This window comes from Vibrio sp. Isolate25, assembly GCF_022398025.1.
GTDB classification, from domain to species: Bacteria; Pseudomonadota; Gammaproteobacteria; order Enterobacterales; family Vibrionaceae; genus Vibrio; species Vibrio coralliilyticus_A.
On sequence record NZ_JAKEUT010000003.1, the window covers coordinates 57,672 to 285,736 of the forward strand.

At 45.5% G+C, this 228,065-nt stretch carries 237 protein-coding genes, 15 tRNA genes, 3 pseudogenes and 1 riboswitch (1 of these 256 only partly in view); of the genes and pseudogenes, 96 read left to right on the forward strand and 159 right to left on the reverse strand.

Annotated features, from left to right (window positions below):
• The 16 genes from L1D15_RS22100 to L1D15_RS09915 all read right to left on the reverse strand — a co-directional run.
• Window positions 1–328, reverse strand: the 5' end (the start) of a protein-coding gene (locus L1D15_RS22100) for a tyrosine-type recombinase/integrase (RefSeq protein WP_239875467.1). Its footprint begins 839 nt before the window's first position; the window shows 328 of its 1,167 coding nt (coding positions 1–328); it begins with the start codon at window positions 326–328; its stop codon lies beyond the left edge, outside the window.
• Window positions 329–345: 17 nt separating this feature from the next.
• On the reverse strand, window positions 346–540 hold the full coding sequence (locus tag L1D15_RS09840; RefSeq protein WP_124940013.1) for a hypothetical protein: 195 nt from the start codon (window positions 538–540) through the stop codon (window positions 346–348).
• A gap of 177 nt (window positions 541–717) precedes the next feature.
• On the reverse strand, window positions 718–1,221 hold the full coding sequence (locus tag L1D15_RS09845; RefSeq protein WP_239875468.1) for a PadR family transcriptional regulator: 504 nt from the start codon (window positions 1,219–1,221) through the stop codon (window positions 718–720).
• A 10-nt stretch (window positions 1,222–1,231) separates the two neighbouring features.
• Complete coding sequence (locus L1D15_RS09850; protein ID WP_239875469.1) at window positions 1,232–1,858, reverse strand: HNH endonuclease signature motif containing protein; 627 nt, start codon at window positions 1,856–1,858, stop codon at window positions 1,232–1,234.
• Window positions 1,851–2,087, reverse strand: a complete 237-nt coding sequence (locus L1D15_RS09855) for a hypothetical protein (RefSeq protein ID WP_239875470.1) — start codon at window positions 2,085–2,087, stop codon at window positions 1,851–1,853. Before L1D15_RS09855 ends, L1D15_RS09850 begins: the two co-directional genes overlap by 8 nt.
• A 29-nt stretch (window positions 2,088–2,116) precedes the next feature.
• On the reverse strand, window positions 2,117–2,362 hold the full coding sequence (locus tag L1D15_RS09860; protein ID WP_239875471.1) for a hypothetical protein: 246 nt from the start codon (window positions 2,360–2,362) through the stop codon (window positions 2,117–2,119).
• Window positions 2,349–2,606: a hypothetical protein gene (locus tag L1D15_RS09865; RefSeq protein WP_124940017.1), complete on the reverse strand. Its 258-nt coding sequence runs from the start codon at window positions 2,604–2,606 to the stop codon at window positions 2,349–2,351. Before L1D15_RS09865 ends, L1D15_RS09860 begins: the two co-directional genes overlap by 14 nt.
• Window positions 2,607–2,783: 177 nt before the next feature.
• A complete protein-coding gene (locus tag L1D15_RS09875; RefSeq protein WP_239875472.1) occupies window positions 2,784–5,546 on the reverse strand; it encodes a toprim domain-containing protein in 2,763 nt (920 codons plus the stop codon).
• The gene (locus L1D15_RS09880; protein ID WP_239875473.1) at window positions 5,512–5,817 is read right to left on the reverse strand and encodes a hypothetical protein; all 306 of its coding nucleotides are present in this window, start codon (window positions 5,815–5,817) and stop codon (window positions 5,512–5,514) included. Before L1D15_RS09880 ends, L1D15_RS09875 begins: the two co-directional genes overlap by 35 nt.
• Window positions 5,801–6,100, reverse strand: a complete 300-nt coding sequence (locus L1D15_RS09885; RefSeq protein ID WP_239875474.1) for a hypothetical protein — start codon at window positions 6,098–6,100, stop codon at window positions 5,801–5,803. Before L1D15_RS09885 ends, L1D15_RS09880 begins: the two co-directional genes overlap by 17 nt.
• Window positions 6,093–6,404, reverse strand: a complete 312-nt coding sequence (locus tag L1D15_RS09890) for a hypothetical protein (RefSeq protein WP_239875475.1) — start codon at window positions 6,402–6,404, stop codon at window positions 6,093–6,095. The genes L1D15_RS09885 and L1D15_RS09890 overlap by 8 nt, the downstream gene beginning before the upstream one ends.
• Window positions 6,405–6,416: 12 nt before the next feature.
• Window positions 6,417–6,632 carry a hypothetical protein gene (locus L1D15_RS09895; protein WP_239875476.1) on the reverse strand — a complete coding sequence of 72 codons (216 nt, stop codon included), beginning with the start codon at window positions 6,630–6,632 and terminating at the stop codon, window positions 6,417–6,419.
• On the reverse strand, window positions 6,620–7,321 hold the full coding sequence (locus L1D15_RS09900; protein WP_239875477.1) for a tyrosine-type recombinase/integrase: 702 nt from the start codon (window positions 7,319–7,321) through the stop codon (window positions 6,620–6,622). Before L1D15_RS09900 ends, L1D15_RS09895 begins: the two co-directional genes overlap by 13 nt.
• A gap of 28 nt (window positions 7,322–7,349) precedes the next feature.
• Window positions 7,350–7,823 carry a phage regulatory CII family protein gene (locus L1D15_RS09905; RefSeq protein WP_239875478.1) on the reverse strand — a complete coding sequence of 158 codons (474 nt, stop codon included), beginning with the start codon at window positions 7,821–7,823 and terminating at the stop codon, window positions 7,350–7,352.
• 190 nt (window positions 7,824–8,013) lie between these two features.
• On the reverse strand, window positions 8,014–8,541 hold the full coding sequence (locus L1D15_RS09910) for an antA/AntB antirepressor family protein (protein ID WP_239875479.1): 528 nt from the start codon (window positions 8,539–8,541) through the stop codon (window positions 8,014–8,016).
• A gap of 169 nt (window positions 8,542–8,710) precedes the next feature.
• The gene (locus L1D15_RS09915; RefSeq protein WP_239875480.1) at window positions 8,711–8,899 is read right to left on the reverse strand and encodes a hypothetical protein; all 189 of its coding nucleotides are present in this window, start codon (window positions 8,897–8,899) and stop codon (window positions 8,711–8,713) included.
• Between the two features lie 203 nt (window positions 8,900–9,102).
• On the opposite strand from L1D15_RS09915, the gene L1D15_RS09920 reads away from it, so the two are divergent.
• Both L1D15_RS09920 and L1D15_RS09925 read left to right on the forward strand, forming a co-directional pair.
• Entirely contained in the window at window positions 9,103–9,918 is an 816-nt protein-coding gene (locus L1D15_RS09920) for a transcriptional regulator (protein ID WP_239875481.1), read from the forward strand.
• A gap of 250 nt (window positions 9,919–10,168) precedes the next feature.
• Window positions 10,169–10,480 (forward strand): helix-turn-helix domain-containing protein, encoded by a 312-nt coding sequence (locus L1D15_RS09925; RefSeq protein ID WP_239875482.1) that lies wholly within the window; start codon window positions 10,169–10,171, stop codon window positions 10,478–10,480.
• A gap of 256 nt (window positions 10,481–10,736) precedes the next feature.
• On the opposite strand, the gene L1D15_RS09930 is transcribed toward L1D15_RS09925, so the two are convergent.
• The 26 genes from L1D15_RS09930 to L1D15_RS10055 form a co-directional block, all read right to left on the reverse strand.
• Window positions 10,737–11,744: a contractile injection system protein, VgrG/Pvc8 family gene (locus tag L1D15_RS09930; RefSeq protein WP_239875483.1), complete on the reverse strand. Its 1,008-nt coding sequence runs from the start codon at window positions 11,742–11,744 to the stop codon at window positions 10,737–10,739.
• Window positions 11,735–11,941, reverse strand: a complete 207-nt coding sequence (locus tag L1D15_RS09935) for a tail protein X (protein WP_124940031.1) — start codon at window positions 11,939–11,941, stop codon at window positions 11,735–11,737. Before L1D15_RS09935 ends, L1D15_RS09930 begins: the two co-directional genes overlap by 10 nt.
• Window positions 11,942–11,943: 2 nt before the next feature.
• Window positions 11,944–12,336 carry a phage tail protein gene (locus L1D15_RS09940; protein WP_124940032.1) on the reverse strand — a complete coding sequence of 131 codons (393 nt, stop codon included), beginning with the start codon at window positions 12,334–12,336 and terminating at the stop codon, window positions 11,944–11,946.
• 9 nt (window positions 12,337–12,345) lie between these two features.
• Window positions 12,346–14,484 (reverse strand): hypothetical protein, encoded by a 2,139-nt coding sequence (locus L1D15_RS09945; RefSeq protein WP_239875484.1) that lies wholly within the window; start codon window positions 14,482–14,484, stop codon window positions 12,346–12,348.
• 85 nt (window positions 14,485–14,569) lie between these two features.
• Window positions 14,570–14,932 carry a phage tail assembly protein gene (locus tag L1D15_RS09950; protein WP_239875485.1) on the reverse strand — a complete coding sequence of 121 codons (363 nt, stop codon included), beginning with the start codon at window positions 14,930–14,932 and terminating at the stop codon, window positions 14,570–14,572.
• Window positions 14,933–14,941: 9 nt separating this feature from the next.
• Window positions 14,942–15,454, reverse strand: coding sequence for a phage major tail tube protein (locus tag L1D15_RS09955; protein WP_124940035.1), 513 nt, complete (start codon window positions 15,452–15,454; stop codon window positions 14,942–14,944).
• Window positions 15,455–15,463: 9 nt separating this feature from the next.
• The gene (locus tag L1D15_RS09960; RefSeq protein WP_124940036.1) at window positions 15,464–16,630 is read right to left on the reverse strand and encodes a phage tail sheath C-terminal domain-containing protein; all 1,167 of its coding nucleotides are present in this window, start codon (window positions 16,628–16,630) and stop codon (window positions 15,464–15,466) included.
• 82 nt (window positions 16,631–16,712) lie between these two features.
• Window positions 16,713–17,330 (reverse strand): hypothetical protein, encoded by a 618-nt coding sequence (locus L1D15_RS09965; protein WP_239875486.1) that lies wholly within the window; start codon window positions 17,328–17,330, stop codon window positions 16,713–16,715.
• Window positions 17,330–18,961 (reverse strand): phage tail protein, encoded by a 1,632-nt coding sequence (locus L1D15_RS09970; protein WP_239875487.1) that lies wholly within the window; start codon window positions 18,959–18,961, stop codon window positions 17,330–17,332. The genes L1D15_RS09965 and L1D15_RS09970 overlap by 1 nt, the downstream gene beginning before the upstream one ends.
• Window positions 18,958–19,386, reverse strand: a complete 429-nt coding sequence (locus tag L1D15_RS09975; protein WP_345779255.1) for a phage tail protein I — start codon at window positions 19,384–19,386, stop codon at window positions 18,958–18,960. The genes L1D15_RS09970 and L1D15_RS09975 overlap by 4 nt, the downstream gene beginning before the upstream one ends.
• On the reverse strand, window positions 19,299–19,613 hold the full coding sequence (locus tag L1D15_RS09980) for a phage tail protein I (protein ID WP_239875488.1): 315 nt from the start codon (window positions 19,611–19,613) through the stop codon (window positions 19,299–19,301). The genes L1D15_RS09975 and L1D15_RS09980 overlap by 88 nt, the downstream gene beginning before the upstream one ends.
• Complete coding sequence (locus L1D15_RS09985; RefSeq protein WP_239875489.1) at window positions 19,600–20,481, reverse strand: baseplate J/gp47 family protein; 882 nt, start codon at window positions 20,479–20,481, stop codon at window positions 19,600–19,602. The genes L1D15_RS09980 and L1D15_RS09985 overlap by 14 nt, the downstream gene beginning before the upstream one ends.
• On the reverse strand, window positions 20,478–20,825 hold the full coding sequence (locus tag L1D15_RS09990) for a dTDP-glucose pyrophosphorylase (protein ID WP_124940040.1): 348 nt from the start codon (window positions 20,823–20,825) through the stop codon (window positions 20,478–20,480). The genes L1D15_RS09985 and L1D15_RS09990 overlap by 4 nt, the downstream gene beginning before the upstream one ends.
• 1 nt (window position 20,826) lies before the next feature.
• Window positions 20,827–21,120, reverse strand: a complete 294-nt coding sequence (locus tag L1D15_RS09995; RefSeq protein WP_124940041.1) for a PAAR domain-containing protein — start codon at window positions 21,118–21,120, stop codon at window positions 20,827–20,829.
• 8 nt (window positions 21,121–21,128) lie between these two features.
• Complete coding sequence (locus L1D15_RS10000) at window positions 21,129–21,635, reverse strand: phage baseplate assembly protein V (RefSeq protein WP_124940042.1); 507 nt, start codon at window positions 21,633–21,635, stop codon at window positions 21,129–21,131.
• The gene (locus tag L1D15_RS10005; RefSeq protein WP_239875490.1) at window positions 21,628–22,173 is read right to left on the reverse strand and encodes a hypothetical protein; all 546 of its coding nucleotides are present in this window, start codon (window positions 22,171–22,173) and stop codon (window positions 21,628–21,630) included. The genes L1D15_RS10000 and L1D15_RS10005 overlap by 8 nt, the downstream gene beginning before the upstream one ends.
• A gap of 9 nt (window positions 22,174–22,182) precedes the next feature.
• Window positions 22,183–22,680: a hypothetical protein gene (locus L1D15_RS10010; RefSeq protein WP_239875491.1), complete on the reverse strand. Its 498-nt coding sequence runs from the start codon at window positions 22,678–22,680 to the stop codon at window positions 22,183–22,185.
• Window positions 22,673–23,278 (reverse strand): hypothetical protein, encoded by a 606-nt coding sequence (locus tag L1D15_RS10015; protein ID WP_239875492.1) that lies wholly within the window; start codon window positions 23,276–23,278, stop codon window positions 22,673–22,675. Before L1D15_RS10015 ends, L1D15_RS10010 begins: the two co-directional genes overlap by 8 nt.
• A complete protein-coding gene (locus L1D15_RS10020; protein ID WP_124940045.1) occupies window positions 23,275–23,577 on the reverse strand; it encodes a chromosome partitioning protein ParA in 303 nt (100 codons plus the stop codon). The genes L1D15_RS10015 and L1D15_RS10020 overlap by 4 nt, the downstream gene beginning before the upstream one ends.
• Window positions 23,567–24,163 carry a 3TM-type holin gene (locus tag L1D15_RS10025; protein WP_239875493.1) on the reverse strand — a complete coding sequence of 199 codons (597 nt, stop codon included), beginning with the start codon at window positions 24,161–24,163 and terminating at the stop codon, window positions 23,567–23,569. The genes L1D15_RS10020 and L1D15_RS10025 overlap by 11 nt, the downstream gene beginning before the upstream one ends.
• Before the next feature lie 49 nt (window positions 24,164–24,212).
• Complete coding sequence (locus L1D15_RS10030) at window positions 24,213–24,803, reverse strand: ABC transporter ATPase (RefSeq protein ID WP_239875494.1); 591 nt, start codon at window positions 24,801–24,803, stop codon at window positions 24,213–24,215.
• Between the two features lie 71 nt (window positions 24,804–24,874).
• Complete coding sequence (locus L1D15_RS10035) at window positions 24,875–27,445, reverse strand: phage protease (protein ID WP_239875495.1); 2,571 nt, start codon at window positions 27,443–27,445, stop codon at window positions 24,875–24,877.
• A 106-nt stretch (window positions 27,446–27,551) separates the two neighbouring features.
• Window positions 27,552–28,013 carry a hypothetical protein gene (locus tag L1D15_RS10040; protein ID WP_239875496.1) on the reverse strand — a complete coding sequence of 154 codons (462 nt, stop codon included), beginning with the start codon at window positions 28,011–28,013 and terminating at the stop codon, window positions 27,552–27,554.
• Window positions 28,014–28,297: 284 nt separating this feature from the next.
• Complete coding sequence (locus L1D15_RS10045) at window positions 28,298–28,651, reverse strand: type II toxin-antitoxin system RelE/ParE family toxin (protein ID WP_239875497.1); 354 nt, start codon at window positions 28,649–28,651, stop codon at window positions 28,298–28,300.
• Window positions 28,635–28,925: a type II toxin-antitoxin system Phd/YefM family antitoxin gene (locus tag L1D15_RS10050; RefSeq protein ID WP_239875498.1), complete on the reverse strand. Its 291-nt coding sequence runs from the start codon at window positions 28,923–28,925 to the stop codon at window positions 28,635–28,637. The genes L1D15_RS10045 and L1D15_RS10050 overlap by 17 nt, the downstream gene beginning before the upstream one ends.
• 503 nt (window positions 28,926–29,428) lie before the next feature.
• A complete protein-coding gene (locus L1D15_RS10055; protein ID WP_239875499.1) occupies window positions 29,429–29,626 on the reverse strand; it encodes a hypothetical protein in 198 nt (65 codons plus the stop codon).
• Window positions 29,627–30,005: 379 nt separating this feature from the next.
• On the opposite strand from L1D15_RS10055, the gene L1D15_RS10060 reads away from it, so the two are divergent.
• Window positions 30,006–30,188: a hypothetical protein gene (locus tag L1D15_RS10060; protein ID WP_239875500.1), complete on the forward strand. Its 183-nt coding sequence runs from the start codon at window positions 30,006–30,008 to the stop codon at window positions 30,186–30,188.
• A gap of 31 nt (window positions 30,189–30,219) precedes the next feature.
• Here the strand turns inward: L1D15_RS10060 and L1D15_RS10065 are convergent, their stop codons facing one another.
• The 6 genes from L1D15_RS10065 to L1D15_RS10090 form a co-directional block, all read right to left on the reverse strand.
• Entirely contained in the window at window positions 30,220–30,414 is a 195-nt protein-coding gene (locus tag L1D15_RS10065) for a hypothetical protein (protein WP_239875501.1), read from the reverse strand.
• Window positions 30,415–30,508: 94 nt separating this feature from the next.
• Window positions 30,509–31,597 carry a hypothetical protein gene (locus L1D15_RS10070; protein WP_239875502.1) on the reverse strand — a complete coding sequence of 363 codons (1,089 nt, stop codon included), beginning with the start codon at window positions 31,595–31,597 and terminating at the stop codon, window positions 30,509–30,511.
• Window positions 31,598–31,602: 5 nt separating this feature from the next.
• Window positions 31,603–32,985 (reverse strand): hypothetical protein, encoded by a 1,383-nt coding sequence (locus L1D15_RS10075; RefSeq protein ID WP_239875503.1) that lies wholly within the window; start codon window positions 32,983–32,985, stop codon window positions 31,603–31,605.
• Window positions 32,982–34,580 carry a hypothetical protein gene (locus tag L1D15_RS10080; RefSeq protein WP_239875504.1) on the reverse strand — a complete coding sequence of 533 codons (1,599 nt, stop codon included), beginning with the start codon at window positions 34,578–34,580 and terminating at the stop codon, window positions 32,982–32,984. Before L1D15_RS10080 ends, L1D15_RS10075 begins: the two co-directional genes overlap by 4 nt.
• Window positions 34,580–35,539 carry a hypothetical protein gene (locus L1D15_RS10085; protein WP_124940054.1) on the reverse strand — a complete coding sequence of 320 codons (960 nt, stop codon included), beginning with the start codon at window positions 35,537–35,539 and terminating at the stop codon, window positions 34,580–34,582. Before L1D15_RS10085 ends, L1D15_RS10080 begins: the two co-directional genes overlap by 1 nt.
• Complete coding sequence (locus L1D15_RS10090) at window positions 35,536–36,231, reverse strand: hypothetical protein (RefSeq protein ID WP_239875505.1); 696 nt, start codon at window positions 36,229–36,231, stop codon at window positions 35,536–35,538. The genes L1D15_RS10085 and L1D15_RS10090 overlap by 4 nt, the downstream gene beginning before the upstream one ends.
• 285 nt (window positions 36,232–36,516) lie before the next feature.
• On the opposite strand from L1D15_RS10090, the gene L1D15_RS10095 reads away from it, so the two are divergent.
• Window positions 36,517–37,008: a hypothetical protein gene (locus L1D15_RS10095; RefSeq protein ID WP_239875506.1), complete on the forward strand. Its 492-nt coding sequence runs from the start codon at window positions 36,517–36,519 to the stop codon at window positions 37,006–37,008.
• Here L1D15_RS10095 and L1D15_RS10100 read toward each other — a convergent pair.
• Window positions 36,985–37,224, reverse strand: coding sequence for a co-chaperone GroES (locus L1D15_RS10100; protein WP_239875507.1), 240 nt, complete (start codon window positions 37,222–37,224; stop codon window positions 36,985–36,987). The genes L1D15_RS10095 and L1D15_RS10100 overlap by 24 nt on opposite strands.
• Window positions 37,221–38,267 carry a tyrosine-type recombinase/integrase gene (locus L1D15_RS10105; RefSeq protein WP_239875508.1) on the reverse strand — a complete coding sequence of 349 codons (1,047 nt, stop codon included), beginning with the start codon at window positions 38,265–38,267 and terminating at the stop codon, window positions 37,221–37,223. Before L1D15_RS10105 ends, L1D15_RS10100 begins: the two co-directional genes overlap by 4 nt.
• A 630-nt stretch (window positions 38,268–38,897) precedes the next feature.
• Between L1D15_RS10105 and L1D15_RS10110 the strand changes: the two genes are divergently transcribed.
• From L1D15_RS10110 to L1D15_RS10120, 3 genes are all read left to right on the forward strand, one after another.
• Window positions 38,898–39,464: a putative peptidoglycan-binding domain-containing protein gene (locus L1D15_RS10110; protein ID WP_124940058.1), complete on the forward strand. Its 567-nt coding sequence runs from the start codon at window positions 38,898–38,900 to the stop codon at window positions 39,462–39,464.
• 378 nt (window positions 39,465–39,842) lie between these two features.
• Window positions 39,843–40,592, forward strand: coding sequence for an antibiotic biosynthesis monooxygenase (locus tag L1D15_RS10115; RefSeq protein ID WP_239875509.1), 750 nt, complete (start codon window positions 39,843–39,845; stop codon window positions 40,590–40,592).
• Between the two features lie 158 nt (window positions 40,593–40,750).
• Window positions 40,751–40,841 (forward strand) — tRNA-Ser (locus L1D15_RS10120).
• Between the two features lie 80 nt (window positions 40,842–40,921).
• On the opposite strand, the gene L1D15_RS10125 is transcribed toward L1D15_RS10120, so the two are convergent.
• Both L1D15_RS10125 and L1D15_RS10130 read right to left on the reverse strand, forming a co-directional pair.
• Window positions 40,922–41,404 (reverse strand): NUDIX domain-containing protein, encoded by a 483-nt coding sequence (locus L1D15_RS10125; protein ID WP_239865648.1) that lies wholly within the window; start codon window positions 41,402–41,404, stop codon window positions 40,922–40,924.
• Between the two features lie 8 nt (window positions 41,405–41,412).
• Window positions 41,413–42,339 carry a histone deacetylase gene (locus L1D15_RS10130; protein ID WP_239875510.1) on the reverse strand — a complete coding sequence of 309 codons (927 nt, stop codon included), beginning with the start codon at window positions 42,337–42,339 and terminating at the stop codon, window positions 41,413–41,415.
• Window positions 42,340–42,488: 149 nt separating this feature from the next.
• Between L1D15_RS10130 and L1D15_RS10135 the strand changes: the two genes are divergently transcribed.
• From L1D15_RS10135 to L1D15_RS10145, 3 genes are all read left to right on the forward strand, one after another.
• Window positions 42,489–43,169 carry an SDR family oxidoreductase gene (locus L1D15_RS10135; protein ID WP_239875511.1) on the forward strand — a complete coding sequence of 227 codons (681 nt, stop codon included), beginning with the start codon at window positions 42,489–42,491 and terminating at the stop codon, window positions 43,167–43,169.
• A 121-nt stretch (window positions 43,170–43,290) separates the two neighbouring features.
• Entirely contained in the window at window positions 43,291–43,824 is a 534-nt protein-coding gene (locus L1D15_RS10140) for a YbhB/YbcL family Raf kinase inhibitor-like protein (RefSeq protein WP_239875512.1), read from the forward strand.
• 14 nt (window positions 43,825–43,838) lie between these two features.
• Entirely contained in the window at window positions 43,839–44,624 is a 786-nt protein-coding gene (locus L1D15_RS10145) for an AraC family transcriptional regulator (RefSeq protein ID WP_239875513.1), read from the forward strand.
• On the opposite strand, the gene L1D15_RS10150 is transcribed toward L1D15_RS10145, so the two are convergent.
• On the reverse strand, window positions 44,621–46,585 hold the full coding sequence (locus tag L1D15_RS10150; RefSeq protein WP_239875514.1) for a DNA topoisomerase III: 1,965 nt from the start codon (window positions 46,583–46,585) through the stop codon (window positions 44,621–44,623). The genes L1D15_RS10145 and L1D15_RS10150 overlap by 4 nt on opposite strands.
• A 93-nt stretch (window positions 46,586–46,678) precedes the next feature.
• A complete protein-coding gene (locus L1D15_RS10155; protein ID WP_045974984.1) occupies window positions 46,679–47,014 on the reverse strand; it encodes a Grx4 family monothiol glutaredoxin in 336 nt (111 codons plus the stop codon).
• 268 nt (window positions 47,015–47,282) lie between these two features.
• On the opposite strand from L1D15_RS10155, the gene sodB reads away from it, so the two are divergent.
• The 3 genes from sodB (at window position 47,283) to L1D15_RS10170 (ending at window position 49,369) form a co-directional block, all read left to right on the forward strand.
• Window positions 47,283–47,867, forward strand: a complete 585-nt coding sequence (gene sodB / locus L1D15_RS10160; RefSeq protein ID WP_239875515.1) for a superoxide dismutase [Fe] — start codon at window positions 47,283–47,285, stop codon at window positions 47,865–47,867.
• A 131-nt stretch (window positions 47,868–47,998) separates the two neighbouring features.
• Window positions 47,999–48,508, forward strand: coding sequence for a VC2046/SO_2500 family protein (locus L1D15_RS10165; RefSeq protein ID WP_239865629.1), 510 nt, complete (start codon window positions 47,999–48,001; stop codon window positions 48,506–48,508).
• Between the two features lie 198 nt (window positions 48,509–48,706).
• On the forward strand, window positions 48,707–49,369 hold the full coding sequence (locus L1D15_RS10170) for an SDR family oxidoreductase (protein WP_239875516.1): 663 nt from the start codon (window positions 48,707–48,709) through the stop codon (window positions 49,367–49,369).
• Between the two features lies 1 nt (window position 49,370).
• On the opposite strand, the gene L1D15_RS10175 is transcribed toward L1D15_RS10170, so the two are convergent.
• Window positions 49,371–49,823: a low molecular weight protein-tyrosine-phosphatase gene (locus tag L1D15_RS10175; protein WP_239875517.1), complete on the reverse strand. Its 453-nt coding sequence runs from the start codon at window positions 49,821–49,823 to the stop codon at window positions 49,371–49,373.
• Window positions 49,824–49,921: 98 nt separating this feature from the next.
• On the opposite strand from L1D15_RS10175, the gene cobO reads away from it, so the two are divergent.
• Entirely contained in the window at window positions 49,922–50,527 is a 606-nt protein-coding gene (gene cobO / locus L1D15_RS10180; RefSeq protein WP_239865622.1) for a cob(I)yrinic acid a,c-diamide adenosyltransferase, read from the forward strand.
• Window positions 50,528–50,840: 313 nt separating this feature from the next.
• On the forward strand, window positions 50,841–52,868 hold the full coding sequence (locus tag L1D15_RS10185; protein WP_239875518.1) for a family 10 glycosylhydrolase: 2,028 nt from the start codon (window positions 50,841–50,843) through the stop codon (window positions 52,866–52,868).
• Between the two features lie 88 nt (window positions 52,869–52,956).
• On the opposite strand, the gene L1D15_RS10190 is transcribed toward L1D15_RS10185, so the two are convergent.
• From L1D15_RS10190 to L1D15_RS10230, 9 genes are all read right to left on the reverse strand, one after another.
• A complete protein-coding gene (locus tag L1D15_RS10190; protein ID WP_239875519.1) occupies window positions 52,957–53,706 on the reverse strand; it encodes a MurR/RpiR family transcriptional regulator in 750 nt (249 codons plus the stop codon).
• Window positions 53,699–55,213 (reverse strand): DUF4127 family protein, encoded by a 1,515-nt coding sequence (locus L1D15_RS10195; RefSeq protein ID WP_239875520.1) that lies wholly within the window; start codon window positions 55,211–55,213, stop codon window positions 53,699–53,701. Before L1D15_RS10195 ends, L1D15_RS10190 begins: the two co-directional genes overlap by 8 nt.
• 1 nt (window position 55,214) lies before the next feature.
• On the reverse strand, window positions 55,215–56,555 hold the full coding sequence (locus L1D15_RS10200; protein WP_239875521.1) for an FAD-dependent oxidoreductase: 1,341 nt from the start codon (window positions 56,553–56,555) through the stop codon (window positions 55,215–55,217).
• The gene (locus L1D15_RS10205) at window positions 56,542–57,126 is read right to left on the reverse strand and encodes a hypothetical protein (protein ID WP_239875522.1); all 585 of its coding nucleotides are present in this window, start codon (window positions 57,124–57,126) and stop codon (window positions 56,542–56,544) included. The genes L1D15_RS10200 and L1D15_RS10205 overlap by 14 nt, the downstream gene beginning before the upstream one ends.
• 13 nt (window positions 57,127–57,139) lie before the next feature.
• Complete coding sequence (locus L1D15_RS10210) at window positions 57,140–59,266, reverse strand: hydantoinase/oxoprolinase family protein (protein WP_239875523.1); 2,127 nt, start codon at window positions 59,264–59,266, stop codon at window positions 57,140–57,142.
• A 57-nt stretch (window positions 59,267–59,323) separates the two neighbouring features.
• Window positions 59,324–60,694 (reverse strand): transporter, encoded by a 1,371-nt coding sequence (locus L1D15_RS10215; RefSeq protein WP_239865608.1) that lies wholly within the window; start codon window positions 60,692–60,694, stop codon window positions 59,324–59,326.
• Window positions 60,695–60,770: 76 nt separating this feature from the next.
• Window positions 60,771–63,299: a glycoside hydrolase family 38 C-terminal domain-containing protein gene (locus L1D15_RS10220; protein ID WP_239875524.1), complete on the reverse strand. Its 2,529-nt coding sequence runs from the start codon at window positions 63,297–63,299 to the stop codon at window positions 60,771–60,773.
• Between the two features lie 29 nt (window positions 63,300–63,328).
• Window positions 63,329–64,264, reverse strand: a complete 936-nt coding sequence (locus L1D15_RS10225; protein ID WP_239865603.1) for an ROK family protein — start codon at window positions 64,262–64,264, stop codon at window positions 63,329–63,331.
• A complete protein-coding gene (locus L1D15_RS10230; protein ID WP_239875525.1) occupies window positions 64,264–64,998 on the reverse strand; it encodes an N-acetylmannosamine-6-phosphate 2-epimerase in 735 nt (244 codons plus the stop codon). Before L1D15_RS10230 ends, L1D15_RS10225 begins: the two co-directional genes overlap by 1 nt.
• Window positions 64,999–65,474: 476 nt before the next feature.
• On the opposite strand from L1D15_RS10230, the gene L1D15_RS10235 reads away from it, so the two are divergent.
• Window positions 65,475–66,485 carry a hypothetical protein gene (locus tag L1D15_RS10235; protein WP_239875526.1) on the forward strand — a complete coding sequence of 337 codons (1,011 nt, stop codon included), beginning with the start codon at window positions 65,475–65,477 and terminating at the stop codon, window positions 66,483–66,485.
• 10 nt (window positions 66,486–66,495) lie between these two features.
• Window positions 66,496–67,410: an ROK family protein gene (locus L1D15_RS10240; RefSeq protein ID WP_239875527.1), complete on the forward strand. Its 915-nt coding sequence runs from the start codon at window positions 66,496–66,498 to the stop codon at window positions 67,408–67,410.
• A 97-nt stretch (window positions 67,411–67,507) separates the two neighbouring features.
• Here the strand turns inward: L1D15_RS10240 and L1D15_RS10245 are convergent, their stop codons facing one another.
• From L1D15_RS10245 to apbC, 3 genes are all read right to left on the reverse strand, one after another.
• On the reverse strand, window positions 67,508–69,673 hold the full coding sequence (locus L1D15_RS10245) for an AsmA family protein (RefSeq protein ID WP_239875528.1): 2,166 nt from the start codon (window positions 69,671–69,673) through the stop codon (window positions 67,508–67,510).
• Between the two features lie 157 nt (window positions 69,674–69,830).
• Complete coding sequence (gene udk, locus L1D15_RS10250; RefSeq protein ID WP_239838185.1) at window positions 69,831–70,472, reverse strand: uridine kinase; 642 nt, start codon at window positions 70,470–70,472, stop codon at window positions 69,831–69,833.
• A 233-nt stretch (window positions 70,473–70,705) separates the two neighbouring features.
• Entirely contained in the window at window positions 70,706–71,779 is a 1,074-nt protein-coding gene (gene apbC, locus L1D15_RS10255; RefSeq protein ID WP_239875529.1) for an iron-sulfur cluster carrier protein ApbC, read from the reverse strand.
• A 157-nt stretch (window positions 71,780–71,936) separates the two neighbouring features.
• Here apbC and metG point away from each other — a divergent pair, with 157 nt between their 5' ends.
• The 3 genes from metG (at window position 71,937) to L1D15_RS10270 (ending at window position 76,532) form a co-directional block, all read left to right on the forward strand.
• On the forward strand, window positions 71,937–73,997 hold the full coding sequence (gene metG / locus L1D15_RS10260) for a methionine--tRNA ligase (protein ID WP_239875530.1): 2,061 nt from the start codon (window positions 71,937–71,939) through the stop codon (window positions 73,995–73,997).
• A 207-nt stretch (window positions 73,998–74,204) separates the two neighbouring features.
• Window positions 74,205–75,017 carry a hypothetical protein gene (locus tag L1D15_RS10265; protein ID WP_239875531.1) on the forward strand — a complete coding sequence of 271 codons (813 nt, stop codon included), beginning with the start codon at window positions 74,205–74,207 and terminating at the stop codon, window positions 75,015–75,017.
• A 315-nt stretch (window positions 75,018–75,332) separates the two neighbouring features.
• Window positions 75,333–76,532: a type III PLP-dependent enzyme gene (locus L1D15_RS10270; RefSeq protein WP_239875532.1), complete on the forward strand. Its 1,200-nt coding sequence runs from the start codon at window positions 75,333–75,335 to the stop codon at window positions 76,530–76,532.
• A gap of 80 nt (window positions 76,533–76,612) precedes the next feature.
• Here L1D15_RS10270 and udp read toward each other — a convergent pair whose 3' ends face one another.
• From udp to nrtS, 5 genes are all read right to left on the reverse strand, one after another.
• Complete coding sequence (udp, locus tag L1D15_RS10275; RefSeq protein WP_239865588.1) at window positions 76,613–77,371, reverse strand: uridine phosphorylase; 759 nt, start codon at window positions 77,369–77,371, stop codon at window positions 76,613–76,615.
• Between the two features lie 268 nt (window positions 77,372–77,639).
• Window positions 77,640–79,946, reverse strand: coding sequence for a zinc/cadmium/mercury/lead-transporting ATPase (locus L1D15_RS10280; RefSeq protein WP_239875533.1), 2,307 nt, complete (start codon window positions 79,944–79,946; stop codon window positions 77,640–77,642).
• A gap of 57 nt (window positions 79,947–80,003) precedes the next feature.
• Entirely contained in the window at window positions 80,004–81,470 is a 1,467-nt protein-coding gene (locus L1D15_RS10285) for an MATE family efflux transporter (protein ID WP_239875534.1), read from the reverse strand.
• 80 nt (window positions 81,471–81,550) lie between these two features.
• Complete coding sequence (locus L1D15_RS10290; protein ID WP_239838177.1) at window positions 81,551–81,967, reverse strand: CBS domain-containing protein; 417 nt, start codon at window positions 81,965–81,967, stop codon at window positions 81,551–81,553.
• Between the two features lie 114 nt (window positions 81,968–82,081).
• A complete protein-coding gene (gene nrtS, locus L1D15_RS10295; RefSeq protein ID WP_239875616.1) occupies window positions 82,082–82,291 on the reverse strand; it encodes a nitrate/nitrite transporter NrtS in 210 nt (69 codons plus the stop codon).
• An 85-nt stretch (window positions 82,292–82,376) separates the two neighbouring features.
• Between nrtS and L1D15_RS10300 the strand changes: the two genes are divergently transcribed.
• A complete protein-coding gene (locus L1D15_RS10300; RefSeq protein ID WP_239875535.1) occupies window positions 82,377–83,330 on the forward strand; it encodes a sensor domain-containing diguanylate cyclase in 954 nt (317 codons plus the stop codon).
• A 46-nt stretch (window positions 83,331–83,376) separates the two neighbouring features.
• Here the strand turns inward: L1D15_RS10300 and moaE are convergent, their stop codons facing one another.
• The 5 genes from moaE to moaA all read right to left on the reverse strand — a co-directional run bounded on the left by moaE (window position 83,377) and on the right by moaA (window position 86,153).
• Window positions 83,377–83,829: a molybdopterin synthase catalytic subunit MoaE gene (moaE, locus tag L1D15_RS10305; RefSeq protein WP_239875617.1), complete on the reverse strand. Its 453-nt coding sequence runs from the start codon at window positions 83,827–83,829 to the stop codon at window positions 83,377–83,379.
• Window positions 83,829–84,074 (reverse strand): molybdopterin synthase sulfur carrier subunit, encoded by a 246-nt coding sequence (moaD, locus tag L1D15_RS10310; protein ID WP_239838175.1) that lies wholly within the window; start codon window positions 84,072–84,074, stop codon window positions 83,829–83,831. The genes moaE and moaD overlap by 1 nt, the downstream gene beginning before the upstream one ends.
• On the reverse strand, window positions 84,071–84,550 hold the full coding sequence (gene moaC, locus L1D15_RS10315) for a cyclic pyranopterin monophosphate synthase MoaC (protein WP_239875536.1): 480 nt from the start codon (window positions 84,548–84,550) through the stop codon (window positions 84,071–84,073). Before moaC ends, moaD begins: the two co-directional genes overlap by 4 nt.
• An 11-nt stretch (window positions 84,551–84,561) precedes the next feature.
• A complete protein-coding gene (moaB, locus tag L1D15_RS10320; RefSeq protein ID WP_239865573.1) occupies window positions 84,562–85,074 on the reverse strand; it encodes a molybdenum cofactor biosynthesis protein B in 513 nt (170 codons plus the stop codon).
• Window positions 85,075–85,163: 89 nt separating this feature from the next.
• Window positions 85,164–86,153 carry a GTP 3',8-cyclase MoaA gene (moaA, locus tag L1D15_RS10325; RefSeq protein ID WP_239838172.1) on the reverse strand — a complete coding sequence of 330 codons (990 nt, stop codon included), beginning with the start codon at window positions 86,151–86,153 and terminating at the stop codon, window positions 85,164–85,166.
• Window positions 86,142–86,279, reverse strand: a riboswitch (molybdenum cofactor riboswitch). (Overlaps the previous gene by 12 nt.)
• Window positions 86,280–86,457: 178 nt before the next feature.
• Here moaA and yvcK point away from each other — a divergent pair.
• On the forward strand, window positions 86,458–87,345 hold the full coding sequence (gene yvcK / locus L1D15_RS10330; RefSeq protein ID WP_239875537.1) for a uridine diphosphate-N-acetylglucosamine-binding protein YvcK: 888 nt from the start codon (window positions 86,458–86,460) through the stop codon (window positions 87,343–87,345).
• Here yvcK and luxU read toward each other — a convergent pair.
• The 3 genes from luxU to uvrB all read right to left on the reverse strand — a co-directional run bounded on the left by luxU (window position 87,331) and on the right by uvrB (window position 91,361).
• Entirely contained in the window at window positions 87,331–87,675 is a 345-nt protein-coding gene (gene luxU / locus L1D15_RS10335) for a quorum-sensing phosphorelay protein LuxU (RefSeq protein ID WP_239875619.1), read from the reverse strand. The two genes, yvcK and luxU, sit on opposite strands and share 15 nt — an antisense overlap.
• A 3-nt stretch (window positions 87,676–87,678) precedes the next feature.
• Entirely contained in the window at window positions 87,679–89,073 is a 1,395-nt protein-coding gene (luxO, locus tag L1D15_RS10340) for a quorum-sensing sigma-54 dependent transcriptional regulator LuxO (RefSeq protein WP_239838170.1), read from the reverse strand.
• 257 nt (window positions 89,074–89,330) lie between these two features.
• Window positions 89,331–91,361, reverse strand: coding sequence for an excinuclease ABC subunit UvrB (gene uvrB / locus L1D15_RS10345; RefSeq protein ID WP_239875538.1), 2,031 nt, complete (start codon window positions 91,359–91,361; stop codon window positions 89,331–89,333).
• A gap of 551 nt (window positions 91,362–91,912) precedes the next feature.
• Here uvrB and L1D15_RS10350 point away from each other — a divergent pair.
• Both L1D15_RS10350 and L1D15_RS10355 read left to right on the forward strand, forming a co-directional pair.
• Window positions 91,913–91,988, forward strand: a tRNA-Asn gene (locus L1D15_RS10350).
• Between the two features lie 269 nt (window positions 91,989–92,257).
• Window positions 92,258–92,527, forward strand: a pseudogene (locus tag L1D15_RS10355) (Arm DNA-binding domain-containing protein); the annotation flags it as partial.
• Window positions 92,528–93,007: 480 nt separating this feature from the next.
• On the opposite strand, the pseudogene L1D15_RS10360 reads toward L1D15_RS10355, so the two are convergent.
• The 13 genes and pseudogenes from L1D15_RS10360 to L1D15_RS10420 all read right to left on the reverse strand — a co-directional run bounded on the left by L1D15_RS10360 (window position 93,008) and on the right by L1D15_RS10420 (window position 107,154).
• Window positions 93,008–95,559: pseudogene (locus tag L1D15_RS10360) on the reverse strand (LysM peptidoglycan-binding domain-containing protein).
• A gap of 353 nt (window positions 95,560–95,912) precedes the next feature.
• Window positions 95,913–96,155 (reverse strand): annotated as a pseudogene (locus tag L1D15_RS10365) (inovirus-type Gp2 protein); the annotation flags it as partial.
• 188 nt (window positions 96,156–96,343) lie between these two features.
• Window positions 96,344–96,784 (reverse strand): polymer-forming cytoskeletal protein, encoded by a 441-nt coding sequence (locus tag L1D15_RS10370; protein ID WP_239838163.1) that lies wholly within the window; start codon window positions 96,782–96,784, stop codon window positions 96,344–96,346.
• The gene (locus tag L1D15_RS10375) at window positions 96,670–97,638 is read right to left on the reverse strand and encodes a M23 family metallopeptidase (RefSeq protein ID WP_239838162.1); all 969 of its coding nucleotides are present in this window, start codon (window positions 97,636–97,638) and stop codon (window positions 96,670–96,672) included. Before L1D15_RS10375 ends, L1D15_RS10370 begins: the two co-directional genes overlap by 115 nt.
• A 179-nt stretch (window positions 97,639–97,817) precedes the next feature.
• Window positions 97,818–99,188, reverse strand: coding sequence for a hypothetical protein (locus L1D15_RS10380; RefSeq protein ID WP_239875540.1), 1,371 nt, complete (start codon window positions 99,186–99,188; stop codon window positions 97,818–97,820).
• A 77-nt stretch (window positions 99,189–99,265) separates the two neighbouring features.
• Entirely contained in the window at window positions 99,266–99,706 is a 441-nt protein-coding gene (locus tag L1D15_RS10385; RefSeq protein ID WP_239875541.1) for a flagellar export protein FliJ, read from the reverse strand.
• 10 nt (window positions 99,707–99,716) lie between these two features.
• Window positions 99,717–101,063, reverse strand: a complete 1,347-nt coding sequence (locus L1D15_RS10390) for a FliI/YscN family ATPase (protein ID WP_239875542.1) — start codon at window positions 101,061–101,063, stop codon at window positions 99,717–99,719.
• Window positions 101,056–101,805 (reverse strand): flagellar assembly protein FliH, encoded by a 750-nt coding sequence (fliH, locus tag L1D15_RS10395; protein WP_239875543.1) that lies wholly within the window; start codon window positions 101,803–101,805, stop codon window positions 101,056–101,058. Before fliH ends, L1D15_RS10390 begins: the two co-directional genes overlap by 8 nt.
• Window positions 101,806–101,808: 3 nt before the next feature.
• Window positions 101,809–102,828 carry a flagellar motor switch protein FliG gene (locus tag L1D15_RS10400; RefSeq protein WP_239838157.1) on the reverse strand — a complete coding sequence of 340 codons (1,020 nt, stop codon included), beginning with the start codon at window positions 102,826–102,828 and terminating at the stop codon, window positions 101,809–101,811.
• The gene (fliF, locus tag L1D15_RS10405) at window positions 102,791–104,539 is read right to left on the reverse strand and encodes a flagellar basal-body MS-ring/collar protein FliF (protein ID WP_239875544.1); all 1,749 of its coding nucleotides are present in this window, start codon (window positions 104,537–104,539) and stop codon (window positions 102,791–102,793) included. The genes L1D15_RS10400 and fliF overlap by 38 nt, the downstream gene beginning before the upstream one ends.
• 3 nt (window positions 104,540–104,542) lie before the next feature.
• Complete coding sequence (gene fliE / locus L1D15_RS10410; RefSeq protein WP_239838155.1) at window positions 104,543–104,899, reverse strand: flagellar hook-basal body complex protein FliE; 357 nt, start codon at window positions 104,897–104,899, stop codon at window positions 104,543–104,545.
• A 12-nt stretch (window positions 104,900–104,911) separates the two neighbouring features.
• On the reverse strand, window positions 104,912–106,243 hold the full coding sequence (locus L1D15_RS10415; RefSeq protein ID WP_239865543.1) for a sigma-54 dependent transcriptional regulator: 1,332 nt from the start codon (window positions 106,241–106,243) through the stop codon (window positions 104,912–104,914).
• 2 nt (window positions 106,244–106,245) lie between these two features.
• On the reverse strand, window positions 106,246–107,154 hold the full coding sequence (locus tag L1D15_RS10420; protein ID WP_239875545.1) for an OmpA family protein: 909 nt from the start codon (window positions 107,152–107,154) through the stop codon (window positions 106,246–106,248).
• A 413-nt stretch (window positions 107,155–107,567) separates the two neighbouring features.
• Between L1D15_RS10420 and L1D15_RS10425 the strand changes: the two genes are divergently transcribed.
• From L1D15_RS10425 to L1D15_RS10510, 18 genes are all read left to right on the forward strand, one after another.
• Window positions 107,568–108,383, forward strand: coding sequence for a FliM/FliN family flagellar motor C-terminal domain-containing protein (locus tag L1D15_RS10425; protein WP_239875546.1), 816 nt, complete (start codon window positions 107,568–107,570; stop codon window positions 108,381–108,383).
• On the forward strand, window positions 108,383–108,751 hold the full coding sequence (gene fliN / locus L1D15_RS10430) for a flagellar motor switch protein FliN (RefSeq protein ID WP_239875547.1): 369 nt from the start codon (window positions 108,383–108,385) through the stop codon (window positions 108,749–108,751). Before L1D15_RS10425 ends, fliN begins: the two co-directional genes overlap by 1 nt.
• 14 nt (window positions 108,752–108,765) lie before the next feature.
• Window positions 108,766–109,524: a flagellar type III secretion system pore protein FliP gene (fliP, locus tag L1D15_RS10435; RefSeq protein WP_239838150.1), complete on the forward strand. Its 759-nt coding sequence runs from the start codon at window positions 108,766–108,768 to the stop codon at window positions 109,522–109,524.
• A 12-nt stretch (window positions 109,525–109,536) separates the two neighbouring features.
• Window positions 109,537–109,806 carry a flagellar biosynthesis protein FliQ gene (gene fliQ, locus L1D15_RS10440; protein WP_006963035.1) on the forward strand — a complete coding sequence of 90 codons (270 nt, stop codon included), beginning with the start codon at window positions 109,537–109,539 and terminating at the stop codon, window positions 109,804–109,806.
• Window positions 109,806–110,582, forward strand: a complete 777-nt coding sequence (gene fliR / locus L1D15_RS10445) for a flagellar biosynthetic protein FliR (RefSeq protein WP_239875548.1) — start codon at window positions 109,806–109,808, stop codon at window positions 110,580–110,582. Before fliQ ends, fliR begins: the two co-directional genes overlap by 1 nt.
• Entirely contained in the window at window positions 110,579–111,706 is a 1,128-nt protein-coding gene (flhB, locus tag L1D15_RS10450) for a flagellar biosynthesis protein FlhB (RefSeq protein WP_239875549.1), read from the forward strand. The genes fliR and flhB overlap by 4 nt, the downstream gene beginning before the upstream one ends.
• Window positions 111,707–111,736: 30 nt before the next feature.
• Window positions 111,737–113,827, forward strand: a complete 2,091-nt coding sequence (gene flhA, locus L1D15_RS10455) for a flagellar biosynthesis protein FlhA (RefSeq protein ID WP_239875550.1) — start codon at window positions 111,737–111,739, stop codon at window positions 113,825–113,827.
• Window positions 113,820–114,626, forward strand: a complete 807-nt coding sequence (locus L1D15_RS10460) for a diguanylate phosphodiesterase (protein ID WP_239875551.1) — start codon at window positions 113,820–113,822, stop codon at window positions 114,624–114,626. The genes flhA and L1D15_RS10460 overlap by 8 nt, the downstream gene beginning before the upstream one ends.
• Window positions 114,627–114,818: 192 nt before the next feature.
• Complete coding sequence (lafA, locus tag L1D15_RS10465; RefSeq protein WP_239838145.1) at window positions 114,819–115,646, forward strand: lateral flagellin LafA; 828 nt, start codon at window positions 114,819–114,821, stop codon at window positions 115,644–115,646.
• A 343-nt stretch (window positions 115,647–115,989) separates the two neighbouring features.
• The gene (fliD, locus tag L1D15_RS10470; RefSeq protein ID WP_239875553.1) at window positions 115,990–117,327 is read left to right on the forward strand and encodes a flagellar filament capping protein FliD; all 1,338 of its coding nucleotides are present in this window, start codon (window positions 115,990–115,992) and stop codon (window positions 117,325–117,327) included.
• A 21-nt stretch (window positions 117,328–117,348) separates the two neighbouring features.
• Window positions 117,349–117,735: a flagellar export chaperone FliS gene (gene fliS / locus L1D15_RS10475; RefSeq protein WP_239838143.1), complete on the forward strand. Its 387-nt coding sequence runs from the start codon at window positions 117,349–117,351 to the stop codon at window positions 117,733–117,735.
• On the forward strand, window positions 117,719–118,033 hold the full coding sequence (locus tag L1D15_RS10480; RefSeq protein WP_239838142.1) for a LafD: 315 nt from the start codon (window positions 117,719–117,721) through the stop codon (window positions 118,031–118,033). Before fliS ends, L1D15_RS10480 begins: the two co-directional genes overlap by 17 nt.
• Window positions 118,034–118,035: 2 nt before the next feature.
• Complete coding sequence (locus tag L1D15_RS10485; protein WP_239875555.1) at window positions 118,036–119,034, forward strand: flagellar hook-length control protein FliK; 999 nt, start codon at window positions 118,036–118,038, stop codon at window positions 119,032–119,034.
• 14 nt (window positions 119,035–119,048) lie between these two features.
• Entirely contained in the window at window positions 119,049–119,546 is a 498-nt protein-coding gene (locus L1D15_RS10490; RefSeq protein WP_239838140.1) for a flagellar basal body-associated FliL family protein, read from the forward strand.
• A gap of 12 nt (window positions 119,547–119,558) precedes the next feature.
• Window positions 119,559–120,287, forward strand: coding sequence for a FliA/WhiG family RNA polymerase sigma factor (locus L1D15_RS10495; protein WP_239865512.1), 729 nt, complete (start codon window positions 119,559–119,561; stop codon window positions 120,285–120,287).
• 9 nt (window positions 120,288–120,296) lie between these two features.
• The gene (gene motA / locus L1D15_RS10500; protein ID WP_239865511.1) at window positions 120,297–121,154 is read left to right on the forward strand and encodes a flagellar motor stator protein MotA; all 858 of its coding nucleotides are present in this window, start codon (window positions 120,297–120,299) and stop codon (window positions 121,152–121,154) included.
• Window positions 121,154–122,146 carry a flagellar motor protein MotB gene (locus L1D15_RS10505; protein WP_239838137.1) on the forward strand — a complete coding sequence of 331 codons (993 nt, stop codon included), beginning with the start codon at window positions 121,154–121,156 and terminating at the stop codon, window positions 122,144–122,146. Before motA ends, L1D15_RS10505 begins: the two co-directional genes overlap by 1 nt.
• Window positions 122,147–122,194: 48 nt before the next feature.
• Window positions 122,195–122,482 (forward strand): hypothetical protein, encoded by a 288-nt coding sequence (locus L1D15_RS10510; protein WP_239875556.1) that lies wholly within the window; start codon window positions 122,195–122,197, stop codon window positions 122,480–122,482.
• 94 nt (window positions 122,483–122,576) lie between these two features.
• On the opposite strand, the gene L1D15_RS10515 is transcribed toward L1D15_RS10510, so the two are convergent.
• The 12 genes from L1D15_RS10515 to flgB (L1D15_RS10570) form a co-directional block, all read right to left on the reverse strand.
• Window positions 122,577–123,620, reverse strand: a complete 1,044-nt coding sequence (locus L1D15_RS10515; protein ID WP_239875558.1) for a flagellin — start codon at window positions 123,618–123,620, stop codon at window positions 122,577–122,579.
• A gap of 17 nt (window positions 123,621–123,637) precedes the next feature.
• On the reverse strand, window positions 123,638–124,534 hold the full coding sequence (flgL, locus tag L1D15_RS10520; protein WP_239865509.1) for a flagellar hook-associated protein FlgL: 897 nt from the start codon (window positions 124,532–124,534) through the stop codon (window positions 123,638–123,640).
• Window positions 124,535–124,549: 15 nt separating this feature from the next.
• Entirely contained in the window at window positions 124,550–125,923 is a 1,374-nt protein-coding gene (gene flgK, locus L1D15_RS10525; RefSeq protein ID WP_239875559.1) for a flagellar hook-associated protein FlgK, read from the reverse strand.
• Window positions 125,924–126,469: a rod-binding protein gene (locus L1D15_RS10530; RefSeq protein ID WP_239838132.1), complete on the reverse strand. Its 546-nt coding sequence runs from the start codon at window positions 126,467–126,469 to the stop codon at window positions 125,924–125,926. It lies immediately after the preceding gene.
• Window positions 126,470–126,478: 9 nt separating this feature from the next.
• The gene (locus L1D15_RS10535) at window positions 126,479–127,576 is read right to left on the reverse strand and encodes a flagellar basal body P-ring protein FlgI (protein ID WP_275658366.1); all 1,098 of its coding nucleotides are present in this window, start codon (window positions 127,574–127,576) and stop codon (window positions 126,479–126,481) included.
• Between the two features lie 104 nt (window positions 127,577–127,680).
• On the reverse strand, window positions 127,681–128,352 hold the full coding sequence (gene flgH, locus L1D15_RS10540) for a flagellar basal body L-ring protein FlgH (protein WP_239838131.1): 672 nt from the start codon (window positions 128,350–128,352) through the stop codon (window positions 127,681–127,683).
• 25 nt (window positions 128,353–128,377) lie between these two features.
• Entirely contained in the window at window positions 128,378–129,163 is a 786-nt protein-coding gene (gene flgG / locus L1D15_RS10545; protein ID WP_239838130.1) for a flagellar basal-body rod protein FlgG, read from the reverse strand.
• A gap of 21 nt (window positions 129,164–129,184) precedes the next feature.
• Window positions 129,185–129,916 (reverse strand): flagellar basal body rod protein FlgF, encoded by a 732-nt coding sequence (locus tag L1D15_RS10550; RefSeq protein ID WP_239875560.1) that lies wholly within the window; start codon window positions 129,914–129,916, stop codon window positions 129,185–129,187.
• Between the two features lie 11 nt (window positions 129,917–129,927).
• The gene (flgE, locus tag L1D15_RS10555; protein WP_239875561.1) at window positions 129,928–131,124 is read right to left on the reverse strand and encodes a flagellar hook protein FlgE; all 1,197 of its coding nucleotides are present in this window, start codon (window positions 131,122–131,124) and stop codon (window positions 129,928–129,930) included.
• 26 nt (window positions 131,125–131,150) lie between these two features.
• Window positions 131,151–131,831, reverse strand: a complete 681-nt coding sequence (flgD, locus tag L1D15_RS10560) for a flagellar hook assembly protein FlgD (RefSeq protein ID WP_239875562.1) — start codon at window positions 131,829–131,831, stop codon at window positions 131,151–131,153.
• Window positions 131,831–132,265 (reverse strand): flagellar basal body rod protein FlgC, encoded by a 435-nt coding sequence (gene flgC / locus L1D15_RS10565; RefSeq protein ID WP_239838126.1) that lies wholly within the window; start codon window positions 132,263–132,265, stop codon window positions 131,831–131,833. The genes flgD (L1D15_RS10560) and flgC (L1D15_RS10565) overlap by 1 nt, the downstream gene beginning before the upstream one ends.
• A gap of 2 nt (window positions 132,266–132,267) precedes the next feature.
• Window positions 132,268–132,630, reverse strand: coding sequence for a flagellar basal body rod protein FlgB (flgB, locus tag L1D15_RS10570; protein WP_239838125.1), 363 nt, complete (start codon window positions 132,628–132,630; stop codon window positions 132,268–132,270).
• 78 nt (window positions 132,631–132,708) lie between these two features.
• On the opposite strand from flgB (L1D15_RS10570), the gene flgA (L1D15_RS10575) reads away from it, so the two are divergent.
• The 13 genes from flgA (L1D15_RS10575) to L1D15_RS10635 all read left to right on the forward strand — a co-directional run bounded on the left by flgA (L1D15_RS10575) (window position 132,709) and on the right by L1D15_RS10635 (window position 142,997).
• Complete coding sequence (flgA, locus tag L1D15_RS10575; protein WP_239875564.1) at window positions 132,709–133,506, forward strand: flagellar basal body P-ring formation chaperone FlgA; 798 nt, start codon at window positions 132,709–132,711, stop codon at window positions 133,504–133,506.
• Between the two features lie 150 nt (window positions 133,507–133,656).
• Window positions 133,657–133,938 carry a flagellar biosynthesis anti-sigma factor FlgM gene (gene flgM / locus L1D15_RS10580; RefSeq protein ID WP_239875566.1) on the forward strand — a complete coding sequence of 94 codons (282 nt, stop codon included), beginning with the start codon at window positions 133,657–133,659 and terminating at the stop codon, window positions 133,936–133,938.
• Window positions 133,939–133,956: 18 nt separating this feature from the next.
• On the forward strand, window positions 133,957–134,400 hold the full coding sequence (locus L1D15_RS10585; RefSeq protein WP_239875568.1) for a flagellar protein FlgN: 444 nt from the start codon (window positions 133,957–133,959) through the stop codon (window positions 134,398–134,400).
• On the forward strand, window positions 134,397–135,089 hold the full coding sequence (locus L1D15_RS10590; protein ID WP_239875569.1) for a lytic transglycosylase domain-containing protein: 693 nt from the start codon (window positions 134,397–134,399) through the stop codon (window positions 135,087–135,089). The genes L1D15_RS10585 and L1D15_RS10590 overlap by 4 nt, the downstream gene beginning before the upstream one ends.
• 267 nt (window positions 135,090–135,356) lie before the next feature.
• Window positions 135,357–135,938, forward strand: coding sequence for an electron transport complex subunit RsxA (gene rsxA / locus L1D15_RS10595; protein ID WP_006963066.1), 582 nt, complete (start codon window positions 135,357–135,359; stop codon window positions 135,936–135,938).
• Window positions 135,938–136,522 carry an electron transport complex subunit RsxB gene (gene rsxB / locus L1D15_RS10600; protein WP_239865472.1) on the forward strand — a complete coding sequence of 195 codons (585 nt, stop codon included), beginning with the start codon at window positions 135,938–135,940 and terminating at the stop codon, window positions 136,520–136,522. The genes rsxA and rsxB overlap by 1 nt, the downstream gene beginning before the upstream one ends.
• An 8-nt stretch (window positions 136,523–136,530) precedes the next feature.
• A complete protein-coding gene (gene rsxC, locus L1D15_RS10605; RefSeq protein WP_239875571.1) occupies window positions 136,531–138,963 on the forward strand; it encodes an electron transport complex subunit RsxC in 2,433 nt (810 codons plus the stop codon).
• Entirely contained in the window at window positions 138,963–140,009 is a 1,047-nt protein-coding gene (gene rsxD / locus L1D15_RS10610) for an electron transport complex subunit RsxD (RefSeq protein ID WP_239875572.1), read from the forward strand. The genes rsxC and rsxD overlap by 1 nt, the downstream gene beginning before the upstream one ends.
• An 8-nt stretch (window positions 140,010–140,017) precedes the next feature.
• A complete protein-coding gene (rsxG, locus tag L1D15_RS10615; protein ID WP_239875573.1) occupies window positions 140,018–140,653 on the forward strand; it encodes an electron transport complex subunit RsxG in 636 nt (211 codons plus the stop codon).
• Entirely contained in the window at window positions 140,646–141,338 is a 693-nt protein-coding gene (locus L1D15_RS10620) for an electron transport complex subunit E (RefSeq protein ID WP_239838116.1), read from the forward strand. Before rsxG ends, L1D15_RS10620 begins: the two co-directional genes overlap by 8 nt.
• Before the next feature lie 33 nt (window positions 141,339–141,371).
• A complete protein-coding gene (gene nth, locus L1D15_RS10625; protein WP_239865463.1) occupies window positions 141,372–142,013 on the forward strand; it encodes an endonuclease III in 642 nt (213 codons plus the stop codon).
• 12 nt (window positions 142,014–142,025) lie between these two features.
• Window positions 142,026–142,442 carry a lactoylglutathione lyase gene (gene gloA / locus L1D15_RS10630; protein WP_239838114.1) on the forward strand — a complete coding sequence of 139 codons (417 nt, stop codon included), beginning with the start codon at window positions 142,026–142,028 and terminating at the stop codon, window positions 142,440–142,442.
• Window positions 142,443–142,559: 117 nt separating this feature from the next.
• Window positions 142,560–142,997, forward strand: coding sequence for a DUF2753 domain-containing protein (locus L1D15_RS10635; protein ID WP_239865461.1), 438 nt, complete (start codon window positions 142,560–142,562; stop codon window positions 142,995–142,997).
• On the opposite strand, the gene L1D15_RS10640 is transcribed toward L1D15_RS10635, so the two are convergent.
• A complete protein-coding gene (locus L1D15_RS10640; RefSeq protein ID WP_239865459.1) occupies window positions 142,994–143,875 on the reverse strand; it encodes an OmpA family protein in 882 nt (293 codons plus the stop codon). The two genes, L1D15_RS10635 and L1D15_RS10640, sit on opposite strands and share 4 nt — an antisense overlap.
• Before the next feature lie 205 nt (window positions 143,876–144,080).
• Here L1D15_RS10640 and rnt point away from each other — a divergent pair, with 205 nt between their 5' ends.
• Window positions 144,081–144,740: a ribonuclease T gene (gene rnt, locus L1D15_RS10645; RefSeq protein ID WP_239875575.1), complete on the forward strand. Its 660-nt coding sequence runs from the start codon at window positions 144,081–144,083 to the stop codon at window positions 144,738–144,740.
• A 28-nt stretch (window positions 144,741–144,768) separates the two neighbouring features.
• Window positions 144,769–146,094, forward strand: coding sequence for a Na+/H+ antiporter family protein (locus tag L1D15_RS10650; RefSeq protein ID WP_239838111.1), 1,326 nt, complete (start codon window positions 144,769–144,771; stop codon window positions 146,092–146,094).
• Window positions 146,095–146,172: 78 nt separating this feature from the next.
• Here L1D15_RS10650 and bamC read toward each other — a convergent pair whose 3' ends face one another.
• Together bamC and dapA are read right to left on the reverse strand one after the other, a co-directional pair.
• Entirely contained in the window at window positions 146,173–147,198 is a 1,026-nt protein-coding gene (gene bamC / locus L1D15_RS10655) for an outer membrane protein assembly factor BamC (protein WP_239875577.1), read from the reverse strand.
• 55 nt (window positions 147,199–147,253) lie between these two features.
• On the reverse strand, window positions 147,254–148,132 hold the full coding sequence (dapA, locus tag L1D15_RS10660) for a 4-hydroxy-tetrahydrodipicolinate synthase (RefSeq protein ID WP_239865454.1): 879 nt from the start codon (window positions 148,130–148,132) through the stop codon (window positions 147,254–147,256).
• Window positions 148,133–148,432: 300 nt separating this feature from the next.
• Between dapA and L1D15_RS10665 the strand changes: the two genes are divergently transcribed.
• Window positions 148,433–148,975, forward strand: coding sequence for a glycine cleavage system protein R (locus tag L1D15_RS10665; RefSeq protein WP_239865453.1), 543 nt, complete (start codon window positions 148,433–148,435; stop codon window positions 148,973–148,975).
• Between the two features lie 12 nt (window positions 148,976–148,987).
• Window positions 148,988–149,458 (forward strand): thioredoxin-dependent thiol peroxidase, encoded by a 471-nt coding sequence (bcp, locus tag L1D15_RS10670; protein ID WP_239875578.1) that lies wholly within the window; start codon window positions 148,988–148,990, stop codon window positions 149,456–149,458.
• Between the two features lie 51 nt (window positions 149,459–149,509).
• Here bcp and L1D15_RS10675 read toward each other — a convergent pair whose 3' ends face one another.
• The 3 genes from L1D15_RS10675 to L1D15_RS10685 all read right to left on the reverse strand — a co-directional run bounded on the left by L1D15_RS10675 (window position 149,510) and on the right by L1D15_RS10685 (window position 152,890).
• Complete coding sequence (locus L1D15_RS10675) at window positions 149,510–151,381, reverse strand: methyl-accepting chemotaxis protein (protein WP_239875580.1); 1,872 nt, start codon at window positions 151,379–151,381, stop codon at window positions 149,510–149,512.
• A gap of 206 nt (window positions 151,382–151,587) precedes the next feature.
• Complete coding sequence (locus tag L1D15_RS10680; RefSeq protein ID WP_239838105.1) at window positions 151,588–152,661, reverse strand: AI-2E family transporter; 1,074 nt, start codon at window positions 152,659–152,661, stop codon at window positions 151,588–151,590.
• Window positions 152,654–152,890, reverse strand: coding sequence for a sulfurtransferase TusA family protein (locus tag L1D15_RS10685; protein WP_239838104.1), 237 nt, complete (start codon window positions 152,888–152,890; stop codon window positions 152,654–152,656). Before L1D15_RS10685 ends, L1D15_RS10680 begins: the two co-directional genes overlap by 8 nt.
• 302 nt (window positions 152,891–153,192) lie before the next feature.
• Between L1D15_RS10685 and L1D15_RS10690 the strand changes: the two genes are divergently transcribed.
• Genes L1D15_RS10690 through L1D15_RS10705 form a run of 4 tightly spaced genes read left to right on the forward strand, consistent with a single transcriptional unit; the run spans window position 153,193 to window position 156,031 of the window.
• A complete protein-coding gene (locus tag L1D15_RS10690; protein WP_239875582.1) occupies window positions 153,193–154,647 on the forward strand; it encodes a M48 family metallopeptidase in 1,455 nt (484 codons plus the stop codon).
• A gap of 50 nt (window positions 154,648–154,697) precedes the next feature.
• Window positions 154,698–155,042: an arsenate reductase (glutaredoxin) gene (gene arsC / locus L1D15_RS10695; protein WP_239838102.1), complete on the forward strand. Its 345-nt coding sequence runs from the start codon at window positions 154,698–154,700 to the stop codon at window positions 155,040–155,042.
• A complete protein-coding gene (gene wrbA / locus L1D15_RS10700; protein ID WP_239838101.1) occupies window positions 155,039–155,608 on the forward strand; it encodes an NAD(P)H:quinone oxidoreductase in 570 nt (189 codons plus the stop codon). The genes arsC and wrbA overlap by 4 nt, the downstream gene beginning before the upstream one ends.
• Before the next feature lie 3 nt (window positions 155,609–155,611).
• Window positions 155,612–156,031, forward strand: coding sequence for a DUF2069 domain-containing protein (locus L1D15_RS10705; RefSeq protein WP_239875584.1), 420 nt, complete (start codon window positions 155,612–155,614; stop codon window positions 156,029–156,031).
• 29 nt (window positions 156,032–156,060) lie between these two features.
• Here the strand turns inward: L1D15_RS10705 and L1D15_RS10710 are convergent, their stop codons facing one another.
• Window positions 156,061–157,284: a DUF2066 domain-containing protein gene (locus L1D15_RS10710; protein WP_239875586.1), complete on the reverse strand. Its 1,224-nt coding sequence runs from the start codon at window positions 157,282–157,284 to the stop codon at window positions 156,061–156,063.
• Window positions 157,285–157,528: 244 nt separating this feature from the next.
• Here L1D15_RS10710 and L1D15_RS10715 point away from each other — a divergent pair, with 244 nt between their 5' ends.
• Window positions 157,529–158,776, forward strand: a complete 1,248-nt coding sequence (locus L1D15_RS10715; protein ID WP_239838098.1) for a uracil-xanthine permease family protein — start codon at window positions 157,529–157,531, stop codon at window positions 158,774–158,776.
• A 61-nt stretch (window positions 158,777–158,837) separates the two neighbouring features.
• On the opposite strand, the gene ybaK is transcribed toward L1D15_RS10715, so the two are convergent.
• From ybaK to hemA, 8 genes are all read right to left on the reverse strand, one after another.
• Window positions 158,838–159,311: a Cys-tRNA(Pro) deacylase gene (gene ybaK / locus L1D15_RS10720; RefSeq protein WP_239838097.1), complete on the reverse strand. Its 474-nt coding sequence runs from the start codon at window positions 159,309–159,311 to the stop codon at window positions 158,838–158,840.
• Window positions 159,312–159,397: 86 nt separating this feature from the next.
• Window positions 159,398–161,059 (reverse strand): bifunctional UDP-sugar hydrolase/5'-nucleotidase UshA, encoded by a 1,662-nt coding sequence (ushA, locus tag L1D15_RS10725; RefSeq protein WP_239864862.1) that lies wholly within the window; start codon window positions 161,057–161,059, stop codon window positions 159,398–159,400.
• Between the two features lie 400 nt (window positions 161,060–161,459).
• Window positions 161,460–162,311 carry a 3-deoxy-8-phosphooctulonate synthase gene (gene kdsA / locus L1D15_RS10730; protein ID WP_239864864.1) on the reverse strand — a complete coding sequence of 284 codons (852 nt, stop codon included), beginning with the start codon at window positions 162,309–162,311 and terminating at the stop codon, window positions 161,460–161,462.
• Window positions 162,312–162,354: 43 nt separating this feature from the next.
• Window positions 162,355–163,164 carry a SirB1 family protein gene (locus tag L1D15_RS10735; RefSeq protein ID WP_239838094.1) on the reverse strand — a complete coding sequence of 270 codons (810 nt, stop codon included), beginning with the start codon at window positions 163,162–163,164 and terminating at the stop codon, window positions 162,355–162,357.
• Between the two features lie 19 nt (window positions 163,165–163,183).
• The gene (locus L1D15_RS10740; RefSeq protein WP_239864866.1) at window positions 163,184–163,567 is read right to left on the reverse strand and encodes a SirB2 family protein; all 384 of its coding nucleotides are present in this window, start codon (window positions 163,565–163,567) and stop codon (window positions 163,184–163,186) included.
• A gap of 2 nt (window positions 163,568–163,569) precedes the next feature.
• Complete coding sequence (gene prmC / locus L1D15_RS10745; protein ID WP_239875587.1) at window positions 163,570–164,439, reverse strand: peptide chain release factor N(5)-glutamine methyltransferase; 870 nt, start codon at window positions 164,437–164,439, stop codon at window positions 163,570–163,572.
• Window positions 164,440–164,442: 3 nt separating this feature from the next.
• Entirely contained in the window at window positions 164,443–165,531 is a 1,089-nt protein-coding gene (gene prfA / locus L1D15_RS10750) for a peptide chain release factor 1 (RefSeq protein ID WP_239838091.1), read from the reverse strand.
• 53 nt (window positions 165,532–165,584) lie between these two features.
• The gene (hemA, locus tag L1D15_RS10755) at window positions 165,585–166,841 is read right to left on the reverse strand and encodes a glutamyl-tRNA reductase (protein ID WP_239838090.1); all 1,257 of its coding nucleotides are present in this window, start codon (window positions 166,839–166,841) and stop codon (window positions 165,585–165,587) included.
• 162 nt (window positions 166,842–167,003) lie between these two features.
• Here hemA and lolB point away from each other — a divergent pair, with 162 nt between their 5' ends.
• The 17 genes from lolB (at window position 167,004) to L1D15_RS10840 (ending at window position 172,995) form a co-directional block, all read left to right on the forward strand.
• A complete protein-coding gene (lolB, locus tag L1D15_RS10760; protein ID WP_239875588.1) occupies window positions 167,004–167,621 on the forward strand; it encodes a lipoprotein insertase outer membrane protein LolB in 618 nt (205 codons plus the stop codon).
• Window positions 167,618–168,490, forward strand: coding sequence for a 4-(cytidine 5'-diphospho)-2-C-methyl-D-erythritol kinase (gene ispE, locus L1D15_RS10765; protein ID WP_239875590.1), 873 nt, complete (start codon window positions 167,618–167,620; stop codon window positions 168,488–168,490). The genes lolB and ispE overlap by 4 nt, the downstream gene beginning before the upstream one ends.
• A gap of 29 nt (window positions 168,491–168,519) precedes the next feature.
• Entirely contained in the window at window positions 168,520–169,464 is a 945-nt protein-coding gene (locus L1D15_RS10770; RefSeq protein ID WP_239838087.1) for a ribose-phosphate pyrophosphokinase, read from the forward strand.
• Between the two features lie 144 nt (window positions 169,465–169,608).
• Window positions 169,609–170,199 carry an aminoacyl-tRNA hydrolase gene (gene pth, locus L1D15_RS10775; protein ID WP_239875592.1) on the forward strand — a complete coding sequence of 197 codons (591 nt, stop codon included), beginning with the start codon at window positions 169,609–169,611 and terminating at the stop codon, window positions 170,197–170,199.
• 10 nt (window positions 170,200–170,209) lie between these two features.
• Window positions 170,210–171,301 (forward strand): redox-regulated ATPase YchF, encoded by a 1,092-nt coding sequence (gene ychF / locus L1D15_RS10780; protein ID WP_239838085.1) that lies wholly within the window; start codon window positions 170,210–170,212, stop codon window positions 171,299–171,301.
• Window positions 171,302–171,569: 268 nt separating this feature from the next.
• A tRNA-Met gene (locus tag L1D15_RS10785) sits at window positions 171,570–171,646 on the forward strand.
• Window positions 171,647–171,685: 39 nt separating this feature from the next.
• Window positions 171,686–171,770, forward strand: a tRNA-Leu gene (locus L1D15_RS10790).
• Window positions 171,771–171,800: 30 nt separating this feature from the next.
• Window positions 171,801–171,875: transfer RNA gene (locus L1D15_RS10795), tRNA-Gln, on the forward strand.
• 78 nt (window positions 171,876–171,953) lie between these two features.
• A tRNA-Met gene (locus L1D15_RS10800) sits at window positions 171,954–172,030 on the forward strand.
• Between the two features lie 48 nt (window positions 172,031–172,078).
• Window positions 172,079–172,163, forward strand: a tRNA-Leu gene (locus L1D15_RS10805).
• Window positions 172,164–172,193: 30 nt separating this feature from the next.
• Window positions 172,194–172,278: transfer RNA gene (locus L1D15_RS10810), tRNA-Leu, on the forward strand.
• Between the two features lie 30 nt (window positions 172,279–172,308).
• Window positions 172,309–172,383 (forward strand) — tRNA-Gln (locus L1D15_RS10815).
• A 53-nt stretch (window positions 172,384–172,436) separates the two neighbouring features.
• Window positions 172,437–172,521: transfer RNA gene (locus L1D15_RS10820), tRNA-Leu, on the forward strand.
• Window positions 172,522–172,554: 33 nt separating this feature from the next.
• Window positions 172,555–172,629, forward strand: a tRNA-Gln gene (locus L1D15_RS10825).
• A 53-nt stretch (window positions 172,630–172,682) separates the two neighbouring features.
• Window positions 172,683–172,767 (forward strand) — tRNA-Leu (locus L1D15_RS10830).
• 12 nt (window positions 172,768–172,779) lie between these two features.
• Window positions 172,780–172,856: transfer RNA gene (locus L1D15_RS10835), tRNA-Met, on the forward strand.
• Window positions 172,857–172,910: 54 nt separating this feature from the next.
• A tRNA-Leu gene (locus L1D15_RS10840) sits at window positions 172,911–172,995 on the forward strand.
• Window positions 172,996–173,124: 129 nt separating this feature from the next.
• On the opposite strand, the gene L1D15_RS10845 is transcribed toward L1D15_RS10840, so the two are convergent.
• The 15 genes from L1D15_RS10845 to L1D15_RS10915 form a co-directional block, all read right to left on the reverse strand.
• Complete coding sequence (locus L1D15_RS10845) at window positions 173,125–174,258, reverse strand: flagellin (RefSeq protein WP_239838279.1); 1,134 nt, start codon at window positions 174,256–174,258, stop codon at window positions 173,125–173,127.
• 475 nt (window positions 174,259–174,733) lie between these two features.
• A complete protein-coding gene (locus tag L1D15_RS10850; protein ID WP_239838280.1) occupies window positions 174,734–175,879 on the reverse strand; it encodes a flagellin in 1,146 nt (381 codons plus the stop codon).
• Window positions 175,880–176,250: 371 nt separating this feature from the next.
• Window positions 176,251–177,444 (reverse strand): flagellar hook-associated protein FlgL, encoded by a 1,194-nt coding sequence (flgL, locus tag L1D15_RS10855; protein ID WP_239864885.1) that lies wholly within the window; start codon window positions 177,442–177,444, stop codon window positions 176,251–176,253.
• Between the two features lie 12 nt (window positions 177,445–177,456).
• On the reverse strand, window positions 177,457–179,331 hold the full coding sequence (gene flgK / locus L1D15_RS10860; protein WP_239864887.1) for a flagellar hook-associated protein FlgK: 1,875 nt from the start codon (window positions 179,329–179,331) through the stop codon (window positions 177,457–177,459).
• A 237-nt stretch (window positions 179,332–179,568) separates the two neighbouring features.
• The gene (gene flgJ / locus L1D15_RS10865; protein WP_239875593.1) at window positions 179,569–180,483 is read right to left on the reverse strand and encodes a flagellar assembly peptidoglycan hydrolase FlgJ; all 915 of its coding nucleotides are present in this window, start codon (window positions 180,481–180,483) and stop codon (window positions 179,569–179,571) included.
• Window positions 180,484–180,492: 9 nt separating this feature from the next.
• Window positions 180,493–181,584: a flagellar basal body P-ring protein FlgI gene (locus tag L1D15_RS10870; protein ID WP_239864889.1), complete on the reverse strand. Its 1,092-nt coding sequence runs from the start codon at window positions 181,582–181,584 to the stop codon at window positions 180,493–180,495.
• Between the two features lie 51 nt (window positions 181,585–181,635).
• On the reverse strand, window positions 181,636–182,415 hold the full coding sequence (flgH, locus tag L1D15_RS10875) for a flagellar basal body L-ring protein FlgH (protein ID WP_239838285.1): 780 nt from the start codon (window positions 182,413–182,415) through the stop codon (window positions 181,636–181,638).
• A gap of 23 nt (window positions 182,416–182,438) precedes the next feature.
• Window positions 182,439–183,227, reverse strand: a complete 789-nt coding sequence (gene flgG, locus L1D15_RS10880; protein WP_239838286.1) for a flagellar basal-body rod protein FlgG — start codon at window positions 183,225–183,227, stop codon at window positions 182,439–182,441.
• A gap of 21 nt (window positions 183,228–183,248) precedes the next feature.
• Window positions 183,249–183,998, reverse strand: a complete 750-nt coding sequence (locus L1D15_RS10885) for a flagellar basal body rod protein FlgF (protein ID WP_239838287.1) — start codon at window positions 183,996–183,998, stop codon at window positions 183,249–183,251.
• Between the two features lie 213 nt (window positions 183,999–184,211).
• Window positions 184,212–185,516, reverse strand: a complete 1,305-nt coding sequence (gene flgE / locus L1D15_RS10890) for a flagellar hook protein FlgE (protein WP_239838288.1) — start codon at window positions 185,514–185,516, stop codon at window positions 184,212–184,214.
• A 27-nt stretch (window positions 185,517–185,543) separates the two neighbouring features.
• Window positions 185,544–186,257, reverse strand: a complete 714-nt coding sequence (gene flgD, locus L1D15_RS10895; protein WP_239838289.1) for a flagellar hook assembly protein FlgD — start codon at window positions 186,255–186,257, stop codon at window positions 185,544–185,546.
• 16 nt (window positions 186,258–186,273) lie between these two features.
• On the reverse strand, window positions 186,274–186,690 hold the full coding sequence (gene flgC, locus L1D15_RS10900; protein ID WP_239864891.1) for a flagellar basal body rod protein FlgC: 417 nt from the start codon (window positions 186,688–186,690) through the stop codon (window positions 186,274–186,276).
• A complete protein-coding gene (gene flgB / locus L1D15_RS10905) occupies window positions 186,691–187,089 on the reverse strand; it encodes a flagellar basal body rod protein FlgB (protein ID WP_239838291.1) in 399 nt (132 codons plus the stop codon).
• Window positions 187,090–187,309: 220 nt separating this feature from the next.
• On the reverse strand, window positions 187,310–188,137 hold the full coding sequence (locus L1D15_RS10910; RefSeq protein WP_006957416.1) for a protein-glutamate O-methyltransferase: 828 nt from the start codon (window positions 188,135–188,137) through the stop codon (window positions 187,310–187,312).
• Window positions 188,138–188,147: 10 nt separating this feature from the next.
• Window positions 188,148–189,074, reverse strand: coding sequence for a chemotaxis protein CheV (locus L1D15_RS10915; protein WP_239838292.1), 927 nt, complete (start codon window positions 189,072–189,074; stop codon window positions 188,148–188,150).
• Window positions 189,075–189,154: 80 nt separating this feature from the next.
• Between L1D15_RS10915 and flgA (L1D15_RS10920) the strand changes: the two genes are divergently transcribed.
• From flgA (L1D15_RS10920) to flgN, 3 genes are all read left to right on the forward strand, one after another.
• Complete coding sequence (gene flgA / locus L1D15_RS10920) at window positions 189,155–189,901, forward strand: flagellar basal body P-ring formation chaperone FlgA (RefSeq protein ID WP_239864893.1); 747 nt, start codon at window positions 189,155–189,157, stop codon at window positions 189,899–189,901.
• A gap of 82 nt (window positions 189,902–189,983) precedes the next feature.
• Entirely contained in the window at window positions 189,984–190,301 is a 318-nt protein-coding gene (gene flgM / locus L1D15_RS10925) for a flagellar biosynthesis anti-sigma factor FlgM (RefSeq protein ID WP_239875595.1), read from the forward strand.
• A 12-nt stretch (window positions 190,302–190,313) separates the two neighbouring features.
• Window positions 190,314–190,739 (forward strand): flagellar export chaperone FlgN, encoded by a 426-nt coding sequence (gene flgN, locus L1D15_RS10930; RefSeq protein WP_239864895.1) that lies wholly within the window; start codon window positions 190,314–190,316, stop codon window positions 190,737–190,739.
• Between the two features lie 62 nt (window positions 190,740–190,801).
• Here the strand turns inward: flgN and flgP are convergent, their stop codons facing one another.
• Window positions 190,802–191,233, reverse strand: a complete 432-nt coding sequence (gene flgP / locus L1D15_RS10935) for a flagellar assembly lipoprotein FlgP (protein WP_239838296.1) — start codon at window positions 191,231–191,233, stop codon at window positions 190,802–190,804.
• 9 nt (window positions 191,234–191,242) lie between these two features.
• The gene (locus L1D15_RS10940; RefSeq protein WP_239838297.1) at window positions 191,243–191,878 is read right to left on the reverse strand and encodes a FlgO family outer membrane protein; all 636 of its coding nucleotides are present in this window, start codon (window positions 191,876–191,878) and stop codon (window positions 191,243–191,245) included.
• Between the two features lie 164 nt (window positions 191,879–192,042).
• On the opposite strand from L1D15_RS10940, the gene L1D15_RS10945 reads away from it, so the two are divergent.
• Window positions 192,043–193,176: a flagellar assembly protein FlgT gene (locus L1D15_RS10945; protein ID WP_239838298.1), complete on the forward strand. Its 1,134-nt coding sequence runs from the start codon at window positions 192,043–192,045 to the stop codon at window positions 193,174–193,176.
• Between the two features lie 52 nt (window positions 193,177–193,228).
• Window positions 193,229–193,305, forward strand: a tRNA-Arg gene (locus L1D15_RS10950).
• A 216-nt stretch (window positions 193,306–193,521) separates the two neighbouring features.
• Here L1D15_RS10950 and L1D15_RS10955 read toward each other — a convergent pair.
• Window positions 193,522–194,295 carry a methyltransferase domain-containing protein gene (locus L1D15_RS10955; protein WP_239875596.1) on the reverse strand — a complete coding sequence of 258 codons (774 nt, stop codon included), beginning with the start codon at window positions 194,293–194,295 and terminating at the stop codon, window positions 193,522–193,524.
• Between the two features lie 284 nt (window positions 194,296–194,579).
• On the opposite strand from L1D15_RS10955, the gene L1D15_RS10960 reads away from it, so the two are divergent.
• Window positions 194,580–195,086, forward strand: coding sequence for a Fe3+-citrate ABC transporter substrate-binding protein (locus L1D15_RS10960; RefSeq protein ID WP_239864897.1), 507 nt, complete (start codon window positions 194,580–194,582; stop codon window positions 195,084–195,086).
• A 50-nt stretch (window positions 195,087–195,136) separates the two neighbouring features.
• Here L1D15_RS10960 and L1D15_RS10965 read toward each other — a convergent pair whose 3' ends face one another.
• The 3 genes from L1D15_RS10965 to gltX all read right to left on the reverse strand — a co-directional run bounded on the left by L1D15_RS10965 (window position 195,137) and on the right by gltX (window position 199,040).
• Window positions 195,137–196,099 (reverse strand): OmpA family protein, encoded by a 963-nt coding sequence (locus tag L1D15_RS10965; protein WP_239875598.1) that lies wholly within the window; start codon window positions 196,097–196,099, stop codon window positions 195,137–195,139.
• 230 nt (window positions 196,100–196,329) lie between these two features.
• The gene (locus L1D15_RS10970) at window positions 196,330–197,295 is read right to left on the reverse strand and encodes an OmpA family protein (RefSeq protein ID WP_239875600.1); all 966 of its coding nucleotides are present in this window, start codon (window positions 197,293–197,295) and stop codon (window positions 196,330–196,332) included.
• 317 nt (window positions 197,296–197,612) lie between these two features.
• Window positions 197,613–199,040 (reverse strand): glutamate--tRNA ligase, encoded by a 1,428-nt coding sequence (gene gltX, locus L1D15_RS10975; protein ID WP_239875601.1) that lies wholly within the window; start codon window positions 199,038–199,040, stop codon window positions 197,613–197,615.
• A 323-nt stretch (window positions 199,041–199,363) separates the two neighbouring features.
• Between gltX and L1D15_RS10980 the strand changes: the two genes are divergently transcribed.
• Together L1D15_RS10980 and L1D15_RS10985 are read left to right on the forward strand one after the other, a co-directional pair.
• Window positions 199,364–202,060, forward strand: a complete 2,697-nt coding sequence (locus L1D15_RS10980; RefSeq protein WP_239875603.1) for a copper-translocating P-type ATPase — start codon at window positions 199,364–199,366, stop codon at window positions 202,058–202,060.
• Between the two features lie 8 nt (window positions 202,061–202,068).
• Entirely contained in the window at window positions 202,069–202,512 is a 444-nt protein-coding gene (locus L1D15_RS10985; protein WP_239875605.1) for a DUF411 domain-containing protein, read from the forward strand.
• A gap of 142 nt (window positions 202,513–202,654) precedes the next feature.
• Here the strand turns inward: L1D15_RS10985 and rlmM are convergent, their stop codons facing one another.
• The 7 genes from rlmM to pomA all read right to left on the reverse strand — a co-directional run bounded on the left by rlmM (window position 202,655) and on the right by pomA (window position 209,371).
• Window positions 202,655–203,746, reverse strand: a complete 1,092-nt coding sequence (rlmM, locus tag L1D15_RS10990) for a 23S rRNA (cytidine(2498)-2'-O)-methyltransferase RlmM (RefSeq protein WP_239864905.1) — start codon at window positions 203,744–203,746, stop codon at window positions 202,655–202,657.
• The gene (locus L1D15_RS10995; protein WP_239875623.1) at window positions 203,743–204,141 is read right to left on the reverse strand and encodes a DUF423 domain-containing protein; all 399 of its coding nucleotides are present in this window, start codon (window positions 204,139–204,141) and stop codon (window positions 203,743–203,745) included. Before L1D15_RS10995 ends, rlmM begins: the two co-directional genes overlap by 4 nt.
• On the reverse strand, window positions 204,131–204,754 hold the full coding sequence (locus L1D15_RS11000; protein ID WP_239864906.1) for an alpha/beta fold hydrolase: 624 nt from the start codon (window positions 204,752–204,754) through the stop codon (window positions 204,131–204,133). The genes L1D15_RS10995 and L1D15_RS11000 overlap by 11 nt, the downstream gene beginning before the upstream one ends.
• Window positions 204,747–205,655 (reverse strand): transcriptional regulator GcvA, encoded by a 909-nt coding sequence (locus L1D15_RS11005; RefSeq protein ID WP_239864907.1) that lies wholly within the window; start codon window positions 205,653–205,655, stop codon window positions 204,747–204,749. Before L1D15_RS11005 ends, L1D15_RS11000 begins: the two co-directional genes overlap by 8 nt.
• Window positions 205,656–206,050: 395 nt before the next feature.
• Window positions 206,051–207,499: a tRNA uracil 4-sulfurtransferase ThiI gene (gene thiI, locus L1D15_RS11010; RefSeq protein ID WP_239875607.1), complete on the reverse strand. Its 1,449-nt coding sequence runs from the start codon at window positions 207,497–207,499 to the stop codon at window positions 206,051–206,053.
• A gap of 146 nt (window positions 207,500–207,645) precedes the next feature.
• Window positions 207,646–208,596, reverse strand: a complete 951-nt coding sequence (locus L1D15_RS11015; RefSeq protein ID WP_239838312.1) for a flagellar motor protein MotB — start codon at window positions 208,594–208,596, stop codon at window positions 207,646–207,648.
• A gap of 10 nt (window positions 208,597–208,606) precedes the next feature.
• Window positions 208,607–209,371: a flagellar motor protein PomA gene (pomA, locus tag L1D15_RS11020; RefSeq protein ID WP_045974729.1), complete on the reverse strand. Its 765-nt coding sequence runs from the start codon at window positions 209,369–209,371 to the stop codon at window positions 208,607–208,609.
• Window positions 209,372–209,633: 262 nt separating this feature from the next.
• Between pomA and xseB the strand changes: the two genes are divergently transcribed.
• From xseB to dxs, 3 genes are read left to right on the forward strand one after another with little or no spacing between them, the layout of a single operon-like run.
• Window positions 209,634–209,876, forward strand: coding sequence for an exodeoxyribonuclease VII small subunit (gene xseB, locus L1D15_RS11025; RefSeq protein ID WP_239838313.1), 243 nt, complete (start codon window positions 209,634–209,636; stop codon window positions 209,874–209,876).
• Window positions 209,877–209,898: 22 nt separating this feature from the next.
• The gene (gene ispA / locus L1D15_RS11030) at window positions 209,899–210,783 is read left to right on the forward strand and encodes a (2E,6E)-farnesyl diphosphate synthase (protein ID WP_239838314.1); all 885 of its coding nucleotides are present in this window, start codon (window positions 209,899–209,901) and stop codon (window positions 210,781–210,783) included.
• 19 nt (window positions 210,784–210,802) lie between these two features.
• On the forward strand, window positions 210,803–212,668 hold the full coding sequence (dxs, locus tag L1D15_RS11035; RefSeq protein WP_239864910.1) for a 1-deoxy-D-xylulose-5-phosphate synthase: 1,866 nt from the start codon (window positions 210,803–210,805) through the stop codon (window positions 212,666–212,668).
• Between the two features lie 76 nt (window positions 212,669–212,744).
• Here the strand turns inward: dxs and truC are convergent, their stop codons facing one another.
• Together truC and L1D15_RS11045 are read right to left on the reverse strand one after the other, a co-directional pair.
• Window positions 212,745–213,467 (reverse strand): tRNA pseudouridine(65) synthase TruC, encoded by a 723-nt coding sequence (gene truC, locus L1D15_RS11040; RefSeq protein WP_239864911.1) that lies wholly within the window; start codon window positions 213,465–213,467, stop codon window positions 212,745–212,747.
• Window positions 213,467–213,781: a YqcC family protein gene (locus L1D15_RS11045; RefSeq protein WP_239838317.1), complete on the reverse strand. Its 315-nt coding sequence runs from the start codon at window positions 213,779–213,781 to the stop codon at window positions 213,467–213,469. The genes truC and L1D15_RS11045 overlap by 1 nt, the downstream gene beginning before the upstream one ends.
• A 75-nt stretch (window positions 213,782–213,856) precedes the next feature.
• Here L1D15_RS11045 and L1D15_RS11050 point away from each other — a divergent pair, with 75 nt between their 5' ends.
• Both L1D15_RS11050 and L1D15_RS11055 read left to right on the forward strand, forming a co-directional pair.
• Complete coding sequence (locus L1D15_RS11050; RefSeq protein ID WP_239875609.1) at window positions 213,857–214,894, forward strand: DUF3549 family protein; 1,038 nt, start codon at window positions 213,857–213,859, stop codon at window positions 214,892–214,894.
• Window positions 214,895–214,897: 3 nt separating this feature from the next.
• Entirely contained in the window at window positions 214,898–215,197 is a 300-nt protein-coding gene (locus L1D15_RS11055) for a DUF3301 domain-containing protein (RefSeq protein ID WP_239838319.1), read from the forward strand.
• Here the strand turns inward: L1D15_RS11055 and L1D15_RS11060 are convergent.
• Window positions 215,145–215,663, reverse strand: a complete 519-nt coding sequence (locus L1D15_RS11060; protein ID WP_239838320.1) for a GNAT family N-acetyltransferase — start codon at window positions 215,661–215,663, stop codon at window positions 215,145–215,147. The two genes, L1D15_RS11055 and L1D15_RS11060, sit on opposite strands and share 53 nt — an antisense overlap.
• A gap of 554 nt (window positions 215,664–216,217) precedes the next feature.
• On the opposite strand from L1D15_RS11060, the gene L1D15_RS11065 reads away from it, so the two are divergent.
• On the forward strand, window positions 216,218–216,508 hold the full coding sequence (locus L1D15_RS11065) for a hypothetical protein (RefSeq protein WP_239864914.1): 291 nt from the start codon (window positions 216,218–216,220) through the stop codon (window positions 216,506–216,508).
• Window positions 216,509–216,583: 75 nt separating this feature from the next.
• On the opposite strand, the gene sucD is transcribed toward L1D15_RS11065, so the two are convergent.
• From sucD to sdhC, 8 genes are all read right to left on the reverse strand, one after another.
• Window positions 216,584–217,456 (reverse strand): succinate--CoA ligase subunit alpha, encoded by an 873-nt coding sequence (sucD, locus tag L1D15_RS11070; protein WP_006881309.1) that lies wholly within the window; start codon window positions 217,454–217,456, stop codon window positions 216,584–216,586.
• Window positions 217,456–218,622 (reverse strand): ADP-forming succinate--CoA ligase subunit beta, encoded by a 1,167-nt coding sequence (sucC, locus tag L1D15_RS11075; RefSeq protein ID WP_006959569.1) that lies wholly within the window; start codon window positions 218,620–218,622, stop codon window positions 217,456–217,458. The genes sucD and sucC overlap by 1 nt, the downstream gene beginning before the upstream one ends.
• A 209-nt stretch (window positions 218,623–218,831) precedes the next feature.
• Complete coding sequence (odhB, locus tag L1D15_RS11080; protein WP_239875611.1) at window positions 218,832–220,040, reverse strand: 2-oxoglutarate dehydrogenase complex dihydrolipoyllysine-residue succinyltransferase; 1,209 nt, start codon at window positions 220,038–220,040, stop codon at window positions 218,832–218,834.
• 28 nt (window positions 220,041–220,068) lie between these two features.
• Window positions 220,069–222,909, reverse strand: a complete 2,841-nt coding sequence (gene sucA, locus L1D15_RS11085) for a 2-oxoglutarate dehydrogenase E1 component (protein ID WP_239864916.1) — start codon at window positions 222,907–222,909, stop codon at window positions 220,069–220,071.
• 94 nt (window positions 222,910–223,003) lie between these two features.
• Entirely contained in the window at window positions 223,004–223,714 is a 711-nt protein-coding gene (locus tag L1D15_RS11090; protein WP_239838324.1) for a succinate dehydrogenase iron-sulfur subunit, read from the reverse strand.
• Window positions 223,715–223,728: 14 nt separating this feature from the next.
• Entirely contained in the window at window positions 223,729–225,495 is a 1,767-nt protein-coding gene (sdhA, locus tag L1D15_RS11095; RefSeq protein ID WP_239838325.1) for a succinate dehydrogenase flavoprotein subunit, read from the reverse strand.
• Entirely contained in the window at window positions 225,496–225,840 is a 345-nt protein-coding gene (gene sdhD / locus L1D15_RS11100; protein WP_239838326.1) for a succinate dehydrogenase, hydrophobic membrane anchor protein, read from the reverse strand.
• Window positions 225,834–226,226, reverse strand: a complete 393-nt coding sequence (gene sdhC / locus L1D15_RS11105) for a succinate dehydrogenase cytochrome b556 subunit (RefSeq protein WP_006959581.1) — start codon at window positions 226,224–226,226, stop codon at window positions 225,834–225,836. Before sdhC ends, sdhD begins: the two co-directional genes overlap by 7 nt.
• Before the next feature lie 396 nt (window positions 226,227–226,622).
• Here sdhC and L1D15_RS11110 point away from each other — a divergent pair, with 396 nt between their 5' ends.
• Window positions 226,623–227,912, forward strand: a complete 1,290-nt coding sequence (locus L1D15_RS11110) for a citrate synthase (protein ID WP_239838327.1) — start codon at window positions 226,623–226,625, stop codon at window positions 227,910–227,912.
• The last annotated feature ends 153 nt before the right edge of the window (window positions 227,913–228,065 follow it).

Here is a 228,065-nt window from a genome sequence, read left to right on the forward strand (position 1 = left end):
CCAAACGACTTTCAAACATAGCCAACGTATCTTTGCTCGGTTTCTCCTCTGCAGCATAGCGCTCAGATACTCGAGAAAAAAAAGAAGAAAGCCTCTCTATTGATTTGCGACGATGTGGCTTGATTAGATCTAGGTTTACTGGATGAGAAATTTCAGGGTCAACTCTATAAGTAGCGTTGTATCTTCGCGCTAAAGCAATTGCTCGACTCTTATCATGGCCAAGGGATTTACAGCTATTATCAATACGCCGAAATACATAGCCTTTCTTGCCTTTAAAATAGAGACCTTCTGGAAGGTCTCTGTACTTTTTACTTCTTGGACGTGGCACGGTCACCTCTATACTAGCTAATGAGAAAGCAGCTCATCCAAAAATGGATCACCGCTAGAACTCTTTTCTTTTTCTAAATCTACGTAGTATGAACGTCCTATTCGCTTTCCTGGCAACGTACCTAAATCGATTTCTCTACGACAGATGCGTACATCAGGAGCCCCGCCTTGAGGAAAACGTAGCTTTCGCCAAAGGCTGAGTTTTACTAACATAAAAGATCCTCACACACAGGAACTCTAAAAAACCTGTGAACCTATGGAATAGATGGTTAACCTTCTGATCTATAAGAAAGTGGCTTCCATAACTTGCCGGTTACAGAGGCCGATAACTCATGGGGTAATCCATGGAACCCCATGAGTTTGTTGGAGCCATAAGCATAGTTTTGCCGCCTATGCTGCTTTTTCATCCTCCTGAGGTGCAAGTCCTCGTAATACAAGAACGGTCCAATCACACTCAATTTCCAAATGTAGAAGCTCTCTTGTGAGCGCCAATGCAGACAAAGGATCCTCTTTTCCCACTTGTTCACGTAAAGTTTTAAGGCGCTCTCTTAATAGGCACTCTAACTGTTCGAAGTAATAAGTATTAGCAAGGAACAAATGAACTAGGGCTTCATCTTGAATGCGTGAAATTGAAGGTTCAGTATCTAAGGCATTAGTCAGCTGCTCTTGGCCATCTGGCGTTAGTAAGTACAACTTCTTATCTGGTTTGCCCGATTGCGGTACATATTCCAAAGAGACCAAGCCCAACTTCTCTAGCTTTGCCATATCACGATAGATTTGTTGGTGTGATGCCTTCCAACCTTTATCTAGAAGTAGTTTAGTTAAATCGTAACCCGTTGATTGCTGCTGGTTCACTTCAGACATCATGATGAGTTGTAAATTAGATAAATACATATTGCTTCCTCTATGCTTGGTTATTGCTGTTACCTGCTTCAAAAGCAGCGACTTCTAGCTTTGATAACAAGCGACCTGTTTCCATGAGTTCATCAGGCAGCTCATTAACTCGGTTTTGATTCATTCTCAGATTTACTGACTGCGAGACACATTCAAGATTAGATAATTGGCAATTCAATTTGTCCCCATCAATGAAACGCAAGATCATCCCTTTGGGTACAGAACCGTTCTCTTTTTCCCAAATAACATAGTGCTTAGGTCGATAACGAGTATCCGCGCCGGTATATGGATTGCGTTCAGCAACATTAATTAGGATGTAACCATCTTTTGAACAAATACGTTCATGACCAACAGGCTTTTTGTTGTGTGGTATCTGACCTGATTGGAAGCTTCCTGAGTTTGGTTTACATAATCCTTTGGTTCCGCTGTTCCAGGGCAATTCACCTTTTTCAAAGCACCCTGTGCGGCCAGTCAACCAACCATGGCGCTTACAATAAGCAGATATGGCTTTTTGACTTTGTTCAAGACCAAACTTAGAGTTGAACTGTGCTGTAAGTTCTTTTCGAGGAAGCAGAGAATTGGCTTTTAAAAAACTCTTCTGCTCTTCAGTATATTGATGACAAATTCCTTTAGGCATGACGTTTATCCTCCATCATTGGGACTTCATACTTACCAGCGAATTCAGCTTTAAACTTTGCGCCTTCCAACGCCAACGATGCATTATCAATAATCTGCCTTGATATGTTGGTCATTGCTTTTGTTCGCTCGAGTTCTTTCTCTAACTCAGCACCTTTTAAGTCCTCATCACTCAATCGTTCCATCTGAGCAAACAAGTGGTTATTTAAATCTACGAGTTGGTTTTTCATCGGTTTACCTTCTTCGGTTTCTACTGCAGCTAACAATGATGATTTAACACTTTCACCGTCACATCTAAGTGCAATGAGGTGATACCTAGCTTTGTGGCAAGGCGCTTACGATTGCCTGCATCGAGGTTAATGGCGCTGGCCAACGTCTCGTATTTGTTTTCATGGCTGCTCATATCATGCTTTTTGCCATTGATATAAGGCTTATCAAGTCCCGCTTCTTCATAGACTTCTACAATCATTTTTGCGATATGATTAAGTGGTTTACTTTTTGGCATCTTTTGTCACCTCTTTTAGTTGCTCAAACTCTGGTTCATTACAGATTAGGAATCCCCCAAAACCAGTCTCTCTATGCAGTACTCCCTGACCTATTATTCGCCCCTCCAATACATCACACGCGTGTTCCACGGCTTGTTCAAAGGTCGGAAATGATCCAAGTGGCATGCTAACGATCTCTTGTGTTTTGGAATTCACCGATACGGCGCCATTGTCATTCAAATAAGCAGCGATGTAGTTATTCAATTTAGCCTCCTAAACTCGCCAACACTCATGGGTAACACACCGCTCTCGCCTAATAACTTTCCTCCACTTATCCAGTCGAAGGCTCGAAAAAACAAGCTCCAATTGAAACGATCGCAGCATTGCTGCTATTGCCCATAGTTTCCAAATCAATCATTAAGTTTTTCATTAGTTATTTCCTTATTGGTTAGTTTCTTTCTCACGAACATCGTCTGGGACAGCTGGGAACAAACCAAATTCACGCAAGTTCTCGACTCCTAGAGCGACAAAGTTAGCGACGCGCTTACCATTAATTGACTTTTCGTGGCCATCTTTCAGAACCACTTTTGCTTCCTTCAGTTGCTTTTTAAGAATGCGATCAGATTTAACCGGCAAACTGTCGAATTTCGCTTTGAGTGCAGGACTTTGGCTGATGTGCTGCATAATATGGCTAGTGCGAACCAGCAAACATAGCTCACCCTCAATCCAATCGAATGCGTACGGATGGCGGAAATGTCCTGCATCCATCTCACCAAGAATTAACTCTAGGATCCAAACCCATGGCTCACGTTCAGCCTCGGTTTCTCGAATGTGCGCGTTCATCTCCGTTACTAAGTCCTGCACAAAATGACCGTAGTTACTCGCAACGCCTGTAAACTCGCACAATAGACGCCAAGCCAGCATTAAACAGGCGTAATTGTCACGCATACGGTTGGCACCGTTATCATCTGGCTTGGCCATGCAACGTTTGGATAAGTAATCCACACACTCTCGATAAGCGCGTTTCATTTGAGGTCGAGAGTAAGATGTCAGATATAAAATCCAGTTTTTGACTGGGAAGCGAGGCAGGTCATCAGGAATCATGTCACCCTTGCGCCCGGTCAAATCAGAACGGACAAGCTTTCCAAGCAAAGACTGTACAGGCACGTCTTCACCAGCTAGCAGAACAGGCGCAATACTAAGAAACTCAGTCATGTCAGTACCGCGGCGAGTAATGGTGTATTGATAGCTCTCTTGAAGCATCGCTACCGCTTTATCAATCACGCCTTGCCCTTGTGCGGATAACTCTTCCCACCCGACTGGATGAGAGGTATGTGAGATTGATGTCAGCAAACGGAACTCGGTTTTCAAACTTTGGCCGGAGAACATCGTGAACGCTAACGTACGCTCTAGCGATTTAACCAGCGTTGACTTACCAGCGCCCTTTCCAGCATTCAGCATGTAGTGAGGCCAAAAGCCCAAAAATGTTTTGATATGACAGCCAAGCCCCCAAACCAAAAGCATCAGAGCGGCATTATTTTTAAAAGTGGCATGATAAGCCTCTAATACTCTAAGACCTTGTTCTGGTGTTCCTGATGGGAACTGTAGATTGTGATAAGGGCACTGCTGTGTTGGGTCAGTAAAGAACGAGTCAGGACCTTCATTCAAAATTGCTTGACCGTTATGCCAAGCTAAGCCAACGAAATTCACTGCGCTGCGCTCACCAATATGAGTCGCACGCTCGAGGATAGAGATCATTCGGGTAAACTTACCTGGGTTAAAAATCCCGCCGCCAACTCTACGCCATACGTCTACGTTATATAGCTGCTCACGCTTCATAACAAAGCGTGTCAACTCTGTTGGAGAGTCTGGCGTTTGAATTGTTGATGAATAGACTTTTGTCGGCTGTAAATCTGGCTCCCCCGTCATTGCGGAGTTAGCCGATGAAATAGTTACTTTCGATAAGCCAGCGATGCGAAAAGAACAAACATCTTGCGGTATCTTCTGTTCACCTTCTTCGTTGGTTACGATTTTTAAATAGCTTGTAAAGTCAGGCTTTACTCTAAACAGCCAATAAAGACTTTGGTCGTGATGTGGAAGTGGCAGACGCTTAAATTGAGCATTCTCAAACTCACCTTCCTGACCTGCGACCAACCACTGTTCCAAGTTGTTTTCTAGCGTGCACTTGGTTAAAAATGTGCCGTGTTTCTTGAGAAAGTCGTTCAAATCATTCAAACCTTCCCACTTGCCATTTTTTTGATCAACAAGGAAGCAAGGAATATTTAGAGCGGTGCATTTCTCGTGAACAATCCAAGCAGCCTCAGGTCCTGGTCTATGTCCTTTTCTAGGTCCTTCAGCTATGGGTTCATCATTGTCGAAACAACAAATCACACGTTTACCTGCTAAGAATCTCCAGTCAATTTCATCAACAGCAAGGCCACGAGTAGCAACAGCGGTTGTCAGAGATTTACCTTTACCCTTTGGATCAAATCCCGCTATAGCCGAAATCGCGTTGATGGCAGATTCAACTACAATCACCGTTTTGGCACGCTTCAAAGCAACCTTGTCTGGAATGTATGGATACCCACGCTTTTCGCCCATGGCTTTAGTCTTGTTATCACCGTTTAGAGCCGGGTCAAAAAATCGTATATCGATACCCATGATCTCATTGGTAAACAAGCATCGACTTGGGAACGTAATAGCCGGTCCACCGTACCCAAGTTCGCCTGCGTTCTTGCTAGGGTTTGTCCAGTCGCTATAGCCGAATGCTCCGCGCCTTTGCAACATATCAACCACTTCAGCAGGAATGCCACGTTCGTCAATAAGGTAAGCCCTTGCATCAGATGCCATTGATAACTGCTTGTCAGCCACCCATGCCAGCTGGCTTTGTGGCTTGTTTGGCTGCGGCGCGACTTCATCAGTTGGAATATTAAATTCCTCATGTAGCCACTTCATTGCCTCACTGGTATCAGTTGCCTGGCCACAATAAATAACGAGGTCAATACATGAGCCCTTTTCACCAGAGGTGTGATCTTTCCACATCTCATATCCAGCTTTACCTGCATTAAAAATGCTGACACTTGGATGTTTGTCAGGTCTATCTGGTGCTCGATAGTTCCCATTTGGATCTGGTCGTTCCATTCCCAAACGGTCAGCCAACTCATGTAAATCAATGATCTGTTTTAGTTGTTCTGCGGACGCCATACAGCGTGCCTCCAATTCTATGTAGTTCTACCCCAACGGATACAGGGCCAAAAAGACGTTCTAAATTTTGCTTTACCTGCTGAAACTCTTGAGACTTCAGCAGGTCTGCCATCGGTGGATACTCTTGTTGAATGCGACCCCACACGGCCTTTTTCTTGTCAGGAGCGAGTTCACTCAGAGTGACCGATGGCATAGCACTGCGAGTTAAAACCGGCTCGGAAAACCAGAGAGGGCAAGTCCAGCCTTTATAGGGTTTACAGGTCATAGGCATAAAGCCGCCTTAAACATGCCGCGGTTATCCATAGCTCATGACTCATATGGCAACTGTGTGTGAGTTGTAGATTCATCACCTCTTCTTGATCGAGGTGGTGTATCTCTTGCTCATCAAGCTCTATATGTCCTGCCTGTTGCCACTCTTTAAACACCGAATCTTGTTCATCAACAAAAGCTTCACGATTAATAAACCCCTTTTGACGAACCATTTGCTGCTCAAGCTTAAATAGGCACGCTCGCTCAGGAGCAGTAAGTCTCGTAGCCATTAGCGCTTCAGACATAAGCCGCCTCCATGTAATTTGTAGCTAAACGTTTGGAGGGTAAAATTTGATGACGACGCCAAACAGAATTCTCGTTAAGCACTTCAAGAAGTTGTTCAGCGTATTGCTCAGGAACCCCTCCACTTGTCAGCCATAAGCGAATATCGGTAGGCCTCACGTTTAAGCGCTCTGCTACGTATTCCGCCATTCGCATTGCGCTCGCCCTGCCGTTAAATACATGCAAATTGATATTGCGCATAGCAGCGGCTAATGCATTTCTGCGCATCTGCTGTACCATTTCTTCAATACTTTGCACTGTTTCCATACCTAAACTTCCTTATTGAGATGAATGAGAAAACACCGAAACACGACGATCTTTACTAACTAACACGGGAGACTCTCCAATCAGTTTCACAACAACATTTGGCCCTTGCTCCTCACACGACTCGACAATCGCTGCAGTTCTTGGGCTACCGTCGATACTGATCACGTTGCCACGAACCACTTCATCGACAGAGATATGCTTTAAATTCTGTTGGCCTATCGAAAACATGTACTTGCCTCCTGCATTGCTTGCTCTAGAGACTCGCGATTAGGCTTGGTATAAACCGCTGTCGTTGAAGGGCTAGAATGACCAAGCACCGCCTGAACTCGACGCAATGCATTGGGATCCGTTGTGCGCTCAAGAAACCGGATAGCCCAACAATGGCGCAACCAGTGTGGCGTTCCCTCAGGCACCTCAGCCAAACGACACCATTGAGAGAAACGAGCTTGAAAACTACGGCGACTCATCGCCTGGCGATTACGGCTAAGAAAAAGAGGACGCTCTAATCGAGAGGTATCCCACTCAATGCCCTTACTCATATCTTTGTGGATCTTCAGAAGTTCTTTAAGTGCCGCTATTGCTGACTTGTTCAGCGCAATTGGATGCTTCTTTTGGTTCTTAGCATTGGCGGTTTCATACACTAAGTACCCTTCAGCTAAACTGGCTTCAGCATCACCAACGGTTAAACCTATCATTGGCAAATTCTTCTCTTTTGCCTTTTTCGCATCTGGCCCTGCAAGAACGCCTAAACGCACCGCAGTTTCGCGCATTAGCAACATCCAGTAATAGTCGCGCTTGGCATAGATGCCATATGTCTGCTTGACGGTTTTGAATAGTCTTTTCTCTTCCTGCTCAGAAAAGTAATGAAGAAACACGCCTGAATCAGAGACTTCATTGTTGTGGAATACTGGGGTCATGGCCTACCTCCTTTGGCTTCGCCTGTGATTAAGCTTTGACTAGTGAGCGCAAGCGCTCTAGCAACTCAAGAGCTGCAGCAAACACTTCTTGCAACTCGCGTTCTATGCGTTCGAACTCATGCTGCTCTATGTCACCATCTTCTAACGCATCTGAAATAGCACGGTTCATGTCACCAATTTCAGCGTGTAAAGTGCTGTAGCAGTTAAGTAGCTCAACGTCAGAAACAGAGCGGTAATCACCAAGGAAATAAACGGAGTAATTCAGCTCGCTGGCCATGGCTCGCAACGGGCCAACGTCTCCGGTAAGCTGCATAGTTTGAAGGGTGTCAAATAAGCCAAGTTTGTGGCTAGTTTGATTAGGGTTGATTTCGTTAAACAAGACACCTGGTCTTTTGTTTAGGTGTTGTTCAACTTTAGATATGTCACCAAATGCCTTTAGCATTTGATGTAAAGCGTGCACCACTTGCGGGTAACGTGGTGCAGCAATAGATAGATCGGTCATGTGACCTCCTAAAAAATTGATACGTTTCCAATTCTTAGAAGCCTGCGCTACAATCTACCGTAAGGATGAAATGGTGTTGGAGCCGTGAGCATAGAGGTTGCCGCCTCGCTCTAAGTCCCTACAGGTAGATTGCGGTTGCGCAGACTTCTTGGCCGCTTACTGATTGCCGTTAGTAAGCGGTTTTTCCTTTCTATTCATCATCATTTTTCTTTTGACCTAGCCAAGATAATGGTGGTTGAGGGAGCTTCATCTTTAAGCAGAGACGTTCAATCACTTCTTTCTGAATCTCAACTTCAAATTTATCACCAGTCGTTTTTAGTTCTTTCATCGCTCTTTGGAGATCTTTGTAAAGCGTGGAAAATTGATTGACCGATAATTCATTCACTTCAATAAGCTTTTGTTCACAAGCAATAAAGTATTCTCGCATCTGATACCCAATGTCAGACTTCTCTAACATGCAAAGGTGTTTAGCCATCTCGACTGTAATTGTGTACTCCGTAGATGGTCGACCTTTCTCATCATTTTTTTTCAAATTTGAAAAAAAATCCTTCTTTTCCACAAAGCCAATATCTTCTATTTTGCGAGTCATCCAAAGCGTAAAAGCGGTAGCATTACCCAAATTAGAGTGTAGATTGCGCGCATCGACACATCGTTTAACAACTCCATCAATCGTTGATTCAAAAACTTCAATTTGAATTGGTGATTTTTTAGTGTTCATTTTGCAATTCCTGATTTAATTTCGGCTGATTGTTCAGCCCTAAATAGTAGTTAACCCCGTACCAATCGATATTTTTGAGGGGCCTAGGCCCTCCTAAATAAGCAGTAGAACTACACTTCGACAGGTGTGAGGTACGTAATTTTGACTATTTAGGAACAGCTAGCTATTCCTAAGCCGCCTGCTCATCAATTGGCGGTAAACCTAGTTCCTCCTCTTTTTCTTCTACACAACGGCGAATCATCAGTCGTGCTAGTTGCGCGACATTACGTTCATCTAATTTAGCTAAGCGTTCCAAGCGCACCTTCAAGTCTGGGTCTCTTGTGCTTATCACACCGTAATAGGTTTTGCCTTTGCTCATAGCTAACTTGCTCCTTTCTACGTCGTTCTATTTAACCCGAAAATCTATACTTAAAAATCACTATTTAGGGCGTACAGTATCGTGATAAGCTAATACATACGTGCGGATATCGCACACTTTGCCCTAAAATTATGTTTTTGTATTCAGAATACGAAGATTATTGATCACTTTTTGGTTTATTACAACAGGAAAAAACTAATTTTATGTCTTCCAGCTTTGTATCACGTCTAAACCTCGTACTTAATGGTCGAAAACAAACTCCTTGGGGGAAGTCACTTGGCTTAACCGGAGGTGCAATTTCTTCTATTTTCGGAGGTAGGATTCCCGGTTCAGAAATACTCAACGTGATCCATCGTGCAGAAAACGTAAATCTGAACTGGCTACTCACTGGTGAAGGCTCACCTTTTATCGTTGAATACTTCCAAACCGCTGATGCACTGTCTGATTACGTTTGCGCCATGCTCCATGATGAACCATGGGTTGTTTACGTTTGCTCGCATGTAGACACTGCTTGCCTCGTTCTCACTCAGCCGGGCGCCTATGAATTCAAAGGTAAATTTGTTGATTACAACATGATCCATGTATTGGTTGGCCCGGGTGATGATGTATTGGCAAACGTGCTTAACGACCATAATTCAGATGGCGGTGCGGTATTTGTTCCTTTAATGACGGACAACGAACGTAAAGATTTGATAGCGGGTAAAATTGGTACATATGAGCTGCTTGGTGGTTTAGAGCCTTTGTTGAATCCGCACAAAGTAGGATCACATATCAGTGACATTGAGTTTACAGGGGCAAGTTCAAGTAACGCATCGGTTGATGTGTCTATCATGCGAACCATTATAAACTTGGTTAGTGAAAAAGAAGCCGAGCTGCAAGCTGATCTCACTACGGAACAAAGGGCACGTATTATCGCTGCGGTATACAAACAGTTAAGCCGCGTTGATTTACCGGCCCCAATACCCGAGCAAGCTTTTTCAGCCGCGGTTGAAGCTGCATTTGATGTGCTGATTGACTGAGTTTTATCAAACTCAAGTTTGAAGAACGCCAGAGCCAACACCTGTTGCTCTGGCGTTTTATTATTGATTTTCCTAGCCATATTCATTCCGAATTTATTTTTCTTGTTTTAGATACAGCTTATCGTTTTTTGCAACGTAAGTTGCTGTGCCACCCATCACATAGCGAATCTGTATCCATTGACCTAAATATCAGAGACAGAATGTATACCTTCATAGCATAGGGATTATTTCTCTGTATTATGCTCGGCAAATGAAAAACCAAAGATTAAGACAGGCAAGGAAAGCAGCAGGACTTTCACGTAACCAGCTGGCGAAACTCATGCACAAATCGCCACATACGATTAAGTCTTGGGAAACAACTGCTCGTCAACCACGCACTCTGCGCGAGGTTGAACGCTTGTGTGATTTTTTGGGAATTACTGTAGCCTGGTACCTGACTGGGCAACCACCCATGAGGCCAATTTTACCCAGTGATAAAGAGAAGGAACTGCTAACCCTGTTTTCAGAGCTAACAGATGAACAGAAGGAAGCGGTTTTAGCCGTTATGAGGGTGATGAACTAAAGGGAGTCGTTATTACCGACTCCCTTTACCAGATATGACTTTTCTTCAAAGCTGAAGAAAAGTTCGGATTGATACTTTCGGTCATTTTTGCTCAAAAGTTCACTCTAACCTCGGCACTTCACTAAAGGGTGTCCTGTATTAGTGGGCACCCTTGGCTTCATTTTTTGCCAATTTTGGCAATAAATCCAAACCAAGACTTTTAAACATTTCTGTCTGAAAGTAAAAGGGCGTCACTAATAGTTACACCCTTCGAAACTCAGCTCAATCTCGGCATATCGGCAACATTCTGTTTGGGAATAACAAACTCGCCACTTAGTGTATGCCCATCCGTTCCCAACACTTCAGACACTTTGCTGCACATCCATTCGGTATTAAACTCCTTTCGCGCATGGCCAGAGACTAAAATATTGCGCTCAGCTTGAACCCCGGGGATGAATGGGAAGTCATCTAAGGTCAACACATAGTCGCTGCGTTGCTCTTGATAAAGAACCGCTTCAGCAGCTGCTCGAGCAGCCTCTTCGTTAGGGAATATTTTACTCAGTTTCTTAACCTTACCCGCTTCTTCTCCGACTCTGACCATCTGCTTTTGCCCTTGCTCCACGGTTTGCCAGAACGCCTCTACCGCTTTGACGTTGCCAGAGCCTTTTAACTCTATCTCTGCTTCTGTTTCATCGGTGATATGGACGGGGACAGGAGGCAAGGTTTTCCCGCTAACGCTTTGGTTATCGCCTCGCTCAAAGAACACCAATTTTTTATCTGCGATTTTCATGGTTGCACCATGTTCTTTCGCCAGCTCCGTAACTAAGTCAGCATCACTTTGCCCTGCTTGTACATAGTGACCAATAGTAATATTTGCATACTTGCCGCTCACTGCAGGGGTAAAACCGTTTCGGCTAGCGATGGTCTCAACCAAGGTTTTTAGATTGGTACTTTGCCAGGTAAAATCCCGCTGTGTTTTAAAGCTTCCCCCTAGGTTTGCCGCATCACCAGAGATCACTATTTGTTTATCTGGATTCCTGAGTTTTACTGAATTCACCGTAAAACTGCCTCTAAACACTAAGTGCTCTATATCTTTACCCGTATAGATTTGCATGTTCGCATCAGCTTTAGGAAACGCGACCTTACCATCATCAGCTAAGACTAACTCAAAGTTGTCACTTTCAAGCCCTGCTTCATCATTGATCGTCAGACTCACAAAGAATTCCCTGATGATTGGCGTAATGTCTTTGCCGTTTACCACGGTCTTAAATGGCGCTAATCCCATAGACTTATCTCTTCTTCATCTGCAGGCGTTTCAAGTTCTGGCAGGTGTATTTTTACCCCTGCTTTAAGTGGGTGTGGCAAAGCAGAAAGCCCCCGATTAGCTTTGAGTACCGCTTCATAGGCACCGGGTAAACCGTTGTAGTATCGGTAGGCAATATCATCAATCTGATCACCATCTTTTGATATGTAAGTCGTCATGGCTACACCTCGTCTGGATACTCTTTAATCTCTATGGTGAACTCAATTTTACGCGCTACGCCTTTGGTAAACAGATTGGTTTTATCGACTTCCAAAGAGCGAATAGTCCATAAAGCGAGGTCATGGCCAAGACCATCAATCAGACGCAGCGGCTTCCCTTTATCACCTTCTGCTTTCATTTTGTCGGTCTGCCCTAGCCCTCCACGAAAATGCGGATAGATAGTGCCTTGAAAACGAAGGGTCGATAACTCTCCACCAATAAACTGCGAACGTGGCTTACGCCCGGTAAGATTATGATCCGACCATCGCCAAGCGTGAACCTCTCGAATGCTTTGTAGCGCAGCGGTATCGATACTGAACCGATAGTCCCCTAACGCCATCATTACATCTGCCATTCTATTTCCTTAATCTGCAAAGCTAACGTTGCGCCCACCTGGCTTCATTTTTTCCATCTGTTTCGCAACACGAAGCACCATTTTTTCGAGCTTATTCAGTTGCTCATCACTGGCATTGCCTTGAACATGGAAAACAGGATTAAAGTTGACCTGAGGCGGCGCCACCTGATTGGTCGACTGGCTGACTTGTTTAGCTGTACTGGCAATTTGAGTATGCTGAACTGCGGTTTGCTGACTGGATTTCTTAACACTATCACCAGGTTTAGGAGTCTCTGAACCAAAGAAACCACCTACCCAACCACCCAATGCTTCACCGCCCATTCCACCAAGTAACGCACCGGCTAAACCACCTATCGCGGTACCAATAACAGGCACAACAGAACCTATCGCCGCTCCTGCCGCTGCGCCAGCCATTGCGCCCCCCATGTTGCCAACTGTACCGCCAATTTGCGTCGATTTTTCTTTACCTGATAACGAATCATCCATCATTGTTGAACCAAGACTCAAAGCACCAAGAGCCGCACCGACATATGGTAATCGACGAGTCAATCCACCCAACTTGCTAGCAGACGACAAAGCCCGCCCAGGCATGGAACGAGGGCGAGCTTTTCCACGTCTACGCTTTCTCCTGGCCCCTACATCACCACCGAATCCATCGGCTGGCATATTTGTCACGTAAACCTTAGACACATCGCCAGAAGGCAACCCGGGTAAACCTGCACCTCCACCACTGCTTTTGGGGCCTCGAACGAAGTCCATAACCCCTTTACCCATGGTGTAAGCTTTTCGGCCAGCCCAAACTGCACCCAATGTACCGGCTAATGCAGTAGCACCGGTTAATGCCTTATTGAGGTTTTCTGGCTCGATGCTGTTGATTGCATCGGCAAGGTCTGCGATAGGCTCTGCCAGTTTTTCATCAGCGAAACTCATCCATGCGGTTTTCAATGTCATCATGGCTGCGTTCGCGGTTTGAGCCATTCGAGCTGATTTTTCGAGTACTGCCGTTCCATTCCCGTCAACATTTAGCAGTTCATCAAATTTAGCTCTATCAGTTTCACTGGCTAGCTTGTTGATCATTCTAATGGCCTCATCACCAAACAGTTGACTGTATTGAGTGATGTCAGAATTGGTCGCTGCCATTATATCTTTAAGTAGAACTGGGATTGCTCTAAACTTCTTCTCTCCCCTTGCTAGAGCTTCTTCATCAAAGACCTGAACACCTAAAGCTTCTATCTTTTCATAGTTGGAAGTAATGTCTGCTAAAACAGATTCCATCGCACTCGCTGCTTCAGCTGCAGAACCAGAACCCATCATTGACATTTGGAGCATTGCACCCATTTCTCGAACAGCTTCTTTTCCTGTTCTTCCCATAGCCGCATAAGCCGCAGACACGGCTGCACCTTCTGCCGCTAGGTTATTCAGAGTGAAAGCACCTTTGTCACCTTGTACGACTAGAGAGTCAACTGCTGCTAATACTTCTTCCGAGTTCTTCAATCCAAACTTCTCGGACATATCAGCAAACATGGCCCCGACATCCATCCCTGCCGCACCTGTTGCTTGAATTACTCGACCAATGTTGGCCATGTTCTCTTGAGCAAACTTAAGATCACCGGTTTTCTCAACAATCTTTTCAACGGCTGAGAGCATTTCACCCTGATCAACACGAATATCTGATTGCTGGGAAGTAGCGAACATCTCTTTGCGCAGAGTAGCCATCTCACCTTTGGTTTTTCCTGCCTGTATTCCCAGACGTTCATAGCGTTCTTCTAACCCCATAACAGCAACAGCGGAGCCAGCCCCTGCAGCACCTGTTGCTAACGCAGTCCATTGATTACCCAGACTATCAATACCTTCGCCAACCTTATCGACACTACGACGCATTAGATCGGTTTTCTTAATAGCAGCGCCCATATCTTGGGTGTACTTACGAACGTTCTTACGAACATTAGCCAAGCGTTGACCCATACGACTGGTCGAGCGGCCAGCTCGCTGGTTCTCTCTACCTAATCGACTTGTTTCGTTTTTTAAACGCTGAGAACTTTTACCCAGTCGCTGATTCTGCCGCTCTAGATCGTCAAAAGCTCGAGAGACAGACCTGTCAACCCGAGCTTCTACACCAATCCCGACAGATGCCTTGTTATTAGCCATATCGGTTCTCTGTCTTATGAATTATCACTTTCTTCGTTCAATTGGCTGAGGTTTTGACACTCCTCTAGCCATTCGAACAGCTCCGCTATGCTGAGTCGTCTGAGCTCTTCGAGGGAGATGCCTCCACAGAACTTGGAAATAGCAAGGCAGACCTGGCGGCAAACTGCGGGATCGGCAACAAAAAACAGTCATACGCTTTTTGCAATTGAAGGTAATCATATTGAGCTAAACTGCCTATAAACTCACGAGTGGTGTTAGTCAGATTGGCAAACAGGTGCGCTTCATGTTCAGCGTTGTCGTCTACCAAGTTACCTTCGGCAATAATTCGACTTTGCTTCTGAGCCAGGATGACATCATTCGTCTCAGGAGGTCGCATTGTTAAATTCGCTTGTGGTGAACCATCAAGCTCTTTAGGTACCTGCAATGAAATTTTAATTGGTTGATACATGTTTCTTCCTTAAATGCCTAGCGCTGAGTTGATGCCTTCACGCAAGTTCACACCACCCACGCGGTTTATGCCTGATAGCAAGTCGATGTAAACCAGTTCTGATCCACCTTGCTCGATGCTGTATGTCGTCCAAGTGATCTTACATGGCATCTCTGCGACTTTTTTACGCTCGAGCTCACCCATATCAAGACCAATAACTCGGCCAGTCACTTTAACGACAAATTTCTCAACACCCATTGAGCTTTGAAGAGCAGAACGAAAGACAAACTGTTTCTCCTGTCCGTTTGTTAGGCCGAACAGTTTAATGGTCTCAGCGTTTGGCTCTGCAATGGTCACTTCAAGATCTTCAGTCTCAACAACACCCATATCGAGTTTAATCGCGCCAACCATACCGCCGGCAATATACTCTTCGACCACTTGATTCAGTGGAGGTAATTTTACTTTGGGCACCAAGCCCAACATTCCGCGGCCATCTTGGTACCAGACGTAATCCGCGAGAACTTTTGGAGGTCTACGTTCCATGATTGTTCCTTACTCAAAGATTACGTCAGCGTAATCATTAACGAAGTGGCTCGTCACAGTAATGTTTTGTGCGATACCAGGAGGGGTAAAGTCGTAATCGACATAAAAGTTACCCGCAATGATTGATTCCGGTGGGTTCAAATCCGGGTCAGCCCAAGCGCCACCGCCATATAGGTGACCTGCACGAACTTCGGCATTTAAGCCGTTCTGGATTGAATCCGTAACATCTTCAACAAATGTGGCGAGAATCTTACGGTCACGCGCCCATTTCAGGCTTGAGGTGATCATGTCCAGAATCATGTCATTGACGCGGACATGCGAGTTGAATTGCCATTTAGGATCATCGCTGCAGCTTAAGTTGCCCCAACTGCGATAACCATCATCAAGGATAACCGTAGTAATCTGGTTCTCGTTCAGCAGGTGCGCCATGCAGTTGGTATCCCCATCTACATAATCGATAGGAATTTCAGTTCCTAACGTGCCGTTAACTTTTCGGTTAGAGATTGAAGCGCTGTACCCATCATTTGGATCTTGGTCTTTCTGAATCTCCAAACCGAGCATGAAGGCACTCATAGGAACAAGACGACCATGCGCATTTTTCATGCGTGGCCAGAAAAGTTCTAATCGCTTATCACCCCATAGCTGGCGATAGGCAACAGCTTCTTCGTAAGTAGTACCCGGGCACTCTCCAAATACCTTACAACGCAATCGCGTAGCAATCGGTAGCAGTTTGGTCAGTACCGATTGATTGCTTAAATAACCAGGCACAGAAAGTAAACGAGGGCGTTTCCCTGTCACCGCCTGAACATCCAAAATGGCTTCAATACCCGACTTCTCACCGGTTACTGGATCTACGCCACCAATGATATTTGCGATAGTTGCCGCTTCATCGGCACCTTCTTCCACTCGAATAACACAGATAGCACAGCGCTTTTGATCATAAACCGCGGTCAATGCATCGAATAATGTCCCTTTGGCATCTCCGACCATATCAAGCTTGGCAAGTTTGTGGACATTGCCAGCAATCAATACTGGTTTTTTATATGGATAGGTTGCTGGGTCAGCATCAGGGGCAGTACCAACAACCACAGCAAAGGATGTGTCCGCCATTTGCATTGGACGAACGCCACTGTTGTCAGTATTTCCAAAGATGCCATGTTTAAATTGTGATGACATGGTGTGTTCCTTTGTTAATAGAACTCACCTTCAGCGGCATCGTTTAAATCAGTTTATGGGTTTAGAGCAAGAAAAACAGGGGCTAGTTTATATGTTGGATAGTCTGAGATAAAACAGGCCTCTCACCAAAAGGGAACTCCATAGTGTTCGGATAATCGCTTAACTCTTTACGGTCATTCAGCAACAATAAAAAATCATCGTGAGACTTTATCGGAGATGTTCGATATTCCTCTGGGTAACTTTGGTCCTTTTCGTATTGGTCAATTCGGCTAAGAACCTTGGTTAGCTCCCCATCTCGCCAAAGCCTTTCTTGCATTTCTTTTGTTGGCCTCTCTTTTTCCTGACTGTATTCCCAACACTTTGACGCTTCATTCCAAACATCATACTTGTTCGGTTTTAGCAACGTATGTGTTTGTGGTAACTCTCCAACATCAATAACCGTATAGTTCTCAGAAATAACACCAGATATCGCATACGCTTCTTGCCCTCTAAAATCTGGCTTTATTAACCACTCTTCATTAACAGCATCATAAACAACAACATGACTGTCATCCGTAACAGGTGGTTTTTCAGTAGTAGAACAAGCGGGCAAACCCGTATTTGCTTCTATCAGCAACTCTTCAGATCGAACATAAACACGATTGTCATCAAAATGATGAACCGTAATATTTCGGTCTTCCGATGAAAATTCAAACGCCATTATGCAGCCCTCACAATATACATATATGCTTTGTTTCTTGGTCGATTTTCCTCTGCAACAGGTACAACTCTGGAGGCATCAAACCACCTGTCTCCATTGTATGAGCCAGTACCAAGTCTTTGCACATCAAACTCAGTGTCTGAATTTTTAATATAAAATGCACCTGTATTGGCTGAGTCGTCTCCAAGGTTGATGTTAGTTGACATCTGACCTTGAATATTTCGTATCGCATCACCCTGACTTGAAAGAATTTCACGGTCTGGGTCAATACCACGACCACCATCCCAACCACGGATAAACTCAGCTCTTAAATCATCTATCACACCACTTGGATATGCTTTGGCTAGTTCTGGGTAAGCTGATTTATCAAAAGCTTGACCTCGGCACTGTAAGTAACCAGTTGGTGGTGTGGAAGATGGCCAAGGCAAAGGAACTCCTGCAGGACAAATCGCCAATAAGGCTTCGGCGATGTTGTTATTACTAAAAACACGGTGTAAACCTTCGTAAAGAGCTCTACTACGAACGGGAGTGACGAACGACCTATCTCCTCTGTAGTAATGACCTTTTTCGCTACGTGTCCAATCACCATTAACACCAAAGTCGATAGACTTCTCTATGTTCGAAGTCTCCCCACGAATAACAGAACCATCTAGGTCGAATACTGGGTACTTTGATGAATTATGAGTGAAACCATCAGGGTATGCGACTGGCACATAGCCTTGACTTAATAACACGTTATATTGATTCCCGCCTCGTACATAAATCACAATACTTCTGGAGTCTGTACCACCAAAGTAAATCGCCGAAAACGCATTTTCGTTGTCGTCGTAATGGCTTTTAAACACATCAGCAATATCACGAATATCACTCCAGCCACCATTAACTGTCAGCCCTTTAACCATATTCCAGTTCAAAGGATCAATACTGCTAGATGTTGGGCTTTGAATGAAGAACTCACAGATTCCACTGAGCGATAGGACAAGTGGTATCCATTCATCTTCACTACCGCCAACATTCACCTGATACCCAACGAAGTTATCTGTTCTCAGTTTAGAAAGATCGATATCAGTGTCTAATTTTAAAGAGTATTGAGGATGAGGATGAGGATGATTTATGTGTTTGGCATCCTCTTCTTCAACAAACTTACGAGTAGCCGTAACGATCGCTGGATCAATCATCACAATTGGCTCCAACGATGTAACCGCAAATGTCATCTCAATAAAGATGTCGTTGACTTCACCGCCATTGTTGCTGCCTGACAAAATCGGAATACGAACCGTGTTTCCTACTGCATGAAGGTAACTATTGCCATCAAAAGTAGCGACCGCTGCAAATTCTCGTACGGCAATATCTACAATATTGTCTGGAATCTTGGCCCACACTTTTAGCTGAGGGACACCATCTGGCTCTGACGGGGTAATTTTCTCCATACCAGTGACTGGTATGCGAGTTATCTCATTAACAAGCGTTGTTTGTGTTCTCGAAGGCTGAACATAAACATCATTCGCATCACCAATTGCGATATGAGTGAAGTTGATCGGTTTATTATTCAGCTTACCGTTAATCTCGGCATTCTCACCTGTAAGGGTCAGAATGGAACCGTAACTGAGTTCAGATTCTGGAATACTCATGTTATCTCCAAAGGTAATGCTCCAGAGCGAATAATCATACCAAGTCGCATAAAGCACACATTGTTGCTATTCACTGAGCTCGTAATATTCTCTGTTTGCCAAGGGCCACTGCGAACTATCATACCCATTCGGCTGAGTACGCTATTTTTTACAGGATTATTGACCTGGCTTGTGATTGAAATGCTCTCAAGATGAGAGCGTGTATTCTTCGCGTTGTTGACCGCTTTGTATATCTGGGGAACCGTGTTCTCATCGATATCTGAATTGCGTGCCTGTAAATTAACTCGGAAAAAGCCGGGGCGAAGTTTTACTTTATCTTCAAACCATTCTGTGACACTTAGACCATCTTGACGAATCGACTCAATACTCTTATCCAGTGCGTATCGAGTTCCTTTGTAAATGTGGATCTCGATCGCTGCTGCAATACAATAACATCACGCTTCGTTTTCTCGTCCCAGCTTTCATCCCAATCATCAACGCTCATCTCCCAAGCCAGATATGGCAGCAAGTCCGCTCGACATTTGTATGGGTCCAAAAAGTCTTTGATATCCCGCTCAATGAGAGCGATTTCTTCAAAGAAAATCTGTTCCATAACCCGTTCTAGTGGAGATGCAGAAGGTGGTAATTTGCTAACGAACTCAGGCTGACTCAACGGGAACCCCTTTTTGACGAACCACTATTCCGGTGCAATATGGCGCCTCTGATATCCCACATACGATCTTGGCTGAAGGAGATACGATATCCACATCTTCAACTGGCTGAAAACTCACTGCATTCTCGCTGTCGTCTTTCTGTACATGAGCAGCGGCATCAATCAATGACAACGATACATTGCGAGCTAATCGGTGCGTTTCATCCGCCAAGCTTCTCAAGCGCTTGGTAGCTACTGCCAACGTTTCACTTTCACCTGGTCCGTTAGGTAGGTCTAGTTCCACTTCAATGCTGTATTCTTTTATGGCCGCTGAAAGTACCGACAACTCGTCATTAAGCGGACGTTTAGTTTTAGTGCTGACATACTGGAAAACTTTCTGGCGAAGCGCATCTGATGCGACACCATTGCCTGTCCTGCTTAAGATGTACAACTCGACCTTAAAACCATCAGGGCTGTGAACTTTAGCATCAAGAACATCTTCATCTGCAGCAAGCGCATGAAAGATATAAGCACCGTCAGGCCCCGCCGTAGAAAAACCTTCAGGTGCCATCTGAACCCGACGGCGAAACTCTTCTTCCGTTTCGTTTTTAAACTTTTCAACTGGTCGCCAATCTGCGAGACGCTGCAGGTTGGTTCCGGTCGCATAGGCAACCATGTTCTCTAGTGAGATATCTTGAAATTCTTGTCTAGCCCGGGTGACTTCTTCAGACATGGAAGAAAAAGCATTGTAGATAGGATCGCCTACTTTCGGCACAGAGACTTGGGATAGCTCTGCATAACGCTTTAACATCCGCTCACGAATAAAACGCGCATCGAGCAACTTAACCACTTCAGGAGGTGGTAGCTGCGAAATCTCTATTTGGCTCATAAACTCAACCCTGAGATTTCAACCACAGAGCCATCAAATAACAGCTCAACTTCCATCGATAAAGTCACTTGATTTTCTCCATGTACTAACCACGATTTCACCAGTTTTAACTCGTCATTGAATCCGTTTGGAGGGTGAGACAAAGCGTCCGCGACATCGGCATAGATGTCGATCTCTAGCTCAGGTGTTACCTTTTTATCCACCCGGCTTGGTAGGTTCGAGCCGTATGGTCTATCCAGCGGCAAAGATCCTCTACGAGTTTTGAAGCAGCGTTGAATACGTTGCGTCAGTTCTTCAACACCCTCAATAATCTTGCCTGTTTTCTCATGTATGCCTGTTGCCATGCTAACCACCTGCAAACACGTCAGCTGAACCAGTTGCTACAGAAGAACCACATACAACAGGGTCACCTATACGCCCCAAAGCTTTTCCATTGACAAAGACAGAGCTACTTCCATTTGCGAGTACACTTGCATGTGTTTCTGGAATAGATGGGCAAGTGTGAGGAGCCCAACCATCCCCCTGCCGATGCACTGCAATTCCATTACAAAAAACATCAGGACTTCCTGCCACGGACGGTCTCGGAGGCCAACATCCGTGACCTGTACATTGATCCCCTACTCTTGCTACAGCTGACATGTTTCTTCCTAGTTCCAATCAATTCGAGGTGCGGCAAACGACATATTACCGCCTGCGGTGAAATCCATCGTTCCACCACTCGTCACTGATAAATTCCCATCAGTATGAACCATGGCATTACCTGTAATATGAACTTGAACATCTCCTGCAAACTTTGCGGAAAAGCGACTATTGAGCATGTCGTATTCCAACCATGTACCGTCGGGAAACTCTCGGAAAAACAGATTAATGTCGTCTTTCGGTTGGTCACGACTCATCTGGTTGAGACTCGCCACAATAACACCACCTTGAGTATTGAATTCCTTCACAACCAGCACGAGTTCACCCTCTTGATGAGGAGCAAAATCCTTCACCGCACCGGCATGACCAACATCCGATGGAATCCAATTTGTTGTTAAGTCAGAAGTGAACTGCACTTTATAGCGCAGCGGCTTGGCCTGAACCTCAACAATGGTACCAATTTGGATCATCTGAGAGATTAACCGTACTAGCTGCGCCTGAGTAAACTCACTCATTGTTTTCGCCATCCAAATCAGAGATAGCTAAATAATCATCTTTATGCGCTTCACCAATATTTGGTGGTTGGCTGACATGAATTTCAGTGGGCACTTCAGAAGGTCCTTCAGGCAACCAATCAACCTCACCACCGAAATCATAAGGGCCAGCCACGCATTCACAGATAAACCAGCCGTCTGGTACCTCTTGCTGTTGAGAAGTGAACACCTTCTGAATGGAGATGTTGCCTGCGGCAGACGAGGAACAAAACAAACGCCAATCTTTTAGAAATGTGAGTTCAGCGTTCTCGACGTCAATGCCTTTCGATTGTTGGCCACAATAAATACGACCAATAGCCATAAAGTTCATGCGTGTGTTGTAGACATCACCTAGAGGACTTTCGCCGGTGTATACCAGGGTCAAAACCCCTGGACGTAATTCTTCACTTAGGTATGCAGCACGCTCTTGCCAATTACGAGTAACTGTTCGTTCTGGGCTGTGTTTTTTAAATGCAGCCTCAATACTATTCATGATGTCACTAGGGGTAGGTTGAGTCATACCAAGCTCCTACATTTTAAAGCCCGCAGCTTTCATTCCAGCAGCGACAGAGCGCTGTAAAATCTGCGCAACCTTATCTTGAGTTTGTTCTGCAGCACGATCGTAAAAATCATTAGCAGCAGTGCCGTTTCTAGCGATTGAACGTGCAATCATAAAGGCCAGGTCTCGTTGATCATGTTTGGGATTATTCGGTTGAATCCTTTTGACTCTCACCCAATCCAAAACTGACTGAATCGGTGGAATACCTTGAGGACCAGTTTCACCAACAACAAAAGCGTTGTACCGCAAAGAACTGGTTACCATTCTCTGCAGCTCTCCAACCTGATTAGAGCGTATAGAATGAGTTAATGTGGATTCGGCTTCCGGTGCCTCTTCTCTTGCTGCTCGAGAGACCAATGAACCCGCGGTTCTAATTCCTGCCTTTAAATGCTTGTTCAACGCATCTGGAGCAGTTCTGAATGCTTCATCCAATGCGGACGTATGAAGTTCAACACTTAACTCACGCATTATTTATCTGCCTTTCGAAGAGCGTCATCAATTGCTCATGTACAGCTGCTGGCGTTCCGTTTTTCGCTTCACCACCAATACTATTGCGTACAGAAACCGTTTTGCTGAGTTGATGAATGGCTATGTATTTCACTGCTTCTGCCATGCAGCGGAGCAACAATAAAGGTTCGTCTTGCACATCGATGTTTATCGTTTCGTTCACTATTTTCCGACAAGCATAGTAGGTGTAAGAGAAGTCCCGGCCACAGCTCATAACAACAGAATCAGCAGGGAAATGTGAGAGCTGAATCAACTTCGTATCACTGTCATCATCAATAACCGATAGCCTAGGCAAATTTCGTGGGTAACCAACTTCCCAAGGCTGTTTTGTTCGTTGGCTTTGTCCATAGAGCACGTTGCGAACACGAATCAAACCAACCGGTGCTTTGTATAGCAGTTGGTTGGGCATAAGAGTAAAAGTGGCTATTTTGGTTTGGGGACGATAACGGCTGAAGTCCGCCAGAGCGATCTCTATGATTTGCAGTTCGAGACCTTCAAGCAATTCTGCGCTGTCTTTCAATGCCTTCTGCAACTTGGTGGTTAAATCGGTTACGTTCACATTCCACCTCTTACTTTCCAAGAAGCTATCCCGACGACAAACAGCAAAATTACCCAGATAAGATCACGGTTATATTGAGACTTCACTGAGGCGCCAGAAATAGCCTGCTCCAAAGGAATAAGGCGTTTAAGCGTTTCGTCAGATACCTTTTGTATCCGGCGAACAGTGCTTTCTAAATTGTTGTGTTTGGTCTGCAGTTCTACCATTTGCCTCATCAGCTCGGTTTGCTGCTGCATGCATTCACGCATCTCACTACGAAATGCGTGAAACTCTGTTTGAGAGACAGGGCTACCGGACATCTGCCCCTCCACGTAGTTTAGAGGCGACACTGCCTAAAACTCCTGCAGGCATTACACCCGAGGAAACTTGTTTATCCTGGGAGCGCTTATGGATATTTAGGCCAAGTACAGTCAAAGCAACAGAGAATAAGCCAGTTAGTTTTGCCGCCCCTGTAAACGCTGCTTCTGTATGCTCGGGGTGAATGAGCATTAACAATGCGATACCAAAAAACAAAGATGTCCACGCAGCACAAACGGCATACCCAAAGGTCGGACGCCAACGACGAACGTATGAATCTTCACTATCCAGTTCCGCTTTCATGAGTTTGTGTTGCTCAGTGAGAACCAGTTTTCGTTCCGCACTTTCTAGCTCGGCATGTTGATAGGCAAGTTCACGCAAGCGAATACGCTCATCACTTTCCATCTGCTTAATTTTCAACAATGCATCTGGGTTGTTTTTTAGCTCGGCCTCAATCGCGTCTGGTGTATTTTCAACACCCAGCGTATGCGCTACAAGCGCTCCAACACTGCCGCCTACAGGTCCACCAATTAACCCACCTACCAATGGCGCTGCGCTAGCGATCATGGACTTAACTTTATCCCACATAGTGGCTCCTTAGTTGGTACCGTCATCAATGACGGCACCAACCATTAACTTATTGTTCAGCAATAGCTTTTAACTTAGCTAGCGCATCTTGAATCGCTTTCAGTTTTAACTCGTTGTCGCCAGCGGCCAAAAGCTCAACTTGCAGTTCGCTTTCGTCTTTACCTTCCAAAGACTGCGCATACTTCTGAGGGTCAAATTCGCGATCTTCTTTACGCGCTGCGAGCGTGTCAGTGATCTCTTTGAGCAGTGTTTTACGTTTGCCGTCTGATTGTTCCAGCTCTGCTAAACGTTCAAGTTCGTCGTCTTCGAACGAGGAAAAGAAAGGCTTGATGTCTTCGACTTTTTTCTCTAGCAACTCAGAGAACACGGCATCTTGAAATGCACCAGCATCGGCTTTGTTTGGATTTTCAAAATGAATGATTGGTAAGCGTGCTGCAGTATTTGGCTGCACGACCGTTGTACCGAAATATTTCGGCGTAATGCCAAAGTTTATGTACAGAACTATGATTTGACGGTTGGTTTCTGGTGCTGCCGAAACAAAGCGAGCATCGACTTCACGCGTCTCACCAGGTTGAACAGAGCGGCCACCAATGTTGACGGTTTGTTTTTCGTTGTTTGTAAACGCAGTCATGACAGGCATGATAATTCACCTTCTTAAGTTAGGAAAAAGCCCCCATGACTCAATTCAAAGTAAGGGGGCAAGGGCTCGCACTATCGGCCAGTGGCTGAATAGAACAGTACGCTGGTAAAGCGGTTACGAATTGGTTTAGGACAGTGAATTGCGTTGTACTCTTCACCATAGGCTTCTTTGCCACCTTTGAGCTGGCCATTTGCATCACGCGCTTCTTGCATTTCGCTAAGGGTGAATGGCTTAACCACGGTGTATGTCAATGCGCCTTTCTGTCCCATGATGATGCGCTCATCACCCAGGTGTGTTGCCGGTGCATTGGTTGAGAACGCTGGCAATGACTTGACCATTTCCAGATCACCTTGAGATGTGGTGTCGGTACCACTGCGCTTCATAGAGGCAACAAACGTTTCTGCGTTGGTACAGGTATCGTTCAGAGTGTTCGACATCAGTAGGAAGTCTGGAGTCACAAAGCGGTCATCTTTCATAATCGCTTTACGACGGCCAATTGCCTGCAGCAGCTTGTTGTAGTGTTTCTCTGGTGCCATGCCATCTGGAATATCACTGTCTACTTTGACAATGTTGGTTGCGTAGCTATAGGTAATTGAAGCATTGGTAGCTGTTACTGACTTCAATTCGCCAGCCTCATCAACGAGAACCAACTTACCTAGGTTGTACGACTGAACCACGTAATAAGTACCTGCCGGTTGCTTACCAGAGCCGTCGAACGGCTGAACCTGTTGCTCATCAATTGTTAGCGTAATTGGGTTCTCTGGCGCACCAACAGTATTGCCTTGCAAGTCGTATTGTTGATGCGGCGCCACAATCGGGAATTGAGCCGTTTTGATGATGTACGCGCCCTGCAACTGTGCAGCGATGTCTTCATCATTTGCCTTTGCAGCTAGGTGTGAATCGGCTACGCGCTGCATGGTGTTGACGATGCGACGAGCAACCAGCTCTTTAATGATGCGGCTAGCCGTAGCAACATTACGCCCCCAAGCGTCCCAGTTAATGGTAGAAGACTTGGAAAAATGCATGAGCTCGTTCGAGACTTCAAACGCCACTTTCATTGGCAGAACGTAAGCCAAGTCCATACGCTGTGAGTTTTTCACTTTCGGAATAGTGTTGTGCTCAAACACAATACCATCCCCCATGATCGCCGACACATCACGGTTCTCATATGGAATATTAGTAGTTGCCGAGGCGCTAAAGTCGGTTAGCGTTTGCACCAGTTGAAGGACATTAAGATCAGACAGTGCTTCACGAATCACTTCACGTTGAACCGATACGGGTAACTCAGTATCTGAAATGACGTTTGCCCCACCCTGACCTGTCAGCGCTAAACGCTCTGCATGAATTTGGCGGTGGTGAAGGCGATCAAACTCCGCTAGGACCTGGCGAGCAAAGACTGGCAATTCTTTTTCTTCCGTTAGGTTGAGTTGGCCTAAGGAATAGGTATTGGTGTTACGCAGAGCAGAGTGAATTTGTGATTGCAGTTGTAGACTTTCGCGCTGTTGGTCTGGCGTTTGTGTCACAGAGCCAGCGACATGGCCAAAGCCCATCTCACCCAGCTGCACTGATACCATCTTCTGATTGCCGTGGCTGATTTGGTTTTCAGCAAGTTTGGTTACTTGCTCTTCGGTCATCTCAGTGGTGATCAGGTCTTTGGCTTCTTTCAGCTCTTTTTTGATGTCGTCGCTTAGCCCTTCGGCGTTATCGATCGCATCAGTGAAGATTTTCACTCTCGCTTCAAGCTTTTGTTGTTGCTCGGCTTGTACCGTTGCCGTTTTAGTCGCTTGCTCACCAAGAATACGAACTACGTCTTCTTCAGTCAGTGAGCCGCCAGTTAAGTTGATAACAGGAGTGTCGGTAGTGCCAGATGCTGACAGCAACTTAGCTGTATCAAGTACCTGGTCGCTTAACGATTTAGCTTTATCTTCTTCACTGACACCATTTAGAGAATCGGTTAGAAGTTTGACCATTGCAGTGTGTTGCTCTGCTGTCAGTTTTAAACCTTTTAGCTGCTTTTCAAACAGCGCTATAAGTTGTTTCCACATGGTTTGACGTTCCTCGGAAAATTTATTAGCTAAAGACTCGGAAAGATAAGTTGGGCAATCGTGAAGACTGGCTTCACTGAGTTCGATTTTGTCTAAGTTCTTGATGCACGGTCTGGTGACTAGACCTGCTCCAAGTAGCGTTGGACCAAACTGTTGGTATTGGCCATCTTGTCCGGCCTCATTGCTGACATAGTTAGGATGAATTTCAGCAGATAAGTATTTAAAGCCATCTTTAATGACCTTATTAATGCCGAGTTCGTACCACTCCACCTCTGCTCGTAAACGACCGCGGTCGGTAAACAGGCGTCTTACCACCGCCCCAGCCCCATCTTCAGGTTTATGGGCAATATCAATATTGATCTCCTGACCAAACACTCCTTCATTGAAGTTCTTGATCATGGAATCAAACATCTGCTGGGTCAGTTCAAACTCGCCATAGCGCGGATCATAAAATGTGCCGGTTCGGGTAATGGTGACGATGCTACGTTTATTTGAGGTATCCACCTTTACGGCATCGGAAAGCAGGTGAATCACACCTTGAGGTGTTGAAGAGGAAAGCGCTAGTACAACACTAGCTGCGAGGTGAGATTTAAACATGAGATTTCCTTTGCCTATAAACGAAAAAAGCCCCTGATGAATCAGGGGCTCGGTCGCCAATTACAGGCAGTGTGGCGCTTTGTTGTGACCGTTTGGAGGGGTGTATTTAATCCAAATATCTGTACCACAACTTATGAATTGCTAGGTGGAAGAACTGGCCTCCCACCGCAATAAACAAGCTGATTAACACTTTCCAATACCACAATGAATACCAAGCTGGTTCAGTGTCAAAAAGGAATTTCTTTTTCTCAATTAAGAACCCTGTGTATTGAACAGTTCCTGCTTGATCGATAACCGATATACATGCCCAATAAATCAATGTTAAGGCCAGAGGCCAAATTCTCGGAAGTCTCCCAGGTCTGCACCACCCATAAGGAGAATAGTCTTTCACGTAAAACAAAAACGCGTATGCGCCATATAGGACGCTAACAAATATCACCTCAAACGAGCTAATCATTGTAACTTTAAAAGGCGCTTTTAATGTCATTGATAAATAAAGAATCCCGCCCACAATTACCACAGCGATTAATCCGGCAAGACCAGATATCGGGTCACTTCTTCTACTCATAAGAAACTCTCTCTATACTGTTTATACATACATGCAACTTACTAGTACTTTAGTGCTAAATCACCATTAAACATTTGAATCTGTTATGTAATACTCAAAATTATATGCAACGAATATGTTCTAGCATTGGATAAAACTGCTAAAAATAAAAAGCCCCCGATTATTCGGGGGCTCAGCTATCAATCAATAGCAGTTAGAGGCATGTGCATTACCTTTTGGAAGGTGCTACAAACAGCTTTTGAACATCATCTGAAATGCAGTTTTCTACTTAAAACGTCAGATGACTATAAATTCTGATATAAACAGTAGTCTACAAGTTGTTTTTCGACACTTTGCTTTGTACTTAGAAATAACAACAAATCAACACGTATCTCATTTTCGGTCTCGTTCACTTCATATAGTAAACGAAAACCTTTGGAATTTGCGTTGCGAACTGAGTTGACACCTAGACTCACTAACTCTGGGTTACGAGAATACGAATAAGGCTGACCGCTTACCTGCTGCTCAAACTCTTCTAACACCTCCTCCACTCGCTCGATAACTACGGCCTCGTCATTCCACTGACTATAGTGGGCAATGACATTATCGAGCGTTTTATCAAATGTATCTGTAAGTTGAATATTAACCTGTTTGTCCATCGTTATTATTCTCTCTATTCAATCTATTTTTTCGTTCTGACAAACGAGCCTTTAGATTGCCGAGAGTACTTACACGCTGATTAGCCACGTCTTGCTTAGCAAAAGTGGTTAGTTTCATCATAGCGATTGCCTCATCACGTTGCTTTTTATCTGCGTACGATTCAACAACATACTTGGGCACACCATTTTGTGTAATGACTAACGGCTCATCGACTGGCAAGTCTGCCGCGTTTTTCTTTAAGAAACTTACCGTTTCTGTGTTACTAGCTTCCATTAAGATCTCCTGGCGGTTGCTCCCATTTCAATGCCACATAGGTTGGGGAATTTACTCTTAAATATCTGTGTTTGGGAGTGTGTTACGACTTCAGCAGCTAACAAATGCATTAAGTTTGATAGCGTTGCTGTTACATCTCTTCGATAAATATCCTCCACATCTTTCATGATCTTAATTTAGACTAAATATGAACCAATTACAAGAGGGAGACTAAAAAAAGTCTAAATTAAAACTCATTATTCAAAGGACACAAAAAAGCCCGAAATATGTTTCTATCGGGCTCGATTTCAACTAGTGAGGTAAGGTTGGTACCTTCACCCATTTCTTACACCGGCACAAAGCTCTTCCAGTTCTGACATCTACACACCGTGAACGAATCATGCCTTTATGAGTGAAAATACAGTGGCCACATTCACAAACCACCGCTCGGTATGGCTCGTTCATTAACTGGTGTAATGCGGCTTGATAGTTAGTCTGGTCTTGTTGTTGAGATAAGAGTCCCATTACTCTGCCTCCATCTTAGCCAACGCGACATCAAGCTCTTCGCCAAACGAGGAAAGTAAGAAATACAGTTGTTCTCCGGTGATGTTTTCAATTTTTCCATCATTACCCGCAGCCATAGTTGCTAGACAGCCGATACTTTGACGGGTCGCATAAACCAGAGAATGGGGATCTTTTGTGATATGAGAAGTTGCAGACATAGTGATGTCTCCTGTGTATTAGCTTGGTTGCTACCACGTAGAGAACGCTAATACTCAAAAGGGTGGTAGCTCGGACAAGGTTAGCGTTACCAGCTACACAGGTACTGGCGAGACCGAAGTCTCCCCTGCCCGAGCCACCATAGAATACTGCTTTTTTAGGTGTGCGCGAACACCGCCCACAAAAAAAGATGCTGAGCGCATCTTATTTGGGCTCTGTGTAATTTTTCTGGACGCTAACCCAGTTAACAGATTTTGCTGTTATGAAATTAAGAGTAACTGCGCATTTCCTGTAAGTCAACACTATGCACTTAATGGGGTATGTGTAATATCGAAATGCAGAGATTGTATTTAACGACCAGCTAGAATGAGGAATACATAAATGAGTAAATTTTTGACATTTAAGTCATTACACACCGAGGAACCAATCACAATCAACTTAAGCCACATAGTCAGTATCGAGCCAGCTGATGAAGGGGAATGCTTTGTCCGTTTATCAACAGACAAAATCATTACAGTCGAAGCCGACTATGAAGCACTATCCGTAACCTTAGAGCACCTCTAACAAAATTTGATGTAATAAGCCTGATGCTACATCAGGCTTTATTATGAATCGGCACTTTTACCCAGCGTTTGCAGCGACACAACGCCTCACCTTCGATTAGTTTCACACAACGTGAACGGATAATTCCTTCACTATCACAGATTCTATGACCACAGATGCAGGTAACCTCACTGACTTTCTGGCTTTGGATGTTAGCTTGTGACTGATAAGCGGTAGCAGTATTCATTGTAGTTGGCTCCTAGCTATTGGCATTTTGCCTTGTAATATCACTGACGTAGCCATTATATCGATTTATACGTGGAAAACAGGGGGCAAGTTATTCACAGGCTTGCAGTATCAACCCCTTTACGCTTTAGTGCAGGCTCCAAGTGTTTCCATGGAGTTGCGATCATACCCTTAGTTAAATGCCCCTGATGAAGAGCCGAAACTTTCTTATCGTGACCAAGTACTGCTTTCTGTAGCTCTTTACTCTGGCTCTTAAGCCAATCTAAGTGATTGGTTTGCCCGGCTCTATCCTCATCTGACACCTCATCAACAAACACTACTTGTTCGTAGCTAAGTGTATTGGGATGTGCTGGCCATGGACTTTTACCCTGAGGATAAACCCCTTCTCCTAACCCATATAAATTTGCTTTGGCGTGCATATCGCAGATATCTCTTTTCGGATGATTGGGGCTAAGTTTGAACTTGGTACCAACAACAAACTCATCTTCAAATGCCGAGTTCTGGAACGCCACTCCATGAGCACGGTTTATTTCAGTGCGCATTACTCGCTTAATTTGATGGTATGGGGCGCCTTGATCATCGATCAGTGCATCTTTCATTTTTTTGTTTATCGCAGACCCACTCGCCATATTCATTTGTTGTGTGATATTGAGTGGTACCGCTTCCGCCCTTTGTTGGAACTCTTGCGCGGCATCAGCTGCGGAGTTACCCAAAATGACCGCACGTTCTACCGCTTGAATTAGCTGCTCTTTTGCATTTCGGTGTACGCGCCAAAGGCGATCACTAAGTTGTAAACCATCTTTCAGTTTCATCGTCCGCACCGCTAACACCGCAGAGTCAATGGACTGCGATACCCTCTCAACAGGAATACTGGTAGAGAACGTATTGCCACCGTTCTTAGCGGCTTCAACAATATATCCCTCAATCATATGCGATTGAGTTTGATTGATTTGGTTAAGAATCTCTTCAATTTGCCTAGTTAGCACTTGCAACTGAGAAAGACGAACTGTCCCCATTTCATTGGCAGAATTAGTGACTAGCTGCTGAATTTCTGCCAGCGCAGAACGATACAATGCTGTCAGCTCTCTCATAGCCTGAGAATCAAGCTCATTCGTCGCGCTTTGTGCAGATTGCATAGCACGACGAATCGTTGCCTTAATTTGAGTCCGTTGGTTATCGGCCATTACATTTATCCGTTGCTGATAGAGGTGGCGCTTTCGCCTTTCGGCTGATTATTTGGGGTAATGCTAACTTTCGGCTTTTGATTTTCGTCGTCTTCGTCGTCCAGCTCGTTATGCTCAGGATATGGGTCTTTGCTGTTAGCTTCTTCTTCTCGCATCGCTTCGGCACGTTGCACGTCTACTCCTGCAGATTCCCAAGCAAGTTTACGTGGCATGCCAAGCGCCTGATATTTCAATGCCAGGTCTGCGCGTTGGTTCTTACTGTCTGTCATGCGTTCCACAAACTGAATTTGGAACTGGAAAGAATCGGGGTTTAAGCCGGCCAGTAAAAGCTGCAACTTAAAACCGTCTTCATAGGCATAAGCCAAGGCGTCTTGAAGAGCGTCGATTTCTTCGTAGTAGTCGCGTTTTAAATCTTCCAGCACATCCCGAGCTAAACCATCAACGTAACCAAATAATCCTTTTGGTGCAGGAGCTCCAGAAAAGAACGCATCGACCAGCAAAGTGATATCCGCTATTTGCTCCATGTTTGCATCACCGCCAACCGCACTCACCGTTAGCTTATTCCCATAAAAATCTGTCGCAATTTCTCCCGATTGTCCTTCGACACGCTCTCTATATTCATCCAGTGCTTTTTGATCTGCACCATCGAGAGAGTGAGCTAATTTCTGCGGCGCTCGAGTACGACGCCTAATGACAAGATCCTCTTCTGTCATAATAAGCTTTTGCCAGATGCTTCGTGACGCATCTAGATAGGGCCTGCCCATACATCCCATGTCATCATAATTGTCCGGGTCTAATCGACTAACGGTAAGTTGCCATAGCGGGAATGTACACAGCTCCTGATAAGTGAGCGGATCCACCTGACGGAATGCTTGTTTCACGTTCTTGAACCGACCCGACTGGTCAACGATAGGTATAATCGTTTCTGTTGGCATGCGGATAGAACTAGTGACCTGGCTGAGTTCGTTCACCACCCATTGCAATGGTAAATTTCCTTCTTTGGCCAAGCCCGAAGCATCGCTCATTAGTTTGCTGCGATTGTTAAGTTGCAGTCTTAACATAAACTGCTGCCAAAGCTTGTTTACTCTGGCGCTTTCTTTGCCTATCCAGTGCAGTTTCAGCCCACCTTTAGTCGCATCCCTAGCAATGCGACGATGAATTTTTTTTACCCTAGGGTCGATACGGTCCATATGACGAAGCATAACAATTGAAGCTCTAAGGTTTGGGTCTATCTGCATTTGTTCATACAAATACTGTACCGAGCGTTCAGGGTCCGCAATATGACCTTTCTCTGAGGTTTTCTCACCCTGGTGATTCCCTGAGGTATTAGGCGCAGAAGGAAGAGGTCTACCTCTAATTGCTAGCCATGCGTTTTTAATTCGGCTCATGTTAAGTTCCTTAATAAATCTAAGCTACTTGGTGCGCCCAAGAGTTGATCGCGGGTCTTATGATTTATGGTGATAATACTTGGCACGGGCGCTGCTCCTTGTGTAACGAGAGCCCAATGACTTGCCATGTGCGCATCAAAAAGGTCATCTCCAATCGATTTTTTCACCATTTGATAACTGCTATAACTCCCCGCTTTCACCGGGGACGGTTTGATATTTTTGATTTGCCTAGGTAAGTTGACGTAGTCCTCTACGGCAGGGTCGGCTTCCCTATCGTCAACATAAGGCAACACCATTTGACGATTGTGATAGGCGCTTCGAAGTGATTGCGCCATTTGGTGTTTGGCCATGCCTTCAAATCGTAATGGTGAAAAAGCCCATTCAGGCCAGGTGGAAGCCATACTTTCACCATCACCAATTGCACGACGGTCTATTTGCGTTAAACCCTCAGCAAATAGATCATCGTTAACCTGGGTTATTAAACCTATTCCAAAGGCGTCGCCTATTGCATAGTCGGGTCTGAAATAACGCCAAAATCCCACGATATCTTTTCTAATAACGCTCTCGTCGGTGCTTGGGTGCCAAGTTTTAGCGAAGATGACTATAGAAAAATTACCTACTTGTTCTTCGACAACTAGCGAGGAACGAGAAGAGGCTAGGTTTTCACCGTGACCAGTGTGGTCATATCCAAATGCAAGAACGCCGCGTTTTTTGTAAAAAGTGAATGGGTCTGGTTCAGAGGGCTCTAATCCAATCTTGGCGCCCACTTGAATTGCATAACGGATGTACTTTTCCCAAATGAGGTTCTTGGCTGCTACGTTAATACACAGTAACTGACGGATATATTCATCTTCTGGGAGCTGCTTGCGCATCGACATGATGAACTCTTCATTTAGAATCCCAAGTTCTATTCCTAAATAACAGTCCACAGTTGGCAAACAGTGGTACTCGCCAGAATCAATCATTCCGCTAAGTACATCGGCACCTTTAAACACACCTGTAATTCGAATTTGGGGATTATTGATTGCTGATTTGCTCGCGCCAAGTCGCCTGCTTGAACCCATCATTAGCAGGAAACGTCCATACAGTCGATCCGAGTCGAGGTCATCGACTTCCTCTAAGGATGCCCAAGTCAAATCACCACCATCAACGTTGGCCATGATACCGTAAGCTCGAGCTTTTGAACGATTGGCAAACTCGTAATAGGTATCAGCCAGCTGTTTTCGACCTTGCTTGTAAGCTACATAACCACTCAAGATGTCAGAGCGGCGAATCGCATCAAGGTGATAACTAAGGTTGACGAGAGACTGCGCTTCTCGCGGGGCAACGATACCGCCTTCTTGGTCGCAATGAATAGCATTGTGCTCGAGTAAGTACATTTCTTTAACGGCGGTTTTACCCGTTCGGCGACAGCTGTTATCGACGGTATTGAGATTTTGGTCCATCTCCTCCATTTTGAGCAGTTGCATTGGATCCAGCTCAACATTATGAACGTGCTTATGCCACATCCCATGGTTGCCTGCATAACGCTGAATCTCCCGTTCGGCTCGGCTTTGAATTTCAACCCGCTCCTTCGCAGATATACGGTCAGCCATTATTCGACTTCTCCATCGATATAATCAGCGTCTTCCGCCATATGCTCTTGATTGTGTTCTATCAAAATTTCGTCATTTCGAATTCGCTTACGGGAGTTGGCTATCATCTCTCGCAAACCTGACATCTGTTCTTTCATCTGACGTTGATACTCAAGGGCAGACTCTCTTTCATCTTCATTTTCTAAAGTTCGTCCCATCTCTAAACCTTGATCAACCTGAACTTTAGGAGTCATGTTTAGATCCGACATCGACAGGTTGTTTTTGCTCAACATCTCTAGCATTGGCTTCAACAATGGGTGCGCTTTTACTTCTTCAATCGTCTCAAGGTTTCCTTGCTCATTTTTGTACTGACCAATATGGAAGCCACCATCTTTATCGAAGTCATAAACAGGGTTCCTCAGCGCAACACCATCAGAGACTATGGTTTGCATCATGTCCTGAAATATTGCTGCCATGTTCGCTTGGTTGATGGCGTGCATTTCAGTGAGTTTACTGGGGTCATTCGATTGAAAGGCTATCAAATGCTGCATCATTAATTCAGTTCGCTTTATACAAGCAGGCTGAGTCGCGCAGTAAGCATGGTCGACATCACAGGTCGCACATTGAGGGTACTTACCTGGTCGAGCTGGGAAAAACAAAGCGGTTTTTGCGTTTGCACCATGTTTTAAAGCGTTGAAGCGACTAACGCCTCTATCGCTAACGGCCTGCAAATTTGCAGAGGACTTGGCTTTACCTTCGGGAGTTTTAGGGCCTGTTGCTGAGAGAACCGCGCAGAACTGACCAACCTCCCAGGGAACTTGCTGAACTTCTTTTTGGCATCCATCACAAATCGCATAATAACGAAATGGGTGAGCGCGAGTGGGCTCATCTTCAACGCGAGAAGGTTCACTCCTGAAAGTGTAGTTACAAGAGCTGCACTTAAATGTGACCATGGCTTTAGGTTGTTTATGCTCATTCATAGCTGTATTTCGCACGCTTTTTCGCGCAAAAAGGAGGGACCATATTCGTTGAGCAATTTAACGGCCAAGTTGATCCGCGTTTGAGAAGCTGTCTGGCCTGTCCATATCAACAGATGATGGGAAATTTTATCTTTAGGTACGCCGGCATGAAGAAGGTTAAACATTAGCATTCGCTTAAGGTGGTTGTTCCAAAAGTTAAAACTTGGAACATAAATACGAAGTGTTTTCCTTTGAGGGGTATAGGCGGCGTTATATAGCGTTTGCCATATATAACGATATTGTTCAGAACTTGATGCGTAATAAATCTCAAACCAGGGTTTAGATAGACGTTGAGCATCAAGCCAATGCTCAAACTCTTCGGCACTCATCTTATTGTGTTTCTCAGACATTCGTGCAACGTTTATTCGCAATCGATGTCCAGTTCGTAAAGACTCCAACCCCCGCCACAACTCCAAAAACTTTAAAGCCCCAACTTCTCGCTGAATCTCAGACCAATGCGCAGGAAGCTCCAAACACTCAAACGCAGCTTCAAGTTCATGAGCGCTTAATGAAAGTTCTAATTTGGTGTAGTTATCTAGGTACCGTCCCCCCTCTCTGAGGGTGTGCGTTTCTCTATGCCGAGCCCCCACCCCTTGGTGAGTTACCTGATGATCACTGAGTACATGTAGATATTTTGAGATTAAGCTGCGCATTCTCTAATCCTTTATGAAAACTGGTTCCAGTAAACACAAAGGCTCGAGCACCACAGTAAGCTGATGAGCTGCGCATTCTGTTAGTATGTGCAGCTAGTGATAGGTATCACATTGACGGGTTTGGTCGTTTCGATTGTGAGTTCTCATAGCTCCCACAATCGTCCGTCAACATCCAGTATAACTGAGTTTAGAAATAAAGTTAAAGACGGGTTATATGTGTTCTAAGACTTAAAGCTTAGGTGTAAAGTGACCCTAGTTGATTATAATTTACAAGGAGCCTCTTATATGACAGATATATTGTTAGTCATATTTACTGCAGTGCTAGCTTTTGTTGGCTGGCAACAACTTCTCTCATCACGTACACAGGTTCATTTGGGATTGTTCGAAAAGCGCTTTGGCTCATATCAGGCCTGCATGAAGTTTTTAAACGTGGCCCTTACAAATACTATTCCCCAAGAAAACATTGATGAGTTCAAAATAAGCACTCAACACATACCGTTCTTGTTTGATGAAGACGTAAACTCTTATAGGCAAGAGTTACTTAACAAAGTGTTAAAACTTAAATTATTAACGGGAAGGCAATTAGTTGGCGGGGCTCAAGACGGTGACGCTGAAGAGGTACTATCAATAAATGAATGGATTACCAAACAACTCACAGAAGGTGGTTGTCATGAAAAATTCGACAAGTATTTAACGTTCATACACTGGAACCCTACTCCCGAGTCGGACGTAATAGCAAAGCTAAAAAAGTTGCTATCTAATAAATATAACTTCTAACTCATTGATAAAAAGAAACGTTTCCCCTTGCATCGATACTTCTAGTCCAGCGTAAGGATTGAATTGAATCTTATCTCCGACCGAAAGTTCTACCACTTTCGGTCCTATCGCAATTACTTCTCCTTTGTTTGATACCTGTTCAGGCAACCAAAATCTTTCGGATATAACTTTGTTTCTAGATACTACTACCCAATCATGAAGCGGCTTCAATATCATAGTAATTTACCCTTCTTCATTTCTTGTAATAGTGCCGTAACCGGGGTGTCCATTTTACTCAAAGGGTTTCCTTTATCGAGAACATGAGTCATCTTGCGCATCGATATATGAGTATATATCTCTGAAGTTTTAGGATCTGCATGCCCCATCAAAGCTTGAATTTGTAAGGTTGAAGAGTCGGACTCAGCTAATTCGGTACCAAATAAATGGCGCATTGCATGAGCGTGTGCCTGGTCTTCAGGAACTCCGGCAGCAATAGCATATCTCTTAATCATCCTATCAACTGCCCGACAAGATAGTCGACGTAGCTCTCCTCTATGCTCCCACTCAGGGACATGCCTGTTCCTGAGGTTAACAAACAACACCGAGTCTCCGTTCTCAAGCACACGATCAATATCTTTAAGGTCAGGATGTCCCAAGTATGCTTGGACCAGAAGCATCGCCTCTAAAGGAACAGGAACCAATCTCTCTCTTTCTCCTTTTTCCAACGTTTTAATGGCCAAACGCTCTACTTCTCCATATTGATACCAAATCAATTGTGATTCGTTTAATCCACAAAGACCAGCGACCCTGAAACCACATCCAATGAGTAAAGCAAGCATCGCACTATCTCTCAAACCCGACAGAGAATCTAAATCAGGCTGCAACAACAGCGTTTCAGCACTCTTTAGTCCCATAAATCTAGGTAGTTTTCGTCCAATCTTCGGATAAACCAGTTCAACTGCAGGATTTTTATCGATGAGGTGTCGCTTAGCGAGAAAAGAATAAAAGCCTCGTAAAGCGGCAACTGCCACTTTCCTGGATGCGGCCGAGTAACCAGCTCGGTGTAGCCACCCGCCAGAAAACTGTTCCAACGTTTTTAGCTCAGCAGCACCAAAATCGTTATCTATGTACCCACCAAATTGCTTTAGTAGGCCGCGATACTTGCTAATAGTTCTAGTGCTGCAGTTTTCGTTTTCCTGCTTCCATGTAAGAAACAGATCAACCAGATCAGGTTCAGCAGTGTTTTGTTTTATTTCTTGGTCAGGGGCAGATAAATCCATGGAACTATGGGCTTGCTGGTTGAGAACTCAATAAAACCAGTATCTATAAGGCTTTAAGCAATGTGGAGGGCTTTAAATTATCCATGGAAAAAACCATGGAGACTAAAAAAACCTATGGGATAAAAAATACACACCAAAATTAACTCATGGATACCAATTTGCGCTCATTTCCTTCTTTCTTGTTCTCTATCTCTCTCTTTTTATTAAATAAAGAAAGAAAAGAAAGAAGAACGCACCAAATTTGAGAAAAAACGCAACTCATGGAGAAAATGCGCAGACTCATGGAAAAAACCGTGCAACTTGTGGAGGAATTTTTATTACAAATCAAGGCTGAATAAGGGATGGAGAACTCATCCCCATGTATTCACAGGTTTTGATTAAGTATGCATGACAATAGAATTGACCAAACACCCTCAAGCCGCCATCCTATTTTTCATGTTCAGGACTCTATCTTGGCGCCCATATCTCTTTAGGGGGTGCGGGGGAGAAGACAACATCGAAAGAAAGCCGCCCATTATGTTGAGCGTTCTGAAGAACTTAGGGGGATAACAGTAAGCAATGCTCCCAGAACGCCCTCTAAGAAGTTTTTCAACAAGGTAAAAATGCACATATCAACCAAAGGAGGCAACTATGTGCAAATTACCCGTAGCTAGAACTATCGATGAAATCATCTATGAGATCATGGAAAAAGAAGGGTTTCGTTCAAACAACCAAGATGACCTGGGCGGAGATACCACATATGGAATTACCGAAAAAACAGCTCGTAACCTTGGTTACAAAGGACTTATGAATGACCTTACACCTGATATAGCAAAATCTTTGTACTTAGGTGAATACGTCCAGCGCGTTCGTTTTGATGAGATTCATAAGATCAGCGCAATTATCGGTGAAGAGGTTATCGATACTGGTGTGAATATGGGACAAGGTGTCGCTGCTAAGTTCCTGCAACGTTGGCTCAACGTGTATAACAACAAACAAGCCTATTATTCAGACTTGACGGTCGATGGCCATATAGGACCAGCCACTATCAAAGCATTAACAGCGTTCTTATCGAAGCGTGGCCATGAAGGGGAAGTAGTACTTTGGAAATCACTGAACTCATCCCAGGGGGCGCGTTATTTAGACATCACCGAAGCTAGAGAAAAGAATGAAACCTTTGTTTATGGTTGGATGAAAAATCGAGTTGGATTATCTTAATTCGGTTCCAAAACCCTATGGTAACTCATTGATTTAATTGAAGCACGGTGTATCAAAATGTCCTACATACACAGAGATAAAAAACCATCAAAGCCAATGCATTCAATTAGTTAGATGTTTTAAGTAACCGTCATGGGGTGTCGGGGGTCGCTGGTTCAAATCCAGTCAGTCCGACCATTACACCTAGAAAAAGAGAGCTTCGGCTCTCTTTTTTGTTTTCACCCTCACCCGTCCTAAATAAGGTAGACAAAGGCAATCATGCCCCCTTTTTTGTCCTATTAAATAGAACTATAAGTCCGAATAAGCGCTATTTATCCTAAAAATCAGAAAAGTATACTTTGCTTCAAACCAAACTACTCATATGAAGAGGTATACAAGATGTTAAAAATCATAAGCCCAATCTCGCGCGTGTGCTCCATTTTCTCTATTTTTGCTATCGCAATGGGCGCTAATGCAGAACCAACCGAGCAAGCTCTCAAGAGAGCCAGTGTGATTAAAATTACAGCACAGAAAGGCCAAAGCACCGAGCTAAGCAATTTTCTTTCCATTGGCGCGCAACTCGTTCAAGAAAACGAACCCGACACTCTGTTCTGGTCGGCACTTCAGAATAAGGATAAAAACACTTTTGTCATATTTGATGCTTTCGGCTCTCAAGCGGCTCAGGACACCCACTTCTCTGGACTTGTTCCTCAAGCGCTTAGTGAGAATGCAAAGACTCTGGTTCAAGGTGGCTGGGCTGAAGGCGTACTACCCAACATTCATAATGCCGACATTATTGCCTCTAAAGTCAATGAAAATGCCAATAACTCTGTCAACATCGCCACTTACATTCCTCTTGCCGCAAAAAGCGGACAAGAGCAAGCACTGAGTGAATTACTCAGACAAGGCGCCGAGATAGTATCGACTCAAGAACCCGGTACTCTCCACTGGTTTGCTGTACATTTCGGTGGTAATCAATTCGGTATCGTTGATTTCTTCTCGGATAAATCCGCAGTGGATGCTCACTTTAATGGTGACGTGGCCGCCGCATTGAAACTAAAGGCAGAAACCCTAGTTGAAGGTGGTTGGGAGCAAGGTGTTCTTGCTGGTATTCAAACCTATCAAGTCATTGAGCTCTTACAACATTGATCAACTCATTACGACCAAATACCTCTGTTATGCGATGTATTAGGTCTAAAAGTACGCACTTGAACTCATTTTCTGCACTAAGTGTTCACAATTAAAGCAATCAGTAAAATTAGGGGTTTACAAGAAAAACCAACCTCTATATCATTCGCGTCAACAAAGGAGAGATGGCTGAGTGGTTGAAAGCACCGGTCTTGAAAACCGGCATACGTTAATAGCGTATCTAGGGTTCAAATCCCTATCTCTCCGCCAATTTAAGAACCCTAGCCTTAAGGCTGGGGTTTTCTTGTTTTGGACGCCTATAATAATCACTGCTGAGCACGATCCCTATTCTACAATCGATTAAGATCTTCCTTATCACCTTGTGTATAACTACCTAAATGGATAGAAAAGCACTCGGTATCAATCAGTTCTAATACCTTATCTTTAAGCTCTTTCGGATATATACGCTTACCACTCACATCCCCCAAAGCCACCCACTCCACAGACTGAATATAATCTTCGTCATTGAGCCCAAGCAGGTTCTCAATATGAGGCTCACCGTCATAGTGAGAAACACGATAAAAGAATTCTGAGTGATAGCGATTTCTATGCGTTTCAAAAAACTCACGAACACAAATCAGCTCTCCGGCTTCAATATCTAGCCCCGCTTCCTCTTTAAACTCTCTCACGACACAATCTTTTGAACTTCTATCCCCCTCTTCCATGCCGCCACCCGGTGGGATCCAATACTCTCCTGAAAAGTCTTTAACTTTCAAAAGCAAAATTGCGTCATTATCGATAAGTATGCCCGCCGCGCGAATTCTATGCTCCATTGTTCACCTTAATGATTTCCATAAACTTGCAAAGCTGCATTCAGCAATTGCATGTGGATTGGCACCAAATCACTGTGATCAGTGCGATAACCTCCTCCGACAACACAGCCTATCGGTAATGCATTCGTTTTTGCCAATTGAAACATAGCAACATCTCTTTGATAAATCGCCTGAGTAGAGACATTGAAGTAGCCCAGCTCATCGTCTTCATGAATATCGACACCCGCATCATAAAGAATCAAATCCGGTTGATGCAGATTAATCGCCATCTCGACAACCGAAGTAAATGTGCTAAGAAACTCTTCATCACTGGTTTCACGTGGTAAAGCGACATCCATATCCGAATCTGGCTTACGCGCGGGAAAGTTTTTATCGCAATGAAAGGACAGCGTCACGATGTCATCCTGATCAACACATAACGTTGCCGTCCCATCACCATGATGAACATCACTATCAACAATCAGCACTTTTTCGATGCCGTCATGTGTTAGTGCACGTTTTGCCGCCAAAACCAAATCATTAAGCAAACAAAACCCACTGCCAAAATCATAATGTGCATGGTGGTATCCGCCACTCAGGTGGATAGCCACACCATGCTCAATCGCTTTTTCAACTGTCAGACAAGTTCCACCAGCGGATGTCAACGTGCGCTCAATAAGACACTCACTCCATGGGAAACCAATACGTCGCATCCGCGCCGCAGGCAAACGACCAGAAAACAGTTCAGAGACATATTGCTTACAGTGCGTCATCATCACTTCATCAGGTGTCAAAGCTTGTGGCTCACAATAATGAAACAACGCTTGCCATTGTTTGTCGCGATAGCGCACTTTTTCAATTTCATTGAATAACAGACGATACTTATGGATCGGATACCGGTGGCCTTGAGGTAACGGCAGCTCTGAATAGATGGAGTGATAAATCAGCGGGATCATTGATTAACTATCGATATTTGTGTTTTGAGTATGGTAACAAGTTGCATCACGGTTGTAACTCTCAACAAATAGTAATAATTATCATTTATTAAGTTGATTTTACATTAACCACTGAGCAAAATAGCTACAACACTTTACTGGGGACCACTATGACAACTGTTCTAATCACCGGAGCTAACCGTGGTATCGGGCTAAGCTTAGTCAAAAACTATCTTGCTCAAGGCTGGCAGGTTCACGCAACCTATCGCTCAGAGAAAAGCTCGCAGGAGCTCCTTGATCTGGAAGGCGACAAGCTGACGTGTCATCCATTTGATGTCACTGATTATCAAGGGCTAAATGAGCTCGCCAATGCACTGCCTGCCATTGATTTGCTGATCAATAATGCTGGCTACTACGGACCAAAAGGTAACGGCTTTGGTAACACTGATATCGAAGAGTGGCGAAAAGTTTTTGAAATCAACACCATTGCACCGCTTAAGCTCGTTGAATCACTCTTTCCAAACCTAGCAAAAGGCAATTTGAAGAAAGTTGTCTGTCTCTCTTCCAAGGTCGGTAGCATGACAGAGAACACATCTGGTGGCGGTTATATTTATCGTTCATCGAAAGCCGCACTTAACTCGGTAGTGAAAAGCCTGAGTAACGACCTTACCAGTCAAGGATTCACCATTTTGGCGCTCCACCCTGGATGGGTACAAACTGAAATGGGTGGGCCAAATGCGTTAATTGATACGCAAACATCCGCAGCGGGACTTGTTGACGTGATCGAGAGTGCCGATATCAGCCGCTCTGGTGAATTTATCAACTATGATGGCAGTGCACTTCCTTGGTAATATCAAAACCAACAAAAAGTATCACTTTTAACTAAAATTAGATTAAATATGATACTTTTAGATCCATAAAAACAGATTGAGCTCGTTAAACTGATACTAAATCAGACACAAGGAGCTCAACATGAAAGCCACCACATTAGCACTAATGACAGCAGGCCTAATACTGTCAGGCAAAACATTTGCCTTTGATCTGACGAGTCAGGATATTCAGGAAGGTCATCCAATGGAGAAGACCTTCGAGTTTGCTGGCTGGGGATGCTCAGGCGATAATTTGTCGCCGCAGTTAAGCTGGGACAACGCACCAAAGGGAACCAAGAGTTTTGCCATTACAGCTTACGATCCAGACGCGCCGACCGAAAGTGGCTTCTGGCATTGGATTGCACTCGATATTCCTGCTGGCATCAGTCAGCTACCTAGAGGGGCAGATATCAGCAAGCTGGGTGGCTTCGAAACCCGCATAGACTATGGCACCAAAGGCTTTGGTGGCGCTTGTCCGCCCGTGGGTGATGGTATGCATCGTTATCAGTTCACGGTTTGGGCACTACCAAAAGCCAAGCTGGAGTTGGGTGAGGATACACCGGCGGCTGTGGTTGGCTTTACCCTTAACAGCCTCGCATTAGCGAAAGCAACCCTAACAGCAACCTATACCCGCTAATTGAAGGAGGAGTGATGGCCCACCAATTTCAGATCACTGAGTTTCGTGCCCAGCACTTGCAAGCTTTGAGAAATGTGACGATTCACTCCCCTAGTATCATCCAGATTTTATCCGGCAACAAAAGACTGTTCTGGCAGGAAGAGTCTGTCACGCTAACGCCTGACTCGCTCATATTGTGCAGCGCAGCCAGCTCATGGAACTTTGCCAATCTTCCAGAAAAAGGGCCATTCCTGTCACGAGTGTTTAGCTTCCACTATTTACCTAGTCAGGAAATGCTCGATTTGAGCGAAAATGCCGCTCACTCATCGAGTCCCTCTTACTACTTAGTCGACAAAGCAATCAGAGACACACTCAATACACTTGCAACAGTTAACTTAAAGGCGATGAGCCCCCGCACTCAACAGTATTGGATAATGCCGCTTTATCAGCAGTTGGCAGAACAAGGCGCTCTGCATAAGATTTTTCGCTCTTCCAAAGCATCACTGACACAAACTATCACCCAGTACCTTTCCATCGCACCAGCGGACGAACACTCTCTTGAAGACGTCGCCGATCATTTCGGCATGAGCCGGGCAACGCTGATCAGGAAGCTTAAACAAGAAGGCAGTCAGTATCGGCAATTATTGGCGCAGGTGCGCCTTAGCCATGCATTGCAATTGATGCAAAAACATCAATATGATGGCTACCAGTTAGCGCAAATGTGCGGTTATCAGTCGGAAGAACGCTTTCGTCAGCGTTTTAGAGAAAGGTTTGGCGTCACGCCAAGAGAGTATCAACGAACTATTGGCAATGAACATTAACTGCTCTTACGGCGCGTGGTCGCACGTTTCTGACCACCAGTTTTCGCACTGCTTCTCCGCTTACGCTTAAAGGCAGGACGTTCCACCTTAGGTAGATGACGCAGCGACTCAGGTACTTCGCCGCCTTTGACTTGATGCATTAAATCATCAATACGCGTCTGCAGCGCTTGCATAAACGGTCCGTAGGCTTGATTTCGTTCAGCCATTCCCTGAAGTTGATGCTCCCAATGCGCGGTCATATCAGGATAAGTCGATTCAGAAGGCAACGCATGCACTAGCCCTCTTCCCGCTGGTGAACTGAGGATTGTTTTGCCCTGCCGTTGCAGCAGTTGACGCTTAAACAGCGTATCCAAAATACCTGCACGAGTCGCTTCGGTACCTAGCCCATCAGTTTCTTTTAGGATCTTTTTCAGCTCTTTGTCTTCAACAAAACGTGCGATGCCTGTCATCGCTTGCAGTAAAGTCGCTTCAGTAAAGTGCTTAGGTGGCTCAGTCTTACGGTCTTTGATCTCGCCTTCGCGACAAGTCAGCACTGTGCCTTCATCAAGTGGGGGAACTGCATCAACGCCCGCGTTGTCATCGTCCACTTTTCCCATCAGCGCTTTCCAGCCGGCCGATACTAGCTGGCGACCTTTAGCAATAAAAGTCCCGCCAGCGATGTCAAACACCAGCTTCGCTTCTGCATAAACTGCGGCTGGATAAAACTGCATTAGATACTGACGAGCAATTTGCTGATAGATTTTCATCTCATTGCCTGACAGCGCATTTACGGAAGCCTTTTTAGGCGTAGGAATGATCGCGTGGTGTGCATCCACTTTTTTATCATTCCATGCTTTGGATTTGAGACTGAAATCAGCGCCATGAACAGCCTGACCTAACTCGTTACAGTTATTCGATATCGCATCGCAAACACTTTTGGCCTGTCCATAATGTTCCATCGGCAGGTATCGGCAATCCGACCTAGGGTAAGTGATGAGCTTGTGCTTTTCATACAAAGATTGGCAGGTATCCAACACCTGTTGAGCGCTCATACCAAAGCGTTTGGCCGCATCAATCTGTAACGCAGAGAGAGAATAAGGTAAAGGAGCTGATTGCTTAGTTTGTTTTTGCTCCGACTCGACAACCTTGGCCGGTTGATTCGTAATTCGATTGGCAACGTTCTCGACCAGTTTACGATTGAGAACCCGCCCTTCTTCGTCTTGCCAAGGCTTGCATGCTTCGCTCGGTTTCCAGCGGGCGCGAATATCAAACGCACTATTGCCATCCTGATAAGGAATCAAGGCATGTAAGGTAAAATAGTCACGAGGGATGAAGTTCTCGATCTCTTCATCACGACGGACTACCAGCCCAAGCACGGGCGTCTGAACTCTACCGACAGACAGCACTCCTTGATAGCCAGCCTTTTGCCCTAGCAGCGTATAAGCGCGGGACATATTCATGCCATACAGCCAATCAGCTCGGGAGCGAGCAAGAGCAGAAACCGAAAGAGGAATAAACTCGCGGTTACTGCGCATCTGATTTAGCGCGCGCTTGACCGCTGGTAAGTTGAGGTCGCTAATCAATAAGCGTTGCGTGGCTTCTTTTTTTGTTTTACTGACTTTGCAGTAATCCAACACCTCATCCACCAACAACTGACCTTCGCGATCCGGGTCGCCAGCATGAATGATCTCAGATGTTTCTTTGAGTAACTTCTTGACCACAGTCAGCTGTTTAGACGCCGACTTACGAGGACGCAGTTGCCAGTGTTCAGGAACGATTGGCAAATCAGCCAAATTCCATTTTTTGTATCTGTCATCATAGGCGTCTGGTTCTACCTGCTCTAGCAAGTGACCAATACACCAGGTCACCACGTCACCATTGCCACAACGAATAAAGCCTTGCTCTTTCTTTTGCGGGTTAGGAAGCGCAGCAGCGATGGCTCGACCTAAGCTTGGTTTTTCAGCAATAAACAGACGTGACATAAAATTTATCGGGCAGATACAATAAGGGCCACATTATCGAATGTGGCCCTTAAAAATCAAGAAAAACTGTAAATTTAAACAGTAGTTTATTGATTACTCTTCGTCTGTACCTGCGCGTTCAGCCGCTTCTTTAATTAGAGGCTGAAGTTCACCTTTCTGGAACATCTCAATAATAATGTCACAGCCGCCAATCAGCTCACCTTCAACCCAAAGCTGTGGGAATGTCGGCCACTGCGCGTATGCTGGTAGCTCAGCACGAATATCAGGGTTCTGTAAAATATCCACGTAAGCGAACTTTTCACCACACGCCATAAGTGCTTGTGAAGCCTGAGATGAGAAGCCGCAGCTAGGTAGCTTTGGAGAACCTTTCATGTAAAGAAGGATAGCGTTCTCTTCGATTTGCTGTTTGATTTTGTCGATGGTTTCCATTACTTCCTCTTCATGGAGTTACTGCAAATTATTGACATATTTTAAACCATTGTCTGAGAATAAAAAGCCTATAATGTCTGTGGTTTTATATGATAAAGAAATTTCATATAGAAATTGGTCGTGATGCTTTTAATAAAGTAAAAACTTGCTAAACTATAGCGCAAGTCAGCAGAATGACGTGGTTAGCACTTAGCTAGCCATCATAAATTAATAACACTGGAAGCAATCGAGAGAGTTTAACTCTTTCATATCAATGGAGAATCGAGTAATGGCATTTGAACTACCAGCTCTTCCTTACGCGAAAGACGCGCTAGAACCACATATCTCAGCAGAGACTCTAGATTTCCACCACGGTAAGCACCACAACACTTACGTAGTTAAGCTAAACGGTCTTATCCCAGGTACTGAGTTTGAAGGCAAAACGCTAGAAGAAATCATCAAAACCTCAACTGGTGGCGTGTTCAACAACGCAGCACAGATCTGGAACCATACGTTCTACTGGCACTGTCTAGCTCCAAACGCGGGCGGTGAACCAACAGGCACAGTTGCAGACGCAATCAACGCTGCATTCGGTTCTTTCGAAGAGTTCAAAGCGAAGTTCACTGATTCTGCAATCAACAACTTCGGTTCTTCTTGGACTTGGCTAGTTAAAAAAGCTGACGGTTCTCTAGAGATCGTTAACACTTCTAACGCAGCGACACCTCTAACAGAAGAAGGTACAACTCCACTTCTTACTGTTGACCTATGGGAACACGCTTACTACATCGATTACCGTAACGTTCGTCCAGACTACATGAATGGTTTCTGGGCGCTAGTTAACTGGGACTTCGTAGCAGAAAACCTAGCTAAGTAATCCTCCCCTATAGGATTTAAAATTTAGTCGCTTAAAAAGTCAGCACTTAGCTGGCTTTTTTCTTTTCGAGTCAGTCATTTCCCTAAAGTTCACCTCGATATTGCCGCTACATAGGCATCAAGCGAGGTAACATGCAAACTCAGATTCACACCTTAGACAAAGCGGGCATTATTAACGAACTTCAGTTCGGCAAGGGGATTAACCATGCTGTTCACGAAGGGCGTCGTGCCGATTTCGCTTTGATTCTATCAATGTTTTCTGACGACGTTCGCGATAACACACCTATCGAAAAAATAAATGAACAGGACGCAACCGAAGAAGCTTTAAGACGCCGTTTCGAGTTACCACCACCCCAGAAAATCCGCTCTGATCAGGACTCCTATCCTATCTCGGCGATGCAAGCCGATATGTTTCATCGCTCAGGTTTACCGAGCGCCAAGCTCACTCACTACCTTCACCCTGAAGTTCTGACATACCTCCCGGAAGACACACACGACTTTCCTGAAGAGATTTACAATAATTTATCGGGTCATCAGCGCCGGAAACTAGGTGAAAAAGAAGCAAAAGAACTGATGCCAATCGATCTCTATAACCAATTGATCAAAGCCCAGCGAACCTTCCAAATCCAAACGCAAGTTTGAAGATCAATCAAGATCACATAAACCTGTTCGTCCTTTCCTCTAATACTCAATCAATCACTTATTAATGTGAATGAGTGCAAATTATTCACCGCAAGCACAAGATATACACACGTTATTTGAGCTTATTCACACTTAAGTAACAAGCAATCTACCATGCTATGTGGACAACCTTTTCAGCCATGGACGGAGGCTCACTATATGAATATAAAAAGTGCCGTGATTTTAATCACTTCGGCAGGCTCACAGCTTGGTAGTACACTTGCTACGCACTTTGCTTCACTGGGTGCCACCGTCGTTCTTTGTGATAAAAGCGCGGCTCAACTGAACGAAACGTTTGTCCGTTGCAAAGCCATTTCATCAGACATATATCAATACGCATTGCCGGATCACTCGATGGATTCTATCCACTCACTTTTTGAATTTATTGATCAATCGGTACATCATTCGCCAGACGTTTTGATCAATGCCCTTACCAGTCAAACGATGCCCAAATTCTTTGATGATCGGGCTGGTGATGCCTTTACCCAGCATTTATCTTTAATGGCCGCAACATTATTTAGCTTTGGTCAGGCGACTGCGGAAAAAATGCGTCAGGATAAGAAAAATGGTGTGATTGTGAATGTGATTGCTCACGCGGATTACCATGATTTGTCCGGATTTGAAAACGCAACATCTATGGTCGCTGGCTTCACCCAAAGTTGGGCCAAAGAGCTGACGCCGTTTAACATTCGCGTCGGTGGTGTGGTTCCTTGCTACGAACAAGAAGACACCCATTGGGCTAAAATCCACGATGAGTTGATCCGCAATACGGAATACATTGTTTCAAACGATTATTTCAGCGGCCGAGTGATGGCCGCCTAAGCTAAAGAGATCGAAGAAGCTTTTCCGATGCTTCTTCGATCAAATCCAGCACCAACTCAAACCCCTTATCACCACCGTAATAAGGATCTGGGATTCCGTCTTCACTCGCTTCTCCAAAGCTAAGAAACAGCCTGAGCTTATCTTGATATTGTGATGGGCATTGCGCTTGCAAGTCGGCCAAGTTATCTCTATCAGCCGCTAAAATCAGATCAAAGTACTCAAAGTCGCTATCCACAACTTTGCGAGAGCGAATCCCTTTGAATGAATAACCTCGCTGCTCACCCGCAGCTTTCGAGCGAGGATCTGGTGGGTTGCCTTGGTGATAACCAATTGTTCCGGCTGAATCCACCTCTACGTCAACACCCATTTGCTCAGCTTTCGCACGAAGGATCGCCTCTCCTGTGGGTGAACGACAAATGTTTCCCATACAGACAACTAATAGTTTCTTTGCCATACCTTTTCCTAGCCTTTCCCTTTAAAACCAATGGTTTTTTGCTCTGCCTTAGATGCGCTATGATAGGCACAGTTTGACTAAATTAAAAAGGATTTACCGTGACCTCTGAAAGCCATAAAGAAGAACGCCATAAAGCGCGTCAGCAAAAAGTTAAAGAGCAAATCGACGCTAAAGTTGCTGCTGCTCAGGAAGAAAAAGGCCTATTGCTTGTCATCACTGGTAACGGTAAAGGTAAGTCCACCTCAGGGTTTGGTACTATCGCTCGCGCAGTTGGCCATGGTTTCAAATGCTCGGTTGCCCAGTTTATTAAAGGGACATGGGATAACGGTGAGCGTAATCTGCTAGAAAAACTTGGAGTCGAATTCCAAGTCATGGCCACTGGTTTTACTTGGGAAACTCAGAATAAAGCCACCGATACCGAAGCCGCACAAAAAGTGTGGCAAGAATGCAAGCGAATGCTGAGCGACGAATCTATTGATGTAATCCTGTTTGACGAATTAACTTACATGGTCAGTTACGGTTACATTGATCTTGATGAAGTCGTCGAAGCATTAAACAATCGACCAAAGATGCAATCTGTTGTGATCACTGGTCGTGGCGCACATCGCACTCTGATTGAAATGGCCGATACTGTCTCCGAAGTGAAGAACATCAAGCATGCTTTTGAATCTGGGGTGAAAGCACGTAAAGGAGTCGATTGGTAATCTACTTGTAGCCACTAGAAGTCTACACTTCTAGTGGCTGTTGGCCCAGAAACACCTTTCCCCGTAATGTGACTCTACCGGGGTGCGACTGTCACAAAATTCACAATTAGAGTGATCTCACCTCATTGTCTGAATAATAGTTTCAGAATTTACCCACAATTTGAAATAACGAATTACCATCAACTCTTGATCGCGTGAGCATAGAACGAGAGTTGATTTTCTGTTCTTTCATTTATCCATATTCTCCAGCCAAGATTCAAATCTCAACTTAAGTTCCGCTTACTCAAGCTCAAATCCACTTAGAGGATGAATCATGTTAATAAAACGCTGGTTACCTACCGCTAGAAATCTATTATTTTTCGGTATGTTAGCTTTCTCAGTAGTGTGTCAAAGCACTGAGAATAACCAAGTTCATAGCAAAGACATTGGCACTGTGGGCGAACATACCTATTTGCTCAATGAGCCCCGAGATACCGACGAACTTATTGTCTATGACCCTGATTTTGGTGACTCAACCCAAACCAACGAGTACGGTTACGAAGTCACGGTAGAAGATGGGATTGTGACCCATCTTGGTGGTGCTGATTCAGACATTCCGGAGCATGGCTTAGTCTTAAGTGGGCACGGGGAAGGCGCCACATTTTTAACTGACTACGCAGTTATCGGTACTAAGGTCGAGTTAGATGAAGCCAATAAGGTTATGACTCTTCGTACAGATTTGGACAGTTATCGTTATCAGGCACAACACGCCATTACCTTTGCCGAAACCAGTATAGAAAGCGCTTATGAAGGCTATTACGACTTCCCAAAACAGGAAGCAGAGCAATTTCTTACTCAAGCAAACCAATATTTAGCCGCTGGTGACACCATTCGCGAAAGCAGTGAAATTAGCGCCTATGCACTTTATCTTAAAGCCGCAAAGGTAGCAGATAGTGCTTATTACCACACGATTGAGTCCGAAGTTGTCGAACAACGCGCTATTTGGCATCGCCCTGAAGAACAGAATCTCGACCAAGTGATCGAAACGGTACAAGGCATGCACGACTCAGGTTTTAACAGCATCTATTTAGAAGTCACTTTCTGGGGTTACACCATCTACCCAAGTGAAGTGATGAAAAAATACGGCATGACCAGTCAGCACCCTCACTTTAGTGACAAAAGTTATGGGGTATACGGTAATGACATTCTTGCCGCCTATATCGGTGAAGCAGAAAAGCTAGGGATGACAGTTCAAGGCTGGACTAACGGCTTTATGGTCGGCTCACCTGATCTTGTTGAACCACTACCCCCTCAATTGACCGTCAATCCTCATTGGCTAGCGATCCAAAACAGTAATGTGGATAGTGAAGTGATTCCTGACAATCAGTCCGGCTACTTTTGGCTCGATATTGTTCAAGACGATGTCCAAAAGTACATGTTAGAAATTTATCGTGAAATGCAGGAGAACTATGCCATTACAGGTCTAAATATTGACTATATGCGCTACCCACACTACGAACACGCTGAAGCCTTCTCGTTTAACGAACTAGCACTCAAAGAATACCAACAAGATTCTGGCATAGAAAACACTGAGATTCTGCGTACTGACATCATAGAGTTCAAAAAATACCAGCATTGGATACGTGAAGAAGAAAATGTATTCGTTAAAAAGCTGGCGATTCAAGCTAAACGTCTGAATCCTGATTTTATGTTCACCGCTACGCCAGAGCCTGGCCCAGAAGAGACGATGATCGCAGATTGGAAAGAGGACATCGATGGTGTGATCCCTCAAGCGTACGGACATGACTTCGACAGTATTCATGAACATGTCAATTCAAGTAAAGAGCTGATGCCAAAAGGCACCATCTACTACACTGGCATTTACTCTTTCTACCATGACATCGACCCTATGGGCACTGTCAAAGATGTCTTAGCAGGCCGTTACCAAACTTCTGGTGTTAACATGTTCGCTTATGGTCAAGGAAAAGACCTACCTGAAGCACGAGCTGCCTTGAAAGAAGGGCCATGGCGCGAAGTGGCTTTTAACCCAGGTGAACACTTACTAGAGGGGGTCGTTTTGATGCTCACAGACATTCAAGATAAATTGACTCGTATCTATATTCCAAGAGAGGCAATAAGCGAAAACAGTGGTACAGCATTACTCTCAGAGCTGCAAGTCTTGGCAGACATGGCCAGCAACGGCGAGCTGATCCCAAACAGTGAATTTATTCGCCTAACTGTAAGCATTCGAGCATTAGCCGACAATGGGGAATTGGACACAGGGGTGGCACATCGATTAGAAAACCGCCTACAGAATGCAGCCTATTGGAACAACCATGCTCGCAGCAATCAAGAAAGATGAATGATACTTGCGTTGCACATTAGGATAAATCTAGGGTTGGAAGACGATTCCAACCCTTCGTACTTATACCTGCAATGCGATAGTGATATCAACTCACTATCGCACCATGACTAAATTGCTTACTCAATATCTCAATTGTAAGCAATATATTGATTTTATTAAAAATTACACTTCCTTCACAAATAATAGGCACCCAGAAATCAAGATGGGTATTTCTTGTAGGTTCAGATAAAATCGGAGAAATAGCCAAGGTCACGCAATCCTTCTCAGCCAAAGCTTCAAGTATCTCTAGCCACACCCCACTCGGCGTTTCACTACCAATGTAGACAAAGATATCTTTGTGGCTCAACTTGCTAAGCATCGTCTGGAAGTAGGCTGCTTGTGTCAAAGGGATCGCCCGTTTACCCTGTTGCAAACAGGCATCGACAAAGGATTGTACGAGAAACGCATCATCTCCTGCTACAAAAAGACACTCGCTTCGACGCAAATAAGCCCCCAGCTCATCCAGATTAAGTTCATTGAGTAACTCTTTGGTTAAACCAAAAAACTTCTCTGCTTCGTCGAGCACACAGTGATTGGCTCCTTTGGGTGCAGTTGGCACAGAAATAGAAGAGTGTGCTGCCATTTTAAAATCAACGTAGTTGCGATAACCGAGCTCACGACTTAACCGGCTAACACTGGATACGCTCACAGCCGCTTCTTCAGCAAGTTCCGTCACTGTCATTCGCGAAATGGCGGATAAGTGATCTTCTATAAAGTCCGCCAACTGCGTTAAAGCCGGGCTTAAGCCCGGCTTTATCAATCGCAGCGTAGCAAGGAGCGGCGCTGACTCATGCATTCTGTAATACCTTTAATTTCAAGCCTATTTCAAATGTACGCTGCCAAGGTGAAAACGCCTCGAGTTCGATGTTTTGTGGCAGAGAACGGGCGGTAATCTTACTGTATTGCGAAAGCAAAGCGTCTTTAGCAAACTGCATTGCTTCATCAATTTGCTCTGGCGCATAGTTAGTATGACCAAAACTGGCTTGACTAAAATAGCGATTGAGAAGCTGGCTTCTTACTACCGATTGGTAGCAAACATCTTCTAACACATGAAAGCAGATATTTTTCACACGCGCCGCATTATCGAGTTCAGCAATCATACCCGCACCTAAGGTTGTCCCCAAAGTATTACAGTTGGTGTTCCAACCTTTGTAAGAGGTCAATTTGCCCAACACTTGCAGCTTATCCAAAAAGCTCACCAGTTCAATATCGCCACCATTGGCGAAAGCGCTGTCTGCCACCATTACAGGTTTGCCAGACTCGATGTATTCGCTGATTCTTAGAGCAAAATCGGCAAGGTTTCGACCGGAGCTGTACGTCAGATCTTTCTCATTCTGCTTTGCCGCTTCTTGCATAAGCTTACCCGGTGAATTGATTGCCAAAATAAAATCGGCATCTTGACCGTTATCACACCAAACCCCGCCTGCCGCTCGAATATGTGACTTGACCGATTCATTCATCGGGCGGTCTTCATAAAGCGGCACGATTTGCGGACCTAAAGTAGAAGCATAAAACGGATAGATCTTAGGTTTACGATTTTTATACTCGTTAAAAGCGCGAGAAAGCAAGGTGACACCGACTTCATCAGCACCAGGGTAGATAGCAATATCAAAAGAGAGCGACTCTTTCTCGATGTAGGCAATCACTTTTTGCTGATCAATCGCGGTGTAACCAAAGGGACTGGAATCATCTTGTGGGATCACAAGAAAATCCACCACTTTCTCTTTCACCAACTGGGCCACCAGCAGGTTGACTTGAGAGTTAAAGCCGCGGCGAGTTTCAAAATCAGAGATAACCGAATTTGGAACGGCGCCTTTCAAGTTCGAAAGCTCTTGCGCTTCTTGCTCAGACAGAGACTCACGCTCAGACTTATCTTGCAGATATTTGCCTCGGAAAATCTCAGCCCCATATTCATCATAATAATCAGGCTCTTCATCACTGCTGCTGTAACTTGGGCAACGCATGATGCAGTTATAAGCGTAGATTTTTGCCGATGGATTGATGCTCTTCAGCTTACGAAGATTGGACTCAAAGGACACCACATCAGCTTCTGACAAATAATGCAGACGAGATGGGATCAAACCGCCATACATCATCATATCCATAGAGAGAACTACATTGTTCACATTCTCAATATGCTCAAACATGAACTGCCATAAGGCGTTAGTGTCTGCTGCGCGCTTCTTATTGCTTAGAAACCCCATAGCCGGAGTAATAAGCTCAATATCCGCGGTTTCCGCAATATATTGAGGATATAGATAGTTACATGGGCGCTCATCAAGCGGAATAAATAGTGTTTTCATCTTAATGAATCTCCCCTTTTAGTAAGGTGCCATCCAGCTCATTAAGAGCAACATCCAGTTTCAATGCCAATGCACAGGCACGGCCAGCCGCATCTCCCATATCACGACATGTGTGTTGAATTCGAATACTGGACTGCATCTTGAAATCACAAGAGATGATTCGACCCACAAACAATAGGTTATTCACTTCATGGCAAACTAACGAGCGATAAGGAATTTCGTAGAATTCGCCCTTATCATACTTCTTCTTAAAGGTGTCGTTTTCTACCTCTAGATCGTCACTGTGGATATCGATATACCAGTCACCGCGAGCAACACCATCATCAAACTTACGTCTTGAAGCGTAGTCACTGCCCGTCATCACGTATTTACCAACCACACGGTTAGACTCACGTACCCCAAGCATGTTCGCTTCTTGAGAGATAAACGCTTGCTCAAAACCTGGAATTCTCTTGTTCAAAAACGCCAGTAACTGGTGCTGCATATTACGCCCATAGCGAACATATTCAGAGAGCACTCTTGGATCTTCGATATTACCTAAATTCGGCATTTGCGGGTTATTAAAAGACAAGGTATTTGGCTTACCTGGCATTGAGAAGCCCTGAATATATCGGCTTATCTCAGGCGTGATCTCACCGCTTTCGATGGCGGTTTGGAACAAGTCCAGCAAAGTACCACACGCCGCGACACCAGGAACATGAACAAACTCCATAAAGCTCTCGTCGCTAGGATCGCAAAAGGTGTAATTCGCTGCTTTCAAAAACTCACGAAGACGCCCAAAGTCAATATTCGACACTTCAAAGCGAAACGAAACGGATTGACGAGTACCATCTTTATCGCCTTTTTCTGTCTTAGCACCCGCAAACCGAGACAGTAGAGCATCCCCCGAGGCATCAATAAATTGCTTAGCTTCAAACGCATAGAAATCATCAAAGATAAGCGCTGTCACTGATTTGATATTCCCCTCTTGCGTTTGAGCACTGACTAGGGTCGCGTCATAGAAGATTTCCACGCCAAACTCGGTTAGCACTTGATCGTTAAGAAGCTTAAAAGATTCCGGTGAGTAAAGCTCCATCTTACCCGGCAGCGTCAACTTGCCTTTGCCCATCATCATCTGATGATAACGTTGAGTCAAAAGGTCTGCGGTCTCTGAGCCATGCACATGAGAGGGCATAAATGGCGTTACCATAGCGTTAGCTTGAGTCCCTGTCAGCGCTATGCGTTTTTCTATTAGGGCAACTTTTAAGCCTTGCCTTGCTGCAGAGAGCGCTGCCGCCACCCCCGATGTACCACCGCCAACCACGACTACGTCGTAGCCAGAATAAGTGTTAGTTGGAGTCATCACTATCTCCGATAAATAATTCGTCAATCAATAAGGGGTTAAATTCACATTGACATACACGTTGTGCAAAGCGGTTAGAGGCGATCTCAGAAGGCGACTGTAAACGACCGTAGAAAGTCTTACCTAAAATCTTGAGGCGTTCCACCTTCATAGTAAGCACATCATCAGAAATATGTTCATCCATCTCTAATAGATGGAAGAACTCATGTGCCAGATAAAGGCGTTCAATTTGAGTTTTAGTCGATTGAATACCCTGTTTAGCAAGGTCTGACAGCGCCTGTTCAACGCTGTCCTGGTAGATAAGCACTCGCTTACCGAGATTATCCTCGATGATCTCAGCTCTCATTAACAGGCCTTGGGTCAATATCTGCTTTGCATTTTGCGTATATTCAATACGATAGCCCGCATCAAAAAAAGCTTGTCGGAGGTCGATAGAGCGATACTCACTCGCCACGCGTTCGCCAAGATTCAGTGCCTGCTCAATAATGCCTGAATGCATATCAGGCGGAATTTTGCCAAAGTACTTATCTAGGCTAAGCTGCATCTTCGCGTATTCAATATCGCTCTTCATAACGACCTCGCTTTTATTTCTTCGCTGCGACCAGCAAAACTTCTTGCTGGGCATCTAGGTGATCAAGATCCATAGCAACCATGGACGTCAGCTGCTCTGAACTAAAGAGGCCTGAGTAATCAAACATGCGCGAACCAGTAAAAGCGAACACTTTCGGGATAGACTGACCAGCATCAGAGTAGGACGAAAGCTCACTAACTAGGGTTTTCATCGCGTCGCTATAACCGCTGCGTGGTACCTTAATATGTCTTGCATTCTTGACCTTGAGCGGTATCATTCCATCGCTTTTCACTACCGCGAAGTGATTTTCTTCTCTCTTAAACAGGTTGAAACAACGGCGGGTCTCTTTACGCGCCTTAACGATTTGGAAAGCACCAACTGAGTCTTTCGCTTCGACTGCATTCTGTTCAACGGAGAAGACCTCTCCCACTTTGCAGATAATCTCCTGCTCTGTCAGTTTCTCTTGAGTCGTGTCATTACTGAATTCAGTAGCCCCTGTGGCCGTAGCAATTAAGATGTTGCGCTGCTTATCGACTTCGATGGCAATCTCAACACTCTCCTCTTTCGCACCTTGGGCGATGATTTGATCCATAATATCCGAGCGAATTTTTTGGATATCAGAAGCGGAAGGGTCCACCACAGAGCGTTCAATCTGCTCACGAACCATGGCCATAGCCACACCGATAGTGGAAATATATGGCGCATTCTTCGCGGTTTTCGCTTTAAAGCCGTACTTTTCACCCAAAGCAAAAGTGGTAATTGCTGCACTACCGCCACCACCAACAAATTCGATGTACTCAGGGTTCACTTCGTACTCTTTGATCATTGGCTCAACAATGTTCCAGATCTTCTCACAAGCGATATCCATCACATCACGAGCAACTTCTTCAACACTCTTGCCGCAATATTCTGCGAGCGGTTCCCAAGCCACGCGCGCCGCTTCAACGTTGGCATAGGCATAATCATCTTCAGGGACATAACCAAGTATATTCGCTGCGCCCGCTAGGGTATAAGCGTATTCCCCTTGATCTGAAGTGATAATGGCGTGATCTGGGCTGTCACCTTCCATTGGGGTAATTTGCAGAAGCTTAGCGTTAGTCACAGATTCATCAACGAAGCACTCATAGTGCTTATCAGCAAGGTGTGCAGAGCGAGGGCCAACATCAATAATCTTGCCATCGCCAATACGAATCATTGAGCCACCGGCGATACCTAGAGTACGAACATCCAATGCTTTTAGGTAAGTCTTATGTTTACCTACTTGCGCATTATTGACGATAACCTTGCCATCTTTAATCACCGAGATATCGATGGAAGTACCACCGACTTCAAAGAACACGCCGTCTGAGATTTTTTCATACATCAAAGCCCCAGCCACACCTGCTGCAAGACCAGAAAGCATGGTTAAGATAGGACGTTGACGGACTTCGTTCACCGACATTACACCGCCATCGGCGCGCATGATCATTAGCTCTGAAGGAATACCTACCTTCTTGACAACCTGCTCAGTCATGTTTGCCGTTTCAATCATCTTAGGAATCAATGACGCATTCACAACCGCAGTGCGAGTTCGCATTCTCAGGCCGTAAAGCTGAGAGATTTCATGACCACTGGTGGCAAATAAACCTTTCTCTTTCGCCAGATCGGTCACCAATTTTTCTAGATGAGGATCATCCACCGCATACGCTTCCGACGCGACAATCACTTCACAACCTTTATTAACGAGCTCATCGATAGCTTTGTCAGCTTTCTCTTTGGTGATCTCATCCACATCAAAGTAAATGGATTCCGTTTGCAGAAACTTACCTGGTGCAAGCTCAATATCTTTTACATCCAGCTCATTTTGGGCAGCCTTACTCTTACCCATGCCAATGATGCCCACTTTAGCCACATCCCCTTCAAGAAGAGCGTTGGTTGCTTGTGTCGTACCATGAGCGATGAAAACTACTTGCTCTGGTGAGATACCATTGTTGTCTAGCACTTCATTGATGATTTCAACAATGCCTTGAGCTACGCCATCTTTGTGATGGTGTGTGGTTGGTTTCTTCGCCTTGGCAATCACTTCACCACTGGTGTTATCAATAACCACGGCATCAGTGAACGTACCGCCAACATCAATACCAATTCGTACTTTACGCATAACTTTGTACCTTTATTTCGCTTACTTTATTGGGGTGAGTAGCCCCACCCTCCGTGGTTAAATCAATGGGATTTGGTCAACTAAAATGGCATAGCCAAGAGCGATGAAGGTGATCACTAGGCCTACCCAGAACAAGCTCTTAGTAATATCGTTCGGATCGGCCTGAACAAAGTCTGCAATCCAGATATTTTGTGAGTTGGTTGGGTCACCAAAGCCTTGCATCATTCCCGTTGAACGAAGTACCCAAACCACAGCGATTGGCGAGAAGCCTGCGGTAGCAAAGATGGCTGGAAGTGAACCTCCGATACCCCAAGAGTTAAGTGGGCCACGATAAAGCACTAAAGGTGTAGCTAGAGTAAAGCCAATCACATATGTCATTGGGCTTTGCAGCATAGACACCAACATTTCAATCGCCGGTGCGATTATTGGTGTTACGGTGTAGAACTGAACCCCACGAATGAGAATACCCAAGCCAATAAGCAGTACAATAGCGCCGGCTACTTCTTGTGTACCTTGGACAAAAGACTGAGCAATCGCATTGATCTTGTCTTTAATTTTGCACACATAAACGGTGTAGATAATACCTGCAATAATGGCGAGCTCAGCAGTCACCACTTGTGGCATCACATAAATTGAGCTTAAAACTAGCAAAACTGGAACGATAGGTGAAAGCAAGGCCCAATTGCTTAGCTCGTAAGCGGATTGAGTTTTTCTTGCATGCCAAGCACTACGCTGATTGTTCTTAACATTGAGTAGGATATAAATCACTGAGACGATAAAAGAGATAATGAATAAAGTGATAGCCATACGCGCCACAATTTCATAAGCCGCTTCATAACCCCCTTCAATAACAGGTTCAAGAATCGTTGCAAAGAACGCAAAACCTGCTGGGTTCATAACCCCGCCTGTAGTGAGACCAAGAAGAATAATCGAGCCTGATACTACACCAGAGATGCCTGCTGTCATCATGATAGGCAGAGCAACGGAGCCGACAAGAATCACCGCACCTAGGCCACCTATCGCAGTGAAGATAATCATAGTGGCCACATAGAAAATAAATGCGATCACACGCACTCGGTCACCGGCAAGCTCGGCTGCCTTTTTAATGATGGCTTCAGCGACACCTACACGTCGTAATAGCACCGCAAAAGCCCCGCCAAAAATGGTCGCCGCTATAGTAGAAGCCATCATACGAGCACCGTCGCCAAGAACGCTGTTCATAATGCCTTGAACTTCTTCTCCTTTGGCATTTTCATGCGCAAAAAGACCCAGCATAGGCACTTCACCAACGCTAGCAATAACTGCGGTCAACACGCCCATAATAGGCAGAGCAATCAGAGTGGAAATTCGCTTAGTGATCATAGCGTAAACAAAAACTATCAATACGCAGGATATAAGCAGTAAACGAAAAATTTCTAAATTCGTCATAGTTATTCTCATTATGTGTAGGGGTGTGAGGCCGGAGCTTGCTCCGGCACGCTATTTCTTAAGTGCGCTAACGCTTCTACATCGCAGGAAAGCGCAAAGTTAAAATCTGTTTTGGTTGAATGTGGGATTGGAACCCTTGCTCTTCACCGATAAAGTTCACCACGCGGTAATCTTTATCGAGAGAGAGAGGTTGCTCTTGACCACTCGGGTTCCAAACTCGAACCTCCAGCTCCTCACCTATGCGTCGCACACACGAAACTTGCAGTGCGTGATTAATAAGGCGAACAGGAGTATTCCAGTTGGTACTGTGGCCCTTCACCATAAAGGGTGAGTAGCGAAGCAGTTCTGCACGCTGGCACAATATCTCTGGGCTTGCACTACCGATATGAAGACGCAACAGATAGTGATGTTCGCCTAAACATTGTGCCTCAGGAGTAGGCAGATCAGGTCCGGCACCATTGCCACGAGTCGAGAAGTCTCGTCGAGATAACCAACCCACACTACGCAACAGTGTTATAGCCAACTCATCGCTATCACGTTTAACGACACGGTATTCAGGCACGCCTAGATGAGTGAGCTGCAGCTCACCTCCAGATACAAATGATTGACTCGGGTTTACTGAAACGCGTGCTTCTTTATTTGGTAGCACTCTTTGATTGTCTTGGTAAACCACCGGACGGCTGGCCACTTCAAAAGCACTGTCTGCAAAGGTCTCCGTTAGCTCCTCGCCTGTCGGGAAGTGTATAGAGAGACGTTGGTCTTGCGCTTTGTTATGCCAGTTGAGATCCATATCGATGAAGTCTGCATCACGATAGAGTTTGATCTTAAGCTGCCCACAACTAATAACAACATCACTACTCGCACCCCGGCGATCACTTGATAAGGCCGCAGGTTGCACCAATTCAACCTCTGCACTCATTTCTGAATAATCAGAGTGGCGACGGGTTTGTACATCACCCACTAAACGCGCGACCGTGATCTGATCATTTTGCGCTGGCGCGTAGTTATAACTGTCACCGCAATCTAAAGAAGATTCGATGCGACCCAAGCCATCAAATACTTTATTCGTTCTGAGATCAGTCACATTCAATGACGCATCTTCACACCATTCGACCTGATAGAAATCGTTGCAAATTGACGCCATGCTGGTCGTTTCAATTGCTTCTGAGGTCAAACACTTGTTCACTTCAAACGCTTCATAAGAAAGACCATTTACCTCAGTTTGAAACGCAATGTCATACCAAACACCTTCGACTCTGTCTGGGAAGTCATCGATAGGAGAAGTAAAGCTAAAGCCTGGTTCTGCTTTGGTGATAACTGGCGTCACTGTCTCACCACTTTGAGTGATTAGTTCAAGACCGTACGCTTCATCACCTTTTAGGAAAACGCGCTCGGTTACCCAACCGCTGAAATCTTTCGGATTTGGATTGAAAATAGAGAACTGAGTGTGATCAGCAAATGGGTTCACCGCATCTTGCGCACTCAACTCATCATTGGTGCAACCTAGAGAGAGTAGCGCCATGTCCATCATTGCTTGACTGCGCTGAGCCAGTTTCTCGTACCGAGTCACCATTTCACGGTGAACCTCATCCACTGAGCAACCACAGATGGAGTCATGAGCATGTTGGCTTAGCAAAGTCTTCCAACTCTGTTCAAGGTAACGAGTGGGATAGTTCTCTACTGGTGCCATAGCCAGTAGCGGTTCCACTTTACGTGTTAGCGTATCTTCCGCTTCTTGGTTAAGTTGCTTGAGGTAACGACGAGTAGAAAGCACATCCGGCAACACAAAAGCGCGATCGTTTCCGCGAAGCTCACCTTCTACGGTTGGCAACTCTTGCGACACTTCCACTTCTAGCTCATTCAAATACGTCTCTAAGCTACTCTGTGTAAGCTCAATGTCATCACGAGAAGCATTGAAAGCTTCAATACGCTCAGCCATATTGCCATTGGCGGGACGAAGGTGATCACCACCCTGGGTTAGCAGTAGCTTATCTGTTGTTGCACGCTCAGTGATCTTGTTCAGATAAACGTCAATGTTTTGCGAAAAGTCTTGCGTGTTCAGCGGATGCTGATAATAGCCTTCAGTCAAAAACAGAATAAAGATCTCGCTGCCATCAGCACCTTTCCAACGCAACTCGGATTGGTCAGCATCAATTCCGCGCCATAACACTGTATTGTTGATGTTAAAGCCTGAAAGCAGTTGTGGCATTTGACCTATATGACCAAAGGTATCCGGTAAATAACCTACTTTTTGATAATTACCCAATGAGTGTGCCAGCTTGCGTCCAATCTCTAGGTTACGGATCAAGCTTTCACCACTGCACAAGAACTCATCCGCCATGACATACCATGGACCCAAGATCAAACGCCCTTCTTGCATCAATCGGTGTAGCTTTTCCGCCAGTTCTGGTTCACACGCTTCTAGTAAGTCTTCCGCTGCAACCACTTGGCCATCAAAAAGAAAACTCTCTAGCTCATGGTTTTCTAAAGCATCGACAACGCGTTCCATCACACGAATCAGGCGAGCACGAAAAGTTTCGAAAGGAAGGTACCACTCTCTATCCCAGTGAGTTTGGAATACAACCGAACAGATTTTCTTTGACATAATTTCAGTCCTTAAATAGAGATTCAGCGTTAATCGCGCTGCTGTTTGAGTTCTTCAAAATGGTTAAACACCATTTTTGCAGCGCCATACATGCCGGCGTCATTACCTAGAGTGGCTGGTCGAACTGGCGTCATGACACCCATCTCTTTTAGATATTGGTTCATCAAATCCCACCAATATTCGCGCGAGTTGATCATGCCGCCACCTAGAAGCACTAACTGAGGATCCACCGTCCAACGAATATTGCTGATGGTGCGGGCTAGCAAACGCATGAAATCTTCAACCGTTGCGATCACTTTTGGATCTCGCTCCGCGTACGCCTGAATCACACTCAACCCATCGGGATAGCGATCATGCTCACTCTCTGGAAGTTGGAACAACAAGGTTTCTCTTAATCCTGTGCCAGACAGCAAAGACTCAAGAGGGACATTCATCTGCGGTCGATAAGGGTGTGGGACCTCCATTCGTCCCCAGTGCCCCGCAAGATAGCTTGAGCCATGTAACATCTGTCCGTTGTTTAGCATGGCACCGCCAAGCCCGGTGCCTAAAGTCAACATAACTACGCTGTTGTAGCTCTCTGCACCACCTAACCATTGCTCACCAAGCAGTGCACAGTTCACGTCGTTATCAGTCCCCACATGGATACCAAACTCTTCTTCGAGCAAATAGCCAAGTCGGGTTCCTTTCCAGTTAGGCAAACTATCGGTCGCGTCCAATACTGAGCCAGAGCGCACATTAATCACACCAGCGGCAGAAACACCGATACCAAGTAGGAGCTTCTTTTCACGACGAGCACGTGTCAAAAGCGGGACAATAGCGGCAATGATGCTGTTCAATATGCCTTCACGACCTTGGCTAATATCTGTCGCTGAGGTGTTCGCAACAATGAGCTTACCTTCACTGTCTATTAAACCGGCACGGATCTTCGTTCCCCCCAAATCCAAGCCAAGTGCGAGTTCTGTCATTAGATTAGCTCCTTCTCTGCTTGCATTGCGTCCGCAAATTTCTTAGTAATCAATTGAGGACGAGTAATTGCAGAGCCAACAACCACAGTCCAAGCACCTGCAGCCAAAGCTTGAGAAACATGGGTAGGAGTGCCGATGCGACCTTCGGCAATGACTGGAATCGTTAGGGTTTGGCTTAGTCGACGAATCAATACAAAATCAGGAGCATCACCAAAATGCGCCGTATCGGGCGTATAGCCAGATAAAGTAGTGGACACACAATCTACGCCCAATCTCTCAGCTTCAACCCCTTGTTCATAAGTGGCGATATCGGCCATGATGAGGCAAGAAGTACCGCGGATAAGTTCAATAAGGCTCTCGATGGACTCACCATTCGGTCGATCTCTACCTGTCATATCCAGAGCAATCATATCGGCACCCGCATCTATGATGGCCTGAACCTCTTTTGACGTAGGAGTAATAAAAATTTCGGAATCGCTGTAATCCTGTTTAATCAAACCAATGACAGGAACACTAGGAAAAGCTTGCTTGACCGCTTTAATATCATCAACAGACTGAATTCTAAGAGCTTTTGCTCCGCCTTCAATGACCGCTTTTGCCATTTTAACCATGGTTTCTGAACCAAACAGTGGTTCATGTGAAAGTGCTTGTACTGAAGCGATTAGCTCGCCTTTAACGGACATCAACATACTGACCTCAATAAGCCTCAGCTCGACCAAATCACCATCAGCCATTTAATATCAATAACTTAAGGCAATTCGGGAGCGTGCGTTTCTTAATTTCGTTGAAGCCAGATTAATTTTTTTTTTCAGTCATTCGTCATCTAATGACTAATTTTGTCACTAAGGTGATCAAAGTCTCATAAACTTCATGGTTATTAGAAAATATAGCCATCTAGATCACACATGAATTTTCATTCCCTGAAAACTATAGTGCTAAGTGGTTGTTCTTAAATTTTAGGGAACTTTTTTATTTTAAGAATAAAAAATATAAGTAATTGATTTAAAAGCAATAAAATAGAAGCAAACAGAATAATGCAACCTTCATCACATCTTTTCCGAGGTGATACAAATCACAATTCATCAAATTGAAATGTGACTTTTAAGTGATACAAATCTCTTTCTATAAATTAATCAAATCAGAAAAACGAACTTACTCATTTTTTCATAAACAATCCGTCTCGACATTCTTTCACGGATAACAGATAACAATGAGAAACAAAACTCTTTCCCTACTTACCCTATCATTATGTTCTGTGGCCTCCACTCATGCTTTAGCCGACGGTGGTTGGATTCAAAATGAAACCGAGCTTAGACATTTCAGCTATGACTACAATAATGCTCCTGATCCTTTCACTCGTGATGAAGTGGAAGTGAATAAGAAACTATTGCAAGGTATGCTACAGCTCACGGAAGGAAGTGACCTATGGCTCGACTTACGCCGCATTGACTATTTCACAGACGAAGGTGACGATTTCTTTAAAAATGGTTACCACTGGGATCATGAAGCGCACCTAAGATTTCACTATGATGGGTTCAAATTCCTTGGACGTGACTGGAAGTTCCGCCCCGCTTTAGCATGGGAAGGTGATTGGAACTTCAAAAACACCACTGGTGACCTAAACTGGAGTTCCAACGACTACTATTTACAATTCGATTTTCTGACTTCGTTTCCCGATGGTTTAACTCCGTGGGACCAGGGTCAGCATACTCTCAACTTCCGTCCTCTATTAACGGAATACATAGTTTTGGGTGAATCGAGTAAATTCCATAGTGGCGGTAATTACACAGGTCATCGTCAGCAGGTAATGAACTTCTTCCTCGTTTCTAAATGGAACGACCGTTTTTCTTCTATGTTCAGCTTCCGTAACTACCTAGATACAATGGCTGGCGATGGCATTAAATATCACTACGGCTCTGAAAACGAAACTTGGCTAGACCTCTATAAAGAAGGCGGTTTCAAGGTAACTTGGCACAACAAACTAGAGTTCTACCTTGGTATGGAAGACTCAACAGAAGTACTGAGAGACAAGTTTGTTGAATTCTATACCCGTCTAGAAACTAGCTACACCAAGACTCTCGACAACGGTATCTCTATTAAGGGATTAATTGGCCAAGACCTGTGGGATTATCACTACAACGACAGCATGTACGTAGGCGGTAAATATGGTCGAAGAGAAACCATAGCAACACTCACCATCAACGTTCCATTGGGTAAATAAGGGAGAAAGCATGCAGTATATAGGCCTAGATATAGGTGGGACCAAAACCTCAGCAGCTCTATTTAATGAAGCTGGTCAACAACTTCATTATGAGCGTACTAAAACGGTTAAAAACGACTATACAAGTTTTCTTGAGCACGTGATCAACGTGATTAGTCAAGTATTGGCTAAAGCAACTGATGAGCTGAATATAGGGGTAGGAATACCAGGTGCGATTTGTCCGGTTTCTAACAATATTAAGAACTCTAATATATTGGTCGCGAATGGACAAAACTTAAAGTCAGATCTGGAAAACCATTTTGATAGGCCTATACAAATTGCCAATGATGCGGACTGTTTTGCCCTAAGTGAAGCGATGTTTGGGGCAGGTAACAACCATCACTCAATATTTGGTGTCATAATCGGTACAGGGTGTGGCGGTGGCCTAGTCTATCAGAAGGAATTAGTAAAAGGGCCAAACAATGTTGCTGGTGAATGGGGCCATAATCAGCTTGCATTCTATTCCCCAGAAAAAGATGGAGAAGCCGAACCTTGTTATTGTGGTAACAGTGCATGCAACGAACTTTTTCTTTCTGGGACTGGATTTGCGAAACGCTATAACAGCGCAAACCAAACTGACTTTACTAGCCAAGAAATCATGCAGTTAGTTGATAAAAGTGACACGGCTTCGCAGCATTTCGAACTCTATTTGGATCAATTAGCGCGCGCATTATCTCAAATCATTAATGTTTTTGACCCTGCTGCCATTGTGTTAGGCGGGGGGATGTCAAACATAGCTTCAATTTACCGACATTTACCTAATTATCTCCCTAAGTATGTTTTCGGGGGATATTGTAATACTCCCATTCTAAAAGCTGAGTTGGGGGATGATAGTGGTGTGAGAGGTGCGGCATTCCTAAATACACACAATAGAGTTAGTGCTTAACGACGAAACCTCTGACTCTATTATTAAACTAACTTTGATGCGATGGATGCACCGTACAACTCGCGTCCATCGCATCAAGCCAGTTTACTTGGAAGGGTTAATTAAACAGCCCTTTCAGTAAGCCATTAACTGCTTCTTTGGTCTTCTCATCCTTAATCTTGTCGCCCAGTTTCTCATCAAGCTTCTTCAGGCCGCGATCAATTTCTTTCTGCGCTTTTTGCTTCAGAACATCATCGAAAACCAACTTGAACTTAGGTTGCTGCCAAGACCCAGAGATGTTGATTGGAATCGTTACATCACGCAACTCATCAATGTCTTTACCGCCCTGACCTTCTAGCGAGCCAACGATTGAAGTGCTAACCGTGAAGTCGACGGTTTGATTCAGGTAATTGGCGCTACCATTACCACGAATGCGCAGCAGTGGTGATTGCATGGTTAAATCTTTGGTCGACACATTGCCCTTGTTCAGTTTCAGTGTCGCCTTCATCGCACTGAAATCCGTCTTTTGGGGCTCGTTGGTCGACTCGACTTTCTGGCCTTTTATCTTGGCGTAGTTTTCACGAATTAACTGTGCCACATTAATGCCGTTAACCGCGCCATCGGTGAAATTAATACCAATAGTCCCGATTAAGTTTTTCTGAATACCCGTTGGCGTCAGACTACTGCCTTTAACGTCAACATCAATATTACCTGTGCCTTCCAGCTTGTCATTGTTTACCACATCTTTGAGTAACGGCTGAACTTTCACCCCTTTGATTTGTTTCTTCGCCGTGTAAGAGGCTGGGCTCTTACGTGCATCCAATTTAGCGGTTGCTGAAATTGAACCTTGGTACAAGTCTGACGTGAACGATGTCAACTCTGCGATACCACGATTGATGTTGAAGCTCGCTTTAACTTTCTGCATTCTGGCGTTGCTGGCTTTGAACTTATCAATAGTAATGTCACCTTTGACATCCAACGTCTTCAACGCTGACAGATCCGGTTCTACTTCGGCCTGTGGCTTACTTGTCGATGCAGAAGCGCTATTAGAACTTGTCGAGCCTGTATTTTGCGTACCTGCCGTACCTGATGTTGAAGTATTCTCTGCTGGCTTATTGAGACCAAGAAACTCATCCAAATCAATATTTGGACTGTGCAGTGCAAAGCGCACTTTTGGAATATCACCTAGCGTCACATCCGCCTTACCATCGAAAGCAAGTGCGTTGGCGGTTAACTTCTCTAGCACAAAGCTCAAGTGGCTTTTTGTCAGATCAAACGTCAAATCAGACGCCATATCCACTTTCATTGGTGATTGAGGCAGCGAGTCACCTTTGAATGTTGCATCCAAAGTCAGTTGATTCATCATCACTTTAGAAATCGCTTTGTCGACCGTCAGTGCACCAGCGCCTTTCATATTAATGTCTAGGCCAGACGCTTGACCTGCAATGCTGTAAGTCAACGCATTGGCTTTATCAAACTCAAACGTTTCCAACCCTAGCTTGATTGAATCCATCTTGGTTGCCGGATCGCTAAAGCTCGCATTAAGATCAATATTACGCAGCGCATACTCAGCAAAACCTTTTGCTAGCTTAAGCTCGGCACTGCCTTGCGCCGTGAACTTTTGCTGGTTGTTTTCGCCTTTAGCGGCAAAATCGGCCTTGGTCCAAGTATCTACCGCAAACTCCGACAAGTTGAGCGACACATCGTAGAGCTTAGTGTACGAACCAGCCAGCTTATCCTGGATTTCAACCGCAGTATTAGAGACTGTCACACCGGCAAGATTGATCGTCCAAGCAGATGCTGGATCAGCAGCAGGCTCTGTCGAGGTTGCTTCAACTGGCGCTTCACTCTTTGGCGTATCCGCTGCGGCAGATTCCGCTTGCGTAGTTTGTGCCTGAGTCAAAGCATCGATGTTTTTACGACCATCTTTGAGTGTTTCTAAGTAAAACTCTGCGCCATCCAAAGTGATGTTGCCAATTTCAAGCTGTTGGCTGAATAAAGGCATAACGGACACATCAATGCCCACCGTTTCAACTTTGAACAAGTTTGGCTGGCTAAAACCCTGCGGGTTACGCAGTTCCGTTTTACCAAGCTCAAAGCCGATAGATGGGAAGAATTGCCAGCTGATATCGCCTTCAATCACTAGCTCAAGGCCAGTTTGTTTCTGCGCTTGCTCAACAATAAGAGGTTTGAATTGGTTTGGGTTAACCAAAAGTACCAGTGCCAATAGAGCACCGATAATGATTACTAGAGGAATCGCTATAAATAGGAACAGTTTCTTCATCAGCATTATCCTTGCTATTCGGGTATTGCCAGACGTGAGTGGACAAATATCCCAAGTATAAGTCTTGTCGGAAAACTTTTATGAGACATAAAAAGAAAGTGGCACCTAAAGTGCCACTTCTTACATAAAAAATAAAGCGCCTGAATGAGATAAGGACTTAAGCTTTCAAAAGTTTTGCAATATGGGCTTTGAGTACATCGATAGCAATACGGTTTTTACCGCCACGAGGAACAATGATATCGGCATACTGCTTTGAAGGTTCGATAAATTGCATAAACATTGGACGCACTGTTTTTTGGTACTGTTTCAATACAGATTCCATCGTCCGGCCACGCTCTTCTACATCGCGCTTCACACGACGTAATAAACAGATGTCGAGAGGTGTATCCATAAAGACAGTCGCATGCATCAAATCACGTAAGCGTGGGTCAGTTAGAAGAAGAATACCTTCCAGAATGATCACCTTCTTAGGCGTCATTGAGGTCGTATTCTCTGTACGTGTATGTTCGGTATAGCTGTACTCAGGAACTTCGACAGCATCACCACGAGTTAGCATTTCAAGATGCTCACAGAGAAGGTCATGGTCCAGCGCACTCGGGTGGTCATAGTTGGTCTTAACACGCTCTTCCATGCTCAGGTGACCCTGATCGTTGTAATAGCAATCTTCCGTAATCACACCAATTTGATGATCGCCCACTTTCTCACGAAGCTCATTATAGATAGTGCTGGCGATTAAACTTTTTCCAGAAGCAGACGCGCCAGCAATACCGACGATGACGCATTGATTATTATCAGACATTATTCTTGCACCCGATGAATTGAATTGGTGTCATGTTCTAATACTAGCATTGTGCATAAAAGCACACATTGTATTAGTGTGTAATAGATAAACCGCCTGATTATAGGGAGTTCAGCCTGTAGTTGCTAGTAAGGATTTAGCCCAAACCTACAAATGGAATAAATAACAACAGCGCAAACGATTACAAACCATAAGATGTACAAATGAGCGCGTAAAAAGCGCTCATTTCACCGTTACTCAACCATTGTAAATTGGATAGATGCCGGCTTTTCCTTGCCGTGCCAGTACATTCGGGCACAGACAGACTCTGCTAGTTGAATATACTGAGCCGCATGTTCAGAATCTGGACGCGCTGCCACCGTAGGGCAACCGTTATCGATGTCTTCACGCATAGAGATGTGCAGAGGAATTTGAGCCAATAAATCGAGACCATATTCACTCGACATCTTCTCTGCCCCACCTGCTCCAAAGATGTGTTCTTTACCACCACAATGACTGCAAATGTGGTAACTCATGTTCTCGACTAGCCCCACAACTGGAACTTGTACCTTCTCAAACATTGCCGCACCTTTGCGCGCGTCGGCCAATGCGAGATCTTGTGGCGTGGTCACTATCACAGCGCCGGTCACAGGAATTTGCTGCGCGAGTGTTAACTGAATATCCCCCGTACCCGGCGGCATATCGATCACCAAATAATCCAGCTCTGGCCACTCCGTCTCATTCAGCAGTTGAGCCAGTGCTTTAGACGCCATCGGCCCGCGCCAAATTGCTGCTTCATCCTTCGATACCAGATAACCAATCGAATGTGTGTAAATGCCATGTGCGGCAATTGGCTGCATCCACTTGTCATCACGAACAACCGGTGTCGCATTTTGCTGGCCAAGCATCATTGGTACGGACGGCCCATAAATATCCGCATCAAGTAACCCGACTTTTGCACCAGATTGCGCCATAGCAAGCGCTAAGTTGACTGAAGTGGTCGATTTACCGACACCGCCTTTCGCAGACGTCACTGCGATGACATTTTTTACCCCTTTTACTTCATGGCCGACATGAGTTTCCAATGGTTTAGGTGCCACGGTAACCTCACACTCAAAAGCGGCAACCTCACCACCTTGTTGCTGAGACTGAACCCATTCAGACAACTCGCTAACAAGCGCTTTAGCCGCAAATGGAATCGCGATCTGGATAGCATTCGCTCCGACCGTGACAATATTGGCCACAGATGCCCATTGCGGAGCCAAACTCGGGTGCTCAAATTGGTTTAACCAAGCACAAAATTCTTGCTTTGAAGTGAAATGACGCATAGGTCCTCCTTATGCATCTAATCGTAGCACTGAGCAGCGCTGGACTGAACCCCGAAAAAACTAAGGTAATCACACTGATGACTCCTTGGAGTCACTGGTGGGATAAGGTAGTATTACTCTCTATTTTTTCATACACCTTAAGAAGCGAATATTAAGTATGGCAAACGATCCAAGAAAACTACTGGTCACTTGTGCCCTTCCGTACGCTAACGGTTCGATTCACCTAGGTCATATGCTTGAGCACATTCAAGCTGATATCTGGGTTCGCTACCAACGCCTACGTGGCAACACTGTAAACTTCATCTGTGCTGACGATGCTCACGGCACGCCAATCATGCTAAAAGCACAACAGATGGGAATTACGCCAGAAGAGATGATCGCTGCAGTAAGTGAAGAGCACCAAAAAGACTTCGCTGGCTTCGATATTAGCTTCGATAACTACCACAGCACGCACTCTGAAGAGAACCGTGAGCTGGCTTCGCACATCTACCTTGAGCTGAAAAAGAACGGCTTTATTTCTAGCCGCACGATTTCTCAGCTTTTCGACCCTGAGAAAGAGATGTTCCTACCGGATCGTTTCGTAAAAGGGACTTGTCCTAAGTGTAAGTCAGAAGATCAATACGGTGACAACTGCGATAACTGTGGTGAAACGTACAGCCCGACTGAACTGATTGAGCCTAAATCAGCAGTATCTGGCGCAACTCCAGTAATGAAAGACTCTGAGCATTTCTTCTTCGATCTACCTCAGTTTGAAAGCATGCTGCAAGAGTGGACACGCTCTGGCTCACTTCAAGCTGAAACAGCAAACAAGATGCAAGAGTGGTTTGAGTCAGGTCTTCAACAGTGGGACATCTCTCGTGATGCACCGTATTTCGGCTTTGAAATCCCAGGCGAGAAAGACAAGTTCTTCTACGTATGGCTCGATGCCCCTATCGGCTACATGGGTTCATTCAAAAACCTATGTGACAAGCGCGATGACCTAGATTTCGATGAGTACTGGAAGAAAGACAGCACAACTGAGCTTTACCACTTCATCGGTAAAGACATCGTTTACTTCCACTCGCTATTCTGGCCGGCAATGCTTGAAGGCTCTGGCTTCCGTAAGCCGAACAACGTATTCGTCCACGGCTACGTTACGGTAAACGGCGCTAAGATGTCCAAGTCAAAAGGCACGTTCATCAAAGCCGCGACTTACTTAAACTACCTAGATCCAGAATGTCTGCGTTACTACTACGCCGCTAAACTAAACAGCCGTATCGATGATCTAGATCTTAACCTTGAAGACTTCACTCAGCGTGTTAACGCAGACGTGGTCAACAAGATCGTTAACCTAGCTTCTCGCAACGCAGGCTTTATCACTAAGCGTTTTGAAGGCAAGCTATCTTCAGAGTTCGCCGAGCCTGAGCTATACAACGAATTCGTTGCAGCCGCTGATCGTATCGCAGAGCTTTTTGAAACTCGTGAGTTTGGCCGTGCTATCCGTGAAATCACAGCGCTAGCAGACAAAGCAAACCAATACGTTGATGAAAAAGCACCGTGGGTTGTAGCGAAAGAAGAAGGTAAAGACCAAGAACTGCAAGACATCTGTTCTGTGGGTATTAACCTATTCCGCGTTCTGATGACTTACCTAAAACCAGTCATGCCAGAGCTTGCTGCGCGAACTGAAGGCTTCCTAAACGAAGAACTGACTTGGGAAGGTATCGCTGCACCACTCACTGGTCACGAAATCACTAAGTTCAAAGCACTGTTCAACCGTATCGATCCTAAGAAGGTTGAAGCCATGGTTGAAGCTTCAAAAGAAGATGCAGCAGCAGAAGTTGCAGCAAAAGAAGCGGCAGAAGCAGCAAAGAACCAAGCAAGCCAGACTGAGCTTGATAAAGAGCCAATCGCGGACGAAATCGAGTTTGATGACTTTGCGAAAGTTGATCTTCGTATTGCTAAGATCGTTGAATGTGAAGAAGTACCAAAAGCAAACAAGCTTCTCAAATTGAAGCTGGATATCGGTGGTGAAGTGCGTCAGGTATTTGCAGGCATTAAGTCCGCTTACAAGCCTGAAGATCTGATTGGTAAGCACACAGTCATGGTGGCAAACCTTAAACCACGTAAGATGAAGTTTGGTATGTCTGAAGGCATGGTACTGGCAGCAGGCCCAGGTGGCAGTGATCTTTGGATCCTAGAGCCGCACGAAGGTGCCCAGCCAGGCATGCGTGTCATGTAAGTCAACTGACTTTTAGTTATTCAAGCCCCGCCCTCTGGTGTAGCGGGGCTTTTTTGTGCCCTATTTCACACTTTTGGTGAGCTGGTGCACCTTCTAAGAGCACACCAGTACACCTAATATAAATAAACCATTGAAATATAATTGATAAATTTCTGGCACCGAACCTGCTCTACCCATAAAGAGGTATCAAGCAACAAGGAGTTGGTTATGTTTGTGCTTATTTCTATCGTTATATCACTCAGTATTTTGCTGGCACTGTTTCACTTTTCAAAACACCGTCAGTCAACACTTCAAAGAAAGTTCGACATTCTGGTCTTACTTAGGAAGGTGTTACTACTCAGCCGACAGCATAGGTCTCTGACTCATCAAGCGCTGTTCAATCAAAGTCCATCACACACACATCTTGAGTTAGACCGTCTCTATAATCAGATGATAGATACATCCGGTGAACTTATCTCCGTTGCACAATTTGAGAACAAACCCATGTATCGAATACTGCAGCTTAAACTAAAAGGACTACATAAAGATTGGTCACAACGTTCTGTTGCGCGCAATCAAGTCATTCATGGGCATGCGATACGCCATTGCCTGTTTCTAATGGATGAAGTTGCGATTGCTTGGCTGATTGAATCCGGCAGAGAAGAGCTTAGTGACGAGTACCACCTCAATTGGCAGCAGGTATTAGACAGTATGGAGGTGCTGACTCAATTACGTGTGTCCATTCAAGAGGCCCATTACCCAGAAGGAATGCTGCGTGTGAAGTACTACTGCGATAAATCGAGACGTAAACTCAATCAACTGTCGCTTATCTGCCCAATGTCAATTGCTTCACCACTTAGCTCTAAAGCCATGCATACCTTGTCTGAAGTCAGTGCATCCGATGAGATGCTGCTATCAATAGAAGAGCTTTATCAACTGACCACTGATATCTCACTGATCATTTCACAAGTTTACGACCAGATGCTATCCGACATGACAGAAAGCCTATACCAGCCTTTACCTAAAATCGCATACAGCTAGCAACAACAGGCTAACACTGTCAGTGTTAGCCTCTCTCGATTTTTAACTACGCGGAAATGACTCAATAATCTCTTATCGTAACGACAAAAATTATTCATTTTCTTTTCTAGGTTCCGCTATTGATCGAAAGGATTGATGCTTTTACTATCACCTCGCTTCTTGATGATAGCCAATCCGAGTACATCACAGCAGTTTGTGGCAAGGCGATAGAGCAACTATCCAAGAGTGACTTTGACTGCGCATTGCGCATTTTTTGACGCTCCACGTTCTACCTATCACTTAGTGAACGTGTCTTAACTTTGTTGGAGATTAACCATGGCTATCGCTCATTCTGTCCTTGATTTTCAGTCTTACACTTCTAACGCACTATCTGCGCAAGAGTCACAACTTATCCAATCGTCTGTAGATCAATTGGGCTCACCACTTTTGTTACTGGACTGCGATGTAGTACGTCAGCAATACCAAGCTTTGAGTCGCGCATTACCAAATGTCACTCTTCACTTTGCACTGAAGCCTTTGCCACATCCTGCTGTGGTGCAAACACTGTTAGCAGAAGGAGCCAGTTTCGACCTAGCCACCAGTGGAGAAGTCGAGTTGGTCGCACAACAAGGTGTACCTGCTGAAAGAACTATTCACACTCACCCAATCAAACGCGATAGCGACATTCGTGACGCTCTTGCTTATGGATGCAAAGTCTTTGTAGTAGATAACATCAATGAACTGGAAAAGTTTGTTGCTTATCGAGATGAAGTCGAGTTGTTGGTTCGCTTAAGTTTTCGTAACTCTGAGGCCTTCGCTGATCTGTCGAAAAAGTTTGGTTGCACTCCAAAACAAGCGCTAGAGTTAATTGCTCAAGCTCAAGAGTGGAATATTCACATCAAGGGTTTGTCATTTCATGTCGGTTCTCAGACGATGAATCCACAGAAGTATGTGGATGCGATCAACACTTGCTGCGAAGTGATGGAACAGGTGGTTGTTCAAAATCTACCAGCCTTGAGCACATTGGATATTGGCGGTGGCTTCCCTGTCAGCTACAACTCACAAGTAATGCCTATTGAGCTCTTTTGCCAGCCGATAAATCAAGCATTGAGTCAGCTACCTGAAACCGTTCAAGTTATCGCTGAGCCAGGGCGTTTTATTGTCGCTCAAGCTATGACGAGTGTCGCTTCAGTTATGGGGCAAGCAGAGCGTGATGGACAAATCTGGTATTATCTTGATGACGGTATCTATGGCTCCTTTAGTGGGTTAATGTTCGATGACGCTAAATACCCACTGACAACCTTAAATAAAGAGGGTGAATGCTTACCGAGCGTTTTAGCAGGACCAACATGCGACAGCATTGATGTGATTGCTGAAAACATCATGCTACCCAAGTTGAACAACGGTGACTTAGTGGTTGGGCGTATGATGGGAGCCTATACCAGTGCGACTGCAACAGACTTTAACTTCTTCAAGCGAGCACAAACAGTGTTAGTCAACCAGCAAAGCGTTGCCCAAGAGAGATTAATCGGCTAACGCCTCAGCTCTCAATGATACCCACAACAAAAAAGCCTCACATACCAATGTGAGGCTTCAGATTCACTCTCTACGGAGAATTAAAGCATTTTGCGTGCAGCTTCAACCACAACTTTGATTGAACGCGCTTCTGTTTCTTTCAGCGTTGAATGGTCTGGGATCTCTTTCTGAGTACGGTTGATGATAACACCCGCCACACAGCCAGCTTTCAAGCCTGAGCTCGCACACATGGTTAGCAGTGTCGCAGACTCCATTTCAAAGTTCAGCACACCCATATCTTGCCATTCTTTCATAGAACCTTGGAAGCGCTTAACCACACGGCCAGAGAACGTATCATAACGCTCTTGACCTGGGTAGAACGTATCGCTTGATGCTGTTACACCCATATGAACAACGGCACCAGACTCTTCTACCGCCGCTTTCATTGCTGTAGCCACTTCAAAATCTGCTACTGCTGGGAATTCCATTGGAGCAAAGTGAAGACTTGCACCATCCAAGCGAACCGAGCCTGTTGATACAATCATGTCACCAACGTTAACGTGTGGCTGAATTGCACCTGTAGTACCAACACGTAAGAAAGTACGTACACCAAGTTGCGCCAGTTCTTCAACCGCGATTGAAGTTGAAGGGCCGCCGATACCTGTAGAACAAACCACAACTGGCTTGCCATCTAGCTCTGCACGGTACAGGGTGTATTCACGGTGACTAGCCAAAAATACTGGATTTTCCATCTCTTCAGCGATTTTCTGAACGCGAGCTGGATCACCTGGAATAATCGCGAGTGTCGCACCAGCAAGATCAGCTTCAGTAACACCTAAGTGAAATACGGCTTGAGACATAGGGGGCTCCTTGTTTTGACGAAACTTGATTCAGCGTCCGAATCTTTTCGTTCTTTAAATTTCATTGGGTACAGGAATACTTTATCTGACTCAGCCTCACCAAAGAGTGATTAAACTCACATAGATGAGCGCAAACAGAATTAACCTTGCACATAAAATCGGTTGGCATCACATTTTTATACAAATCGGCTTCTTGTGTTGCATAAAAAACAGCCTCTGCACCATAAATACAGAGGCTGAGCGTTTAATCAGAAATGTTGTGAATGGGCTAATCCTGCTGAGACTTGAATTTCAATAGCCGAAGCGCATTCAACGTCACAATCGCTGTTGCCCCACTATCTGCTAATACTGCCACCCAGAGGCCAGTAATACCCAATAAACTGGTCACTAAGAACACTCCCTTCAGACCCAGGGCTAAGAAGATATTCTGACGAATATTGCTTAGTGTCGCACGTGACAGCTCTATCATACTTGCCAGCTCCACCAATCGGTTGTGAGTAATTGCAGCATCTGCGGTTTCAAGAGCAACGTCCGTACCACCGCCCATAGCGATCCCGATGCTTGATGCTTTCATCGCAGGAGCATCATTGATGCCGTCGCCAACCATAGCGACATTCGCGTTGGAGGACAGCTCCTCAACATAGGTTACTTTGTCCTGAGGCAGCAGGCTGGCTTTGAAATCAATGTCGATCATCGAGCTGATCGCTTGCGCGCTGCGAGGGTTATCACCCGTTAACATGATCGAATTGATGCCTAAGCCTCTCAACGCTTTCACGGCTTTGGCGGAGTCTTCACGCAAGGTGTCTTGCCAAGCAATCAGGCCCATCACCGTATCTTCATTCTGCACAGCTACTACGACTGTCTTACCTTGCTCTTCCATCTGCTGAATACGAGATTCGATGTTACCGCTCAACTCAAACCCAAGCTTACTTGGTGCAATTGCCTGATACACAACCCCATTCACCACACCACGGACACCACTACCGATCAACGCCTGTTTGTCCAAAGCTTCCGGTAAGTGGATACCTGTTGATTTGGCTTTGTTCACCAGCGAGACTGCCAGAGGATGACTTGAACCCACCTCAATAGCCGCGATACATTCGAGTACTTCGGACTCTCTAACATCACCAAATGTGATAATGTCCGTCACTTCCGGTTTACCTTTAGTCAAAGTACCCGTCTTATCGAAGGCAATGGTTTCAATCTTTCCAAGTTGTTCTAACGCCGCTCCGCCTTTGATTAGAGCCCCACGTTTTGCTGCCGCAGCCAACCCTGATGTAATCGCTGCTGGTGTGGAGATCACCAGTGCACAAGGGCATGCAATCAACAGCAACGCCAGACCACGATATACCCAAGTTTCCCATGGCTGAGCAAAGAACATTGGCGGCACGATAATCACAAACAGCGACACCAGCATCATGAGTGGTGTGTACCAACGGCTAAATTTATCTAAGAAACGTTCCAGAGGCGCTTTACGTGATTCTGCTTCTTCAATTAGATGAAGAATACGATCAATGGCATTCTCACCTTGTTTAGAGGTAATGGTAAAGCGCACCACTTTGTCCACCACAACAGCACCAGCCATGACGGATTCATTTTGATAACGTTCGACTGGGATGGATTCACCGGTGAGTGCACTTTCATCGAAACTGGCTACGTCACCGATTAATTTGCCATCTGCGGGCAATCTTGCTCCAGGCGAGACCTCAATGATATCGCCAGGTTGCAACTCACTGGCTGAGACTTCAACACGCTGGCCGTCAATAATTTTAGTCGCGGTTTCCGGTACCAATTCCATCAAGGCTTGAACGCCGCTTCGGGCTCGAGAAGCTGCAAAGGCTTCTAACTGCTCACCAATCAAGAACAGCAGCAATACCATGGCTGCTTCGACGGTCTCCCCCAAATAAAGAGCACCCAGTGCTGCCACACTCATTAGTGTTTCAATGGCAAAGGGCGTACCTGATTTGGCTAATACAATGGCTTTCTTACCGATGGGATATAGGCCAGCCAAACACGTTAGAATAAACATCCATTCGCTGACTAGAGGAAGAGCCGGTTTGAGCACTGCCGCAACCGCCATCGCCGATGCAATGGCAATAATCTGGGCGTTTTGCTTGAAGATATGTTTCCAGCCAGAAGCCGTTTTTTGATTAGAAGAAGAGTTGGGACTGGCAAAGCTAAAGCCAGTATCAAGAATAGTTTGTTCAACCAGTTGTGCCACACCAGAGTGGCCTACTTTTACAACCAATTTTTCTGTCGCAAACAGAACTTTTGCTTCAACAACACCATCAACTTTGTTGACGGCAGTTTCAATTTTTCGCGCGCAGGATGGGCAATCCATACCACCGATTTTCCAGCTTTGCGTCACATTTGTTTTTTGTAACCGGCCGGAGTCACTTTCCTCATCGGCTGGATCCGTACCACTAGTGCAGTTGTCTGAGCTGCAGCAGCCAGAATCTGCCATTTCAACGCCTGCAACCTTGATGGTTGAAATTTTTGGGCTGGCACAAGAGCCTGTATTTGAGGGATTAACCGCTACTTTATCTGAACGACATGCTTGATGTTTGGTGCACATAAGTTTATCTCCATTGAATGTACACGTTAATCATAAACCTTGGAGTCAACTCCAAGGTCAACTATTTTTTACTTCCTGAGGCAAGATGTCTTTCTGACTGGCCACTTCATCAATCAAGACAGCATCATGAGTACAAAACGGCTGAGAGTTGATACTGGTAATCGAGGGATCTTCCTCCACCAGCTCTGTGGTTTCACCTTTCATTAAATCGGCCAAGTGCATACGTAAAACAAAGGTCGCTAGGATACCAAATACAATCGACCCAAACGCTTGACCATACAGCACGCCTAGCGCCCCAAACCAACTCGAACCTAAATAAACAAACGGCAAGGTCCCCAACGTCGCTTTACCTAAGTTTAATGCTGTCGAATACAACGGCTTACCAAGGTTATTGAAAGAGGTATTGGCAACAAATTGCGCCCCATTGAAAATAAAGCTCACAGCCACATAGGTACAAAAGGCAGAGACGATAACGGCGGCATCACCTTTCAAGCTGAACCCAGAAATCACCAACGATTGTGCGAAGTAGAGAATGAAGCAAACCAGAATCGTGTAAGTAGTGGTCACTATTAGTGAGTTGTTTAACGTGTCACGTACACGATCAAACCTCTCTGCTCCGAAGTTTTGGCCTATGATTGGCCCGACTGCCCCCGACAGAGCAAATATCACCGCGAAACACACTGGGATCAGACGTCCGATAACCGCATAACCTGCGACAAAATCTTCGCCATATTGTGCAATTGACGTTGTTACGATTGCGTTGCCAATCGGGGTCGCGATATTGGTGATAATGGCTGGAATCGCAATCATCAAAATTGCTTTGAGATTACGGCTCCAATCGGACAAAGATAGCGGTGCAACTAGTTGATGAACGCGAATCAGCGGATAGATAGAAAAAAACAACACGGTAAAGCGGGCAAAAACGGTGGCAATCGCTGCCCCTTCAACATTCCAACCAAAACCAAAGATAAAAATAGGATCAAGAATCGCATTAGCAATACCGCCTGCAAGCGTCGCCCACATGGAGCGCTTTGCGTCTCCAGCCGCCCTTAAACCTGCTCCCGCGGACATGGCAATAGCAATCACAGGGCCGCTTGGGATCAGTATTCTCAAATAAGCTTCTGCACGCTCTGCCACGTACCCTTTCGCACCAATCGCCTGCAACAACTCGGGGATACAAATAAACATCACAGCGCTAACCACGCTACTGATAACAAACGCCGTGGCAATAATACTACTGCTTAGGTGCCTAGCATGAGCGCGTTGTTTAGCTCCAATCGCTTTGGACACCAACGCGCCCATTGCAATTGAGGTACCAATTGAAATCGAGGTGGAGAAAAATACCAGAGTGCCTGCAAAACCAACGGCAGCCGCTAGCTCGACTTGCCCCAACATGCTGATGAACAGCATGTCCAGTAAGTCAACAACAAATAGGGCCATCAAACCAACAGAGCCAGCCCCAGACATCACCAAAATATGGCGCATAGTGGAGCCTTCAACAAATTTTGCGCTCTGGCTTTGCATTCTCTTCCCCGATATTTATTGGTGATAATAAAAGTAAGAGGCGCTCATTTGCGCCTCTCTTTATCATTTTTGCTTGATAACTATACCGGATGCTTAAAGCAATCATCCAAGTTCCTAGCTACTGCCCTTAACACATCTCGGCGAGTGATGATCCCAACCAATTTCCCATTATCTATAACAGGGTACACTTTAGGCTTACCTACCTGCATCATATCTGCCAACTCAATAATCGAAGTATCCGGCCCCACCGAAATAACTTCGGGATGCATACAATCTGACACAATGTGAGTATCCTGACAGTAATAACTGACCTTAACCAGCTTATCGAGTAAGTCATGACCTGAAAGAAAGCCTATGACTTCTTCTTTCTCGTTAATAACCGGTCCACCGAGATAACTCGACTTCATCATTTTGTCCAACGCAGCACTTAGCGACATTTCAGGCTTGAACGTCACTGCTTGCAGTGTCATGTAATCTCTGACTTTCAATGATTCCATTTGTGTCTCCTTAACGTGCAAATCACGTTTGTCATAGTGTAATTGTTGCCTAATTTCTTGATTTTACTAAATGGAAAACAACAATTTTTCCAATAGGCGCTACCTATCACAAAACTAATCATCGGAATAATGGGCCTGAGCATCACGTATTGCTAACCAACTGCTGAACAGTGAGACACAAAAAGGCACGCAGTAGGTCAAAAGCACTTTAGTCCAATGGATAGTCGCCTCACCTAGGATTGCATCATACTGGTTGATTAAATTCAGTAGAGTCCCCACCACGAATGCAATAATTAGCGCTCTTTTTATCATGTTTACGATCATATTATTGAGAGTTGTATTTTTATAAGTCACTTATTCTATGGGTAAACTATAGTTAAGGGAGACAAGAACCGTAAGGATAAGACTCGTGAGCTCGACATTTTCAGCGGCAGTCGCCAATAACCCAGATCTCATGCATGCTGTCTTTGAATCACTACCAGAACCGACATTCTTACTCAACAAGTCTGGGGTCTATGTTGAAGCTTGGGGTGGCACAGACACGAAACGCCATCATAACCCTGCCTCCTTGATCGGCCTTAACCAAGAGCAAGTTTTACCTGCCGACAAGGCAACCTGGTTCAGTCAGGTGATCGTTGATGTCATCAATACACAAAAGCCCGCTGAACTCAGTTACTCACTCAACCCGAAAGATCTCACATGTTTTGAGGGGATTCAGGGGCCAATTGAAATTCAACATTTTAGCGCCCTGGTCATCCCATTGCCCAATACGGAATACGTGTTATGGACAGTGCGTAATATCTCCGAATATCAACGAGCTCTCGACAAACTAGCCCAACAACAATTGGAGCTTGAACGACTCACTTACCGAGAGCACCTCACTCAAGTCTATAACCGTTACGCAATGGATGCGTTGCTACCCGACGCGATAGCACTCGCAAGGCAAAATAACCTCGGTGCGGCGGTATTTATGATCGATATTGATTGTTTCAAGGAGTTCAATGATCACTATGGACACATCAAAGGAGATGAAGCGTTAAAAGCGTTAGGAAAAGCTATCAAGCAATGGGCTCACGATAGCGACTTGTGCTTTCGATATGGAGGAGATGAGTTTCTGGTGTTTGTGCCCGGCATTTCAGAGCAAAACTGCATTCAGCATGCTCAGAACCTTCTCGACACGATCGCTGCTCTCGCACTTGAACACGACACATCACACGTTTCTCAATACCTGACAATTACTGTTGGGATTCGTCATTGCGATCCAATCCCCGCAGATATGACCGCGGAAAAGTTTGTGGGAATTGCAGACAAAGCCTTGTTCTTTGCCAAAAAACACCAACGAGGCACCATCCACAAAATGTAAATCCAATACAAAACAGGCCCATCATCAAGAAGGGCCTGTTTCTTTATTATTTCCAACGTTCAGCGGCTTTCACATCCGACTCTCGGGATTCAACCCAGCGAATCTCTTCCGTTGTGCGTTCTTTTTTCCAGAATGGTGCTTTGGTCTTTAGATAATCCATAATGAATTCACAAGCTTCAAACGCAGCACCGCGGTGCGCACTTGATACACCAACAAATACGATTTGATCGCCAATATCCAAATCACCGACACGGTGAATGACGCGAACATCAAGCAAAGGCCAGCGCTGCTCAGCCTGCTGGCAAATATCACCGAGTGCTTTTTCTGTCATCCCTGGATAATGCTCCAGAGATAGACCAGTTACATTATCGCCAAGGTTCATATCTCGTACTTTGCCAACAAATGTCACAACCGCGCCAGAGGCTGTGCCCTGTGCGAGAGCCTCGTACTCAGTACCAACAGAGAAATCTTCGAACTGAACGGACACACGTTTCATTATCAACCTCCTGTGACGGGTGGGAAGAACGCCACTTCATCACCATCACTCAAAGGGTGTTCTAGCGGTACAATCGACTGGTTCACCGCTGCCAATAATTTACCGGGTTCCAACGCTAAGTCCCATTTACCTTCACGCGTTGCAAGCTCTGCGCGTAGAGCCTCAACAGTATCAAAGCGAGCTTCTAGTTCGAGTGAATCGGTATCGACTAATTCACGAGTTTGAGCAAAAAACAGAACTTTAATCATGAACCCACCTTAAAGTGACCAGACTTTCCGCCCGTTTTCTCCAGCAGACGAACCTGACCAATCACCATGTCCTTCTGTACCGCTTTACACATATCGTAGATGGTCAACGCAGCCACTGACGCTGCGGTGAGCGCTTCCATCTCTACCCCAGTCTTACCTGCTAGTTTACACACAGACTCAATACGAACCATGTTTTCAGATTCAATCGCTTCCAACTGCACTTCGACTTTCGAAAGAAGAAGTGGATGACAAAGAGGGATCAGATCCCAAGTTTTCTTCGCCGCCTGAATACCCGCAATTCGAGCCGTTGCGAATACATCCCCTTTATGATGCTGACCAGAAACAATCAGCTGTAACGTTTCTGGCGCCATATGGACGAAAGCTTCCGCTCGTGCCTCACGAACCGTGTCGTCTTTAGCCGACACATCGACCATGTTGGCTTCACCGGAAGCATTGATGTGAGTGAATTGACTCATAATGCCCCCACTTATACCGAAAGGTGTGGCATGAAGTTACATGGGCGATGGCTGGCGTCCAATTGCTGTTTGATGATTTTCGTCCACCCCGTGCGACAAGCACCTGTTGAACCTGGCATGGCAAAAATCACTGTATGATTAGCAAAACCTGCAATCGCTCGAGACTGAATGGTAGACGTGCCAATTTCTTCATAAGAGACTTGGCGGAACAACTCACCAAAACCTTCCACTTCTTTATCAAAGAGAGGTTTCAGCGCTTCTGGAGTGCTATCGCGAGAAGTAAAACCCGTACCACCAGTTATCATCACAGCTTGTACGTTTTCATCCGCAATCCACTGAGAAACAATGGCACGGATCTTATACATATCGTCGATGACGATCTGCTTATCCACAACGTTGTGACCCGCTTCTTTCGCATTCTCAACCAAATACGCACCAGAAGTATCGTTCTCTTCTGTACGTGTGTCGGAGACGGTTAATACGGCAATGTTTGCTGGTTGAAATTTGCTTTCTGCGTGACCCATTTGTTCACCTACCTATTTCGATTTGTTCTGGTTACGCTAAGCCTGAGACTTAGCCAAACATAGTATGATTTGAAATTGAATATCAGCGTTTAGCCGCCAATTGACGCGAGATGCGGTGTCATACCTGCATTGCCGTCGTGGAGGAAGTGGCTCACTGATTTAGTCTGTAACTGTTCTTGAATGCGCTGAATAAGTGCTTGCTCTTGCTCATCTTGCTGCAATAAGTCACGCAGCTCAACGCCATGCTCACCAAACAGGCAAAGATGCAATTTACCTTTAGCCGAGACTCGTAAGCGGTTGCAGCTTTCACAGAAGTCTTTTTCATAAGGCATAATAAGACCAATCTCACCCTGATAATCAGGGTGAACAAACACTTGAGCTGGGCCATCATTGTTTGCACGAGCTTTAAGTAACCAGCCATTAGCAATCAGTTGATTACGAATCGCGACACCCGACACATGATGATTGTGAAATAATTGATCCATTTCACCAGTTTGCATTAGCTCAATAAAGCGCAGTTGAATGGGGCGATCTTTGATCCAATGTAAAAATGCCGGCAACTCGTGAGAGTTAAGGTCTTTCATTAGCACCACATTGACCTTGACCTGCTCATAGCCAACTTCAAACGCCCGATCGATGCCCGCCATGACTTCTGTAAACTTATTCTCACCGGTGATTTGATAGAACATGCGTGGGTCAAGGCTATCAACGCTAACATTAATATGCGTCAGTCCTGCCTGCTTCCAGTCAGCTACCTGCTTTGCCATCCGGTAACCATTGGTGGTCGTCGCGACTTTACTAATACCTTGAGTGTTAGCAACCGTATGAATAATATCTGTGAAGTCTTTGCGTAGACTCGGTTCCCCACCAGTGATCCGTACTTTCGACGTACCACAGTCGGCGAATGCTCTGACCACACGTTTAATCTCAGGAAGGGTTAAAAAAGACGAGTTTTTCTGCCCCGACGGTTTATAACCATCAGGCAGGCAATATGTGCATTTAAAGTTACAGACATCTGTAACGGAGAGGCGCAAGTAATAAAACTTGCGCTGAAATCTATCTTCGAATTGTTGCGCCACGGAACACCTTTCCAAACACGGGAGGCGATAATCATTTCCAATTATGCCCTTGTGACAATTTGTCACTGGCTCAGCACGCTTATTCACTATGAACTTAGCCCGATGAGCTCGGAGTTATGGCAACTGCCAGTTAAGACCAAGCTTAAAAACAGTAGCTGACGATAAAATACTTAATAATTGTGTGTGTTTCTACCCTCAAGATAAAAAAATCACACCCAGAACCCAAAATACCTCGTATTGAGTACTTTGCATCGTTCGATTATTCTAGATTGTAGATGAATATGATCAAATAAGAACAAAATTAATGACTCTGTACTGTACAAAAAAAGTAGTTGCTGTTGGCGGTGGTCACGGCCTTGGGCGTATGCTATCGGCTTTGAAAGACTTTGGTGAGAACGCAACAGGCATAGTTGCCACAACCGATAACGGTGGTTCGACAGGCAGGATCCGAAACTGTCAGGGAGGGATTGCTTGGGGTGACACTCGCAATTGTATTAATCAGTTAATTACCGATCCTTCCATCAGCTCGATGATGTTTGAATACCGTTTTAAAGGCTCTGGTGAACTCGACGGACACAACCTCGGTAACCTGATGCTAACCGCTCTAGATAACCTCTCTGTTCGTCCATTAGATGCAACAAATCTGATCCGAAACATGCTCAAAGTGGACGTCAATATCATCCCAATGACCGAGCACCCTTCTGATCTAAAAGCACTTGCGACAAACGGCCTGTGGGTCACGGGAGAAACCAGCGTCGATGAGATGCCAGAAAAATTAGTTCGTCTCGATTTAGAACCCGAAGTCCCAGCTACCAGCGAGGGGGTACTCGCGATAGAGCAAGCCGATGCCATCATTCTTGGCCCCGGCAGCTTTCTAACCAGTATTATGCCGCCTTTGCTGCTATCTGAAATTGGCCGAGCAATTGAGAACAATCAAAAAGCCCAGCTTGTTTTCGTTGAGAACCTCTCTCCAGAATACGGCCCTGCGGGTAAGATGACTCTGAAAGAAAAACTAGAATGGTGTGAACGTGCCTGTCGCGGTCGAAAAATTGATGTGGTTTTGGGTGAAGAACCTCATCCTGAACTGAGTGACTGGAATTGCGTAACAACACCTCTCGCTTCACCGAATCGAGACTGGCGACATGACAGATCCAAGCTGCAATCTGCCATTGAGTCGTTACTGCGCGAGTAGAGCTTGATAGCGTTGCTGGGTTTCATTCAGCAACGTAACCATCTGATGCTGAGTGTCACTAAGGTCAAGTGAATGACCAGACTTGGCTTTCGCATCAATCTCAACCGCATAGGCACAGAGAGCTTCCGCGCCAAAACTGGCGGCGCTGCTTTTTAGAGCATGGCTAATCTCTTTCAGATACGCATCTTTGTCTAGCTCCTCACCAGTACTCAGCTTTTCTATGTACTGAGCTAATTCACCCAGAAAGATATTAAGCAGCACAGGAACGTTATCGGTGCCTATCTCATTCGCCAGTCGGTCTATTTTAGTTTGATTTAACACTTCCATGATCGATTACTGTGTTTCCTTTGTATTCCAGTTTTGCAGCTTGCGATAGATAGTCGATGGACTCACATCCAAATAACCTGCGGCTTTAGGGATATTTCCTTCGCACGCCTGAATCGCTTGCTCGATAGCTTTCTTCTCTGTTAACCACAGAGGGAAAATGTCATGCACAGAAAAGCTGTCCTTGTCTTGCAGATCAACCCTAATCTGATTTTCCACAGGTTGATTCAGCGGTGGCGGCAGCATATCCAAGGAGATATTTTCGCCATTATTGAGCACGACTACATTTCTCAGAACATTCTGCAACTGGCGAACATTACCAGGCCACTCATATTGAGAGAATCGACTCACCACTTCTGGTGCTAATCGGACAAAGTCTTTTCCTTCCTCTTTAGACATAAAGCCTAGCAGAGAATAAGCAATTTCTATGACATCATCGCCACGTTCCCTCAAAGGGGGTAGATGTAATGGAATCACGTATAAACGATAATACAAATCTTCACGGAAGCGGCCTTCCTGCACCTCTTTCCAAGGGTCTCGGTTGGTTGCACAAACGAAACGTACATCGACGCTTTTCATTTTCGAAGAGCCGACTTTCTGGAAGGTACCCGTCTGAATAAAGCGTAGTAGCTTAGTTTGCAGATCCAGATCCATCTCACACAGTTCGTCAAGGAACAGCGTGCCTCCATCAGCCAACTCAGCCGCGCCTTGTCGATCAGTGGCTGCACCGGTGAAAGCTCCCTTCACATGGCCAAACAGTTCACTTTCAATCAGATCTTTGGGGATAGCCGCACAGTTGATCGCTATAAACGGCTTATCACCACGTTTACTCGCGGCGTGGATAGCCTCAGCACAGACCTCTTTACCGGTACCGCTTTCCCCAGTGATAAAAATACTGGCTTTACTGGATGCCGCCGAGTCAATGGTACGATAGACAGCCTGCATAGTGTGGCTACTGCCTATAAACCCCTGATAATTCTGGTTGCCGGGATTATCTGCTTCATTTTTAAGCTTGGTTGCTTTACGAATAGCATTGTTCACCGTGACACGAAGACGATCTGCTTCACATGGCTTAATTAAGAAGTCTTGCGCACCATGACGCATGGCTTCTACAGCGGTATCAATCGATCCATGAGCCGTCATGAAGATCACCGGTACATCCGGCATTTTCTGCTTTACAGCATGTAAAACATCCATCCCCGTCATGTCGGGAAGGCGAAGATCCAACAGAATTAAATCAGGAGTGCGAAAGTTGAGGCTTTCAATAGCATCACGCCCAGTACCAACAATATTGATGTCGATACCCAATGGGGTGAGATAAGATCGATACAACGCCGCAACCGATGCGGTATCTTCCACCATCAAAAGGTATTTAGACTTTTGTGTTTGCGTATTGTGTTGCATAACCTAGCCGATTTTTTCTTTGCAATTTGTATAAATGATTGCATTGCGCTTTGCATTTTGCAAATTAAATACTAAAAAAACGAGAAATGCGCGAAAATTGGCGTAAAAAATTGGCACGCTAAATGCTGCTACTAAATTGACCCTCATGGGTCACCTAGCCAACTGACGTTGTTAGTGAACTTAGTATTCACAAATTACAGCCAATAGAATTCTTTCTACTGGCTATTTTTTTACCTGTCTGTCATAGGTGCATAGGATCAGCTGTTGGCAATAAACTGCTGACGTAACTTCTCTATCTGATCTCGCTTCTCAGCCGCTTCTTCAAACTCCAAATCTTGGGCGTGCTGATACATCTGGGCTTCCAGCTTGCTAATCTCTTTTTCAAGTTGCTGAGGCGTCATCGCATTGTATGATTGTGAGGGCTCTGCAACTTTGGATAACGGAACCTGCTTATTTGCTCGTGGCTTCTTGCTCTTAGCAATATCCCCAAGCTCCATAATATCTTTGATATTACGTTTCAGAGCCTGAGGCTTGATACCCATCTTATCATTGTATGCTTGCTGTTTCTCTCTGCGACGGTTAGTTTCTCCCATTGCCTTGTGCATCGATTTCGTGACAGTGTCAGCATAAAGAATCGCCTTACCACTAATATTACGTGCCGCACGGCCTATCGTCTGAATGAGCGAACGTTCTGAACGTAAGAAACCTTCCTTGTCAGCGTCCAGAATAGCCACCAGCGAGACTTCCGGCATATCTAAGCCTTCTCGTAACAGGTTGATCCCAACCAGTACATCAAACTCACCTAACCTCAGATCACGAATAATCTCGACTCGCTCAACCGTATCGATATCAGAGTGAAGATAACGAACACGAACATCATGTTCTGTTAGATACTCGGTCAGATCTTCTGCCATCCGTTTTGTCAGAGTCGTAACAAGAACACGCTCGTCTTTAGCAGAACGAATCCGAATTTCAGAGAGCAAATCATCCACCTGAGTTGCGACTGGGCGAACTTCTAACTCAGGGTCGAGTAAGCCCGTTGGACGTACGACTTGATCGGCTATTTGACCATCGGACTTCTCCAGCTCATAGTTACCCGGTGTGGCAGAGACAAAAATGGTTTGTGGTGCAAGAGATTCGAACTCTTCAAACTTTAGTGGGCGATTATCCAAGGCTGAAGGCAAGCGGAAACCAAATTCCACCAATGTTTCTTTGCGAGATCGATCGCCTTTAAACATGGCACCAATTTGTGGCACCGTCACATGCGATTCATCGATCACTAGCAGGCCATCATGAGGCAAATAATCAAATAAAGTCGGTGGCGGCTCACCTTCACTGCGACCACTGAGATAGCGCGAGTAGTTTTCAATTCCCGAACAGAAACCAAGCTCAGTCATCATTTCAATATCGAACTGGGTTCGCTGGGAGATACGTTGTTCTTCGAGTAGTTTGTTGTTGTCCAGCAAGTATTTCTTTCGACTTTCCAGCTCAACTTTAATGTTCTCTATCGCCTCTAGGATTTTATCTCTGGGCGTCACATAGTGCGTTTTCGGATAGATGGTAAAACGAGGTAAATCGCGCTGTTTAACAACGCCAGTGAGGGGATCGAAAATACTAATGCAATCGATCTCATCATCAAACATTTCGATTCTCACAGCATCCTGATCCGATTCAGCAGGAAAAACATCGATCACTTCACCACGCACACGAAACTGACCTCGCTCAAAAGCCACATCATTTCGACTATACTGCAGCTCCGCCAAACGGCGCAGGATATCACGCTGGTCCATCACGTCCCCACGTCGGATATGCAGCATCATCTGTAAATAGGACTGCGGATCACCCAGACCATAAATCGCGGACACAGAAGCGACGATAATGGCATCTTTTCGTTCCAGCAGGGCTTTGGTTGCTGAGAGACGCATTTGCTCGATATGCGCGTTCACAGACGCATCTTTCTCTATAAAGGTATCCGTTGTTGGTACATAGGCTTCAGGTTGGTAATAATCATAGTAAGACACAAAGTACTCAACCGCATTATTAGGGAAAAACGCTTTCATCTCTCCATAAAGCTGTGCTGCTAGCGTTTTATTCGGTGCCAATAAAATGGCCGGACGCTGCGCCTGCGCAATGACATTAGCAAGGGTGAACGTCTTACCTGAGCCAGTCACCCCCAACAAAGTTTGGTGAGCGAGGCCCGAATCTAACCCATCCAGTAACTGGCTAATCGCGGTTGGCTGGTCACCTGATGGTTGGTAATCCGACACCAAATCAAAAACTTTGCTCATTTGCACCTCGCCCGAAAATGAAGAAGACATCCGGTCTATTTTGACTGTATAGATATACAGATACAATAGCTAAAGAGAAAATAACCCTCTGTTTTAAAAAATTTGCTCTGCTAATGCTAGATCGCTATCTTCAATCCTGCTATCATCTCTCGCCCTACTCGAGATCCCTCTCTTGAAAACTCCAAAAACTAACCACAGCTTACCCACATTTTTCTATAAAACTTAAACTTACCCACATCGTTCAAAAATTTATTGACGGAACAAAGTACGATCTAAGCCTGCTTTGATGCTTTATTATACAATAAGTTAGCTCATGATCCTGATTGATTATTTTTAGAGCTAAAACCCTATTATTGCTAGATTTATTCATTGCCCAAGATTCATTAACACAGTTATCCACAATTTTGGTGGATAAGTAAACCTAGCCTATACACGTCAAGGGCTACAAAAAAGTAAAGCATTTTTTAACAAAAAAATTTAGAGAAATGAGGCAATTTTGAGGTTGACAGAATTTCGTCTCATCGATAATATTCGCAGCGCTTAAACGCAATTCCCCCTTAGTTCAGTTGGTAGAACGGCGGACTGTTAATCCGTATGTCGCAGGTTCGAGTCCCGCAGGGGGAGCCAAATTCAAGAAGAAAGACGTCCTAGGACGTCTTTTTTTGTATCTAAACCTAGCTATTTCAAGGAATAGTACTCTCTTAACGTCTTTTCCTGACTCGTACTAGCTTAGAAGTTTAGGTACACAAATAGGTATATTGTCCGTATGTTCCAATTTACGGCGTACCAATCATGGAAAGAGCAACTAAATCTTTAACAGATAAACAAATCTCAACGCTAAACCACAAGATAAAGAATTTACACTCTTTGATGATAATGGCCTTCGTCTACGTGTAAAACCAAACGGTACAAAGACCTGGTTATTCAACTATACACGCCTGCACAGCGGTAAACGCGCTAACATGACGTTTGGCAGCTACCCTAGCCTTTCACTCACTAATGCAAGAAAGAGAGCTCTTGGAGCGATAGAGACACTCCTGCAAGGCATTGATCCTCAAGTTAAACTCAAGAACCAACAAATAACCGAGCAACAGCGTTTAGAATCTACATTAGCTGAAGTAACAAACAGCTGGTTAGAAGTCAAAAGTGCCACCAGCCAAAGCTAAAAATGACAATGGGGAGCAATTACGCTCCCCATTCTTTTTTTGCCTCAATGCACCAGTTTTAAAGTATATGTTATCTGTTAAAAAGCTTATCCACGAAAAGCAATCAATAATAAAACGGGAAGACCTGTTAGCCACATATTAATCAATACAGTCGAAAATCTAAACAAAGGATAATCAGATCCATAAATAGATTTGATGCTTTGACGCCACTCTTGAATCTCTGCCTTCGGTATTCGCCAAGCGTACCTAAGCATGAGATATGCGTACAATATATGACTTGTAGAACTAGCAAAAACCCAAGAAATATTACTCTCTAAAATAAATTTAGCTCGTTCTCTAAACTTAGATGGAGCACAATTCACTGTGCTATGAATAATCTCGTATTTTCGCTTCCGAAGCTTTATTGATAAGTAGATATTCAAGGCAACGTATGGGAACCCACCTACTACCAGAAGTAACACACCGGTTTTAATAGCTAGATCAATCAAAAATCATTTCCTCAATTACTTTCCCTGTTTCGTTCGAGAGCTCTCCTCCATACATTCCCCAGATAAAAGAGCCACCAGCAACCAATGCAATTGATAACCCTCCAGTTACAGGTATAAGAGCGATTCCCCATCCTATAGCAAGTCCCCCCAAAACGTTTGTAAGACCTGATGTACTATTCCTAACAACACTTCGATTGCAAGCTTCCTCAAACCAACCACTAGTATTGCATGTCTTTGCCACATCCACAGCGTTACCATACAAGCCTGCTCCAATCACTAACCCATTAGCAACACCCAAAAATCGACTGAAAGACATTGCTTGCTTATACAAACTAGTCATCTCAATCCCAGAGACTGCCTTAGAGAAATCTTTCGCGCGATACAATTGTCGCTTACCGACATTAAGATAGTCATTGATACGTTTCGCTTGAACATTTTTAATGTAACCTGGTTTACCAACCTCAGAGAGAATCGATTTAATCTCACTTTGAAATGCTCTGGCTTCTTTTCTCCATGCCTTATAGTCAGGATTAGAATAAAGCGCTTGCCCTGATAAGCCTTTAGTCTTCTCTGCAATATAACGTGAATACTCTGCAAATGACTTCATTCGCTGGCTTAGCTTATTTCCTTGGACCTGAGCTCCTGCAACCACGGCTCCCGCTCCTGCAACGATGTTATTTAAACTAAAACCACTAGGGCCTATTGATGCTGGCTCACCTTGGTAAACATCTAGATCGGATGTCGCGGCAACAAGTAAAGCATTAGTTGCTGTTTCATGATGTTCTGCAAACCATTTCTTTTCTTCACTAGAAAGCTGCAAAAAGTCAGTCATAAGCTCACTGGCTTGATTGATCGCTAATTCTTCATCTGGATGTTTTTCTACCCATGGAGACACAACTAAAGGCATTCCTTCAATAATCTGACTGAAGCTACGTTTAAGGTGAGGGTTTGATTCAAATATATGATCAATAATATTTTCGTCTTTCGACAGATAGGTTTCTTGTGCAAAATCTTCCACACTCATTTTTTTATCGGCGAAGACAAGATACACATCATCGACATCCTGAGGAGAGATGCTTACTATGTTTGCCACAGCAAGGTCGTTATTTACAATACCCTCACTACTGATAGGTGTGACTGACGTCCCTTGAAAATTGCCGTTGTAAGCATAGTGAGTGTTTGCTGAGCGATTGTATGTCTTGGGGCCCACAGGTGGTAATGCACGTTGCACTGTTTTGGTAGTATCAAGATGCACAGGCTCTTGAACCGTGAGCGTATCCCCAACTTTCAACGACATCGGATCGGCATTGTATTGCGGATTCAAATTAAGTAACTGTTTAGCCGACAAACCATATTGCTCTGCAATGACTCCCCATGATTCCCGTTGATTAGTGTTTGAGCCCGTCCCAACGGTATGAGTTTCTGGTTTGCTCTCGGCTTTACCCGTTTCCACTGGTTGAGTGGTTTGCCTTTCGACGAGAGGCTGTTTTAGTGCCGTAAAAAGCTCACTGATTTCGAGCTTGATACCATGCTGAGCCAACCAGTCGTCATTGAGGTTATCGAGCTCTTCTCGGGTGATTTGCTGTTCAAGGTAAACAAGGCTCTGGTTTTCAACGTCTTGGCCTGCGAGTTTCCAGTACACTAAGATAGCATTTTGAAGGCGATTGTAACCCTGCTCATCATTCAATCGTTCATGAGTGGAGCATGTGGCATAGAACGCCCACTTGCCCTCACCCAGCAGCTTGTATTCTTGAACCAAACGGCCATTATGAAAGTGGTAATAATAACCTTCCGTCGGCAACCCTAAACGCTCCCCTAGCTGCACTGATGGGATAACTGGAATAAAAGCCTCCCTCACTACACCTGAGCCTATCGGCTTGACCTGCACACTTTCAGGCACACTGATACCCATTGAGTTGTTCGCCACTTTCGCAAACAATTTTTTCGGCTCATCAAAGGCAGTATGGGCGGTGTATTTAGTACCGTGTTCCGTGGGCTCAGTTTGCCAGCGACCAATCATAGCTTCTTGTTTGGTCTTGCCCAGTTGAAACGCACAGCCCACGCTTTTTTTGAATGTGTCCTCAGAGCACGCTATCTCAAAGCAATATTCATAATTGAGTTGGGGTGGAGCATCAGAAGTATCAGGCTTGATGGGCTAGGGACATAGGTATCTTCGATGCTTGGAGCGTATGCCGCACGACTTTGACTTGACGCTGCTCTAGTTACCGCTCCACGAGATATCTTCGCTCTAGAGAGAAAGGCATTTTTTGCCTCTGGCGATAAGGCCTCTTGCCCTTCAGTAGACAAACTCCACGATTTACTCATTCCATTTCTAAGCATCACTGGCTTAGATGGAGTGTCCGTCAACAAGGCCAATTCACCACTTTTGAGTTTGTCTATAAAGTGAGAGAAACTCATCCCATGAGGGATTGCAGAGCTAAGTGCCCTTTCCGTTAACCTTTCTATATCCCCTTCGACTTGACTGAACTCATGCGTCATCAGCTCCGTTAGCCGTACTACTCTGTAACTCACTGTTAATTCCACTACCACTTTTTTAATGAGGCCTATTCTACTCAATCCATAGAGGGAGCAGGGCTGATAAACTCTATTTGTTCTCAGCAATGCGCAAGAGTGTGACCGTTGTTCCTTCAGTTCCTCACGTTAGTAATTCACTCATCAATAGGATTTATCTCTTTCGTGCATCGATACTCAAATAGGTAACTTTGTAGCTGCACTCGTTGCGTCCCAGCCTTACACGCTACATCATGGAATCACACCTAAGTGTTATTATTATCAGTGACTTCGAGTGATTAACAGACACGCCCAACTCAGAATTAGAATAAGCTGACCAATATACTAATGGCTCCTTTCTGTACAAAGTTGGGGGTGTCAAGTAATACCAATGAGCGCGCTTTGCCGCTGTAGTGCTCCTCTATCGCTTCTTGCCAAGCCTCTTTGAGGTGCTCAACCAATTCGTTGCGCTTGTCCCAGCATATGGTGAGGACAAAATGTTTGCTGTAGTCAGTAAACAACATCACGCGATAGTTGTGTGACGGCACCTTGTCCTCTCGCTTGCGCCATACATAGAACACTGAACCCGTATCGAGCTTTTCTTTAAGCAGCATAAAGTAATTGTTAATAAAGCTAGCAACTGACTTTAGGTGCACAGATAGGTCATTTGCCCTACACCTAAACTGTCTCAGCACAGGCTTAGACCAAGCAGGAAATAGTATCTATCTATTTGGGTTCGAGTCCCGCAGGGGGAGCCAAATTCAAGAAAAAGACGTCCTAGGACGTCTTTTTTCGTTTTAAAGAGCCTAGTAACGACTCAAGCGCACTGCTCGACTTTACCTTGTTCTGTTTTCGCCTTTGGTTTTGATGTCTTTTTCGCAGCGTCTAGATTCACAACTTCTTCTGTGGAGACATTCTTTGAATTCCCAAGAAAGACACCGCCTTTCTGAATAGTGAACTCTGTGGCAGACACCTCCCCTTCAAGGTAACCGTGCTCAAGAATCTCCAAGCTTTTGGTGTACACCTTGCCAAGAAAGCGACCATTAACGATTAAACGCTCGGCTCGAATTGAACCATCCACTGAGCCCGTCGCACTGATAGTGACACTTCGATCGGTTTCAATACTGCCCTTTATTTGTCCATCTATCTGGATGTGACAAGTAAGCTTGAGTTGTCCTTCAATGTAGCCTCCTTCCGCGATGACAGTTTGAGAGCAGTGGCTATTTGATTCTCTATTCTGTTTACCAAGTAATCCCATTTTACGTCCTTATTCGATTCGAAAATCGAGTCAAAGTTGTTCATTTCCCATTTAGTGAAAGGCAAAGGATCCAGAGAGCGCCCCACCAAACGAACCTCATAATGAAGGTGATACCCAGTCGACAACCCAGAGTTACCTGACAAGCCAATCAAATCACCCTTTTTAACGTAATCTCCACGTTGCACCTTGAATGCACTCAAGTGAGAATAAGAAGAAGTAAAGCCAAATGAGTGCGCTAGTTTTAAGAAATTACCTGAGCCTTTATTACTCTTTCTCGCCACTTCAATAATGCCATCTGCAGGAGCATAAATTGGCGTACCTGCATTCACCGCATAGTCAATACCATGATGCATAGTCTTCATTTTGGTTACGGGATGTACCCGGCGGCCATAATGGGAAGAAAGATAACCAGATTTCACAGGTCGACCATTGGGTATCAACTGCATCATTTGGTGACGAACAGCGGTACTAAGTGCGGCACTATCCACTCGATCTCTTAAATCTAAAGACTCGTTAGAAAGCGCCAACGCAGACTCAATATCACGCAGCTTGTCCGTCACATAAGCGAGATCATTCTTCTTCTTTGTCAGGTGGCTCTCTAAATCACTCTGAAATTCATGAGAACGTACCAACTCTTTCTCAAGAGAATAGGTCTTACTCAACAACTCACTTTTTTCTCGCTCAGAATCTGAGGCATCCCCAGCGAGCATAGACAAAAGCCCAAGCAGCGTGCAAAACACCACAACAATGAATAACAGAGAATACTTAATCCCGGTTATGGCGCGGAACGAAAGATTAAAAAAGCGCGTCCCATCAATGCCTGTGACCATAACGGTTAAGTGATTAGATTCCATATTTTCTCAATGACACAGTCTTACAATCATTCAAGTGCAAGGAATTCTATCAGGGCAGAACAACGCGAAAAGAGGCAGGTTTCCAATTCGGAAACCTTATCCCAGAGATAAAAATCGAATTTAATTGCAGGTCAAAACAGGTCGCTTTGCCTATTTTGGTACGAAAAACAGCGAGAAAATTACTCCGCAACTTTCTCGCGATGAAAACGCTTCATGTCACTGGCAAATTGTTTAAAGGCAATACATTTAACCAACGCCGCACAAACTGGTGGAAGGGGGTCAAACATGAACACGCTGTCATGATGGATAAGATTATCAACAATGAGGGTCAAATTATCTTTGTTGGATAGCCCAGTAGAAAGGTACAGTGCGTGGATTTTCGCCACACTACTCACTTTGTCCAGCTTGCGGGTAAAGCTATCCAATACAGACTCTGCACTTTGACGAGCCCCCGTAAGAAATTCAGCATGGAGTTGAATCAACGCCAAATGCTGGCTTTCGCTCTCTGTGAGCTTATAGCGAGAAATTTCTTTAACAACCTGGTCAAACTTCTTCCCATACAAGCCGCTCCCTTCTTCACTTCGCATCCAAAGCATTAACAACGCAAACAGATAATTTAGTGTGTGTTGGGCAACACCTCGGTTAATCAGCTTGGCCGCATTAAGACCAGAGGAAAAATGCACCAAAGCATCATCATGTCGGCCGGCGGTAATACTCATCAGCGCCAACGATGTCTGCTGAGCCAAATTCAGACCCCAGCGTGAGCCTGACCGACTCAGCAAGCGATAAGCCTCCTGGATGTTGCCATTTTTCAACATCAGCAACGTTCCTATCTCATCAAATGGCTGACCGAGTTGAAACTTGGCTGAATTAAACTTGTTATACAGTTCTAGTGCGTCGTCTGACTGCGCATTTAACACCAGAGCATTGAGAAACAGGCTAATCTCTAGGGAATAATCTCGCTTACCGGCTTCTTTTATCAAGGCTCCGTATAACTCAGTTGCTTGCTTAAGCTCACGTTTCACCAGATGGTGATGAGCTCGATTGAGTTTGAAATCGTACTGATACTCAACGTAGTGCTGCTCAAAGAATTGGTAGCGTTTTGCTATCTCGTCAGCACATTCAAGATCGTTACGCTGCAACAGCGGCCATACTTTGTTCTTCTTCTCAAACACCTTGCGGATCAAAACGCTAATATCTCGCTGATTATCCTCAGGTTTAAGGTGAACATCACCCAAGTAGTAAGAACTGTCACGGAGACTGCTATCAGAACAATCCATAATGATTGTCGAACGCTCATCAATGGTATTCGCTTTCCTCAGCTCAAGAACCACATCCTGTGACTTTACGGTGTTTTTGCGAAAGCTTTGATCGCAAATCAGAATATCAAACCGACCATGGAACGTCCGATTGAGCGCTTCATGAGGAGAATTAAGATGGATTATCTTGTGTTGTTTGATTCCCAATGACAGCATAAGACTAGATATACTGATGTTTTTGTTGGGAAATTCTTTGATAATAAGGACATTTGCATCTCTTAACTTAAGCATACCAACCTTTCTCTCCTTCCTTAGGTTAATTAGGCTTGATGCCGTTTAAGGTGACGCAAAGCCTTGCGGGTGACGAATTATTGAGCTTTTTGCACGAATCGGCTATTGATAATCTCTTCTAACGCGAGCTCTTCCTTATATCGAATGTCAGAATTGTGCTCTTCCTTCCAACCTTTAAGGGTGCTTTCTAGACCTTTAACTCTAAAATGTTTAATTTCCAGCTGCTTTTGCAATGATGTGCACTGCGCTTGCATTACCTCCTGCTCGTGCTCCTGATGGACAATCAACCTATGAAGCATCTGATCGACACGACTGCGATTGAGCAGTGCCTCTCGGTGCAAAGACGTTGCAGTACTCGATCGTGGCTGAGTCTGGCTTTTGAGGTCCATAAGCTGTTGTAAACGCAGCTGGGCTAGTGTGTGCTGTTGACGCAGCGATTCCAACTGCGTTGACATCCTATCTCGATGTTTTCGCTGAATTTTCTGAAACTTCTCCACAGCACGCAATTTTGCTTCCATACGTTACTTCCTAGTTTGATTGAAACAGCTGTGCCAGCTCTGTCAGGCTTTGAGGAAAATCCACAGAACAATCTGCCGCTTGCTGAAGGTACTCGGTCAATTGTGGATACAAAGCCACTGAGCGATCCAGTTCAGGATCTTGCCCTGGTTGGTAACCTCCAAGTGGCAATAAATCTTTAACCTGAAGGTAGTTCGAGTAGGCCCTGCGAAATTCATTAGCCACAGTCAAATGTGCAGGCTGCGCGCAAGCCGTCATACAACGGCTGATTGATGCATTGATATCAATCGCTGGGTAGTGCCCTTGCTCTGCCAATTTACGTGATAAAACAACATGACCATCAAGAATGGCGCGAGCCGAGTCGACCACCGGATCTTGCTGATCATCACCTGCGGCAAGAATGGTATAGATGGCAGTCAGACTACCGTTTTGGTTTTCACTGTTCCCAGCACGCTCAAGTAACTGTGGCAAGACATTAAACACCGATGGTGGATAACCACGTGTGGCAGGCGGCTCCCCCAGAGAAAGCGCAATTTCCCGCTGAGCCATCGCGTAACGGGTTAAAGAATCCATCATTAATAAGACATCTTTACCTTTATCACGAAAATACTCAGCCACTCGATGGCATAACAGTGTGGCTCTAAGACGCATTAAAGGTGATTCATCTGCCGGTGCTGCGATAATAACGGCTTTCTCACGCGCTTCGGGGGTGAGGTTCGATTCAATGAACTCACGCACTTCACGGCCCCGCTCACCAATAAGGCCCACCACAATGACATCGGCTTCTGTATTTTGAGTGATCATTCCCATCAAAACACTTTTTCCCACGCCACTACCAGCCATTAACCCAATACGCTGGCCTTTACCCACCGTAAGCAAGCCATTAATCGCTCGTACCCCAACATTGAGCGGTGAATCAACAGGCCTGCGCTTAAGTGGATTGATCGGCTTAGGTTCAAGAGATACCCGATCACCACCTTGTAATGCCGGGCCGTCATCAAGAGTTTCACCTAGACCATTGACGACTCGTCCCATCCAGTTGTCGCTGAGTTGAACCGTACTGTCCCCATCCAGCGGCACCACTTTCGCTCCCGCGAACAAACCACCGAGGCGGCGAATGGGCATCAGATAAGCGATGGTATGATCAAAACCCACGACCTGCGCTTCAATCATGTCACCTTCTGCAGTTTCAACTAGGCAACGTTGCTCAAGCTTAAAACGGCACCCCACCGCTTGAAGCATGAGTCCGGTTACTTTCACTAGCCGCCCCGTGACCCTCGCCACAGGAATGGAATCCAGTGAAGCTATCGCTTCACTGGTTCGTTCAGAGAGGAGTTCAAAAGCAAGCGTATTACTCATTATGACCTTCTGCTGCTGGTGTCACTTCTTCAAGCAAATGCTCTTTAACGTTATCCATGCACGCTTGTAAGCGCGAGTCACAGCTGGCGTCCGCCTCAGCATCATCGGTCACCAAATGACACCCGCCAGTCGGCAGTTCTGAATTGGCGACCAGCTTCCATTCTTTCGGCAATTCCGCATTGATTTGAGTGATGCGGTCAAGATCTTGTGGGTTAAGATGAACCGTCACCTTCTCTGTTTTTCCGGGCATTGCCTCAAGTGTTTCATCAACAAGTGCCAGAATTTGCTGTGGCATCAAAGTCAGCTCTGCTCGAATTACCTGTTGTGCGACTTTCTGTACCAGCTCGCAAATAATGTGACGTTGTTGTTGCTCGCGCTCAGACTGCCAACGTGACAGGGTTTGATAAAGCTCATTCACCGGTTTGGCTGCTTCAAGAAATGCCTGTTTGCCTGATTGTTCACCAGATACAAAGCCTTTCTGGAACCCTTCTTTCTGGCCTTCCAACAAGCCTTGCTGCTTCCCTTGGCTTAATCCTTGACGAAGACCTTCTTCATGCCCCTGTTCGAGACCAGTCTGGAAGCCTTCTTCAAGCTTTTGTTGAAGGTCTATCTGGGATTCCTGCCAGGAATCATCGATGGCAAATTCATCATCGCTTGCCATTGGCTGCGCCAGTGGCGGAAAACGATGAATACGATAACCTGATGCTGGGACTTGCAGTAAACTTGATTTCACTACTGACATGCCTTACTCCACTGTCGGTTCATCATAAAGCAAGAGTTCGATTTCACCCGCCTCATCCAGTTCACGTACGATCTGCATGATTTCTTGCCTAGCTCGCTCAACTCGACTGAGTGGCACCGCGCCACGAATTTCCATGTCATCTTCGAGCGCTTTCACCATGCGCTGCGGCATTGCGCTCTTAATGGATTGCTGAAGAAGAATCTCTGCCCCTTTCAGGGCCAAGCCCCAAAGCTCAAGTGGGACTTGCTGAACCAATCGGTCCATGGTTTCTTCGCTCTGACGACCTAATACCATAAAGTCGAACATGTTCAGCTCAATTTCACTCACCACTTCTTCATCGTGCAACTTGAGCATTTCCATCAGTGAACCACGGTCACCTTCAAAGCGATTGATAATATCCGCCACTTGCTTGACTCCAGATAACGGTGCACTCTGACTAACCGATACCTGCTCAATGCAACGTTCAATCAGGTCGTTCAGATCGCTTGCAACCTGATGATCGATATCCTGAAGCTGAGCAATCCGATACAGAAGTTCATCATGATGGTCTTCCGGCAGATACTTAAGCACAGCGGATGAGCTTTCTGGGGGCAGATAAGCCAGAAAAATCGCCTGCATCTGTGGGTGCTCATGGGAGATAAATCTTGCTAAGACCTCAGCTTCCACCCACTGCAAACGCTGCATATTATTGCGGACCTCATCACCATATAGGTTATTAAGAAGCCCCTTGGCTAAGTCATTGCCCAACGCTTTACGCAGTGTATTCGACAGGTATTCTTTCGATGCACCACGAATACCGCTATGTTGACGAAAATCTTCAAAGAAATGCTGGATAACGCCGTTGGCACTATCACTTTTTATCCCACTCAATTTCGCCATTGCTTTGGTCACACGCTGGGTTTCGTCCCGGGTAAAGTGTCGCAGCACTTTGGCTGCGGCATCTTCCCCCATGCCGAGAAGAACCAGAGCGGTTTGTTCTACATGACTAAGCGTTGCTTTTTGCTTTAACTCTGCTGTGTTCATTCACATTTACCCATTGTTTTAATACTTCGGCGACTCGTTCAGGTTCTTCGTTGGCAATTAACTGTAGGTGTTTCAACTGAATCTCTAGTGGGGAACCGGCTGGCGGTAACATATCATTACCCACATCTAAACCAGAGGAAGCGGCAATACCTTTTTCTGATAGTTTGCGATTCAGTGCCTCTTCACGTTCACGCTCTTCACGTGTTTGCAGATTGTCGAAGATAGGCTCTTCTTGTGGATCGGCAAATTCCAGCTCTTGAGAGCGTAGGTCCGCACCGGTCAAATGCATGATAAGTGGACGCAGCACGAAGAAAATCATCGCCATACCTAACATGCCACCAATCACATAGCGCATTGGCTGCTGAATCGTTGGGTCTTGCCACCAAGGAATGGTCGGTGGCGCCTCAATCGCGAGTGGTGTAAAGCTAAAACTCATTAAGCTGAGGCTGTCGCCACGCTCAGCGGCAATACCCACGGCATCTGTGACCATAGTGGAAATCTGAGCTTTTTCGTCCGCAGTCCAAGCGGTACCATTCGGCGCCGCGGCCTCATTGAGCAAGACAGAAACACTAAGCTTTTCAATCTGGCCCTGCTGATAGTGTGTGCGTCGCACGCTACTTCCCACTGCATACTGACGATTGACTTCAGAGCGAGCATTGGTGTTTTGGCTATCTTGGGTCGGGACTTCACCGGTTACAGGTGGCTGATTACTCAATGTTCCCGGAACACCTAACGCAATCTGATCAACCGAATTGTTGGAGATGGTGTGCTCATTCCGGACGATCGGCGTGTTATCCAGGATTTCTTGAGTTTCTTCCACCCGGCTGAAGTCCAGATCCGCCGCCACTTGCACGCGAAAGTTACTCGGGCCAACAATCGGAGTTAGCATGTCGGACGCGCGCTGAATAATTTGTTTCTCAACGTTCTTCTGATACTCAAGATATTTGGCATTGACCTTACCGGCTTCCGCAGAGGCAACATCGGCACTGAGCAAGCGACCATATTGATCAATCACAGAGACTAGCTCAGGCTTCATTCCTGTCACACTGCCAACAACCAGATTAATGATCGCTTCGACCTGCTCCGGCTTCAAATCTTCACCCGGTTTAAGTTCAAGCATGACTGATGCTGAAGGCGCTTCGCTGTTTTGTCTCACAAAGAGCGTTTGTCTCGGTATGGCTAGGTGAACACGAGCATTGGAAACTGCATTGAGAGACATGATGGTACGTACCAATTCACCTTCCAAACCATGGCGATAGCGCGCAGTTTCCATAAACTGACTGGTGCCAAGCGAGCTGTCTTCTTTGAGTGAGTCCAAACCTGTTGGTAGCTTGGCTTTCACACCCTTTGCCGCCAACAACATTCTGATCTTAGCCACTTCACCTTCGGGCACTAATACTTGGCCATTTTGCTCTTGAAGTCGGTAATTGATACCTTCGGATTCAAGAACAGAAACAATTTCACCAGTATCAAATCTTTCTTGTTGACTGTACAACGGACGGTAGCTCTGCGTTGAACTCCAAAGGGCCACCACAATGATGGCCGCTACAATGGCAGCTAGCACAGCAGACAGAACCAGATTTCTCTGACTGTTTGACCACAACTGTTTTAATTTATGAGTAAAATCTTCCATTCCCCGAGTCGAGGAAGTTTGCGTACTGGCAGCGCTAAATGTTCCACCACCTGCAACTTGTGTTGTTAAGTCTGACATGGATTACACCGGCATCTTCATAATATCTTCAAACGAGGTCACGACCTTGTTACGTACCTGCATCAATGCATTGAACGACAGGCTGGCTTTCTGGCTAGCGATCATAGCTCCGACTAAATCATCACTTTTCCCTGTCTCTACTGCGGTCATTTTTTGACTGGCTGCCGACTGGTGTTGATTAACCGTATCAAGCACATTGGTCATTGCGGTGGAAAATGAGAGAGGCTGATTCACCTGCTGCACATCAAGTGGATTGGCAGAAACCGCGAACTCGGGTTGAATCTGAGTACGCATTGCATCCATTTTGGATAGCATTAGCTGTTCTGCGGTCATTGCACTGTTTATTGGTTGACTTGCCATAACTTATCCTCCTTAAGCAGCCGAGCCTAGAGCCGACTGTAGATCAATACCTTGTTCGCGCATTGCCGCTAGTTTGTAGCGCAAAGCGCGCGTTGTGACACCAAGTGCGTTTGCCGTCTTGGTTCGATTGCCGCCATACTGGCGAAGTTGTTCAAGAATGTACTGGTATTCAGCCTGTTTTTTAGCCTCAACATGCCCCATGCTCTGTGAAGGCGTGGCTGTTTCAACTGGGCTGATGAGCTCAACTGGTAGCATCAGATCATGCGCGGTAATGTAGTCACCGTGTCGCATAACCAAAGCACGCTGGATAACATTTTCCAGCTCTCGGATATTGCCAGGCCAGTGATACTGGCTAAGAGCCATCATGGCATCTTGGGAGAGATGACATTGGCTGCCATCCTGATATTTGTTAATAAAAAACTGACTGATAGGTAAGATGTCTTCACTGCGCTCTCGTAGAGGAGGCCAATGCAGGGGTAATACATCCAATCGATAGTAAAGATCTTCGCGGAACGTGCCATTTTTCACTTCTTCGCGCAGATCTTTGTTTGTCGCCGCAATCACTCGAATATCAAGTTGAATCGGCTTATGACTGCCTACTCGCTCTACTTCGCGCTCTTGAAGTACACGCAGAAGCTTGGCCTGAACCGCAGGCGTCATCTCACCGATTTCATCCAGCAGTATGGTTCCATTATTCGCTTCTTCGAACTTGCCGCTTTGAGAATGAGTTGCCCCAGTGAAAGCCCCTTTGACATGGCCAAACAACACAGCTTCAAGCATAGATTCGGGGATAGCGGCACAGTTTACAGCGATGAATGGGCCACTTGAGCGTGGAGAATGTTCGTGGACGTAACGCGCCAACACTTCTTTACCGGTGCCGGATTCTCCCGTCACCAAGACACTGGCATTCGTACACGCTGCACGGTGAGCGAGCTGAAGTACCTGTTTGCTCCGCCATGACTCGGCAACAATGTTGGCCATTGGTTTACCAATCACTTCAACGCGGCGTAAAAGGTTGACTAACTGACTATTTTCAAAAGGACGAAGCAGATAATCCGTCGCGCCAGCCTTCATGGTTTCAGCGGCTAAAATTCCCTGCTCTTGTTCAACAATTGCTATAGCCACTCCATTACTCGATGTCTTTTGATGACAACTGACGAATTCTCTGACACACATGTCAGGCAGGTTTGAACTCACCAAAGTAATGGGCATCGCGCCTTCAAGCAGCGCACTTCGCCCCGTCCGAGCGTGAGTCACTCGATAACCTGAATCCTCTAACACTCTAATGACTGGCTGAGCAAATTCATCCTTTGGCTCAACTAACAAGATATTTGTCTCTGTCATTTTTAAGCCTTTTCCATTTCGTTAATTTTTTTAATTTTTGTGGGTATTACTGCTTCATCATTGCGTACCAGTCTTAACGTCACACGACGATTCTTCGCTTGCCCTTCTGGTGTTGCATTACTGGCGATGGGGTACCGAGGACCATGAGACCGTACTTCTATTCTTGCGTCCTCTATACCGTATTTTTTAAGTGCCTTAGCCACCAACTCGGCTCGTTGCTTTGAGATGGTTAAATTAGCCACCTTGGAACCAATGTTGTCGGTATAACCATCAATGAGAATTTTACTGATATTGTTATCGGCTCGAAGATAGGTGTTTAGTGCATCAAGCGTATTCGTTTGTTGGGTGGTTAGTTGGCGTTGGCCAAACTCAAATGAGAGAGTGATATTTCGTGCTTGAGCATAGGACATACTTGGTAAGGAGGATTGGCAGCGACGAAATTGGGTGAGAGCAGTCTGAATTCGAATCGTCGGGAGAATATAGGCTCTATAATCGGAAGCGTTTCTTCCGCTAAAAGCAAACTTTATCCAATGTCCAGCTTCCATGTTATTCAACAATTCAGCCATATTATGCTTAAAAGTAGAATGCTGATTATTAATAGTCGCATTCTGACTGATGAGTAGAAGTTCATTTTCATTACTCCATGGCGCTGGATAACTATATAACTTCCCACTATTCCAGTTTTTATTATTCTTCTCTACTTGTGTATGGAAATATATGTTTCCCACTTCTTCAGAGCGGAAATAAAACTTCCCATAGGAAGAGTCTTCATACTCCAAATTACACGCTAAGCTACTCCCTTTATAAACCCAATCTACTTCATCCATAGGAACTTCTACTTCAGTGTCAGCAAAAGAAGAACAATGAAAGAGTAAAGCTAATAAATATATTTTCTGAGCTTTAGTATTCATGATGTTATATGAGCGCCATTAAATAAAAAGAAGAATCATCTAATTAGAATTAAATAAGATATATCATTGAATTCGTGAATTTATAATTGTCTACATTTCGACCACCACCCTCAGGCACTGGCACAATGTAATTAACATGTAACAAATCAATAAAATCATTAAAAACCAAAAAGATAAAACAGAACAACAAACTGATAACAACTAGAAATCATCATTCGTCATTTGTATACATCGAAAACTAACCTGTTTTATTTTTTATGAGAAGATATATATTACGACTTAAAATCAACATATGGAGTAAAGTCACAAATTTTATAAAACGGGGTTATTTATAACAAATTTTTCTATGTAGACTTGCGCCAATTGAGTTAGAAAATTTAAAAATCGCTTTGTCAAGACATGGTAAAATATAAATGGAAAGTAGCAGCAAGATATCTATTCCAGACTATCAGACTCTAAGCATAGAATCTTTAGGGAAACCTATTCACGTAATTCGAGACAGATTGGATGATTTAATATCCACCTCGTGTAACGGCCTGACTTATGAGCTGCAAAACTGGTTAAAAACACATCACGCAGATGTCAATATAAATCAAGTTTCACTGCATACTTTTACACCAAGTGAAATGGATAAGTCTTTTATCAGTACTTTTAGGCATGACGAGGGTGGGCGAGTATTTATCTATACCGATAGTCAGATACTGATTAAATTAGCTGATAGCTTTTACAACGCAAGGATGGAAAGAAGCCATAGTTCACTCAATAACAGTGATTTACGACTTCAGGAAAAAATTGGCAGACTGATTATTAACTGGTTGGCACCCGAAGAAATGTGGTCTGACTGTGAATTTGAGCCAGCACAAGGGACAGGCCTTCACGCCACCATTGACGCCAACCTCAACGACCACCAAGGTACCATCCACCTTAAGCTAGATGAACAGCTTGTCGCCACCTTAACCGAACAATTGGATTTGCAACCCAAAGAGTCCATGTACGAGCCATTCTGCCAATCTCTTACTTCGACTCCCGTCAAACTCAATGTCTTACTTAGTAAAAAAACCATGCCGCTCAGTGAAGTCATTTCACTGCAACCTAACGATATATTACCCATCGAGTTATTGTCTTCCGCTCCTGTGAGCATTGGCCAAGAACAGCTTTTTTCTGGTCGAGTTGCAGAGAATGATGGGCAACTAGTTTTAATTCTTAATCACGATAAGGACTCTTTTTAATGAGTGAGACAACAGAAACTGCCACATTTAATGGCGAAGAGCTGAACTTTGATGATTTTCAACTGGAAGATTCACACACCGATATTCTCGATGCCGCGGTACCAACACCAGAACGTGATCTGAGCTTTTTCAAAAATATTCCGGTTACCGTCACTCTGGAAGTCGCCAGTAAAGATATTGCTTTGGGCGATCTAATGAAAGCTGGCGAAGGCAGTGTTATTGAGCTTGATAAACTCAATGGCGAGCCCCTCGATGTTAAAGTCAACGGATCGTTGATGGGCCATGCTGAAGTGGTGGTTGTGAACGAAAAATATGGCCTGAGATTGATTGATATTGTCGATTCGGCTCTGACCTCTGCAGTTGAATAAGGGTTCACTGAAACATGACTAAGTCACCTTCCTTGCAAGGATGGGGGATCCTAATCGGCTTGGTTAGCCTGCTCTTCGCTTTCCCTTCTGTTGCGAATGAGTCAGGCTTAACCATTTTGTCTGTCAGTGACGGAGCTACTCAGCAAGAATACAGTGTAAAACTGCAGATTCTGTTATTGATGACCGCGTTGAGTTTTCTCCCTGCTTTTATTCTGATGGCCACCAGCTTTACTCGCATTATTGTGGTTCTTGCAATCCTTCGTCAGGCTTTAGGGCTCCAACAAAGCCCACCGAACCGAGTATTGGTGGGTATTGCACTCGCGCTTTCCCTACTGATCATGCGCCCTGTCTGGACAGATATTTACCAAAATGCTTTCCAGCCATACGACAAAGGGGAAATTACCTTAATGCAGGCGTTTTCAGTCGCAGAAAAGCCCGTACGAAACTTCATGTTGGCACAAACTCAGCAAACATCCTTGGAACAAATGTTGCGCATTGCTAATGAGCCGCTCGATACCGCGTTGGAGGACATCTCGTTTGCAGTGGTACTGCCCGCTTTTGTCATCAGTGAGCTCAAAACCGCTTTTCAAATCGGCTTCATGCTGTTTATTCCGTTTCTAATCATTGACCTTGTCGTCGCCAGTGTCCTGATGGCAATGGGTATGATGATGCTATCACCGCTGATCATCTCACTTCCATTCAAACTGGTGGTGTTTGTTCTAGTCGATGGCTGGGCGATGACGGTCGGCACATTATCCGCCAGTTTTGGGTAGACAGGAGTTCGCATGACACCAGAAATGACCGTCACCCTGTTTTCCAATGCGGTATGGCTGATCATCACTATGGTCGCAGTACTGGTTGTGCCTGGCCTGATTGTCGGCCTTGGAATTGCAATTTTTCAGGCCGCCACGCAAATCAATGAGCAAACACTGAGCTTTCTACCAAGGCTTCTGGTCACGTTACTCATGGTAATTTTTGCTGGGCACTGGATGCTACGTAAAATCATGGAACTGTTCGACTACCTGTTCCACAATATTCCAGGAATGATTGGCTGATGGAGGTTACCTTCGCAGAAATCTCTCGCCTCCTTGGGCAGCTATGGTGGCCTTTTTTCCGCATTGGTGCGGTATTTATCTCCATGCCTTTCTTTGGTGACTCATTGATACCCGTCTGGGTGCGTAGCTTACTGGCACTGTCGATTGTGATGATCTCCGCTCCTTTGATGCCGCCAATGCCAGCGATCGAGTTTTTCTCGATGACTTCGCTGTTTCTCGCTTTTGAACAAGCCATTTGGGGACTGTTCTTTGGCCTGATTTTGCATATGCTGTTTACCATTTTTACGACGCTGGGCCAGATTGTCTCCATGCAGATGGGCTTAGGCATGGCAATGATGAACGACCCTGTCAACGGCATGTCCGTAGCAATTCTTGGTCGTATTTTTCTGATTTTTTGCACCTTATTGTTTTTATCTCTCGAAGGTCATTTGGTGGTGCTTGATGTCCTTATCCAAAGCTTTGTTGTTTGGCCAGTCGGCTCCGGTCTGACTTCAGCTTCTTTGCAAGGCATCGTTAATTTATTTGGCTGGATGTTCGCTTCTGCACTGGCACTCGCCCTCCCGGCAATTGTTTCTATGCTATTGGCGAACATCAGTTTTGGCGTGATGAACCGTGCTGCCCCTTCACTCAATGTCTATGCGTTAGGCTTTCCAATGACCATGCTGCTTGGCCTGTTCAGCGTGCTCATTTCGGTGTCAGGTGTGCCGAGCCGATATACAGTACTGGTCAACGACACACTGCGTTTTCTCAACCAATTCATGGCGGGGGGCGGATGAGCGAGCAATCTTCTCAGGACAAAACAGAAAAAGCCTCACCGCAGAAGCTCAAGAAAGCGCGTCAGGAAGGTCAGATACCCAGAGCGAAAGAATTCACGACCGCCGCAATTTTTCTCGCGGTCACCGTGTACTTCTCCAGTCAGCTCCCAGTGATTTGGGACAGTATTGCTGGTATTTTTCGTTTTAACATGACATTGACGAAGCAAGACTTAGCGAACCCGAAGCAAATGGTGGAGCAGCTCGGACATAGCCTCGGCATGATCATTACTCTGCTTCTACCTATGTTTATCGTGATTATTGCGGTAACGCTTACTAGCACTATGGTACTGGGTGGCTGGATGTTTCGTTTAGCGAACGCTTTTCCTAAACTGAGTAAGCTTAATCCACTCAGCGGTATCAAACGGATATTCTCAACCCGCTCTCTGGTTGAACTCCTCAAATCGACCCTCAAAGTGCTGGTCATTTTTGGCGTGCTATATGGCTATCTTGATAATCACCTGCAACCCTTACTCGGTATGCAGAGACTGTCGCTGGAGCAAGGTGTCATTTCCGTAATGCAAATCCTGTTCGATGGTCTGCTAATGATGGGGTTTGCCTTACTGCTGTTCGGCGTTATTGACATCCCCTATCAACGTTGGGAGCACATGAAAGAGCTCAAAATGACCAAGCAGGAGCTCAAAGAAGAGTACAAAAATAATGAAGGACGGCCTGAGGTCAAGCAGCGTATTCGTCAGATTCAGCAACAATTTGCTCGGCGTAAAATCGATAAAATGGTACCGACTGCCGATGTGGTCATCACCAACCCGACCCACTACGCCGTCGCGATGAAATATGACCCTGCGTTATCAGACGCTCCATTTGTGGTCGCCAAAGGCGTGGATGAAACAGCGATGCATATTCAACGTATCGCCCGTGAAAATCAGGTTGAAATCATCAACTCGCCACCGCTGACCCGTTCTATTTACTACACCACGGCGATCGAACAGGCTGTACCAAGCCAGCTCTACATCGCGGTGGCGCATATTCTGACGTATGTCATGCAACTCAAAGCATTCCGTACCGGCAATGGCGATAAGCCGATGCCTTTGCCCCATTTTGCTATTCCAAAGCATTTGCAACACTGATCATCCGTATTTACCCAAGGACACCCACCTATGCTCAATCGGTTAAAACAGATACAAGATTCCACAAAAGGCTTTGTCGGTATTCCGCTAGTCTTACTTATGGTGCTGGCAATGGTCATCCTGCCGCTGCCACCCCTGCTACTGGATGCCTTGTTCACTTTTAATATCGTGCTCGCTATTTTGGTACTGTTGGTCAGTACAACCGCTAAGCGCCCCCTCGACTTTTCCATTTTCCCCACCATTTTGCTAGTGGCAACCCTATTACGCCTGACGCTCAACGTTGCCTCAACTCGAGTCGTCCTACTCGAAGGTCACAACGGAGGCGATGCTGCAGGTAAAGTCATTCAGGCCTTTGGTGAAGTAGTCATTGGTGGCAACTATGTGGTCGGTATGGTGATTTTCGTCATCCTGATGATCATCAACTTCGTAGTAATCACCAAAGGTGGCGAACGTATTTCAGAAGTATCAGCGCGTTTCACACTTGACGCTTTACCTGGCAAGCAAATGGCAATCGATGCCGACCTCAATGCAGGTTTGATCGATCAGGAAGCCGCCCGTCAGCGTAGGCGTGAAGTGGCTAATGAAGCCGATTTCCACGGTTCTATGGACGGTGCGTCAAAGTTTGTTAGAGGGGATGCTATCGCCGGATTACTGATCCTGTTTATTAACATCACTGGCGGTATCAGCATCGGTGTGTTTGAACACGGACTCACCACTTCTGAAGCGTTTAAAACTTACGCATTACTCACTATTGGTGACGGCTTAGTCGCCCAAATACCATCACTACTTTTGGCAACCGCAGCGGCCATTATCGTTACTCGTATCAACGACAGCGATAATGATATGTCAGAAACTATGCAAAAGCAGTTATTGGCTTCACCCGCGACCCTGTTTACGGTGGCTGCGGTGATGTTAATTATCGGCATGGTGCCTGGCATGCCTCACCTCGCCTTCTTTACTTTTGCCGCGGTGCTCGGATTTGCAGCTTGGCGACAGCGCAAGAACCCGGCTCATGATTCTCAAATTGAAGACGTCGAAGTACTCACTCAAGCCATGCAGCAGGAAGAAACCCCACTCAGTTGGGAAGACATTCCACATGTGCACACGCTATCGCTGGCTCTTGGTTACCGACTGGCTCACCTGGTCAATAAGGAACAGGGCGCGCCCCTCACCCAACGCATTCGTGGTGTAAGACGTAACCTGTCTGAGCAAGTCGGCTTCTTGCTACCAGAAGTGCGTATTCGTGACAACCTGAGTCTCAAACCCAACCAGTACACCATTTCACTCAATGGCGAAACGATAGAGCAAGGCTTTATTGAGCCAGAGCGATTGATGGCGATTGCGGTTGGCGAAACGTATGGCGAAGTCGATGGTATCCTCGGCAGTGATCCCGCCTACCAGTTGCCAGCGGTCTGGATTGAGCATACAGATAAAGCCAAAGCGTTAAATATGGGTTATCAGGTGGTAGATGATGCGACTGTCATCGCAACCCATATCAGCAAAGTGATCAAAACCCACCTTTCAGAACTGTTTAATCACGACGATGTCGATGCCATGATGCAGAGGCTAACCCAACAAGCGCCGAAATTAGCGGAAGCGCTCGGTGCAGCACTCAACCCAGCACAGCAGCTGAAAGTGTATCGTCAACTGCTACTGGATCAGGTACCTCTACAAGATATCCGTACCATTGCCAACACCATGCTTGAGTCGTCTGAAAACACCAAAGATCCGATACTTCTCGCGGCTGACGTGCGTTGTGCGTTGCGCCGAACCCTCGTGAGCTTGATCGCTGGGCAGAAGGTGGAACTGAAGGTGTATGCACTCTCCGATGAACTGGAACAAATGCTGATAACCTCTCTTCAGCAGGCGCAAGCCAGTGGCAGTGTCAATCTAGACAGTTTCCCTGTTGAGCCCAATATTCTGGCTCAATTCCAACAAAACTTACCTTTGGTAAAACAACAGCTAAAACAACAAGGCTTGGCACCGATACTTCTGGTTATGCCGCAGCTTAGACCGCTGATTGCCCGCTATGCTCGTACGTTTTCTCAGGGATTGGCGGTATTGTCATATAACGAAATACCAGAAACAAAACAAATCAACGTGGTAGGTAACCTTGGCTAACCTCAACTCACATCAGGCGATGTATAGCTACATCGCCAAACTCATGGAAGAACACCTTGAAACCGAAGACGATCAACTCATCCATCAAGCGCTGATTCACAATGACATCCGACATGCATGTCAAGCGATCCGCGCAGCGAACTCTGGTGAAGTCGAATTTCAACACCTGACCCTTAGGTTTGGCGGTGATGGCGAACAAAGTGTGTATCAATTCAACCTTTCTCAACAGGTAAAATACTGTCTTGACTTGTTCAGCCTGTACCTAGCACTGCGCCAAACTCACTTTCAGCTAGAAACGTTTCATCCAGATTTGATCAGCAATGTTGTGGTACCTCTTCAAGTCGAGGCACTCATCTGGCCACCGGGTGAATATTTTTTAGAGCAAGTTATCCTCTGCCATAAGAAAGCACTCACGCATGTTATTCCTTCACTGCAACTCAGCCATTCTTTAGGGTTTGACTCGTCGGTAGAAAGCCTGATCGAGTGTGTGGAAGAATACGCTTACGCACTGTGGTTTGAAGTCACTCCGCCCTACCCTTTACTTGAACAACTGGCTTGCTATCAACCTGCGATGCTGAAACTCTCAGTGTCACTGGAAGAAAAACAAGATCGAATGGCCTTGTTGCCCATCGTACGTTTTTTGAAAAAATACAAATTGAAGTGGGTCGCCAGCCGGGTCGCAAGTCAAAAAGAATTGAACCAGTATAAATTGCTCGGCGCCAGTTACTATTTTGGCTACTTCAGTGACATCCCAACCCCGCTCTCTTTTAAAACATTTGCCAGCGAATACGACATCTAGTCAATCCACTAATTGGCACCGAAAAGAGCCAATTAGTGGAATCAGCTTCACTAAATCAGCACCAAATTCCTAAATATTCCCGTTATTTACACTTTTTAATTAATCTTCGATATTTATCGTCCGCCTCCTGTTAGTGACCAGGGAAACCCTGAAGCCAAAATCTGAGTATTGTGAAAACCGAAGGAGACCATAATGGCTTTATCAATGCACACTAACTACGCATCACTCGTTACACAGAACACACTAAGCAGCACAAACGATCTACTGACAACCGCTATGGAGCGCCTAAGTACTGGTATGCGTATCAACTCTGCAGCGGATGATGCCGCAGGTCTGACTATCGCTAACAAATTAGAAGCGCAAACTCGTGGCATGTCAGTTGCGATGCGTAACTCTCAAGATGCAATCTCAATGCTGCAAACAGCAGACGGCGCACTAGAAGAGCTAACTAACATTGCTTACCGCATGAAAGACCTCGCTACTCAAGGTGCGAACGGCACAAACGGTACCACTGAGCTTTCAGCGCTAAACTCAGAATATCAAGAGCTTGAGAAAGAAGCGGTACGTATTATGGGTGAAACCACATACGGTGCAGGTCAAAAGCTACTGACTGGCGGTAAACTAGCTGCAGCAGTAGATTTTCAAATCGGCGCATCAGGTGCAGAGAAGCTCACTGTTGACGTGTCTACTGCACTAGGCGACGTAGACTTCACTACAACAGGTGACCTTGATACTAATGCTAACTCTAACGCTCAAATCGCTGTTGTTGATGGCTTATTTGATAAAATCAACACTGTTCGTTCATCACTAGGTGCAAACATTAACCGTCTCGAGCACACCATCAATAACCTAGCAAACGTGTCTGAAAACACGGCGGCTGCGAAAGGCCGAATCACAGATGCTGATTTCGCAGTTGAATCTTCAAACATGACGAAGAACCAAATGCTAATGCAAGCAGGCACTACGGTTCTTGCTCAAACGAACCAAATGCCAAGCATGGCAATGTCTCTACTTCGCTAATAAGCGATAGACACTCTTCTATTTATTTTACTCCAGTGATTTTAGCCTCCCTTGCGGAGGCTTTTTTTGGTTTTAAAGTCTCTCGTCAAACGCTTTTTTCATTTAACAACCCCTGCCATTTGGTCGCCTTAAAACATTGAGCAAAGCTGATCTTCATTCAAGGAAACAGCGGAACTCAGCCATGGGAAGTCACACTTCCGCAAAACCAAGAAAAAAAACATAACTTATTGATATTTAAAAGCTAAGTGAATGGCACTCATCTTGCTATTTTTCTAATCAAATCAGAATGATGATAGCGATATGAACCACAACGGTCATACACAAAAGACAAGGGAGTACTCTGATGAGTTCAATCGATCCAGCTACGATGGCACAGCAACTCGCCACCTTCGACGTCCAGTCATTTAGACAGCGCTACACCAATCAGGCCTCCCAGTACCAATCTCAACTGGATGCGCTTGGCAAAGTCGAATCTGCATTGCGTGAATTCCGTACCGCTGTGAATGACATGAACAACAGCACATCAGGGATCATCAAAAATAGCGCAACCGTGTCGAGTGAGGGGTTCTTCACTGCCAGTGCAGACTCCAAAGCACTGACAGGTAGTTACCAGATCTTTGTTGAGCAGATCGCAACAGCACATCAAGTCTCAACGGGTATGCCTGCAAACCTAGAGCCGACAACTGAAATACCGCTGACAGGCACGCTCGAATTTAAAATCAACGGCGAGACAATGACGCTGGATCTCTCCACTCTAGACGGTGATGGAGACGGCAAAGCAACTATGGCCGACTTAACTTCAGCAATCAACAATGACTCCGGTAATCCGGGCGTTAACGCTACCTTAGTTCGCTCCGGTGGACAAACCCACTTTATGCTCTCCAGTGAAGAAACGGGGGTCGCTAACAAGATTGAAGTCTCAGCAACTGGAATCGGCCAAAGTTGGTTTGAAGATGCCTTCACAAACCTAAATCAGATTAGCGAAGCAAAAGACGCCATTATCTGGTTAGGTGCCAAAGATTCAGGCCTTAAACTCGAAGGTAGCAGCAATACCTTTAGTGATGCTATCGATGGCCTCGACATCACTGTCAGCAAGGCCCAGGAAACTGGCGAATCGCCGTTAACGCTCAGTGTCAGCGGTGACAACGACGCCACTAAAGAGCAAGTTACTCAGTTCGTTGATGCCTATAACAAGCTGATGTCGACCGTTGACGAATACACCAAGGTAGATACGGAAAACAACACTCGGGCTGTTCTAGCCAGTGACCCTACCCTACGAGCCATTGAAAGCCAGGTGAAGTCTGTTGTGCGTGGAGATTTCGGTGGCCTGCGCCTAAGTCAAGTCGGTATTGAGATTGATCGTAACGGCAAAATGAAGATCGATTCTGAAAAGTTTGAACAGGCTCAAATCGATAATAGTGCAGATCTTGAAGCGATGTTTAATGGCGACGGCAATCTCTTGGATAGCATCGACACCATCATTGAGCCTTACCTGCAATTCTCCTCCGGCCTATTTAAATCTCGTAAAGACGCACTAAAGCAGAACATTGATCGCATCAGCGACAAGCAGGTCGTGCTGGACCGTAAATACGATATGGCTTACGACCGCTACCTCAAGCAATTTACTCAAATGAACACCATTATGCGCCAAATGAACCAAACCATGTCGATGTTTGGTTAACGGCCACCAGGAGACGATTTTATGTTAATGGATTCAGGCTACAACTCTTATCAACAGGTCGATCTTGATGCTCAGGCAGCCTCGGCAAACCCACATCAACTGGTGGTGATGTTGATCGATGGGTTACTCAACGAAATCGAACGAGTCCGCGGTCACATGGCCGCGGGCCGCCTCGCTGAGAAAGGGGCTGGCATCAACAAATGTATGAACATTTTGGTTGGTTTAGACAGCGCACTTGATGCAGAAAACGGCGGCGAAATCGCTGAAAACCTCCACCAACTCTACGACTTCTGTCAGGTCGAGCTTTATCAAGCAAGCGTACAAAACAACCTAGACAAACTCACGAGCGTGGAACACGTCATGAACAATATACGAGAAGGGTGGATGAGTTTTGGTCAGCAAGCATAAAGTGTCCCCTGAACGGTTTCGCCATCTCGCCAAACTGATTCAGATCGCAACAAAAACCCAAGATTGGCAAGGGCTAAAACGCTACGATCTTCAATTAAGAGAGCTGCTAGAAAGCCATCAACCCTATCTCAAGGATCCCCGACTCGCGCCTGTCATTACTGAAGTTAAATCGGTACACAAACAGGCTTTTGACGCACTGGATAAAGCCATCAACGAGCTGGAAGCCGAGATTAATGTTGTCGACGCTCAACATGAGCGAGCAAAAGCTTACCAACTTGCCATGACCATGGAGTACTAGCAATGAATACACCTTCACTGCACACCATGACAGGTCAAAGACCAGAGCAGTTATCCGCTGATGGTACGATCCAAAAAGCCCGTGGATTCGGTCAGCCTGCCGAACAAAACACTGGCTTTACTCTCATGGGGCAACCAGCATCGACGCTTACTGGCAGTCAGCCAAATGCTGAACCAACTGTCGTAACCTTCACGGATGATAGCGAGGAAATGCTAGGGCAGGAAAATAGCTCAGATCATACGACTACGCTACCGATTGAAAGCCCTCATCTACTAAAAGAACACTCTGCGACCATGGATACTTTGGCATCGCTGCAACTGAAACAAAAACGAGCAGTGGACGGTTCTCAAGCGTTCAATGCCGCCCCCGTTTCAGTAACAAATTCGTCAAACAAAATGACGTCACAAACAATCAGCAGTCAATTGGTCAAGCAAGCAGGCGGGCCTTTGAGTATCGACACGCCTATCAACCAAAGCCCATCAGTACAGAGTGCTCTGCAAACGTTAGCCTCAACACAAACACAACTTCAAGTCTCTCACCAACAACCTACAACAACATCTGTACAAACGGCAGAGTGGGCAGCAGTTAAGGTCGATACGAGTGCGGCTAAATGGGGCGAGCAAATGATGCAGGTGCTGCATGATAGAGTCTCGCTTCAAGCACAACAAAGTATGCAAGAAGCCAAAATCCGTCTTGACCCACCAGAGCTTGGGAAACTGGACTTGCTGGTTCGTGTTGATGGCGATCGCCTCAACGTGCAAATCAACGCCAATGCGGCCGCAACTAGGGAAGCCTTGCTTCAGGTTTCTGACAGGCTACGTGCTGAGTTGCAAGACCAAAACTTTGTCCATGTCGACGTCAACGTTGGCTCAGGAGAAAGCGAGCGCGACCCGTCACCTCATCAAGGTGAACATCAAACACATATATTCGACAGTCGCGAGTTTGCCAATTCAGACAATACCAATGATCCATCAGAGCATTGGCTCAGCACACACGCATAATTAGGAATAGGGTTATGACAAAACAACAAATGATCGCGCTCTTTGCAGCGATGATTCTCACCAGTGCTCTGGTTTCAGCAGCAACCGTCATCGGCGGAATTTGGCTCATAAAGCAGTCGGGAGACAGTCCCCAGTCAGAATCATTTTTCTCAGATTCTCCTCTCGCTTTTCTCATCGAAGAACGTCAACCAGCTCAGACACCTAGCTTCCACTCACTGGATAAAATTGTTCTGAGTGTCAAAGGTAAGCGTCAGACTCACTTTGTTATGTTAGAAGTCGCGATTGAAACTCGCCGTCCAGAACGAATTCAGAATATCGATGACTACATGCCGGTTGTACGGAATTCGTTACTTAAGCTTTTCAGTGACAAAACCTACGAAGACCTTCATCAAGATGGCGCCGTTAACCTACTGCAGAATCAGGTCAAACAAACGGTACTGCTGGCCTTTGAAAAAACCGACATTCTTCGCGACATCGATGATGTCTTGCTGACGAAATACGTCGTGCAATAAGGAGCACGGCCCATGTTGGATATGAATTTTCAGGAAGAATACGGCGTAGAAGGTGAAATCAGTTCACCTTCCATCCCTATTGATGAGAACAAGTTACTCAAAAAACATCAGGTGTTGGTCAACCGTATCGTCAATCAGCTCAGAGCTCATGCGACACCGCACTGTAGCATCGAAGATATGCAGCAAATTGGCCTTATTGGTTTACTGGAAGCGGGCCGTCGATACGGAAATGTCGAAGATCCCAACTTCCCTGCTTTTGCCGTGTGTCGCATCCGCGGAGCAATATTAGACGAGTTACGGCGGCTGGATTGGCGGTCAAGAAAAACGCGTCAGCAGGCTCATGAACTCAATGATGTGACCCGCGATCTGATGCGTTCTCTTGGCAGGCAACCGACCGATGCTGAAATCATCAAGGCATTGGGAACAGACGAACAAGATTATCTTACTCGACAAAATGCGGCGCTGGCCGGAGAAATGCAGAGTCTTGATCAATTGATTGAGAACGGTATCGAAGCACAATCTGACGCTGTTTATGACGGAATGTCCCATGAGCAAACTCGTCGCAGTCTCGAAGTCGCTCTGGATAAATTGCCGAAAAGAGATCAACTGCTTCTGACGCTGTTTTATCAACACGAACTTAACCTTCACGAAATCGCTTTAGTGCTTGATCTGACGCCTCCAAGGATTTGTCAGCTACACAAACAAGCACTCAAACAACTCAACCACTACTTATCCTCCTAGGAGTCACAAATGCAAAAGTTTTTTGGAGCCATCACCGTCTTACTGTGTGTCTTTGGCGGATATATGTGGGCAGGCGGTAAGCTTGGCGCTATCTGGCAACCGGCTGAATTTCTGATCATCATTGGTGCCGCGGCAGGTTCTTTGATCATAGGTAACCCACCACAAGTTCTAAAAGAAATGCGTCAGCAAGTCCGTGCTACCATTTCCGCCCCGCGCGAAGAATATGAGTACTACATGGAGCTGATGGCTCTACTTAATAACCTGCTTGAAACAGCACGTAGCCGAGGCTTTAAGTTTCTCGACTCTCATATTGAAGCCCCTGATCAGAGTTCGATCTTTCTCGCCTACCCGAAAGTCGGTTCAGATTATCGGCTGATTTCTTTCATTACTGACAACTTGCGTTTAATGGCCATGGGTCAAATGTCGCCTCACGAGTTAGAAGGTTTACTGGAACAGGAAATCGAAGCCATTCAAACCGAAATGCTGCTGCCTTCTCGCTCAATGCAGAGAACAGCTGAAGCACTGCCGGGCTTTGGTATCTTGGCGGCTGTGGGTGGCATCATCATTACGATGCAGGCTATTGATGGCTCAATCGCCCTAGTGGGCTACCACGTCGCTGCAGCTCTGGTTGGAACATTTGTTGGTATCTTTGGCTGTTACTGCTGCCTTGATCCGCTCAGCAATGCTATGGCGCAACGTGTAAAGCGCAACATGACCGCATTCGAGTGTGTTAGAGCAACACTGGTGGCCTATGTGGCGAAAAAACCCACGTTACTTGCCATCGATGCCGGCCGTAAGCACATCCAGTTAGACATTAAACCGACATTCAATCAGATGGAGAAGTGGCTCTCTGAGCAGGAGGCGTAATGCAAAGACAAGAACAGGTGGTGTTCAAACGAACCAAGACCGTCGCTGATGATGACTTCCACGGAGGCGCTTGGAAAGTCGCTTTCGCTGATTTCATGATCGCCCTAATGGCTCTATTTTTGGTCTTATGGGTGATGCAGATTGTCGATAAGGAAGAGCGCAAGGCGATTGTGGCTCACCTTCAAAGTGCAAGCGTCTTTGACAAGAGTTACGGTAACCCGTTTGATACCTCACAAAGTATCTCTCCTATTGACTTGGCTGCCGACTCTTCCGTACCGAGCCGGCATGATTCGACACATATTGTCAGTTCATTCTTTCAAGGCGATGGTGATGGTCCGGAAACCGATTCTCTGATCCCGGGCACATTCGACACTCAAGAGCGACTGGCAGCATTGGCGAAGGTAATAAAAGAAGCGGTTCGCCAAATCAGCGCTCAGGGGAATGTCAATGTCACAGTGACACCACAGGGTTTACGGATTGTTCTGCAAGACGATTATAAGCAGCATATGTTCAGTCGTGGCGGGTCGGAACTCACACCATTCTTTGAAGATCTTCTCCTTGCGTTGGCGCCTGTCTTTAAGCGGGTAGAGAACCCACTGATCATTAGCGGTCATACGGATTCTACCAGGTTCAAAGGTCATGTTGAACGCCGTTCGAATTGGGAATTATCAGCATCACGCGCAAATATCGCCAGACAGACTCTCGTTTCAGGTGGGATGCCCGACGAGCGAGTATTGCAAGTAACCGGTATGTCGGATCGCGCTTTACTCAATGGAGATGAGCCAGAATCCAGTGAGAACCGACGTATCGAGCTGTTTATACTGACCACACCAGCCGCCAAAGTATTGGAAACCTTCTTTGGTAATCAAGCTGACAGCGAACTGCAAAAAGCAAAACAGAAAGCAGAGTTTAATCAGCCAGTAATTCGCCAGGAAGTGATTAACTTTTCCGGCACCCAAGCTCCTTCGAAGCCAGCGCTTCAACAACTTTAACTCTCTCAGGCGCTCTTGCAGCGCCTACTAACTCAAGCGTAAAAGCACATGCCTCAATATACGGTCCGACACGCCAAAAAAGATCGATTACAAAAAGCCTTTATGTGGCTGATTGTCATCGACTACGTGTTGCTTTCTCTATTCCTTAGCCAGTTGTACAACCTGACTTTAAATGGAGGCACGGCCATTAGCACTCTACTGCTTATCTACAATGTCCTACTCACTTTTCTCTGCTTTCAACGTACTGACAAGCGCGATTCTTACATTATTTACCCAACGTTATCAGCAACGCTACTGGCTTTCGTCTGCTTCCTGTACTTCTTCTTTCTGGTCTGACGCAACTTTTCTTTAGGCAAAAAAATGCTCTTCAATTAATGAAGAGCCAAACGAGCAATAGAAATCGGTCAATTGTTTTAGCTGGGCTTCCGTCTTAGCTTCTCATCAACGCCACCACAGAATGACGCTTTACGTTCGCCTGAGCATTGAGAGCCATAAAGGCTGTGGAAAACTGACCTGAATTCTCATCGAAGAGTTTAAGTTTGTCTTTGACTTGGTGAGCAGAAATCACCGAAGACTGCTTATGAAGCGTTTGCATTTGCATCGTCAATTCAGAACCCACTGCGCTCGCCTGCTCTAACCCAACCTGTACTTGACGGAAGTGCTGGTTCACCTTGGCGATGGTCTGTTTGATTCCGTCGCGTGAGCTCAAGTCAAAGCTTAGCTCGGCAATACCTTCTGGTTCCGCTTTAAGCGTCATCACATTAGATTGCCCAGCAGGGAAACGATGCCCCTGACCCGTGACCATCACCTTCTGTTGCATCTGCTGATAAGCCTTCTCTGAGGATTCAAATAGTATCGTTCCATCCTCAGACAACGAGGCTCTGAGCCCAAGAGGAATCAGGCTTCGGTCTAGCATCTTGACGGTTTGCTTGCCCTCTGACAGGCCATCAAACTCAACCATCACTGAGTTTCCTTGTGGGAAGTCGAGGCGAATTTGTTCCGCTTTATCACTCAAACGATGGATGTTTAGCCCAGGAATTGAGAAACGACGCATATCCGCTTTGTCGAGCTTGAGCGTCAGCTCGTTGTCGATCACCTTGTTACCATCAAAGCGTGCGTTGTCTAGAATGCGCTCTATGTTTACTTTGGCTCCTGTTAAGCCTTCTTTTAAACCAGCCACATTGCTCGCGCCAAGATTCATTGCTCGGGTAAGGCCCTGCTTAATCTTGACCAGCTCACCGCCTATGGCTTGTAAAGAGCGTGTCGCAATCTGAACTGAGGTGGCATTTTGTTGCCCCTGAGTAAGCAAAACACCAGACACCGAATACGATGCTGGTGTTTGGTTTTGGGCAGCTAGTTTACGCTGCCCGTTATCACCATGAGACTCTGAAGAACGAGGAGGAGAAATAGAAGCTCTATCGTGCCCAGTCAATCTGACATTGTGTGGGCGAACCTCAACTGTGCTCATTACCATATTTCAATTCCTGCTTATCAAATGCGGTCGAATAAGTTGAGATCGTTAATCTTAACGTAGCTAGCTTGAGTCGCTTGCAATGCGGCCATGTAGTTACTCAAACGAACTGAAGCTTCACCATAATCTAGCGCGGAGAGGTCGCTGCTGACCTTATCAACAAACAATTTATTTTCACCGTGAGCACTATCCATCAAATCTAGGTTGTTGTGACGACCACCCATTTCAGTCATCGCAGCTAACACGTTGCTGGATGTTGCTTCGATAGAGCTGAGCGTCGATTCAACCGTAGTTCGAAAAGCTGGAGTGGGTGACTGGAACTCTGCAATCAAGGCATCAAGATCGTTAAGAACGTTATTGCCACCTAGATCCAGAATTTCCTGTGCGGTCATATTGGATTCCATCGTCACGCCTTTCGCTACTGTCACAACCCGCTTATCACTGTTGCCTTGGATTACGTAGCTACCACTCGCGTTGGACAAAGCCGCCGTATCTGTTTTAGTTCCGGAGAACAAGTAACGGCCTTCTTCATCCTGAGCATTGAACGCGGAAACGACAGAAGAACGTAGACTTTCCAATTCGCTGATGATGCCAATACGTTCACTGCTTGTTAACGTCCCGTTCGCTCCCCATAGCACACGCTCATTCATCATCTTTAGACTTTCATTCACGGAGTCGAGCTGCACTTCCTGATTGGATAATGCGGTCTTCACATTGGAAATATTAGTCTTGTACTGAGTGATCGCCGAGCCTTCACGCTCTAAATTTAGTAATTGAACAGACGCCATTGGGTCGTCGGACAGTTTGGTCAGACGTTCACCGGTAGACATTTGCTGCATCACTTGCCCAAGCCCAGCGTTATTAATTTGCAAACTTTGCAGCATCATCTGACTGAATTGAGTATCACTAATTCTCATCTGTCTTTCCTATATTTAGAATAACTGAAGTACTGAATCGAACAGCTGATTCGCTGTACTGATCACTTTCATATTGGCGTTGTGAACGTTGGCAAACGTCATTAAATTGGCCGCTTCCTCATCACTATTTACGGCACTGACGTTGTCACGAGCGGCAACGGCCTGTTCACTCATTGCCAACTTAGCCTGATAATCCGCATCAGCCTGACGTGCTTTGATTGCTGTTTCACCTACCATTGCAGCAAATGCATCGTTCAATGTTACTGAGCCAAAACCACTAATTGACACGGCTTTGTTACTGACAGCAATTAAGCTGTCCAGTACATCCGCATTGCCAGGATTACCGTCACCAGACAAAGCAAGCTCCTCTGGTTTCAAATCAGTAATCGTCAGGCTTGCAGCAGGATTAGCAGGGTCGTAACTGAACAAAGGCTTACCCGTATTACCATTGAGATCTTGACCAGTAACCAGTACAGAATTGAATTCATCGGCTAATGCCTGAGCCATATCGTCAATCGCGGTACGGTATGGCTTTAACACCTCCGTCTGATAATCCGTCAGTGCGCCAACCTGCCCGCCTGGCGTATCCGTCACCGCAAAGCTCTGAGTACCAAACTCAACATGCAAAGCAGCAAGGTATGGATCACTTGGGTCAGGAACGGCTTTAAGCACAGCGGCATCTCCACCCATAACCAGTGGTTGCCCAGAAGAAAGCGTCACCTGCAAACTACCATCAACCTGTGATGTCGTTTTCACTTCTACCACTTGGGACAACTCTCCAATTAATGTGTCGCGGGTATCCATTAGTTGAGCTGGGTTTCCCCCTGTACCTTGCATCTCAACGATCTGTTTGTTCACGTCCGCAATATTAGTCATCAAACTGTTAGCATGAGCAATGGCCGCATTACGTTGGTCGTTAACATCTTTATGTTGGTGCGAGAGCGACTCAGTGAGGGTGTTAAAACGTCGCGCAAGGGCTTCGGATTCATTAATGATTTGCTGACGATAAGGCACCGATTCAGGTTTTACTGTTGCATCATTCAGAGCTGAAAATAACGTATCCAAACCAGCTGAAAGGCTAAAACCGTCAGCGCCGAGCGTATTTTCCAGTTGACTCATAGTGCTGCTGTAGCGAGTCGCGTAAGCGGAAAGACTGTTTGTCGCCCAAGTTTGCTTCACCAGATACTCATCGGTGACTCGGCGAATACTGGTCACTTCGACCCCTAGCCCAGGGTGTAACTTGTCGTGTTTCGTTCCACCAACCGATGCCATCAAAGCTTGTTGCCGGCTGTATCCCGGTGTATTAATGTTGGAGACGTTTTGCGCGGTGACGTCTAGGGCCACGCGATTCGCGTTAAGCCCAGAAAGGGCAATATTGACGAGATTCATTTACAGCTCCATTTTTCGAATCAATGGTTGGGCGAAAGCCGTTGTCACACCTGCTTCGCCCAACATTTGTCTAACTGAGGCGACCGACTCCTGGCTCGAATGAAGTGCAGGTGCAGAATTAGGCGCAACGGAAGCTTCAGCGTGTGAGCTTGCTTCCACCTCACTAAGAGTGTCATTCGCTGGCAAGGTTGACTCACTGGCTGAAAATGCCACTTCTGAAATTGAAGGGCTGAGCTGTTTAATCAACATTTCTGAAATACCAGAATGCTGTTTCTTAGACATTTCAATCGCCAGCTGGCCATCGTACATATCGCGAAAAACACCCTGTTGCTGGCTGGAGAATGGGCTGTCATCGTCGGCCAATACATCACTACTACTGCGCATCTGCCGCAGTACCAACTGTAAAAACATCGCTTCAAACTGACCCGCCACTGTCTCCAGAGCGGCTCCCTGTTCGTTACTATTCTTTATGTTCATCAGAGCACTGTTATCGTGATAAAGCACCGAGTTCATAGAAGACTGTTCGTTCAGTCCGTCAAGTTTCATAAAGACTCCTTAAATCACTACCAGCTCTGCATTCAATGCCCCTGCTTCATGCAAGGCTTGTAGAATCGACATCAAATCCGTTGGTGTCGCCCCTAAGCTGTTGACCGCACTAACGATTGTGTTGAGCTCCGTACCCGGAGGCCAGATCACCATTTGCGCTTGCTCTTCGCTGACGTCCAATAGCGACTGGTCGACAACTTTTGTTTCACCGTCAGCAAACGCGTTTGGCTGGCTCACCTGTTGCGATTCAGCAATGGTGACCGTTAAGTTGCCATGGCTTACCGCCGCTTCACTGACCTTGACGCTCTTACCTATCACAACGGTACCGGTACGAGAGTTAAAAACGATGCGCGCAGGCTTACGTCCTTCGGCCACACTGATTTCTTCCAGCATCGACATCATGACCACACGCTGCTGGCTGTCTTTTGGCGCTTTGACGCTAATGCGCACATTGTTTTTGGCAACCGCGACTTTTGGCCCAAAGATGTTATTGATCTCACGTGCAATATTCTTAGCGGTCGTAAAGCTTGGTTTTCTCAGGTACAGTACCACGTTATCTTGCTCTGAAAAGTCATTGGGGACTTCTCGTTCCAGCGTGGCACCACCGGGAATCCGACCAGAAGTCGGAGTATTAATGACGATTTTAGAGCCACTTTTTCCTTCAGCAGACACGCCGCCCACGACGACATTGCCCTGAGCAACGGCATACACCTCACCATCGATACCGCGCAATGGTGTCAGCAGTAAGGTACCGCCGCGCAAGCTCTTGGCATCACCGATGGAAGACACCACTACATTCAGCGTTTGCCCTGCACCTGCCATCGGTTCAACGGTTGCAGTGACGCTCACTGAAGCAACATTGCGCAACTTAGGGTTGGTACTGTCGTCGATTTGAACACCAAATTGTCGCAACATATTGGTGATGGATTGCGCGGTAAATTTGACCTGATTGCGGTCGCCCTGCCCGTCTAGGCCAACCACTAGACCGTAACCAACCAATTGGTTTTCACGAATACCCTGCACATCAACTAAGTCCATGATAGGGATTTCAACTTCAGCTTGAGCAGGTAACGCTGTCCCTAGTGACAACACCAGCAGCATCCCCATCAAGAATAAATCTCTTTGCTTAGCAACCCTCTTCTCATGCGCCGAGCTAAATCGGGGAGAAAGAGAGCTAAGAACGGCGGTAAACATAGTCATTTTCTGTTTCATTAAAACGGCATCCAAGGACTGTTGAAGAATTGGCTTAACCAGCCAGCAGCATTACTGTCAGCCAGCGTACCTCGACCTGAATAAGTAATTCGCGCATCACCGATGCGTGCAGAAGAGACCTGATTATTACGACTGATATCATCAACACGAACAATACCCGTTAGGCGAATAAACTCATCGCCCTGATTGAGGCGAATCCATTTTTCACCACTGATGCGCAATACCCCATTAGGTAACACTTCGTGCACCGTCACAGTAATAGCCCCTTCTAATTTGTTGCCCTGTGAGCTGGATGCACTACCATCAAAAGCGCGTTGAGCATCGACACTAGCAGCGAGTTCATCGATAGTTTTGCCACCCAAACTCGGCGTAGCAAAGCCAACGCTCGAGTTTTTACCATACTTGGTATCGGCTTTTTTGCTCGATTCCGTTTCTTCGGAAAGGACCACTGTGAGCATATCGCCGACACGATACGCTCGCCTGTCCTGAAACAGGGTCATGGAATATTGGTGACGATAAAGACTGCCGTTTTGCGCGGCTGGAAGTGAATAGTCCAGCGTAGGCGGTGCGTATTTTTCTTCATCAGGTTCAGGAGGGGTAAACTCCTGTCGACCCGCACACCCAGCAAGCAAAATGACAACCAGAGGCCAAACTCTCAATAATGCCTTCATTCCCTGTTCCTTTATTACTTGACCGTTACACCGACTGAGCGACAAACTTCAGCATGTCATCCGCAGCCGAAACGACTTTGGCGTTCATCTCGTAAGCACGCTGAGTCGTGATCATGTCAACCATTTCCTCCACGACTTGAACGTTTGAACCTTCTAAAGAGCCTTGTTTAATACTGCCCACACCGTCTTCTCCGGCGATCAGCTCATCCGCCTGACCACTGGCTTCCGTTTCACGGAATAAGTTTCCGCCCACGGCTTCAAGGCCGGCTGGGTTGATGAATTTCGCTAAGGTGATTTGACCGAGTTCTTGCGGTGCAGTGCTGTCAGCTGAGGTAGCCGACACCGTACCATCCACACCAATGGAAACCGATAATGCGTTCTCGGGTATCTGGATTTGCGGTTCCAAAGGCAGACCTTGGCTATTGACCATTAGGCCTTCCGAATTGACGTGAAACTGGCCATTACGGGTGTACATGATCTGGCCATCAGAGTTTTCGATTTGGAAAAAACCCTGCCCCATCACAGCAAGATCCAATTCTTGACTGGTGTTTTGCGTATTGCCTTGAGTGAACACCTTCTGTGTGCCTACCACTCGCACACCGCTACCCAACTGAACGCCTGATGGCAACTCATTGACCTGATCCACCAGCGCTCCCGGCTGGCGTTGAATGCTGTAAAATAGGTCTTCAAACACCACTCGGTCACGTTTAAAACCGACAGTGTTAACGTTTGCTAGGTTGTTAGAGATGGCCGTCATTTTAGTGTCTTGAGCCGCCATGCCCGTTTTACTTACCCATAATGCTGAGTGCATTTTCTACTCCTTGCGCCACGCTTAGCGCGACGACATTAATTTGTTACCGGCTTGCGCCAAAGTCTCTGCAGTTTTCATCATCCGCACCTGCATTTCAAAGTTACGTGTTAGCGACATCACATTCAGCAGCTCATCAATCGCTGATACGTTGCTGCCTTCGATATGCTCTGGCGCCAGCTGCACAGTTTGGTCAACCTCAAATGGGTTGCCATCAACGCTATGAAGTAAGCTATCGCTCTCTTTCTGCAGTTGAGTGGTTTCCGGCTTCACCAACTTCAACGTGCCTACTTCAAGCTCAGCACCACCGCCCGGAGGGACGACAGAAATACGACCACGTTCGCTGATTTCAACTTTCTGATAATCTGGCAGAACCAAAGGGCCACCTTCACCGATAACCGCGAAGCCATTAATAGATAAAGCGCCAAAAGGATCGACTTTGATGTTACCTGCGCGGGTATAGGCTTCTTGGCCATCAGCCGTCTGAACGGTCAGATAGCCTTCCCCCATAACGGCAACGTCCAATGCACGCCCCGTTTTAACGATGTCTCCTTCATCAAAACGAGTAGACGCAGAATTGGTCACCACCATAGTACGGCCATCAAAACCTGATCCCTGAAGCTGAACACTCGAGACACGCTCCATGTCAGCACGAAAACCAGTGGTATCCGCATTGGATAAGTTGTTTGAACGAACATGCTGAGCCTTGAGTACTCGACTCGCGCCAGATGTTGCAGTGAATAGCAAACTGTCCATATCAGGCTCCGTTAGATTGCGTTAAACAACGCCTGAGTCAGTTTGTCATTGGTCGAAATGGTTTTTGCATTCGCCTGATAGTTGCGCTGTGCTGTCATCAGATTGACCAACTCGCTTGTCAGATCGACGTTTGAACCTTCTAGCGCTCCCGGTGTTAGATCACCCAAAGTGCCAGAACCTGGAACACCCATTACTGGCGCGCCTGAGCTGAAACTTTGAGTCCAGGCTGTCCCGCTGACTTTTGAGAGGCCTTGAGGGTTAGCAAAATCCGCCAGCACAACTTGACCCTGCAATTGGGACTGACCGTTAGTGTATGTGGCGTAAACCATGCCGTTGTCTTCTACGCGAACACCCGCGAGTTCACCCGATGTGTAACCATTCGGATTGTTAGTACTGACACCAAAGCCTGTGCCAAATTGAGTGCTGCCTGACAAGTCAATATCGATGCTCATTGGGTTCGCACCCGCCGCTGGGAACGAAACGTTATAAGCGCCTGATGGTGTCGCAATAGAGCCATCGGGGTTGAACGTCATTGCAACGGTTGACACTGCCGTTGCCCCGCTATCAACCTGAACATTCACTTCCCACGCGTTATCCGCCGTTTTGGTGAAATACTGAGTAACGGTATGCGGCTTACCTTGAGAGTCGTAAACTTTTGTCGTGTAAGAGGAGTTGAATGAATCAGTGTTGTTAGGGTCAAACGGGTTCACCGTCTGGTCAACAATCGAATTGGTTGCATCTAGGTTGGCGATGAACGCCATCTTGTCAGTCGCTTTAGCCGCCAATGAAGACGTCGAGATCTTAATATCGCCCGTGGCTCCCGTAAGTAGGTTGTTGTTTCCATCAACGCTGTAGCCTTGCAATTTAGCGCCCGTGTTACCGATGACGTAATTGTCTTTATCAGTGCCAAATACACCTGAACGGGTGTAAAGCAATTGCCCCGAGCTGTCTTTGGTCACAAAGAAGCCATTGCCATTGATCGCCAGATCCATTGCACGACCCGTTCCGCTCACCGAACCATTTTTATCAAAGTTTTGGGAGATGGAAGCGACCTCCACGCCGCCTGGCTGCATACCGTTGTAAACAGCTGCAAACTCAGTACGTGCTCCCTTGAATCCGTAAGTCGATGCGTTGGCAATATTGTGGCTGATGGTATTCAGCTCTTGGTTAGTCGCATCAAGGCCACTTAGGGCAATATTAAAACTCATAACTAAACCTCTTTATTCCTTATTGGTTAAGCACCAAACTGAGTGATTTGATAGAAAGGTACGCTGCCAACACCTGCGATGTTGACGAACGCTGCGCCGCCTGAGCTTGGAATACGAACTTGCTCAACCTGACCGGCTAAAAGAATGTTTGGAGCTGATTGCCCCTCCTGCACCTGAACCGATACCTTGTACTTGCCAGGTTTAAGCTCAAGCTCTTCAGGATTGATACTGAATTCAACATCTCCCGCGGGATGAGCGCCTAAAGGCACTTTACGCGATTGACCAAACTCATCTGTGACAACCAAATTGACTTGGCTTGAAGGGTGTTGAAGTTCAATTTTTCCGCCTTGAACCGCGTCACTCATTTCGAATTCATTGCCAGACACATAAACCGTCTGACCTACCAGCCCGGCCGTAGACAGAACTTGCATGTTATCGAGCAAAACCATGCTGTTTTGCATCATTGAAGCCATGTTCTCTGTACTTTGTACCTGAGAGAACTGTGCCAATTGACTGACATACTCAGTGCCATCAAGTGGGTTGAGAGGATCCTGGTTTTGGATCTGCGCGACCATCAAGCTGATGAATTCGTTTTCCAGAGACGTAGCACTATTGGCATCCTGTGGATTGCCTGTCACCGATGATGCATTTGTCCCTGAAGCGACTGGTGTATCAGAAGATAAAGCGTTGTAAGAAGCGATGCTCATTAGCTGCCCTGCCCTAGTCTAAGCAGGCCTTGCTGCATACTTTTTACATTGCTCAGCACTTCAACATTAGTCTCGAAGCTACGGGTGGCTGACATCATATCTGCCATCTCAGACACCACATCGATATCTGGGTAGTAAACATACCCCTCGTCGTTAGCCAGCGGGTTACTCGGCTCAAAGCGTTTTTCCGCCTGAGCTGCACTTTGGACAACATCAACAATTCTCACCTCAGCATTTGGGTAACTTTCTTTACTCGCTGACAACTGAGTTTTGCTGTACACCGTTGCGAACACAGGTTTTAGCGCCTTGTAGGCGTCATCTGGATTGGCAGAGACGGCATCTGCGTTAGCAAGGTTACTCGCCACCGTGTTTAAACGTACTGTCTGAGCATTCATTGCTGAGCCAGCAATCGAGTAAATATCGGTAAATGACATGATTATCGTCCCTCTATCACTTTCGCCAGTCCTTGAAACTTCATATTCAAGAAGGTCAGGCTGGTCTGAAAGTCCATGTTGTTTTGTGTGAATTTGCCTTGTTCAACCCCCAGCTCGACCGTATTGCCGTCTTTGCTGTTTTGATAAGGGATCGAGTACATAGAAGAGACCTGCAGTTTCGGCACGGAGTTGTTCACTCCATGAGGTGATAACTGATTCATTACCGTGGTAAAACTCAGGTCCTTCGCCAAGTAACCCGGGGTATCAACATTTGCTAGGTTACTGGCAAGGACTTTGGTACGCTGAACCCGAAAATTCAGCGCATCAGGGTGAACACCTAACGCACTTTCAAATGAAATTGCCATGTCTCTTTCCTTTAAAGTCGACTCGAATAAGGATGAATAAGACAAGATGCATGCCACAAAAATAACAAAACAAAATCAATGACTTACAAAAAAGAAAGGAAATGTCATTTCCGCATTACGGAAGTATTAAAAAGCCAGAGGAACCGAATTCTTTCCCCTCTATATTGGGCAGCATTGATCAGTGCCATGCTATCCAGCCAAGGCGTATTAAGCCGTGAAAATACCAGTGCCAAGCAGGCTATTATTCAGGCCGTTGAAACTCACTTTAAACAGCAGGTCCAAGCTCAAGCCAACAGCAGAAACTGGGGAGACTATCAACTCGATTATGATCTTCGCGTCCCTGATGCTGCCAAGCACCTGCCTATGTGCCCAAAACCACTAAGTATTGCTGGTATCGATAACAAAACACTCCCTGTCGGTAACCTAAAACGGTCTGTTAGCTGCGATGTACCTTCCGTGGAATGGCGAATCAATGTCACCATCAAATCAGCACTGACTCTCAAGATGGTCGTGACCAAAACAGGCATCAATCGAGACCAAGCGATTTCACCCATGAACCTTAAGCTTGAAAAGAGAACCCTGAGTCGGGAGCAAGATTTCTTTACCCAGCTCTCTCAAGTCTCCGGCATGGTTGCCTCTAGGCGCATACGCTCAGGCCAGATATTAGATCCAAGAAAATTAGCGTCCACGCCTTTGGTCGCGAAAGGTAATCAAGTGGTGATAACCGCCTCCAAAGACGGATTTACTGCATCCACCAAAGGTGTCGCCCTTGAGCAAGGAACGCGTGGTGAACAAATTGATGTTCAGAACAGTTCTTCAGGAAAAGTCATTAAAGCGGTGGTCACTGGACTGAATCAGGTACAGACCCAATTCTGATTTTTGGACTCCGGTTATCATTTTCGCTGTTTATGACTCGTAAAGAGATAATCATTTCAGGTAGATATAAAAAAGTGATTACTTTGACTTAATGTTTCGCGCATCATGGTCGCACTTAACCTGTAACCACGATGACTAAGGAACCCATTGATGAAAATCGACAAAGTTGCAGGCGGCCACGTACCTCAAACCAGCCTAAACCAAGCTTCTAAGAAACCCGCACAATCTTCGACTGCTCAACCGATTTCAGAAGCCATGGTCAACACCAATACTGCTGCAATCGATAAAGCACAGGCAGAAATGCAATCACTGCCTAACGTAGATATGGAAAAGGTGGAACAAGTCCGTAATGCACTGGTAAAAGGAGAGTTAGCACTGGATACCAAAGCGCTATCTCAAGCGGTTCTTCAATTCCATACTGGTCACGAGTAACGCAGGCTGGAGTTCAATATGGCATCTGAAACCTCTCGCGTGATTCAGCGTTTTCTCGCCTCCATAGGCGATGACATCAAGTCGTATCGCCAATTAGCGACACTGTTGCAAGAGCAAAAATCGCTGTATCTGTCTTTTGATGCAGCGAAGCTCAATCAAAATCTTGCCGAGCAAAAACCATTGCTTAAAAAGCTTGATCAACATGCCAGTGAACGTAGCCAGGCCATGAAAGCTTTACGGCTGACTAGCGATCAAGCCGGTATTAGCAAACTTTTTTCTGTATTACCGCCGTCGTTATCAAATAAAGTTCATGCACAATGGCGTGAGCTAGAATCTCTGGTGAAACACTGTCATGCTCTCAATCAAGAGAATGGTCAAAGCTCTGCCAGCTTCCATGAGCTGATGTCCCAGATCACTCAGCCAAGCCAAGATACCTATGAAGAGCAGCCATCGTTGAGATGATCAATGTTCGCAGTGGTTGGAAAGGGGCATTGGGCAAGCTCTTGTCGGTTTATCTTTGTACTGTATACCCTCTCAAGGCCTCACCTTTACCTACTGAATTTGAGCAAGAATTGGCAATTCTGACTCCCTATAAAAAACACATCGAGCAACGTTTAACAGTTAATCGACCTCTAATACAGGATATCGCTCAGCAGTTGTCATCACACTCTTTGCCACTACAACTCATATTGCTGCCCATGCTTGAGTCCTCCTATGATCCTAGCGCTATTTCTCACGCCAATGCAGCAGGGTTATGGCAACTTATGCCAGCCACAGCACAGCGTTTCGGCCTTAAAGTTGATGCCAGCCAAGATCAACGATTTGACATTCAAACCAGTACGAAGGCAGCTATTGAATATTTGGCGTTTTTGCACAATAAGTTTGATGATTTGGCACTCACCCTTGCCGCCTACAATGCGGGCGAAGGCCGAGTATCCAGGGCTATAAAACAAGCTGGCAGCAGACAATTCTCAACACTCGCTCTTCCTTTGGAAACAACGCAATATGTGCATCGATTTTATGCCCTGCGCAGCTTGATTCCGCTAGAAAAACTATTAGGCCAGCAGCCTAATTCACTGTTTTTATTTGGAGAGTTAAGCCGATCACCGCTTATCGATCTTTCTCCTCTGCCACCACTCATCACTTTGTAAATACTCAGAGCTTCATCTGACAGTTTATTAAATCCGTCTGCTTTTTTATTCTCTCAAGCTATTAACAGGCTAACTTTAATATCTAAGAGCTCTAAAAATCCCCCTACTTTATGACGGTTTTTACAGGTTTAAGCACGAATTTACTCCGAGATCGAGAATATCCCGTATAATTTTCATTCAACAATACAAAACCCTAGCTTTACTTGGTTGTTATTGACTCAGCAAAGCAGGATAATATCGGGATCGGATTCTCTTAAATATATAATTATGACCGAATATCTTTTGTTGCTGGTCGGCACAGTGCTGGTCAACAACTTTGTACTGGTAAAGTTTTTGGGCTTATGTCCATTTATGGGTGTTTCCAAGAAACTGGAAACCGCAATCGGAATGGGGTTGGCAACTACGTTTGTCCTAACCTTAGCTTCAGTGTGCTCGTATCTTGTTGAAAGCTATATCCTAGAGCCTTTGGGGCTAGAATATTTGCGTACCATGAGCTTTATTTTGGTAATCGCCGTGGTGGTTCAGTTCACCGAAATGGTGGTGCATAAAACCAGCCCAACACTCTACCGTCTGCTAGGGATTTTCCTACCGCTGATCACAACCAACTGTGCAGTACTAGGGGTCGCCCTACTTAATATCAACGAAAACCACAATTTCATCGAATCCATTATTTATGGATTTGGTGCAGCGGTCGGTTTCTCACTGGTGCTAATCCTCTTTGCATCCATGCGTGAGCGTATCGCAGCGGCAGATGTGCCTGCGCCATTCAAAGGGGCATCGATCGCAATGATCACCGCCGGCCTGATGTCGCTAGCCTTCATGGGCTTTACTGGACTGGTGAAATTGTAATGAGCGCGATTCTTATTGCTGTATTGGCCCTAGCAGCACTCGCTGCCCTATTTGGCGCCATATTAGGCTTTGCCTCGATCCGCTTTAAAGTGGAAGCGGATCCGATTGTTGACCAGATTGATAACATTTTACCTCAGACTCAGTGTGGCCAGTGTGGCTACCCTGGGTGTCGCCCTTATGCAGAAGCAATTGCCAATGGCGACGAGATCAACAAATGTCCCCCGGGCGGTCAGGCCACCATCGAAAAGCTGGCTGACCTTATGGGCGTTGAAGCAACAGATTCGGCTCACGATCTGGATAATAATGTCAAAACCGTCGCATTTATTCACGAGGACATGTGCATTGGTTGCACTAAGTGTATTCAGGCTTGTCCGGTTGATGCGATAGTTGGCGGTACAAAAGCCCTTCATACGGTGATCAAAGACGAATGCACCGGTTGTGACCTGTGTGTCGCACCTTGCCCAACGGACTGTATTGAAATGATTCCTGTAGAAACCACTACAGCGAGCTGGAAGTGGCAACTGGACGCCATTCCTGTTGTTGATATTACCGATTCTGCCAAGCCGCAGAATGGCGTGAATTAAGGACTGGTATGCTGTCACTCATCGAACAAATTAAGTCAGGCGCACTTTGGGATTTTCCTGGGGGTGTCCACCCAGCGGAAAACAAAAAACAATCCACCAAGAGTCAGGTTGCTAGGGCAAGTATTCCACAAGAAATCGTTCTGCCCGTAAAGCAGCACATTGGTAAACCGGGCTCGATCACCGTAGAAGTTGGCGAGCAGGTACTCAAAGGTCAGCCGCTGACCAAGTACGATACTAGCTTCATGCTACCGGTTCATGCACCAACATCAGGTAAAATTACCGCGATTGAACCTCGCACCACCGCGCATCCATCCGGTCTAGCTGAAACTTGTATCGTCATTTCTCCAGATGGCGAAGATCGCTGGATTGAACGTAAAACCCAGAACGACTTTACCCAATCGACACCGGACGAATTGATTGAGATTATTCGTCAAGCTGGCGTATCCGGTATGGGCGGTGCTGGCTTTCCAACCGCAAAGAAGATCCAAGCAGGACTCGCTCGTACTGAAATCCTGATTGTTAATGCGGCCGAATGTGAACCTTACATCACCGCTGATGACATGTTGATGCAAGAAAATGCTGATGAAATCATCAAGGGCATCGAGATTGTTGAACATATCTTAAAGCCTAAGCTGACTATTATCGGCATTGAGGATAACAAACCTCAAGCCATCAAAGCTTTAGAACAAGCCGCACAGCACAAAGACATCATCATTCGCGTCATTCCCACTAAATACCCATCAGGTGGCGAGAAGCAACTGATAAAAATTCTGACTAACAAAGAAGTACCGGCGAATAACATTCCGGCTGATATTGGTCTACTAGTGCAAAATGTCGGTTCACTGCAGGCCATCAAGCGTGCTGTGTGTGACGGCGAACCGCTGATAGAGCGTATTGTTACCCTGACGGGGAACACGTTTAAGCAACCACGTAATGTCAAAGCATTGATCGGGACCCCTGTACAATCGCTGCTTGATGAATTTGGCTACAAAGCCGATAAAAAACTGCCGCGCCTAATCATGGGCGGTCCGATGATGGGCTTTACGCTTCCGCATGCCAACGTGCCTATAACCAAAACGGCTAACTGTATTCTCGCCCCAACTCGTAGAGAAATCTCACCAAATCAGTACGAAATGGCCTGTATTCGCTGTGGCCAATGTGCTGAGGCCTGCCCGGCATCTCTACTACCTCAGCAGCTTCAATGGCACGCAAAAGCAGAGGAATACGACAAATGCGAAGAGCTCAACCTTAAAGATTGTATCGAATGTGGTGCCTGTGCCTTTGTTTGCCCAAGTGAAATCCCACTGGTGCAATACTACCGCCAAGCCAAAGCCGAAATACGTACTCGTAAAGAAGAGTCCGAAGCCGCTGAACGCGCTAAAATCCGCTTTGAAGAGAAAAAAGCGCGACTTGAACGTGATAAAGCAGAACGCGAAAATCGATTTAAGAAAGCGGCCGATGATCGTCGCAAAGATATGAAGAAAACCGGTGGCGATGATGCTATTGCTGCTGCCATTGCGCGTGTAAAAGCGCAGAAATCTGAATCGAAGTCGGATGAGCCTGCAGTGAAACCTGCAGTAGCTGCCGCAATCGCTAAAGCAAAAGCCAAGCAAGCGGCTGCAATGCAAGCAGGCGACACGGAACCAGACAACTCAGAAATGGCAAAATTGCGTGAAGAGCGCAAACGTCAGGCAAGAGAGAAAAAAGCTCAGAAGAATCAAGATGCCACGCCAGCCACTTCATCCGATGATAAGAAAGATGCGGTTGCAGCTGCTATTGCTCGTGCTAAAGCACGTAAAGCGCAGCAAGAAGGCAAACCGGAACCCGTCACCGCAGAGCCAGAAAACACCGAAGCAGCCGCAGAAGACCCGAAGAAAGCTGCGGTGGCTGCCGCTATTGCTCGTGCCAAAGAACGCAAAGCGCAGCAAGAAGGCAAACCGGAACCCGTCACGGCAGAGCCTGAAAACACCCAAGCAGCCGCAGAAGACCCGAAGAAAGCTGCGGTGGCTGCTGCTATTGCTCGTGCCAAAGCTCGTAAAGCGCAGCAAGAAGGTCAGTCAGAATCCGTCACTGCCGAGCCAGAAAATACCGAAGCGGCTGCAGAGGATCCAAAGAAGGCTGCGGTGGCTGCTGCTATTGCTCGAGCTAAAGCACGCAAAGCGCAGCAAGAAGGCAAACCGGAACTCGTCACGGCAGAGCCTGAAAACACCCAAGCAGCCGCAGAAGACCCGAAGAAAGCTGCGGTGGCTGCTGCTATTGCTCGAGCTAAAGCACGCAAAGCGCAGCAGGAAGGTAAGCCGGAACCCGTCACCGCTGAACCGGAAAACGCTCAAGCTTCCGAAGAGGATCCAAAGAAAGCCGCCGTCGCGGCCGCTATCGCACGCGCCAAAGCACGCAAGGCTGAACGCGAACAGAACAATAAATTTGAGGAGAACGAGTAGTGGCCTTTTTCATTGCCAGCTCACCCCACGCTCATAGTCGCAGGAGCACACCCAACTTAATGAAATGGGTGGCACTATGTGCTTTACCCGGATTATTTGCTCAAACTTACTTTTTTGGTTGGGGAACGTTAATTCAACTTGGCTTTGCCATCATTCTTGGGCTTTTGCTTGAAGCTGGTGTCATGTTGGTTCGCAAGCGTCATCCTATGTCCGCTTTACGGGATAATAGCGCAATTGTTACGGCTTGGTTGCTTGCTGTGGCTATTCCTCCTCTATCCCCTTGGTGGCTAATTACTATTGGCTTAATTTTCGCTATTTTGATTGCTAAACACCTCTATGGCGGTATTGGGCAGAACCTGTTTAACCCAGCAATGGTCGCTTACGTTGTACTCTTGACCTCTTTCCCAGTACAGATGACCAGTTGGATTTCACCGATGGAACTTCAACCGACAGCTGTATCTTTCGGTGATGCTTTTTCGCTGATTTTTGCAGGATTTAACCTTGATGGCCTATCACTCCAGCAGATCCGAACAGGTGTTGATGGCGTCACCATGGCCACGCCACTAGACGCGTTCAAAACGGCATTGCGTACAGGTAACACTGCTGCGGAAGTTCTCCGCCAGCCTCAGTTCAGTGGTTTAGCCGGTATTGGTTGGGAATGGGTGAATCTGGCTTATCTCGCAGGTGGACTGGTACTTATCAAATTGAAAGTCATTAACTGGCACATCCCTGTTAGCTTCCTTGTCGGTTTGACAGTAATGAGCGGCCTATTTGCTATCGTTACTCCAGCAGAGACAGCATCCCCACTACTCCACTTGCTATCAGGTGCTACCATGCTGGGTGCCTTTTTTATTGCCACCGATCCTGTCTCTGCATCCACCACGGTGAAAGGTAGGCTGATTTTCGGAGCTTTTATTGGCGCAATGGTTTTCATCATCCGTAGTTGGGGCGGTTTCCCTGATGGCGTCGCTTTCGCTGTGCTGCTTGGTAACATGTGTGTGCCTTTGATCGATTACTACACCAAACCTAGAACGTACGGGCACTAAGGAGCAATATGTTAAACGCGATTCGCAAGAACGGTGTAATACTCGCGATTTTCGCCTGTGCTTCAACAGGTGTCGTCGCCCTCACTCACTACTTAACTAAAGAGCAGATCCGTCAACAGGAGCAAGCCCAGTTGTTGTCTGTGCTCAATCAAGTGATTCCACAACAAATGCATGACAACAGCTTGTATAAGTCCTGCACCATGGTCACAGATCCTGCACTTGGTACGGATACTCCAATGCCTGTTTATATGGCGAGCAAGAATGACGAACCCACCGCATTGGCAATCGAGTCCATTGCGCCGGACGGTTATAACGGAGCGATCAAAATTATCGTCGGTATTAAACAAGACGGTACAGTGCTAGGTTCACGGGTACTGGCTCATCAGGAAACGCCGGGGTTAGGCGATAAAATCGACTTGCGTGTCACTGATTGGATTCTGAGTTTTGCTGGTAAAAAACTCACACCTGAAAATGAAGCTGACTGGAAGGTGCGCAAAGATGGTGGCCAATTCGATCAATTTACTGGTGCGACAATTACCCCAAGAGCAGTCGTCAAAGCGGTCAAAAATACCGTACAATTTGTAAACGATAATCGCGCACAAATCCAGAACCAACCACTTAATTGTGGAGGCAACAATGAGTGAACACAAAACACTGATTAAAAATGGTATGTGGGACAACAACCCCGCACTGGTTCAGCTACTAGGCCTCTGTCCATTGTTGGCAGTCTCTTCAACCGTAACCAATGCTTTAGGTTTGGGTATCGCCACTTTGCTGGTATTAGTAGGGTCCAACGTCACTGTATCTTTAGTGCGTGACTATGTGCCAAAAGAAGTACGTATCCCCGTCTTCGTGATGATCATTGCCGCTCTGGTGACTTGTGTTCAACTGCTGATGAACGCATACGCTTACGGCCTCTATCTCTCTTTGGGCATTTTCATTCCTCTTATCGTGACCAACTGTATTATCATCGGTCGTGCTGAAGCTTTTGCCTCTAAAAATGCCTTATTACCCTCGGCTCAGGATGGTTTCTGGATGGGCCTCGGAATGACTAGTGTTCTGGTCGTTTTAGGTGCGATGCGTGAAGTGATCGGCAATGGTACCTTATTTGATGGCGCTGACCTGTTGCTTGGCAGCTGGGCAAGTGCCCTGCGCATTGAAATATTCCAGTTTGATAATAGTTTTCTGCTGGCACTTCTTCCACCCGGAGCTTTTATTGGCGTTGGGTTACTCATCGCACTGAAAAACATCATAGATAAACAGCTAGAAGCTCGTCAGCCAAAACAAGAAAAACCGACCATTGAACGCGCTCGCGTCACGAATCAGTAATGTCTGGTCTACACACTGGAAAGCCGCTTCAAAATGAATAAAGAAAAACGAGTACAAATACTGGAACGTCTAAGGGCAAACAACCCTAACCCTCAGACTGAGCTCAACTGGAGTACCCCTTTCGAACTCTTAATTGCCGTGCTCTTATCCGCTCAGGCAACAGATGTGAGTGTCAACAAAGCAACCGACAAGCTTTATCCGGTTGCGAATACGCCACAAGGAATATTCGATTTGGGCGTTGATGGCGTCAAAGAATACATAAAGACCATTGGTCTGTTTAACTCAAAAGCGGAAAACGTCATCAAGACTTGCCGTATTCTGCTGGATAAACACAATGGCGAAGTCCCTGAAGATCGAGCCGCATTGGAAGCTCTACCTGGCGTCGGTCGCAAGACTGCCAATGTGGTACTGAATACCGCTTTCGGCTGGCCAACTATTGCTGTAGACACGCATATCTTCCGTGTCTCTAACCGCACTAAGTTCGCGATGGGCAAAAATGTCGATCAGGTGGAAGAGAAGTTACTCAAAGTCGTACCCAAAGAATTCAAACTCGATGTACATCATTGGTTGATTCTTCATGGGCGCTACACCTGTGTTGCACGCAAGCCGCGCTGCGGTAGCTGTATCATTGAAGATTTGTGTGAGTTTAAAGAGAAAGTTTACCCAGAAAACTAGGAGAGCAAAGCAATGTCAAACGGGCGTATTTTACACACCATGCTACGAGTGGGTGATTTAGAAAAGTCGATCAAGTTTTACACAGAAGTAATGGGAATGCAGTTGCTGCGTACCAATGAAAATAAAGAGTATGAATACACTCTCGCTTTCTTGGGTTACGGTGATGAATCTCAAGGGGCAGTCATTGAACTGACTTACAACTGGGGTACCACAGAGTACGATCTGGGCAGTGCGTTTGGCCATATCGCGATTGGTGTCGAAGACATCTACCAAACTTGTGATGCGATCAAAGCAGCTGGCGGCAATGTGACTCGCGAACCGGGCCCTGTCAAGGGAGGCACGACTCACATTGCTTTCGTCAAAGACCCTGACGGCTATATGCTCGAGCTAATCCAAAACAAACAAGCATCTGCTGGCCTTGAAGGGTGATCACCTCCAATACTGACTCGATAGGGTGACACTCTGTTACCCTATTATTTTTCACTTTACATGATAATGGTTATCATTTAATCTCCAGATATTGTGAACTTGGAGAGTGAGAAAACAATGGGCGTCGCCGAGTGGGAAAAACACACGTTACTGGCTGATATCGCAATGAATGATGCTGATCATCTGCGTAGCATTCTTCACTACCAACAAGCGTTAACATTAAGCGAACGAATTAGTGACTCAAGTGAGATCGACGTTGAAGAGCGCCTGATGATTTCAGTGATTTCCTGCCATAATATGGCTTCGTTTTGGCGCACGATGGGCGATACCAAGTATGAACTGAAATATCTTCAACTTGCTTCCGAAAAGGTGCTGACACTAGTACCGCAATGTCCAAACCACCATTGTGATGCCTTTGTCGACTCTATGGGTTGCTGTAAAAAAGCATTGATTGAGTTCATGAAAAGACACCCAAACCCCAAAATAGCCAAACTTGTTCAGGACATAGACACCGCCACTAACTGTAATCTCATTGCAAGGTTTCGTCTAAATTAAACCTGCGTCCGCCCCAGTGATATCACAACTCGACGGTTTTTATCTTTGCCTATTGGTGAAGAATTGTCATCGACAGGGCGACGACGGCCATAGCCTTGAACCTGAATTCGGTCTTCTGGTAAACCTAAAGATTTAAAGTAGTCACGTAATACTTCAGCACGCTGCTCTGATAAGTTTTGGCTAGCACTTTTACTTTCATCATTGGCAGTGTAAGTCGACACCAAAACTAAATCGATATCTTGGTTATGACGAATGTATTCGGCAATCTGCGCCAAACGTTTTTGTGACGCTTTGTTCAGCTGCACACTTGAACGGTCATAATGCAAAATAGTAAAAGCAATGTCTTCAAAGCTATACGGCAATAAGTTGGCGATACAATCGCTAAATGCATTGTAGGAACGCTGAAATAACACGGAAGATAATGCCACTTCTATGCGCTGATCACGGCTTTGCCATTCCTGATAACTGAAAGTGGGATAGCGCCCTTTCTCCAATTCAGTCAGAATACTCCACGCTGTTTGTCCACCGACATAACCATCAAATTGCTGAAAAAAGCGAATATTGGTGATACGCTCCGAGCTGTCACCAGGGCGCCAGACTGGAGGCATAGATACCAACGAAACATCACGGGTTTTACCCATTGGACGTTTCATCTTCAATTCGAAATCAAGATTGATTTTTTTGCTGGCATGAGAAGAAAATACTGCGTCACCATAATTTGGAATCGGATGTACCATTCGACACTCCAGTGGCGTGTTTGCAATCATCTGCCACTGCGATTGCTGAGGCTTAGCAACATAGCGAACATCCATTGCCGATACTGAACTGGCAATAGAGGTAAATAGTAACGTTAAGCTAGTGGCTAACAGTCTCTTCATGGGGTACGGATTCTCTTACTCAATACGGCGCAAAGTTGCCGCTAATACTTCTACAACACTTAGGAATGCAAAAACCTCGCCAAAAAGTCTAAGCATATTTTCACACCTATCAATAAGCATTGAGCATTATTAATTCGCCAATCCGGTTTGTCTTACCTTGAGAATCTGCAATAATGCTGCCCTTGTCACATAATACTAGGCCAACATGACTGTAGAAAACGAAGCATTGACGCTCAAAAAACGATTTCGTGGCTATTTCCCTGTCGTTATTGATGTAGAAACAGCAGGTTTTAACGCTAAAACGGATGCACTGTTAGAAATCTGTGCCGTCACTCTGAAAATGGACGAAAATGGCGATCTTCAGCCCGCTTCTACCATACATTTTCATGTTGAGCCTTTTGAAGGAGCAAACCTTGAGAAGGAAGCTCTGGATTTTAATGGCATTCGCGATCCTTTCAGTCCACTACGTGGTGCAATACCTGAATCCGAAGCCCTAAAAGAAATTTATAAGCTTGTGCGCAAAGAACAAAAAGCGGCCGATTGCAGCCGTGCAATTATCGTCGCTCATAACGCAACTTTCGATCATAACTTTGTGATGGCCGCCAGTGAGCGTAGCAAGCTAAAACGAGTCCCTTTCCACCCCTTTGCTACCTTTGACACTGCGACACTAAGCGGACTGGCTTATGGCCAAACTGTGTTAGCTAAAGCGTGCAAAGCTGCTGGGATGGAATTTGACAATAAAGAAGCCCACTCTGCCCTTTATGACACACAAAAAACGGCAGAACTCTTCTGCGGCATCGTCAACAAATGGAAAGCTCTGGGTGGCTGGCCACTTGCTGGTGAAAACATTGAAGACAATAACTAAAAAAGCAAACACAACAAACGAGTAAACTATGAATCCTGTTGTAATTTCAGTATGCATCATGCTGCTTCTCGCCCTGATGCGTGTGAATGTCGTCGTCGCTCTGACATTCAGTGCAATTGTTGGGGGCCTCGTTGCAGGTATGAGCCTCAATGATGCAGTTGCGGCATTTGAAAGCGGCCTTGGTGGAGGCGCAACGATTGCACTCAGCTACGCAATGCTGGGCACCTTTGCTGTTGCTATCTCCAAATCTGGTATCACCGATTTGCTAGCCAATAGCGTCATCAAACGTATCCACGGTAAAGAAAACGGCTCTGCTTCGACAGGTCTTAAGTACGCAGTGTTAATCGCACTGATCTTAGTGACCATGTCATCGCAAAACGTCGTACCTGTACATATCGCCTTCATCCCTATTCTTATCCCACCTCTGTTAGGCGTTTTTGCAAAATTGAAGCTTGACCGTCGTATGATTGCCTGTGTGCTGACATTCGGCCTCGTTACCCCTTATATGGTGCTTCCTGTCGGTTTTGGCGGTATCTTCCTTAACAACATCCTGCTAAAAAACCTCCACGATAACGGGTTAGAATCCGTTGTCGCCAGCCAAGTTCCAGTGGCTATGCTACTGCCGGCCGCCGGCATGATATTTGGCCTTCTGACCGCTATTTTCTTTAGCTACCGTCAACCTCGTGAGTATAAAGAAACGGAGCTGACGCATGTTGAAGAAAACACGCCTTCTATTAACAAAAAGAACATCCTAATCGCAGGTGCAGGTATCTTGGCTGCTCTTTCTGTTCAGTTAACAACAGGGTCAATGATCATTGGTGCGCTCGCAGGCTTTATGGTCTTCACTTTTGGCGGTGTGATCGCATGGAAAGAAACCCATGATGTGTTTACCAAAGGTGTGCATATGATGGCGATGATTGGTTTCATCATGATCGCTGCAGCAGGCTTCGCTGCCGTAATGAAGCAGACTGGTGGTGTCGAATCTTTGGTTGAAGCTTTGTCTACCAGCATTGGCGATAACAAACCGCTTGCGGCATTATTGATGCTCATCGTTGGCCTGTTAGTCACAATGGGTATCGGTTCTTCGTTCTCGACCATCCCAATCATAGCGACTATTTATGTTCCACTGGCAGCCGCATTCGGTTTCTCGCCAATGGCAACGATCGCTCTAGTTGGTACTGCTGCCGCCTTGGGTGATGCGGGTTCTCCAGCTTCTGATTCAACACTTGGTCCTACTTCTGGTCTCAATGCCGATGGTCAACATGAACACATTTGGGAAACTGTAGTCCCGACTTTCGTGCACTACAACATCCCATTGATTGTGTTTGGTTGGATTGCGGCAATGGTTCTCTAATCGAGCCCAAAGCAAAACAACAAACATAAAAAAAGCTGACTTTAAAAGTCAGCTTTTTATTGCTTATTTAGCGTAACTTCACTTCGCGTGTTTATCCACTACTGCTGATAGAACAGGCACCATATCTTTTAGCAACTCTTCTTCGACAGGCTTGCCAGAAGAGTCGGTAACGTTGATTGAAGTTCGGTTCCCTAAATCACCAAATAGGAAAGTATAAGTCCCTGAAGACAGGCCAATAGGTTTAACGCCAATTTCTGTCCAAAACTCATCATCTGGAGCCGCATATTTCGCTTTTACTGTACCTTGCGACTGACTACGTTCTTCAATAGTGAACCCCATTTCTGGCAGAAGCTTAGGCAAACGAGGCCATAATACATTGTAAGACGTGCGGGCGATGATCACCGGGAAGCCACTTCTGTCTGTCCCCATTGAAATTGGGATCTGTTTAACCAATTCTTCTGCACGACGAGCGGCTTCTTGGCGAATATCGAGATCATAACGCGCAGTGACTAAGTTAGTCATTAATGCGTTATAACGCTCTTTATTCGTAGCTGACACTGGTATTTGTTTGCCCGCTTCACGCCAGTCAATTAAGGAAATCTTAAATCCATAACGGTTATTGGCTTCTAGGCTAGTAATTTCGTAGCGAGAGCCAATTTCGGCATCTTCATCTTCCGATACCCAGCTAACCCAATCGGTTTCGATGCGGTTATCTGTCTGCTCACGAATTGAAATATTCTGCTCTTTCAGCATAGTCACAGCTGTCTGCCATACTTTATCCAACTCATCTTTACGCAACAGCCATAAAGTCACTTCACCGTTTTGACGCTCAGCTCGTGCGCCAGGAATCAGCTCAAGCACTTGCTGTGGTGGACGAATATCAACGTCACGCCCAGTTCCACCAGCAAACTCACCCTGAGGGATTTGGTAGTTGGTGTAAACACGTGGCTGAACACCTTCGATATTCTTCCATTCCGATAGTGGTGGGGTATTGAGATAGTCAAAATCGTCCTTAGCTTGACGACGTTGCGTTGCGTCCCCAGAGCAGGCACTTAAAACAAAAACAGCTAGCGAACTGACAACTAGCTGATGAGACAATTTCATTGAAACTCCTGATAATTAAATGCCGAAGCTCAGTGCTTCGGCAATTCATTCTGAATTAGTAAATACAAGCTTCTGTCATCGCCTGCGCCACAATAGGGCGAGCATTTTCAGACAGTTCTGTCAGCGGTAATCTTAAGTCACCATGAGCAATCAAGCCCATCTTATGCGCCGCCCACTTAACTGGGATTGGGCTGGACTCAACAAACAGATTCTTATGAAGCGGCATCAAGCGTTGGTTGATAATTTCGGCTTCTTCGTACTTGCCTTCAAGAGCAAGTTTCATCATTTTCGCCATATCGGCTGCCGCAATGTTATTCGTTACAGAAATCACACCTTGGCCACCTTGCTTAACAAAATCAAGGCCACTCGAATCATCACCACTTAGTAAGATAAAATCTTTGCCACAAAGTTCACGATGAATTGCAATTCTGCTTAAATCGCCCGTTGCGTCTTTCAGCGCCACGATATTATCGATTTCAGCAAGACGAGCAACGGTTTCCGGTAATAAATCCACTGCAGTACGACCTGGCACGTTATATAGGATTTGTGGAACATCACTCTCTTCCGCTATCGCTTTGTAATGCTGGTACAAACCTTCTTGGGTCGGTTTGTTGTAATACGGCGTCACACTCAGACAACCAGAGATGCCTGAGTTGTTAAGTAATCGGCTGAAAGTCACGGATTCATGTGTCGCATTTGCCCCCGTACCAGCAATGACAGGAATACGGCCATCGGCAAATTCTACAGTTTTGGTTACAACTTTGACATGCTCTTCCACAGTTAACGTTGCAGACTCACCAGTAGTGCCAACGGCCACAATTCCATCTGAGCCAGACTCAACGTGAAAATCCACAAGTTTTTTCAGGCTTACGTAATCTACTTCGCCATCATCATTAAACGGTGTAATTAACGCTACGATACTTCCTGAAAACATGTCTTTCTCCCTAATTTAGATACTTTCTGCATGGTACTGTAAGGCGATTGAAAAAGACAAGCGATTAAACCCGCTTAAATCACCTATTTGAATGAATATTTATCAGATGTTAGAACTTTGGCAACTTACGCCTTTTTAAAGGCCTGTTGTCAGCCTGAAGTTAGAAATATCAAGCTCTCCGACGAGCAGAAAAGCAAGCGGCGAAAATTGCGCCAGTTTTATCCATTGCGAACATTTTTCTCTTCGACAACTGTGCTAAGCTATCTCATTAATAATCATAACAATGCTCAAAGTGATACTATGACTCAACATTTGGTGATTACAGCGGTAGGGACAGACCGCCCAGGCGTCTGCAACCAAGTGGTTCACTTGGTCACACAGTCTAGATGCAATATTGTCGACAGTCGCATTGCGCTTTTCGGCAATGAGTTCACCTTGATTATGCTGTTGTCTGGCAATAACGCCGCCATCACACGTGTCGAGACCACTTTACCATTGTTAGGCCAAGAACTTGATCTCATCACTATGATGAAACGTACATCACAGCACGCATACGCTGACAATTCTTACAGCCTTGAAGTGTTTGTGGAGTCTGATGATAAGTTGGGTTTAACCGAAAAATTCACTCAGTTCTTCGCAGATAAAAATATTGGCCTTGCGTCACTCAGCGCACAGACCATAGATAAAGCAAAAGTTCATTCAGAGAACAACCAATTCCACATCGCACTAACAGCGACAGTGGATGCAGAATGTAACTTGATGCAACTCCAAGAAGATTTCGAAGCACTATGCTCAAGCCTTGACGTGCAAGGCTCATTAAATTTCATAAAGAACAGTCAATAAAAAGGAAAATCAATGAACACGCTAACAGCTGGCACTCCAGCTCCGGCATTTTCCCTGCTGGATCAAGACGGCAACACAGTTTCACTCGGTGATTTTGCCGGCAAAAAAGTTCTTTTCTACTTCTACCCCAAAGCCATGACACCAGGATGTACTGTTCAGGCTCAAGGACTGCGTGACACTAAAGCTGAGCTGGATGCACACAATGTGGTTGTATTAGGTGTCAGTATCGACCCAGTAAAACGTCTGGGTAAATTTATTGAACGTGATAACCTCAACTTCACTCTGCTCTCTGACGAAGATCATGCAGTAGCAGAACAGTTCGGTGTTTGGGGCGAGAAAAAGTTCATGGGAAAAGTCTACGACGGCCTACACCGTATCAGTTTCCTTATCAACGAAGAAGGTGTGATTGAGCACGTCTTTGATAAATTTAAGACCAAAAACCACCATGAAGTCGTGCTGGACTATCTAAACGAAAACAAATAATTCAGCTAATAACAAAACGCCAGCGAGTCGCTGGCGTTTTTTGTTGGGATTCTAGACAATAAATTTGTTTAAAATGGCGTCTTGCTCACGCACGTTCTCAGTCTGAACTTGCATGGCAATATTGGCATTCTCGGCTGAGTCTGCGACTTGCGTGGAGAGATCTTTAATCTTGACGGTGTTGCTGTTGATCTCTTCCGCCACTAAGCTTTGCTCTTCTGCTGCAGAAGCTATCTGCATGTTCATATCCGTAATACGCTGAATGGCATCACGGATTCGGTGTAAAGATTCATCCGCGGCTTGTGCTTTATCTACCGCATCAACTGCTGTGTTCTTACTTTCGTGCATAGCCGCAGACACGGAGCTTGCTCCGGCTTGCAACTGCTCGATCATGCTGCGAATCTCTGTCGTCGATTCCTGAGTACGCTGCGCAAGAGTTCGAACCTCATCTGCAACAACCGCAAAGCCTCGACCAGACTCACCAGCACGCGCTGCTTCGATTGCCGCATTCAAAGCCAGTAAATTCGTTTGGTCGGCAATATCATTGATGACTTTAAGAATGGTTTCAATATTCGCAGTCGCAGATTCTAACCCTTGAACTTCTTCAACAGCCTGATCGATGCGAGCAGATAGAGCATCAATTGATATTGTGGTCTCGCTCACCACAGAAGAACCTTGCTGAGTTGCTTCATCGGCTTCCTTGGCAGCCCCCGCTGCGCCTTGAGCATTATTTGCCACTTCGGTTGCCGTCACAGCCATTTCATTCATTGCAGTGGCTAGCTGTTCCAGTTCTTGCAGTTGGCTACGCATCGCTTCAGCGGATTCTTGAGAGCCCTGAACCGTCATTTCCGTACCACGTAGAATTTCAGCACCAATCGCTTTCGACTGTTGGATTTGCTTCTGCAAGGTTTCGGTAAAGGTATTAAAGCCTTCAGCCAATTCCGCGAATTCTTTATCCGTGTTTGTGTCTAGACGTTTGGTCAGATCACCTTGCCCCGAAGCGACATCCTTGATTGCTTCATTGAGTGTACCTAGAGGCTTCATAAGGAACTTAATCAGGAAGCTCAGTACCACCACACTCAACACCACACTAATCACAGCATAAAGGATCGAGCTACTACGCATATCATCTATCGCTGCAAATGCAATGCTTTCATCCACAATCGCACCGATATACCAGTTTTCACTTGGCACTTTCGTAAAGTGAACGAGGTAGGATTTACCCTCTTTTTCTATACGTTGATTACCTTCTTTGATACTCGCTTCAGGCAAATAGGTAGAAAGGTTTTGGCCATTATTTTTGGCATCAGGGTGAGCAATGGTTGTCCCATCAGCGGTGATAATAAACAAGTAACCAGCATCCAATAGGTTAGCGCTATTTACTAAATCGGCTAAACCTGTCAGCTCTAAATCGTAGAACATAGCTGCGGTAAACTGGCCATTATCTCGAACAGGAGTACCAATAGAAATAATAACTTTCTTTGAAGACACATCCACATAGGGGGCCGTTACGACGAGCTTGCCTTGTGCTTTGGCATCTTTGTACCAAGGTCGAACTCTTGGATCATAATCAGGGCCTGCTTCCCAACCGTCGTCATTTTCTACAACAAAACCATCAACTTCATAACCATATCCAACAGCCAAGAAGCTGCCTTTTAAATTGGGCTTTTCAAGAATATCTTTAACACGGGCTTTATTTTGAGGGTCGAGTTCAATCACCTCGGTGGTGGATTGAGCAAGGGATTTCTTGCTTGCCATTTCAGAAGTGACGGTATTTTTCACCCCTTTCACCATTTCAATGAGGCTGGTATCAACCAAGTCCTCGACTTCATCCTTTACTGTACTCAGTTGTTGCACCGAAAGTAATACCACGGTTACCAACAGCAATGCTGATGATGCAGCAACGATTTTTTGACTAAATCTCATAGTGTCCCTCAAAGATTAATTCGTTTTGTAATTGTTATGTTGTCATTAGTTATTATCGCCCTAACCACAGCAGACTTAAGAAATTTCTTACAAAATTCATACTTTGTACAACAATCTTTTAAAAAGTATATACCGTTTGCGCAAATAAAAAGCCCTAATGCACAAAATGCATTAGGGCTATATATGCGATAAGTTTTACAAACATATCAACTAGGATATGAATGCACTTCCTCATCATTGCTGGGTAGCGCATTCCAAACTGCTTTGACTAACGTCGCTAACGGGATAGCAAAAAAGACTCCCCAGAACCCCCATAAGCCACCAAAAACCAACACCGCAACTATAATGGCAACGGGATGTAAATTTACCGCTTCAGAGAAAAGAACTGGGACAAGGACATTACCGTCCAGTGCTTGAATAATACCATAGGCAATCAGCAACCAGTAAAACTGTGGCGTTAGTCCCCACTGGAACAAACCTACGATAGCAACAGGCACGGTCACTGCGGCTGCACCAATATAAGGGATCAACACAGAGAGCCCGACAGCAACCGCTAGCAATACCGAGTAACGTAAATCTAAGATGGCAAATGTTACATAACTCACCCCACCGACAATCAAGATTTCCATCACCTTACCGCGAATGTAATTCGAGATTTGCTCATTCATCTCATGCCATACTTTGTTGGCCAGCTTGCGGTTACGCGGTAAAACACCACTCGCCATCGCAATCATTTCTTGTTTGTCTTTTAATAGAAAAAACACTAATAGCGGTACCAAAATTAGATAAACCGCCAAAGTCGCAATACTCACCAATGATGCCAGTGATCCCTTTACTACCGTTTCCCCCATCACAATGACTTGATTCTTTGCATTGGACACCAAAGATTCAACAATCTGAAAATTATCCAGCTCGGGGTAACGCTGCGGAAGCTCAGCTATCACTTTTTGCAGCCCGGTGTACATTGAAGGAATATCATTAATCAGGTTACCGACCTGCTGCCAGATAGTAGGAACCAACCCAAAAACCGCTACCAGCATCAAACTGGTGAAACCTAAGATCACCAAGATAACGGACAAGGTTCTGGGAATACCAAGGCGTGATAGCTGGGATACAGGCCATTCAAGCAAGTAAGCTAACACGATAGCCACCAGCAAAGGCGCAATCAAATTGCCAAAAAAATAAATCGTGATAAAACCAAAGAGCAGGATTGCCACTAGGCTTACAGCGTGTGGATCAGAAAAGCGTCGCTTATACCAGCGACTCACCATTTCAAACATTCGACAAGGTTCCTTTAGTCACTTGCAAAGAGTAATAGCCATCCAACTCTTCGCACACCAATTCAAATGACTGCTTAAGTAGGAAAGAGGTTATATCGGACAAAGAGCTGGAATCAGAGACATAAATACTGGTTTGCTGCCCCTCACTCAACGCCTTAGTGTGGCGCTTGGCTAACAGTAGCGCCATTGGGCAACGCTCTTGACGCAAATCCAAAAGATTCAGTTCCATTCTTCAGCCCGATACTTATCATAGAAAGAATATTGTATAGTGTTTTTTTCCAAGCGTCAGTGCAAATACATCGATGCCGAAAAGTTTCACATTGAAATGACTCGTCTCAGTGGAACACTTTTGCATCAGCACGAAAGCCAAGGGTATCACTTATTAAAGGCTTTACCCCTTCTCACAACTGTGAAACCATCTCAGTTAACGAGTGTCAAAAGCTATACTTCTTGTCCTGATGCCATAAGTATAACGAAATGGTACAGACAGAGTGGATAGACCAAATGATCACGGAGTATCACCGATAAAATATGTTTAAACGTACGCGTTCGATTGTCTGCTTATGTGTAGCGGCTTCTCTTGGTGCACCATCACCTATCTACGCCAATACTCTTGACCTACCCGATATTGGTACCGCAGCCAGTAGTACACTGACCATAGATCAGGAGCTGCAATACGGTGATGCCTATATGCGCATGCTGCGTAATAATCAGCCCATCGTCAATGATCCAGTATTGAATGAGTACATTGATAGCTTAGGTCACCAATTGGTCGCTAACGCCAATGACGTTAAGACACCATTTACCTTCTTTATGATCCGTGACCGCAATATCAATGCATTTGCATTCTTTGGTGGGTATGTCGCTCTACATACCGGACTGTTTCTTCATGCCCAAAGCGAAAGTGAGTTGGCTTCGGTCGTTGCTCACGAGATTGCCCACGTGACTCAGCGCCATCTCGCTCGCAGTATGGAAGAGCAAGCACGACGTTCGCCAGCAACCATGGCAGCACTAGCTGGCTCTCTGTTGCTGGCTATTGCTGCCCCAGAAGCAGGGATCGCCGCAATTACCGCCACTACTGCGGGAAACATTCAAGGCCAGATAAATTACACACGCAGTAACGAAAAAGAAGCTGACCGATTTGGCATCGATACCTTAGCCAAAGCGGGATATGACGTTAATGCGATGCCACGCTTCTTCAGTCGCCTAGCCGATGAGTATCGATACGCTAGCAAGCCACCGCCAATGTTGCTGACTCACCCATTGCCGGAAGATCGCATTACCGATAGTCGTGCAAGAGCGCAGAATTACCCAGCCCGTCGTGTCGATCCTTCACTAAATTATAACTTAGCCCGTGCTCGTATTGTCGCTCGATATGCAGGCATCAGTGAGAAATCAGCCATGGATTGGTTTTCTCGTACAGAAAAGAAAGCACCAGAAAATCTCAAAGTTTCATTCCAATATGGTCGGGCGCTGGTTCATCTTGATAACAATGAACTGGACGAAGCCAATGATATTTTGCAATCACTCATCAAATTGCAACCTGACAATAACTTCTATCTCGACGCCATGTCTGACCTGTATATAGCGCAGGAAAAAGCATCACAAGCTGAGAATATGTTGCAAGCGGCACTCAAGGACAAACCTAAGAACTCAGTACTGACGATCAATTACGCGAATGTGTTAATGAAGCAAGACAAGAATGAAGAAGCCATCAGAGTCCTTCAGCGGTATACCCACGACAACCCGAATGATGTCAACGGCTGGCACCTGCTTTCAGAAGCGAATATTCATCTTGGTCGCAGTGACGAAGACCTTGCTGCGCGAGCCGAGGTCTTAGCTCTCAAAGCCAATTGGAATAAGGCTATTCAATATTATACTCAGGCAAGTCAGCTCGCGGAGCTTGGCAGTCTCAAGCAAGCACGTTACGATGCGCGTATTGATCAGCTGATGGTTCAGCGAGATCGTTTTATGGCTCTACAATAACGACCAAGCAGCACTCAGTGCTGCTTACTTATAATTCGGAGATTAACATTATGTCAGTCGTGATTTATCACAATCCACGTTGCTCAAAAAGCCGACAAACATTGGCACTACTAGAAGAAAAAAACATCCAACCTGAAATCGTAAAATACTTAGAAACCCCACCTAGTGTTGCGGAATTGAAAGAACTCTACGCCCAGCTTAACCTGACTGAAGTGCGTGCCATGATGCGCACTAAGGAAGATATCTATAAAGAGCTCAATCTCGCTCAAGCGTCAGATGAGCAGCTTTTTGAAGCCATGGCAAACAACCCAAAACTGATTGAACGACCAATTGTGGTCAATAACGGTCAAGCCAAGCATGGCCGTCCACCAGAGCAGGTTCTCGATATTCTATGAGTTGCCAAATCGTTGTCCTCTATTACAGTCGACACGGCTCTACTCGCGCATTAGCACGACAAATCGCTAGGGGGATAGAGTCTATCCCTCATTGCGAAGCCTTGATTAGAACCGTTGCTGATATTGATGAAAGGATTACACCTCAAGACCCTGTATTGACCTTGAAAGAACTACAAAACTGTGACGGGTTAGCTATGGGAAGCCCGGTGTGGTTTGGCAATATGTCAGCGTCTTTGAAACACTTTTGGGACCAGACAACGTCTTTATGGGTCTCTGGTGACTTGATTGACAAACCAGCCTGTGTATTTAGCTCTTCTTCTAGCTTACACGGTGGCCAAGAGACTACGCTGCAAACCATGATGTTGCCTCTTCTCCACCATGGCATGATGATTTTAGGGATCCCTTACTCTGAGCCCAGCTTGCATACCACTCAAACGGGCGGGACACCTTATGGAGCTACCTCTGTTAGCCATGATGGCAACACATTAAGTAAAGAAGAGAACGAGCTGGCACAAACGCTAGGCAGGCGCCTCGCCACTACCGCTTTAAAAGTGAAGGACAAATAACACATGCAGGCAATGCAATCTCATACAAAACTGTTTCGACTTCTTGCACTGTTTGGCAATCTAGGTTTACTTGCCTGGGTCGCACTGTGGCAACTCAGTTTATCTCCCCACCCTCACATCAGCAGCACCACACTTGCCATTGCTTGGAGTATCCCTCTGTTATTACCCCTGCCCGGGATCCTCGCAGGTAAGCCTTACACACACGCGTGGGCAAACTTTGTGCTCATGCTGTACTTCTTACATGCCTTTACCATCTTCTATGTGGATGGCGGTGAACGCTGGTTAGCGAGCATTGAGCTAGTACTGACAGCTGCCGCTTTTGCCGGCAATATTCTCTACGCACGTTCAAGAGGTAAAGAGTTAGGACTCAAACTCAAACGGCTGTCTAAAGTAGAGAAAGAAGAAAAAGAACGATTCGAATAAAAAGGTCTGGCATTTGCCAGACCTTTTTATTATTCAATGACTTCATCAAGAGCTGTGTCAGTTTTTCCCTCGGGGGACTCTGTATGGTCAATGGTGGATCTCGTGGGAGCACCTTGCCACTCAAACACCAGCACTTGCTCTGCTGGGATAATCTCTGGTACATCAACAGTGAGGTCACTTGACTCTGTTGATAGATCATCATTTACGACATCAACAGGCTGCTCGCTCTGCTCTTGTTGTTTAACGACCGGCTGTGACTCAGTTGCACTTTCTAGTTGCACCACTTTTCCCATGCGTGTCACTTCATGTTCAAATTCTGCCTGAGAAGCTAATAAGTGGATATTAAATGTAACTTGATTGCCCTGAATTTTCAGAATATCCAACGATGCCACAGAGCTTAGCTTCTTGAGCTGATTTTCTACAGTAAAGAAATCGACAGCATTATCTAGTGAAGTAAACCGCACCTTGATGGTTTCAGAAGATTCGCTTGCAACAACAACAGCACTCTTCTTCGCATAGTAGTCGCTGATTTGGTTAACCATTTTCATTGCCGCTTCTGCGCCACCATTAGATCCAGACACAGGTGCCTGACGCGTAACGCCTATCGTAGCGGGTTTTTGATCATATAAAGTCCAGCGCAACGAGTTGCCCTGCACTCTGACAACCAATACAGCATCTACTGGATAACGTTGACTTGCCTCACCTACTGGGCGTGCAAAACCTCCCCATAAATCAGAGACAGCGACACCTGTAATATCATCAAAATCACCGACAGGCACAGTCAATGGTAAGCCACGTCTTTGTGCTTCAATACGCATCTGATTCAGTACCTGTGAATCAGAGTGCTCCCAACTGATATTACGATCATGCTGAGTTTCTTCCACTAACCACACTAATAGGTTGGCGCGTGCTGCAGGCCAAATTGGGAGTTGAGCCTGACTCAACAAAGAACGAATATGTGGCGCACTAAAGCCTAATCGTAGTGTTTGCTGACCATTTTGTTGCCCATAGCTGATTTGAGTAAGGTACTGAGAATTTTGCTTTAGCGCCTTTTTTACCACAGGATTAGACACCGCATCCTGATCACCGGAAGCTCGGACGATGATCTCTTTCATCCCGTCCACACGCGCTTGTGCGTCTGCATTGTCAGCACTTTGGTCGAGCACAATTTCTGTTTGATATAAATCTACATTGGTCAATGCTGCTGCAGGTAATCCTACTAGCGCTAAAGCCAACAAAACTAAATGACGCATAGCTTTCCTAAAGTCAGTTTTTTATTGCAACTTCGGATGATAAGCAACTATCTAATTTGGAGCAACTAAAGCTCAAATTTATGTGTTTTGCCCCTTGAAGTCATCAAGCTAAGTTATTGGTCAATTACTGTTTATTTGATCCGGCTCAGATTGCAATCGTTTGCCAAGGTGATAAGATCCCGCGAATTTTGTGTTTAGCAGGCTCTGCTATCGCTGCTCTTAGTTGCTACTAAAGGAAATAAAGATGAAAAATGCCATTCAAGGCGCTCAAATGCTTTTCGTTGCATTCGGTGCGCTCGTGTTGGTACCTCTGTTGACTGGGCTAGACCCTAGTGTTGCATTGTTTGGTGCTGGTCTTGGAACCCTTCTCTTTCAATTTATGACCCGACGGACTGTACCTATTTTCCTTGCTTCGTCTTTTGCTTTTATTGCCCCGATTCTTTACGGTGTCCAAACTTGGGGCATTCCAGCCACCATGGGGGGGCTAATGGCGGCGGGTTTTGTTTACGTCATTATGGGTGCAGTCATTAAACTCCGCGGCGTAGAAATCATTCATAAGCTGCTGCCTCCTGTTGTTGTCGGTCCGGTAATCATGGTGATAGGGCTGGGCCTTGCTCCCGTTGCTGTGAACATGGCATTAGGTAAAGGTGGTGATGGAACGCAGCTCATCGACGCTGATGCTTCGCTTGTGATTTCAAGTATTTCCTTACTCACAACAATCATCATCAGCGTTTTCGCTAAAGGCTTTCTCAAGTTAATGCCAATTCTTGGTGGGATTATCGCAGGTTATTTAACCAGCCTAGTATATGGCGTGGTCGATTTTGGCCCAGTCACGCAGGCGGCTTGGCTGTCACTACCTAATTTCACGACGCCAGAATTCAACATTAACGCAATCTTATTTATGATTCCTGTCGCGATAGCCCCTGCCGTCGAACACGTCGGTGATATGTTGGCTATCTCCAATGTCACTGGTAAAGACTACCTGAAAAAGCCAGGCCTACATCGCACCGTTGCTGGTGATGGCGTAGCTACGATTGCCGCATCTATGGTTGGCGCACCGCCTAATACGACTTACTCTGAAGTGACAGGTGCCGTTATGCTGACCAAAGCCTTCAACCCCGTAATCATGACTTGGGCAGCGGTGACCGCCATTATATTAGCTTTAGTTGGCAAACTTGGTGCAGCACTGCAAACCATTCCTATGCCGGTTATGGGCGGCATTATGATCCTATTATTTGGTTCAATTGCGACGGTTGGCCTAAACACCCTTATCAAGAACAATGTCGACCTGCACAAATCCCGCAACCTAGTTATCGTTGCGATCACCTTAGTATTTGGTATCGGCGGTATGGCTTTTGGTATTGGCGAATTTAGCCTACAAGGTGTGAGTTTGTGTGGTATCGTCGCAATCCTTCTCAACCTGTTACTTCCACAGGACCTGGGTGAAAACCATGTTGTTGACAATGCGCAAATGGAAGAAGAAGCAAAGTAAAATAAGGCGCAGATAGTAAGAGGGTTGATGTAATGGCATCAACCCTCTTCTCGTTTAATCTCTAGAGGCATAAATCTGCAAACTGACCTCGTGTCAGTGAGGCTAAATCTTTCGGTGCAAGCTCAATCTCTAACCCACGCTTGCCTGCACTGACACAGATCGTCTCTCTGTATTCGGCACTCTGATGTATAAATGTTGGTAGTGCTTTTTTCTGTCCAAGTGGGCTAATGCCACCCACTATATATCCCGTGGTGTTCTGAGCTATCTCTGGATTTGCCATCTCTGCTTTCTTTGCTTTCGCGGCTTTTGCAGCCAACTTGAGGTTCAGCTTTTGATCGACTGGTATCACCGCAACCGCTAAGTTTTTAGGTTCACCGTTTATGCTAAACAGTAAGGTCTTAAAGACTTGTTCAGGATCTTGCCCCAACGCCTCTACCGCTTCCATACCATAGCTATTTGCACGAGGGTCATGATCATACTGATGAATAGTGTGCGCCACTTTTTTCTTCTTCGCGAGATTAATTGCTGGGGTCATACTGATTCCATTAGATGCATAACAAAAAAAGCGCTGCAGAATGTGCAGCGCTTTTAAGTTAATGAGATTTCGACGTTTTAGTCAACTTACTTGTAAATAATCTCGCCAGCAGGTGCGTACTTGTTCACATCGACTGGGCTGTTCGCTTCTAGGTACTCTTTTAGAACCTCAGCATCGACAAAACCAGTGTTCACATAACCAGGGTGACCTGTCAGTTTAGGGTAACCATCACCGCCCGCTGCGTTAAAGCTTGGTATGGTGAAACGGTAAGTCTCATCAAGGCGAAGTTGCTCACCACCAATGAACACATTAGATACTTTACCGTCTGCCACTGTCATAGAGATACCGGCAAACTGTGCGTAAGCGCCAGAATCAACAGGCTTAGTTGCCACTACATTGAGGTAATCCAGCACTTCTTTACCTGACATGTCAGTGTAAGTCAGGATATTCGCGAATGGTTGTACTGTTAGCACATCTTTGTACGTTACATCGCCACCTTCAATGGAATCACGAACACCACCTGAGTTCATTACCGCAAAATCCGCTTTGGCACGTTCCATATGTGCAGTCGCGATAAGACGGCCGAGGTTAGTCTGCTTGAAGCGAACCACATTACGGTCACCTTCAAGTTTACCGTTCGTTTCTGCGATCTTAACGTCTAGTTGTGCTTTACCTTTTTCTTGGTAAGGACGTAGGAACTCCAGTAGCTCTTCGTCCTGCTTGATTTCGTCTTCAATAAGAACACGCTGTTTCTTACCGTCGATCTTAACCTTCTTCTTCAAGTTAACTGGGATCAGGTCGTAGCTCACCATTTCTAGCTCACCGTTACGGAATTCGTAATCCGCTCGACCTACGTATTTACCCCACTCGTGAGCTTGAACAATGTAAGTACCGTTTTGCAGATCTGGCTTACATTCGTCAGAAGGCTTGAAGTTCTTCTTCACGACGTTAGGCGCTTCCATACATACCGGCTCTTGAGAGTGACCACCGACGATCATATCCAAAGAACCTTCGTCTAGGTAGCGAGCAAGAGCCACGTCACCCGGAGCATTAACACCACGCTTACCGTCTTCATAGTGACCCATGTGAGTCACAGCAAAGATCAGATCGGGCTTTTCCGTTTCTTCGATCTCAGCGATAAGCTTCTTCGCTTCTTCTTTAGGATCACGGAAGTCGATACCACCAATAAACTCTGGATTACCGATTTTCGCCGTATCTTCAGTGGTTAGACCAATAACGGCAATCTTAATGCCCTGCTTATCAAACATCTGGTAAGCCTGGAACATACGCTCACCCGTTTTTTTGTCATAGATGTTTGCTGATAGCATCGGGAAGTTTGCCCACTCTTTCTGTTTAAACAGCACTTCAAGTGGGTTATCAAATTCATGGTTACCAAGAGCCATGGCATCGTAACCAATTTTGTTCATGCCTTTAAAATCTGGCTCAGCATCTTGCAGGTCAGACTCTGGAACACCTGTGTTGATGTCACCACCTGAAAGCAGCAGCACACTACCACCATCGGCTTCTACCTCTGCACGCAGCTCATCAACCAATGTTTTGCGAGCAGCCATGCCGTACTCGCCGTATTTGTTCTGCCAGAAACGACCGTGATGGTCATTCGTGTGTAGAACGGTCAGCTTATAAGTTTTATCCGCTTCCCACTCTTGCTGAGGTGCTGTCGCACACCCTGCTAGAGTGGCAAGAATTGCTGCGCTTAGAGCGGTTTTTACAATCAGGCGTTGCTTCATTGTCATACCTTTGAACTATTGGGTTTCCACTGCATTAGATACTGTGCCTATTGAACAGACATGCTCAGCAATCAGTCGCTGAGAACTCAGTAAAACTTGAACTAGTTTAAATTAAGCTATTTGGGGTGGCATCTTGATTTCATATTTATGTAGATTAGATCACCCTAATTGACATTTAAGTGTGTAACAAAGCAGCATAATTACACCTGTTCTATCAAACGGTCACAAGCAAACGTTTGACTGTGAGTTAACATCACCAAACGGCAAGTGTGAGGTTGAGCGTTTACTCAACAAAGAACGAAAACATAACTCCGGCTTTAACAAGAGTTTCATCGATTTATAAGCCGTCTGAAACAAAAAAGGTTAGCTACATAGCTAACCTTTTCTCAACATCCGATCACTATTTGATGTCAATATGCTCAAAACCTTTAATCAAGTCATCTAACGCTTTCATTTGCGCTAGGAAAGGTTCCAACTTATCTAATGGCAACGCTGACGGGCCATCACATCTTGCTTTTTCAGGGTTCGGATGCGCTTCGATAAATAAACCAGCAATACCCGTTGCTAAACCTGCTTTTGCCAATTCAACAGTCTGCTCACGGCGACCGCCAGAAGCTGCACCTGAAGGGTCGCGCATTTGCAGTGAATGGGTCACATCAAAGATGATTGGGCTACCTTTTGACGCTTTTTTCATCACACCAAAACCCAGCATATCAACCACTAGGTTATCATAGCCATGGCAAGAGCCTCGCTCACAAAGAATAATGTTTTCGTTACCACATTCCGCGAATTTTTCTACGATATTACCCACCTGACCAGGGCTCATAAATTGAGGCTTTTTCACATTGATCACAGCGCCTGTTTTCGCCATCGCTTCAACAAGGTCAGTTTGACGAGCCAAAAACGCAGGTAGCTGAATCACGTCAACCACGTCAGCCACGGGCTGTGCCTGAGCTTCTGTGTGTACATCGGTGATAATTTTTACACCGAACGTATCTTTAAGCTCTTGGAAGATTTTCATGCCTTCTTCTAGGCCTGGGCCGCGATACGAATGAACAGAGCTGCGGTTCGCTTTATCAAAAGACGCTTTGAACACGTAAGGGATGCCAAGCTTTTCGGTCACTTTGACATAGTGCTCACAGATCTGCATAGCCAGATCACGAGATTCAAGAACATTCATACCCGCAAACAAAGTAAACGGCTTGTCGTTAGCCACTGGAATGTCACCAACATGAACGATTTTCTGTTCCATTTTTTTCTCTCTATTTCTCTGTGTAGGCCAACCCGAAGCTGGACTAATGGAGTGTCACCTGAGTCCCACTCATGGCGTTAACTTGATTTTTTAACAGCTCTGCTGCTGGGTCATCAGGGCACTGCTCAATAAAATATTGATAGTCACTCAATGCGACCTGATGGCAGTCGAGCTGCTGGTAGATGAATCCACGATCACGTATCTCATACGGGTCATCCGGCACGAAAGTCAGTGCTAGGTCAGTACACCTCAGGGCCAAAGTATAGCGTTCCTCACGCAGTAAGGCGCTTTTAATCAGTGCCAGCCAACGGCCAATCACGGTTGGGTTATCGACAGACTTAAGGTGTTTAGCTTCGAGAGTCGCCAATGGCCCACTATGACCAATCAACCATGCCCCTAATACATGTTTAGAGACATACTCCCCACTAAATGGATTAATAAATTGCGGGCTCTCACCATACCATTCTAGTTTTAACAAAAACTGGCTTGGAAAAGTGACACCTGTCAGAGGAAAGCCTAACTTTCGCCCTAGGTAAAGTAACAGCGCTCCTAAACTGACCGGGATGCCTTTTCGACGCTCGAGGACCTTGTCGATAAAAGCATTCGAAGAGTCGTAGTAAGCCTCCTGATCCCCAGCGAACCCCCACTCGTGATAGAAAAGCCTCAATAAGGAGTCAAACCGTTGCTTTTCATCTCCTTCTTGACTGAGACAGAGTTCTGCTTCTTTCAGCAATCGATGCAGTTCTCTCTCAGCCCATTGAACATTGGTAGCAGGATTAATCGCTTTATTTAATATGAGCGCTCCTTCGACCAATTCAATAGCGTCAAAATCTTCATCAAACAACTCAAGCATGAATAATTCCTAGTCCCGCTTAACCTAAAAATATTGGAGCTTTGCTTACTGCCACTTTACCCGCCATTGCAAGCCAACCCAGTGCCCCAAAGAAGGAAAACGTACGTAGCAGTTTATTTTTACCTAACTTAAGTGCAAAAAAGCCCAATGCAATATAAGCCAATACACAAGTGATCTTTTCTGTCAGCCAAGGTGCAGCTGGAGTAAAAGGAATAAATCCAGTGATAAAAATCAGACCAATACCAGACAGCAACAAGCAAGTATCGTTAATGTGGGGGAAGACCTTAAAAAACTTCTTCTCCACCAAAGCGGAATTTGCCATCATCATCGCATAACGCACAGACAATAAAGTGGCACTGATAGCGATCGTCAATAAATGAAAGTGCTTCAACCCTTCGTACATAATTATCTCTCTTGCTTCCCTGGAGAAAACTGACCTATGGTCACACGGTCATTCTCGCCGTAGTCTTTATAAGTAGTAATATTCTGGAACCCCAGTGAGTCTAAAATGGCTCTCACTGAAGCTCCTTGGTCATACCCATGTTCAAACATCAGCCACCCATCAGGCAGCAAAAATGTCACCGATTGCTTGGCGATATGTATGATATCTGCCAGTCCATTATCTTTTGCAACCAACGCACTCAAAGGCTCAAATCGAACATCCCCTTGTTTTAGATGTGGGTCTTGTGCTTCGATATAAGGAGGGTTTGACACTATGAGAGCAAACTTTGTACCAGCTCCTAGTGGTTCAAACCAACTGCCTGATAAAAACTTAGCGTTACGAATCCCCAAGAGCTCAGCATTGGACTCTGCTAACCGCTTAGCTTCTTGCTTGAGGTCGATCCCCCATACTTGCCGGCTTGGTAACTCTGAAGCAATGGCGAGCGCAATTGCGCCGGTCCCAGTGCCTAAATCTAAAATATCACCCTGATTTTCAATGGTTTTCTCTAAAGCAACTTCAACCAAACGCTCTGTATCTGGACGGGGAATAAGTGTACTGGGTGCCACTTTCAGTGGTAAGGACCAAAACTCGCGCTCACCAGTAATGTAAGCGACCGGTTCACCGCTGAGCCGCCTTTGCAACGTCTTTTCAAAAGCCAGTAATTCCTCTGGCTCAAGAATTTTATCAGGCCACGTCAGTAGAAAGGCGCGAGGTTTATTGAGGGTGTGGCAAAGCAGTACCGCCGCATCAAGAGCAGGCGAATCGCTGCCACTCTTCTGAAGCTTTTCGACGGCACTCTTTAGTGTGTTTTCAACACTGTGTGCTGCTGCCATTGATTAGTTGTTCTCTGCAAGTGCCGCAAGCTGATCAGCTTGATGCTCTTGCATCACTGGGTCCACCAAGCTGGCTAGATCCCCTTCCATCACTTCGTTCAGTCGGTAGATAGTCAAGTTAATACGGTGATCAGAGACACGGCCTTGCGGGTAGTTATAGGTACGGATGCGATCACTGCGATCCCCAGAACCAAGTAGATTTCGTCGAGTATCAGACTCTTCCGCAGCGCGTTTTGCTTCTTCCGCCTGAATGATTCGAGCCGCAAGAACCGACATAGCCTTCGCTTTGTTCTTGTGCTGTGAACGTTCGTCCTGACATTCAACTACCGTACCTGTAGGCAAGTGAGTGATACGAATAGCGGAATCTGTGGTGTTAACGTGCTGCCCACCCGCACCAGAGGCACGGAAAGTATCAATTTTCAGATCAGCCGCTTTGATTTCCGGGATTTCTGCTTCTGGAATTTCAGCCATGATAGCGACAGTACATGCCGAAGTATGCACACGTCCCTGAGATTCGGTCGCTGGAACTCGCTGAACGCGGTGGCCCCCTGACTCAAACTTAAGTACCCCGTAAGCCCCTTCCCCAGTGACCTTAGCGATCATTTCTTTATAGCCGCCGTGCTCAGCTTCATTTGAAGACATGACTTCAACACGCCAGCCTTTCTTCTCTGCAAACTTGCTGTACATACGGAATAAGTCACCTGCAAAGATGCCCGCTTCATCTCCCCCAGCCCCAGCTCGGATTTCGAGGAAACAGTTGCGATCGTCATTTGGATCTTTTGGCAGCAGCAGAATTTGCAACTCTTCACTCAAACGCTCGATAGTGTCTTGTGCTTCTTTGATCTCTTCCTGAGCCATTTCACGCATTTCTGCATCATCTTCCTTCGCCATTTCTTCAGCCGCGACCAAATCTTCTTGTGCTTGCTGGTAGGCTTGGAAACACTTAGTCACTTCCTCTAACTGAGAGTACTCTTTTGACAATGCGCGGAATTTGTCTTGGTCACCGATCACATCAGGATCGCCAAGCAGATGTTGAACTTCTTCATAACGTTCAACCAATGTTTCTAGCTTAGTTAGAATCGAGGCTTTCATAGTTTTCTTAACTCAGGGTTCGATAAATTGGACGTCTTTCACGACCAAAGAAATTAGGAGTCTTCCAGACCCAAACTTTGTCTTAGCGTGGCGAGCTTAGCTGGCTCGCCTTGCTCCGCTGCACTTTGCAGCGCTCGGGTTGGAGCATGAATCAATTTATTTGTCAGCTTATTACTTAGCTCAAGCAGAACCTTTTCTGGATCCGCACCGGCTGCCAAAGATTGGAGGCTTTTACTCAGTAAATCTTCTCGTATGTCATTGGCAGATTTACGGTAATCGCGGATGCTGTCAACCGCTTGCAGGGAGCGTAGCCAAGACATAAAGGTGGCGCTCTCTTCACTGACAATCGCTTCCGCTTGAATCGCTTCCACTTTTCGCTGCTCCATGTTGTTCTCAACAATCGACTGCAAGTCATCCACGGAGTAGAGATACGCATCATCGAGCTCTGCCACTTGCGACTCAATATCACGCGGGACAGCGATATCCACCAATAAAATGGGTTGGTGACGACGAGCTTTTAAAGCGGTTTCGACCATTCCCTTACCAATGATCGGCAATGGACTGGCGGTGGAGCTTATCACAATATCAGCGCGAGGGAGATGTTCTGGTATTTCCGGTAAGCCGATAATCTGGGCACCAAACTGCTCGGCAAGTGGCAAAGCACGCTCACGAGTACGGTTAGCCACGATCATCTTGCTACAGCCGTTGCTCGCCAGATGCTTGGCAACCAGCTCTATCGTCTCACCCGCACCCACCAATAATACTGTCGAATCTTGTAACGACTCAAAGATGTGTTTCGCTAAGGTACAAGCGGCATACGCTACAGAGACAGCATTACCACCAATATCGGTTTCTGTTCTAACACGTTTTGCCACAGAAAATGTCTTCTGGAAGAGCTTGTCCATCGCGGTATCCACCGCTTTGTGCTCGCGAGAATCCGAATAAGCTTGTTTAACTTGCCCTAGAATTTGCGGTTCGCCTAACACTAGGGAATCTAAGCCGCAAGACACTCGCATTAAATGGCGAATAGCAGCTTGCTCTTCATGAATATAGAGACTGGGTTTTAGATCTTCTGGGCTTACTTGGTGAAATTGCGCAAGCCAATCAATAACTTTGCTTTTTCCAGAAGGTTTAACATCGCAGTAGATTTCAGTACGGTTACAGGTTGAGACAATAACGCTGCCGTTGACAAGAGGGTTATCGCCTAATTGCTTCAGTGCTTGAGGTAACTTCTCCGGCCCAAATGCGACTTTCTCACGCAACTCTACCGAAGCTGTATTGTGGTTAATACCTATAGCAAGCAAAGACATGTAATCGAGGTTCTCTGAATCAGCGAATGAACAAACAAGGACGGAATTTTACTTGATGGCCCAATTTAATTAAAGGGTATTCGGGATATGTTTTCATGACTTCGTGATTTCAATGATATAGTGTGGCGTAAGACAAGGACTTAAATGGATAAATAATCGCCAATGACGACTTACTTTCGTCCCTTACTCATTTTTCTATTCTCTAGTTTCATTCTGTCGGGTTGTGTCACTTTCAACACCAGTACAACGAATGTCGAGTGGCAAACGCATCAACAACGATTAGCCAGTATTGCTCAATATCAGTCCAACGGTAAACTCGGTTATATCTCCCCTAAACAGCGTCAATCTCTGAATTTTCAGTGGAAATACAGCCCAGATTTAAGTCAACTTCGCCTAACGACTTTTATCGGCCAGACCGCTTTGAATCTAAAAATCACACCTAGCGGCGCACTAGTCGAGACTTATGATGATGAAACTTATACTTCACATGACGCTCAGTCTCTCATATATCGGCTGACTGGTTTGACGCTCCCTATCGAACAGCTCAATAGCTGGTTCTTAGGCAGCCCTGCAGAGGCTGACAGTTATATACTCAATGAGACGCACACTCTCGCTTCATTGACCAAGCAAATCAACGATAAAGTTTGGCAACTTGATTACCTCAATTACCAAGACATTCAATATCAAGGTAGCGCTTTACCTCTTCCACAAAAGCTCAAGCTAAAACAAGGCGATATATCAATTAACATCGTGATATCCAAATGGAATCTTGAACAATGATCAGCGAAACAACCCATTGGCCATCACCGGCAAAACTCAATCTATTTCTTTACATTACGGGCCGAAGAGAAAACGGTTATCACGAACTGCAGACGCTGTTTCAGTTCATTGACTTTGGTGACGATATAAGTATCAGAGCGAATGAGACCGGCTCGATCACTTTAACACCTGAGCTACCGGGCCTTCCTCTTGAAGACAACCTCATCTGGAAAGCCGCGATGGCTTTGAAAAACAAAACCGGCTGTGCATATGGCGCAGATATCAGCCTCAACAAACGCTTGCCTATGGGGGGTGGCATCGGTGGCGGCTCTTCAAACGCAGCAACCGTTTTAGTTGCCCTGAATCACCTATGGCAAACTCACTTAACTGAGCAAGAATTAGCTGACATTGGCCTAAAACTTGGGGCAGATGTCCCAGTATTCGCCCAGGGCTTCGCTGCATTTGCCGAAGGGGTGGGTGAAGAATTAACTCAAGCGGAACCCGAGGAAAAGTGGTATTTAGTCGTCAGACCGAATGTTGCGATTGCGACAGTGGATATTTTTACCCATCCAGATCTGACACGAAACACACCAAAGCGCGATTTGGCAACACTTCTTGACAGCCCATACGAAAACGATTGCGAAAAAATTGTTCGAATGCTGTACCCAGAGGTTGATAAGCAACTTTCTTGGCTGCTACAATACGCGCCGTCTAGACTGACAGGAACCGGATCCTGCGTTTTTGCTGAGTTTTCGAGCCAAAATGAGGCCAATGAGGTTCTTGAAAAAGTGCCTGACAACGTCTCCGCTTTTATAGCGAAAGGAAAAAATATTTCTCCTTTACACGAGACGCTTGCTAAGTATCGCTTAGCCCACAATATATCTATCTAAATACTGGACGCAACCCCGAGGTTTCCACCGTGCCTGATATGAAGCTATTTGCTGGTAACGCTACACCTGAACTAGCCCAACGTATTGCTGATCGTCTATACATCTCTCTTGGTGATGCAAGTGTTTCTCGTTTTTCTGATGGCGAAGTCGCTGTACAAATTAACGAAAACGTACGTGGTAGTGATGTTTTCATCATTCAATCTACCTGCGCACCAACTAACGACAACCTAATGGAACTTGTAGTGATGATTGACGCAATGCGCCGCGCTTCAGCGGGCCGTATTACAGCAGTTATCCCTTACTTTGGTTATGCTCGCCAAGATCGTCGTGTACGTTCAGCGCGTGTGCCAATCACTGCAAAAGTTGTCGCTGACTTCCTTTCTAACGTTGGCGTTGATCGCGTCCTAACTATTGACCTGCACGCTGAGCAGATTCAAGGCTTCTTTGATGTACCAGTAGACAACATCTTCGGTACTCCAGTGCTTCTTGATGACATGGAAGCGCGTGGCCTAGAAAACCCAGTTGTGGTTTCCCCTGATTTGGGTGGCGTAGTCCGTGCTCGTGCAACCGCTAAAGCGCTAGGTGATATCGATATTGCTATCGTGGATAAGCGTCGCCCACGCGCTAACGTATCTGAAGTAATGAACCTTATCGGTGATGTTGAAGGTCGTGACTGTGTAATCGTTGATGACATGATCGACACTGGTGGCACACTATGTAAAGCAGCAGAAGCTCTAAAAGAGCGTGGGGCAAAGCGCGTATTCGCCTATGCAACACATGCTGTTTTCTCAGGTAACGCGGCACAAAACATTAAGAACTCCGTACTGGATCAAGTCATCGTGACGGACTCCATTACCCTGTCAAAAGAAATGCAAGCAACAGGTAAAGTCACCACACTTAGCCTATCTCGCATGCTGGCAGAAGCAATTCGTCGTATCAGCAACGAAGAATCGATTTCAGCGATGTTTAATTAATTTCGAATTCGTCAGTTTCTCAAAACACCCCATTTCGGGGTGTTTTTTTATGCCAGAGAATAAACGCTCAAGCACACCTCGCCCGCAATAATAATTCTGTGCTATCATACTGCGCTTTTTGAGATTCCAAGAGAGATCCTTACCTTGAGTCAACAAATTAAACTTCTCGTTGGGCTTGCTAATCCCGGCCCTGAATACGCTAGGACTCGTCATAACGCTGGTGCTTGGGTAGTAGAAGAGCTTGCTCGCGTCCATAACATCACACTAAAAAATGAAGCCAAGTTTTTTGGGGTTACAGGACGCATAATGATAAATGGTCAGGATCTCCGCTTACTCATCCCTACTACGTTCATGAACCTTTCAGGTAAATCCATCGCCGCAGTAGCGAAGTTTTACCAAATTAAGCCTGAAGAAATTATGGTGGCACACGATGAACTGGATTTACCTCCAGGTGTCGCTAAGTTTAAGAAAGGGGGCGGACATGGTGGTCATAATGGCCTGCGCGATACCATCAGTAAGCTAGGCAATTGCAAAGATTTTTATCGTCTTCGGATTGGCATTGGTCATCCGGGGCACAAAGATAAAGTGGCCGGTTTTGTTCTGGGCAAAGCGCCCGCTAAAGAGCAAGAGCTGCTAGAGGCAGCAACAGATGAGTCTGTTCGCTGTTTAGACATTCTACTCAAGGATGGCTTGTCAAAAGCACAAAATCGTCTACACACGTTCAAAGCAGAATAAGGTTATTATCATGGGTTTTAAATGTGGCATCGTTGGTCTACCAAACGTCGGTAAATCAACACTGTTCAACGCACTAACTAAAGCAGGTATCGAAGCAGCAAACTTCCCGTTTTGTACGATCGAACCAAACACTGGTGTTGTACCTGTGCCAGATCTACGCCTTGATGCACTGGCAAAAATTGTTAACCCACAAAAAATTCTACCAACCACAATGGAGTTCGTTGACATTGCGGGCTTGGTTGCAGGTGCATCTAAAGGTGAAGGTTTAGGGAACAAATTCCTAGCGAACATCCGAGAAACCGATGCGATTGGCCACGTTGTCCGTTGTTTTGAAAATGAAAACATCGTTCACGTTGCTGGTAAAGTGTCTCCGATTGAGGATATCGAAGTCATCAACCTTGAATTGGCTATGGCCGATTTAGACTCTTGTGAGCGCGCAATTCAGCGTAACGCCAAAAAAGCGAAAGGTGGAGACAAAGACGCGAAGTTCGAACTGACAGTACTAGAGAAGCTATTGCCCGTTTTAACTGAAGGCGGCATGGCCCGCACTGTTGAACTGAGTAAAGAAGAACTTGCGGCTATTGGTTACCTCAACTTCCTGACTCTAAAACCAACAATGTACATTGCCAACGTTAACGAAGATGGTTTCGAAGACAACCCTTATCTAGATGCCGTGCGTGAATTTGCTGAGAAAGAGAACAATGTCGTTGTTCCAGTGTGCGCAGCAATTGAGTCTGAGCTTTCAGAGCTTGAAGACGAGGATCGTGAAGAGTTCCTAGCGGATATGGGTATTGAAGAGCCAGGTTTGAATCGAGTGATCCGTTCAGGTTATGAACTACTAACCCTTCATACCTATTTCACTGCTGGCGTTAAAGAAGTACGTGCATGGACAATTCCTGTAGGAGCTACAGCACCACAGGCGGCTGGTAAGATTCACACTGACTTTGAAAAAGGCTTCATTCGTGCCGAAGTGGTCGGCTACGATGACTTCATCGAATACAACGGTGAAAGTGGTGCAAAAGACGCAGGTAAATGGCGTTTAGAAGGTAAAGATTATATCGTTAAAGATGGTGACGTTGTTCACTTCCGCTTCAACGTATAATTTCCTTGCAAGTTATTGACTTTCAAAGCCAGCCTTAGTGCTGGCTTTATTTTTATGCCGACTAGATCCTCTAAATTAAATCGATAAATGCATGACATTTTGTTATCACTTTTCGATCATTAACACGCCTCTTTGTTTAAAAAGAAACCGAACAGTTGATTTATCCTGATTTCTTCAAAAAAACTATTGACGGCTTTGCCTCAACTTCGCATAATGCGCGCCGTTCCCGACAATAAGCTGACTTATTTGAAGGTACAAAACATGATATGGCTACGTAGCTCAGCTGGTTAGAGCACATCACTCATAATGATGGGGTCACAGGTTCGAATCCCGTCGTAGCCACCATTCCTAAGCGCTCTTATTTAAGAGTTTTTAGGAATCAATGCGGAAGTGGCGGAATTGGTAGACGCACCAGATTTAGGTTCTGGCGCCGCAAGGTGTGAGAGTTCAAGTCTCTCCTTCCGCACCATAAATTGAATAGTCTTAGGACTATGCCTGCAGGTCTATCGCCAAGCGGTAAGGCAGCGGCTTTTGATGCCGCCATTCCCTGGTTCGAATCCAGGTAGACCTGCCATTTATTTAAAGTGTAAGCCTTTAGGAAAAAGGGCTTGTCACTGAGAGCGTGAAAGTTTATATTGTCTCGCTCACGAGTGGCTACGTAGCTCAGCTGGTTAGAGCACATCACTCATAATGATGGGGTCACAGGTTCGAATCCCGTCGTAGCCACCATTTATTCTGACTGCTAGCTTTTGGCTAACGGTCCTGTAGATTCAAGTTGCGGAAGTGGCGGAATTGGTAGACGCACCAGATTTAGGTTCTGGCGCCGCAAGGTGTGAGAGTTCAAGTCTCTCCTTCCGCACCATCTTGATATACTCTACAAATAACAATTTATGCGGAAGTGGCGGAATTGGTAGACGCACCAGATTTAGGTTCTGGCGCCGCAAGGTGTGAGAGTTCAAGTCTCTCCTTCCGCACCATAAATTGAATAGTCTTAGGGCTATGCCTGCAGGTCTATCGCCAAGCGGTAAGGCAGCGGCTTTTGATGCCGCCATTCCCTGGTTCGAATCCAGGTAGACCTGCCATAYACAACGTTATTGAGACTTTACCAATTGTCTTGATAACTACAGATTAAGATGCGGAAGTGGCGGAATTGGTAGACGCACCAGATTTAGGTTCTGGCGCCGCAAGGTGTGAGAGTTCAAGTCTCTCCTTCCGCACCATTATCTAGATRACTCGWTGAGTTRTCACACTGCAGGTCTATCGCCAAGTGGTAAGGCAGCGGCTTTTGATGCCGCCATTCCCTGGTTCGAATCCAGGTAGACCTGCCATACACAACGTTATTGAGACTTTACCAATTGTCTTGATAACTACAGATTAAGATGCGGAAGTGGCGGAATTGGTAGACGCACCAGATTTAGGTTCTGGCGCCGCAAGGTGTGAGAGTTCAAGTCTCTCCTTCCGCACCATCTTAATCACATGGCTACGTAGCTCAGCTGGTTAGAGCACATCACTCATAATGATGGGGTCACAGGTTCGAATCCCGTCGTAGCCACCATCAATACAAGGTTACTTCGATTTATCAATGATCGAGATAACTACAGAATAAAATGCGGAAGTGGCGGAATTGGTAGACGCACCAGATTTAGGTTCTGGCGCCGCAAGGTGTGAGAGTTCAAGTCTCTCCTTCCGCACCATTATAAAAAACCCAGCTTTAGCTGGGTTTTCTTTTATCAATCATAGGCATTTCTCAGATATAAAAAATCCAGCCTAGGCTGGATTTTTACTTAAGTCATGACTGTCTATTTTGCTTCGAAATCACTTTCTTAGCCTAGAAGCCCCAACGCTGAGTTGGGCGCCTGCTTTGCTTGAGCAAGAACAGAACTCGATGCTTGGGAAAGAATCTGAGCTTTTGTTAATGCAGTAGTTTCTTTAGCGAAATCGGTATCTTTGATGCGGCTCTTAGAAGCATTTACATTTTCATTAATGTTATCTAAATTACTGATTGCATGGCCGAATCGGTTTTGGAATGCACCTAATTCTGCACGATGACTATCAACGAACTTCAATGCAGAGTCAACAATCGCAACCGCTTCCTGAGCGCCCGCAACAGAAGTCACATCGATAGTGTCAACGGTTACCGCTTGCGCAGGCCCCATGCTCAACTCACCAGCCAAGGCGCCACCAAATGTCGCTTCACCAGAAACTCGATTGTTGTCAGTAAAGATTTGAAGGTTGCCATCGTCACCAACTGATGCTTTAACCATGTCAGTCTGACCATTAATGTAAGTTGCCAGCTCCTCAATATCATCACCTTCTTTAGCGTTGATAGTGATATTTTGCTGCTCACCAAATACATCAGTCAGTGAAATAGTCAGATCATTGGAACCCGCTTGAACCCCCCAATCTTTATCTTTCGCATTGGCTGCAACATAGCTATTACCACCCATCATAGAGTTGTCACTACGCATATTGTTCATCGTTAACATGACGGCTTCACCGTTATCTGCACCAATCTGAAATGATTTGGTCGCGAACGTGCCATTAAGTAGTTTGTTACCACCAAATGAAGTCGTCTCAGCAATACGGTTTAGCTCATCATTCAGTGCCGTAATCTCTTCTTGAATCGCCACACGTTCAGACTTAGAGTTTGAGCCGTTCGCCGATTGTAGCGATAGATCACGCATACGTTGCAGAATGTTGGTTGTTTCATTCATCGCGCCTTCAGCTGTCTGCGCCATCGAAATACCATCATTTGCATTACGCACAGCGACATCTAAGCCTCGGCTTTGCACATTCAAGCGGTTAGAGATCTGCATACCTGCAGCATCATCTTTCGCGCTATTGATCTTAAAACCAGAAGATAAACGTTCCATTGAGGATTGTTGTGCACTAGTTGCGCTGTTTAAGTAGCGCTGTGCAGTCATTGCCGCAACATTCGTGTTTACATTAACCGCCATAGTGGTTACTCCTATTGATTTTCCGTAGTTCGGAAGTTTCGAAAGGTTTCCGACGTCTCGGTAAACCAAGTTCTCTCAAAGTAACCTTATTAACGACGAAGAGATGATTAACTTTAGAGCAATTTTAAAAATTCCTAAGAAAAAAAGGGTTAACCATAAATATATTGATCGTTACGACAGATATGAAATCAATGGTTAAAGATTTAGTCGAAACGGCCGGGGGCTTAAGAGGAGAATCAAGTGGAATTCAGCAGAAAAGGAGCAAAGAAAAAGCCCCTTTTCCTTTGAGAGAACCGGGGCTAGTGTGGTAGCCATTGTGGAGATCGAGAGAAATGATCACAGCCTGGCTGCCGTATACATAAGTGTCAGCAAACAAGAGCTAATGTGAGAGAGCTTCGTTAACTTATCACTTATGCTTGCCTAAACACCTTCACTAACCCCACGTCTGGGTATACGTTAGTGAAGATATTCATGACTACTGCAATAATGACATTGCAGAGTTTGGCAACTGTTTTGCTTGGGCAAGGATCGAAGTACCTGCCTGTTGCAGAATTTGAGCTTTGGTCATCGCAGTAGTCTCTTTCGCAAAATCGGTATCGCGAATTCGACTATTTGATGCCTCTACGTTTTCTTGGATATTTGCCAAGTTATTAATACTGTGGCTGAGTCGGTTTTGCTTAGCACCTAAATCTGCGCGCTGTGAATCAACATATCTTAGCGCGGCATCAATAATACCTACCGCATTTTGAGCGCCACCCACTGAGCGAACATCAATATTTTGTACTGTTGTTTGCACGCCCGGACCACCTTCGAGACCAAGTTCACTCGCTAAGCCACCAGATATATTCAGGTTACCCTCAAGGTTTGGTTCAGCAGCAAAGATCTGCAATCGACCTTCTTCGTCTACCGATGCTTTCAATTTTTGGGTTTGACCATTGATATAGGTTGCCACTTCCTCAATATCATCACCTTCTTTAGCAATGATATCTAAGGTGATGGCTTCGCCATCCTTGGTCGTAAACTCAAATTTAATATCTTTCGCTGTAGGGGGAACACCCCAATCTTTATCTTTTGCTTTTTCAAGAGAAGAAACAAAACTTTGCCCACCCATGCGTGGTTCATCCGCTCGGATACTGGTAAGCCCCATAATAATGGCCTCACCTGAGCTCGCACCGATTTGGAAAGAGGCTTCACCAAATGAACCGTTAAGTAGCTTACGACCACCAAACGATGTGGTTTCAGCAATACGGTTCAGCTCATCTTGCAACGCTGCAACTTCTTCATGCAGTGCCTGACGCTCTGATGCTGAGTTTGTGCCGTTTGCCGATTGTAGCGACAAGTCACGAATACGTTGCAAAATTGACGTAGACTCGTTCATTGCCCCTTCCGCAGTCTGCGCAATAGAAATACCGTCATTGGCATTGCGCATAGCCACATCCAAACCACGAGACTGAGCGGTCAATCGGTTAGAGATCTGAAGCCCCGCAGCATCGTCTTTTGCACTATTAATTTTCTGACCTGAAGACAATCGTTCCATCGAGGTATTGAGTTCCCCCGTGGCCTTATTCAGGTAACGTTGGGCAGTCATTGCCGACACGTTAGTATTTACAGTAATGGTCATAGTTTGCTCTCCTAATGAGTTCGCAAGTTCTTGCGAAGCGGCCAGCTTAATCTCAGTTGGAAGCACTGACCGTAATAACTTGCTAAGCAGGAAGTGCCTGCTTCAACCAGTTCGTTAAACTCTTAGTGTTATCAATTCAAGTAGTGTGCCAACTTTAAGGTGTGAATAATTAAATAATTTTTTAATTTAATTTCAATAACTTAAAATTATCGATGCCATTTCACACAAATGTTCATTTTATCGCCACACTATGGCGGCAATACCCTTGCCGCTCATTTGCCACCTAGTTGCCATAGCGAGATTGGCTATGTTCTTAACCACTGGGCAATATCTCACTTCGCACATACGGCTTAGCACGTATGGCATTGAAGTTAGATGTAATTAAATAAGGTTAAATCTTTGGCCTTGCCAAATGCTTGTTGTGAAGCCTGTAAGGCTCGGGAGTTCTCATTGAACTCAATAATCGCTTCTGCGTAATCCAGATCCTCAAAATTACTCTTAGATTTTGCTAAGGTCATATTGAAGTCATCATGTTGCTCTTCCTGAATATCCAAAGTATTCAAGCGAGCACCAACATCCGTTCTCGCCTTATTAAGGTGAATGAATGCCGCATGAAATTCTTGAGTGATCTGATGCAACTCGGCAGTATTTGAAGTGTCCGAGACAGATCCTTCAGCCAGCTTCATGGCCTGTTTAAAGGTATCGAAGATACTGTACGTTTTTCGTGGTTCCAGAGTAATTGCATCACCTTTAGTGATTTGGCCTTTAACCTGAATAGTGACATCTTCAAACTTTATCCCAACTGCTGGGTCAAAGTTGTCCGCTTTGACAACCGAACCATCACGTTCAAGCTGGTAACCGTAGTTACCATCGGGCATATCAACAAACGTGACTTTGTAAGTTGACTGGTCATCTGGATTCGTGTTCACCGCACGCTCTAACAACAGCTCTGATACGCCTTTAAGATCATATTGAGGCTCAAAATCACCATAAGGGTTGTCAATTTCCATAAACAACTTACTACCAGGATCGTTGATCGGCATTTCTAAGCTGTTGGAGATCTTCATCTTGCGCTGATAATCGTCTCCGGCGTATACCACATCCCCATCTTTGTCTCGGAAGAAAGGCTGATTCTTAGGTTTGGTTCCGGCAAAAATATAGTTCCCTGATTCATCCTGAACATTCGACAAGTTAAGAAAATTATTCGCAATTTCCTGTAGCTCTCGACGTTTTGCAATTCGGTCTTCCGGTGATAAGGAACCATTGATCATTTCCATTACCGTACGCTTTGCTTCATCAGCATACTGCTCTGCATTGGAAATAATCACCTCGTGGTGCTCTAGGCGATTACGACTGAGAACAATAGCGTCCGTAAACTGACGTAGCTGCTCTTTCTGCTGTCCAATATTCTGAATGTAGTGAGTAGCCAGTGGATCATCACTGGCACGCATGAGCTTTTTACCCGATGCCAGCTGCGCCTGATTGTGGTGAACTTTCGCTTCCTGACGACGCAGATCATTCTGCACTGACTGATAGTTATGGAAGCTGGAAATACGATTCATCATTTATCCCCCTCCCTATCTCAACGCCAATATAGTGTTAAAGGTATCGTTTGCCGCCTGCATAATGCGTGATGACGCCATATAAGCTTGCTGGAACTTCATCATGTTGGCGGCTTCTTCATCGAGGTTAACCCCAGAGATAGACGCAACGCGTTCTTGTGCCGCCTCTTTTTCTAAGCGCGACACATCGGTCAAGCGAGAGGCAGTCGACATTTGCAGCCCGACATCAGTGTTCAAGTTGTGGTAAATATCCAAAACCGTAGATTCACCGTCATTGAGGTGTTTATTAGTTTGAATATTCTGCATTTTCAGTAAGTTACCGTTATCACCTTCCGATGGCACAAGGTTTGCCGTGAACTTGTCGTTTGCCAATGCCCCTGCAGATAACTCAAATGTTGTGCCTTGAACGGTCACAGGCCCAGAGGGTGGATAGTCTTGAGGCTGAAGAAGAATCTTGCCTTTAGTATCGGTGACAGCAAATTGCTTACCATCCGGTGATATAATGACTTCGAACTCGCGTAAATCACCCGCGGTATCAATTGAAAATGTTGCGCTTCCTTGAGCAAATGTGGTGGATGCTTCGTAACTTTGTGCTGCAATATCGGAAGGATCATTAGTCGCCATCCTCATTTGCGCAGCCCCACTTCGTGTCGGGCGAATTAAAACTCGTTCACCGGCTTCAAGGCCATTTTTTATATCGATACGGATACCATCGAGAGAAATAGCCCCCCCCACAACAGGTACAATAGACTGTTCACCGCTAGGTCGGGTGATGTAGTAGTCTCCACCCGTAAATTGCAGCGAGTACTCCCCTCCCACTAACTGACTGGTATCTTCGATATACACTTCCAATTCAGCCGTCGAATTCGATGATGTCACTACTCGAGACTTGGCTATCAACTCCGAGTTAACATCGGTAAACATTAGCCCACCAATATCACCTCGCAAATCTAGGCCTTGTGATTGCAACTTGTTCACATCATAAGAAAACGCAGTGGCCATTTTACCGAGTTCATCCATAAGGTAAGGAATTTTCTCATCACGCATGGTCAGCATCGCGCCAATCTTGCCATCAATATCTTTCGTAGTAATGGCCTTAATCCCTTTGCCTTCAATCATTGCCAAGCGTCGTTGATGCACATCAGGATAGCCATCAATCATTTTGAGCTGACTGGCCTCTGTTCCTGACACTAAGGTATGGCCATTACCGATGTGAACATTGAAACCTTCAGCATTTTTACGAGGCGTAACCGTTACCTTGGTGTATTCTGATAACTCTGCGATGAGCTTTTCATGTTGGTCCATCAAATCGTTATGAGGCCCTGGAGTACGCATCATCAGGCGATGTAAGTCTCTAATTTCAAGTGCTAATTGGTTTACTCGTTCAATACCTAAGTCGAGCTTTTTATTCGTCACATCTGATTGACGACGAACCGTTTCGTGAAAGTCATTGAGGTTTTGGGTGATAAGATCGGCTTTTTCAAGTACGACTTTGCGTGCGCCGACATCATTCGGACTGTCCGCAAGTGATTTGACGGCATCAAACCATTCGTTAAGGTTTTCTGGAATCTTCTTTGATGCAACGGATGATAGCATGTTGGATAACATTTCCAAATTGGCTTCATCATCGACCTTATGTGCGTAGTTGGTCGTAGAAATATTCATCTCGTTAACGGCAAACTGATCCCAAGAGCGGCGAACTTTTTCCACATGTACGCCCATGCCATAAGTCTCCCCGCCATACTGGCGCGGCATGTTTGCACCTTGTATCACCGACTGACGGCTATAACCCTCTGTATTGACATTAGAGATGTTATGACCCGTGGTGTTTAGTTGTCTCTGAGCCGTCAGTACGCTTTGCGAACCAAGATTCAGAAGATCAGACGCCATATCGCCCCCAAGAAACCTAATAAAATCAGTAGAACTGAATAACTTACTTAATCAAAATGCAATATGTATACCAAGTTATCGGGGTGCGGGTGCGGGTGCGGGTGCGGGTGCGGGATTATGTTTTCTCTGAGGCGGAGCAAATGTCAACAGATTAGAATCTTGCAAAACACAAAGGTCACCGTTTATGAAGATAACGTGCATTCGCTGATAAAAAAACTCACCCGAAGGTGAGTCATTTTACATTTCATCTATTTGTGCTTTTACCCTCAGAACTTTATTAGCGTACTGTGGATCTGTCGCGTAGCCGGCCTGATGGATACCTCGAATAAACTGTTCGTTACTACCTTCATGACGAAGTGCCATTGTATAACGAGGATTATTATTTAAGAATCGGACATAATCATTGAAGCTATCTTCAAAGCTCGTGTATGAACGGAAAGCAGCATTTTCTTTTACAGGTACACCTTGATGATACTCCAATGTCTGAGTGGCTACTTTATCGCCAGCCCAACTCTTGTCTGCTTTGATGTTAAACAGGTTGTTACTACTGCCACGACTATTGCTCACCACCTTTTGTCCCCACCCTGTCTCAAGAGCCGCTTGAGCGAGGAGCAATGAAGAATCGACACCTAAAGCGCGCGCTGCTTTTTCCGCATAGGGTTTCATTGAAGCGACAAAAGCTTCTGGGGAATCAAATGACTGTTTCGTTGAGGATGGCTCAACAGCCGAAGCCGACTCTACATCTGGCTGGCGAGTTTGACGCACATGATCAATTTTTTTCATTAGAGCTTCAAAGTCCGCCTCACGGCTAGCAGCGTTCGGATTCTCGACAGAACCGGAGGTCAGTTGAGCGACAATCATATCTGCCAATCCTAAAGAGCCTGATGCACTCAGCTCGCTAGACATTTGCTCATCCATCATCTGACGGTAAAACTGTTGGTTCTGACTATCCATCAAACCAGATTCAAACGTCGAGTTAGCATCACGCATAGACTTAAACAGCATGGAAGTAAAAATAGCTTCGAACTGTTTCGCTGCGGCGGTCAGCGCTTCTTTTTCACTGTTCTCATCACCACCCACCGCTTTCTGACGTAGTTTGTCCAAGTTAGCGATATCATGAATGAAACCGATGTCTTTACCGTTATTAATCATGCCGCCTCCCTAGATTACAATCAACTGACCTTCAATCGCACCGGCTTGCTTAAGAGCCTGAAGAATTGCCATTAAATCTGACGGTGCTGCACCGACTTCGTTTACCGCACGAACAAGGTCATCCAGCGTCAACCCCGGTTCGAACTTAAACATTTTCCCTTGCTCTTCTGTCACTTCGATATCACTCTCAGGAGTGACGACTGTTTCACCTCCACCAAATGCGTTTGGCTGGCTGACATTAAAGTCTTCTTTGATCGCGACTGTCATACCACCATGGGTCACAGCTGCAGGTTTGAGTCGTACATGCTTACCTACCACAATCGTCCCTGTGCGTGAATTGACGATGATTTTCGCTGAGCCTTCTGCCGGATCAAATTCAAGGTTTTCAATTGCAGACAGGAATGAAACTCGTTGAGATATATCTCGCGGGGCACGGACTTTTACTGAAGTTGCATCGATAGCTTGAGCCATTTGTGGGCCAAGGAAGTTATTTACCGCATCCGCCATGCGCTGCGCAGTGGTAAAGTCAGATTCTAGAAGGTTAAAAGTGATGTAATCCCCACGACTAAACGGTGATGGAATTTCTCGTTCAACGATAGCCCCATTTGAAATCATCCCTGCTGTTGGGTTGTTACCAACAATTTTAGAGCCGTCTGCACCAGTCGCACTAAAACCACTGACCACTAAATTTCCTTGAGCAACGGCATAGATTTGCCCATCAAGACCTTTCAGCATCGTCTGCATGAGTGTGCCACCACGTAAACTTTTCGCAGATCCGATAGACGACACTGTGACATCAATGGTTTGACCTTGCTTTGAAAACGCAGCTAAGTCTGCCGTAACGATAACAGCTGCGACATTCTTAGACTTTGGCTTTGTACCTGGTGGAAGCTGAATACCGAAATTTTCGAGCATGGCATTAAAGCTTTGATCGGTAAAAGGGGTCGATTCCCCGGTACCCGGTAAACCAGTAACCAAACCATAGCCAACTAATTGGTTGCTACGAACTCCAGCAACTTGTGACACGTCTTTAATACGTGCCGCGTACGCGTGTGTCGATACGATAATTAGGCTGGTCAGTAACAAAATTAGCTTCTTCATCGGGATACCTTTACTCAATACTCAGTGCCAAAACTTCGACTTAAAATAGTCCTATAAAGCCACATTAAAGAATCGTGCCAAGAATCCAGGTTCTTGCATATCTTGTTGAGTGCCCGTACCTGAATAGCGAATTCTGGCATTAGAAATACGATTAGACGCTATCGTGTTCTCATAGGAGATATCCTCGGGACGAATAGTGCCGCTTAGGCGAATATATTCATCACCCGTGTTTAGCGTTAGCCATTTTTCACCTCGGATGACCAAATTGCCATTTGCCAGTACTTCAATCACTTCGACAGTGATTGATCCGGAAATACTATTACTCTGATTCGCAGCTGCACTGCCACTGAAGTTGTTATCATTACTTAAATTATACGAGAAGTTATAGTCGCCAATATTAAGTTGCTGTCCCCCCACTTCAAGAGGATCCATGGAGGCATCGTTATTTTTCGATAGATCAGCATCTGAACTTTTTGCGGCTTTGGTGTTTTCATCCAAGGTCACAGTTATAATGTCCCCAACGCCACGTGGCTTGGAGTCATCGTAGAGGCTGGCTGCTTGCGCCGTATTAAACAAAGAGCCGGTTTCAGCAGCATAATGCTCAGGTTGATGTTTGGGGTGAATGGGCGCCCAAGCAGGATCACCAGCAACGGGATCGCTTCTGCCTCGAAGCGTATCAACGATACCAGCACTCTCATCTTGAGATTTATCACCTTCAACCGCATCAACGGTCGTCGTTCCCTGAACAACATCTGACGTTTCAATTGGGGCTTCCAACATTGAACAACCCGATAATAAGGCGATAGCAATTATGGTCAGTAAGCGATTCATAATGGTTCCTTAATTTCTCAAGCTTATAGCTGCTGGTTAACGAAGCTCATCATTTTATCAACGGCCGAGATCACTTTTGAGTTCATCTCATAAACGCGCTGAGCTTCAATCATATTCACTAGCTCTTCTGTAACGTTAACGTTCGAAGTTTCCAACATCGACTGGCGGATATCACCAAAGCCATCAAAACCAGGCACGCCCTCCTGAGGGTCTCCACTTGCTCCTGTCGGTAAGTACAAGTTCTGCCCGACAGGCTCAAGGCCACCAGGGTTGACAAAATCTACCGTCGCAATCTGACCAACCACTTGGTTCTCTTGTTGACCACGCACTCTTACTGACACTTCGCCGTCCGTACCGATCGTAATACTGACTGCATCTTCAGGAATGGCGATTTCTGGCTCCAATGGATAACCGGCACCTGAAGTCACCACGACACCTTCATCGTTAACCGTAAATTGGCCGTTACGACTATAGCCGATATTGCCGTCAGGCATGAGAATCTGGAAGAAACCATCACCTTCGATCATCATGTCGAGACTATTGTTGGTGGTCTGCGTGTTACCTTGAGTATGCACTTTTTGTGTCGCCACCACTTTTGAACCCGCTCCCAGCATCAATCCGCTTGGCAGTTCGGTATTTTGTGAAGATTGACCGCCTGGTTGATTAATATTTTGATAAAACAAATCTTCGAAGACAGCACGGCTTTTTTTGTAACCCACTGTCGAAGCGTTCGCCAGGTTATTTGAAATCGTAGAAATATTGGTTTGTTGGGCATCTAAACCCGTTTTACTTACCCATAATGCCGGATGCATATCTCTCTCCTAATATTCTGGTTAGCTCATACGAAGCAGTGAATCAGACGCTTTGTCCATTTCTTCCGCTGTACTCATCATCTTGACCTGCATCTCAAACTGACGCTGAAGGTCAATCAGATTGGTCATTTCGCCAATGGCATTGACGTTACTGCCTTCCAACGCACCGGTCAGCAGTTTGACACCGGCATCCATTTCGTATGCCGCATTAGGATCTTTGGAACGGAAAAGTCCGTTAACATCTTTGTATAGTGATTGATTATTGGTGCTGGTCAGCTTGATGCGGTCAACAATTTCGATAGCATCAGCTGGTGCCCCCTGAGGGACAACAGAAATGGTACCATCCGTACCAACTTCAATTTTACTGACTGGGATAGGGATAGTTATTGGCGCTCCAGTTTCTCCTAACACCAAATTGCCGTTACCTGTGGTAAGCAGGCCATTAACATCTACCTTCATATTACCGTTGCGTGTCAGGCCTTCTTTACCGGTTTTATCGAGAACAGAGATCCAACCTTGATCTTGAATGGTCACGTCTAAGTCACGCCCAGTCGTAATGACACTACCCTGTTGAAAATTATGGCCCGGGCGTTCTGTCATACTGAATACGCGGCTTGGCATACCATCACCATAGGCTTGCATTGAGCGGGCTTGCGCCAAATCAGCACGGAAACCCGTGGTACTGACGTTTGCCAAGTTGTTCGCTCTAAGCTGCATAGCCTGCATATTCTGCTTTGCGCCACTCATAGCGAGAAACAGTGCACGATCCATAATTTGCTCCAACAATCACAATTCAGATCAATTAAAGCAAATGACGTGCCAAAATTAAATAACTATAAAAATCAAATACTTATTAAAAAATAAACGATAAAGGGAAGAGATATACGAAGGGAATTGCCATAGGTGGCAACAATAGCAAGCTGGTTGTTGCCACCAGCCTGCTATTCAGATGATTGCGGAATGTCTTCACTCTCAGAACATTAATTAACGAATCTGCAGGATGTTCTGCTGAGTTTGATTATGAACTTCAAGAGAACGAGAGTTCGCTTGGAAATTACGTTGAGCCGAAATAAGATCCACCAGCTCTTGGGTCATATCAATATTTGACTGTTCCAGCGTACCACTCGAAATCGTACCAAAGGAACCTTTGTTTGATTCACCCCAAATCTTATCACCAGAGAATTGAGTTGAATCCCACTGGGTTCCCCCTTTCTTATCTAGACCTTGCTCATTCGCGACTCGAACCAGTGCCACACGACCTAAGATAATATTCTCACCATTTGAGTAAGTACCCAGCACACTGCCGTTCTCATCGAAATCAACTTTAGTCAGGAAGCCCGTCGTTGCGCCGTCTTCGTCAAACTTAGTCAATTCGAATGGAGCCGCAAACTGAGTCGCATCTCGCAGACCGAATGATAAAACTTGGGTAGCATCTGCACCATTGAGCTCAACAGGGTTAGCTCCGGCACCTAGCGCTTCAGACACAATATTCTGACCGTTATTTAAGCTCGCTAATGTGCCATCATTATTGAATCGCATCGTGTGACCAACATGGCCAGTCGGTGCCGTCGCATCACCACCTACAATATTAATCGGTTTCTCGCCAGCACTGTCAGTGACTGTATAATACGTCTGCCAAGTATTGGCTTGGTTCTGATCCTTCAAGTAGTACGTGGTCAACTTATACGATTGACCCATAGAGTCATAGATCGTCGAAGAGGTTGAGCGGTTGTACGTTTCTGGATCGGTGAAATCAAATAACGCCGGGTCCTTCAACTCTCCACCAGCAGGCAAATTAACACCAACATCAATATTTGAAGTCTGCTTAGGTTTACCAAACTCTTTAGGAATATTAATCGGTGAAGGCTCATAAGACAGTACATCACCAGTATCTTTATTCACTTGATAACCTAATAGAAACTCATCATTTGCAGTTGTCATGTAGTTATCTTTATTCAAGTGGAAAGCACCATTTCGCGTCAACTCATTCGAGGTAGGCGTTAATCGATCTTTAGCTACAGCAAAAAAACCGGTACCCGAGACGCGTAAATCCATAGGGTTATTGGTATAAATACTCGACCCCTCATGGAACTGCTGAGCCACTTTAGCGGCCTGCACACCTTGACCTGGTGTGGTCTTAGCGTGAGTAAACAATGAATTTGAATAAACATCACCAAACTCGGCACGAGACTCTTTAAAGCCATACGTGTTTGCGTTCGCAATGTTGTTACTGGTTGTGTTCAGATCTAACTGAGCTGCGGACAAGCCGCTTAATGCAACATAAGACATTCCAAATCTCCTATCTAGCCAGCGTGATTACGCTTTGCCAACTTCTAGTACTTCAGCAAGTCGAACTGGCGACTCAAAGCCAGCCAGATTGAGTAGTACGTTACCATCACCTTTACCAAGCAAAACACTATTAACGTTAGCGTAAGTCGAAACTTCAAACTCTTTCGACTGCCCGTCCAGCAAACCCGATGCTTTCACATTGTATTTGCCAGCCGGCAATGGATTACCGTTTTGATCCTTACCATCCCACACGACACGGCTATCACCTGCAGGTTTTGAACCAACATCGAAGGTACGGATAAGCTGCCCCATTTGGTCTTCTACTCGCACCATCAGGTTATCAACAGATTGAGGTAGTTTGACCATGGCAGCCATGGCGCCATCATCCGCTTTCACCCCTGCAGCACCCGGGACTAAAACGTCTCGACCAACAAGTGATGAAGCCTGAAGCGCTTGGTTAGAAGTCATCGACGCATTCAGTGTTTCAAACTGATTGTTCATTTTGCCGATACCATCCACCGTCGCGAACGACGCCATTTGAGCAATCATCTGGTCATTGCTAACCGGCTTAAACGGATCTTGCTGAGCAAGCTGCTTGGTGAGCAAAGATAAGAAGTCTTCTTGTTTAAGATCCTGCTTACCTGTTGTTTCATCAGGCTTATTCTTGTCCTGAAGCTGTTTAAGCTGGTCAACATAGGACAAGCCACTTTGACCAACATTATTATTAATGCCTCCGGCCATAGGTTACCTCCTATCCTTATTGACCCATCTGCAGCGTACGCAGCAGCATTTGTTTGCTTGCATCTGCAACTTGTACGTTGGTTTGATACGAACGAGAAGCAGATATCATATTGGCCATTTCTTCCATCACATTGACGTTTGGCTTGTAGATATAGCCATCATCATTTGCAAGTGGATGATCTGGGTTGTACTCCGCATCCAGCGGCTTATCACTTTCAACAATCCCTAACACTTGTACCGGCACCGAATGATCACGACCATACTTAGCCTTACTTAACTCAGCACCAAACACAGCGTGACGAGCTTTATAAGTGTCTTTTGCAGAGCTTGAGACACTATCAGCATTTGCCAGATTACTTGAGGTCGTATTTAGACGAACAGATTCAGCGCTCATGGCAGAGCCAGTTACATTAAAAACGTTAAATAAGCTCATCTAGTTACTCCCCTTTAATGCTTTCGTTAAGTTCTTGAATTTACTTCCTAAGAAGTCAAGTGATGCCTGATGTCTGATTTGGTTCTGCATAAATAAGTTACGCTCCAAATCGACATCAACCGTGTTGCCATCACCCGTGTCGGGTTGTGTTGGAAGACGATACATAACTTCCCCAGTCACCCTAGTAGAGGCAGGAATATGCCGACTATCGGTACGGCTAAGTCCAATGCTTGCCCCCGATGTTGCCGCCTGCAATGCCTTTTGGAAGTCCATGCCTTTCGATTTGTAGCCAGGAGTGTTCGCTTGGGCAATGTTGGTGGAAATCACCTCAGCATTGCGTTCACGAACGCCCACCGTGTATTGGTGGATACCTAATGCGTTGTCGAAAGAAATAGCCATGTTAACCTCTACTCAAGAACTGACCGTTACTACTAGATAACAAAGCAATTAGCGTACCAACTTTAGTTAACTCGTAATTTCTTTGCTCTTTGCTTCTCAGCAATTACCACGCCAAAGAGTGGAATTGTGGAGCAATGGAATGTCACTGTAAGTATAGAGAAAGAATCCCAATACGAAAAAGCCCAGCGTGTAGCTGGGCTTTGAGTGGAATGTATTCGTCTTATTTAAGTTTATAGATAATACCAGGATTACAGCGGACCATCTCGAAACGATCTGTTAACCCAGTTAAAGATTCAGACGCGCCAAGTAGTAGGTATCCACCTGGATTTAAACTGTTGGCCATCTGATTTAAAACCTGTGACTTCATATCTGGAGAGAAATAAATCAACACATTACGACAGAAAATGATGTCAAACTTACCCAGTAAAGCATAACTATCCATCAAGTTTTGTGGACGAAAATTAACTAATCGCTTCACGTTGTCTTTGACTTTCATTCGACCATCACCAGCATCTTCAAAGAAATTGCGACGACGCTCAGGCGATAGACCACGTCCTAAAGCCAAATTGTCGTAAACACCAGCACGACACATGTCTAACATACTGGCTGAAATATCCGTTGCCGTTACCGATACGCTCGGCAACATTCCTGGTTTGCGTTGCTGAGTTTCCAAGATAGTCATTGCCATCGAATACGGCTCTTGACCTGAAGAACTTGCCGCTGACCAAATTTTAATTGGCCGTTTATTTGCCGCTGCTTCCGGCAACAGTTTGTTAGCAAGGACTTCAAACGGATAAGTATCACGAAACCACAAGGTTTCATTGGTGGTCATGGCATCAACAGCGGCAACTCGTAGTTCACGGTTACGGCCAGTGACAACATCTCGTAATAGATCAGACAAAGAGCTGAGCTTAAACTTTGTCACCAGAGGGCTTAAGCGACTCCTCACCAAATACTGCTTGCTGTCACCTAGTACGATGCCACATTGAGATTCTAAGAAACGGCTGAAATCACGATATTCTTGATCGCTTATAGTTATCGCTGTCATTTACTTCTCTTTATTCAGTAAGCGCAGTCTTCACTGCATTACCAAGCTCATCTGGATTGAATTTAGCAATAAAGGAGTTGGCTCCCACGCGTTCAACCATTGCTTGGTTAAATACACCACTGAGTGATGAATGGAGAATTACATAAAGATCTTTAAGATCAGGGTTGCGCCTAATTTCGGCAGTTAATGTATAGCCATCCATTTCAGGCATCTCGATATCAGAGATAACCAAAGAAATCTGATCGTAAATACTCCCTTCTGCCGCCATTTCAACAAGTTTTTCATACGCTTGCTTACCATCAATTACGGCCACCGCTTCAAAACCTAGTGATGTGATTGCACGCTCAACCTGCTTACGGGCAACCGTTGAGTCATCTGCAATCAAAATACGACGAACAATCTCTTTCTCTGATTGAACCTGGGCAATCTCTTCCCCAATGGTTGAGTCCATGGTTTCATCGACTGGCGCGATTTCTGCTAGGATTTTTTCTACATCGAGAATTTCAACCAGTTCATTATCAATGTTGGTCACGGCAGTCAAATAGTTGGATTTACCAGCCCCTTCAGGCGGTGGCAGAATCGCTTCCCAGTGCATGTTAATAATACGCTCAACGGAAGTAACCAAAAAGGCCTGAATGGTTCTGTTAAACTCAGCAATTACAACAAAGGCTTTGTCCACATCAGTAGTCGGCCTGCCACCAACAGCCAGACTTAAATCAATAACGGAAACAGTATGGCCACGGATATGAGCCACACCTTTAACGAGATGGTGTAAGTTTGGCATTGAAGTAAGCTTAGGGCACTGAAGAACTTCTTTTACCTTAAATACGTTAATACCGTAACGCTGTCGCCCCATTAGGCGAAATGTTAGGAGTTCTAGTCGGTTTTGACCGACGAGTTGTGTACGCTGATTCACCGAATCAAGAATACCCGTCATAAGCTCATCTCCATCTCAAACTTTCATGCTAAAAAAATGGTAGTCTACTAACGGCCATGTGAAACTATTAGAGAAAAAGAATGACATACCTTAAATCACACTTATGCTCATTTTCCATAACTAATTGTAGAGCTTTCTATAAAAACTTTTATAAGTCTATCGTCTTTTTATGCTTTTTCTTTAGTTTTTCAGCAACATCAGCCACGTCTGAGCAAATTATCGCTATCCAGCAAGCCGCAGAAGAGTACATTCTCTCGACGATTGAATGGCCAGAAGACGGCACTTTAGATGCCACTGCGGCAAATATTGACAACCGTGTCTTTGCCACAGACTGCCCAAGTAACCTTGAAACCTCCTCATCTTCAACCAACCCTAACGCCAGCAATATCACCGTGTTAGTAGAGTGTAGCGAAGATAACTGGAAGTTATATGTTCCTGTCAGACTAACCCGAACTGGCCCTCAAGTGACCTTAACAGGTCCTCTAAGCCGGGGACAAATCATCTCACGTAATGATGTCACTATTAATATGGTAGACTTGCAACGCTTCAGGCGGCAAGGCTTTTCCAACATTGATGACGTAATTGGAGCAAAAACAAAGAAAAACTTACGTGCTGGCGAAATCATTGAAAGCAATGATGTATGTGTAGTTTGTCGCAATGAAACAGTCACAATCAAAGCGGTAAAATCTGGTATGACCATCACAACCAAAGGCACAGCCCTGACCGATGGGTCACATGGTGAACAGATAAGAGTGAAAAATACAAAATCCAACCGTATAATTGAAGGGAGAGTCACTGGGATCTCGGAAGTAACGGTTATTTTCTGATCAGTCCAAAAAAAGCCTAAAGTAATCCCTACTCTAGTCGATATTGACAACATAAGATTCTAAACACGAAAGGCTCACACACATGGCAGGTATTGATAACATACGCTCTGGGCAGTCGCTCACTACGTCGACAAGAAGCACTGCGCGTAATGAAAATAACCCTTCGACAAGCACTGACTCGGCAAAAAAGTCAGATGTGGCAAAAGACTCAGTATCCTTAAGCCAACAAGGTAAGGCAGTCGGTGAAATGCACACTCAACTTGCTAGCCAGCGAAGTTTTGATCAAGCAAAAGTGGCTGCAATCAAAGAAGCTATTGCTAATGGTTCCTACAGCGTAGATCCGCAAAAGCTAGCCGATAATATGATCAAGTTCGAAAAAGAACTTGGCGGTTTCGAGTAACGAGTTTCTATTATGGCAGCCCTAAGCAGCTTAATTGAATTTCAGCTTAAAAGTGCCACTGACTTATCTCTGTTGCTCGAGAAAGAAAAAGCGGCAATCACCAGCCGAGTCGCCAAAGACATTGAGCAAGTTGCTAAAGAAAAACTGACTCTGATTAACCAACTTCAGCAAACCGACCAGCGCATTAGCCAGCATCCAGATGTTGCGACTTTATCTACCGACCCAGAGTTGAGCCCTCTGGTCGATAAAATTCGTACTATCGTTCATGACTGTCAACAAGCTAATGCCGTGAATGGTGAAGCACTGCAAAGAGCACAGCTGAGTTTTAATAAACTCAATAACCTAATGCAGCAAAGCCAAGGCAAACTCGGCATGACCTACACAGCTGAAGGGCAGACCAAAAATGTCACAACACTCGGCACAAACATTAAAGCCTAGTATCAGAATCTAAAAAAGCGGCAAACATTGCCGCTTTCATTTTGCTCGAAGATTAGAAAGAATTAGAAAAGGGTTTGCTGACGTTTTTCCGGTACGACCTGAACTTCACCATAGTCGCGCAGCTTGTTCATCTTCTTGATGTCCAATCGCAGTTCAGTCACATAGCTGTCACCCACTTTATAACTACGCACCACTTCGGCACCTCGGATGACCCCATCCACAGCACCTGATGTCAACTCTGTCCCCAAACGTTGATCCTGAAGATCAGCACGGCCACTGACTCGCATACCATACACTTGCTCTGCAAGCTCACGGTAGGCATCTATTTTTGAAGCACGCATCGCGCGAACCTGACGCTCTTCATCAGTACGACCTTTTTGCTCACTGATATTGGCATAGCCTACCGCGGTTAACCAATCATCTGGGCGCATAGTCTGCAAAGGCTGACAGCCAACCATGATTAGTGCAACAGCCAGTAAAAGTAACTTCTTCATCTCAACTCCCTATGGACGCAGAATAACCGTATACGGTTGTCTTATTGTAGGGTCAGAGCGAATCAAAACACCATCCTCAGTTCGGATACTGTTAAGTGTGTCTAAGTCACGACCAATACGATCAGCAGGTAGGAAGCCTTGAGCTGTCGCGACAACCACACGAGACTGCATACCAACCACTCGCGCATTGACTAGGACGCCGCCTTCCTGACGTAACATGGTTCCTGTCAGGACGTATTGAATATCCTGCTCCTGCGACAAATCTTTCCAATCGCGACTGAAGGCAAAGTCACCTTGCTGAGTGACTTGAATAGAGCCCGTCGTTTTGTAGTCGACGACTTTAAAGCCGCGACGTTGGAATTGGTGGATAAATCCTTCAGATACAGAGTTACCTAACCAATTCGTTGCGTCCATATTTTGTAAATCAACAAAAGAAGTAACGGCAATAGGTGTCCGTGCTGACACACTGGTGTTCGAAACCACCAGTTCTTCAGTCATACTTTCAATAAAGAAGTCAAGAGTATGACGCGGACTCTCCATCAGCATAAACTGCGAACCTGGATACGGTTCTTTACCGTTGTATATTGGGGCATAGGCACAAGCAGTGAGAAACACCACCGGCACTAGCATTAGCCATTTTTTCATTCTCTAATCTCCGATATATATTAGGCACTGATTTGTCCCATTCTCTATCACTCATAAAAAGTGGAACATTCTTTGCTTTTCTAAATCTGCAACCATTCAGAACGGCAATGCCTAAACCAGCTAAGATAGAGAAAGCAAAAAATGAACCAACTTGGAAGATGAATATGAAAAAAATGCTTCTTATCATGATTTCAACCATTTATGCCTCACTGTACACGAGTATAGTGTCTGCCGGATGGTATGAAGTAACGGGTACCGCTACAGTGGTCTCCTCCGAAGAAGTCGCACGTATTCATGCCTTGGAAGATGCCATTTTTAAGGCCATCAGCTTCTCTGGCGCAGATATCGGCAGCATCTCCAATTTGAGGCCACTCCTAGAAAGCGAACGCAAGGAGTATCAGTTCAGCAATACGGAAGTCCGCTACATCGTGGTCGATGAGCAGAAGGTGCGTAATGGCGTCATGTTTGTCAAAGCACGCATTGATATTTACCCATCGGCAACAGCTTGCCATGTCAGCCAGTATAAAAAGACCTTCCTAGTCGGCAACATAGATGTTGCTTCACCTCAACAAGCGGTGATGGGCCAGATTTATAGCGTCGGTGATGACTTCGCTACAGTGATCAATCGCCAGCTTGATCAGCAATCAGCCAACTTTGTTTCTGTAGGGACAACCGATTATCAAATCAGTAAACGTTATCCAGAACGACTTAAAATGATTGCACAAGATACTGGTGCACAATACATCATCGGTGGTGTTATTACCGATTTAACCGCCACTATAGAACAGAAATTACTGAAAGATGACATCATCAATCGTCAGTTTGCTCTTGAAATGACAGTGTTTGATGGCAAGACGGGAAATGAGGTTTATAACCGAAACTACCGTGAAGTCGCTCGCTGGCCATTTCCAAAAACCAGCCAAGTCGATACTAAGAGTGCTCGCTTCTGGGCATCAACCTACGGTGATATGATGCTGCGCGTCAGTCGTAATATCATGTTGGATCTAGAATCCGAAGTGTCATGCAAAATCACGCTCCCGGAGATCATTTCAAAATGGGACAACATTCTCACCATGGATCTCGGACGCATTCATGGTGTCCAGCTAGGCGATAAGCTCAAACTTTGGCACACAGGCTCTTTCATTGATCAACGCGGCTTACCAAGAAACAAAGTCACTGAGTCAAACATTACTTTGACAGTATCTAGAGTGTATGAAAACGAAGCGGAATTAACGGTAGACCAGCCAGAACTCGCAGGCAGTATTCAAATTGGCGATGTTATGCACAAGATGCTATAAATCCGTGAGCTAAGGTTTAACAACTTGATTTAATTAAGTATGATGGCAATAAGCTCCCGTGGCACAGCTGGATAGCGCGATCCCCTCCTAAGGGATAGGTCACAGGTTCGAATCCTGTCGGGAGCGCCATATCATATTGAGGCCAGATCTAAAACCAATAGATCTGGTCTTTTCATATCTTTCACGCTGCTCTACTTATATCTCAATTATCTCGATTACTTTTCTGCAAAATGAATCTTCTGAACTAGATGAAAGTTCCAACTACGCATAGATAATCCCACCAAAAGAAAGAAGCTCGACCACAAATGGCCGAGCTTCTTACTGGATAGTTAGTACCTCCACTCACTATGCCCGTCCGAAGCACGCTAACAACCTGAAAATACTAACATCGAAACACGAGCGGCTGTTTGCGACCTCTTCAATGAAACTTTCCAAATCCCGTGCAAAGGCTGAAGGAATCGGCAACGTGTAGCTTTGAGCTAAGGTATAAACTTTATACGCCCCTGACATGAAGAACTTTTTGAACTCTTCACCGGCAAAGGAGTACACAAACTCCCTAGGTTTTATCGAAAGTACACGGAACCCTCTTGATTCAAACATTTCTCTGTATTGTTCTGCACTCTCTAAATGCATACACGGCATACGAAAACACTGGCCAAGTTTTGGATAGTAGTCACGAAAAAACTCCGTCATCAATTCAGAAACCAGTGGACACCATTCCTGTTTGTAAGGCGTTTGCAAAGCAAAGGTACCGTGCACATTTAGCGCATTTCTGATTGCCAGAAGTGCGGCATCATAATCTTGATACCATTGAAACGATGAGTTTGAAGTAATGACATCAAAGCCTGTAGCAGTAGTGTAATGACGTATATCAGCGTGTTCGAATTGAATCCGGCTATCAGGGTAAAGCCTATGCGCTTGCTCAAGCATTTCCGCAGATGCATCTATAGCCACCATCGTCTTCGGTTCTGAGTGTTCCTGTATTAAATGCGAGACTTTTCCTGAACCACAACCAACATCAAGAAGTCGATCCACTTTGTCTGGTAAAAGCTGAATGAGTTCTTTCGCAGCATCAAACTGCACTATGCCGTTGCTATGGTATTCTTTATTGTAATTCATAGCATAGAGATCTCTTTTGAGGACAACAGAAGGAGAAACTTACCATATAACAGATGCATATACTTAAGACCGTCAGAGTTATCCCGCTAATACTATGGTTGACATCAAACTCTTCACTCGTAAGCCCCCCTCTCCTTTAACTGATCATCTGCTGCACTGCCAATCAAGAGTCACACCTAATCACGGCACCTCACCAAACCAATTCGCAAGCGGTAAATCAAGGCTTCAACAATTGAAGACATTCAACTAAAATAATTATTAACAGAACTATTCATAAGCAATTAATGAAGAAAAGTAACTTGACTACTAACACTGGTCATCGCTTTATATCTAAAGCTAAAACTGCATTTAAAATTCACATTCATACACCCGATGATACGGTACTTCACCGCTCTGTCGGCTACGTGAGAATTGGTGAAAAGAAAGGGCTAAAAAAAGCCATCAAACTTCGTAATGAATTGGGTAGTGCAATGTGGGGAAAATTCTGGCGCAAGTTGCTCAAAGATCCCTACCTTATGACTCGACTCCCTCACTCCTTAGAACCCAAAATTATTTTCAAACCTCGTCCAACCAAAGCAGAACCCGATGCCAAAGATGAATGCTATATTGCGGCTTGGCGCAATTATGATGAAAACGGCAAATTGATTTATAAGAGTGTGGTGTGCTCAATCAAAAAGCACGGTCGGCTCGCTGCCTATACAAAAACAAAGAAAGCCTTGCTAGAAGCGAATAAAGATAACCTAGAAATCCTCGAATTTATGGGGCGACTCAATAGTATCGACCTCAAATAGAAGCACCCCAACATTGATTCGAGGTGCTTAGACGTTAGGGAAGTGTTTTTTTACTGAGCCTGATACTCAAAAGCTGGTACCATAATTTCTACCCGTCGGTTCTGTGCTCGTCCTTCTTTGGTTTCATTAGAAGCGATCGGGTTACTCTCCCCCTCTCCACGAGCTGTGATTCTTGATGCATCGATACCTTGTTCTTCAAGCTCTTCAGCAACGGACTGAGCCCGCTTCTCAGATAATTCTTGGTTGTACGAGGCTGCACCGCTGGAGTCCGTGTAACCTACCACTTCGACCGTTGACTGCGGAAACTCCATCATAAAAGTCACTAATTCCGCCAGCATCGCTTTGCTCTCTGGTTTCAATTCTGCACTGTTCAGTGCAAAGCTACTGGAATCAACCACTTTCGTCTCAAAGGTCTTGACGATAGGTTCAATCACAACCTCTTCTTCGATAACTTCTTCAACCACCATTTCTTCTTCAGCTGGATACGAGGTTGGTTCATCACTACCTCCAAACTTCGCAATAAAACCAAGTGTTAGGGCATTGCCTTTAAAACGATGAGTATCAATGTTAATGTCGGTTAAACGTTGGTACTCCAACTGAAAATCGATAGTCGGCATGAAGGCATACGTCACACCCAAAGCACCAAGTAAAGAACTATCGTCTTTATTGCCATACTCAACATACGCACCACCTAACTTGGCAAATGCATCAAATTTTTCTGACAAAGGCATAGTGAATCGGGGCGCAAGGGAATAGGAGCTTAAACCTGCATCTGTATAGCCATAACCAGTGGTCTCCCCTAATGTATCCAGTGCTAGCTCAAGGCTTATCATGTCATTAAACTCATAACCGGCAAAGGAGCCCAACGCCCAAGAATTATCATCACAAGGCCCCGTAGAACATGACTCATTGAGCCAAGAGGCTCCTGCTTTGGCACCCAAATAAAACTGAGCGCTTACTGATGTAGATGCGAGAAGAAGTGTGGTGGAAACTACCGCTGCTAATTTTTTCATTGTTTTTTCCTTATGACTGTCAGCACTGTGTGCCACAACAAGCACGCCACACAATAACAATCATCAAGTTACAGTATGGTCGCAATAACAGTACACCTTAGTTCATAAAATGTACAAATGGGTTTATGGACCAATTTCACCTTTTGCATGCTAATGACTTACTTTCTCGTAAATATGACAAAGCCCTGTCGAAACAGGGCTTTGATTTAATTTTACAATCAACAGAGCGCTTAAGGCTGAACTTGATATTCAAACTCATTCATTGTGACTTCTGCACGACGGTTCTGCATACGCCCTTCTTGGGTATCATTCGGTGCGATAGGCTTGGCTTCCCCCGCTCCTTCTACGTGAATACGTGACTGGTTTACCCCATAATCTGCAATAATATCCGCTACAGATTGAGCACGCTGCTCAGACAGAGTTTGGTTGTATGCTGCTGGGCCAACTGAGTCAGCATAACCCACCACATCCACGGTTGCTTGAGGATATTCGCTCATGAAAGCAGCCACTTCTTTAAGCGCCATTTCACTGTCAGAAGTCAGCTCTGCACTATCAAATTTAAAGCTGACCGAGTAGACCACTTTCGATTCAAACGTTTGCAGTATAGGCTGAACCACTACCGTTTCTTCGACAACTTCTTCCACCTGCATTTCTTCTTGTATGGGTGTCTCGGTGTGTTGTTCGCTACCACCAAATTTAGTTGTGAATCCTAGTGTCACCGCATTACCCGCAATACCATGCGTATCAATATCGATGTCCGTTAAGCGCTGATACTCAACTTGAATATCAATGTTTGGCAGGACACTATAGCTTAGCCCAACGCCACCAACGAAAGAGCTATCGCTCTTGTTACCATACTCCACATAAGCCCCACCCGCTTTGGCAAAGGCATCAACATTCTCTGTTAATGGCAAGCTGAAGCGCGGCGCCAATGAATAAGAAACCAAACCAGCATCTTTATAACCAGAGCCCGTTGTTTCACCTAATGTATCTAGGCCCGCTTCTAGGGCTAAATAGTCATTGAACTCATAGCCAACAAATGAACCAAGCGCCCAAGAGTTATCATCACATTCACCTGTTGTGCACAAATCATCTACCCAACTCGCTCCCGCTTTTGCGCCAAGATAAAATTGCGCATTCACTGATGCTGAAGCAAGAAGAAGTGTGCCAGAAACTACCGCTGCTAATTTTTTCATTTTTCATACCTTATTAATACGCGTTAGATTTGCGACGCTATAGACAAGCCACATAAAAACAAACACATAGAGTGTTACCGTACAATTGTGCGGACACTACACCTTAACGAGATAAATGACAATTAACTTTGTGAATTTTTATTTAATTTCATCTAATTAGATAACTTTGCGTTATTGCGGTTCAACTAAGATAAGAAACTGGAACCATAATCACAGACCAATAAAAGTACTGACCGCTATTTATTTATCCTTAAAAAAATAGAATATAAAAAAACCGCAGCATTAAGCTGCGGTTAATATGCAATAAGTACATTTTTTTATGCGTTAGCTTCACGCTCTTCGATAAACGCTATCGCCATCTTAATGCGAGCAAGCACACGTTCTTTACCCACCAGCTCCATAACCGCATCAACGGATGGAGACTGACCACCACCGGTAACCGCAACGCGAAGTGGCATGCCGATTTTACCCATGCCAATCTCTAACTCTTCACATACAGCAGCAATGACGCTCTCTTTAATATTGGCCGTTGTCCATTCTTCTAGCGCTTCTGCTTTTGCAAGAGCCAACTCTAGTGGGCCTTTAGCGACGCCACGTAAGTGTTTCTTAGCTGCGCCGGCTTCAAATTCAGAGAAGTCTTCGTAGAAGTAGCGGATCTGCTCAGCGAGTTCTACTAGAGTGTTACAACGTTCGCCAACAAGTGTGATCACTTCAGTGATTGCTGGGCCGTTTTCAATGTTTAGGTTCTGGTTGTCTAAGTGCCATTGTAGGTACTCAGCTACGTACTCAGGAGCCGATGTCTTGATGTAATGGTTGTTCAACCAAAGTAGCTTTTCAGTATTGAATGCTGACGCTGACTTAGAAACCGCATTTAGAGAGAACAGATTGATCATCTCTTCAGTAGAGAAAATTTCTTGGTCACCGTGAGACCAACCAAGACGCACTAGATAGTTGTTTAGAGCATTTGGAAGGTAACCTTCATCACGGTATTGCATGACTGAAACAGCACCGTGACGCTTAGACAGTTTCGCACCATCATCACCTAGGATCATTGCACAGTGTGCAAACGTCGGAACTGGGGCACCTAATGCTTCGTAGATGTTGATTTGACGAGGCGTATTGTTGATATGATCTTCACCACGAACGACATGCGTGATACCCATATCCCAGTCATCGACGACCACAACGAAGTTGTACGTAGGAGACCCATCTGTTCGACGGATAATAAGGTCATCGAGTTGATCGTTAGCTATCTCGATACGGCCACGAATTTGGTCTTCAAAGACGACACTGCCCTGCTTCGGATTACGAAAACGGACAACGCACGGGTCACCTTCTTTAGCTGCTTCGTTAGCCGCAACGATTTTTGGGTGGTTCGCATCATAACGCGGCATCTCTTTAGCGGCTTCTTGCTCCGCACGGATTTCATCGAGAAGCTCTTTAGAAGCATAACATTTGTACGCTTTGTCTTCTGAAAGGAGTTTATCAACCATCTCGTTATAACGATCAAAGCGCTTTGACTGGAAGTAAGGCCCTTCATTCCACTCAAGCCCCATCCACTGCATGCCTTCTAGGATGGCATCGACTGCTTCTTGAGAGTTACGTTCTAAGTCAGTATCTTCGATACGCAGAACGAATTCACCGCCTTGGTTTTTAGCGTATAGCCAAGAGTAAAGTGCAGTACGTGCACCACCCACGTGAAGGTAGCCTGTTGGGCTAGGAGCAAAACGAGTTTTAACCGTCATGTAAAATACCTTGATTGTCGAAATGACCGCACCACTCTATAGAGATGATGAATGGCGCCAAAATTGCGCGTATTTTAGCACTGATGTGCAAATCTACAATCCGTCTTATACAGAATTCATTATTCACTGAGGTGTTTTACTTAAAGTAAGTCTATTTGCTTGACCAATTTCCAGCTAAACATTTGGAATGTCTCACAGACTAAATCACATAACCTGAATAAAGCGTCTATTTAAGGTTTTAGTCTTTCTCGAACAATGACACTTGACCTTCCCCTTGAGGGAAGGTTTATGCTCAGCAACAGTTCTTTGTTGAGGGTAATGTTATGCGTCAGTTCGATATTCCACTATCAGGGTTAAGCTGTATGGGGTGTGCCCGAAAAGTTGAACATGAGCTTACCTCCCAGTATCAAGTTACGATTCATGATTTAACACCAAAGCACATCACCCTGGAGAGCAATTGTTCTTTTGCCGAATTAGAGAGCTCTATTCGCTCACTTGGTTACCAAGCTGGATTCCAATATACGTTTCATTTATCCGGACTGAACTGTGGTCGATGTGTGGCAAAGGTTAAAGCGGCTCTTGAAGCGCATGAATTAGTCGGTCAGTTTGATGTTGCAAAAACTCAACTTTCGATATCGACGCTTTTAACCCGACAACAGGTACAAGCATTGGTTGAATCTCTCGGCTACCAAGCCAGTGAATACACTGGTGTAGAGGAAGAAAGTGAGATTGAACACGTTCCAAGCCAAACTCGCTCTACTCCCTCTAACACGCCAGAAGGTACACAAACAATTCATCTGTTAATTGCAGGGATGACCTGCGCCAGCTGTGTGTCTTCCGTAGAAAAAGCACTCGCCCAAGTTCCTGGGGTCATAAAGGCTCAAGTTAATCTTGCTGAGCAAAGTGCTCTGGTCTTTACAGAGGACAAAAGTCGTACCCTGTTCAGCGCACTAGCCGAGTCAGTTCAACAAGCGGGTTATCAGGCGGAACTCATCGACGATCCAAGCACTCAACAAGAAAAGCAAGCAGCTCAGCAAAATGCGCTACAGGCCCACCATAAAAGAAGTGCTTTGGCTGGCATTATGCTCGGTGTACCACTCATGTTATGGGGGGTACTCGGTGGTAACATGATGATTAGAACCGCTCAGGATCAACTGGCTTGGGGGGGGATCGGAGCGCTCTGTTTCTGGCTACTTGCGACGGCTGGGCGGAGCTTTTTCACTAATGCCTGGCAAGCATTAGTGCACAAACGAGCGACCATGGATACCTTAGTCGCGCTTGGCACAGGAGCCGCTTGGTTATTTTCAATGCTTGTCGTGCTATTTCCACAGTGGTTTCCCGCTGCCTCGAGGCACGTCTATTTTGAAGCCAGTGCGATGATTGTGGGCCTTATATCCCTAGGTCATTACATTGAAGCAAAAGCGAAAGCCAAGACAACTCGCTCATTGCAAGCTTTGATCAATCTTCAACCAAATAAAGCCACATTAATAACGGAGTCAGGGGATCAAATCATTGCCATCGAGCAGATCACCGAAGGTATGCAACTCCGAATTAAACCCGGTGAAAAAGCCCCCATTGATGGTCAAGTCGTGTCCGGCACGTCGTACATAGATGAATCCATGCTGACCGGTGAGCCCATACCCGTTTACAAACAAAATGGCGATACCATTTCTGCCGGTACATTAAACCAAGATGGTAGTTTAGTCATCGAAGCGACCGGTGTCGGCAGCAATACTATGCTATCGCGCATCATTACCATGGTCCGAGAGGCACAAAGCAGTAAGCCTGCCCTTGCCAAGCTAGCGGATCAAATCTCAGCGGTGTTTGTTCCCGTCGTTGTTGCAATTGCTCTTTTCTCCGCACTGATATGGTTCATGATCGGACCTGAGCCGAAAGCCAGCTATATGTTGGTTGTCACAACCACAGTTCTCATTATCGCATGCCCTTGCGCGCTCGGATTAGCAACGCCGCTTTCAGTAACCGTTGGTATTGGTAAAGCCGCTGAAATGGGCATATTGATCAAAGATGCCGATGTGCTGCAATCGGCAAGCCAGATCGATACCGTTGTATTTGATAAAACGGGAACCCTGACACAAGGTAAGCCCGAAGTACACCATGTCTACTCACTCAACCAAGACAAGAATCGCTTGCTGATGACCGCCGCTAGCATAGAGCAATACTCAGAGCACCCATTGGCAAAAGCCATTGTAAAACAAGCTCAAGATCTTCAGCTTAAGCTGACTGAGGTTGAAGGTTTTCACAACATGCGCGGGAAAGGCGTCACTGGAACAATACGAGATGAAGATGTCGCTGTGATTTCACTTCCTTACGCTCAGGAGCAGCAGATAAATCTCGATAAATTACAAGCGACTCTTGAGCTGTGTGTAAACAAAGCTTGGACACCGGTTATTGTTACTCAACAAGGCAAAGCTGCAGGTTTAATCGCCATCGCTGACCCTATCAAAGAAGACGCGAAGCAAGCCATTGAAGCCTTAATCAAGATGAAGATTACACCGGTAATGTTAACGGGCGATAACCAACATGTCGCTCAAGCAATTGCGAATCAGTTAGGTATTCAGAAGGTTATCGCGCAAGTATTGCCTGATGAAAAAGCTGGGCACATAACGCAGCTTCAAGCGAACAGAAAACGGGTTGCGATGATAGGTGACGGCGTCAATGACGCTCCTGCACTTGCTCTTGCAGACATTGGCATTGCGATGGGCAGTGGAAGTGACGTGGCCATTGAGAGTGCGCAAATGACATTGCTCAATTCATCTCCTTTGGCGGTTGTAAAAGCGATTGAACTCTCCAAAGCAACCATTAAAAACATGAAACAGAATTTATTTGGTGCCTTTATTTATAACTCTTTAGGTATTCCAGTTGCGGCTGGGGTACTGTACCCCGCATTCGGGTTCTTATTGAGTCCAGTCGTGGCTGGCGCCGCTATGGCACTGTCATCAATCACGGTTGTCAGCAATGCTAACCGATTAAGACTCTTTAAATCTTCTCTTCACTCATAGAGGTGTTTATGAAAACAAAAGTTATCTCCTTTGCATCCCTTGTTCTTTTATCTAGTCACGCGCTAGCCGCTGACGTGCTAAACCATAAGTCACCATATTGTGGTTGTTGCACAGAATGGACAAAACACATGCAGGAAGCAGGGTTTACCGTTGAAGAAAAGTTACACGATGATATGAACCCCATAAAACAGAAACTGGGCGTGACCTCACAACTGGCCTCCTGCCATACCGCGGAAATTAACGGCTATGTGTTTGAAGGCCACGTTCCAGCACAAGACATCAAAGCCTTTTTAGAAAACCCACCTAAAAATGCAAAAGGCTTGGCCGTCCCGGGGATGCCGATGGGCTCTCCAGGTATGGAATACGGCAATGAAAAAGATGCCTATTCGGTATATGCCTTTAACGACAGTGGGCAGGTGTTTGAGTATCGCTCTTACCCCGGAAATCAGTAGTAGCGTGTTTTTAGGAGTGTCATCCGGTGCCTTTCAATTATACGGGATGAATTGAGCAGCGAAGAATACGATCGAACATCTCATTCGCTTTGGGATTGGAAACGCCACTCTTTAAACGAGTGGCGTGATACTACGGGATATTCTATCGTGGTGAAATGTTTGATAGGCACTGCACGTGGACGGTAATTTCTTCACGATCGTGATAAAGGTGCTTAGCTTGCAGCTTGAACTTCACTTTGTTCTCAATCAGAAATAGCTTAAGATTTTCAATATCTTCTAATACTTCGTCATAACGCCCCTTCATCGGCAGTTTGAGATTGAACAAGGCTTCTTTGGCCCAACCACTAATAATCCACTCTCCCATCAACTGCGCAACGCGTGATGGTTTTTCGACCATATCACAGATAAGCCAAGTGACATTTTTACGTGCTGGCTCGAATTTAAAGCCGTCTTCCTGATGATGTTTAACCTGCCCCGTTTCCATCAGGCTATCGGCCATCATGCCGTTATCGACTGCATGAACGAACATAGAACGCTTAACTAGTTGGTATGTCCATCCACCAGGACACGCCCCCAGATCCACTCCCCACATACCAGGAGCCAGGCGCTCATCCCACTCCTCACGCGGAATGAAAACATGGAAAGCTTCTTCCAATTTAAGTGTCGAACGGCTTGGTGCATCGGCAGGGAACTTTAGACGAGGGATTCCCATAAAAAACTGAGAGTTATTGCTTGGCAACGAGTAGCCTACAAAACAATGCCCCGGTGCAACAAAACAGAGGTGTAACACTGGCTTCTTCGGGCTATCTTTTGGCAGCAAAATGCCTTTGCCGCGCATGGCCTGGCGCATAGGAACCGTGAATTTACGACAAAACTTAAGCAGCTCTTTCGCTTCGTTGGTATCTGGTGTTTCAATGCGGATATCGCCACAGCGCGGGAAAGATTCAACCTCACTGAGCTCCTCTAAAATAGGAGAAATACGATCTTCACGAGGAAGGTCTTTAATCTCCACTGCAACGGCAAACATCTGACGAGCAAAGATCAGTGACTTGAAGTCGAGCTCTTTAACCAGACGCTCCGCATCACCCAGCTGATAACATTCAAATAATACGTAACCAGTATTGTTCTTTAAACGAGGGAAGCCAAACACTTCAAGTTGGGTAGCGCGATCCTGAATCTCTCCAGCACACTCTTTTTCAAAACCAGCTCGGCAGTAGAGCATTAAGTGTTTCACTGATTCACCTCTTTAATCTGTAACGCTGCGAAAACAAACAGTCCCCAGCCAAGCATAAAGGTTAAACCACCAAATGGAGTAATAGGTCCAAACCATTTGATTCCGGTTAATGCAAGGGCGTAGAGGCTGCCACTAAAACAAAAGATGCCGATGATAAAGCAATTTGCGGCAAGGGCGAAATATTTTTGCGCTTTCTCAGCCATGCCTATCCTGAGTAAGACTCCACAAAGTAAAATCGCTAGAGCATGAATAAATTGATACTGAACGCCTGTATTAAAGACATCCACTAAATAAGGTGATAGTGATTGCTTTAACCCGTGAGCGGCAAAAGCGCCGAGTGCAACGCCAACTCCGGAAAATAATCCACCAACGGTAAGTAACTGCTTACTTTTCACCATAGCTCTCCAATATAAAATCAGCTAAATACTCAACCGCCAGAGCGATATTGCCCGCTTCAGTATGACCTGAGCTCTTTCTAGGTTTGAAACTATGATCGCCATCAGGGATAAATGTCACCTTGATGTCATCTGAGAGAGCGAAACCTTTAAACTCATCTTGCTTACCAAAAGTATCCCTCTCCCCTTGAAGGATTAAACATGGCTTATTGAGCGTCGCCAGATGCTCGCCTTTGTAATTTTCGGGTTTACCCGGAGGATGAAAAGGAAAGCCTAAACAGGCAATCGCTGCCACATTACCGTCTTCAGCCAGCAAGCTAGCCATGCGCCCGCCCATGGATTTCCCACCAATCACAACAGGTACATCAGAAAACTTGGCAATCACAGCCTGATACGCTTCCAAAAGCTTAGGCGCTCGATCTGGCGGGCGGCGTTTACCATCTTCAGCACGTTTAACCATATATGGGAAGTTAAAACGAACAACTTGAATCCCTTTCTTCGCTAACCCTTTCGCTACCGCCGTCATAAAATCATGATCCATACCGGCTCCCGCACCGTGAGCAAAAATAAAAACAGGGTTGCCTTGCTCACCATCAATTAGGAAATCAGTCATCCAACAATTCCTCTTGCTCACTTTGTGCCTTGGCAAGCATCCAGTCACGGAATGTGGCAATACGCCCCATATCCGCCTGCTTATCATGGCACACCACGTAAAAAGCATTCTTAGTGATAAGAACTTCATCAAATGGTGCAATCAATCGACCAGCTTCCATTTCTGGCTGAGCAAGCACATTGTTACCTAACGCGACTCCCTGTCCGTGTGCCGCAGCTTGTAACACCATCGTCGAGTGGCTGAATATAGGCCCGTGATTGACGTTAATCCCTTCAATACCGTGTTCTTTCGCAAACTGCTTCCAGTCTTTTCGCGAAGTATCGTGAAGTAACGTATGTTGCTTAAGATCACTTAGAGTTTCTAATGGTTTATTGCTCAGTAATAAAGATGGCGAGCAGAGTGGAATAAGAAATTCCTGATACAATTTGTCCGCACGTAAACCCGGCCAATTGCCACGCCCATAGTAAATCGCCACATCCACATCGTCAGTCAATGAGCCTTCATCCATATCCACCGCTTTGATACGCACATCAATGTCAGGTTCCTGCTGATTGAAGTCCGCCAAGCGTGGAACTAGCCATTGAATCGCAAAGCTCGGCGGCAGACTGATGGTCAGCGCGCCTTTCTCGCTGCGCTCCAATACTTTGTCTGTCGCTTCAGCAAGAGAGGTGAAAATATCTTTAATGTCCAAAAAGTAGCTCTGGCCTTCCTCAGTCAGCAGCAGAGAACGGTTACGTCGCCTGAAGAGTTTCAAGCCAAGAAACTCCTCTAACGCCTTGATTTGATGGCTAACTGCAGCCTGAGTCACAAATAACTCCTCAGCTGCTCTAGTAAAACTCAAATGACGCGCTGCGGCTTCAAACACTTTCAGAGAGTTCAAAGGTGGCAATCTTCTAGACATAGTGTCCTTCCATAAATTGGATTAGTTTTTTTAATCTGAAACATTATAAAATGTCCATTGCCTGACGACCAGAGAAATTCTATATTTCACCACGCAGCAAGAGCCAGAACGGCTTGATTCTTTATCAGAATCAATTGGCATATTGTTGCGATGTTGTGTTTGCAAACTCGTATTTCGAGTTAGGTAGGTTTCTACCACGTTTCGCCTCTCTAGCTAGAGCGGAACACATACTTCCTGTATTTATTTTGACCTGTCTGTCAAATTGTTTAGCACCGCCTTTTGGCGGTGTTTTTTTATCTGCTGAATTCAGAGAACATGTCAGATCATTATCGAGCCATACAAAAAAGCGCAAACCGAATTAACGGTTTGCGCTTTTATGATGTTCTCTGCCTATTTTAAGGGCGATATACTTTAACGTTATTAAAGCCTTGCTCTTGCAGGTACAACGCCTGTAATCGGCTCATCACACCACGATCACAATAGAGCAGATACGTTTTAGACTGATCTAAATCGCCAAACTGAGTACCTAGTTTGTAGAAAGGAATATGTTTGACATCCACACCTTCAATTTCAAGTGGATTGTCTTCCTCTTCTTCCGGGCTGCGGATATCCAATACAATCGCGTGCTGTTCAACAGCTTGAACCTGTTCAACTTCTGGCGCGGCTTGTTCAGACTCTTTGGCAATATCACGAATGTCCATCTGACGAGCATCACGCACCACTTGCTCTAAAATATCAAAGTCAAACTTCTCTTCTTCAGCGTCCAACTTCGCTTTTACCGCTTTCACTGTCGGCTTCTTAGAAATAACACCACAATATTCCGGCATTGTTTTCGCAAAGTCTTCAGTACCAATATCTCGCGCAAGGTTGATGATATCTTCTTTATCCCAGTTAATCAGTGGACGCAGAATCAAAGTATCCGTTACATTATCAATATGACGCAGATTAGTTAGAGTCTGGCTTGAAACCTGACCTAAAGCTTCACCCGTCACCAACGCCTGAATGCCAAACTTCTCAGCTATCATCCCAGCGGCACGCATAAACATGCGCTTGAGGATCACTCCCATCTGACCATCATCTACCTTCTCAAGAATTTCGGCCACAACCGGCTCAAAATCTACAGAAATGAAGCGTACTTTTGCTGACGATCCGTACTTATTCCACAAATAATGAGAAACCTGCTTAACACCAATCTCATGCGCAGGGCCGCCCAAGTTGAAGAAACAGTAATGAACTTTTGAACCACGTTTGATGTGCAGATAACTGGATACACCAGAGTCGAAGCCACCAGAAATCAGGCTCAATACGTCTTCTTGCGTACCAAGAGGGAAGCCGCCAAGCCCTTTGTGACGTTTGATCACTTGGTTTAGCTTGTCATTTGCCACTTCCACTTTCACCGTTACATCTGGGTTGCGTAGTTTGACACTCGCTGTTTCTATCGCTTGATTTAGGCCACCACCCACGTAACGTTCTAACTCGATCGACGTGAAATCATGCTTACCACGACGCTTTGCTCGCACCACAAAGGTTTTGCCTTCTAGGTTAGGGCGATTCAATTCAAGCACTTGCTCGAAGATATCGTGTAAATCTTTAAACTCTGACTGCTGCACTTCCAGCACATGATGAATGCCCGGTGTTTGCGTCAGCACTTCGACGGTTTCGTTGTAGTAAGTGTCTGATTCAGAAGTAACTTCAATATGGTCACGACGGTTAAACACAGCGACCGATTCGGTACGACTCTGGATAATATTGCGAATGTTACACTCAAGAATCTTGGTGAAGCGTTTACGTACCGATTCACTTTTCACAAAAATTTCTGGATGGGGCTTGACGATAAATTTCATAAGTCACTTCACAAGTTAACAGTTTCGCAGATTGGAGCTATTCCAGATGGCTTCGTACTTTTCGACGAGCTCTGCAGTCTAAGGGCGCAAGATTATACATGAATGAAAGACCATAAAAAAGGCGAGCATTTTGCTCGCCTTTTTTATTAGTTAGCATTGGGTAGAGACGGTACTTCATCACTATAGAGAGGTTCACCCTGCATAATACTGATTTCAACTCGTCTATTGCGCGAACGCTGAGCTTCAGTAATGTTCGGTCCTAACGGCTGGGTATCCGCCATTCCACGTACTTGTAGGCGTTGATGAGAGAACCCACGCACCTTTTCCATCTCTTGTGCTACGGACACCGCACGCTGAGCCGATAAGTCCCAATTGGAGCGGTAAAGTTCAGAATCAATTCTCTGGTTATCTGTGTGGCCTGAGACTCTCACGATGCCCGGAATATCCTTCACTAGATCAGCGATCTGACGAACCAGAGGACGGAACTTAGGCTGTAAAAAGGCTGAGCCTTCTGGAAATGCTCCTTTCTCGCGAATACGAATATCGATCTGCTGACCCAAGTTCTCAACTTCAATCGCACCTTGTTCGATCTCTCGCTCCAAAGCTTTCTTAATGCTCTCCATTAAGGTTTCGAGCTCTTCAGACATCTCAGCAGATTGCTGCTGCTCACGATCGGACTCTGAGTTCTGATTATCCTGGGTAGACGTATCCGGAGATTTACCACCCGTTTGCTTGCCTTTGTCTCGCTGCGTACCACCAGCACGGTCTGATTCCCCTTCATGAAACTCTAACGTCTGCTGTGTGATATCTATGGTTTGCTGCATGATGACATCTATCGGTGTAGGCTCAGGGCGCCCGGGTCTAAATTCCTGAGCAATTATACTGGTCCCTTTAGGAATGTCCTTGACTTCCAATCGGTTCTGGACACCAAAGGCGAATTTCATTGAGCCCGCAATCTGCTTGAACTTCAGTACGTCCATCTCAGAAAACGACAACAGAAGTACGAAGAAGCACATCAACAGTGACATTAAGTCAGCAAATGTTCCCATCCATAACGGTAAGCCGGGGGGCGGGCATTTTGGTTCTTCTTCATCCATATCTGCGACCTTACTCGTTATCTACGTCAAGAGCGCGCTTACCTTCATTGAGGTAGTTCTTCAGATAGCTGTCGATAACGCGTGGGTTTTGCCCATCCTGAATAGCCAGTACACCATCCATGATTAAGCGACGATTGAGTTTTTCTTGATCACGGCGCAGTGACAATTTATCTGCGATCGGGAAAAATACCATGTTAGATAAGATCGCACCGTAGAGCGTCGTCAAAAGCGCGACGGCCATTGCTGGGCCGATGGCTTTCGGGTCATCCATATTCGACAACATGGCAACTAGGCCAACCAATGTCCCTATCATGCCCATAGCAGGAGCAACGTCACCAAACGCACGGAAAACACTCGCGCCAAAGTCATGGCGCTCATCCGTCAGGACAATATCTTTCTGTAGTGCTGCACGTACAACATCGGCATCGTGACCGTCGACCAACAAGTCAATGCCTTTCTGCATGAAGTTATTGGTAATTTCCATTTCTTCAAGTGCCAGAAACCCACCTTTACGTGCCGCATCTGCCATTTCGACCACTTTAGCAATCAGATCTTCCGGTTCATCGACTTTAAACATGAAAGCTTTGCCCGCAATCTTAGCCGCACCGAAAAACTGCCCCATAGTAAATTTCATTAGGACAACAAAGGTTGAGCCGCCAACGACGATAAGAATGGAGGTCACATCGATGAACATCATTATGCTTCCGCCCAAAATCATCGCCATGATGACAAAAGCAAAGCCGCCAATGAGCCCTATTAGCGTTGCTAAATCCACAAAGCACTCCTCATGCTATCTTTTAAGCTTCTGGTAAATTATATCGGCAACACCTTCAGATCTTTAGTGTTTTATTGGTATCGCACTCACACAAATATAGATGTTATGACGACAGAGTAAACTAGACTAAAGCCATGACGTGACCTCGAAAGAGAATATTGACCGCGCGAGCTCGATTTTTCTGTCAATTTTCCTCGGTTAAATTTGACCATCATTACCTGCTAAGGTAACTTTCGTGCATCTTTTCAAATGTAGAAATATTATGGCGAGCAAGAAACCTGAAAACATGTCCTTTGAGGCAGCAATTGAAGAACTCGATTCCATTGTTGAACACCTTGAAAACGGTGATCTGGCTCTTGATGACGCACTAAAAAAGTTTGAACGCGGCATCGCACTCGCCCGAGAAGGCCAGAGTAAGCTGCACGACGCTGAGCAGCGTGTCAGCATTTTGCTTCAAAATGATGACGAAACTCCACTGTCCGAGTTCACGTCTCAGCCAGAATAATTATCACAGAAGAATCGCTCCTATGCTTGAGGCGTTAACCTCTCTACAACAAAGAAATAATCAGCAATTAGAGCGCTGGCTGAACCACCTTCCTCATCAGGAACAGCCTCTGATTGAAGCTATGCGTTATGGCCTGTTACTAGGCGGTAAACGCGCACGCCCTTTCCTTGTTTACATCACAGGTCAAATGCTGGGTTGTGAACTGGAAGAGCTCGATACACCAGCTTCCGCGATTGAGTGCATTCATGCTTATTCACTCATTCATGATGATCTGCCAGCAATGGATGATGATGAATTGCGTCGCGGCCAACCCACCTGTCACATTAAATTTGACGAAGCAACGGCCATCCTGACGGGAGATGCGCTACAAACGATGGCATTTACCATTCTCGCAGATGGCAAATTGAACCCTGAAGCTGAAACTAACCGTATCAAAATGATAAAAGCACTGGCGGAAGCTTCCGGTGCAAACGGTATGTGCCTTGGCCAAGCGTTGGATTTAGCTGCTGAGGGGCAAAAAGTGTCATTGTCGGATCTGGAAACGATTCATCGCAACAAAACAGGGGCGCTAATGAAGTGTGCTATCAGGCTCGGGGCACTAGCCGCAGGCCCAAAAGGGAGCGATATATTACCCCAGCTTGATATTTATGCTGATGCCATTGGCCTAGCGTTTCAGGTTCAAGACGACATTTTAGATATTATCAGTGATACAGAAACCTTAGGTAAACCTCAGGGCTCTGATCAGGAATTAGATAAAAGCACCTACCCAGCTCTGCTAGGATTAGAAGGTGCTATTAACAAAGCTCACACTCTGTTAACGGAAGCTCTTCAAGCTTTAGAAGCTATCCCATACAATACAGAATTACTCGAAGAGTTCGCCCGATACGTCATCGAGCGCAAGAACTAAACTAAAAGCGCGCATTTATATGACTCTTGATATTTCAAAATATCCAACACTGGCTCTGGCAAATACCCCAGACGAATTGCGTAGTCTTCCTAAAGAAGCACTACCTAAGCTATGTGACGAATTACGTACTTATCTGTTGAACTCGGTTAGCCAGTCTAGTGGCCACCTAGCATCAGGTTTAGGCACAGTGGAACTCACTGTGGCGCTTCACTATGTCTACAACACCCCTTTTGACCAACTAGTCTGGGATGTCGGCCACCAAGCTTACCCACATAAAATTTTGACTGGCCGCCGCGACCAACTACCTACTATTCGTCAGAAAGACGGACTTCACCCTTTCCCTTGGCGAGAAGAGAGCGAGTACGACACGCTGTCTGTTGGGCATTCTTCAACATCGATCAGTGCTGCGCTTGGCATGGCGATAAGCGCAGAGAAAGAAGGTGAGAACCGCAAGATTGTCAGCGTCATTGGTGACGGTGCAATCACTGCTGGCATGGCGTTTGAGGCGATGAACCATGCTGGCGATGTACACTCAGATATGCTGGTAGTGCTGAACGATAACGAGATGTCCATCTCAGAGAACGTCGGCGCCCTGAACAATCATTTAGCTCAGGTCCTTTCCGGCAGCCTCTACACCTCAATTCGTGAGGGGGGCAAGAAAGTTTTATCTGGCGTTCCTCCGATTAAAGAGCTGGTTCGTCGCACAGAAGAGCACCTTAAAGGCATGGTAGTGCCAGGCACTTTGTTTGAGGAGCTTGGTTTTAACTACATTGGCCCAGTCGACGGTCACGATGTCAATGAGCTTGTTAAAACGCTGAAAAATATGCGTGAGCTAAAAGGCCCACAATTCCTTCATATTATGACCAAAAAGGGCAAAGGCTACGAGCCTGCAGAGAAAGATCCTATTGGTTATCACGGTGTGCCGAAATTCGATCCCGCTCATACCTCTCTCCCGAAAAGTAACGGAAGCAAGCCAACATTTTCCAAAGTTTTTGGTGATTTCTTGTGTGATATGGCGGCTCAGGATCCTAAGTTAATGGCCATTACACCAGCCATGCGTGAAGGCTCGGGTATGGTTCGCTTTTCTAAGGAGTATCCGCAGCAGTACTTCGATGTGGCAATCGCTGAGCAACATGCCGTAACACTGGCGACTGGAATGGCAATTGCCGGTAACCACCCGATTGTCGCAATTTATTCCACTTTCCTACAGCGTGGCTATGATCAGCTTATTCATGACGTCGCGATAATGAACCTACCTGTGATGTTTGCTATAGATCGTGCAGGATTAGTGGGAGCCGATGGTCAAACCCATCAAGGGGCGTTCGACCTGAGCTTTATGCGCTGTATACCAAACATGGTTATTATGGCACCTAGCGACGAAAATGAATGCCGCCAAATGCTCTATACCGGCCACAAGCACACTGGGCCAAGTGCTGTACGTTACCCTCGTGGAAGCGGTATGGGAACAGAAATTGAGCAAGATTTTACTGCATTAGTAATAGGTAAAGGCCGAGTCGTCCGTAAAGGTGAAAAGGTGGCGATTCTTAACTTCGGTACTTTCTTAGGTAATGCTCTCGAAGCGGCAGAAAAACTTAATGCTACTGTCGCGGACATGCGCTTTGTCAAACCGCTAGATGAAGAACTCATCAAACAACTCGTCAAAGAGCATGATGTCATTGTCACACTAGAAGAGAATGCCATTGCAGGTGGTGCTGGCGCAGGTGTCATTGAATTTATGATGCAAGAGAAATTGCTCAAACCAGTGTTGAATCTAGGCCTGCCAGATAAATTCATTGCTCAGGGTACGCAAGACGAGCTGCATGAAGAATTAGGATTGGATGCGCAAGGTATCGAGCAATCCATTCGCAGCTATATGAGTAAATAGCGTTCCTTTACATTCATTAATGTGCATTTTACTACTCACAAAAGGCCCTCAATCAAATTGAGGGCCTTTTTCAATTCTAATCCGGCATCTGCCAAGCAAATTCATCACAAATATTCTGCCATGTGTCATCAACCTTGGCGTTGATAAGGACTGTCTGATGAGTAAACGGATGCACAAACTCAAGGTTTGATGCATGCAGAAGCAAACGATGGGATTTATACACTTCTCTAAACAGCTTATTGTGTTTACCATCACCATGAGTCGTATCACCAACGATAGGATGGCGAAGATGAGCCATATGGCGTCTGAGCTGATGCTTACGCCCTGTTAGTGGCTTTAATTCCATCAAACAGTAGCGAGTCGTGGGAAACTTTCCTGTAGAGTAAGGGATCTCTGTTTTAGCCAATGGGTGATAATCGGTGATCGCCTCCTGGGCTTCCTTATCTTGGCTGGCATGCTTGTCGGCTATCTTATCCAGCTCAACTTTTAAGGCATAATCTAATCGTCCCGCCTCTTCAATCCAACCGCGCACAACGGCGTGATAGGTCTTGACCATTTCGTGGTTGGCAAACATAGGCATCACTTGCGATGCCACTTCACTCGACAGAGCAAACATCAACACACCAGAAGTAGGCCGATCAAGTCGATGCAGTGGAAAAACATGCTGACCAATTTGATCACGCAGTGTCTGCATCACAAACTGAGTTTCGTGTTTATCTAACCAACTACGGTGAACCAACATCCCGGCGGGTTTGTTGACAGCAACAAAGTACTCATCTCTAAAAACAATGTCCAACATCAAGCACAAACCTCATCGATCGTTCTGAGTAAAGCAAGCAAAGGGGTATATTCTCTTCTTCCTTTCCAAGACTCTTCAAAATAAGGAGCGATAGCAAATCCCTGAGGTAACGGCACTCCCTCTTTAATCAAAACCGTCATTTTGGGTAAAAATATCCACTGTAACCATTGCTCGGGTTTTAATGTATCTACCGCAAAGGGCTGCGTGCTTTGTAGCGCCTTAGTATCCGGCATTTGGGTTTGCCACAATGTGAGTTCTTGCATCAGAGTAGGTAACTGCTCCAAAAGTGGCACTAATTGCTGTTCTTTGGTCATAAAACTAGAGGAAAACCTTGAAATTGGGCTTAAGGGTACCATTTATAGAGGAAAGAAAGTTAGGACTATTCTGTCATGGACACTATTCATACTCTCACCCAGTTACTCGTTAATAGCCAATGTCAATATCAGGTTTACGATCTCGGACGTCGTATCAAGCTTATTGACAGCCAAGTTTTCGCGGATGTCGAAAAAGGCCTGCAACCCTACCCTTATCCTCTGCAGCGTAAAGCACATCTCGCGATTGCTTACTGGAACGAGCACAATCAACCGTGGATATGGTTTCTAAATTTCGAACTCGATGAACGAGGGCTTCTTAAGCAGGCAGATGTCGGCAATTTCATCAAGTATGTGGTTGAAGCTATGGGCACTCACCTTAGCCAAGAGATGAGTGAAGAGCAGCAACAAAAGCTGTCCAACAACCCATACACCTTCAAACCTGCCGAAGATAAAATGGCCGTTTTCCATAGCCAAATTAGAGCACAACTCGATTTACCATGTAGCCAGTACTATGAACATGCTCAGCACTACTTCTCGGGAGGGTTAGGCTGGGATAAATGGCAAACAGTGGGCTTACAGGGCGTGACCGATATGTGTGCACGTCTAGGGCAAGATCAAAATGGCGTGAACCTGCGCAAAGCACTGAAACACCTTCCAAGTGAGCCTCTTTACGCTTTACTGGGCTCATTGGAACATATTTCTCTACCGGATAAGCTGGCTGAGCGTTTACAAGAATTGGCCATGGAACAAATCGAAAGCAACGATCCTGACATTTTCCTCATCGGTGCGCTGGCTCGAGCCTTATCAGGTGCTCGCCCCCAATACTCCACTGCTTTACTTGAGAAAATCCTAGCCTCACCACGCTTGAGCCATCAAGAAGTTTTAATTGGTGTCGCTGGGCGGAGCTGGCATCTCCTTTCAACACCTAAACACGCAGAGCAATTTCTCCTTCGTCTTGCTCAGACAGGTAATCAAGCACTGTTCAATCAGCTGTTTGCTGATCTCGTCATGTTACCTGAATTACGAATAGTCTTACTGCCGTTGCTGCACTCAGCACCATCGCCAGAGCTTGCCCAAGCGCTAGTTCGTCTTCAACAAGCAACGAAAGGTTAAGAAATGTTAGGTGACCTTTTCGCAATTCTGGCCCTTGCTTTCGGCTGTTTTTTGTTTTGGCAGCAACGCAGGCAAGCAGAACTCGCCAAGACTATTGCTATTAACAAATGTAAACAGTTGGATCTGCAGCTAGTCAGTGTAGCGCTCAAAGGTCACAAGCTCAAAACGCCAGATGGACGTTGGCGTTGGCATTCTGTGTATCAGTTTGAATTCTCGTCACTCGGTGACGACTGCTATCAGGGAAGGCTAATTATGCAAGGCTTTCAATTGATGAAGGTCGATCTACCACCCCATCGGATGTGAACACATACTCATTATATGGCCCAAACATATCTGTTTTTTGCGCACATAGCTCAAAACCTAGCTTTTCTAGAATTCGGATCGACGGTATATGGTCAGTATTCGCCGTTGCCGCCACTCTCTCTAAGTTAAGATCACGCACTACTTTGGGGAAAAAAGCCTTCAAAGCCTCACTAGCAAAGCCCTGCCCCCAATAGGCTTTATCAAATAGGTAACCAAGTTCAGGCAAAGTATCTAGATGATAGATAAACACATGACCCATGTATTCACGTGAGCGGCTATCTAATACAGCCAAAGCGTGGATGGTATGATCATGAAGCACCTTCTGGAAAAGTTGCTTAGCTGACGAAACAGTATGAGGGCCGTTCATTTCTGCTCTGTTTTTAGCGCAGCAGTTCAGCATCAGAAAGTCAGACTGCAGGGTGTCATTATATGGCACCAGTAATGTTCGGCGAGTTACGATAGTCACAACATATCCTTATAGACAGCGTCCCCTTTCATGACGGGGAAATTCTTTTGTTTCTTGGTTGGAAATAAGCCGAAAAGTTATACCAACAGATAAGCTTAGTTATTGATCTAAGTTGCTATTTTTGACGTTGTTAGTGTGAGCGGTGTCTAAGGTTAAATAAATGCCTCGACATTACAGAAATCAAGGCTACTGTCTTATTTGTATCAATCCTTGAACTTTATATTCAACTCTACCACGATATGCTTCTCGTGCTCTCAGACCCATGAATATTCATGTTCCGTATCAGCTCCATCCGACAAGTAAATAAATTATCGGATTCCAATGTGAATACAATCTACTACACAGCAATCCATCTGTTTTTTAATTAAGTTATTTAATATTTTTATATAAGAATCATATATATAAAATAAAAAAACACCTATTTAGTGTAAGTTTAGATGTTTTTTCCTACATGCAATGTAAGCGATCTCGCACGTTAGTACTCTGTATTTTCCATTCGCATTCAATACATCTGTTGAGTATGATTGTATAAAGTGAGTTCACGGAGGTTTTGTATGCTTACTCAAGATGTTAGCCAAGAGCTTAGGGAAGTTTTAGAACAGCTCCAAAAAGAGGGAAAAGAGCCTACCGTTGCTCTCGTAAAAGCGCGCCTAAGTACTGTCGTTCCCATGCCAGCACTGATAACGACAATTAAGAGCTGGAAAAGCGCTAACCGTGTCCCGAAGGTTGAAATTGCCTCCAAAGCAAACGGTGAAAGTGATCGAATTGCGCAGCTGGAAAAACAAGTCGCAGATTTAACCAAAAGGCTAATCAAACTGGAAGCAAAAATTGAGTCTCAGAAGTAGTTGAAGCAAATAACAGTAGAATAAAACAAAAGGCTTGGCATTGCGCCAAGCCTTTTTAGTCTATAACGTGCCGGATTACCAGCCAGTCACTTCGCGTAGACCTTTACCGATATCAGCTAGAGACTTAACCGTCTTAACGCCTGCTGCCTCTAGAGCTGCAAACTTGTCTTCCGCTGTACCTTTACCACCAGAGATGATTGCACCAGCGTGGCCCATACGTTTACCTGGAGGCGCTGTAACACCAGCGATATAAGAAACAACAGGTTTAGTCACGTTCTCTTTGATAAACGCCGCCGCTTCTTCTTCTGCTGTACCACCGATCTCACCGATCATTACGATGGCTTCAGTTTCTGGATCTTCTTGGAATAACTTTAAGATATCAATGAAGTTTGAACCTGGGATTGGGTCACCACCGATACCAACACAAGTCGACTGACCGAAGCCTTCATCTGTAGTCTGCTTAACCGCTTCATACGTTAGAGTACCAGAGCGAGAAACAATACCTACTTTACCTTTCTTGTGGATATGACCAGGCATGATACCAATCTTACACTCATCAGGAGTGATTAGACCTGGACAGTTAGGACCGATCATGCGAACGCCAGTTTCTTCTAGCTTCACTTTCACGTCGATCATATCTGTCGTTGGGATACCTTCAGTGATGGTTACGATAAGCTCGATACCCGCATCAATCGCTTCTAGGATTGCATCTTTACAGAAAGGTGCAGGAACGTAGATAACGGTTGCAGTTGCGCCAGTTGCCTCTACTGCTTCACGTACAGTGTTGAACACAGGAAGACCTAGGTGAGTTTGACCACCTTTACCTGGAGATACACCACCAACCATCTGTGTACCGTATGCGATAGCTTGCTCAGAGTGGAAAGTACCTTGACCACCAGTGAAACCCTGACAGATTACTTTGGTGTCTTTATTAATTAGTACAGACATTATTTGCCCTCCGCAGCAGCAACAACTTTCTGAGCTGCGTCAGTTAGCGACTCAGCAGCAATGATATCAACATCAGAATTAGCAAGAACTTCGCGACCTAGGTCTGCGTTAGTCCCTTCTAGACGAACAACTACTGGTACGCTTACGCCTACCTCTTTAACGGCACCGATAATACCTTCAGCGATCATGTCACAGCGAACGATACCACCGAAGATGTTAACTAGTACTGCTTTTACATTGTCATCAGATAAGATGATCTTAAATGCTTCTGCTACACGTTCTTTAGTCGCGCCGCCACCTACGTCTAGGAAGTTAGCTGGCTTGCCACCGTGTAGGTTTACGATATCCATTGTGCCCATTGCTAGACCCGCACCGTTAACCATACAGCCAACGTTGCCATCTAGAGCGACATAGTTCAGTTCCCACTGAGCAGCATGTGCCTCACGTTCATCTTCTTGTGAAGGATCGTGCATTTCACGCAGCTTAGGCTGACGGTACATTGCGTTTGAATCGATGTTAATCTTGCCATCTAGACAAAGCAGGTTACCTTCACCAGTAACGACTAGTGGGTTAATTTCTAGTAGTGCTAGATCGTACTGAGCGAACATAGTGCCAAGACCCATGAAGATCTTAACGAACTGTTTGATTTGATCACCCGCTAGGCCCAGTTTGAACGCAAGTTCACGACCTTGATAAGCTTGAGGACCAACCAATGGGTCAATCGCAGCTTTGTGGATTAGCTCCGGCGTTTCTTCCGCAACTTTCTCAATCTCAACACCGCCTTCCGTTGAAGCCATGAAAACGATCTTACGGCTTGCACGGTCAACAACCGCACCTAAGTAAAGTTCGTTAGCGATGTTAGACGCTTCTTCTACAAGGATTTTTGTTACAGGCTGACCATTTGCATCTGTTTGGTAAGTTACCAGGTTCTTACCTAGCCATTTTTGCGCAAACTCTTTTACGCCATCTTTCGTGTCATGGAGTTCAACGCCGCCCGCTTTACCGCGACCACCAGCGTGAACCTGACATTTAACAACTTTTTTCTCTGTGCTAATGCGTCCCGCAGCTTCGAAAGCTTCTTGAGGGGTATCACACGCATAGCCTTCCGGTACAGGCAAACCGAATTCTGCAAACAGCTGTTTGGCTTGGTATTCATGCAAATTCATTTTGATATTCCGTTTGTTTTCCCTTGAGGGATTATTATGTCCATGACGCTTTGGTCGAAACGACCTAACGTCTGTAGGGTCTTCTCAAATAAACCACTAGCTATCCAATTCAATAACGAGTGCTTCAAATGAAGGCTGAGCGTTGAGCGTGCTCAGCCTTAGAAACTTTAGGCACCAGATTACCAAAATCAATCCGGTGCTTGAGTTAATTACACGTCAAGAAGTAGACGTGCTGGATCTTCCAGTAGCTCTTTGATGGTAACCAAGAAACCAACTGACTCACGACCATCAATCAAACGGTGATCGTAAGAAAGTGCAAGATACATCATAGGTAGAATTTCTACTTTGCCATCAACAGCCATTGGTCTCTCTTGGATCTTGTGCATGCCAAGAATCGCTGATTGCGGCGGGTTGATGATTGGCGTAGACATCAGTGAACCAAACACACCACCGTTAGTGATAGTAAAGTTACCACCCATTAGCTCGTCTACTGTCAACTTGCCGTCACGACCTTTGATCGCTAACTCTTTGATGCCTTTTTCGATATCAGCAAAACCTAGCGTATCGCAATCTTTGAGGACTGGGGTAACTAGACCACGAGGCGTAGAAACCGCCATGCTGATGTCGAAGTAGTTGTGGTAAACAATGTCATCGCCATCGATAGAAGCGTTGACTTCTGGGTAACGTTTTAGCGCTTCAGTTACCGCTTTTACGTAGAAAGACATGAAACCTAGACGAATGCCATGACGCTCTTCGAATTGGTCTTTGTATTGCTTACGAAGGTCCATGATTGGCTTCATATTGACTTCGTTAAACGTCGTCAGCATCGCCGTGTTGTTCTTCGCTTCTAGAAGACGGTTTGCAACTGTTTTACGTAAACGTGTCATTGGAACACGCTTCTGGCTACGAGCCGCTGCTGGAACTTCTACTGCAGCAGGTGCATCAGCTTTAGACTCAGATTTTGCATTTGCAAGGTGCGCTTCAATATCTTCACGAGTGATACGACCGCCAACACCAGTGCCTTTCACTTGGCTCGCTTCTAGACCATGCTCAGCGAGTAAACGGCGAACTGCCGGGCTAAGTGCATCATTGCTTTCTTCTGTCAGCGATGCCTTATGACGTTTATCAGGAGAGGCTTCAGACTCTGCTGTTGTGTCTTTCGTTGGCTCTCCAGCAACCGCACCTGGCTTAAGCTTAGCGATGAGTTGCTTTGAAAGTACTGTTGCACCTTCTTCTTCGACGATGGCCTCTAAAACACCGGCCTCTGGAGCTGGTACTTCAAGAACCACCTTATCAGTTTCGATGTCAACCAGAACTTCATCACGCTCGACCGCGTCACCTGGTTGTTTGTGCCATGTTGCGACTGTCGCGTCCGCAACAGATTCAGGTAAATCTGGAACCAGAATTTCAATTGTCATATCTGTTTCTTCCTTTAACTTCTAGTTCTTAATCTGAAGTTTTTGTATTCACGTTCTTTTCATTAACAGTTAAGGCGTCTTCGACCAACGCTTTCTGTTGTTTCAAATGTACTGACATGTAACCGACTGCAGGTGAGGCCGATGCTGGGCGCCCAGCGTACTTAAGATCGGCACCTGCCGGAATAGCAGCACGGAAGTTGTGTTGGCTACAGTACCAAGCGCCTTGGTTTTGAGGCTCTTCCTGACACCAGACATAATCTTCTACATTGGTGTATTGTTCGATGGCCGCTTTGACTTCATCCAATGGGAATGGGTAAAGCTGTTCAATACGAACAATCGCAACGTCTTCCTGCTCATTATTGCGACGCTGTTCCAGTAGGTCGAAGTAAACCTTACCTGAACAGAAAACAACTCGTTTCACCTTCTTAGGATCCAGTTTGTCAATCTCAGCAATCGCTGGCTGGAATGTACCTTCCGATAACTCTTCAAGCGTTGAAGTGCAAAGAGGGTGGCGAAGTAATGACTTAGGAGACATAACGATAAGAGGTCGACGCATAGGTCGCACAACCTGACGGCGAATCATGTGGTACACCTGAGCCGGAGTCGATGGCACAACAACCTGCATGTTTTGTTCAGCACATAACTGAAGGTAACGTTCTAGACGCGCAGAAGAGTGCTCTGGGCCCTGTCCTTCATAGCCATGTGGAAGAAGCATAGTCAAACCACACAAACGAGCCCACTTTTGCTCACCTGAGGAAATGAACTGGTCAATCACCACTTGAGCCCCGTTAGCAAAATCACCAAACTGAGCTTCCCAAATAGTCAAACCACTTGGTTCTGCTGTGGCATAACCATATTCGAATGCCAGAACCGCCTCTTCAGACAATACGGAGTCGTATACTTCAAAAGGACCTTGTTTGTCATGGATGTTCGCTAAGGGAACGTAAGTGCTGGCATCAGTCTGGTTATGAAGCACGGAGTGACGATGGAAGAAAGTACCACGTCCGGAGTCCTGACCAGAAATACGAATACGTTTACCATCATCGACCAAGGTCGCATATGCCAACGTTTCAGCCATCCCCCAGTCAATCGCTTTTTCACCCGCAACCATCGCCATACGATCGTTATAAAGCTTATTAACACGACTTTGTAGTTTGTGGCTTTCAGGATATTGACAAACTCGCTGACCTAGCTCCACCAAGCGGCCTTTATCGAAGGTACTATCCCAATTAACATCCCAGTCATGACCTAAATATGGAGACCAGTCTACAGAGTGCAATGCCATTGGACGCCATTCTTTAACGACCACTTCACCACGATCTAATGCATCACGGTATTCGTTGACTAACTGTGTAGCAGTATCAATGCCAAAATCACCACGCTCAATCAATACGTCAGCATAAAGCTTACGAGGCGTTGGATGCTTTTTGATCTTCTGATACATCAAAGGCTGAGTGGCATTTGGCTCATCCGCCTCGTTATGACCGTGGCGACGGTAACAAACCAAGTCAATGACCACATCGCTCTTGAACTCATTTCGGTAATCCAGTGCAATACGCGTAACGAAAGCCACCGCTTCAGGATCGTCTGCATTCACGTGGAAAATCGGCGCCTGTACCATTTTTGCAATATCAGTACAGTACATAGTCGAGCGAGTATCATTCGGATTGGAAGTCGTGAAGCCTACTTGGTTGTTGACAACAATGCGCACTGTACCACCAACACGGAACCCTCGAGATTGGGACATATTGAAGGTTTCAGCAACAACACCCTGACCTGCTACCGCTGAGTCACCATGAATCGTGATAGGTAACACCGTATTGCCTTCATTATCACCGAGGCGATCTTGTCGAGCACGGACAGAACCAATAACAACAGGATTGACAATTTCAAGGTGAGAAGGGTTAAACGCTAGCGCAAGGTGAACATCGCCACCTGGCGTTGCAAAATCAGCAGAGAAACCTTGGTGGTACTTAACGTCTCCCGTACCCCATGTTTCATCATGTTTACCCGCAAACTCGTCAAACAAGTCCTGAGGTTTTTTACCTAGAACATTGACCAGCATATTTAAGCGCCCACGGTGCGCCATACCAATGACCACTTCACGCATACCGTTTTTACCAGCATGGCGAATCAGTTCTTTTGTCATTGGAATAAGCGCATCACCACCTTCAAGTGAGAAACGTTTAGCACCCGGGAATTTGGCCCCGAGGTAACGTTCCAATCCTTCAGCAGCAGTGAGCTCTTCTAAAAACTCTTGTTTTTCTTCCTTAGTAAAAGAAGGCTGACCTACAACTGACTCTAAACGTTGCTGGATCCAACGTTTTTGTTCAGTGTTTGTCATGTGCATGTATTCTGCACCGATGGAACCACAATAGATTTTATTCAGAGAGGCATAGATATCTTTCAGCAACATGGTGTCTTGACCAATTGCAAAAGAACCTACATTGAATGATTCTTCAAAGTCGTCTTCGGTGAGATTGTGGAATGCTGGGTCTAGCTCCGCCACAGTTGGGCGTTGCCATAAACCAAGTGGGTCTAGTTCTGCAGCTTCATGACCGCGGAAGCGGTATGCGTTAATAAGTTGAAGAACTTTTACTTGCTTAGCGTCGACATCTGGATCACTAACTTGGACATTGTAATGCTTTGTTTCTTGAGCGAGTCGTCGGAAGTAGTCACGGACACGTGAATGAGGTTGTTCAGCTACCTCTTCTGAAGGCTTAGGCAAGCCATCAAACACACGTTTCCACTCCTCACTTACCAGATCGGGATCACTTAGATACAGTTCGTAGAGGTCTTCTACATAAGTTGCATTGGCGCCAGCCAAGTGTGAAGACTCGAGCCATGCCTTCATCACGCCGTTGTGCATATTTTCCCTTAACCAGTAGTTTTCACGTTTGCTTCGGTCTACGCCGAGCTATTAAGAGCCGGCCACCAAGGTGGCCGGCAATTTTTTTATAAATTTAAACCGAACGGTTAACCAGCATAGTCTTGATGTGACCGATGGCTTTCGTTGGGTTTAGTCCCTTAGGACAAACACTTACACAATTCATGATGCCATGGCAACGGAAAACGCTAAATGCATCATCAAGATTTGACAGACGTTCATCTGTCGCTGTATCACGACTATCGATTAGCCAGCGATACGCAGCTAGCAAGCCAGCAGGACCAATGAATTTATCAGGGTTCCACCAGAATGATGGGCATGACGTCGTACAGCATGCACACATGATACATTCGTAAAGTCCATCAAGGTGAGCTCGCTCATCTGGAGACTGCAAGTTTTCACGCGATGGCGGTAAAGCATCATCATCAATCAAGAATGGCTTCACTTTCGCGTAATTGTCATAAAACTGGGTCATATCAACAATTAAGTCACGAACCACAGGTAAGCCAGGCAACGGGCGAATAACGATTTTGTCACCCGCTAACGCAGAAAGTGGGGTAATACATGCAAGACCGTTTTTACCGTTCATATTAAGGCCGTCAGAACCACATACACCTTCACGACAAGAACGACGAAATGCAATTGTTGGATCTTGTTCTTTCAAAAGAATCAAGGCATCCAATACCATCATGTCAGAGCCTTCATCAACCTCAAGAACGTAGTCCTTCATGTAAGGCTTATTATCGACATCAGGATTATAACGATACAAAGAGAAGTTCAGTTTCATAATTTATTCCTCCCTTAGTATGTACGTACTTTTGGCGGGAACGCTTCACGATGAACTGGCGTCATGTTGACATCACGCTTCGTCATTGCTTCCGTTTCCGGATTATATATTGAGTGGCACAACCAGTTCTCGTCATCACGCTCAGGGTAATCGAAGCGAGCATGAGCGCCACGGCTTTCAGTACGGTAGTTTGCAGCCACTGCCGTTGAGAAAGCAGTTTCCATCAGGTTATCCAGCTCTAGACATTCAATGCGCTGAGTGTTGAATTCAGATGACTTATCTGCAAGGTGCGCATCTTTCAGACGCTCACGAATGACTTTCAGTTCCTCAAGGCCCGTTGCCATTGCGTCACCTTCACGGAATACCGAGAAGCTGTTTTGCATGCAGGATTGTAGGTCCTTACGGATTTGAACTGGGTCTTCACCACCAGTGCTGTTTTCCCAGCGCATAGTGCGCGCCAGTGACTCTTCAATATCAGACTCTGTTGCAGGGCGAGCTTCTACTTGTGCAGCAAGAGTTTCACCAAGGTGTAGACCTGTCGCGCGGCCAAATACCACTAGATCAAGTAGAGAGTTGCCACCTAAACGGTTCGCACCGTGTACAGAAACTGAGGCAATCTCACCACAAGCAAATAGACCTTGAACTTCCGCTTCACTGCCATCAGCCAACTGCTTAATTGCTTGGCCAGAAACTTGAGTTGGTACACCACCCATCATGTAGTGACAGGTTGGAATAACAGGGATTGGTTCTTTCACAGGGTCAACATGCGCAAAGGTACGCGAAAGCTCACAGATACCTGGCAAACGAGACTCAAGAACGTCTTTACCTAGGTGGTCCAATTTAAGCTTAATATGAGGCCCCCATGGACCATCGCATCCGCGACCTTCCCGGATCTCAATCATCATTGAACGAGCAACTACGTCACGGCCAGCAAGGTCTTTCGCGTTAGGTGCATAACGTTCCATGAAACGCTCGCCGTCTTTATTGAGTAGATAACCACCTTCACCACGACAACCTTCGGTCACAAGCACACCCGCACCAGCGATACCGGTTGGGTGGAACTGCCACATTTCCATATCTTGCATCGGAACACCAGCACGAAGCGCCATACCAACGCCATCACCAGTGTTAATGTGAGCGTTCGTCGTAGAAGCATAAATACGACCTGCTCCACCAGTAGCAAGAATGGTTGCTTTAGACTTGAAGTAACAAATCTCACCGGTTTCCATACAGATCGCTGTACAACCCATGATCGCGCCGTCTTGGTTTTTCACCAAGTCTAGTGCGTACCACTCAGAGAAAATGGTCGTTTTGTGTTTAACGTTTTGTTGGTAAAGCGTATGAAGCAGTGCGTGACCAGTACGGTCTGCAGCAGCAGCAGTACGAGCCGCTTGCTCACCACCAAATTCTTTAGACTGACCACCGAAAGGACGCTGATAGATAGTACCATTATCAAAGCGAGAGAATGGCAAACCCATTTTCTCCAGTTCGATAACAGACTCAGGCCCGTTCTTACACATATACTCGATGGCATTTTGGTCACCAATGTAGTCCGACCCTTTAACAGTGTCGTACATGTGCCATTGCCAGTTATCTTTGTGTGAGTTGCCTAGTGCGACAGTAATACCACCTTGGGCAGACACAGTATGAGAACGAGTAGGAAATACTTTAGATAGCAAAGCACAAGTCAGGCCTTGCTCAGAAATTTGTAGCGCAGCACGCATGCCTGCACCACCTGCGCCGATTACAACGGCATCAAATTCGCGAACTGGAATAGACACTTACGCACCCCACAGAATAAATAGACCAGAGAAGAAGTAACCAAATAGCACTGCGATAATGCCTAATTGCAGGAATCCGCGTAATTTCGTGCATTTGATGTAGTCCGTAAGAACTTGCCATAGACCAATCCAAGCGTGGATAAGAACCGATACCAACGCAAGCATAGTGAACACTTTAGTAAAAGTGCCACCGAAGAACTGAGTCCAGGATACGTAAGAAATATCTGAGAACGCGCAAAAGCTCACCAGATAGATAGTATAAAGCGTCATAATGATTGCTGTCGCACGGATCAGTAGGAAATCGTGCACACCATTACGACCAAAAGATGAAATGTGTTTTACCATACCAGAATCCCCGCAAGTACAGACAGAACGGCCGTTGCTGCGAATGCAACCTTAGCGCTCATAGCGCCAGATTCCAGCTCTTCAAAATGACCTAGGTCCATCAGCAAATGACGGATACCACCAGCGATATGGTAGGCCAAAGCCGTCAAAATGCCCCACAAAATAAATTTCACAAAGAAACCGTCAACAATATCGACAGCTTGTGCGTAACCTACAGGGGAAGACAGGGAAATGGATAGTAACCAAAGAAGTATCCCGATCGCGACAAACGTAATTACACCTGAAACTCGGTGCAGGATAGATGCGATTGCTGTGATCGGAAAGTTGATAGTCTGCAAATCTAAATTAACAGGTCTTGACTTTCTTTCTTTCACGGGCTTGCTCACTCAGCTCCATTGAAGCATTTATTGTTATGAACGAAATTTGATTGCAAACCTACAAAAGTTAACATCTATTTAACAACAAGCAGGCAAAAAACCGGAGTAAATTTGTAAAATATTTGTTAACAACAAGATTTGAAACGTCACCTCACATTTGTTTCAAGCCTTGAATTTATAAGGTTTCCACCAAAATTTACGGCGCCACTATACGGCTGGAAACATTTTAGCACAATTGATGTAACAATTTTTGCTACACAGAACAGATTTTTAACCTTATACGTATAAAAAATCAAAACAAGTGCACAAGTCGGAGGAGAAAAATTGACTTTGATAACGAACACACGTACAAAAATGTCACACAAACATCCTGGACGGATTAAATAATAAACAAAGGAGATTGTTATGGCAGATAAGAAAGCGACCCTTCATGTTGAAGGTCAAGCGCCTATCGAACTGCCAATTATGGAAGGTGCCCTTGGTACTCCTGTAATTGACGTTCGTAAGCTTGGAGCAAATGGATATTTCACTTTTGACCCAGGTTTTCTTGCCACTGCATCCTGTGAATCTCAAATCACCTACATCGACGGTGGCAAAGGCATTCTTTTACACCGCGGTTATCCTATTGATCAGCTAGCAAATAACGCTGATTACTTAGAAGTATGTTACATCCTTCTTTATGGTGAAGCCCCTACACGAGAACAATACGAGCAATTTAAAGTCACTGTCACGCGCCATACTATGGTGCATGAGCAAATCGCGAGCTTTTTCCACGGCTTCCGCCGAGATGCTCACCCGATGGCAGTTATGTGTGGTGTGGTTGGCGCTCTCGCAGCCTTCTACCACGACTCACTAGACATTAATAATGACACACACCGTGAAATTACGGCCTATCGTCTTCTATCGAAGATGCCTACTCTTGCGGCAATGTGTTATAAATACTCTATCGGTCAACCATTTATCTACCCACGTAACGACCTAAGCTACGCTGAAAACTTCTTGCACATGATGTTTGCTAACCCATGTGAAGAATATGAAGTCAACCCAGTCGTTGCACGTGCAATGGACAAGATTTTTACTCTTCACGCAGACCACGAGCAAAACGCTTCAACATCAACAGTGCGTCTAGCTGGTTCTTCAGGTGCTAACCCATTCGCATGTATTGCCGCGGGTATCGCATCACTATGGGGACCTGCACACGGCGGTGCTAATGAAGCATGTCTGAAGATGCTGGAAGAAATTGGCAGTGTCGACAACATTCCTGAGTACATTGATCGTGCTAAAGACAAGGATGACCCATTCCGCCTAATGGGCTTCGGTCACCGCGTCTACAAGAACTACGACCCACGCGCAACCGTGATGCGTGAAACCTGTCATGACGTTCTGAAAGAACTAAACATTGACGATCCACTACTGGATGTTGCAATGGAACTTGAGCGTATTGCTCTGTCTGATGAGTACTTCGTTTCTAAGAAGCTCTACCCAAATGTAGACTTTTACTCAGGTATCATTCTGAAAGCGATTGGTATTCCGGTTTCTATGTTCACGGTAATCTTTGCACTTTCACGTACAATCGGTTGGATTGCACACTGGAATGAAATGCACAGTGATCCACTTAACCGTATCGGTCGTCCACGTCAGCTTTACACTGGTGAAGTACAGCGTGAATTCTCACCTCTTCATGAGCGTGAATAATGTAGTGTCTAGTCCTAAAATAGGTTGACGCTTTTTTTATGAAGCCAGTAGGTAATCCCTGCTGGCTTTTTCATGCACTTCACTTGGAGTTTTCATCCCCAAGCTCATGTGCGGCCTCAAGTCGTTATATATCGATATCGACTCTTTTACTAA

Bases quoted from the DNA above. Each gene is read 5' to 3' on its own strand.
- L1D15_RS10225 (WP_239865603.1), bottom strand. From the start codon at position 64,264: ATGACAGAACTCGCACTTGGCTTGGATTTGGGGGGAACGAAGATCCGT.
- L1D15_RS10665 (WP_239865453.1), top strand. From the start codon at position 148,433: ATGACTCAACATTTGGTGATTACAGCGGTAGGGACAGACCGCCCAGGC.
- L1D15_RS10095 (WP_239875506.1), top strand. From the start codon at position 36,517: ATGACAGATATATTGTTAGTCATATTTACTGCAGTGCTAGCTTTTGTT.
- L1D15_RS10050 (WP_239875498.1), bottom strand. From the start codon at position 28,925: ATGGAAGCTAGTAACACAGAAACGGTAAGTTTCTTAAAGAAAAACGCG.
- L1D15_RS10000 (WP_124940042.1), bottom strand. From the start codon at position 21,635: ATGAGTGAGTTTACTCAGGCGCAGCTAGTACGGTTAATCTCTCAGATG.
- L1D15_RS10140 (WP_239875512.1), top strand. From the start codon at position 43,291: ATGAAAGCCACCACATTAGCACTAATGACAGCAGGCCTAATACTGTCA.
- L1D15_RS10710 (WP_239875586.1), bottom strand. From the start codon at position 157,284: ATGCGTCATTTAGTTTTGTTGGCTTTAGCGCTAGTAGGATTACCTGCA.
- L1D15_RS09895 (WP_239875476.1), bottom strand. From the start codon at position 6,632: ATGTTTTCGATAGGCCAACAGAATTTAAAGCATATCTCTGTCGATGAA.
- rsxG (WP_239875573.1), top strand. From the start codon at position 140,018: ATGTTAAACGCGATTCGCAAGAACGGTGTAATACTCGCGATTTTCGCC.
- rnt (WP_239875575.1), top strand. From the start codon at position 144,081: ATGACTGTAGAAAACGAAGCATTGACGCTCAAAAAACGATTTCGTGGC.
- flgK (WP_239875559.1), bottom strand. From the start codon at position 125,923: ATGAATCTCGTCAATATTGCCCTTTCTGGGCTTAACGCGAATCGCGTG.
- bcp (WP_239875578.1), top strand. From the start codon at position 148,988: ATGAACACGCTAACAGCTGGCACTCCAGCTCCGGCATTTTCCCTGCTG.
- L1D15_RS10245 (WP_239875528.1), bottom strand. From the start codon at position 69,673: ATGAAGAAACTGTTCCTATTTATAGCGATTCCTCTAGTAATCATTATC.
- L1D15_RS09840 (WP_124940013.1), bottom strand. From the start codon at position 540: ATGTTAGTAAAACTCAGCCTTTGGCGAAAGCTACGTTTTCCTCAAGGC.
- flgK (WP_239864887.1), bottom strand. From the start codon at position 179,331: ATGGCGTCTGATCTTCTGAATCTTGGTTCGCAAAGCGTACTGACGGCT.
- fliD (WP_239875553.1), top strand. From the start codon at position 115,990: ATGAGTTCAATCGATCCAGCTACGATGGCACAGCAACTCGCCACCTTC.
- L1D15_RS10490 (WP_239838140.1), top strand. From the start codon at position 119,049: ATGACAAAACAACAAATGATCGCGCTCTTTGCAGCGATGATTCTCACC.
- L1D15_RS10240 (WP_239875527.1), top strand. From the start codon at position 66,496: ATGCAGTATATAGGCCTAGATATAGGTGGGACCAAAACCTCAGCAGCT.
- L1D15_RS10960 (WP_239864897.1), top strand. From the start codon at position 194,580: ATGAAGAAAAGTAACTTGACTACTAACACTGGTCATCGCTTTATATCT.
- L1D15_RS10165 (WP_239865629.1), top strand. From the start codon at position 47,999: ATGCAAACTCAGATTCACACCTTAGACAAAGCGGGCATTATTAACGAA.
- L1D15_RS10885 (WP_239838287.1), bottom strand. From the start codon at position 183,998: ATGGATCGTGCACTGTTTCTCGCTATGAGTGGCGCAAAGCAGAATATG.
- L1D15_RS09880 (WP_239875473.1), bottom strand. From the start codon at position 5,817: ATGCCTATGACCTGTAAACCCTATAAAGGCTGGACTTGCCCTCTCTGG.
- L1D15_RS09845 (WP_239875468.1), bottom strand. From the start codon at position 1,221: ATGTATTTATCTAATTTACAACTCATCATGATGTCTGAAGTGAACCAG.
- ychF (WP_239838085.1), top strand. From the start codon at position 170,210: ATGGGTTTTAAATGTGGCATCGTTGGTCTACCAAACGTCGGTAAATCA.
- L1D15_RS10955 (WP_239875596.1), bottom strand. From the start codon at position 194,295: ATGAATTACAATAAAGAATACCATAGCAACGGCATAGTGCAGTTTGAT.
- L1D15_RS09985 (WP_239875489.1), bottom strand. From the start codon at position 20,481: ATGAGCCAAATAGAGATTTCGCAGCTACCACCTCCTGAAGTGGTTAAG.
- moaD (WP_239838175.1), bottom strand. From the start codon at position 84,074: ATGATTAAAGTTCTGTTTTTTGCTCAAACTCGTGAATTAGTCGATACC.
- L1D15_RS10065 (WP_239875501.1), bottom strand. From the start codon at position 30,414: ATGAATACTGCTACCGCTTATCAGTCACAAGCTAACATCCAAAGCCAG.
- flgA (WP_239864893.1), top strand. From the start codon at position 189,155: ATGACATACCTTAAATCACACTTATGCTCATTTTCCATAACTAATTGT.
- L1D15_RS10680 (WP_239838105.1), bottom strand. From the start codon at position 152,661: ATGTTTGAAATGGTGAGTCGCTGGTATAAGCGACGCTTTTCTGATCCA.
- L1D15_RS10230 (WP_239875525.1), bottom strand. From the start codon at position 64,998: ATGGCTGATGGTGATTTGGTCGAGCTGAGGCTTATTGAGGTCAGTATG.
- kdsA (WP_239864864.1), bottom strand. From the start codon at position 162,311: ATGGAACAGAAAATCGTTCATGTTGGTGACATTCCAGTGGCTAACGAC.
- yvcK (WP_239875537.1), top strand. From the start codon at position 86,458: ATGACTCTGTACTGTACAAAAAAAGTAGTTGCTGTTGGCGGTGGTCAC.
- ushA (WP_239864862.1), bottom strand. From the start codon at position 161,059: ATGAAGCAACGCCTGATTGTAAAAACCGCTCTAAGCGCAGCAATTCTT.
- L1D15_RS10055 (WP_239875499.1), bottom strand. From the start codon at position 29,626: ATGTCTGCAACTTCTCATATCACAAAAGATCCCCATTCTCTGGTTTAT.
- flgG (WP_239838286.1), bottom strand. From the start codon at position 183,227: ATGCATCCGGCATTATGGGTAAGTAAAACGGGTTTAGATGCCCAACAA.
- nrtS (WP_239875616.1), bottom strand. From the start codon at position 82,291: ATGATCGTAAACATGATAAAAAGAGCGCTAATTATTGCATTCGTGGTG.
- dapA (WP_239865454.1), bottom strand. From the start codon at position 148,132: ATGTTTTCAGGAAGTATCGTAGCGTTAATTACACCGTTTAATGATGAT.
- L1D15_RS10635 (WP_239865461.1), top strand. From the start codon at position 142,560: ATGGGCGTCGCCGAGTGGGAAAAACACACGTTACTGGCTGATATCGCA.
- L1D15_RS09850 (WP_239875469.1), bottom strand. From the start codon at position 1,858: ATGCCTAAAGGAATTTGTCATCAATATACTGAAGAGCAGAAGAGTTTT.
- L1D15_RS10215 (WP_239865608.1), bottom strand. From the start codon at position 60,694: ATGACGAATTTAGAAATTTTTCGTTTACTGCTTATATCCTGCGTATTG.
- L1D15_RS09910 (WP_239875479.1), bottom strand. From the start codon at position 8,541: ATGAACACTAAAAAATCACCAATTCAAATTGAAGTTTTTGAATCAACG.
- L1D15_RS09920 (WP_239875481.1), top strand. From the start codon at position 9,103: ATGTCTTCCAGCTTTGTATCACGTCTAAACCTCGTACTTAATGGTCGA.
- flgB (WP_239838291.1), bottom strand. From the start codon at position 187,089: ATGGCTATTTCTTTCGACAACGCATTAGGTATCCACCAATACACGGTG.
- L1D15_RS10040 (WP_239875496.1), bottom strand. From the start codon at position 28,013: ATGAGTAGAAGAAGTGACCCGATATCTGGTCTTGCCGGATTAATCGCT.
- thiI (WP_239875607.1), bottom strand. From the start codon at position 207,499: ATGAAATTTATCGTCAAGCCCCATCCAGAAATTTTTGTGAAAAGTGAA.
- L1D15_RS10715 (WP_239838098.1), top strand. From the start codon at position 157,529: ATGAAAAATGCCATTCAAGGCGCTCAAATGCTTTTCGTTGCATTCGGT.
- L1D15_RS10685 (WP_239838104.1), bottom strand. From the start codon at position 152,890: ATGGAACTGAATCTTTTGGATTTGCGTCAAGAGCGTTGCCCAATGGCG.
- moaB (WP_239865573.1), bottom strand. From the start codon at position 85,074: ATGGGTCACGCAGAAAGCAAATTTCAACCAGCAAACATTGCCGTATTA.
- L1D15_RS11015 (WP_239838312.1), bottom strand. From the start codon at position 208,596: ATGGATGAAGAAGAACCAAAATGCCCGCCCCCCGGCTTACCGTTATGG.
- L1D15_RS10590 (WP_239875569.1), top strand. From the start codon at position 134,397: ATGATCAATGTTCGCAGTGGTTGGAAAGGGGCATTGGGCAAGCTCTTG.
- L1D15_RS10915 (WP_239838292.1), bottom strand. From the start codon at position 189,074: ATGACGGGTATTCTTGATTCGGTGAATCAGCGTACACAACTCGTCGGT.
- L1D15_RS10090 (WP_239875505.1), bottom strand. From the start codon at position 36,231: ATGCGCAGCTTAATCTCAAAATATCTACATGTACTCAGTGATCATCAG.
- L1D15_RS10045 (WP_239875497.1), bottom strand. From the start codon at position 28,651: ATGGACAAACAGGTTAATATTCAACTTACAGATACATTTGATAAAACG.
- L1D15_RS10850 (WP_239838280.1), bottom strand. From the start codon at position 175,879: ATGACCATTACTGTAAATACTAACGTGTCGGCAATGACTGCCCAACGT.
- L1D15_RS10110 (WP_124940058.1), top strand. From the start codon at position 38,898: ATGTGCAAATTACCCGTAGCTAGAACTATCGATGAAATCATCTATGAG.
- L1D15_RS10375 (WP_239838162.1), bottom strand. From the start codon at position 97,638: ATGGAATCTAATCACTTAACCGTTATGGTCACAGGCATTGATGGGACG.
- L1D15_RS10870 (WP_239864889.1), bottom strand. From the start codon at position 181,584: ATGAAGAAGCTAATTTTGTTACTGACCAGCCTAATTATCGTATCGACA.
- L1D15_RS10170 (WP_239875516.1), top strand. From the start codon at position 48,707: ATGAATATAAAAAGTGCCGTGATTTTAATCACTTCGGCAGGCTCACAG.
- fliF (WP_239875544.1), bottom strand. From the start codon at position 104,539: ATGTCAGACTTAACAACACAAGTTGCAGGTGGTGGAACATTTAGCGCT.
- fliQ (WP_006963035.1), top strand. From the start codon at position 109,537: ATGACACCAGAAATGACCGTCACCCTGTTTTCCAATGCGGTATGGCTG.
- L1D15_RS10505 (WP_239838137.1), top strand. From the start codon at position 121,154: ATGCAAAGACAAGAACAGGTGGTGTTCAAACGAACCAAGACCGTCGCT.
- udk (WP_239838185.1), bottom strand. From the start codon at position 70,472: ATGTCTGATAATAATCAATGCGTCATCGTCGGTATTGCTGGCGCGTCT.
- dxs (WP_239864910.1), top strand. From the start codon at position 210,803: ATGACTCTTGATATTTCAAAATATCCAACACTGGCTCTGGCAAATACC.
- L1D15_RS10085 (WP_124940054.1), bottom strand. From the start codon at position 35,539: ATGAATGAGCATAAACAACCTAAAGCCATGGTCACATTTAAGTGCAGC.
- L1D15_RS10390 (WP_239875542.1), bottom strand. From the start codon at position 101,063: ATGAGTAATACGCTTGCTTTTGAACTCCTCTCTGAACGAACCAGTGAA.
- L1D15_RS10510 (WP_239875556.1), top strand. From the start codon at position 122,195: ATGCCTCAATATACGGTCCGACACGCCAAAAAAGATCGATTACAAAAA.
- ispA (WP_239838314.1), top strand. From the start codon at position 209,899: ATGCTTGAGGCGTTAACCTCTCTACAACAAAGAAATAATCAGCAATTA.
- L1D15_RS10650 (WP_239838111.1), top strand. From the start codon at position 144,769: ATGAATCCTGTTGTAATTTCAGTATGCATCATGCTGCTTCTCGCCCTG.
- L1D15_RS10910 (WP_006957416.1), bottom strand. From the start codon at position 188,137: ATGACAGCGATAACTATAAGCGATCAAGAATATCGTGATTTCAGCCGT.
- L1D15_RS09950 (WP_239875485.1), bottom strand. From the start codon at position 14,932: ATGTATCAACCAATTAAAATTTCATTGCAGGTACCTAAAGAGCTTGAT.
- L1D15_RS10145 (WP_239875513.1), top strand. From the start codon at position 43,839: ATGGCCCACCAATTTCAGATCACTGAGTTTCGTGCCCAGCACTTGCAA.
- rsxA (WP_006963066.1), top strand. From the start codon at position 135,357: ATGACCGAATATCTTTTGTTGCTGGTCGGCACAGTGCTGGTCAACAAC.
- L1D15_RS10175 (WP_239875517.1), bottom strand. From the start codon at position 49,823: ATGGCAAAGAAACTATTAGTTGTCTGTATGGGAAACATTTGTCGTTCA.
- L1D15_RS10100 (WP_239875507.1), bottom strand. From the start codon at position 37,224: ATGATATTGAAGCCGCTTCATGATTGGGTAGTAGTATCTAGAAACAAA.
- L1D15_RS10195 (WP_239875520.1), bottom strand. From the start codon at position 55,213: ATGAAAACACTATTTATTCCGCTTGATGAGCGCCCATGTAACTATCTA.
- flgJ (WP_239875593.1), bottom strand. From the start codon at position 180,483: ATGATTAATAACGGTAAAGACATCGGTTTCATTCATGATATCGCTAAC.
- flgL (WP_239864885.1), bottom strand. From the start codon at position 177,444: ATGATGAATCGTATTTCCAGCTTCCATAACTATCAGTCAGTGCAGAAT.
- fliN (WP_239875547.1), top strand. From the start codon at position 108,383: ATGAGTGAGACAACAGAAACTGCCACATTTAATGGCGAAGAGCTGAAC.
- L1D15_RS09990 (WP_124940040.1), bottom strand. From the start codon at position 20,825: ATGGCAACAGGCATACATGAGAAAACAGGCAAGATTATTGAGGGTGTT.
- L1D15_RS10400 (WP_239838157.1), bottom strand. From the start codon at position 102,828: ATGAACACAGCAGAGTTAAAGCAAAAAGCAACGCTTAGTCATGTAGAA.
- L1D15_RS10220 (WP_239875524.1), bottom strand. From the start codon at position 63,299: ATGTCAAAGAAAATCTGTTCGGTTGTATTCCAAACTCACTGGGATAGA.
- L1D15_RS10105 (WP_239875508.1), bottom strand. From the start codon at position 38,267: ATGGATTTATCTGCCCCTGACCAAGAAATAAAACAAAACACTGCTGAA.
- fliE (WP_239838155.1), bottom strand. From the start codon at position 104,899: ATGGCAAGTCAACCAATAAACAGTGCAATGACCGCAGAACAGCTAATG.
- flgH (WP_239838285.1), bottom strand. From the start codon at position 182,415: ATGAATCGCTTACTGACCATAATTGCTATCGCCTTATTATCGGGTTGT.
- L1D15_RS10060 (WP_239875500.1), top strand. From the start codon at position 30,006: ATGAGTAAATTTTTGACATTTAAGTCATTACACACCGAGGAACCAATC.
- L1D15_RS10010 (WP_239875491.1), bottom strand. From the start codon at position 22,680: ATGCGTGAGTTAAGTGTTGAACTTCATACGTCCGCATTGGATGAAGCA.
- nth (WP_239865463.1), top strand. From the start codon at position 141,372: ATGAATAAAGAAAAACGAGTACAAATACTGGAACGTCTAAGGGCAAAC.
- udp (WP_239865588.1), bottom strand. From the start codon at position 77,371: ATGTCTCAAGCCGTATTTCACTTAGGTGTTACTGAAGCTGATCTTGCT.
- L1D15_RS10285 (WP_239875534.1), bottom strand. From the start codon at position 81,470: ATGCAAAGCCAGAGCGCAAAATTTGTTGAAGGCTCCACTATGCGCCAT.
- L1D15_RS10485 (WP_239875555.1), top strand. From the start codon at position 118,036: ATGAATACACCTTCACTGCACACCATGACAGGTCAAAGACCAGAGCAG.
- L1D15_RS10640 (WP_239865459.1), bottom strand. From the start codon at position 143,875: ATGAAGAGACTGTTAGCCACTAGCTTAACGTTACTATTTACCTCTATT.
- L1D15_RS10945 (WP_239838298.1), top strand. From the start codon at position 192,043: ATGAAAAAAATGCTTCTTATCATGATTTCAACCATTTATGCCTCACTG.
- xseB (WP_239838313.1), top strand. From the start codon at position 209,634: ATGGCGAGCAAGAAACCTGAAAACATGTCCTTTGAGGCAGCAATTGAA.
- flgC (WP_239864891.1), bottom strand. From the start codon at position 186,690: ATGAGCTTATTTAACGTTTTTAATGTAACTGGCTCTGCCATGAGCGCT.
- flgL (WP_239865509.1), bottom strand. From the start codon at position 124,534: ATGAGAATTAGTGATACTCAATTCAGTCAGATGATGCTGCAAAGTTTG.
- L1D15_RS10185 (WP_239875518.1), top strand. From the start codon at position 50,841: ATGTTAATAAAACGCTGGTTACCTACCGCTAGAAATCTATTATTTTTC.
- L1D15_RS10535 (WP_275658366.1), bottom strand. From the start codon at position 127,576: ATGGGGATGCTGCTGGTGTTGTCACTAGGGACAGCGTTACCTGCTCAA.
- L1D15_RS09945 (WP_239875484.1), bottom strand. From the start codon at position 14,484: ATGGCTAATAACAAGGCATCTGTCGGGATTGGTGTAGAAGCTCGGGTT.
- L1D15_RS10585 (WP_239875568.1), top strand. From the start codon at position 133,957: ATGGCATCTGAAACCTCTCGCGTGATTCAGCGTTTTCTCGCCTCCATA.
- L1D15_RS10235 (WP_239875526.1), top strand. From the start codon at position 65,475: ATGAGAAACAAAACTCTTTCCCTACTTACCCTATCATTATGTTCTGTG.
- flgD (WP_239875562.1), bottom strand. From the start codon at position 131,831: ATGAGCATCGCTTCTTACAACGCTTTATCTTCTGATACACCAGTCGCT.
- L1D15_RS10530 (WP_239838132.1), bottom strand. From the start codon at position 126,469: ATGAAACTTGACGGACTGAACGAACAGTCTTCTATGAACTCGGTGCTT.
- fliR (WP_239875548.1), top strand. From the start codon at position 109,806: ATGGAGGTTACCTTCGCAGAAATCTCTCGCCTCCTTGGGCAGCTATGG.
- L1D15_RS10970 (WP_239875600.1), bottom strand. From the start codon at position 197,295: ATGAAAAAATTAGCAGCGGTAGTTTCTGGCACACTTCTTCTTGCTTCA.
- L1D15_RS10130 (WP_239875510.1), bottom strand. From the start codon at position 42,339: ATGATCCCGCTGATTTATCACTCCATCTATTCAGAGCTGCCGTTACCT.
- L1D15_RS10415 (WP_239865543.1), bottom strand. From the start codon at position 106,243: ATGACAGAGACAAATATCTTGTTAGTTGAGCCAAAGGATGAATTTGCT.
- sucD (WP_006881309.1), bottom strand. From the start codon at position 217,456: ATGTCTGTACTAATTAATAAAGACACCAAAGTAATCTGTCAGGGTTTC.
- L1D15_RS10385 (WP_239875541.1), bottom strand. From the start codon at position 99,706: ATGGAAGCAAAATTGCGTGCTGTGGAGAAGTTTCAGAAAATTCAGCGA.
- L1D15_RS11050 (WP_239875609.1), top strand. From the start codon at position 213,857: ATGGACACTATTCATACTCTCACCCAGTTACTCGTTAATAGCCAATGT.
- flgE (WP_239875561.1), bottom strand. From the start codon at position 131,124: ATGAGTTTTAATATTGCCCTAAGTGGCCTTGATGCGACTAACCAAGAG.
- truC (WP_239864911.1), bottom strand. From the start codon at position 213,467: ATGTTGGACATTGTTTTTAGAGATGAGTACTTTGTTGCTGTCAACAAA.
- flhB (WP_239875549.1), top strand. From the start codon at position 110,579: ATGAGCGAGCAATCTTCTCAGGACAAAACAGAAAAAGCCTCACCGCAG.
- L1D15_RS10020 (WP_124940045.1), bottom strand. From the start codon at position 23,577: ATGTCCGGTAGCCCTGTCTCTCAAACAGAGTTTCACGCATTTCGTAGT.
- flgM (WP_239875595.1), top strand. From the start codon at position 189,984: ATGGCAGGTATTGATAACATACGCTCTGGGCAGTCGCTCACTACGTCG.
- L1D15_RS11005 (WP_239864907.1), bottom strand. From the start codon at position 205,655: ATGTCTAGAAGATTGCCACCTTTGAACTCTCTGAAAGTGTTTGAAGCC.
- L1D15_RS10205 (WP_239875522.1), bottom strand. From the start codon at position 57,126: ATGAAGAGCGATATTGAATACGCGAAGATGCAGCTTAGCCTAGATAAG.
- L1D15_RS10070 (WP_239875502.1), bottom strand. From the start codon at position 31,597: ATGGCCGATAACCAACGGACTCAAATTAAGGCAACGATTCGTCGTGCT.
- L1D15_RS10030 (WP_239875494.1), bottom strand. From the start codon at position 24,803: ATGCCTGTCATGACTGCGTTTACAAACAACGAAAAACAAACCGTCAAC.
- L1D15_RS10025 (WP_239875493.1), bottom strand. From the start codon at position 24,163: ATGTGGGATAAAGTTAAGTCCATGATCGCTAGCGCAGCGCCATTGGTA.
- L1D15_RS10550 (WP_239875560.1), bottom strand. From the start codon at position 129,916: ATGGACAGTTTGCTATTCACTGCAACATCTGGCGCGAGTCGAGTACTC.
- flgP (WP_239838296.1), bottom strand. From the start codon at position 191,233: ATGAAGAAGTTACTTTTACTGGCTGTTGCACTAATCATGGTTGGCTGT.
- flgB (WP_239838125.1), bottom strand. From the start codon at position 132,630: ATGGCAATTTCATTTGAAAGTGCGTTAGGTGTTCACCCTGATGCGCTG.
- gltX (WP_239875601.1), bottom strand. From the start codon at position 199,040: ATGACGGTTAAAACTCGTTTTGCTCCTAGCCCAACAGGCTACCTTCAC.
- L1D15_RS10190 (WP_239875519.1), bottom strand. From the start codon at position 53,706: ATGCATGAGTCAGCGCCGCTCCTTGCTACGCTGCGATTGATAAAGCCG.
- L1D15_RS10370 (WP_239838163.1), bottom strand. From the start codon at position 96,784: ATGGGATTACTTGGTAAACAGAATAGAGAATCAAATAGCCACTGCTCT.
- sdhD (WP_239838326.1), bottom strand. From the start codon at position 225,840: ATGGTAAAACACATTTCATCTTTTGGTCGTAATGGTGTGCACGATTTC.
- L1D15_RS10985 (WP_239875605.1), top strand. From the start codon at position 202,069: ATGAAAACAAAAGTTATCTCCTTTGCATCCCTTGTTCTTTTATCTAGT.
- motA (WP_239865511.1), top strand. From the start codon at position 120,297: ATGCAAAAGTTTTTTGGAGCCATCACCGTCTTACTGTGTGTCTTTGGC.
- L1D15_RS10965 (WP_239875598.1), bottom strand. From the start codon at position 196,099: ATGAAAAAATTAGCAGCGGTAGTTTCCACCACACTTCTTCTCGCATCT.
- L1D15_RS10210 (WP_239875523.1), bottom strand. From the start codon at position 59,266: ATGCGTAAAGTACGAATTGGTATTGATGTTGGCGGTACGTTCACTGAT.
- L1D15_RS10705 (WP_239875584.1), top strand. From the start codon at position 155,612: ATGCAGGCAATGCAATCTCATACAAAACTGTTTCGACTTCTTGCACTG.
- flgM (WP_239875566.1), top strand. From the start codon at position 133,657: ATGAAAATCGACAAAGTTGCAGGCGGCCACGTACCTCAAACCAGCCTA.
- fliS (WP_239838143.1), top strand. From the start codon at position 117,349: ATGTTAATGGATTCAGGCTACAACTCTTATCAACAGGTCGATCTTGAT.
- metG (WP_239875530.1), top strand. From the start codon at position 71,937: ATGGCAAACGATCCAAGAAAACTACTGGTCACTTGTGCCCTTCCGTAC.
- L1D15_RS10155 (WP_045974984.1), bottom strand. From the start codon at position 47,014: ATGGAAACCATCGACAAAATCAAACAGCAAATCGAAGAGAACGCTATC.
- moaC (WP_239875536.1), bottom strand. From the start codon at position 84,550: ATGAGTCAATTCACTCACATCAATGCTTCCGGTGAAGCCAACATGGTC.
- flgA (WP_239875564.1), top strand. From the start codon at position 132,709: ATGACTTACAAAAAAGAAAGGAAATGTCATTTCCGCATTACGGAAGTA.
- L1D15_RS10280 (WP_239875533.1), bottom strand. From the start codon at position 79,946: ATGTGCACCAAACATCAAGCATGTCGTTCAGATAAAGTAGCGGTTAAT.
- L1D15_RS11090 (WP_239838324.1), bottom strand. From the start codon at position 223,714: ATGAAACTGAACTTCTCTTTGTATCGTTATAATCCTGATGTCGATAAT.
- L1D15_RS10690 (WP_239875582.1), top strand. From the start codon at position 153,193: ATGTTTAAACGTACGCGTTCGATTGTCTGCTTATGTGTAGCGGCTTCT.
- L1D15_RS10290 (WP_239838177.1), bottom strand. From the start codon at position 81,967: ATGGAATCATTGAAAGTCAGAGATTACATGACACTGCAAGCAGTGACG.
- ybaK (WP_239838097.1), bottom strand. From the start codon at position 159,311: ATGACCCCAGCAATTAATCTCGCGAAGAAGAAAAAAGTGGCGCACACT.
- fliP (WP_239838150.1), top strand. From the start codon at position 108,766: ATGACTAAGTCACCTTCCTTGCAAGGATGGGGGATCCTAATCGGCTTG.
- L1D15_RS10265 (WP_239875531.1), top strand. From the start codon at position 74,205: ATGTTTGTGCTTATTTCTATCGTTATATCACTCAGTATTTTGCTGGCA.
- L1D15_RS10495 (WP_239865512.1), top strand. From the start codon at position 119,559: ATGTTGGATATGAATTTTCAGGAAGAATACGGCGTAGAAGGTGAAATC.
- L1D15_RS09965 (WP_239875486.1), bottom strand. From the start codon at position 17,330: ATGGCGTTTGAATTTTCATCGGAAGACCGAAATATTACGGTTCATCAT.
- L1D15_RS11055 (WP_239838319.1), top strand. From the start codon at position 214,898: ATGTTAGGTGACCTTTTCGCAATTCTGGCCCTTGCTTTCGGCTGTTTT.
- L1D15_RS10515 (WP_239875558.1), bottom strand. From the start codon at position 123,620: ATGGTAATGAGCACAGTTGAGGTTCGCCCACACAATGTCAGATTGACT.
- L1D15_RS10115 (WP_239875509.1), top strand. From the start codon at position 39,843: ATGTTAAAAATCATAAGCCCAATCTCGCGCGTGTGCTCCATTTTCTCT.
- L1D15_RS10740 (WP_239864866.1), bottom strand. From the start codon at position 163,567: ATGTACGAAGGGTTGAAGCACTTTCATTTATTGACGATCGCTATCAGT.
- rsxB (WP_239865472.1), top strand. From the start codon at position 135,938: ATGAGCGCGATTCTTATTGCTGTATTGGCCCTAGCAGCACTCGCTGCC.
- L1D15_RS09860 (WP_239875471.1), bottom strand. From the start codon at position 2,362: ATGCCAAAAAGTAAACCACTTAATCATATCGCAAAAATGATTGTAGAA.
- L1D15_RS09935 (WP_124940031.1), bottom strand. From the start codon at position 11,941: ATGACGACTTACATATCAAAAGATGGTGATCAGATTGATGATATTGCC.
- L1D15_RS09900 (WP_239875477.1), bottom strand. From the start codon at position 7,321: ATGACCCCAGTATTCCACAACAATGAAGTCTCTGATTCAGGCGTGTTT.
- L1D15_RS10845 (WP_239838279.1), bottom strand. From the start codon at position 174,258: ATGGCGGTTAATGTAAACACGAATGTTGCGGCAATGACTGCACAGCGC.
- odhB (WP_239875611.1), bottom strand. From the start codon at position 220,040: ATGACAATTGAAATTCTGGTTCCAGATTTACCTGAATCTGTTGCGGAC.
- L1D15_RS10005 (WP_239875490.1), bottom strand. From the start codon at position 22,173: ATGACTCAACCTACCCCTAGTGACATCATGAATAGTATTGAGGCTGCA.
- L1D15_RS09940 (WP_124940032.1), bottom strand. From the start codon at position 12,336: ATGGCAGATGTAATGATGGCGTTAGGGGACTATCGGTTCAGTATCGAT.
- L1D15_RS10125 (WP_239865648.1), bottom strand. From the start codon at position 41,404: ATGGAGCATAGAATTCGCGCGGCGGGCATACTTATCGATAATGACGCA.
- L1D15_RS10425 (WP_239875546.1), top strand. From the start codon at position 107,568: ATGGAAAGTAGCAGCAAGATATCTATTCCAGACTATCAGACTCTAAGC.
- sodB (WP_239875515.1), top strand. From the start codon at position 47,283: ATGGCATTTGAACTACCAGCTCTTCCTTACGCGAAAGACGCGCTAGAA.
- L1D15_RS10200 (WP_239875521.1), bottom strand. From the start codon at position 56,555: ATGACTCCAACTAACACTTATTCTGGCTACGACGTAGTCGTGGTTGGC.
- uvrB (WP_239875538.1), bottom strand. From the start codon at position 91,361: ATGAGCAAAGTTTTTGATTTGGTGTCGGATTACCAACCATCAGGTGAC.
- lolB (WP_239875588.1), top strand. From the start codon at position 167,004: ATGACGACTTACTTTCGTCCCTTACTCATTTTTCTATTCTCTAGTTTC.
- L1D15_RS11000 (WP_239864906.1), bottom strand. From the start codon at position 204,754: ATGACTGATTTCCTAATTGATGGTGAGCAAGGCAACCCTGTTTTTATT.
- L1D15_RS10980 (WP_239875603.1), top strand. From the start codon at position 199,364: ATGCGTCAGTTCGATATTCCACTATCAGGGTTAAGCTGTATGGGGTGT.
- L1D15_RS10675 (WP_239875580.1), bottom strand. From the start codon at position 151,381: ATGAGATTTAGTCAAAAAATCGTTGCTGCATCATCAGCATTGCTGTTG.
- bamC (WP_239875577.1), bottom strand. From the start codon at position 147,198: ATGAAATTGTCTCATCAGCTAGTTGTCAGTTCGCTAGCTGTTTTTGTT.
- sucA (WP_239864916.1), bottom strand. From the start codon at position 222,909: ATGCACAACGGCGTGATGAAGGCATGGCTCGAGTCTTCACACTTGGCT.
- flgH (WP_239838131.1), bottom strand. From the start codon at position 128,352: ATGAAGGCATTATTGAGAGTTTGGCCTCTGGTTGTCATTTTGCTTGCT.
- flgN (WP_239864895.1), top strand. From the start codon at position 190,314: ATGGCAGCCCTAAGCAGCTTAATTGAATTTCAGCTTAAAAGTGCCACT.
- L1D15_RS09995 (WP_124940041.1), bottom strand. From the start codon at position 21,120: ATGTCAGCTGTAGCAAGAGTAGGGGATCAATGTACAGGTCACGGATGT.
- L1D15_RS10270 (WP_239875532.1), top strand. From the start codon at position 75,333: ATGGCTATCGCTCATTCTGTCCTTGATTTTCAGTCTTACACTTCTAAC.
- apbC (WP_239875529.1), bottom strand. From the start codon at position 71,779: ATGCGTCATTTCACTTCAAAGCAAGAATTTTGTGCTTGGTTAAACCAA.
- L1D15_RS09855 (WP_239875470.1), bottom strand. From the start codon at position 2,087: ATGAAAAACCAACTCGTAGATTTAAATAACCACTTGTTTGCTCAGATG.
- flhA (WP_239875550.1), top strand. From the start codon at position 111,737: ATGCTCAATCGGTTAAAACAGATACAAGATTCCACAAAAGGCTTTGTC.
- L1D15_RS09875 (WP_239875472.1), bottom strand. From the start codon at position 5,546: ATGGCGTCCGCAGAACAACTAAAACAGATCATTGATTTACATGAGTTG.
- L1D15_RS09915 (WP_239875480.1), bottom strand. From the start codon at position 8,899: ATGAGCAAAGGCAAAACCTATTACGGTGTGATAAGCACAAGAGACCCA.
- L1D15_RS09960 (WP_124940036.1), bottom strand. From the start codon at position 16,630: ATGTCATCACAATTTAAACATGGCATCTTTGGAAATACTGACAACAGT.
- L1D15_RS11065 (WP_239864914.1), top strand. From the start codon at position 216,218: ATGCTTACTCAAGATGTTAGCCAAGAGCTTAGGGAAGTTTTAGAACAG.
- flgC (WP_239838126.1), bottom strand. From the start codon at position 132,265: ATGTCATTTACCGATATTTACTCGATTGCTGGCTCAGCAATGAATGCT.
- L1D15_RS10735 (WP_239838094.1), bottom strand. From the start codon at position 163,164: ATGCTTGAGTTGTTTGATGAAGATTTTGACGCTATTGAATTGGTCGAA.
- L1D15_RS10380 (WP_239875540.1), bottom strand. From the start codon at position 99,188: ATGCTTAAGTTAAGAGATGCAAATGTCCTTATTATCAAAGAATTTCCC.
- flgE (WP_239838288.1), bottom strand. From the start codon at position 185,516: ATGTCTTATGTTGCATTAAGCGGCTTGTCCGCAGCTCAGTTAGATCTG.
- L1D15_RS10620 (WP_239838116.1), top strand. From the start codon at position 140,646: ATGAGTGAACACAAAACACTGATTAAAAATGGTATGTGGGACAACAAC.
- L1D15_RS10940 (WP_239838297.1), bottom strand. From the start codon at position 191,878: ATGAAAAAATGGCTAATGCTAGTGCCGGTGGTGTTTCTCACTGCTTGT.
- lafA (WP_239838145.1), top strand. From the start codon at position 114,819: ATGGCTTTATCAATGCACACTAACTACGCATCACTCGTTACACAGAAC.
- rsxC (WP_239875571.1), top strand. From the start codon at position 136,531: ATGCTGTCACTCATCGAACAAATTAAGTCAGGCGCACTTTGGGATTTT.
- L1D15_RS09925 (WP_239875482.1), top strand. From the start codon at position 10,169: ATGAAAAACCAAAGATTAAGACAGGCAAGGAAAGCAGCAGGACTTTCA.
- L1D15_RS10035 (WP_239875495.1), bottom strand. From the start codon at position 27,445: ATGTTTAAATCTCACCTCGCAGCTAGTGTTGTACTAGCGCTTTCCTCT.
- ispE (WP_239875590.1), top strand. From the start codon at position 167,618: ATGATCAGCGAAACAACCCATTGGCCATCACCGGCAAAACTCAATCTA.
- prfA (WP_239838091.1), bottom strand. From the start codon at position 165,531: ATGAAAGCCTCGATTCTAACTAAGCTAGAAACATTGGTTGAACGTTAT.
- arsC (WP_239838102.1), top strand. From the start codon at position 154,698: ATGTCAGTCGTGATTTATCACAATCCACGTTGCTCAAAAAGCCGACAA.
- L1D15_RS09885 (WP_239875474.1), bottom strand. From the start codon at position 6,100: ATGTCTGAAGCGCTAATGGCTACGAGACTTACTGCTCCTGAGCGAGCG.
- fliH (WP_239875543.1), bottom strand. From the start codon at position 101,805: ATGTCAGTAGTGAAATCAAGTTTACTGCAAGTCCCAGCATCAGGTTAT.
- L1D15_RS10135 (WP_239875511.1), top strand. From the start codon at position 42,489: ATGACAACTGTTCTAATCACCGGAGCTAACCGTGGTATCGGGCTAAGC.
- luxO (WP_239838170.1), bottom strand. From the start codon at position 89,073: ATGCAACACAATACGCAAACACAAAAGTCTAAATACCTTTTGATGGTG.
- L1D15_RS11110 (WP_239838327.1), top strand. From the start codon at position 226,623: ATGGCAGATAAGAAAGCGACCCTTCATGTTGAAGGTCAAGCGCCTATC.
- hemA (WP_239838090.1), bottom strand. From the start codon at position 166,841: ATGTCTTTGCTTGCTATAGGTATTAACCACAATACAGCTTCGGTAGAG.
- L1D15_RS10080 (WP_239875504.1), bottom strand. From the start codon at position 34,580: ATGGCTGACCGTATATCTGCGAAGGAGCGGGTTGAAATTCAAAGCCGA.
- L1D15_RS09890 (WP_239875475.1), bottom strand. From the start codon at position 6,404: ATGGAAACAGTGCAAAGTATTGAAGAAATGGTACAGCAGATGCGCAGA.
- flgD (WP_239838289.1), bottom strand. From the start codon at position 186,257: ATGGCCGGAGGCATTAATAATAATGTTGGTCAAAGTGGCTTGTCCTAT.
- L1D15_RS09930 (WP_239875483.1), bottom strand. From the start codon at position 11,744: ATGGGATTAGCGCCATTTAAGACCGTGGTAAACGGCAAAGACATTACG.
- flgG (WP_239838130.1), bottom strand. From the start codon at position 129,163: ATGCACTCAGCATTATGGGTAAGTAAAACGGGCATGGCGGCTCAAGAC.
- L1D15_RS10075 (WP_239875503.1), bottom strand. From the start codon at position 32,985: ATGAGCCGAATTAAAAACGCATGGCTAGCAATTAGAGGTAGACCTCTT.
- L1D15_RS09905 (WP_239875478.1), bottom strand. From the start codon at position 7,823: ATGACCGATCTATCTATTGCTGCACCACGTTACCCGCAAGTGGTGCAC.
- prmC (WP_239875587.1), bottom strand. From the start codon at position 164,439: ATGGCAGCAGCACACAGTGTTGAAAACACACTAAAGAGTGCCGTCGAA.
- L1D15_RS09955 (WP_124940035.1), bottom strand. From the start codon at position 15,454: ATGGAACGTAGACCTCCAAAAGTTCTCGCGGATTACGTCTGGTACCAA.
- sucC (WP_006959569.1), bottom strand. From the start codon at position 218,622: ATGAATTTGCATGAATACCAAGCCAAACAGCTGTTTGCAGAATTCGGT.
- L1D15_RS10420 (WP_239875545.1), bottom strand. From the start codon at position 107,154: ATGAATACTAAAGCTCAGAAAATATATTTATTAGCTTTACTCTTTCAT.
- L1D15_RS09970 (WP_239875487.1), bottom strand. From the start codon at position 18,961: ATGAGTATTCCAGAATCTGAACTCAGTTACGGTTCCATTCTGACCCTT.
- gloA (WP_239838114.1), top strand. From the start codon at position 142,026: ATGTCAAACGGGCGTATTTTACACACCATGCTACGAGTGGGTGATTTA.
- wrbA (WP_239838101.1), top strand. From the start codon at position 155,039: ATGAGTTGCCAAATCGTTGTCCTCTATTACAGTCGACACGGCTCTACT.
- L1D15_RS10150 (WP_239875514.1), bottom strand. From the start codon at position 46,585: ATGTCACGTCTGTTTATTGCTGAAAAACCAAGCTTAGGTCGAGCCATC.
- L1D15_RS11045 (WP_239838317.1), bottom strand. From the start codon at position 213,781: ATGACCAAAGAACAGCAATTAGTGCCACTTTTGGAGCAGTTACCTACT.